Here is a 230,686-nt window from a genome sequence, read left to right on the forward strand (position 1 = left end):
GTTACTCACCCGTCCGCCGCTAACCTTGCCCCGAAGGACAAGATCCGCTCGACTTGCATGTATTAGGCACGCCGCCAGCGTTCGTCCTGAGCCAGGATCAAACTCTCCAAAAAGGGTAGTTCAAACTGCTGCGCTCATTACAAGCTAGCTTTACTTCTTTAAAAAGCATATGCTTTGGAGATTTTTTCTCGGCGAGTGCCTCGCCTGCGAAAAAACTCCGACTCATGTTCAGTTTTCAAGGAGCAAGCTTGTCTTACTCGGTGTTGCTTGTCCGACTCGCTCTCGCGGCCGGAAGACTAATGTACCACATTCGTACGATACATTTCAACTGGTAATTCATTACAGTCTCGATGTCGCCCCCGCGCTTGCGGCGGATTCATAATATAACACCGCGGACAGCTCGTCACAAGCGCTAAAATACTTCCACCAAACTTAGGCCCAGGATGTGAAACGGGCCGCCCCCGAAGCGAACGATCCGCTTCGGAAGCAGCCCACAGCCTTCAATTATTGCCCGATGTCGCCGCGCCGCTCCATCAACCTCAAAATCATCGCGGCGCCCTGCGCCCGCGTCGACGCCGACGCAGGGGAGAACGCGCCGTCGCCCATACCGTTCATCAAGCCGAGCTCGCGGGCAAGTTCAACCGCTCCGATCGCCCAACCGGCGATGTCCGCTCCGTCGCGGAACGCGCCGACGCTGCCCTCGCGCGCGAGCTGATCGGCTGTCGCCTTCGCTTGCGATTCCAACCCGAGCGCCCGGACGATGAGCACGGCCATCTCCTCGCGCGTTACCGCATCGTCCGGCCGGAAGTAGCCGTCGCTGCCCTGCACGAGCCCGAGCGCGGCGGCGCGGGCGATGGCGTCGTAGTGCCACGCCCCGACGGAGACGTCCACGAACGTCGGGACGGCGTCCGGCTCGGCGTCCCCGTCTTCGCGCCGGACCAACACTTCCACGAGCAGCTTGCTGAACTGCGCCCGCGTCAGCGGCTGCTCCGGCCGGAACGAACCGTCCTCGAAGCCGTCGACGACGAAGCGCGAGGCGAGCGCCTCGACATCCCCCCGCGACCAATGGCCGGACAGGTCGGCGAACGTCTTCTCGGTCGAAAGCACCGCGTAGACGCCGAACGTCGTCAGCTCCACCGAGAGCGTCGACTTCTTCGAATCGAGTACGCCGCCGACGTACCGCCATGCGCCGCCCTCCAAGCGGTAGATGCCTAGCTTCCGCGGATCGATGCCCGCGGCCGCTTCAGCGTCGTACTTCAGGGTCAACCGGAACGGCTGCCCCGTCGCGGACATCGAGCCGACCTCAAGCCGGTAAGCGTCGCTGTAGCCCGCAACGCGCTTGGGCAAAGCCAGCGACTCGAGCGCAAGGCGGCCCGCCTTCAGCTTCCGTTCCGCGTCGAACGTCCCTGCGGGGAACCTAAGCACGACGCTTCCGCCGAAGCCGCTCCACGCCGTCGTCGCCGGACCGAACGTCGCTTCCTCTTCGTCGACCAGGTCGACCGGCGGTGGCGGCGGTGGCGGCGAATTACCGGAAGAGCCGTCCCCGTCTCCGCTGGGAGCCGCGGTCCGAAACCGCACGACCGCTTCCTCCGAGACGTTCCAATACGTATCCGCCGACAAGAGCGTCGCCTCGTAGTCCGTCGACGGCTGCAGCGATCGAATCTCCGCCTTGCCGACGCCTTTCTCGACATACGTCGACTGCGAATACGCGGCATCGCCGACCTTGCGCCAGGCGACGATCATACTTCGGAAGTCGGCATCCGCCGGATCCGTCCAGACGAGGTCCGCCCGATCGACGCCCACGTTCGTCGCGCGCGGGGATCCGGCCTGCGCCGGCGGCGTCGCGTCCATCGCGAGCGCCGGCTCGTCGACCGTCGCGCCGCGGACGATCGCGCCTTCCGAGCGTTCGTCGGTCGGATTGACTGCGATCTTCACCTCGTATTCCGCGCCCGGCAGCAAGCCGGAGATCGCGGCGAACCGGGCGCCGACCGGCACTTCTACGCTCTGCTGCTGCGTATACAGGGCGTCCGGGACGGCTCTCCAATATACCCGGATGCGATCCGTCTCCGCGACCCCCGTCTCTTTCCATCGCACGAGCAGCTCCTTGCGGCCGGAGACGATTCCCGGGGACTGTACGGTTAGCGGGCCCGTCGCGGTCGCCGTACCCTCGTATGCCTGCTCCATCGGGACGGAGGCGTAACTCGTCGGTTCCGTGGACACCCGGATCGTATAAGCGGCGCCGACCTCCAACGCCGCTTGGAAGCGGAACGTCCGGGCGACGCCCCGGCCGTCAGCCGTCTCCGCGGCGTCTACCGCGGCCAGAACCCCGGGAACGTTCTCTCCGCCCCTGGCGAGAGCGACGTCCTCCGGCCCGAACGAATCGACCAGCATCGGCTTGCTGAACGTCAGCAGGGCGCCGTCCACATAAGCGAGCAGCTCGTCGATTCGCGGCGGCTCGAGCGACGTCATCGGAATGTTAACGTCGAAGTGCGGCGGCAGCACCGTCAACTCCACGCTCTCCGCCGGGAGGTAGCCGTTCTTTTCGTACGACACCTTCCACTTGCCTTCGGGCACATCCCAGCCGTACTTGCCGTTCGCGTCCGTATAGAGCGGGTTCGATTGACCGTACCAATCCGCGTCCCACGGGCTCCACGAACCGTCCTGCGGATCCTGATAGAAGATCGTAGCTTTCACGCCTTCCAGACGATTCGACGCGACGGCTTCGTACACGTACCCGCTCGGGTCCCAAATCCAGACCGGATCGGCCACTTTATCCTCGTTCTTCGGCTGATCGTCCTTCTCGTCGTCCTCCGGCGGCTCCTTGCAGCGATCGATCGCGCCCGCCGCGGCCATGTCGTCGCGCCATTTTTTATTTTCCTCGAAGTCCTTCTTCAGCAAATCCAGCTCTTGCTGCCACGTCGCCTTCGCGGAGTCGCCCAGAATCGTCAGCGCGGTCGCGAAGACGAGTCCTCCGACGCCGCCCGTAACGACGCCCGCCACCAAGCCGATCCCGGCGGTAATTTGTTTCAGGACCAGCATCTCATGCGCCCGTTCGAAAATGCGCTCGGTCTCCTTAATATAATGGTTGACCGAAGGCGCATGACATTCGCTGTTAATAACTTGGTTCTGGAAGTCGAGCAGCTGGTCCGCGTAATCGGTGAAGTCGAGGGCATCCTCGACGTACCCTTTGGCCGCGTTCAGGTGACCTAGGACGCCTGTCAGCTTGCTCTCCGGCGAAACGAAGCTCATTACGTTCATGACATGGTCCGTGTTGATCTGGTCTCCCGCGAGCTGCGCTTCCGCGGCGAACGCTTGGAAGGCGAGCTGCGCCTCCCTCGTCATTGCGCTCGTCGGGACGATGCTGGAGAAGGTCACCGCTCCCGCGGCCGGGTTTTTCGCCACGGCGAAATTCGTATAAGACGAAGTCGGTCCTTCGATGCCCTTGAGCGAGAGGCGCGCATAGGCGACCTTCCCGTCCGGGAACGTCATCTTGAACGCAGGGGAATGGAAGAAGCCGTCGGCCGCGCCCGTTCCGAATGCCTCCGCCGTCTCCGCCTCGTTCGCCCGGGCGAACGTCGTGTCCGCGAAGCCGCCCGTCATCTCGCTCCTGCTGTATTGGCTCCACTGCTCCGCCGTCGGCGGCATTCTCGCCTCGACCGGCTTCGGCGCGACGTCGTACGTAACGTAAATCCCCGTCTTCAGCGAGTGATTCGGGATGAGGTAACCGCTGAATTCGTTCGTCTGCCCCGTCCGCGTCGCCGGAATCGGCGTGTCGCCGACCCAGAAGGTCACGTTGGAGACGCGGTCGGCTTCATTGATTTCCGCGTCCAAGAACAACGGCATGCCCGGCACGATCACGTACGGGAACTTCGAGACGCCCTTCGACGGATCGAGCGTCACCACCCGCCCGTCGGATTGCTGCATCGTCACGCTCTCGATGACCGCATGCGTTTCGTCGACGGACACCCGGACGGTCTCGGATTGCAGCGTGCCGCCTTCCGCGGCGACCTTCGCCTGAAGCCCGTAGACCGGGCTCTCCCGCCAGATCGCCGACTCCGGCTTCGACGGCAGCGACACCGTCGCCCCCCAGAAGCCGCCCGGGGACGCCTCCGCGACGCCCACCGTCTCCCGGTCGGCGAAGATCGTCACTTGGCTGCCGGCGGGCGCCCGTCCGCTGACGTAGATGTTCTGCGAAGCGGACAGACGCGGCGCTTCCAACGTGACGGATACGGGCGTTAGATAGACGCTGCCGACCGTCTCCTCCCGAGGCTCGGTCTCGTTCGCAAGCCGGAAGCTCATGCCAAGCCGCGCCTCCGCCCGCGCGGCGAACGACGCCGCCAGCTTCAGCCGGTACGTTACGGAACCCGGTCGCAACCGCTCGACCGCTCCGATCGGGACGAGGTACCGCCCGTCGGACTGCTTCGTCGGCGAGACGACGGCGCCGTTCAAGACGACGCTGCCCTCCTCCAGCGTCGCGCCGGCCGGGATATCGAGGACGAGGCTCGCTTCGGCGGCGTTCTGGCTCGCCTCGAGCCGGTAGCTGCCGCGCAGCGTGACGATCTCGCCCGGCGACACCTCGTTCTTCGCGTGAAGCGCGTTGCCTTCCCTCCCGAAGAACGCGAAGGCTTGCGCGGGCATCGTAAACGGCGGAATTTCGACGATCTTGCCTTCTTCGACCGCGACCTCGCGGGCTACTCGCTTATAGCCGCCGGTCCGGCTCCGCTCCGTGAATTCCAAACGGTATTCCCCCGCTTGCGAGAGCCGGAAGGAATACGTTCCGCCGGATTGCAATGTCATGGAACCGACATGCCTCCAAGCGTTCCCTTCCCGTCGGGACACCGCGCCGCCGAGGGTCGCATAGTCGGTCACGCCGTCGACCCGCCCGACGATCCGCCCTCGTTCCGTCAGCTCCAGTCTTGCCGTCGCGTTGCGTTGGTCGTCCAGCGTCACCTTCGCGCATACGCGGTGATTGTCGTCGAGCAGCCCTCTGGAGCATACTTCGACAGCGTCACCCGGCGACGCCTCCATCGGAATGCGATTGTTCCCGCCCTTCCACGCGTCGGCGTAGACGCCGTCCTTCCCGCCCGTCACCGTAATGCCGTAGTCGACGGCTTGCCGCCAGTCGTCCACCGGCAGCCGCTTGGATTCCTCGTCCAGCGGCGAATACTGCAAATGCACGGTAAGATACCCTCTTCCGCGGTCCGTCACCCGCAGAATCCGCTCGAGATCCGATCCGACCTCGATACGGACCGACACGGGCTGCGTCATCATCTGGTACGACGGCGGACCCTTCTTCTCGGCCCGAAGCGTGTAATCCCCGGTCGGTCCCCGAAGCGTATAGGCGCCGGAAGCGTCGGTTACGGTTTTATTTTCGATGCGGCCGCTCCATACCAGAAATACCGTCGCTCCCGGGACGGGCTGCCCTCTCTGGTCGGTGACGACGCCGCGAACGGCGCCGTCCGGCCGCAGCGCCGCCGATACGGCGAGCTCGTTCGCCCCGGGCGCCAACGTCGCGCGCCGGTCCTCCGGCGTCTCGTAAGCGGCCGGAACGTCGAATCGAACGACGATCTCCTCCTCGACGTAACGCGCGGCGCGCATCCGGTAGCCGTAGTCCGCTTCCCATCGAGCCGTCTCGAGAAGCCTGCCCCCGGCATCGTAAAACCGAACCGAAGCGCCCCGAATGTCTTCGCCTCCCGCCGTCGTCAGCTTTACCGCGAGCGACGCGGAAGGCTTCGGCGACAAGGCCGCCTCGGCGCGTCCGCCGCTCTTCACCTCGAGCTCCGCCCGCTCGCGGAGCGTCACGCCCCGAGCGTCGATCAATTCGATCGCGTAGACAGCCGGTCCCGGCAGCGGGACCGTCGCTTCCGGGACATCGCCGAGGCGGACCCCGCCTTCGTATCGAAGGGTTTCGCTTCGACTCTTGAACCGCACCCAGCCTCCCCGCATGTGCCCGGCGTAGTCGCCCGTCAGCTTCACCGTCGCCTCCCCCGCGATCTTCAGCGGGAAGGCGGACGGATCCGCCTCGGCCGATACGTCGGGCGCTCCGACCTGCTCGGCGCGGATGCCCAAGACGTCTGTCGCGCCTTCCGGCGGCACGAACGCCGCGCGGTAGACGCCCGTCTGCGACGCGTCCTCCGTCATCGGCAGCGTCGCCGTCTTTTCGCCTTCCGACCCATACCGAACGACGGCCTGCGCTTCGATGCCGGACGTGCCGAACGCCTGAATCGCGACGCTGGCGCCCAGCGGGAGCTGCCCGCCGATGCGGTTCGGATGCGACCAAGTCACCGTCGACAGCTGCGATTCCGGCTGCTCCGCGTCGGTGCACGGCCCTTCGAAGCAGGCGATATGAATGCTGCTGCCTTCGCCTTCGCCCGTCAAGAACGCCGCGCGGCTGCCGTCGCCGCTCAGGAACGGAGCGGTCACCGATTTCGCTCGATTGCCGATATGCGTCCATTCGCCCGCGACTCGATCGTACCGAATGGAACCGCGGTCCGAATCGAAAGGCTGCGTGCTCGGACTTCCCGGCGTTCGATTGTAATACGAGAAGGCGACATACCGTCCGTCCGCGCTGATCCGCGGCTCTCCGAGTCCCAGATTCAATCCTTGACCCAGATGGGAGGCGATCGATTCCGTCTGTCCCGATCGCCGATCGTGGACATAGACGCGAATATCTCGGTATCCGACGACCCCTTGCAACGCGATCGTTTGCCCGTCCCGGGACAACGAGACGCGCAATGCGCTGACGAGCCCATCGTCCCCGAACGGCACCGGAACGTGCTCCACCGTATTCGTGCGGGTATCGTACACGTACAAGCGCCGAACCGCATCGTCCTGCCACCCCGGCATATTCGTCGCCGACGTCAGGAACGCCGCATAGCGGCCGTCCCCGCTGATTGCGGGCGACGAGCTGAAATCGTTCGCGATTTCCCCTTCGTTCGTCCTGCTGAGCAGCTTCACCGTCTTCGTCGGACGATGATATAAGAAGATGTCGGTATGCTCGTTGTCGTCGCCTTCCACGACTTTATTTGAATCGCTCGCGAAAACGAGCCATTCCCCGTCGTCGCTCATCGCCAGATGCTTCGGATCGACCGCCCACACCGGAAGGACCGGATCGGAGTACCCGGTCGTGTCGTCGTAAATATACAGATCCGGACTCGTGACCAACGTCACTCGGGTCGTATACGCCAGGAACTTCCCGTTGCCGGACATCGCGTACAGTCCGTCTTGGATATACTGACGCGGATCGGATAAATGTTGAGGCAGGCTCCCGATCCGCTTGTAGCGCTTCGCCGGATCTTCCTCCAGCACGTCGTACGTATACACGTTATACAAGCTGTTCGACGTCGTCGAACCCGGTAGCGAGTACAGCCGCGCGATGAACGCCGCCACCGTGCCGTCCTTGCTTAGCGTCGGCGAATAGATGCCCTGGTTGTACCCCGCGTTCTCCGGTACGGCCGCCGCCTCGGCCGAATAGCGATGGAACGACCCGGCCCGAATCCACAAAGCCTGCTCGCTTCGATTGCCGGCCCGGTCGAGCGCATAAATCTCGTACTGGAACAGTCCGCTCTCCGGCAGGCCGGCGTCCAAGTAAAATAAATCCCGGGTCTCCCCGAGCTTCGCGCCGTCCCGGAACACCTCGTACCGATCCACGGTCGAATCCCGCGAATACGAGCCGTCCGGATTCGGTTCCCGTTGGTACGGCGGATCCCACTGCAGCAAAATCTGATCGTAGGCGGGGTTGGTCCACCCCTTGGATTCCGGCTCCATCGGCTTCGTCTCGTCGAACTCCACGAACTGCGACGCGGACGCCGGACTCGTCAGACCGTCCTTCTCCGCCGTCGCATAGAATTCGTACACCCCGGTCCCGCTCCATAACGCCGCTCCCGTTTCGAACGAGCCGATATCGCCGTATACCGCTTCGGTGACATAGACGCTGCCGCTCTCTTGAACGGCGCCGTCCTTGCGGTAGTAGATGCGGACCGTCGACTCCAGCGGCGCCGTCCCCCGAATCTCGACTTCGGAAAACGCGACCGCAGCCGGCATCGGCTCGAGCGCCGGCGCGGACAGCGTCGGGTCCGCGAGCGACGGCGACTCGATCTCGCCGAGCAGCTGCGCGACCGTCTCGAGCGGCGCCGGTTGTTCGTCGGCCGCCCGGATCGGTACGGCGGGCGCCGTCGACGTCGCCAGCACGGACGCGATGACCGCGGTCCATATCGTCTTGCGTATGCTTCGCATCACGTGGCAAGCGCCTCCTCGTTCCTCGTTCTTCGTAAGAAACCGTAAACTACGTTCATTCTAACGAGTGCTCCCCTATGACAATCGTGACGGTTTGTCACGACTGTAGTCATAGAAGACCAAAGAAGGAGTCGCTATAGAGCGATGGTCTTAGCGAAAAAAAGACCGACGGGGCGACTTTCGCCCCATCGGCCTTCCTTTTCCCCGCTTAGACCATGACTTTGCAAATATCGTTCGTGAACGCGACCGGATCCTGCACCGGCAGCCCTTCGATCAGGAGCGCCTGGTTGTAGAGCAGGTTCGTGTATAGGTTCAGCTTCTCCTTGTCGTTCGCGTGCGCGGCTTTCAACGAAGCGTACACGGGATGGTTCAAATTGATTTCGAGCACCTTCTCGGCTTGGACGTTCTGTCCGCCGTTCGGCATCGCGTTCAGCACTTTCTCCATCTCGATCGTGATTTCGCCTTCCGTGGAGAGGCACACCGGGTGGGACTTCAGCCGCTTCGACGCCTTCACCTTCTTGACCTTGTCGGACAAGAGGCTCTGCATGTACTCGAACAGCTCTTTCGCTTCGTCCGTTTCCTTCGCCGCATCCTCGCTCGCGTCCGCCTCGATGCCGAGATCGCCGCTCGACACCGACTTGAACTCCTTGTCCTTGTACTTCTGAAGCATCTTGATCGCGAACTCGTCGATTTCCTCCGTGAAGTACAGCAGCTCGTAGCCTTTGTCCGTCACGAGCTCCGCCTGCGGCAGCTTCTCGATGCGCTCGATGGAATCGCCCGTCGCGTAATAGATGAACTTCTGATCTTCCGGCATGCGGGAGACGTATTCGTCGAGCGTGACTTGTCTTTTCTCCTTGGAGGAGTGGAACATCAGCAGATCCTGCAGGTCGTCCTTATGCGCGCCGTAGTCGCTGTACGCGCCGAACTTCAGCTGACGGCCGAACGCCTTGTAGAACTCCTCGTACTTCTCGCGCTCGTCCTTCAAGAGGGAGAGGAGCGCGCTCTTGATTTTGTTCTTGATGTTTTTCGCGATCAGCTTCAGCTGGCGGTCATGCTGCAGCATCTCGCGGGAGATGTTGAGCGACAAGTCCTCCGAATCGACCATGCCCTTCACGAAGCTGAAGTAGTCCGGGAGCAGGTCGCCGCACTTGTTCATGATGAGCACGCCGTTGGAGTAGAGCTCAAGCCCCTTTTCGTATTCCTTGGTGTAGTAATCGAACGGCGTCTGGCCCGGGATGAACAGAATCGCGTTATACACGACCGCGCCGTCGGCGCTGACGTGCAGATGCTTGATCGGCTTGTCGAAGCCGTAGCGCTTCTCGAAGTAGAAGTTCTCGTAGTCCTCGTCCTTCAGCTCGTTCTTGTTCTTGCGCCAGATCGGCACTTGGCTGTTGACGGTCTGCTCCTCCGTAACGTCTTCCCATTCGTTCTCCGCGCCTTCTTTCTTCTTGCTGCGCGTGACGTCCATCTTGATCGGGTAACGGATGAAGTCGGAGTACTTCTTAACGATGTTTTGCAAACGGTACGTCTCGAGGAACTCGTCGTAGTTGTCGTCCTCCGTGTTCGGCTTGATCTTCAGCACGATGTCCGTGCCGACCGTCGCCTTCGTTCCGGGTTCGACCGTGTAGCCGTCGGCCCCTTTGGAGTTCCAAACATACGCCTCGTCGTTGCCGAGGGCGCGGCTCGTCACCGTCACCTCGTCCGCGACCATGAAAGCCGAGTAGAAGCCTACGCCGAATTGGCCGATAATGTTATGGCCGTCTTTGAGTTCGTTCTCCTGCTTGAAGGCCAACGAGCCGCTCTTCGCGATGACGCCGAGGTTGTTTTCGAGATCTTCCTTCGTCATGCCGATGCCGGTATCCGAAATCGTTAGCGTGCGATTGTCCTTGTCGGGCGTTATCTTAATGTAGTAATCCTCTTGGTTGAACGTCAGCGAGTCGTCCGTAAGAGCTTTGTAGTAAATCTTGTCGATCGCGTCGCTGGCGTTGGAGATCAATTCTCTTAGGAAAATCTCTTTCTGCGTATAGATGGAGTTGATCATCATCTCCAACAGACGCTTGGATTCCGCCTTAAACTGCTTCTTAGCCATGCGTTCGGTTCCCTCCACATCGATTCTGCCGCGTAGTGATTAGCACTCTATTGAACTGAGTGCTAATTCTCCTTTTTATATAACATACTCGATTTTTCCATGTCAACCGCCAGTCCGTCCACCGCTTCCCTCGTACACGGCGTGACGAGCGACAGCGGCTTGCCGACGGCGGCGCGCGCCTGCTCCAGCGCTTCCTCCGGCTTGCCGAGCTTCTGCAGCGTCAACGCGTAATAATAGTAGGATTCGGCATGCTTCGGCTTCTTCTCGACCGTCTTCTCGTACCACGCGGCGGCTTCCTCGTACCGTCCGAGCATGTAGTACGTCTGCGCAAGGTTGTCCAGAATCGAGACGTCGCTGTCGTTGTACTCCTGCGCCTCTCGATTGATCGCGAGCGCTTCCTCCAAATCTCCCCGCAGCAGCTTGAAATAGCCGAGATTCGCGTACACGGTCGTATTCTTGTATTCCTTATGTACTTCTTCCAGCAGCGCGACGGCTTCGTTCCGCTTGCCCTGCAGCCACTGCGCGGTCGCCAGGTTCAGCTGCCCCTGCATGCGCGGGATGCCGGGCTTCGTCTTCGGCAGCGCCTCTTCCAGCACGCGCTCCGCCTTGGCCGGGTCGCCGGCCTTCATGAGCAGGTACGCGTAGCCGATCGCTTGCGGCGGCTTGGCGTTCCGGAAGCTCGTCGATGTTTCGAAAAGGCGGAGCGCCCGGTCGAGGTTTCCTTTCATAAATTCCGCATTGCCCCGCCCGGCGTACCAGGTCGGCCTAAGCGCGTAGAAGGCGATTAGGAACAGGACGACGATAACGAGTAGAATAACGGCTTGGACTGGCGGCATAAGGCAAGATTCCTCGCTTTCGGATCGGAAGTGTCGCCTCTATTATAGCCGATCCCGCCGATATCGCCTAAACCGCCGTTGCGGCGGGAGCCCGCTTCGTCACCTTCAGGGACATCAGCGCCGCGTAGAAGCATAAGAACCCTGCCAAGAGAAAAGGAACCGTATACGAGCCGAGCCACTCGCGCATCGCCCCGCCGCCGTACGCCGCGACGGAGGCGCCGACCTGGTGGGCGACGACGATCCACCCGAACATCATGCCGGCGGCCCCGCGCCCGAACCGCAGCGTCGCGAGCTTCGCCGTCGGCGGCACCGTCGCGATCCAGTCGAGTCCGTAAAATACCGTGAACGCGAGCATCGCCGCATCGCCGGCCTGCAACGCGTACGGCAAAAACAAGAGCGACACGCCCCTCAGACCGTAATACCAAAACAGCAGCTTCCTACTGTCGAATCGGTCCGACAGCCAGCCCGACAGCGTCGTTCCGATCAGATCGAACAGGCCCATGAGCGCCAAGAAGCCGGCCGCCGTCACCTCCGGCATGCCCAGATCGCCGCAAGCGGCGATCAGATGCGTGCCGATCAGACCGTTCGTCGACAGCCCGCAGAAGAAGAACGTGCCGGACAACAGCCAAAACGTGCGGCTTCGAAACCCTTCCCGCAACGCGCGAATCGGCTCGACGAAGACGCTGCCCCGGAACGGCGCGGGCGTCGTCGGCTCGGCCTCGCCGTACATCGCGAGGCCCGCGTCGGAGGGATGGTTCCGCATGAACAGCGCCGCCGCGGCGAACAGGACGACCGCGGCGCCGACCGCGGCGTACGTCGCCGTCCGCCAGCTCGCCTCCGCCGTAATCGACGCCAGAATCGGCAGGAACACGAGCTGCCCCGTCGCCGCGCTGGCCGTCAGCAAGCCGAGCACCAACCCTCTGCGCTTCGAAAACCACCGATTCGCGACCGTCACGCCGAGCACATTCGCCATCATGCCGGTCGCGAGCCCGGCGACCACGCCCCAGAGCAGCAAGTATTGCCAGAGCGACGTCATCAACGGCGTCAATGCGAGCGCGGACGCCAACACGCCGAGGGAGATCAGCACGACGCGGCGGATGCCGTATTTCTCGAGAATCGCGGCCGAGAACGGACCGACGGCGCCGTACAACAAGATCCCGATCGAGAGAACGGACGAGATCGCCCCGCGATCCCACCCGAACTCCCGCTCGAACGGAAGAATGAACAGGCCCGGCAAGGCGCGGATCGCGGCGGATACGAGCAGCGTGACGAAAGTGACTCCGACGACGACCCATCCATAGTGAATTCGATTCCCTATCGCTTTCATCATAACGGTTTCCTTCTCCCTATTTTGCTTGTACATACAAAATAAATAAGAAACGAAAGCTGTCTTCCTCTAGGAGTCCAGCTTCGCGCTCGCTTCGTTCATCGTCGTCGCGAGCCCCTCGGCGAACGTCTTCCCTAGCAGTTCCTCGTATTTGAAGCGGAACCGCTTGGACGCCTCCCGCAGCGTTCCGTGCATCTGTTTTCCCTTCTCCGTCGGGTACACGAGAACGGTCTTGCCTTGCACCCTCCGCTCGACGAGCCGCTTCGCCTCCAGCTTGTCGACGAATCGAGTCAGCGTGGAGGGAGCGATCGCCAGCTCCTCGGCCAACGTCTTCTGCGAAGCGCCGGGCGTCTCGATCGCGAGACGCAGCAAATATCCGTACATAGGCGACAGGCCGGTCTCCGCGAATTCTTCCTCCGCTATTCTCGTAATCGCGCGGCCGAGTCGGTTCGTCGTGAAAAACAAGCATTCGTTCAAAAAAGCAGGCTTCATGCCGCCGTTGCCTCCTTCCAATGCCTTTCTTCGTTTGTATGTACAACTAATATAATGGAAGGCAGCGACCGCTGTCAACCGATGCGACAACCAAACGATCACGTCGGCCCGCGCGGCTTGGCGGGCGACGCTTACGCGTCCCCGCCGATCCGCACGACGGTCCGTCCGCGAACCGCGCCTCGGAGAATGTCCGAGAGTCGCTGCGGCAGCTCGTCGAAGCCGATTTCGTCGGCGATCTCCTCGAGTTGCCCGGCCGGCTTCCATTCGTTCGCCATCGCTTGCCACAGCTCGGCCCGCGTCTTCATCGGGCAGACGACCGAGTCGATGCCGAGCAGATTGACGCCGCGCAGTATGAACGGGAATACGGACGCCTGCCACTCGCCGCCGCCGGCCATGCCGCTGACGGCGGCCGAACCGCCGTACTGCAGCGAACCTAGTACATGGCGCAGCCCTTCGCCGCCGACCGGATCGATCGCCGCGGCGAACCGCTGTTTCAGCAGCGGGGACGGCTTCTCCGGCGCGAGCTCGGCGCGGTCGATGACGTCGGTCGCCCCGAGGCGAGTCAAGTAGGCTCGTTCCGCCGAAGCCCTGCCCGTGCTCGCCGTTACCGCGTATCCCGCCCGCGCGAGCATCGCGACGGCGAGGCTGCCGACGCCGCCCGCCGCCCCGGTCACGAGCACCGAGCCGCGCTCGGGCCGCAGCCCGTTGTCCTCGAGCCGCCGGATCGACAGCGCCGCCGTAAAGCCGGCCGTGCCGAGCGCCATCGCCTCCTTCGGCGACAGGCCCTCCGGCAGCGGCACGAGCCAGTCGGCCGGCAGCCGGGCCAGCTCCGCGAAGCCGCCGTCGTGCGAGACGCCGAGCCCGTAGCCGGTCGCGACGACGCGGTCGCCTTCGCGGAAGCGCGGCGCGCTGGATTGCACGACGACGCCCGCGAGGTCGATGCCGAGCGTCCGCGGATACGCCGCCACGACCTTGCCGTTCGGCGTGGCCGCCAGCCCGTCCTTATAATTCACGCTTGAGTACGCGACGCGAACCGTCACCTCGCCCTCCGGCAGCTCCTCCGCGATCCGTTCCTCGAACCCCGCCTCGAAGCCGTCCGCCGACTTGCGAGCTGCGAACGCCCGATACTTCTCCATATATCCGCTTCCTCCGATCGCTAATGAGCATGGATTATGCGAGGGGAAATCTTTTTCCATCCATTCTACCAAACGCCCCCTCCCCTCGCTATTCCTCCGTACACGTTTCGGCACCAGAAGCGCCGTGGGAGGGGGACCGCCATCACCTGTATACCTTCATTTTGTAGGGAGCCGAGCGAGGGGACCACACGAGGTCCACTTTGTATTGTGGCAATCAATCGGGGCGTATCTCCGCAATTTTCACGGCACTCCGCACCAAAAATTGAGGAACTCATCCCCAATCCGGCACTCAACAAAAGTTCCGTCGCGGTTGGCATCAGCGAATCGGGCGCTTCTCGCAGAAAAGAAAGGCGACGGCATCCGTCACCCTTCTTCTCCGGCATTTTGCAAGTTGCGGAATTGGTTGTAGAACATCCGGTAATACGTGCCTTCCCGCCGCATCAACGCTTCGTGGTCGCCTCGCTCCGCCACCTCGCCGCGGTCGATGACCATGATCGTGTCCGCGTCGCGGATCGTGTTCAGCCGATGCGCGATGACGAAGCTGGTCCGATCGCGCATGACGTTCAGCAGCGCCTCTTGAATATGCAGCTCCGTGCGCGTGTCGATGCTGCTCGTCGCCTCGTCGAGAATCAGGATCGACGGCTGCGCCAGCACGACCCGCGCGATCGCGAGCAGCTGTCGCTGCCCTTGGCTGATGTTGCCTCCGTTCTCGGTCAAGACGGTGTCGTAGCCTTGCGGCAGCCGGCGGATGAACACGTCCGCGTTCGCCGCCCGCGCCGCCGCGACGACTTCGTCGTCCGTCGCGTCCGGCTTGCCGTATTTGATATTGTCCTTGACGGTGCCGGAAAACAAATACGTGTCCTGCAGCACGATGCCGAACGCGCGACGCAAGCTGTCGCGGGTATATTCCCGGATGTCCCGGCCGTCGAGCAGAATGCGCCCGCCGGTCGGGTCGTAGAACCGGGTGACCAGGTTGACGATCGTCGTCTTGCCCGCGCCGGTCGGCCCGACGAGCGCCGTGGCGCTTCGCTCCGGCGCTTCGAAGCTGACGTTCCGCAAAATCGGAACGTCGGCGCGATACCCGAAGCTGACGTTCTCGAAGACGACTTTCCCTTCCGGCCTCCGCAGCTCGACCGCGTCGGGCGCGTCCGGGGCTTCCTCCTTCTCGTCGAGCACCTCGAACGCCCGCTCCGCGCCGGCGACGCCCGCCTGCAGCACGTTGTACGTCTGCGCCAGCTCGTTCAGCGGGCGGACGAACTGCCGCGAGTAGCCGACGAAGCTGGCGATGACGCCGACGGTGATCGAACCCTTCACCGCCAGCAATCCGCCCGTCAGCGCGATCGCGGCGAAGCCGATGTTGTTGATGACGCTCAGCAGCGGCATCATGAAGCCGGACCATACCTGCGCCTTGACGGCGGCGTCGTACAGCTTGACGTTTACGGTCTCGAACTGCTCGATCGACTTCTCCTCGTGATTGAACGCCTTCACGATCTGCTGTCCGGTGATCGTCTCTTCGATATGGCCGTTGAGCGCGCCGAGATGCGCCTGCTGGTCCTTGAACAGCACGCTCGTGCGTTTCGTGATCGTACGCGCCAGCAAGTAGACGAGCGGCACCGTCACGAGGGCGGCCAGCGTCAGGAGCGGGCTGAGCACGAGCATCATGACGAGCGAGCCGACGATCGCGAGCGAGCCCGACATGAGCTGCACCGTCGACTGCGAGATCGTCGTGCTGACGTTGTCGAGGTCGTTCGTCAGCCGGCTCATCACCTCGCCGTGCGAGCGGGAGTCGAAGAAGCCGAGCGGCAGCTTCTGCAGCTTCGCGAACAGCGACGCCCGCAGCCCCGCGACGACGCGCTGCGACAAGCCCGCCATCATCCAGCCTTGCAGGAACGACAGCGCGCCTTCGCCGACGTAAGCCGCGGTCAAGGCGACGATGACGACCGGCAGCAGGCCCATATCGCCGCCCGCGATCGCGTCGACGCCGACGCCGATCAAGAACGGACCGGCGACGCCGATCGCCGCGCTCAACGCGACGAACGTCGCGATGAGCGCAAGCCCGGCGCGTTCCTTGCCGAAGTACGACCACAGCCGCTTCATCGTCGCTTGGAACTGCTTCGGCTTCGCGACCGGCCCCCGGCCCGGAGGGCCGAAGCCGCCCGGACGGCCCGGCATGGGCGGCCCCGGCGGCGGCCCGCCCGCGCCTCCGGCGCTCTCGCGTTCCTTGCGATCCGACTCAGACATGGCTCCGCAGCTCCTTTCCGACTTGGGACCGATAGATTTCTTGATAGACGCGGCAAGTCTGCATAAGCTCGTCGTGCGTGCCGACGCCGACGACCTCGCCGAGGTCCATCACGACGATCTTGTCGGCGTCCATGACCGAGCTGATGCGCTGCGCGATCAGGAGGCACGTCATCCCCTTCGCGTACGCCTTCAGCGATTCCTTGATTCGCGATTCGGTGGCGGTGTCCACCGCGCTCGTGCAATCGTCCAAGATTAAGATGCGCGGCTTCTTCACGAGCGCCCGCGCGATCGAGACGCGCTGCTTCTGGCCGCCGGACAGATTGACGCCGCGCTGCCCGAGCCGCGAACGGTAGCCCTCCGGCAAGCGCGCGATGAACTCGTGCGCTTCCGCCATCTTCGCCGCGCGTTCGACGTCGGCCTCTAGAGCATTTTCGTCGCCCCAACGGATGTTGTCGAGAATCGTGCCGGAAAACAACACGCTCTTCTGCGGCACGATCGCGATCCGCTCCCGCAGCGCCGCCGGATCGACGTCCTTCGCGTCCGCGCCGTCGACGAGCACGCGCCCGCCGGTCGCGTCGTAGAAGCGCGGGATGAGCCCGACCAAAGTGCTCTTCCCCGACCCGGTGGAGCCGATGATGCCGACGGTTTCCCCCGGCTCGCATGCGAAGCTGACGTTCCTCAGCACGGGAGAGCTCGGCGCCTCGCCGTAGGCGAAGTCGACGCCTTGAAATTCGATTCTCCCTTCCTTGCTCTTCGGCGCCGCGTCCGTCTTCCACGTCATGTCGTTCGTCTGCGCGAACACTTCGCCGATCCGGATCGCGGAAGCCCGAGCCCGCACGAACATGGCGAACACCATCGACACCATCATGAGCGAAAAGAGCATCTGCGTCATATAGTTAATGAACGCGACGAGCTCGCCCACTTCGCCGCTCTGCATGGCGCCCGACTCCATCCACCGGCCGCCGATCCAAAGAATCGCGACGACGCCGAGGTTGACCGTCAGCATGATCGCCGGGTTGAAGACGGCCATCGCCCGCATCGCGCTCGTCGAGCGCTGCCGCTGCTCCTCGTTCGTCGCACCGAATTTCTCGACCTCGAAGCCGAAGCGATTGAACGCCTTGACGACCCGCACCCCGGCGAGGTACTCGCGCACCGCCGCGTTCACGCGGTCGAGCGACTGCTGCACCTTCAAGAACCTGGAGAAGCCGACCTTCATGTTGAAAGCGACGAGCGCGGCGACGATCGGCACGACGACCGCGAAGATAGTCGACAGCTCCGGGTTGAGCCGGATCGCGAGGATGAGCGCCCCGATGCCGAGCAGCGGCGCCTTGACGAAGATGCGCATCAAGCCGCCGACGAAGTTCTGGACGAGCGTGATGTCGTTCGTCATGCGGGTAATGAGCGACGCGCGCTCGAACTTGTCGATGTTCGCGAACGACAGCGATTGAATTTTCCGAAACAAATCGCTCCGCAGCTCCATGCCGAACTTCTGCGACACGTGCACGGCGAGCACGTTCCGAAGGCTGGCCGCGATCGCGCCGCCCGCCGTGATGAGCAGCATCAGCCCGCCGATGCGGAGCACGTAGTCCATATCCCCGTTCGCGATGCCGCGGTCGATGATGTCGGCCAGCAGCGTCGGCATCATGAGGTCCGCCGCCGCCTCGAGCGTCAGGAAGAAGATCGCCAGAAGAAAGCCCTTCCAATATTTTTTAATATATTTTCCGCTTGGCATCCGCTACGCCTCCCCAGATCCCCGCAATTGGTCGGACAGCTTCTTCATGATGCGCACGAGCTCCTCGCGATCCGCTTCGTCGAGCCTCTCGAACGGCCCCGCGAGCGACGCTCTCCAAGCGTCCTCCGTCCGGCGGATCGTCTCCAGCCCCGCCTCCGTCAAGGCGATGTTCTTCACGCGGGCGTCCGTCGCGTCCTGCTCGCGCGTGACGATGCCGGACCGCTCCAAGCGGTCGAGCATCTGCGACATCGTGCTGGCCCGCACGTCGAGATGCTCCGCCAGCTGTCCGATCGTCGCGGCGCCCCGCCGCTGCAGCTGTCTCAGCAGCAGCCACTGCACCTTCGTAAGCGGCTGCTGCCGCTGCGCGTCCCACGTCGACGAGCGCAGATGCCGATTCACGGCTTGTAGCGACGCCAAAAATTGTTCCAGGTTCGCATCCATCGTGCCGCCCCCTTTTCCACATAATTGCATTATATAGCTAACCTAAATAAAATGCATCAATAATCGTCCCCTTTTTCCCCGGCCCGTATGGTAGGATAGAAATAAATTTATGGCGTTAAGCTTTGAAACTCAGGAGCGTGCGTGCGGATCATGGAAACGAATATCATAACGATGCTCATTACGTTGGTCGCCACTTCGGGCGTATTCACGCTGTTTCTGTGCCTGTATGCGTACGTCAAACGGAAGGAAATTCCCGGCGCGCGCACGTTCATTTGGTATACGGCCTCCATGACGATCTACATCTTCGCGGTGGCCTTCGAGTGGACGAGCGATACGGTGGACGAGATTATGCGCTGGACCGTCGTCGAATATCTCGGCATCGCTTTCGCGCCGCCGCTCGGTCTGCTGCTCGTGCTGCAATATATCGGCAAGTCGGTCCCGCGCAAGGTCGCGGCGCTCATGTTCGTCGTGCCCGCCGTTACGTTTTTGTCGGTGGCCACGAACGACTGGCATCATTTGTTTTATAAGTCCATCTTCTTACGCGAAAATGCTCCCTCCCCCCTCGCCGACGTCGCGATCGGGGAGATGTACATCGTGCACGGCGCGTACACGTTCGGCTGCATGCTGGCGTCCGTCGTCCTGCTCGTCCGCCAGTGGTTTCGGACGAACCGGGCGTTCCGCCTGCAGCTCGCGACGCTCACGATCGGGCAGTTTCTGCCGATGGTCGGCGCGTTCTTGTATTTGATGGGCGTTACGCCGTACGGGATGGATCCCGTGCCGATGGTGCTGTGCCTGACGTCGGGCATGTACATCTGGGCGATGGTATCCTCCCGCGTCCTGACGATCGTGCCGATCGCGAAGGAGCGGCTGTTCGAGAGCTTGCGGGAAGGCGTCATCGTGCTGGACGCGACGGAGCGCATCGTCGACTTCAACGCGTCGGTCGCCCGCATGATGCCGGGGTTGACCGCTTCGTCGATCGGGACGTTCCTGCGCGACGAGTGGCCGCGGCTGACCGGCTCCCCGCTGCCCGTCGGCGGAACCGGGGGCGGGATCGGGGACGGGATGCAAGAAGTGATGGTCTGGACGGTGAAAGGCGAGGACGTCTCCTACCAAGTGCGTTCGTCGCTCGTGCGCGACCGGACGGGCGAGACGATCGGCCGCCTGCTCATGCTGATCGACGTAACGGAGCAGAAGCGGCTGCAGGACAAGCTGACGCAGATGGCGTACTTCGACGGACTGACGAAGCTGCTCAACCGGGCCCGGTTCGTGCAGCGAAGCCGGGAGCTGTTGTCTTCGGCGCAGCGGTTCGGCTTGCCGGTGTCGTTCGTCTTGTTCGACATCGACTCGTTCAAGCGGATCAACGACACGTACGGACACGACGTCGGCGACCAAGCGATCGTGCACGTCGTCTCGATCGCGAAGCGGCTGCTTCCGCCGGACGCGCTGTTCGCCCGCTACGGCGGCGAGGAGTTCGCGATCGCGCTGCCGTCCGCGACCGGGCGCGAGGCGCTCGAGCTGGCGGAGCGCGTCCGGGCGGCGTTCGAGGCCGAGCCGCTCCGCACGGGCGGGGAGACGATTCCCGTGACGTCGAGCTTCGGCGCGGCCGAGGCGCGGGGGAACGGCGACACGCTGGAGTCGCTGCTGCGCGACGCGGACGCGGCGCTGTACGCCGCCAAGCGGGCGGGCCGCAACCGCGTGCGCGCGTTCGAGCCGACGACGTAAGGCAGGGGCAAGGGGGTTTCCTGGGCAATGCGGCAACGCTCCGTCCGCCCCCTCGACAGCCAACCGCGACCGCGCCTCCAAACGGCTCAAATGTTGACATGTTCGCCGGAAAATAAAGAGGGACGCCGTTAGGCGTCCACGATCCAATCGATTCATTCATCTGTAACTCTAAGCACTAGCGGGCCGCCGCGTCTCTCCCGTAGAGCGCGCTGCCGATAATGCCGGCTTCGTCGCCGAGCGCCGCCGGCACGACCGAGATTCGCTCCCAATAGTCGGCGATCAACAGCCGCTGCATCGACTCGCGAACGGGCGCGAGCAGCCGCTCGCCGGCCGCCGCCGCGCCGCCCCCGACGAGAACGACGTCCGGGCTGTACATCGTCACCGCGTACGCCAGCCCGCGACCGAGCTGCTCGCCCGTCCGCCGCAGCACCTCGATCGCGACCGCGTCGCCCTCGTCGTACGCCCGGGATACGTCCCGCGCCGTCAAGCCGGGCAAGCCTTCGCCGGGAAACCAGTCCCGCAGCACCGAGGCTCGACCGTCCCGCTCGACAAGGTCCCGCGCTTGGCGGGCGATACCGGTCGCCGACGCGACCGTCTCGAGGCAGCCGGTCAAGCCGCACCCGCACCGGTACGGAATGCTCTCGAGCGGAATGTGCCCGAGCTCCCCCGCCATGCTGCCGCCGCCGTAAAACAGACGCCCGTCCGACACGAGCGCCGCGGCGAGCCCCGTCCCGACGGTTACGCCCAGCACGTGCCGAACGCCGCGGCCCGCGCCGAGCAGCGCTTCGCCGTACACGTACAGCCGGACGTCGTTGTCGATCGCGACCGGAACGCCGAGCCGCTCCCGCATCCGAGCGACGACCGGCACGTCGCGCCATTGCAAGTTCGTGCTGTTGAGCGCGACGCCGGCCTCCTGGTCGATAAAGCCGGGCACGCCCATGCCGACCGTAATCGCGTCCTCGGGCACGCCGCATCGACGAAGCAAGCCGCGCACCGTCGCCTCGATCCGATCGAACAGCGAGTCGGGCCCTTCCCCCGCCAGCGTAGGGATGCTCTCTTTCGCCGCGACGCGCTCCCCGTCGAGCAAGCCGATCGCCGTATTCGTTCCTCCGATATCCACTCCGACGCAATAAGACATGCCTGCGTCCTCCTCTGCCTAGTAAAGTCTTCCTTCTATTATAGTTTCTCGCTCGGAAAATATCTCCACTTTTCCGCTCGAACCCCGTATGTTTCGCTTCTCTCTCGTCCATCCTAGTAATAGCGTAAATTACGAGAGTATCGGAGGAATGTACCGTGAGTTTCGAGTTGGCGTTATTGGCGTTCGTCATCGTCGCTTTCGGATTTCTATGGCTGAGAACCAAGAAGCAGCTCCAGTCCACCCGGGAAGGCAGCGCCCTGTTGACGGACATCGCGGCGGAGCAGCGAGAGACGCTTCGGCATGGCTTATATCAACGATTCAAGAGAAGCGACGATTCGGCAAAGGAAGATCCGTTCGACTTCGAATACTTCGTCGCCGATCTGTTGACGGTCGTCAACGAAAGCGACGTGTACGTGACGAAGTCGACCGGCGACTTCGGCGTCGACATCGAGGAGCGGCGGGACGACGGGTTGTTCCTATACCAGGTCAAGTGTTACGAGAAGCCCGTCGGCTTCGAGCCGATCGCCATTCTTCATTCGCGGATCGTCAAGGACGGGGCGGACGGGGGCTGCGTCGTCACGACGAGCTCGTTCACCGAAGCCGCCAAGGACTACGCAAAGGCGGTCGACATCGAGCTGATCGACGGCGAAGAGCTGCTGGACATGTGGGAGGAAGCGTTGGCGTATAAGAAGGAGACGGCGCGCGAACTCATCCCGGACGTGGTGTGAGCGTACGTCAGCCTTTCCTTCGCTCGAATGCCAACCCGACCAGCAGCAGCCCGGGCAGAAGGATGCAAAACGCGACGTCGAAAAAGGGATAATATCGTTTGATAATCTGGTTGTAAACGGCAATATTCGGCGTCCCGACTACGGTCAGGACCAGCATGATCATGCCGAGCGGAACGGTCAGCATGCGGCTCTCTCGAAGCTTGAACAGGTGCGCGATCCCTGCGGTGACGGCATAAAACAACAGCAAAGTCTTGTAGAACACCGTAATCATCCACAGGAAAGCGATGATCGCCTCCATGCGTTCCAGGAAGTTGCCGATCGTTAGTTTTTGCGCCAGTACGAAGGTCGGATAATACTTGGTCTCCATCAAATTCGGTCCCAGCACGAGAACGCATAGCGAAACGGAAGTAAATAAAAAAACTCCCCCGATCAGGAAAGAGGTTATGATCGGTTTCGTCAGCTTTCGGTCGCCGGACACATGAGGCGCAAGGGAGAGCAGTACGACCATCTCCGCGAACGAAACCGTAGTCGCCTGGAAAGCAGCTTCGAACACCGGTATGAATCCATTCGCGGCGATCGGCTGCAGGTTGGGAAACTCGGCTTGCGGAAGCAATAATACGACAAGAAATAAAAACAAAGCCACGAACGCAGGGAACAGAAGTTCGCTCATTCGGGAGAAGGCTTCGATGCCGTAACGATACGCGAGAATAACCACAAGCAAGAAGATGAGAATGATCGCATTGATCGGCGTCTCCGGCATCAGCTGCGTCGTCATGAACTGGCTCATCTCGCTCAACAGCGTTAGCGAGCACATAAAGAAATTAAACAGAAACAACAGTCCGACGAGGCTTCCGAGCCAGCCGCCCAACGTTTTCCGGGAAGCCTCGATCAGGCTGTCGGCCCTTCGCAGCTTATTGGCGGCGGCGGCGAACAAGCCCCCCAGCGCCAGTCCCGCACCGGTTGCGATCAGCATGGACAGCCAGGCGTCTTGTTTGGCGTAGGAGGCCATGATCATCGGCATGATCAAGATGGAATCGCCGATCACGCCGAGAATGATCAAGATTTGAAATTGCCGAACGGTTATTTTCTCGTCCGCGGATTTCATTCGGGCCACTCCTTTTTCTGCCTCGAAACGTCTACCTCAGCCAGCCGAACATCCACGGAATGATCTCGAACGGATTGGGTAAGCGGACTTCAAGCGTCAGCGCGGCATATAAGGCTGTCCCGGCGCCGAGGAATGCGAGTAACCAGATCAATTCCCGAATCCGCTTTCTCCGAATCAGTCCCGGAGCCTCCAGCCAAAAGACGCCCGCCGCCAGCGCCAGCACGCCGATTACGGATGCCACCTAGGATCCTCTCCATTCCTACTGTCATTGATCCAACGTGGAATTGCCCGTCGTACCTGTCCTGCGAATGTACAGCCGAATCTCGTATCGAACATCGACAACAGGAAAGTATTCCTCGTTCCATCCTTTTTTCGCGCGCTTCCAGAAGGCGGGATGCTCCTTTGCAATCTGGTCGCCGAATCCGAGCACGTCCGACTTCAGCTCTTTCGCACGTTTGACGGCCGCTTCGGCATTGGATTGCATGACTCTCGCCGCTCTCGCTTCCAGCTTGCGAATCGTCTCGGGATCCGCGACGTCGACGTCCTGACATTGGTTGTCTACGATCGCGGCCTCCGTCCGCAGCGTTACGGTCATTACCGGAAGACCGTTTTTGATTTCGGACTTCATCTTCGACTTCGAGTTCAAAACTTCGATGCCGATATACCGATTATCGCCGCAAGCCAATTCAATGGACGTGCTGTCCAATCGGTCCGTGATGTCTGTATACCCCTTGCTCTCCTCTTCGTTCAGCCAACCGACCAACCGATCCTCTCTGAAGACCGCTATCCCTCTATAACGGTATCTGCTCGGAGTTCGGAACGATTCCACGTTTTTCGGCGAATCGCCCGACTCCGATTCGCCGATCAGCTGAATGCCGGTTAACGCCAGTTCATGCCCGTCCCCGGACAACCGGTCCAGCACCTCGTCCATCGTAATGGATACGCTGGGCGCCCAAGCTTTCTCGGACGTCCGCAGCGACTGAAGCATACTGTTGGTAGGGAGCTCCTCGACCGGCGTGTACAGCTTCAACACGTTTCCCGCTTTCGTGCCTCTGGCAACGACTAAATTAAAGTCCATCCGCAGTTCGTTGTCCCGGAGTACGTTGTCGATAAAGGAGCTCAATCCTTCCTTCGCGACCGATTCGCCGACCACGTACAACTGAAGATGGCCGAAATACATTTTCCGCGGTGCTTCCGTCGTAACCGACCGGGCCGCTTCGAAGATCGTCTTGCCTCGTCCTTGATAGAGCGTGCCGGGGGACCGCCGTCCGGTTTGTTTTTGCGACGAAATCTCGCTCGGATTGACGACTTGGAAGGAGACCAAATATTCGCCGTCCTCCCGGTCAAGGCCGACGCCGAGCACGATTAGAATATCGTTGAGCTCCCGCCTGCTCCAGCACCCGGAGAGTAGAAGCAAGCATAAAGCGATCATCGCGATTCGATATAGCTTCATGGCCGTTCCCTCCTTAGCGCCGGATGCGCAACCGCACGCTTCCGCCGCCCTGCGACAACCCGGGGCGCTTAAACCTCAACCATCTCGGCATGCGGATGAGCGTATCCTCCATCTCACTCGCGCGGAAAGGCGACAACGGAGACATATACGGCTCTCCGAACGAGCGGAGGGCGCACAGATGCAGCAGAAGCGCGAACATCCCCATGGCGATGCCGAACAGACCGAAGCTTGCGGCCGCGCCCATGAATGCGAAACGCAAAATTCGAATTGGAATCGAGGCGCTATAGGAGGGAATCGTGAACGTTGAAATCGCTGTTACGGACACGACGATTACCATCGCGGCGGAGACGATCCCGGCTTCCACGGCCGCTTGGCCGATGACTAGCGTTCCGACGACGGATACCGCCTGTCCGATCGCCTTCGGCATTCGAAGTCCCGCTTCTCGCAATATTTCGAATGTGACCTCCATCACAAGCGCTTCTACGAATGCCGGGAACGGCACGCCTTCGCGCTGCGCGGCAAGACTGAACAAGAGCGTGGCCGGCAGCATATCCCGATGGAATGTCGTAATGGCAATGTATAGCGACGGGAGCAACAGCGAAATAAACAAGCTTCCGAATCGTAGAATGCGAAGCAGACTCGCGTAGAACGCACGTTGGTAGTAGTCCTCTGTCGATTGAAGGAAGGTCGTAAACTGGGCCGGAACCAACAACACGCTCGGGGTCCCGTCCACCAGGATCGCGACCTTCCCCTCGAGCAGCTGGGACGCCACGCCGTCCGGCTTCTCGGTATTGTAGATCGTCGGAAACAGCGAATAGCGTCCGTCCTCGATCAGCTCCTCGATGTAGCCGCTGTCCAACACGCTATCGATGTCGATGGATCGAAGCCGCTTGCGCGTCTCGGCGACGACGGAAGGCTTGGCGATGCCGTCGAGATAAACAAGGGTGACGTCCGTTCGAGTCCTGCGTCCGATCGCCGTCGTCTCCAGACGCATGCGAGGATCCTTGATTCTCCTGCGGATCAGAGAAGTATTCGTACGAAGCGTCTCCGTAAAGCTCTCCCTCGGTCCCCGGACGGAGGTTTGGTTCGACGATTCCGTGATGTCGCGGCCCTTCCACTGCCGGATATCCGCACGGTAAGCGCAATCCATGCCGTCGATGAAAATAATGGCTTCTCCGGACAGCAAATGCCGGTACACACTTCCCATATCGGTCGCGGAACGGATCGATCCGATGCCGACGAGAAGCTCTCTCGCCAGCCTGGCCATATCGATCTTTCGCTCCTCCGCCTCTTCATGCCGAAACACGTCGTATAGGGAGCGGTTCAGCATATCGAAGATGTAGGAATTCACGACGTCGGCGTCCGACAACCCGTCGATGTAGACGACCGCAGCCGCCGCTTCTTCGGACTGCTCGTACCGAACCGGTCGAATCACGACGTCGTCGCTCGCGCCCAGGTCTCGTACCGCCCGCTCTATGTTGCGTTCAACCTTCGGGTCGACGGGCGTCGCTTGGTACTCCCGCCACAGCCGATCCACGTCAGGGGGATGGGAACTTTCGGACGTCTTTCGCTTCATACGCTACGCTACTTTCTGGATGGAATGTCACTCCACATTATTTCCATCCGTGAATGGCGATAAACGCGATACGCCCGGAAGAAGCCCTCGCCAGGTGCGGCGCCATAAAAAAGACCTGGAAGGCGTCACCGACCCTCCGGCCTCGATATCCGTCCCATTCTCAATCCCGATACAGCCCGCCGCGCTCCCGTTCCTTCATCCACACCCGCATGAAGCCGGGCTCGCGATTATCCCAAGCGTAATACGGCACCAGCGTATACCGCGCCCCGCCGCAACGGAATCCGCACCATCGCGGTGCAATTCGCACGTCCTCGTCCAACGGAAAAGAGGCCTGCCCCCGGGTAGTCAAGCTTCCCAGGACAAACCCCTGTGCCTTACCGCCCCGCCAACGCCTCGCGCAGGTAGCGTCCCGTGTGCGAAGCTTCGACCTCGGCGACGGACTCCGGCGTTCCCGCCGCGACGACTTGTCCGCCCTCGTGCCCGCCTTCGGGGCCGATGTCGACCACCCAGTCGCATTCCCGGATTACGTCGAGGTTATGCTCTACGACGATGACCGTATGCCCCGCGTCGACGAGCTTGTTCAGCAGCAGCGTCAGCTGCTTCGTATCGCGCGGATGCAGCCCGGTCGACGGCTCGTCGAGCAAATACAGCGTATGCCGCTTCGCCTTCCCGCTCAGCTCCTTCGCGAGACGGATGCGCTGCCCCTCCCCGCCGGAGAGCGTGCGCAGCGACTGCCCCCAATGCAGATAGCCGAGGCCGACTTCGTGCAGCAGCGCGATCTGCGCGTCCATCTTGCCTTGTCCTTCGAGAATCGGCATGCTTTCCTCGACGGTCATATCGAGCAAGCTCGAGATGTCGACGCCTCGATACTTGACGCGCAGCACCTCCTCCTTGAACCTCCGTCCGCGGCACGCCGGGCAACGCACTTCGAGGCCGGGCAAGAAGAACATATCCACCGGCACGACGCCGAGCCCTTGGCAATGCTCGCATCGGCCGCCCGGCGTATTGAACGAGAAATGCTTCGACGTCAGCCCCGCGGCTTTCGCCTCCGGCAGCGCGGCGAACAGGTTGCGGATGCCGGTGAAGACGTCGGTATACGTCGCTACGTTGGAGCGGCTCATGCGGCCGAGCGGCGACTGGTCGACCGTGACGATGCCGTCCACGGCGTCGAAACCGGCGATGCCCGCGCAGCCTTCCCGTCGCTGATCGTCGCGTCCGCCGGCGGCCACGAGGTCGAACAGCAGCGTCGACTTGCCGGAGCCGGACACGCCCGTCACCGCGACCAGACAGCCGAGCGGCAGCGAGACGTCGATATGCTTCAAGTTCCGCGCGTAGGCGTCGCGCACCTGCAGGAAGCGACCGTTGCCGGGGCGCCGGACCCGCGGTCCTGCCGCGGCTTCCGCCTCGCGGAGGAACGCGCCCGTCACCGAATCTCCGCTGCGGATCAACTGCTCCAGCGTGCCTTCGCCGACGACGCGGCCGCCGTAGGCGCCCGCGCCCGGCCCCATGTCGATGACATGATCGGCCGCGCGCATCATCTCGACGTCGTGCTCGATGACGAGCACGGTGTTGCCGAGATCCCGCAGCTGCTGCAGCACGCGGATGAGCCCCGCCGTATCGCGCGGGTGCAGCCCCGCCGTCGGCTCGTCGAGGATGTACAGCACGCCGGTGAGGCCCGAGCCGAGAACGGAGGCGAGCCGAAGCCGCTGCGCTTCCCCGCCGGACAACGTCACCGATTGGCGATTGAGCGACAAGTACCCGAGACCGACGTCGACGATACGCTTCGCGCGAAGCGCGAGGTCGTGCAGCATCGACTCCGCCTGCTCCCGCGCGTCCTCGGTCAGCTCGCCGAGCAGCCGCTCCAGCCACGCTTGCGCGTCCTGCAGCGACCATCCTGAGATGTCCGAGATCGACGCGCCGCCGACCGTCACCTGCCGCACCTCCGCCTTCAGCTTGGCGCCGCGGCACGCTTCGCACGGCGTCTCGCGGAACAGCGCCGCTTCGCCGGACTCGCCGCCGTTCGCCTTGTACCGCCGCCAGATGCCGGTCAGGACGCCTTCGAACTTGCCGGCGTTCACCGACTTCGGCGGCTTCGCGCTCGGGAAGTGACGAGCGAACTCCTCGCTTTCCACCCCGTAGTACAGCAAATCCCGTTGCACCTCGCCGTACTCCTTCAGCGGCTGATCCGGATCGAACGCGAACCCGTAATGCTTCGCCGCGGCTTCCAGCGTCGCGGAATGGTACTTCGACAGCATGTCGAACCAGATCCGCACGCCTCCGTCGCGAGCGCTTTTCTCCGGATCGAAGACGGCCTCCGGATCTAAGCTGACCGTGTGCCCGAGCCCGTCGCACCCCTCGCACGCGCCTTCCGGCGTATTAAACGAGAAGTGCCGCCGCGTATACCGCTCCATCGACTCCGAGCAAGCGGGGCAGCGCACCGAACCGGCGGACCGGCCCCCTTCCTCCTCTTCGCCGACGCCGAGCGATGCGGACGCCTCGTCCGGCCCAGGCGCGAACCGCGTCCCGCACCGGGGACACGGACGTTCCCCGAGCTTCTCGTAGATGACGCGCAGGTACGTATGAATGTCCGTCGCCGTGCCGACCGTCGACCGCGGATTCCGATTCGTCACATGCTGGCCGACGCTGATCGACGGCGATAAGCCGACGATGGCGTCGACCTTCGGCTTCGCCACCGTCTCCCCGGTCATCCCCATCGACTCCATGTACTGGCGTTGGCATTCCCGCTGCAGCGTGTCGAGCGCGAGCGTCGACTTCCCGGAGCCGGACGGGCCCGTGAGGACGACCAGCTTGGATTTCGGAATGTTCAGCGTCACGTTCTTCAGATTGTTTTCCCGAGCGCCTTGAATATGAATGAAATCTTGCAAGAGCGATGCCCCTTTCGGAAATGGTCATTACGTCGCCTTCCGCCGATACGAGCGGAAGGTCGGCGGCGCGAACGCGAGCGGCGCGGCGGCCATGACGGCGAGCGCCTTCGCCAGCTCGACGAAGTTCGTCTCCCCGTGCATGAGCCCCCGGGCGGCGGTCGACGTCAGCCTGATCGGGTTGTACGCGACGATCGGCCCGAGCCAATTCGGCATCGTGGACGTATCCACGAAGACGTTGCTGGTGAAAAGAAGCGGACAGGTATCATGATTTCCTCCTTCGTCTCCAGGATAAAACCATCGTACAACATGAATGCAAGCCTAAGGGTTGGGTCGAACGAGTGCCATCCCCTCGCCGTTCGTCGACCTTCGACCTTCCACTGGGGCTTTAAGGTTTCACTTGAATGTTGAGTCGAACGCTTTACAAGCGGAGCGAAGATTGGTTTAATCGGGTACGACGAGAACGGAGCGGCATACGGAAAAACACATGCGGGGAGAAGAGACATGCGGAAGGGGGACGTTCTATGGCATACCGGCCGATCGACATCGCCAGACGGATCGGGGTCAGCGCCAGCGCGCTGCGCCATTACGAGGATTGGGGGATTGTGCCGCCCGTGGAGCGGGGAGCGAACGGGTATCGGATGTATACGGAGGTGCATCTCGCTTATTTCGAATGCGTCCGCGCGATGAGCGCCGGCTTCGGCCTGCCGCTGACTTCCGACGCGCTGAAGCGCGTCCTGCGAGGGGATCTCGACGGCGCCCTGTGGATCGTCAACGAAGCGTTAAGCGAGCTGCAGCAGGAGAAGCGAATGGCGGAGCAGACGATTCGCGCGCTCGAGGCGATCGAACCGCCCGAGCTCGCATCGAAGGGGAAGCGGAAGTGGATGACGATCGGCGAAGTGTCGAAGCTGACCGCCCAGCCGGCGTCCGCCATTCGTCACTGGGAGAAGATGGGCCTCATCGACCCGCCGCGACACGAAGAGAACGGGTACCGGCTCTACGGCCCGGCGGAGGTGCGGCACATCCGGATTATCGGGACGCTGCGGACGTCCGTCTGGTCGCTCGAGACGATCAAGCGCGTCGTCCGCGAGCTCGACCGCAACGACTTGGAGCAGGCGCGCCGCGTGGCCCGGGATGCGCTTCGGGCTTTGCACGATGCGCTTCGGAGGCGCATGCGGGGCATCCGGCATCTGGACTTGCTCGTCGAGCTGGCCGAGGGCGGGCCCGCCGCGCCGCGCTCGCCTACCTGTTAAGCTGCGACAGCTCGTTGTACCGTCTTAGCAGGGTAGCGCGGTTCGGCCGAACGCGATGCGCGCGATCGAGGCTCTCCCGGACGAGCGCCGGTTCGACGCCGAGCTCCTCCGGCGTCGCGGGGCCGCCCGCTTCGGACAGCAGCGCCCGCAGCGCGGCCGGCTCGGGCACCGCCTGCAGCATGGCGCGCAGGTCCGGGACGCCCTCGAACGCGGCCGCGCCCTCCTCCGCGATGCGGCGGTACCGCTCGGACACGAGCGCGCAGGCGACGCCGACCTTGGCGCCGTGCAGCAGCTGCCTCCGCTGCCCGCGAATGTATTCCATCTCCCAGTAGTGGGAGACGTGATGCTCCGCGCCGGACGCCGGATGCGACTGGCCGAAAATGAGCATCGCGAGCCCGGACTCGATGAGCGCCTCCATGAGCGCGACGACCGCCGCCGGCTCGCCGCGTCCGATCGCGGCGGCCTGAGCGACGCATCGGGCAAGGGCGCGCTCGGTGATCGCGGCGGCGAGCGGCGAATACGGCTCGTCTGCGGTCGCCGCGCCGAACCGCCAATCGAACAGCGACGTATACTTGCCGAGCATGTCGCCGAAGCCGGCCGCGATCAACGCGCGGGGCGCCGCCGTCGCTAGATCGACGTCGGCGAAGATGGCGGCGGGGCCGACGGCCGGAATCGTAATTTTATCGCCGCGCACGATCAAGGGGGCTCCGACGGAAGTGAAGCCGTCGACGGAGGGCGCCGTCGGCACGGAGACGAACGGCCGGCCGCACGTGAACGCGGCGTACCTCGCGATGTCGTGCAGCGTTCCCGCGCCGACGACGACGAGCGCCTCGGCGCCCGTGCGCTGCGCGTCGAGCAGCACCTGCACGACGGACGCTTCGTCCGCGGCGACGTCGCCGAGCGCGTTCGGCAATACGATCGTCGGCGCCGCCGACGCCCCGCGCGTGGTCAAGCCGTCGACCAATCGCTTCCCCGCCGCTTCGTACGTGTTCGCATCGGCGACGACTTGAATGCGTGCGTATCCGGACGCCGTCAACCAGTCGGCCGCCGCGTCGACGGCGCCGGGCGCCAGCACGATCGGTTCGGGGAAAGCCACCCCCTCGATCGACTCGCCCATCTCCTCCGCCATCCCCCGAATACGTTCCATGATTTCCTTCACGATCGGACCCCCGCTTCCGCGAAACTGTTTTCTTGCATACTACCATATTTGTCGCCGAATCGGCGGCCCTATTTCGTTTCCTCGAACAAGCCTGCCCACGACGGCTCCCTAAGGAGCGTATGGAGCCGGAAGGCGGTCGGCCAAGCGACCAGCCAGTCGTTCATGCTTCCCGAGCCGCGCGCGGCGTCCGTCGCGAAGTTCCATCGGCATTGGAAATACGCCTCGTTCTGCGACCCGGCCGGCCGCGTCATGCCGTGGACGACCAGACTCCCGTCGGAGACGCCGAGCGTCGCGTTGTTCCAAGCGACGACGGCTCGCGCGCGCCACCGGTCGTCACCGGTATGTCGCGTCAGACGCAGCCAGTCGCCGGCGATCAGCGCTCCCCGAAGGCAGGCTATTATTTGGCGAGCTGGTGCTTCCATTAACGGGTATCGCTCTCGCCGGACAGCGACTTCGCCCGGCGCGTCGTTCAAATAGGCCGCGCCGCCCCCCGCTCGAAGGCGACGATCCAATCGCCCTGCACGGCGGCGTAGCCTTCGTCGCCTTCCACGACGAGCCCGTACAACCCTTTCACGTCCAAATACTCCCGACGTTCGCCGTTCTCGAACTCCAACGTGATGAAGTAATGCGTGCGGGAGGAGCGCGAGGTATGCACGTGGTCCCCCGCGCCATGCGGTTGATGATGCGTATGGGTGCGGACGTCCATCCGCTTGGCGACCACCCGCGCGTAGACGCTCTCCTTCGGAGCGCTTGCATTTTTCATATATCGCGCTCCGTTGAACACGATGCCCCCGATCACGACTACGAAGCCGATCCCGATAATAATGGGGACGAGCGTAAACATAAAGTCGAAGCCCCCGCCGAACGGGGATCCGCCGAAACCACCCGGCATAACCATTCACCTCGGTTCGAATTGTGTCTCCTTATTTACGTCGGCATGCCGGAAATGTTTCGGACGGAGGGCGAACTCGTTCGGCGGCCGCCTCGGTTGCATGACGCTCCCGCCGGCACGATGACCCGCGGGAAGCGAACTAGTAGCGGTACGCTTCCATCTCGTAAACGTCGCGTACGAACAGCAGCCTGGCTTTAGCATCGACATGTTCGACGACGCCGCCGGCCGACCCGGCCGACGTCCACGTCGCTCCGCGGTCGAACGATAAGAACAGCTCCGCCTCGCGCGAAGCTTCTCCAAGCCGCCGGCCGATCGCGGCGAGCGTGTCGGGCGCGTCCGGGTCGATCGCGATCCGATCCGCAAGGAACGGCAGCTTCCGTTCCGTCCAGACGGTCGCGTCCGCGCCGGCCGTCGCCAGATAAGGAGCGCCGTCTTTGACGCGTCCTCCGATCAGCACGGAGCCCGATGCGTCCGCGCCTGCGCCGTAGAATTAACGCCGCCTGCGGACGAGAAATCTTAACGGTTCGCTCCTTCGCGTTCCATTCCACCTTGGCGCCGACCGCCTCCGCGATGACGCGGACGGAGACGAGCGTCCTCCCCTTCGACAGAAGGGGCGCTACGTCCGGCTCCAGCTTTCGCCCGTCGACCCACAACCCGATTGCGCGCCCTTGCGTCGCCGGAACAAGTCCGGCGTCCGTATCGATCAGCACCGCTCGCTTTTCGCGATCCCAATGAACCTTCGCTTCCAGCGCTTCCGCTACCCAACGCAGCGGCACCATGACGCGCCCGTCTTTCATCGCTGGCGGCACATCCGTTCGCACGGCCAGCCCGTTCACTTCTAGAGTTATGGAGCTTGCTGCGGCGTATGTACTTCCCGGAAACAACGTAACGACCATCCCCAAACCGAGGAGCCATGCCATCCACCGACGCGGCGTTTTCACCCCGTAACACCTCCTGTCTTTTAGACTCTAAAAAAGTAAATTTGTTGCAGGAGCGCTACATGGACTCCTTCTTTTTCTTGCGGCGTCAGGTTAGAAAGGGCCGATGGGCGTAACTTGGACCGCCTCCCTAAGCAGGGGCCGGCCCTCGGACGGAAGTTCGACGACAAAGAAGCCTGCTCCGCGTTTCCTCGGAACAGGCTCTTCCTTTTTCTAGATTATAGGTTGAAAATGGCGACGCCGTACGGTTCGAGCTCGAACGCGCCCGCCGCCTCCGTCCTGCGATCCGACAGCAGCTCTCGCACCTCGCGCTTCGTCCGAACCGCGGCCGGCGTCGAGCCGTAGTTCAACAGGAACGCGACGCGTCCGCCGTCGTCCTCGCGGATCCCGGCCTCCACCTTCTCCGGCAGCTCCTCGAACCAATCGAGCAGCGGACTCTGCAGCCCCAGCTCGGCGAGCAACGCTTGCGCGACGCTCTCTTCGAAGGCGGAGCCGTAATAATAAGCGGCGCCCGCTCCGACGGGACGACGAGTCAGCGCAGGCTTGCCCTCGAAATAATCCGAGGCGTACCGCGCGAGCACCTCCGCGTCGTCGGCGACGATCCGCAGCACGTCGACGAACTTCGGCGCATCGGCGTCCGGCGCCCCTTGCAGCCGCTCGGCCGTCCATCGCACCTTCGGCGCGTCGCCTTCGAGCACGTAGGTGAAATCCTCCACCTCGACCCCGCATAACGAGGCGACCGGGCCCGGGAACGGCTGCATTCTCATTTGACCGTTCTCGTCCTTTACTCCCGTTCGGCAGCCGAACACGACGATCCCGCCCCGCTCCGCGAATTCCGTCAGTCTACGCGCCGTATCCTCCGACAGGATCGCGGCATGCGGATAAACGACGACGCGATACTTGGCGAGCGTCTCCGCCGACGCATGCTCCACGTTGATATAGTCGACGGGAATGTGAGCGTATTGCAGCGTCTTGATCCAAGACGATACGCTGTACCCGGTTAACGGTCCGTACCAGCGGTCGAGCTCGCCGTCCCACTCGTTGTCGTAGCTGCCTAGAACGGCGACGTCCGCCCGATACGATTTGCCCGCGATGGCGGCGCCCGCGCGCTGCAGCTCCTCTCCGATCCGACCGGCCTCCTCCGCCCGGCGGTTCGGCCGGTTATGGGTGTCGTTGATGCCGTGCCAATACATCTCCGTGCCGAACGCCGCCGTCCGCCAGCGGAAATACAGCACCATGTCGGCGCCATGCAGGATCGATTGGTACGTCCATAGCCTCATCTGTCCGGGCTTCGGCGCCGGCATCTCCATTCGGTTCACCCAGCCGCCCGCCCCCGACTGCTGCTCCATCACGCAAAATTGCGGCGACACGGACCTCGCCTTGCTCAAGTTCCAGCTCCACTTCCGGTCGCGCAGCGGACGATCGCCCCCGTCGGGGTAGATCGAGCCGAACTGCGGGTAAGAATCGTAGGAGAAATAGTCGAGCAGTTCGTCCGTCAGCCGGTGGCTGTTCAAGTGGCCGAACAAGCCGTTCGTCGTCACCTCATGCCGCGGCGCCAGCTCTCGGATGATGTCCGCCTGCAGCTTGGCGTAGGAGATCGCGCTGTCGGAGATGAACCGCTTCTCGTCGAGCGCCTGATGCGGATTCGGGGAATCGGAGACGCTCGGCCGGGTCAAGTACACTTGCTCCCAGGACGAGTAGGTTTGGTTCCAGAACACCGCGCCCCACGCCTCGTTCAACCGATCCAACGTGCCGTACTTCCCGATCAGCCAAGCGCGGAACGCGCGGTGATCGCTCTCCGAATAAAACGCGTTCGTCTCGCAGTTCAGCTCGTTGTCGATCTGCCACGCGACGACCGCCGGATGGTCCTTATACCGGGCTACCATCCGCCGCACGATCCGCTCGCTGAACGAACGGTATACGTGGCTGTTATAGTTGTAGTGTCTCCGCTGGCCGTGCCGGTACGGCACGCCCGACTGCGTCGCGTTCAACACTTCGGGATAGCGTTCGGTCAACCAGGCGGGCGGCGTCGCCGTCGGCGTTCCTAGAATCGCCTTCAGCCCGTATCGGTGCGCGAGGTCGAGCGCCTCGTCGAACAAGCCGAATCGGAACACCCCCTCTTCCGGCTCCAAGACCGACCAAGCGAATTCGGCCATCCGGACGACGCCGAAGCCGAGCTCGCGCATCCGTCGGAAATCGTCCTCCCACATCTCCCGGGGCCACTGCTCCGGATAATAGCAAACTCCAAGCCATACGCGATCTCTGGATACGGATTTCGGCATCCGCATGCACCTCGTCCTCTGATATAATGATATTGCTGATTCAACCTCGATGTAGTGCCATCATAATACGGAATAACGGAGAAATAAATCGCAGGGTTTTGCTTCGATAACACGATATTGCGATTCGATTGGAGATAGGCGATGCGAATACATCATTACGTCTCAAGGCCCGTGTTTCCGGGATATTTGGTGTACCCGGAGTCTTACGGGTGGTATCGCGAGGAGCCGGAGCATCGCGAGCATCGCCTGCCCGGGCAGCTGCCGTACTATAATTTGCATTTCGTCTTCGGGGGCAGAGGCGAGTTGGTTTGGAAGAACAGACGGTACGAGCTCGCCGCCGGGCAAGGGTTTCTGTACGCTCCCGATCAGGAGCAGCGGTACGGCGCCGTGCCGGACGAGCCTTGGGACGTGCGGTGGGTGCATTTCTTCGGGGAAGGCGCCGCCGCCCTGCTCGGGGATAAAGGGATCGGCGAGCCCTGGGTGTTCGCGTTGGGCGATGTCTCGCGTTGTCTAACGCTCGCCGACGAGCTGCTCCGATTTTCCGAAACTCCGGACTCGTCCGCGGAGCAGCGTCTCTCGGCGAAGCTGTACGAGCTGCTGCTCGCCACGTTGGGCGCGTCGCGGCCGAAGGCCGCGGGAGCGCCGCCCGACAGCCGCGAACGGATCCTGGCCGCCGCCGACGCGATTCGTTCGCGCTGCGACGAGCCTTGGACGCTCCCGCGAATGGCGGATACGGCGAAATACAGCGTCTATCATTTCGACCGCATGTTCCGCGGCTACATCGGGAAGACCCCGATGCGATTCCTATTGGAGAGCCGGATCGTCCGAGCCAAGCGCCTGCTCATCACCGGCCGCCTGAGCGTCGGAGACATCGCGGCGGCGACCGGGTTTTCGCAAAGCAGTTACTTCATTAAGCGGTTCAAGGAACTCGAGGGGCTGACTCCTCAGCAATTCCGGGAGCAGCGGACGTAGGCCGTCCGGCGTATTCCGCCGCCGCGGCCGGTACGTCTCGCTTTCGCTTTACAAAATTTGCTCTTCTTTTATAAGATGGAATCGCGGAGAATGCCGAAAAACGACGGGATACTCGGCGTTTCTCGATGATTTTCGAAAAGGAGCGTCGATCGATGGATCGCGTCGACAAAAGCATTATCACCCTGCTTCAAGAGCAAGGGCGGATGTCGTTCACGGAGCTCGGGAAGGCGGTCGGTCTCTCGCAGCCGGCCGTTACGGAACGCGTGCGCCGCCTAGAGGACAAGGGAATCCTCGGACGGTACCGCGCCGTCGTCCCTCCGGCCAAAATCGACAAGACGACGTCCGCGTTTCTGCTGTTTCATACGAAGGACTGCGACAGTTTCCTTGCGTTCTGCGATGCGTCGCCCGACGTCGTCGAGTGCCACCGCATCAGCGGGCAGTACAATTACCTCGTGAAAGTGGTGACCGAGTCGATGGCGTCGCTGGAATCGTTCAACAACGCCTCGAACAAATACGGCGATTCGCTGACGATGATCGTCATGTCCACGCCGATCGAGCCGAAGCCGCTCATCCCCGCCATCGAAGAAGAATGAGAATGCGGAAAATGAAACTCCCTTCGGTCCGCCCGAGGGGAGTTTCGTTATATTTAGATCCGCGGCGCGTTCCACGCCCCGACGGAGATGCCGTCCAACGGGCATTCGCGGCTCGTCGCGAACGGGATCGCTCGCGCTTCGCCCGGGTACAGGCCGAAGTCGTTGTCGCCGAGGTAGCTGCCCCAGTCGTCGTCGGGGAAGCCCTGGATCGTTACCCGCACCGCCGGGACCGCGCCGACGTTGCGGACGCGGATTTCGCCCGCGGTTCCGGCGGCCCCGCGCCCGAGCGACCACTCCAGCCGCGTTTCGGGCAAGCGCCGCATCGGCGCGTCCGGCAGGCTCGCGTACAAGGCGAACGCTTCGGCGGCTTGTTCGCCGGGGTATTCGTTTTCCGAGTTGCCGGTGTGACGCCGTTCGAACGCGAGCAGTTCCTCCGTCTTCGCCTGCGCGTTGAACCAATACCATTGATCGGCGACGAGCGAGCCGTCCGCGGCGCGCAGCGCCACCGCCAACAGGAACGGCCGGATCCGTTCGTCCCCGGGCAGCGTCACGGCGATGCGATCGATCAAGGCGACCGCATTCGGCGCAAGCGTCAGCCCTTCGTATCGGTTCGACCGCAGCTCGGTCAGATCGCTGCCGTACAGCGTCGCGCTTACGGATGCGCCGTCCAGCGACTCCCGCGTCTCGTTGGCCGCATGGACGCCGGCTTCGAACGTCTCCCCCGCCGACCAGCCGTTCATCTTCTCGTACGTCGCGAAGGCGGAACGCGGTCGGCATGCCTGCATCGCCCGGTAATACGACAGCTTCGGCGTTCCGTAGTAATCGATGATCCCCCAAGAATGCCCCGGGAACAGATCCGTGAATTTATAATACCAAAATCCCGATTTCGTCGCGCCCGCCCCGGCGCGTTGGATTTCCGCGGTAAACCGCAGCGTCTCCCCCTGCGCCGTCTGCGAGTAGGCGATGTAGTCGTCCCAATCGCGGATCGGCCCGTACGCGCCGTAGCGCATTACCTTGATGACGTCTTTCAAGCTGAACTGGTGAGAATGCGCCAGCAGCCCCCGGCTGTCTTCCGTCGGCGGCCAGGACGCCATCGCTTCCTCCGGTACGTACCGAAGGCAGCTGTCTCGGTTCGGCATGCTCGGAATGCCGTACTCGCCGTACATGACCGACGGCATGGCGAGCGTCGCCGCGTCCATCGGCTCGCCGAAATGGTAGACGTGCCAGTTGTGCGCGCTGCCGCCCCACGGATCGGTGCGATGATACGGGCGCGACGGATCGAACTGGCGGCAGCGGCGGCCGACCAGGAACAAGCCTTCGTCGGCGCCGCCGTGCGGGCCGTTCTCGTTGCCGCCGCCCCACATGACGAGCGACGGATGGCTGCGCAGCCGCTTCACCGAGCGCGTCACCTGACGGTCCACGACGCCGAGATCCGTGTGCGGCGAATCGGGTGGGCCCCAGCATAACGGGAACTCTTGATACACCATGATGCCCTTCTCGTCGCACATCCGGTAGAAGAAGTCCCCTTCCACGAGCCCTCCGCCCCAAGCGCGGAGCATCTGCACGTTGCCGCGGCGAGCCAGCTCGAGGAGCCGCTCGTACAACGCTTCGTTCTGCTCCAGCATCGGGTCCGGCCAGCACCAGTTCGCGCCCTTGACGAAGATAGGGACGCCGTTCACGACGAACTGCCAACGGTATTCGGTCTCCGGGGCCGTGTCTTCGAAGGGGCGCAGCTCGATCGTGCGCACGCCGAAGTCGACGGCGATCGCGTCGATCGCCTCCGCCGCGTCATCGGCGGCGCGCCCGGCCAGCGTCAACGTATATAACGCCGGGTCGCCGTAGCCGACCGGCCACCAGAGCGCCGGCTCCGGCAGCTCGACCTCGGCCTCGAACTCGTTCCGGCCGTAGCTCGCCTCGACCCTGCTGCGGAACCGCAGCGCCGGCGCGGCGTCCGCCGGCACTCCCTTGCGGCGGATGTCGCCTTCGACGACGACCGTCGCGCGGTCGGCCGAGCGGCTGACCGCCGCGAACGCGATCCGCAGCTTCGCGGCGCCGCCTTCGATCGACGTCGTAGCGACGTACGGATCGACGATCGCGACGTCCGGCTCCGCCTGCACCCACACGTCTCTCCAGATGCCCATGGAGATCAAGTGCCCGTAGTGCCAGCCGAAGCCGGGGCTGCCCTTCAGCAAGCCGTTCCACGTCTCCGGCGCCTGGTCGATGCGCACGACGAGCTCGTTCGGCGCGTCGTAACGGACCAAGCCGGTAACGTCGAGGTCCGGCCCGCCGAACATCCCCTTGTGGTGGCCGAGCGACGCGCCGTTGAAGAAGACGGTTCCGGAATAGTCGAGCCCGTCGAAGCGCAGCGTCAGCCGCTTGCCCTGCCACGCGGACGGCGCCTCGAACGTCTTCGCGAACCACCAGTCCCGGCGTTCGACGCGCGTGCGGCGGAACCAGAGCGGCCGCTCCTTCGGTTCGCCATGCGACTCGAGCTCGTCGATCGTATTCGCGTTCCACAGCGGGTCGTCGAGCAGCCCGAGATCGACGAGCGCCTTCTGCACCGTCGTCGGCACCCGGACCTCATGCCACGCGCTGCGGTCGAACCCCGGCGCATACCACTTCTCGATCATACCGGGACTCGCCTTCGCTCTTCGACCGAACCACCCCGTGTTCGGCGCGGGATCGCCCGGATCGGCCGGATCGCAGTCGATCATGCGCCAAGCGCCGGACAGACAGAGCCGCTCCGCTCGGTGCGTCGGCATGGCGCCGCTCGCCGGCTCGACGATCGCCGGCCGGCGCGGAATGCGGCTCTCCGCCTCGATGAGCGCGTCCCCGTGCAGCGAGGAGCTTGCGTATGCTTCGTCCTGAACCTCGTCGAGGTACCGCTTTCCGTCGACGGGACGATAATAGGATAAGGTGGACATGAAGTGGCCCCTTTTCTGATGAAGGATGAGAGCATTCTCCATTATTATCGAATGAGACGGGGAGGAAGTCAATCGTTTTTAATTGTTTGTTGTTGTTTGATGTTACTTGATGTTCGCCAAGGGGGCTCGGATCTTTGAACGGGAAAACTTCCCGCCCACCGCTTAGACGCCCCTATGCGCGGCCGCCTTGGAACGGAAAACCTCCGCTCTATTTTTTGCAAGGCGCTCGGCCACCAGCGACCGTGCGGCCAATTGGGGACAAGTTCCTCAATTTTTGGGGTGGATGCCATAGAAATTGTGGAGTGGCGCCTCGATCACTGCTACTTACCGAGGCGAAACTCGTGTCGTGCGGCCAATTGGGGAGGAGTTCCTCAATTTTCGGGGTGGCATGCCATGAATATTGTGGAGTGGCGCCTCGATTTATTGCTGCTTATCGAGACTGTTGGTTAGCGGTAGAAAAAAAAGAGGCGGCCGCAGCCGCCTCCCCGCCTTACTTGCGCGTCCCGCGAATCGGAGCCGCCTCCCGCTTCCCGAACGACACGTTCGGCGTAAGCTCGAGCTCAAGCTCCTCGGCGTCGTCGCCCTTCACGCGGCACGCGAGCGTGTGCGCGAACGGCGTCTCGACGAAGCGGATCGCGATCTCGAGCGTCCGCTCGTCCGCCCATGCGTACGCGCCGACGACGCGCTCCGGCGCGTCCGAGTGAAAGCGCGTCTCGCCCTCGCTCCATGCGCCGCGCCCGATCGAGAGCCGTCCGTCGCCGCGGCGCGTGCCGACGACGACGGCCGCTTGCCCGCCGGCGGGAAACTCGAAGCCGATCGAGGCGAGCTCCGCCCAGTTCGACTCGAGCGCGTACGTTCGCCCGTCGAGCAGCCGCTCGACGCTCGAGGACGACGCCGCCGGCGGCGGGTCCAGCCGCAGCGCCTCGAGGCGCGACGCCAACGCGTCGGCCGCGGCGGCGTCCGCCGGGAGCGCCTCCGCCGACATCGCAGGCAACAGCGTGTCCCAAGCCGCGTTCAGGACGGCTTGCATATCGTTCGTCCCGCTCGTGATCGCGAGCACGGCGTCTTGCTCCGGCAGCACGACGCAAAACTGCCCGAACGCCCCGTCCCCTCGATACGCGCCGTGCCGGCATCGCCAGAACTGGTAGCCGTAGCCTTGCGCCCAGTCGCTGTCCCCGCCGTCTCCGTTCGAGATATGCTTGCGGCTCGCTTCCTCCGCCCAGCCGTACGGCAGCAGCTGCCTCCCGTTCCAGACGCCGCGCTGCAAGTACAGCTGGCCGAACTTGGCGATATCCTCCGTCGTCACGCTGAGCCCCCAGCCGCCGACGGCGACGCCGCGCGGGCACGTCTCCCACGTGGCGCCTACGATGCCGAGCGGCGCCAGCAGCCGGCTGTCCAAGTACTCCAGCAGCGGCTGGCCCGTCACGCGGCGCAAAATCGCGGACAGCATGTACGTCGCGCCGCTGTTGTACACGAATTTCGTCCCGGGCGCGAACTCCACCGGCGCCGCCAGGAACGCCTTCGCCCAATTGCCGTCGGTCGCCGCGCGCAGCGTCGGCTCGGCGGCATGTCCCGTCCCCATCATGAGCAGATCCCGGACGCGCATCTCCGCCAGAAGCGGGGATACGGTAGCCGGCACATCCTCCTCGTCGAAAAACCCGACCACCCGGTCCTCCAGCGACAACAACCCTTCCGACAGCGCGAAGCCGACCGCCGTCGACGTAAAGCTCTTGCTAAGCGAAAACAACATATGCCGATCCGCCGCCCGGTACGGCGACCACCAGCCCTCCGCGACGACGCTTCCGTGCCGCACCAGCATGAAGCTGTGCAGCTCCGACTTCCGCTCCCGCACCTCGTCCAAGAACGCCTCGATCGCGCCGGACCGAATGCCTTGCGCCTCCGGCGCGCTCCGCGGCAACGCCGCTCCGATTCCCATGTCCGTTCACCCTCCCCCAAAACGGTAGTTCTTCATAATTATACCAGTTTCCCGTTCGTCGGTAAGGGGCTGTCCGGCGAACGGCCGAAATAAAAAAAGACAGCCGCGGGCGCTACGCTTCCCCCGGGCTGCCGCTTACGATGCGAACGTCGGCATAGTCGATCAGCACGACCTTGTCTCGCTTCTCGTCGAACCGCACATTCCCCTGCTTCGGCCGATTCAGCCGACGCGCGTATAAATCCATAATGACGAGGCCGGCCGCAAGGAACCCCTCGCATATTCGGTCCAGCTGCTCGACGTACCTGTCCCTGGAAGGCACCCTCGCCGCCATCTTCTTCATGACGATCCAACCGTACCCGAAATCGACGATCGGACACAGATGGCGGCGCAGCTCCGGAGGGGATCGATCGTAGAGCCACACCTCGGTTCCATTGCGTTCGACGCCCTCTTGCACTTTCGCGACCTTCAAGACGAGTCCTTCGCCCGCATCGAAGACGACCCGGTGCTTGCCGACGCCTGCGATCGGGTAAGGCAAGCCGATGCGAGCGGCCGTCTCCTCGTCCGAGCTCGACCCGATCCGATCCGATTCCAAAGCTTCGACCCATCGCCGGATGCGCCCCTCGTCCGCTTCCGTAAGAAATATACTCACGCCGTTCCCCTCCCATCGTATCGTCCATTATATGGAAAATGCGATACGCCCGAGTGGACGAGAGTGTAGGTCCTCGCGAGCTGACATATAGAATTCCGTGAATTCCGTCGGAGACAACCCGTCGCCAGCTCGTACGTCCAGCCCGGCTTCGGCTCCACGCGGGTGACGGTCGCCTCCTCCGGTATTCGGACCTCCACCTTCACCGTCGGGGTCGCTTCCTCCTCGCTCGGCACGCGAACCGCGAACTTCTCGTACGCCCCTTGTTCGACCTCTTTCGGCCATACCGTGACATGCGCGCTCGCGATGCCGCTGAACAAATCGATCGACAAGAGGAAGACGACCGCGAAACTCATTCTTTTTTCATTCGTTGACAGCTCCTTCATGAATAAGTGGTCCACCGCTTCTCGAACACGGTTTCGTCGTCGTTCGCATCCAAAATCCGAATCCACCTTCCGGGGAACGGCGGATACGGTCCTTCGGCGCGATAGAAGCCCCCGCCTCCCGCGTCCTCCGCGAAAAGCCCCCCGCCCACAACGCCGCTCCCAACAAATGAATGCCGTTCGACGCGATCGCAAGTCCCACGAGGGGCATGCAAGGCAAGTAAGCGGCGGGAAGAACATTCCCGCGGCGGGCGAAAAGCCGGACGCGTCCCATGCTGCGCATGGATGCGTCCGGCTTTTTCATTTTCCGGCCTGCTCGTCGTTATTTTCCGCTCCGCGGGTTATTGATCTGTATGGAGAAGCGTTGGCTGATCGTCGCGCCCGCTTCGTCCGTCAACGTCACCGTAAATTTGTTCATGCCCGGCTTCGTCGGCGAGCCCGATACGACCCCGTCGGCGCCCAAGGCAAGCCCCTTCGGTACATCCTTGTCCGTCAGCGCGAACGCGTGAGAACCGACGCCCCCGGTCGCGGGAATCTTCGCTTGGTACGGCTCGCCTACGGTTCCGCCCGGCAGCTCGGTCCCGCCCAGGGTCAGCTCGGCGGCTCCGATACGGAAGACGATCCGGTCGACCAGCATCCGCTCGCCCGATCGCTTCACCGCCTTGACGACGTGCTCGCCGTCCGGCAGCCCGGAGAGGCTGAACAGCGTCTGTCCCGCTTGGCGGCTGTCGTGATGCGCATTCACCGTCGCCTGATGCGCGCCGTCGACGTAAAGATCGAATTCGCCTGCATCCGGCCCCTTCGGTCCGATCCAGTCGAAGCCGGAGCCCGAGAACCGGTATTCGACCGCATCCCCGTTCGTCCGCGTCGCATGAACGTCGTTCCCGTAGTCGCCGCGGAACGCGAACGTCAAATACGACGCGCCTTCCGGAAGCGAAGCCAGATATTCCTTCTTGATCGTCACCGCGTCGTCCGACACTGTATAGTCGGTGCCCGGACTAAGGATCGTCTCGCCGTTCGAGACGGACAGCAGTCCGCTCTCGTCGACCGTCGTCTCGATCGTGACGTCGGCCGGCTCCGCCGCCCGCTTGTCGAAGGCGACCTGATCCGGTTCGACCAGATCGGAGACGCGGACGCGCAGCCGATCGAGCAGCATGTAGTACCCGTTCTTCTTCACGGCTTTCAGCGTGTGCGCGCCTTCCGGAAGTCCGGAGATCGCGAATACGGTTTGCTGCAGCTGGCGGTTTTGGCTCCACGTGCTGACCGTCTGACGGAATTCGCCGTCGATATAAATATCGATATCGCCCTGCGCGCCTTCCTTCTCCGTTACGATCTCGACGCCCGTGCCTTCGAACGTAAATTCGAACGAATCGCCGTCCTTCTCCGTGTAGTGGACGTCGTCTTGGTAATCGCCCAACCCGCGGCTGCGGCTCGACTGCCAGGAGCCCGTGTAGACGATGCCCGACGCGTCGTCGTTCAGCGAGACGTAGCGCCCTAATGCGGTGTCGTGCACGGCGATCGAGAGCGTCTGCGGCCGGCCCGCGTCGAAGACGAGCTCCAAATTGATCATGCCCGTCGGCTGGGCCGCCAAGTAGTCTCGAACGATCGTCACCAGATTGCCGGATACCCGGTACGCTTCGCCTTGCGTTAACATCGCATCGCCGTGACGAATGCCGACGAGCGTATTGCCGTTCGGCTCGATCGTCGTTTCGACGTCCGCCTGACGATCCGCGCGCTTGTCGAAGCTCGCCGACGCCGGACGAATCGCGCTGTTCGGCGGCGTCGTATCGGCGACGGTGACGGTCAGCGTCTGCGGCGCCCCGGCGCTGAACGTCAGCGTCAGGTTCGCCTCCCCGACGGGCAGCGTCGCCAAGTACTCCTTCATGACGCGAATCGCGTCGCCCTCGACGACATAGTCGACTCCCGCCGTCAAGGCGCCGCCGCCGTTCCGGATGCCGGCGAGCGTATTGCCGTTCGCCGTCAACGTCGTCCTAACGTCGGCGCGGACCGCTTCGTTCTTGTCGAAGGTCGCCGCCGTCGGCGCGATGACGCTGTTCGGCGCCTCGCTGTCGGCGATCTCGATCCGAAGGTCCTGCGTCGCCCCGCCTTCGAACGAGAACGTCAGCTTCGACGTCCCGACCGGCTGCGCGGCCAGGTACTCTTTCCTAATCGTAACGACGTCGTAGGCCGCCGTATAATCCGTCCCGTACACCAACGACGTGACGGTATCGGCGACGCCGGCGAAGCCCGGGCGCGTCAGCCGCACCTGAAGATCGGCCTGTTGCGCGGCCGCCTTGTCGAAGCTCGCGGCGTTCGGCGCGATCAGGTCGGGCAGCGTGACGCGCAGCCGGTCGAGCAGCATGAACCAGCCGGAGCGCTTCACCGCGCTCAGCGTATGCGAGCCGTTCGGCAAGCCCGCGATATGGAATACCGATTGCTGCGACAAGCGGCCCGCGTTTACGGCGTTGACCGTCTGCTTATATTCGCCGTCGACGTAGAAGTCGATGACGCCTTGGGAAGGATCCAGCTCGGTGATCATTTCCACGCCGGTGCCCTCGAACGTATACTCGAAATACTCCCCGTCCGCTTCCAAGAAGTGAACGTCGTTATTGTAGTCGCCCAGGTTCCGGTTGTAGCTGTAATTCCACGGCCCGTGATACGCGATCGAAGGATGATCGTCGTTGATCGCGTACGTTCCGCCCTGCGACGAATCCTTGACGATCAGGTCGATCGTCTGCGGCGCGCCGGCGCTGAACGCGAACGCGACGTCATGCGTACCGGTCGGCAGCGTCGCCAGGTACGCCTTTTTGAACGTCACCGTGCCGCCGGAAACCGTGTAATCGACGTCCGGCGTCAACGCCGCCCCGCCGATTTCGATCCGCTCGAGCGCATTGCCGCGCAGCGTAAGCGTCGTCGTCGCGTCGGCCTGAGCCTCCGGATGTTTATCGAAGCGAATCGCGCCCGGATTCGCGGAGCTGTTCTGCGTCGTCGAATCCGTCACCTGAATGGAGAACGTCTGCGGCTTGCCCGCGCTGAACGTCAACGTCAGATTGACCGTCCCGACGGAACGCGCAGCCAAATACTCTTTCTTAATCGTGAGCGTGCCGCCCTCGAGCGTATAATCGGTCCCTTCGATCAGAGTCGCGCCGCCGTACGTAATCCCCGTAAGCGTATTGCCCCGGAAATCGATCGTCGTCGCGACGTCGGTCGCATGGCCCGAATTCTTATCGAAGGTTGCGGTATTCGGTTCGATCGCGCTGTTCGCCGCTTCGCCGTCGCTGACGACGACGCTGACGTTCTGGGAGGCGGCGCTCAGCTCGTTGCCGCCGTTGCGCACCCAATCGCCCGCGTACCGCATGCCCGTATCGTCGTCGTTCGCCGTCGCGGCGCCGCCGTCCGACACGGTCACCTTCAGCAGACGCGAGCCGTGCGCCGGCAAGTCCGCCGCGACGTAGCCGTCTTCGAACGTGCCTAGCTCCGTGCGGCTCCATAAGTCGCGCACGGAAGCGGCGCCTTCGATGCCGAGATCGCCCCAATCCGCGCGAACGGTCGCCGGGGCATCCCCTAGGTTGAACAAGGCGACGGAGTACGTGCCGTCCCCGTTGTTCGCGTACCATACCTGCTGCTCGGTATCGAGCGACACCGGATGCCCGGGGCGCCCGGCCTGATTGACCGCGATCGCCTCTTCGTTCGTGAGCAGCTCAAGTCCGTATTCGTCCAGGTTCGTCATGTCGTTGCCCGTATACAGCTGCGCCGACGAGATGGACCAGAACGTCATGGCCGTCTGCCGTTCGACCGGCGTCAGTCCGTCCATGGCGCCGTTGCCGATGTTGAGCGAGTCGAAGTCGTTCCAGCCGCCCGGCCCGGCTTCTCTCCACCACTTCGCGGCGAGCGGGAACAATCGCTCGATATTTTCCCATTTCGTCAGGGCGACGCCTTCGCAATAACACTCGATGTCCCAGTCGATTCGCCAGCCGTTGGCGTATTCCTTCCAGTAATCGGCGTAATTATGGTCGAGCGCCCACGACAGCTCGAGCCAGATGCCGTGCCGCCTCAACGCCTGCGACCACGCTTTGACGTCGTCCCGCGCATCGATGCTCGTGTTGTTGTGGCCCGAGCCCGGCGTGACGCTGTCGAACTTCAAGAAGTCGATGCCCCATTCGCCGAACACGTCGGCGACCGAATTAATGTACTTCTGGGCGCAAGGATTGCTGAAGTCGATCTTGTAGCCGATATCCCAGTAATCGCCCGTCCGCAGCGGCTGCGCGGCGATGTCCCGCATCGAGCAGCCTTCGGCGCCGTAGATCGGCAGATCCAACGCGTACGCCTCCTTCGACAAACCCGGAATCGCGTAGAGGCCGATCTTCTGTCCGTTCCCGTGCACGTGATCGATGACCTCGTCGAGGCCGTTCGGATACAGCGTCGTACTCGGGATCGGCCTGCCGTACTCGTCCATCCCGCCGTTCCAAGCGGCGTCGATATTAATATACTCGTAGCCGTACGGCTGCAGCTTCTCGTGCATGGCGTCGGATTGCGCCATAATTTGCTCCGCCGTAATCCACTGTCCGTTGCCGGAGTACACCTGCATGCTGTAGCTGCTCCAGCCCATATACGGCCTCTCCGCCAACCCGTTGTCCGCCGCGAGCGCGGTGCCCGCCCCCGGCAGCGCCGGCAGACTCGCGGCGACTTGCGCGACCGACACGACGAACGTCAGCAGCAGCGCGATCCGTAGTCTCCGGACGCGTAACGTAACCCGATTCAACACGAAATCCCTCTCCTCCGAGTAAAATTGACAGCGCTTACCAAGAGTGAGTATATCGGATCGGCGCTGCCCGGGGATACGTACAATCGGGTGATTTTGGGTACATCTTCGTCGGAATTCCAGGGGACAATTCGGGGCGGCGGCGTACGATTTCCCGATTCGGACGCAAAGAAGAGGCGCGAGTTCCCTCGCGCCCCAACGGATTCCGGCGGTTAATTTCCTTCTGCCGACCGCTTCCGTTCCTCGAGCAGCAGCAGCATGCCGTACATGATCGTCGACGCGCACCATCCGGTGTACACCGAATACATGCCGCCTTCGTCGATGTGATTGTTCTGATTCGCGCGCCCGTCCCACTGCCGCGTCACCGCGTTATAGGACCCTCTCCACGCGCCGTCCCACAGCGGCGATTCGCCGCTGCATTGAATGGCGGCCAGAAACTCGGCCAATCTTTCCGCCGCTTCCCAATACGCCCGATCGCCGGACGCCTTCCATGCTTCGTACAACGCCATCAGCGCGAAGCCCTGCGTATACACCAGGTCGCACAGCTGCTCGTTGTTTTGGAGCGCGGCGTCCTTCGTCTGCGCATCGTTGTTCAGGATGCCTCCGTCCGGATGCTGCAGGCGAAGCACGTAACGGCCCGCCTTCTCGAGCGCGGCGGCGAATTTCGGATCGCCGGTCTCCTGGTACGCGACGCTGAACGCGTAGACCGCCTTCGACGTCTCCGACGACACCGGACGCCAGTCCTCCGTCTTCATCAGCTCGTACGACGTGCGCATGCGACCGTCTTCCAGCTGCAAGCTCAGGTAGTAATCGTAAGCCTTCAACGCGGACGCGCGGTACGTCTCGTTACCGGTAACCTTGGCGCACTTCAGCAGCGCGGCGGCCATCCAGCCGACGAAGTCCGGCCCGAGATAGTACGGCTGGGTCTTGCCGTCGTTCCGGTAGAAGTACCCTTCCGGACGTTGGATCGACACCCAGTAATCGGCGAGCTTCGCCGCGCTTCGGAGCAGCCGCTCGTCCGGCGCCCGCTCGTGCATATGCAGCAGACCGAGCAATACTCTTCCGTTGTCGTTCTGATACACGTAGTAGCCCGATCTGGATTGCGTGTCGTAGCCGTCGATCAGGTAAAACGGGAACGCTCCGTACCAAGCGGACAACTCGTCGTTGTCCTGCGCGCGCGTCAGCCAATTTTTGATGTTTTCGTTCAACGCTTCGTACCGGTCTTCGCCGGCAACATCCTTGTAGAGCGTCAACACTCTGGCGATTTCCGTGTTGCAATCCGGGCGCACCCAGTTCACTCGAATGTTCTCGTCGATGCGGATGCGTTCGTAGACGCCGTTGTAGCCGTTGTCGAACGTGAGCATTTGGGTTTCGAGCCACGTCAAGCATTTTTCGACGCTCGTCAGCAGCGTGGACTGTTGCATGTCGTTCACCTTCGCCTTTTCGGAAAATTTTTATGTATCCTGCCACACTTGCGCGGCCGCTCCGATGACGCCGGCTCGATTGCCGGCGATGGCGGGAAGCAATCGCACGTGCTTCCACATGACCGGCGACGTCCGGAGACGCGTCGCCTCCTCGACCGCCGCCAGCAGGGCCGGCGCCTTCTCGACGATGCCGCCGCCGAGCACGATCGCTTCGGGATTGAGCGCATGGACGATCCCGGCGAGCGCGGTGCCGAGCGCGCCGAGCACGACGTCCATCGCTTCGCCCGCAAGAGAATCTCCGCTCTGCCAGGCGGTCAGCAGCCCCGCGGCGTTCAGCTCCCACGCGGGCTTCGCCGCGTCTTCGAATCGCTCCTTGAGCAGCCGCTCGATGCCGGTGCCGGACGCGTACAGCTCGATGCAGCCGTAATTCCCGCAGCTGCAGCGCGGCCCGTTGAAGTCGACCGACAGATGCCCGAGCTCGCCCGCGCCGCCGTAGACGCCATGCACGAGCTTTCCGCTCTGTACGATCGCCCCGCCGATGCCCGTTCCGAGCGCGACGCAGACGAAGTCCTGCAGCTCCCGACCCGCGCCGTAATGCTTCTCGGCGAGCGCCAGCACGTTCACGTCGTTATCCACGAACGTCGGCAGCTCCGGGAACCGCTCCTCCACCCTCGCCTTGATCGGCGTGCCGGTGTAGCCCGGAATCGTATCGACCGCGAACGCGACGCTGCCGTCCCGCTTATCGATTTGACCGGCGCTCCCGATGCCGATGCCGGCGACGCGCAGCTCCGGCGCTTCTTCCCCAAGCTCGGCGAGCAGCTTCTCGATGCCGGTCAGCAATTCCCGCAAAATGCCTTCGGCCGGATTCGTCGCCGGCGTCGGTCTCGTCCAGTGGCGCAGCACGCGCCCCTCGCGGTCGACGGCGGCGAACTTCAGCGACGTCCCCCCGATATCTACGCCGATAGCCGCTTCCGCTACCATGGCGATCCTCCCCCTCTTCCGTTAGTAGAGCTTCTCCGCTACCGCGTTGGCCGTCTTCGTAATCGATTCGATCGACGGCTGCTTCCGGGACACGATGACGAGGCTCGACAGCAGGTCGAGCACATGCATCTGCGCGATCTTCGTCGAGAGGCTGCCGCCCTGGAAGGGCGACTCCTTCGCCGGCACGAGCAGCACGACGTCCGCGTATTGCGTAATCGGCGACCGGCCTTGGCTCGTCAGGCAAATCGTCGTCGCTCCGTTCCGCTTCGCCATCTTCATCGTGTCGACCAGATCCTTCGTGCTGCCCGACGTGGAGATGCCGAAGACGACGTCGTCTTCGTTCGCGAGCGCCGCCGACATCGCGATAATGTGGCCGTCGCGCTGCGCCTCGACCGGCAGCCCGACGCGCATGAAGCTATAATAAGCGTCCATCGCCGTCATGCCCGACGCCCCTACGCCGTAGATGCGGATCCGCTTGCCCGACAGGAGCGCGCGCACGGCTTCCTCCAGCGCGGCGGGGGAGACGAGCGAGCCCGCGTCCTGGATCATCTGCGCGTTCCGCGACGTCAGCTTCTGCACGACCGCGTCGGGTTCATCCCCCTCTTGAATCTCCCCGCCGAAATGCCTCGGCTCGCTCACGACATGCTGCGCGATCGCCAGCTTAAATTCGTGATATCCGCCGAAGCCCAGCTTTCGGCAAAATCGAATGACGGTCGTCTCCCCGACGCCGGCTTTCTCCGATAAGTCGGTAATCGTGTACAGCACGGCCTCCTCCGGGTTCGCCTGTACCGCATCGGCGACCTTCTTCTCCGCTTTCGTCATGGAGGCGTAGATGCTGGAGATCGAGAGCAGCACGTTTTGCGAAGTGGGCGCCTTCGGTTTGATCATGGACGAGACGCGGCGACGAACCGCTTCGTGATTTCCTGCGGGCGGGTAATCGCCGTACCGATGACGACCGCGAACGCGCCCGCCCGGAAGCACGCGCGGCAGTCCTCCACCGTCCAAATACGCCCTTCGGCCAGCACCGGGGTTCTCTTCAGCGCGGACAACCGAGCGACGAGCTCCACGTCCGGCCCTTCCAGCTTCGGACTGTACGGCGTGTATCCCGACATCGTCGAAGATACGAATTCGACGCCGAGCTCCATCGCGCGCACGCCTTCCTCGTAGGTGGACACGTCCGCGAGAATCCCGATCTCGGGCAGCTCGGTCCGAATGCGTTCGACCAGCTCGGCGAGCGTCGCGCCGTCGGGGCGAGGCCGGTCCGTCGCGTCGATCGCTACGATCTCCGCCCCCGCCGCGGCGATCTCCCGCACCTCTTGGATGGTAGGCGTAATGTATACGTCCGACCCGGGGTATTCCTTCTTATACAAGCCGATGACCGGCAGCGCGCACGCCTCCTTGATCGCCCGAACGTCGACCGGGGTGTTCGCCCGAATGCCGACCGCTCCGCCCGCCTCCGCCGCCCGGGCCATCGCCGCCATATGATGCGCGCCGAACAACGGCTCGTCTTCGAGCGCCTGACACGAGACGACGCATCCGTTCTTTAGGCGTTCCATGATTTCGGTTTTCATCGTTCCTCCGCCTCTCCGTGGGTTCATGAACCCATCATAATCGCTCGTCGGAGAAAATAAAAGAATTATTTTTTATTTACACCGGAAATTTTGGAGTTTTCTTTTTTTGTTGATGCGGAAAGGGAACCGAACGGGAAATCCTCCGTCTTATTCGGTCGAAATTGCGAAATCCGCCTCCCGGAGACACATTAAGGTGGAGGTTTTCCCTCCCATCCGCCGAAAACGGAGGATTTCGCCGCAATAAGCGGGAGCTTTTCCCGTTCGCGAACGGCCGAAAACAAAAAACCATGCGCTCCGCCGTTTCCGGCGATCACGCATGGTCTTTGTCACACTCGATACGACGCCAGCTTGCCCTCGTCGTCGATGTAGTCGATCGTCGTCTTCATCGACGCTAGGTCGACGAACAAGGTGCAGCGGGAGGCGCCCTTTTCCCAACTCAGTCGCACTTCGTCCTTCGCGGAATCGAGCACGCGGAACTCGCCGTCGAACGCAGGATATTCGTTGCGGAACCGGATCAGCTCCAGCAGCCGCTGCACGACATCCTTCCCCAGCGACGATCGGATCTCCTCGAGCGTATAATTATGGCGGTTCATCGCGCGATGTTCCCCAGTCGCCTTCACGGCTTCGTAATCGTTCTCCCCCGCGAGCAGGCCGACATAGTACACTTGCGGGATGCCCGGCGCGAAAAACTGAATCGCCCGCCCCGCCATATACGCGTCGTCATCCTTGCCGAGCACCGAGTAGTACGTGCCGCCGATCTGGTGAACGTCGAAGCCGCCTTCGCCTTTATGCTCGTCGGAGACGATCAAGCTGAGCGTCGAGCCGCGGGATACGCACGTATTCACTACCTTGCGGGCGTCCGCGACGTCGATGAAGCCCCGTAGATCGGGCAGCACCGGAATGCCGTCGTGGCAGTCGAGCATCGTGAACTGGCGGTGCGGACGCACCTTCAAATATTCGGTCAGCTGCTCGCTCGAGCGGTTCAACAGCGTATCCAGCACCGTATAAGGCAGGATGAAGTCGTAAATCCAGTAGCCGCGGTCCGAAAGCTTCTTCTGAATATCGTAGTGCGCGTGCACCTCCGGAAGCAGCTCGATGCCGTGCGAATTCGCGAGCCGCTTCATCTCGTCGAGGAAATCGAAAATTTCGGGTTCCACAAAGAAGCAGCTCGTCCCCAGCTTCTTAATGACGAAGCCGACCGCGTCCAAGCGAACGATCTTGATCTTGTTCTTGCTGAAGTTCGCGAAGAAGTCGCTCAGCAGCTGACGGACTTTCTCGGATTTGATGTCGAGGTCGATTTGCTCGGACGGATTTTCTCTGCCGAACGTCGTCCAGACCGATACGGCCTCGCCTGTGCTCTCGATCGTGAACGTCGAGTAAGGCAGCGGCCGCCGAAGGAAGATTTTATCGATATCCTCCTGCACCGGCCGGCCGTCCTTCCACACCTTGTCGAGCGTGATAAACAGATCGGCATGCTCCGATTCGCGGCCGCGCTTCAAAAAGTCTTGGAAATACGTGGATTTCCTCGAAATATGGTTCACCATCAGATCGACGAGAATGTCGAACTTCTCCCCGATCGCCTTCACGTCGTCCCACGTGCCGAACGTCGGCTCGATCTCGAGGTACGTCAGCGGCGCGAAGCCCCGGTCCCCGGAGGACGGGAACGGCGGCAAAATATGAACCCCGCCCTTGAAAATATCCGAAAAATGCGTCGTCAACACGCTGTTCAAAGACTTCAAATCGCCCCCGAGCGAGTCGGGATATGTAATGAGCTGCACTTGATTGTTCGCCGGCATCGGTTCGCTCTTCCTCTCAAGGGTTCTTAGTTGCATGGTTCACCAACAGTATATCCTATGTTCGAGGGGTTTTGAATAATTTATTTCATTAAACCCTCATAATCCAACATCCACAAGCGGACTTCTGCGGCTTTCGCGGTATGGCGATGCGCCACCGGCTTCGCCAACGACGCTGCGCCTGGTCGTCCTGGTGCTCGATCTGCGGCTTCCGGACTTGAGCGGCATTGAGGTCGCCGAACGGTTGACGGCGCGGCTGCCCGACTCGATCCTCGCGGCGATGAAGACGTGGCGCGCGTTGAAATTGCGTCTATTTTATCTTCTCTTTCTTCATGATCCATACTGCCAAGAGGCCGTACAACGCGATCGCGACGAACCCGCTTTCCCCGCCGAGGTATTCCGCCGCTGTGGAATGGGTCTGCGTAAATTCGCCGAAGGTCGCCCAGAAGATGTTGTGCACCGCATGCATGATCGCAGCCGGCCAGACGCTTCCCGCGGCGATGCGCATCGCGCCGAATACAAAGCTAATCAATACTGTCGTCGTTAAGAACATAGGAATAACGATCCAAGGATTACCGGCGCTATGATAATCGCCGGCGAGCATGATCGGGAAGTGGAACGCGCCGTGAAGCAATCCGACAAGCGCCATTGCTTTCTTCCGACCGAACCCCGCCAGCTTCGGCAGCAGATAGCCTCTCCACCCGAGCTCTTCCCCAAGGGAGCTGGTCGCGGTATACAAGACGATCGCGACGAACAACTTCACCGGGATTATGAACCACGTCGCGGCCGTCGTTCCCTCCGGTACGAAGAAGGATGCATACGGCGTCGACCACAGGATTAAATACGCCGCCGCCAGCACGACGACCGGCGCGAGCAGCGCGAAGCCCCAATATTTGAATCCCGCCTTGTTCAAGCCGAGCTCCGCCCAGCTTTTCCGCTTAAATAGGTCCCCGGTGACGAGCAACACGACCAACATGGCGAGGACCGGCGCGAACATATACAACTGCCCCGGAAGCTTTAATAACCCCATCACCGAAGCAATCATCATCACGGCGATCGAGAACATGCCCGCTTTGCTGCCATTGCCTACATTCTTCATCTCTTGGAACTCTCCTCGATTTCATCTCGTTTCGTAATCTCTTCCCTCTTACCTTACTGAAGAAAGGTCATGATTCGGTAGTGACTTTCCCCACCCCTGAAGTTATTTTCTCGGAACCAACTCGATGCGTTCCCGCTGCCGGTGTCCACGCTCACGACCGAAGCTCGGCATTGAACGTGAACCCGTCGAACCCGGAATCGGGAATCGCCGGTTCGACCATGAGCTTCCCGTCCTGCACGTTCGCACTGACGTCTAATCGCTCCGCGGCTTTCGCGTTCGCCCTGCCGGCGAACGAAACGACGACTTGCTCCGTATCGCCGCGCGTCAGCGCTACATTTATGCTCCGGCCCCCGACGTCGCTCGCCCGAAGCTCGGCCGAGTCGAACGTCTTTCGCACGTCGAACGCCTGCGTTCCGAAGGACGTTACGGGTTTGACGAATCGAAGGCGAACCATGCTTCCTGCCGCCATTGCCGCCATGAAACCGATCCATGATTTTTTCATTGTCGCTCCGCCTCTTTCACTAGGTGTTCTTGCCGCCCGAAGGCCAATAACGCCGCGCTGTACGCCGCCCATAAGGTGAGCGGGACGACGATCGCGATCATCGCGATCGCGAAGTCGTAGGGGTATCCATAGAATCCGGCCTCCGTCGGGCGAAACGCCAATAACAGATACCACACCGGAACGCTGAAGATTGCATAGATGGCGGCGCGAAGCGCAACCGCCCAACGTCGTCTCGCTGCGTACCCGCGTCGGCGATGGCGTATCACGCTCCCGACCAACCAGATCGCGAGGATGCCGCTTAGGATTAGAATCCCAAGCGAAACTTGCCCAACGACCTGAAGCGCGTTCGGCATGCCGTCTACCGACGCCGGGGGGCGGCCGAGCATTAGACTCGCGATCCCCTTCGCGATCCGGCCGCAAGCTTCCCCATCCGCTTCGCCGACGAATAGGACCAGGCCTGCCCCCATCCTCGGAATCAGGATGATCTCCGAGCTGGATCCCATTCCGTCCCCGGATTTGGCGAGCACCCGAGTCCCGTGCAGCTCCGAGGCTTCGAATCCGCTCTCCGTGTACACCGCGTTCAACAGATCCGACGCCGGTACGCCCGCATTGTGGTAGGCGTCGAGGGTGCCCGACGCAAAGAACGGATCCGCCCCGTACCCGAGCGCCGCAGCTGCGAACCGCGCAAGGTCCGTCGCGCTGCCGTAAGCCCCGCCTTCGGGCGCCTGGCTGCTCCCGAATTCCTTCCAGTAGGGCGTTACCTCCGTCGCGAAGCCGAACATATACCCATATTCCTTCGCCACGTCGGCATTCGCAGCTTCCGACGGGCGGAAGGAGGCATCGTCCATCCCGAGCGGCTCGAACAAGCTCTCCCGCATATATTCTTCGTAAGGCTTACCGGTCACTTCCTCGACGATCAATCCGAGCACGTTAAAGCATGTGTTGCAATATTGCCCCCTGGCCCCGGGCGCCGCGTTCATCTTCACCGTGCGCAACGCTCTTGCCGCTCCCTCCATCGAATTTCTGTTGTTCTCGACGTCTTGGTAGATCGCGCCGTCGGCCGAATATCTGCTTACGCCCGCGGAATGCGTCAGCAGATGCCGTACGGTCACCCGCGAAGACGCCGATCGATCTTCGTAACGGAACCACGGCAGGTACGAGACGACCGGGGCGTCTAAATCGACGACGCGTTGTTCGGCCAACCGCAAGACGGCAGCCGCCGTGAACGGCTTCGTCACGGAAGCCGTTGCGTACACCGTCTCCGGGGTTGCCTCTCGCCGAGTCTCGAGGTCCGCATACCCGATCCCTGCGGACCGTACGATATTTCCGCGGTCGACGATGGCGTACGACCCTCCCGGAATTCCGGCGATGACGAATTGCTCCTTCACGTAGGTTTCGATCTTATCCAGCGTGCTCGCATCGAGAGGATCGCCCTCGCGATCCGCATACGCGTTCGCGGCCGGGAGCGCGGCCATAACCAGAGCCAGACACACCTGCGTTACTTTACCGAAAATGTTCATGCGCATTGCCTCTCTTCTTCCCATTGACTCAACGAATTGACTATACTGCAGAAAAGTCATGCCTCCGTAGTGACTTTCGGTGAAAAAAAGTCATATCCCGTGCTATACTAATCTATTGTTTGACGAATCCGTCATGGGAAGCGAGACGATGGAAATATGATAGAACGAATCAAGTCGCTCGGGGCGCAATCGTTCGTCATCGGCATTCGAACCGTGTGGTTTATATACGGCGTGTACGACATCCAGCAGCATCCGGAACGGTTCCTCGCGCAGCATGACGTGTTCTTCGCCGTCGGCGTCGTCTGGATCGCGGTGCTCTGGTACACGATCGCTTATGCGGCGCCATTAATCGCCTTCCTGCTTAAGGGCGGTCCTCACCCGCTGCCGCTAAGCTTGGAATTGATTTGCGGCGGTAGCCTCTTCCTCTTTCTTTCGCAGGACTGGGCAGGCGGAATGGCCTTCTACAACTTCCCGGTGTTCATCGTCGGATTTCTAAGCGTCGGCAGGACGCCCTTCTGGACGGCCCCCTTGACCGTCGCGGCCCTCCCTCTGTTGTCGGGGGCCGTCTGGGGACATGCCTACGCCGTCATCGCCGATCGGATGATCGATCTGGCGGTCGTCTTCGCGATCGGGTTCAGCTTCTGCAAGCTGCTCCTTACGCTTCGCCGCATTCGGGACATGATGAGCGTCATTCAACTGCAAAATCAGACGTTGGAGCTGAACGCGAAACAAATCGAGCGGCTGACGATCGCCGAGGAGCGAAACCGGCTGTCCCGCGAGCTGCACGACACCGTGGGGCACACGTTCACCGCCGTCATCGCGGGGATGGACGCCGTTCGATGTTTAATCGACGTCTCTCCGACAGAAGCCAAGAACAACCTGGCGGAACTGCGCCGCTTCGCAAGCAAGGGGCTCGACGACGTCCGATCGCAAATCCACCAGTTGGCTCCGGAGGAGCTGAAACAACCTCTCGGCTTGACGTTAAGGCAAATTTCCGGGCAGTTCGCCGAACATACGTCCGTGAACATCCGATTCGACGCGCAAGGCCGGGAAGTGCCGCTGTCGGAACCAGTCCGAGTGACGCTCATTCGCCTGCTGCAAGAAGCCATGACCAATGCGGTCAGACACGGTCGGGCTTCGGAGGTGGGGGTGGCGCTGCATTTTCTGGAGGGAGAAGTCGTACTGAAGGTGGAAGACAACGGAGTCGGGGCGAAGAAGCTCGTGAAGGGGTTCGGCATCAATTCGATGACGGAGCGGCTCGCTAGCGTAAACGGGACGTTATCCATCGAATCGAGCCCGCGCCGAGGAACCGTGATCGAAGGGAAAATCGCGATATAGAGGAGGTCTCACGATGGAAAAGGTGACCGTCATGATCGTCGAGGATCAGGAAATCATTCGAAAAAGCTTGGGCATCGTTCTTAACCTTCAACCCGATCTCGAGGTCGTCGCGTTGGCGGCGAACGGCGAGGAGGCGGTCTCGTTAGCGGCCCGCTTCGACCCGTCGGTCATTCTGATGGACGTCCGGATGCCGGTGATGGACGGCGTGCGCGCGACGGAGCTGATTAAGAAGGCGCAGCCGAACGCTAAGGTCATCATGCTTACGACCTTCCAAGACACGGAGGTCGTGTCCGACGCGCTGCAGGCGGGAGCGGAAGGGTATATTCTGAAGGCGATCGACCCGATCGACCTTGCGTCGGCGATCCGGCTCGTCAGCCGCGGCGAAACGATGATTTCCCGGGAAGTCGCCAAGGCGCTCTTCGCCCGATCGCTCGCGGCGCCGACCGCCTCCAAACAATCGGAATACGGATTGACGGAGCGAGAGACGCAGGTGTTGACCTGCATCTCTCACGGACTTTCCAACCGCGACATCGCGGAGAAGCTCTTCCTCTCGGAAGGCACCGTTAAGAACTATATTTCCAGCATTTATTCCAAGCTGAACGTACATAATCGGGCATCGGCCCTCAGGAAGGCGTCGGAGGAGAAGTTGTTGTAAAACCGCCTCCTTACGCGGAGATCCCCGCGCTCGGAGACGCCGGCCGCTTCGCCAGCTTGCCGCTCCACATGCAATACCCCATAATGACGTAGGACAACCCCCAGAAGAAGGCGAACCATTCCGTCCACGGCAGCGCCATCGACGCCAGCATGCCGAGCAAGCCGAACACCGCCGCGCGCGGGAACACCTTCGCCCGCCATGTCAGAATCGCCAGCGCGAGCGTCCCGCCTAACACGCCCGCCGAAGAGACCATGCCGCTCGCGTTGTTCAACGCATGGTTCTCGTCCCCGAACCCGCCGTACACGAGATAACCCCATAAGACGCAAGCGGTAAGCAGGTTTCCGAGCATGATCGCCCCGATCGTAATCCCGCCCAAGACGCCGGTCTCCCTCGACTGCGCGAAGTACAGCCCGAAGCTGAAGAAGGCCATCAACATGCACGCCGCTAATCCGCAGGCGAGCTCCGGTACGCTGTTGAAGCCCCAAATCATGCTCGTCGGCGTCATCCCCATCCGCGCGACGCCCGCGATCGCGCAGCCCAGCCCTAATCCTCGAACGATCCTCTCCCAATGCTGCGTATGCATGCCTCTTCCACTCTCCCTTATCGATATCGTTTCGTCGGGAATAGTGTATCGCGGTCCGAATCCCGGCGAACAGAGCCCCGAACCCCTGTTTTCGCCGGGAATCGCGGCTAGGTCATTCCGGGAACGTCCCGGGGCGGTCGGGAAAAGCGGTTCGCTTTCTATTCAGACCTTCGCCGAGTTGCTACAATAAGAGCATCAGTCCGGCTCAGGAAGGGGAAGCGCGGCCGTGTTCATACCTATATCTCGCCATCGATCCCGAGGAAGCGTCGCCGAAGTGCTGCGCGGCGCGTCTCAAGCTCTCGTTCTGCTCTTCTGTCTCGGCGTTGCGATCACGTACCTCTCCTTCGTGCCCGATTATTACGACCGCCTGGTTTCCGAATGCCTCGTCTTCGGCTGCGAGGATGCCGCCCCCGCGCCGCCGACATCGGCGGCGGCCCTCCGATCGAACGGCATGACGATCGAATCGTATGCGCTCCTCTATGTCGCGATCGACGTCGGCTTTACGCTGTCGTTCGTCGCCGCGGCGTTGACGCTGCTCGCCCAAGCCCGCCGCGAGCCGATGGCCTGCCTCGCGGCGGCCATGCTGGTCGCGCTCGGCGCGACGTTCCCGTCGCTGCTCTACGTCGCCGCAAGCGGATCGTTCGCGGTGGCGGCGCTCGACGCGGTCGGGTGGATTTCGCTCTTCGCCTTCTTCACGCTGTTCCCCGACGGCCACATCGTCTCCTATCGGCTCGCCGCGCCCGTCGCGTGGTTCGCCGCCGTCAAGCCCCTGAAGGCGTTCTGGCCGGGAACCGCCTTGGACCATTCGACTTGGCCGCTCGTCTGGCAAGTAACGTTGTTCCTGCTGCCGATCGCCTCGGTGCTCGGAACGCAAATCTACCGTTATCGGCGGCGATCCGCCCCGGAGCAGCGGCAGCAGTCCAAGTGGGTGCTGTACGGCTTGACCGTCGGCTTCGGCGCTTTCCTCGCGATCAGCTTGCTGTTCGCGAGCGGGCTGTTCCGCACCCCGATGTCTTTCGTCATTCTGAACGCGCTCCTGCATCTGTTCCTCCTCGTCATTCCGGTGACGCTTGCGCTCGCCGTGCTGCGCCGACGGCTGTGGGACGTGGACCCCGTCGCGTACCGAACGGTCGTCTACGCGTCGTTGACCGCCTGCGTCTTAGCGATATACGGTTTCTCGATTTTCTACTTCGGGCAATGGTTCGCTTCGGAAGACGGTCTCTTTCCTTCTCTGCTCTCGACCGCGATCGTCGCCGTCGTCTTCGCCCCGCTCCGGGAACGGCTGCAGCGCGTCGTGAAGCGCCTGCTGAAGGGACGGCACGACGACCCGTACGGAACGCTCGCCGAGCTGCGAAGCTTGCTCGTTCGTCCGATGCCGCCGGAGGCGATGCCGGACGCGTTGACGACGTTCTTGCGGAAGGCGCTGCGCATCCCGTATGCCGCAATCGGCATCGACGTCGGCGGGACGGAGCGCGTCGTCGCTTCCAGCGGAACGCCCTCGGCGGACGTGCGGCTGTTCGATATATGGCACGGCGGCAAGAAGTCCGGCGTCCTGCTGGCCATCCCGCGGCCGGGAGAGACGTTCACCGCGGAGGATCGGAAGCTGCTCGACGTCCTGTTGGGGCATGCGGGTCCGATCGTCGACAACTATACGATGACGATCGGCATGAGGCTACTGGCGGAAGATTTGCAGCGGTCTCGGGAGAAGCTCGTCGTGGCGCGGGAGGAGGAGCGGCGTCAGCTTCGCCGCAATCTGCACGACGAGCTGGCGCCTCGGCTCGCGGCTCTCGGCCTGAGCGCGACGGCCGCGGAGATGTACGTGAAGCGCGACCCGGAACGAGCCGAGGCGCTGCTTTCGGACCTTCGGCGCGTCATCCGCTCCACGGTCGAGGATATCCGCTCCCTCGTTCACGACATGCGCCCCGCCGCGCTCGAGGAATGGGGGCTCGTCGGGGCGCTGCGGGAGCGGATTCGCGAGCTTAGCGCGGCGCGGCCCGAGGGCGGCGGCGTCGACCGCGGGGGGGCGGCGGCGCCCGGGCTCCGCATCGCGCTCGACGCGCCCGACGCGCTTCCCGCCATGCCGGCGGCCGCGGAGGTCGCCGCGTTCCGCATCGCGACGGAAGCGCTCGCCAACGTCGTGCGGCACAGCCGCGCGACCGCCTGCACCGTCCGGCTCTCGCTCGACGAAAGCGGGCGGCTGACGCTCGAGGTGGCCGACGACGGCGTCGGCGTCGACCGTCGGCCGCGCGCGACGGGTCGCGGCGGCATCGGCATCGAGTCGATGCGCGAACGCGCCGCCGAGCTCGGCGGGCACTGCGCCGTAGAGCGGCGCCCCGACGGGGGAACGAGAGTATATGCCGTCATCCCCATCCCACTTGAACGCAAGGGAGATCGATCGTAGAGATGAACATCGCGATCGCAGACGATCATCCATTATTTCGCGGCGGCGTCCGCACCCTGCTGGAGGCGACGGACGATCTCGTCGTCGTCGGCGAGGCCGGCACCGGCGCCGAGGCGATCCGCCTCGCGGAGACGGTGCGCCCGGACGTCTTGGTGCTCGACCTGCGTCTTCCGGATGTGAACGGCATCGAAGTCGCCGAACGGCTGACGGCACAACTGCCCGACCTGCGCATTCTGATTCTGTCGATGCACAAGGACGACAAGCGATTCTCGCGGCGATGAAGGCGGGAGCGCGCGGGTATATGCTGAAGGAGGTCGACGGCGCCGAACTGCTCCAATCGATCCGCATGGTCGGAAGCGGCCACGCCGTGTTCGGCGCCGAGGTGGCGACCCGGCTCGCCGGCTTGTTCGAGCGGAAGCCGGAGCCGTTCGCCGGCTTGCTGACCGGCCGGGAGCGAGAGGTGCTTCGCTGCCTCGCGGCCGGCGACGGCAACGCCGCTATCGCCGTGCGGCTTCACCTGAGCGTAAAGACGGTCGCGAACCATGTCGCGAACATCCTGAACAAGCTGCAGGTGTCGGATCGAAGCGAGGCGCGGCGATTGGCGCAGTCGTACGGCGCGGAGTGCAACGCCGATTCCTGACGGCGGGCGCTCGTCAACGCGGCTGACATCCCTTCCGCGTCCGGAATTTTCCAGATCCGGGAAACCCTATCCCCCCGGCGGCGTATACTTACGTAATGCTCCGACTCGCCTCGGGAATGGAGGGATTAGATGTACTTTTTATTTTGGACGCTCGTGCTGGTCGTCGGGATCTATTTTCTATATCAGAACCGGGACCAGAAGGAAGATTGGTTGGTATTAAAACTTGTGGGGTATTACTTCTTAGGAAGCTTCCATTTCAATTTGAACGGCCTGGTGCTTCCGCTCGGCTTCGCGGTCAGCTTGTTCCTCAAACCTAGGGAGAACCGGGCCGTGAAACGAGGGGCCGCTATCTTCGGACTCGTCATGATGATTATCGGATTGATCCTCCGATGAGAAAACAGGGGCGACGCCGCAATTCGGCATCGCCCCTGTTCCGCGTTACGACCGCTTCTCGACGTTCACGACGTAAGACGCCGTAAACACTTCGCCGCGATGCTGGAACTGTCCCCAAATCTTATAGATCCCGGCCTTCGGGAACGTCGTCTCGAACTTCGCCTCCGGCCCGGTCCCCTGGTCCGCCTCGGCGTGGACATGCACGTACCGTTCGCCTTCCTCCGACAGCACGACGACATGCCCGATCGCGCCGAGGTACGGCTCGAGGTCCGAGATCGGCTCGCCGGTCGCCTCGTCCGCCAGGGAGAACGTCAGCGTCGCCTCCTCCCCTGCGACCAGTCCTTCCGCCGCAAGCGCGACCCGCTTCCCCGCGACGATCTTGTTCAGACTTTCGTCGGGAACGACGGCTTCGGAGGCGGCCGGCGCGCCGCCGACCTCCGCCCATGTCAGCTTCGTCATCGCGTCGCCGTCGGTCGGCTTGAAGTCGGCGATGAGCCGGTACGCCCCGCCGGCAGGAAAGACGTTCGAAATTTCGAAGACGCCTTCTCCCCTATACTCCGGATGGATGTGATTGAAATACGATAAGTCCTTGCTGACGACGATCAAGTGCAGCAGCTTCTCGTGATTCAGGTCGAACGCTTCGACCGGCGTCCCTTCCTTCGTCGCAAGCTGGAGTCGAATCGACGCGTCTTCGCCTGCCTCCCCATCCACGGACCACGCCGCTTCTACGGAATCCGCCATCAATCGGTCGCTCGCCACGGCCACTTCCTCGGTTTCCCAAGACGACTGGGCGCCGCCGCAGCCGGTCAGCGCAAACGAGATGGCCGCCGCCGCAATTCCCATTCCTAATTTATTCATATCGCAATGCCTCGCTTAACGGAGTTTTCGCGGCGCGGGACGCCGGGGTGAAGCTGGACAGCAGACTGACGAGCAGCCCGAACGCGCAGACGGCGGACAGAATCATCCAAGAGATGCCGAAGCGGTACGTCAACGTGTTAATGGACAAGAACGTCGACGTCATGTAGATGAGCAGGATCCCGAACGCGCAGCCGATGACGGTCGCGGAGAGACCGATGCCGAAGCCTTCCAGCATGACCATGCGGATCAGCTGGCCGCGCGTCACGCCGACGGCTCGCATCATGCCGAGCTCGCGCACGCGCTCCATAATGTTCATTAGCATCGTATTCGTAATGCCGATGCCCGAGATGACGATCGAGAGCACGATCAGGAAGTTGACGACGCTGAACGATCCCGTGTAGGTCGCGCCGACGACCGACACCCAGTCCTCCGGTCCGAACATCGATTCGATGCGAGAGCCGAAGCGGTCGAACACGTTTTCCCGCAGCTGCAGCGGAGAGATCCGGTCGTCCTTCAACACGAGCGCGTTCCGTTCGTACTTTAACCCGAAATGATCGCGGAACGCCTCGTCCCCCATGAACGCGCCGAACCCGCTGTTCTTCATCGTCTCGACGACGGCGACGACCGTGAACGATCGCGGCCCCTTGAGCGTATCGAGCATGATCGTCTCCCCGATCTTGCCGCCCCATACCTCGAGCGCGACGCGATCCATGAGCAGCTCGTCGGCGCCTAACTTCCCGACTAACGCGCTCTGCGCTTCCCCGCCCGCCGTAAACAGCGGGAACCGGTCGATCCATTCCGCCCCGACGCCGTACACGGGCAGGTTGCGCTTCTGACCGTCCAGCTCCCAGACCGCGAGATGCAGCGGATACGTCTGCGCGTCCGCGACGCCTTCCGTCGCCCGCAGCTCCTCGAGGTCGGTCGGCTCGATATGATGCAGCATCACGTCCAGGTTGCCGCCGTAGGAGGAATAGATGACTCGCTCATACGTCTGGATCAAAGCGGAATTGAGCGAGCTCATCAACAAGATCATCGCGATTCCGAGACACAGGACGACCGACGTCATCGAGGTGCGGCCAAGGTTGCGTTCGAGGTTGCGAGACGCCACGACGCCGCCGAATCCGAACAGCGCCCGGTACGCCGGCTTGAGCAGCGCGGCGAACGCCTTGAACAGGTACGGGAACACGAGGGCGACGCCGAGCAGCAGCGGCACGACCAACAGCAGGTGCTTAATGAACAACGCGGAGACGATCAGCAGCCCGCCGACCGCGCCCCGCCAGCGCGGCAGCGTCGAGCTCGAAGCCGCGGTTTCCTTCAACGCCGCGATCACGCTCACCTTGCCGGCCTGCCGAATCGGCGCCAGCGACGCCGCGATCGGCACGACGATACCCGCCGCGATCGAGACGAGCAATCCCTTCGTAAGCTCCATGCCGCTTTCGTCGTATACGCCGAAGATCATGAAGATGACGGACTTCAGCAGCAGCGCCAGCCCATAGCCGATGATCGCTCCAGCGGTCGTCCCCGCCGCCGACAACAGCAGCACCTCGTACAACACGAATCTGCGGAGCTGCCCGGGCGTATACCCGATCGTCTTCAGCGCGGCGAACTCGTTCTTGCGCTCTTGAATGCTGACGTACAAGCTGTTGAAAATGACGAACGCGCTCAGCGCGATCCCGAGACACCCGGCGATGTACAGCACTAGGAAGAACGTGTCCGCGTCTTTGAACTGCGCTTCCGTATTGAGAAGGATCGGCTGCAGGTAGACGCTGTCGTCCTTCTTGACCCGCTCGTCGAGCCTCGCTTCCGTCTGCGCCGCATCCGCTCCCGGCAGCAGCTTGATCTGCACGCTCTCGATCTCTCCGGTTCTGTCGAACCATTCCTGGACGAGATCGAGCGGTACGGCCACCGTCCAAGGGTGATACTTCGCCATCATCCAGTTCGACGGCCCCATCAGGTCCGCCGTATACCGCACGATCGCGTCGATGCGGATCTCCTGGACGCCTGCATCCGTCTCGATCGCGATCGGGTCGCCCACCTTCGCGTTCCAGACGCCGGCCGTCCGGTCGGTAATGACCGCGCCGTCCTCGGTCAGCGTGCCGTCGAGAACCTTGTATCCCGTCAGCGGCGTATCCAGGCGGCTGTAGCCTTTGAGATCGACGCGTTTTTGGATCGCGGCGATGTCTTCGTTTTCCAAAACGAGGTTGGACGCCTGTTTCATCGTCGCGATGGATACCGCGCCTTCGATCTGTTGAACGTCCTGAAGCACGTCCTCGGAGAAGTACGGTTCGGTTCCGTTGATCGAGAAGTCCGCCTTGCCGAACGCCGCCTTCATATACAGCGGGAACGCCTTCTTCGCGGTGTCGACCGAGGCGATGACCCCGAACGTCGAAGCGACCCCGATGACGATCGAGACGACCGTGAGCAGCGTGCGCAGCTTCCGGCGCATCAAATTGCGCCATGCGATCTGCCAGAGATTCACTTGCGACCCGCCCCTTCCATGGCGTCTTCCACGACCGCCCCGTCTCGAAGCGTAATGATGCGGTCCGCCGTCTCCGCCGCGTGCCGATCGTGGGTCACCATGACGACGGTGATGCCTTCTTCCTGATTCAGCCGCGACAGCAGCTTCAAGATATCTTCCCCGTTCTGTCGATCGAGGTTGCCCGTCGGTTCGTCCGCCAAAATAAGCGCCGGCTTCATCGCGAGCGCTCGGGCGATCGCTACGCGCTGCTGCTGGCCGCCGCTAAGCTGGGACGGGTAGCTCGACGCCTTCCCTTCCAGATTCACTTCGCGAATCAGTCGGGCGACCGTCCGGTCGATCTCCGCCTTCGGCGTGTGATTCGCGGCGAGCGCAAGCGCGATGTTCTCCGCGACCGTCATCATCGGGAGCAGCTGATAATTTTGGAACACGAAGCCGACCTTCGTCCGTCGGAACAGCGTTCGCCCTTTCTCGTCCAGCCGCTCCAGCCGAACTCCGTCGATCTCGACGCTGCCTGACGTCGGCAGGTCGAGCCCGCCGAGAATTTGCAGCAGCGTGCTCTTCCCCGAGCCGCTCGGCCCCATGACGGCGATGAACTCGCCTTTCCCGATCGTTACGTCCGCATCCCGCAGCGCCGCAAAGTTGCCGGCCTCGAGCGCGAACTCCTTGGATACTTTTTCTACGCGAATCATTGCTTTGTCTTCCTCCTCTGAATAAGTTCATCCGATACGCTTTCGGTCTGAACTCATCATAAACCCGGAGGCGACCGCCGAACGCGCAAACGATGCGGCGCCGCCCGCAACAATTTGCGGTCGACGCGCAAAATCTATCCGTCTCCCGCCACATCCGCCGCACCCCCGCCGACCGCCGAGACACATTACTGCGTCAATTGGGGAGGAACTCCCCAATTTTTGCACCACGACGCACCATATATTGAGGAATCCCGCCACATCCGCCGCACATTCGCCGCACTCCCGCCGACCACCAAGACACTTTACTGCGTCAATTGGGGAGGGACTCCCCAATTTTCGCACCACGCCGCACCATATATTGAGGAATCCCGCCACATCCGCCGCACCCCCGCCGCCCGCCTCCCCCTGACTGCCAACGCATAAAAAAAAGCCGCCCCGCGCTTGCGGGGCAGCTCATATCTACCTTTCGTACCAATAGCCGGGAATACCCTTCGTCAACCGAAGCAGCGCTTCGAGATAATAATAGTCTCCCCAGATCATATAATCGTCCGGGCCTAAGCCGCCGCGAACATGGTAGGAGCCGTGCTTGATCAAGCCCTCTTCCTCCGGCTCGCCGATGGAGGCGTAGTTGGCTACCAACGACTTCATCGACCGCTCGACGGCTTCGTTCAGCCAATCTCGGTCGGCGTCGTCCGCATCCAGGTGGCCGACGATTTCCAGCATGCCGCAGGCCGCGATGGCGGACGCCGAGCTGTCGCGCGGGGTGCCCGGCTCGACCGGCGCGTCGAAATCCCAATACGCGACGAAGTCCTCCGGCAGATGGTCGACGAAGTACCGCGCCGCCCGCTTGGCCGTCTCCAAATACGCGGGATCGCCCGTGTACCGGTACGACAGCGCGAAGCCGTAAATCGCCCATGCCTGCCCGCGGGTCCACGTGGAGCCGTCGTGGAAGCCTTGGTGCGTCCCCCCTCGTATCGGCTTCCCGTCCGCCGGATCGAAATAAAACGTATGGTACGACGAATCGTCCCCTCGCATCAGGTAACGTCGGCTCTTCTCCGCGTGAAGGACGGCCCGCTCCCGATACCGATCGTCGTTCGTCTGCGCATGCGCCCAATAGAGCAGCGGGAGGTTCATCATGCAATCGACGATGATGCGGCCGCCGTTCTGCGGATCTCCCTCCGGCCCCCACGCTTGGAGGTAGCGGCCGTCTTCCCGCCAGCGGGTCATCAGATGCTCGGCCGCGTCGAGCGCCAGCCGACGGCCGGCTTCGTTGCGATCTACGATCCAGGACGCCAACGCCGATGGGAGATATAGAAACCCGATGTCGTGATGATCCAGATTTCGCTTCGCCGTAAGCCGTTCCCGGTAATCCTCCACGTGGCGCAAGCCGGTTTCCTTAAACAAAGGATCGCCCGTGTATTCGTAACAAAGCCAGATCATCCCGGTATAGAACCCCTCGATCCAATCCCGATTGATTCCCCAATCGTATCGTCGCTCCGTCGTAATGTGCGGGAACTGCATCGGGAAGGTTTCGATGTTTCGTTTCGTCTTCTGTACGGCGTCTTCGATGGCGCGCTGCCACATGCGTAATTCCTCCTTCATGATGCCTTACGGCTTCGGGGTCCTTACTTCGATCGTCATCGTGCGGGTCAGGCCGTATTCATGGTCCGTCACCGTCAATTCGGCGGTTCCCGGCTTCTTCCCGAGCGCCTTGTCCCCGTCCTTCACGGATAACACGGTCTCGTCGCTGCTCGCGAACGTCGCGTTCTCCGCAACCGTCAGGCTTCCGTCGGCGTACCGAAGCAGCGCGGACAGCGCGTGCTGCTCGCCCGGCTTCCAAACCGCGGGAACGTCCGCTCGAACCGAGATCGGCGTCGGCCGGAAGATGCCGACCTCCGTGATGTTGTTCCACCGGCTCGTCGAATTGCCGTATCCGGTAATCCGCACGTACCGAGCCTCCGTACCGTCGAAATGAAATACCTCGGGCTCCGCCGTTACGCCCGAGCTGACCCCGTCGGCGTACGCGGCGTTCCACTGGATGCCGTCGAGCGAGGTCGATATGGAAAAGTACGCCTTGCGGACGTCGCCGCTGAAGAACGCGATCGAAACGGCTCCGACTTCCCGCGCCTCCCCGAGGTCGTATTGAATCCAATGCTCGCCTTCCGATGTCCAACGCGTGAACAGGTCGCCGTCCAGCGTCTTCTCCGGCGTATACCCCAGGTTCGCTTGCGGCGCGGAGCTGGCCGTCGCGCCGACGACCGGCCAGCGATTGACGTCCGGCGGGTCGCCGACGATCGGGCCGCGCACGAACGCCACCGTATATCGGTTCTTCAACGAAGGATTGGCCGGATCCGTGACGTACACGAACGTCCGTCCCGGAAGCTCGGTCGCTTCGACGACGGTCAGATCGGAAGCGGATGCCGCTTCGACGCGAGGGACGACCGTCTCCTCGAACGGGAACACGACCTCGTAATACGTTCGCCGCGGATCGAAGCCCTCGATCGGAACGCCGTTCGCGGAGATCGAGCTCGCCGTCGGCAGCGCCGGCCGTACCGGCAGCTCGCCGTCCGGAATCGACCACGCGTCCAGCGGCGTAAACCCGGGCGCCGATAACGGCAGCGGGTCCTCTTCGTAGAGCGGCGCCATCCAGACGGATAAATTCGCTTCGCTGGCGTTCGTCATATGAACGGCCAGCTTCCGAACGCCGCGATTGGCCGACTGTCCTTCCGGGTTCGGCGTTCCGGGCAGCGGCTCGGCCTTCATCTCCGAGAAGACCGCTCCCGCGGGAGCTTCTACCATTTTCACATAGAGCTTCTTATCGTTCTTCGTCAGGATCGCGGCCCGGCCGCCTTCGAGTATCGAAATCGTGGCCCCCGTGTGCATGAACCAATAGATGTCCGACGGTCCCTTCAGCCTGATCTCGTCCTGCAAAATCAGCTGCGAGCGGTCCGCGGTCAGCATCATGCCCCGCTTGAAGGACACGGCATCGTTCGGATACCGTTCCGTTAGGTCCAAGACGCCGTATGCGCCGCGCGGTTTGGATTCGCTGCGCACGAGCAAGGCCGGGGCGTCGTAATCCTGCATATGAACCGGGTTGCTCAGCGGATTGATGACGACCGTGTTATGGCCTTGGGTGCCCTTCCGGTAATACGTCCATCGCGTCCCTTCCGCATATTGCCAGAAGCCCGGCAGGTTGTAGTTTTCGTTGCCGAGATCGAGCGCCCACCGTTCGCCGAGCGCGTCGAACACGAACGTCCCGGCGTCCAGGTCGTTGTGGCTGAGCATCGTCTCGTTCAAGCCTCTCATAGCGGCGTACGCGGCGTTCGGGTCGTTCCAGCCGCTGCGCATGGCGATCGCTTCGATGCCGCTGAACGTCCGATCCGGCGAAGAAGGCCAGACGTCGAACATGCCGGGTTTATAAAACAGCAGGTACAGCGGCGAGTACAAGCCTTGATCCCGATACAGCTCGCCCGCCAGCGACGCGTATTCGGGTTTCCCATAGAAGTCGGCCAACCACAAAGACTGCGGGTACGTCTCGAGGATGTCCCCGTCGCCGAAGTTGAACGTGCCTTCCGGCCCCCGCAAATACACGGGGTACGCGCCGAACGCCTCCATGCCTTCCAGCTCGCTCAGTCCGTAGTCCGTACCGAGCGACGAATGCATCGCCGACATGAAGAGGAACAGCGGCATCGTCCCGTACTGGAAATAGCTCGGCCCCTCCGGCCACGAGCCGTCCTCCGTCAAGTGGCGCAGCACGATCTGAAGCTTGCGATAGGCGCCTTGCAGCGCTTCGTTCGCTTCCGCCCGGATTTGTTCTCCGTCCTCGTTCAGCAAGGCCAACGCCAATACGCCGTAGCTGCCGTTATTGACGAGGTTAATATTGTTGGTATCCGTAATGTTGAATTGTCCGCGGTACCAACCTAGCGCATGGCTGAAAATGTGTTCGCTGACGGTCTCTTCCACGACCCGGCGTTGCTCCGGGGTCATCTCGTGATAAAGCCAATCGTACGCCAGACCGGTCGTATAGGCGATGTACGTCAGCGACAGCATGCTGTTCGTCCGCCCCGGCCAAGCGCTCTCCGGGATCGTGGCCATATACTGAAGGTGCTCGATCGCCCTGTCCGCGTAGGTCTTGTCCCCGGTCAACTGGAACAGCAGGGCGGCGTTCAGCAGTTGGTTCGTGTTAAAGCCGTTGTCCTCCGCTTCGAGGAAAGGAGCGGTACCCCGCACGAGTCGTTCGAACCATTCGGTCATATACGGGTCCGTCCCGATCAGACTGCGCGCATAGGCGAAATCCTCGGCGTCGGCGACGACGCGCGGGTGGACGTTGCCCAAGGCGGCGTCGTTCAAGTCGGCGGCGAAGTCGGCCGCCTCCGGAACGACGAACACCTTCGCCTTCGCTTCCGTCGACAGACCGTTCGCAGCCGTCGCCGTCACATGAAGCGTATCGTATCCGGTAAAGCCCGGCGCAGGCGTATAGACGAAGGTGCCGTCCGGTTGAACGACAAGCTCGCCCTGGGTTTCCGACGATCCGGATTTCGTCCAGACCACGGCTTCCGCCGACGGGCGAACGACCTTCCCGAGCTTGCCGGTCAAAGTCGCGCCCTTCGGCGTCGAATACCACTGCAAATCCAATGTCGGCGGCGCAAGGATCGGCTCGACCGCGATCGACGCTTTCCCGAATTTCGGACCGCCGCCCGCAACCCCGCCGACCTTAAATACGAATTCGTCGGGACCGGTATAATTGCGCGTCGGATAATACCGGAAGCTGCCGTCCGGCTCGACCGTCACCGTGCCGTGCCGCGGATCGATCGCCTTCTCGAAGACGATCGGCGCGCCGCCGTCGTCCCTCGCCGTCAATCTCCCGGTTAGCTCCCCGTTCTCGACCACCGTCCCTGAATAAGGCTCCACGGTCAACGACGGGGACGGATCGATCGTCACGACCGCGTTTCGGGTTTCGTTCGTCTCGAGCGCCGTCGCGGAGACGATCGAATACCCTGCCGCGTGCGCGGTGACGAGGCCGTTCGCATCCACGGAGACGGCCGCCGGATCGGAAGAACTCCAGCGCACGTTCCGATTCGTAGCGTTCTCCGGCGTAACGATCGCCGAGAGCTGTGCCGTGCCGCCTGCGCCTAGCTCGACATAGTCGGGGGCCAGCGTAAAGCTCTCGACCGGGATGTGCTCCTGGATGGAGAAGTCGTCGAACCATACGGTCCCCGTGGAATTTTCCAGGAACGCCTCCACCTTCGTGACCGGAGCGGAAGGGTTGTCCGTCGTATCCGGCAGACCGACGACCCGGCTGAAATACGTCCAGTCCGTCGTGCCGCGGAGGTTGTTCGCCAGCTCGACGATCGCGCTTTGCCCGCCGTCCCGTTTATATTGGAAACGCACGTAGGCCGTATTGGAGACGTTCTCCGTCTTCACCCAGCCGCTGATCAAGTACGGCTGGCCGATCTTCATCGTGCGAATCTCCTGCACGACGGCGCCGCGGCTGACGGTCGGCGGCGCGCCGTCGATGCGTACCGACCTCGAACCGCTTCGGTACGTCTCCGAATCGACGGCGAACGCCGGATTGCCGCTCGCCTTCCAAGCGGAAGCATGAGCGGGACCGATCCCGTTCGTCCATCCGCTCGAAGCCTGCACCGCCTCGAAGCCGCCGTTCGGCAGCAGATTGCCAGTCGGCGCTTCATCCGGAACGACCTCGAACAGCTTCAGGTCGTCGTACCAGACGGAGCCGGTAGTGTTCTCCAGGAAGCCCTCGAAGCTGAACTTGACGGCGCCTGCCGGAATCGTAAACTCCTTCCGGATCGACGTCCAATCGTTCGTTCCTCGAAGCGACGTCGTGTAGTTCAGTGCCCCGATCCTGGACCCGGAGCCATTGAGAAATTGGTAGCGGCCGTACGCTTGCCCGTTCTCGATCAGCCCTTCGGTCTTCTGCCAAAACTGGAGAACGAACGACTTCCCTTCCTGCCCGGGCGCAAGATCCACGACTTGCTTCGCCGAGCCGCGGCTGACGGCATCGGCGCTGATCCGGAACGATCTCGTCCCTTCCTTGTAGACCGAGTCGGTCACGCTGAACGCGGGCGTCCCCGAATACCGGATCGCATCCCAGCCCGGCGCGCTCCCGTTCTCGTGCGCGGTCTCGAAGCCGCCGTTGGCGAATAAATTCCCTCCCTCCGCCGCTTGCGCGTACTCTGCCGAACCGACGGCCGCCGACAGGCTCGGGATCGCCAAGCAAATCGACAGCCACAAGGCTACACTCTTCCTCAAGGCTCGTAACGCTGCTGCGCTCATCCGTCCATCCTCCCTCTCGCGTGAATGTGCTTTCAACACCCACACTATAAAGGAAAAGGAAGCGCACGGAACACTATCTATCCTTATCCTCGGCTATCCATTGCCAAGGTTTACGCGTTCTTGCTCTCGGCCCCGCGGATCATCTCCCGATATTTCCCCGGCGTAATGCCTTCCAGCTTCTTAAATACGCGGATGAAGCCGATATCGTTCGCGTACCCGATGTGCTGCGCGATTTGCATCATCGTGAGATTCGTCTCGGCGAGCAGCTTCTTCGCCACCTGCATCCGGCTGTCTACGATGAATTCGTTCAGATTCACCCGGTTTTGCTTCTTGAAGAAGCCGGAGATGTATTGCGGCGCCATGCCGAAGTGATCCGCGATCGAGGTTAAGCTAAGATTGTTGTCCAGGACGCGCTCGCCGATATACCGCTTGATCCGCTCGTTCAGCAGGTCGCCTTGATCGGTTCGCGCGCCGTTGACGTTGCTGCATATCAATCGGCAAAGCTCTTTCGTCTTCTGCAGCATCTCTTGCACCGAAGTATTGTCCATAATATAACGAATCGGATCGATGCCTTGCAGCAGCTCCTTGCCGTCCAGCTTCAAGGCGTTCAACACCTTGATTACCGTGCTGAGCAAGTCGATCGCCAGAAACTTGCCCATCTCCGACGTCAGCTCGCCGGATACGACGTTAAGCTCGTACAGTTCGTCCAACAGGCGTTCCGCTTGCTCGGATTCCCCGCCCTTCAAGAAGTTCGCGAGCCGAATTTCGGCTTCCAACGGATATTGATAGTAGCCGTCCTTGATTTCCTTCGTTTGATCGTAATAGATAATGGAGCCGACGCCGTGAATGATCCGATAGTCGAGCGCGCTTAACGCTTCGCGATATCCCCGTTCGAAGCCTTGAATCCCCGGATGAATCGAGCTGGAAGCGATCGAGATTTGCATCCGGAACCGTTCGGTCGTGATTTCCTTCAGATCGGCGATCATCCCGTCTCGGAGGCGTCTTGCCTCTTCCTCCGAATCCGCTAAATTCAGCAGCAGCGCCAGCTGATTGCGTTCCGTCTCCACGACGTACCCGTTCCCGTCGATCAGGCCGCTGCTGAGATTGACGAGCACGAACCGGACGAGCGCCCATTCTTCTTCGCTGTCCTCTCTTCGAAACTCGCTGGAATCGTCGCAGGTGACGAGGACGACGCAGTTCAGCTTATGGGGAAGGTGGAGCCCCATGAAATCTATGGAGCTTTGTTCGATTTGGCTCGGCTCCGTCTGCCCGTTCAGCAGCCGGGTGAGGAAATGCGCGCGAACGACGGGCGCATGGTCCGCGAGCCGGTGCATCATTTCTTCCCGCTCCGCCAGGTTGCGCGCGATCGAAGATTTAATGAACTCGTATTCGTTGGAAACCGGCGGGGAACGTTCGGCGTTCCCGCTCAACAACGCGCTGACCATATCCCGAATCGGACCGTAGCTGCGGTAAGCCATCCAGTAGGCCGCCGCGGTGCCGATCAGCAGCACGACGATCAACATCGTCACGACCCAGTTCGTGATCTCGTTAATGCGCTGCAGCACGACTTCCTTCGGGATGAGCGAGATATATTTCCAACCGTTCACCCCGTGGGTGTACGACAGCATCATGTCTTGTCCGCTATGCTGGAACGAGAGGTAACCGGACGCAGGCGCGCCGGTCGGAAGTCCGTCCGGCAGCGCGCGCTGCCCCGTCGTCGATAAGATGACCCGCCCGGATTCGTCCACGATATACATGGACGCGCTATTCGCCCATTCGATCTGCTTCAGGAGCGCGAAGATGTGCTGTTCCTCGATCAGCATCACCAGCGTGGCCCGGACATTGTTGATTTCTCCGAGAGGCAGCGTCGTCGCGGTAGCGATTACATTTCTTTGGGACATCGTGCTCGATACCGCGGACTCGGAAGGCCAGAACGTCTTGAAGTGGTAGCCCGTGAGCAGCTTCTCCTTCACTTCTTCCGCCGTGTAGCCGCCATAGGGGGAAATCTTATCGAAATACGTTTGCGTATCCGTCTTGAGCGTAGGGGAGAGGATCATGTCCCGGTTTCGGTAATGGATATAAAATTCGCCGATCAAGCCGGTGCCGAAACGGAGGGTTTTCAGGGCCGCGACCGCTTCGGAATACTCCAAATACCGCTCGCCGTCGTTCAAATTCCATAACGCTTGGAGCTTCGGATGCGACGCGATTTGGATCGTCAACCGGTCGATATCCTGCATCTGGCCGTCGACGACTTGCCTGACCTGCTCCAGCATCGCCAGATTGGATCGGTTCGCGTTCTCCACCATCGTGCTCTTAATGTTCGAATAGAGAAACACGGAGATCGTTACCGGGATCAATAAAATGAGAAGGTAAGATAACCACAATGTCCAGAAGACGTTCTTCCGTCGTCTCATCCCACCGCCCCCTCATCTTGCTTTTCGTTCATGCTACCACAAGTTGCACCCTCGCTCAACGAACTTCCTGCTTGGGAACGGCCGGAAACCGGGGCTTCCGTCGAAAAGATAGTTGATGTGAAAATCGGATTGTTCGAAAATGAAGATCGGACAGTGCCGCCGCGGATCAGGCTATGGGCACGCCTCTCTCCCGCTACTATACTCAAGAGGCGGACGCGGAAAGAACGGTTCGCCGCAAATTAAAAAAAACGATGATTTATGATTAGGAGGGTCTGCGGAACATGGACATGAACAATTGGAAGTCGCTGTCGCGCACATCGGTCGGCATCATGATTACGGCTTTACTTGTGGTCGGCTGCAACACCTCGGGCACCGCGCCGGAGGAGCCGGCCGCGGAGAACGCGGGAACCGGCGGGGCCGGACAGACGGACGCGAATCAAGGCGATGCGGCCGAGGAAGTCGGTTACCCGAGCGAAATTACGTATTGGGTGCAGTTAAACCCGAACGTGGCCGCGACGATGAAAGATTACGGCGAAATCGCCGCTTATAAGAAGGTAGCCGAAATAACGGGCACCAAGGTCACGTTCCAACACCCGCCGGTAGGTCAGGAGAAGGATCAGTTCAACCTGATGATCGCTTCCGGCGAGCTTCCCGACGTCATCGAATATCCTTGGGCGACCGCTCCTAAGGGAGCCGACAGCTTAATTAAGGAAGGCCGCATCCTTCGCTTGAACGAGCTGATCGCCGAGCACGCGCCGAATTTAACGAAAGTGCTGGACGAAAATCCGGAGTACCGGAAGATGGTAACGACGGACGAGGGCAATATTTACGTCATGCCGTTCATCATGGGCGATCCGTCCTTGTCGGTCGTCCACGGGCCGATCGTTCGGGAGGATTGGCTGAAGAAGCTCGGTCTCGAGCAGCCGACGACGATCGCGGAATGGGAAGCGATGCTGACCGCGTTCCGGGACGGCGACCCGAACGGCAACGGCCAGAAGGACGAAATCCCGTTCCTCTTCAGCATCAACGACATCGACTTAGACCATCTGTTCGTAGGCGCTTGGGGCATTACGCAGGATTTCTATCAAGAGAACGGCACGGTGAAATACGGTCCGATTCAACCGGAATTTAAAGAATACTTAGCTACCTTGGCGAAGTGGTTCGGCGAAGGACTGATCGATCCGGACTTCGCGACGACGGACGGCAAGCTGAAGGACGCGAAGGTGACGGGCAATCAATTGGGCGCCTTCACCGGTTATCCGGGCAGCAGCATCGGCCGTTACATCGATCTCATGAAGGAAAACCCGGAATTTTCCTTGGTCGGTCCGACGTACCCGGCGCTGGAAGAGAGCGGTTACGCAATGGGCAACTATTCGTATCCGTTCTCCGGCATCGGCGCGGCGGTATCGGCTACGGCGGACAATCCGGAGCAAATCGTGAAGTGGCTCGATTATAAATACAGCGAAGAAGGCCATTTCCTGTTCAACTTCGGCATCGAAGGCGAAAGCTACACGATGGTCGACGGATACCCGACATATACGGATGCGATCTTGAAAAATCCGGACGGACTCCCGATTACGCAAGCGATGGCGAAATATTTCACGGCGAACTGGAGCGGCCCGTTCATTCAGGATAAGCGGTATATGGAGCAGTACTACCAGCTGGACCAACAGAAGCAAGCGAACAAAAACTGGTCCCAAGCCGATCACTCGAAGCAGCTGCCGCCGCTTACGCTGACGGCCGACGAAAGCTCGAAGACGGCTTCCATCATGAACGACGTCAAGACGTACCGCGACGAAATGATCAATCGATTCATTATGGGCGCGGAGCCGATCGACAACTTCGACAAATTCGTTTCGACGATCGAAAGCATGGGCATTCAGGAAGCGATCGCCGCGCGCCAAGCCGCGCTCGAGAGGTATAACGCTCGGAAGTAATCGCCCGAAGCGGTATCCGCATCCATCACCCCAACACAGGAGGGATCTACCATGTCCTTGATGCCGAGAAGAAAATCAGGTCCCCCTGTGACGGGGGTCGATAAGAACGCGTTCTCGTACCGCGCGTTCCGCGACCTGAAATTAAATAAATACATTTACGTCATGCTGGTTCCGGTCATCGCGTATTACGTCGTCTTCCTATACGGACCGATGTACGGCTTGCAGATCGCTTTCAAGGATTATTCGGCCGGAGCGGGCATGTGGAACAGCCCCTGGGTCGGCTTCAAACATTTCGAAAGCTTCTTCGAAAGCTATTATTTCTGGCGTCTGCTGCGGAATACGGTGCTGCTGAGCCTCTACGAGCTCGTCTTCGCTTTCCCCGCGTCCATTATTCTTGCGCTACTATTGAACGAGCTGCGGAGCAATCGATTTAAGCGAATGGTGCAGACGGTGACGTACATGCCCCATTTCATCTCCATCGTCGTCATCTCCGGCATGCTGGTCGACTTCTTGTCGCGCGACGGATTGATCAATAACGTCATCGCCATGTTCGGCTTCGAACGAACGGCCTTCCTCGGCGAAGCCGGGTGGTTCCGCTCGATCTATATTTCCTCGAACATCTGGCAGAGCGTCGGCTGGGGGTCCATCATTTACTTGTCCGCCATGTCGAGCATCGATCCTTCGCTCTACGAAGCGGCCCGAGTGGACGGAGCGAACCGGTGGAAGCAGACGCTTCACGTGACGATTCCCGGCATCATGCCGACGATCGTCATCCTGCTCATTCTGCAGATCGGAAGCTTCATGACGGTCGGAACGGAGAAAATTCTTCTCCTCTACAATCCGACGACGTACGAAACCGCCGACGTCATCGGGACGTTCCTGTACCGGAAGGGGATCTTGGAGGCGGATTACAGCTACAGCGCGGCGGTCGGCTTGTTCAACTCCGTCATCAACTTCGCGTTACTGGTTCTGGCCAATGCCGCCAGCAAGAAATCCGGAAACAATCTGTGGTAAAGGAGCAGGCGACCATGACGTTAAAAAGAAGCTTTGGCGAACGGCTATTCGACGTCGGCAATGTTCTGGCCCTGTCTCTGCTGACATTAGTTACGGCATATCCGTTCCTGTACGTGTTGTTCGCGTCCGTAAGCGACGCCCAAGCGGTCGTGCAAACGCGCGGACTGTTGTTATATCCGAAGGGCTTCAGCTTCGAAGCCTACAAGCTCGTATTCATGAATCCTTCGATCCTGACGGGCTACGCGAACACCTTGTTCATCGTAGTCATCGGAACCGCCTTGAACCTGGTCATGACCGCCTTCGGGGCGTATGCGCTGTCCCGACAGAACGTCATGTGGAAAAATCCGATCATGTTCGGGATCGTCTTCACGATGTTCTTTAACGGAGGCTTGATACCGACCTTCCTGCTCGTGAACGACATCGGCCTGCTGGATTCGCGATGGGCTTTGATTTTACCGGTGGCGATGAGCGCCTATAACTTGGTCATTATGCGGACGGCGTTCCAAGGCGTCCCCGTCAGCCTCGAGGAATCCGCCAAGCTGGACGGGGCCAACGATTTCACCGTACTGTTCCGCATCTTCATCCCGCTGTCCATGCCGGTCATCGCCGTCATGATCTTGTTTTACGGCGTCGCCCATTGGAATTCCTGGTTTAACGCGATGATTTACATCCGAACGAGAGAGCTGTACCCGCTCCAGCTGATCCTAAGAGAAATTCTCATTACCAACAGCACGGATTCGATGATGACCGCCGTCGGCGGCGGCGACCGCATGCCCGTCGGGGAGACGATCAAGTACGCGACGATCATCGTATCCACGATTCCGGTGCTGTGCTTGTATCCGTTCTTGCAGAAGTATTTCGTGAAGGGCGTTATGATCGGCGCGATCAAAGGGTAAACACATACAATTCGCCGTTCCGGGGGTAGGCGAAGCGCGGACCTAGAAAGCCGCGCTTCGCCAGCTCCTTTTTCATTTCGTACATGAGCGCGCCGTGACTGACGATCAGCACGCTCCGCTCGGGACGGCTCATCGCTTCGTCCAGTACGGCCCGGACGCGGCGCTCGGCGGACGCCATCTCCTCCCGGGCGGCGCGGTCGAGCTTCCACGTCAGCCGCGCCCAGACCGCCCACCACCAGAACGGCAGCCGCAGCTTGCCGGACAGTCCCGGCAGCGGGATTTCCCGCAGCTCCGCGCGCGTCTCGATGCGTCCCGGTTCCGGGAAGAGCAGCTCCGCCGTGCGCACCGCCCGCGGCAGGTCGCTCGATACGCACCGCTCCCATGCGATCCCGCGCAGGTCCGTACGGCCCGGTACGATCGGGGCCTCGTCGTATGCGGCGAACCAGGCCGCCGCCTCGTCGCCGGAGACGAGCCGCTTGCGCGGGTAAGGCAAATCGACGGGGTAATGCCGAACCAGTCCGACGATCACGAGTACAGGTCCTCCGTCGGCAGGATGCCCAATTGCTTCGCCTTCTTGATGACCTCTACGCGGGAGGTCGCGTGAAGCTTCTGGAACAGCTCGGTCAAGCTGTACTCGAGCGACCGCTGGCTGATCATGAGCGTCTTCGAGATTTCCTTGTTGCTCTTCCCTTTCGCCAGCTCGCGGAGCAGCTTATCCTCTTCTTGCGTAATCGTCGTCTCTTCGCGCCCCGGCTCGCCCGAGACGACGATTTCCTGTCGGCGCAGCTGCCTCAGCAGCGCCATCGGCACGATCGCTTCCTTCCGCGCGGCGCACCGTATGGCCTGAATGAGCTGCTCCCGCGTCGACGTCTTCGCGATGAAGCCGGAGACGCCCGACTCCATCAACAGATTGAAATGCGGCGCGATCTCGAAGCCCGAATAGATAAGGATGACGGCGTCCGGCACGTATTCGAGCAGCTTGCGCGTCAGATCGGCTCCGTTAATATTCGGCATGTACAAGTCGAGCAGCATGACGTCGAATTTCTTCAGACGGACCAGGTCGGGCACGCAGTAGACGTCCGTCTCGATCGTAACGTTCATGTCCGGCTCGGATTCGATCAGCATCTTCGTCCCCTCGACCACCGAACGATGATCGTCCACCAACAAGATTTCCATAGCTCTAACTCCTTCGTGCGTTATGATTTCGGAAACCGGATATCAACGTGGAACCCTTCCCGCGGAGCGGACCGGAACGCGACCCGGCCCCCGAGGCTCAGCACCCGCTTCTCGATGCCGGCGAGGCCCATATGTTGGAACGAATCCTCGTACGACGTCCATTCCATGCCTACGCCGTCGTCGGCGTACGAGAAGATCAACCCGTCTTCCGTTTCCGTCAGCGAGATGCCGATCTTCGTCGCTTGGGAGTGCTTGTTCGCGTTGTTCAGCAGCTCCTGCACGATGCGATAGACGCCGAGAATATGCTCTTCCCCGTAGCTTGCCGCGGACGCTTCGGCCGCCGTAAATTCGATTTCGTAATTCGCGAACATGCGCGTATATTCGAAGAGGCTCTTCAGCGATTCGACCAACCCCATTTTCAATAGAAAAGGAGGCCGCAATTCGTTGCACGTAATCCGAATCTGATGAATGGCGTCCAGCAGCCCTTCCTCGATGCGCATCAGCTCCCGCTTCGCCTCCGGCTCGAACGATCGGAGCGACCGAAGCGATTCGAGCTTGCGGTACCAGATGATCAAATCCTGCAGCACCGAATCGTGCAGGTCGCTGGACAGCGTCGCCCGTTCCTTCTCCGACAGCTTGAACAACAGCCTCAGCATCCACCTGGGGGCTTCGCGATCTAACGCCAGCTCCTCCATCCGCTTCATCAAGTCTTCGATCAAGTGCAGGTTGTCGTACAGAATCGTGACGTAATGAACGGCCGTCTCCAGCCACTCCCGTTCGATCGGAAGCAGCTCATGATGCAGACCGATGCGAAGGTACGTCGGATGCCCCTTCTCGCCGATGCGGATCCAGGTGTCTTCGCCCGTCATGCGGGACGCTTCTTCCCCGATCGGCACTTCCTCGATCGCCGCGCGGGCCGCATGCAGCACGTCGCGGACCTCGTCGAGCAGCCGCCGTTCCAAATCGGACACCTTCATGACGTTCGCGAGATCGTTGGAGAAGCGGTTGAGGCTTTGTTGAAGCGCCTTGTATCGTTTCTCGCTTTCGACGAGCTCGCGCTCCTCCCGCTTCCGCTTGGTAATGTCCTTCGCGATGCCGTGAATGCCGTTCAAGCTTCCATGGAGGAAGATCGGCACGAACGTAATGTGAACGATCCGCTGCCCGTCCTTCCCCGGCGCCAACCGGCATTCGATGTCTCTCGGCCGTCCTTCCCGCCTGACGCGCAGAAGCGCGTCGCAGACGTCCGCATGGTCCTCGTCGTGGATGACGCCCAGGAAGCAGCGGTTCGCGAGTCGGGATTTCTCGATTCCGGTAATCGCCTCGAACGCCGGATTCGCGTTCACGAGATAGTACCCGTCGAGCTCGACGGAGAAGACGCCGTCGAGATTATTTTCGAATAACGACATGTACCGCTGTCTGCTCTCTTCCAGCGCAAGCTCGGAACGCTTCTGCTCCGTAATGTCCACGACGATGCTGTCCAGCCGCACCGTCTCGCCGTGCCGATCCAGCACCGGCGTTACGATCATGCGCGCCCACCGCGTCTCGCCCTCCACATGAATGAACCGGATCGGGATGTCGACAGGGATCCCTTGGTCCAGCTTCGGCTTCAGCACGCGCATCATGCGCTCGTTGTCGTCGGGATGAATATGATCGTGCATTCGCATGGGACGGTTCATGACTTCTTCCCGCGGCAGTCCGCACAGCTTCTCCATGCTCTTGGACATGAACGTATGTCTCGTAAAGTCGCGGTCCGTCGACCAGACGCCGGCGCCGACGTTTTCCAAAATATTCTCGAGCAATCGCTCGGCTTCCTTCCGCTCCGACACGTCCCGCACGACCGCGACGACGAACCGGACCTCCCCCTCCGGATCGAGCACCGGCTTTACGCGGGCTTCGGCCTGGAGAATGCGGCCGTCGGCGCGCACGACGCGGTATTCCGTCTCGTCTTCCGCCTTCGTCGCGAGCACCCGGCGGAAGACGTCGTTCACCTGGGCTCGGTCGTCCTTATGAATGACGTCGAACGCTCCGATGCCCTCGTATTGCTCGATGCGGTACCCGCTTAACGTCTCGAACGACGGAGATACGTACCGCACGTACGCCTCGCGATCGACGAGCACGATCGTGTCCGACGTATGCTCCGCGACGATGCGGTACACTTCCGCCCGCGGGTCCGGCTCCGGCTGCGCGTACACCGCGTAAGCGATCGTTCGGCCGTCGTCCCGAACGACGGGCACGCGACGCCCCGCCGCGGCGAGCCGCTTGGACGGCGCCGCGAGCGCTTCGTACGCCGGGTTCCCCCAGAGCTCGCGTCCCTCTAAGTCTTCTATATAAACCGGCTCCGGCACATGCGTCAACCATTGCCGGGCGCCTCGCAAGACATCGTCGTAGATTGCTGTCATTGTTCAACTCCTCGTCCTCTCTCCGCCATAGCTTCATTATATAAGAAAGCGCCTCCGCTTACCGCGCAAAAAAACGGGGCATCTCCGCAATTTCTGAACGCGAGAATCGAAGCCCTCGCCTTCGATGCCGCCAAACTGCGAACTTCGTACTCGCATTCTTCCTTCCCGGCACAGCTCGTTCCACGTTAGCGAACGCCAATGTTCTCTATTTGCGCCTCTTCCCCGAATTTGCCCGAATAGCGAACATGAGATTTCCCTATTTCGGTCGAAGTCGCCGTATCGGACCGTTTCCGTCGCGAATAAGGAACATTCATGTTCCCTATTCCGCACTTTTTGCCATGTTCGTCGAGAATAAGGAACTTTCGTGTTCCCTAATCGGAACGCGCCACTGCTCCCTTGACGAAAAAAAGACCCTATACCGCCAACAGGCAGCCTAGGGTCTTCCGTATTTCCAAGACTCATTCGTCCCAACGCAGCAGCGACGCCAACGCCCGCCGCGCCAGCTCCGCCGACCGGAGATGCTCGTCGTCTCCGGCCGCGCAGCAGCTTCCCGCCGCCGAGACGCGGTACGCGTTCGTCCGCCCCGCCTCGTCGACGACGACGGCATGTCCCCCGTCCCGTTCGATGTCCGATCCCTTCAAGTAGAACGTGCACGGGATACGGCCTTCGGCGTAGACGAAAGCGTCGCACGGCCACAGCCGTTCCTCGCCCGATTCGACGTGCCTCGCGAGCACCCCGTCGACCCGTTCGCGGCCTTGCACGCCGGCAATGTCCCACACGGCGGGATCGAGCCGTTCGACCGCCGCGCCGCGATCCTTCAGCCGCCGCTCCGCGCCGTCGACGACGCGGCCGCGGCCGGCGAGAAGCACGCGCCTGCCCGGGACGTACCCCCGATCCAACAAGCCGACGCTCATCATAGGCGTCATGACCCCGGCCGGTCGGCTTCCCGGTATGCGCCGGGCTTCGCGCGGCTTTTCGAACGCGCCCGAGCACAGCAGCACCCGCTCCGCCTCGACGTCTACGTAGCCTTCAGGGCCCTGCAGGCCGATCAGATGCGTACCCCGGTCTTCGTCGAAGTATAAGCTCGTCGCCGTCGTGCGAAGCCTGAACTCGTAGGGCAGCTCCGCGGCCCGCCGCGCCAGCTCCGCTTCTTCGGCGAAGCCGCGGCCCGCGTACAAGCCTCGCAGCAGTCCGCCGATGCCGTCCTCGTAATCGGTCGCCAGCACGCGCTGCAGCCCGCTCTCCTTCGCCGCGAGCGCCGCGGCCGCTCCGGAGATGCCTGCACCGATAATCGCGAGCTCAACCTTCATGGAGCACCCCTCCCTCGGAATCGCAATCGAACGCCAGATAGGAGCCCTGCAGCCCCTTGAGCGGCTGCGCGACGCGGGCGCCCGTGTGTTCCGCGACGAGGTCCATCACTTTCGGAATGCAGCCGTTGCCTTGGCATTCGCCGAGCAGCGCTCCCGTTCGGCGCTTCACGGCGTCCATGGTAGCCGCTGCGACCGGGCGGCGAAGCGCGTTCACGATCTCCCCCCGCGTGATCGAACGGCAGAGGCAGACGATCTCCCCCGCCTCCGTCGCATGCTCCTCGCCGAACAGCTCCGGGATGTCCGTCCGAAGCTCCGCCTCCGGCTTCGGCGTAAGCGTCAAGCCCGCCCGCTCGAGCTGCGCGGACACCGTCTCCGCGATGCCCGGGGAGGCGGATACGCCCGTGGAGCGAATGCCCGCCGCATGCACCATCCGGGCATCGACCGCCGACGGGCGGATGACGAAGTCCCCTTCGCTGCAGACGGCGCGAACGCCGGCGAATTGGCGTACGCTGGCGTAGCTTCGAGCCGACGGAACGAGCTTCTCGCAGCCGGAGAGGACGGCTTCCATGCCTCCCGCCGTCGTGGAGCGATCCCACTTCTCTTCCTGATCCTCCGCGGTCGGGCCGAGCAGGAAGCCCCCGAACACGACGGGCGACAGCAGGATGCCCTTCGACGTCTTCGTCGGCACCGGCAGAACGATCTGGCTGACCGGCACCGCCTCCTCCGTCAAGAGGAACTGCCCCTTCCGCGGCGTTAAGGTAAAGCTGTCGTCGCCGATCATTCTCGCGACGTCGTCGGCCCATAGGCCCGCCGCATTCACCGCGTAACGGGCCTCGACCTCGCGGCCGTCCTCCAGCGCGATAAGCAGCGTCTCGTCGTTCGCTTCGATTCGAGCGACCCCCGAACCGAGCGACACCTCGGCGCCGTTCATCGCGGCGATCTCGGCGAACGACCGCGTCGCCCAGAACGGATCGATCAGCGCTTCCCCCGGGATCGACAACCCCCCGATCGCGCTTGGCGTGACGGCCGGATTCCGCTCCAGCAGCTCCTCCCGGCCGATCCACTCGCAAGCGACGCCGTTCGCCGCGGCCGACGGCGCATACGTCTCTTCGATGATGCCTCGGTCTTCGTCGGAGACGGCGACCATGACGGCACCGCATTCGACGTAGGGAATCTTAAGCCGTTCGATCAGCGTCGGCCACAAGCCGCGCGACAGCCGCAGGCATTCCGCTTCCACCGTTCCCGGCTTCGCGTCGAAGCCGGTATGCACGATGCCGCTGTTCGCCTTGCTCGCGCCTTCGCAGACGTCCGGCTGTTTCTCGATCAGCAGCAGCTTCAGCCGAAATTCGGACAGCTTGCGCAGGATGGAGGCTCCCACGATGCCGCCGCCGATGACGACTACATCGTAGACGTCGTCTCTCATATGCATCTCTCCCCCTCCTGATGAGTTAACGCCCCCGTCGTGCATGAACGATCTCATGAACGCGGTACCCGTCGAGCTCGGAGAGCGGGTACGTCTCCCGCGGCAGCCGCCGGAACGGCAGCGACCGCAGGTCGACGGCGGCCGCTCCCGGCGTATCGGCGTCATATATAAGATCCGTCATCCGCGAGTACGCCGCTTTGTACGATCCGCACGCTTTGACCACCACCAGCTCCTGCAGCGTCGGCTCGATGCCGAACGCCCGAAACAGCTGAGGGTCCCCGTTCCCCGCCATCTGACGGCACACCAGAATGCTGATGTTCCCGACCTGCAGTACGGCGGAGGGACCGATGCGCTGCACCGTTCCGCGTCCGGCCGGCCCTTCCTGAACGAAGACGCCGTCATGCAGCGATTTCACATACGCCTCGACCTGCAGCGGCGGATTCGTCTCGGGATATCTCGAGCCCCCGACCGTGAAGTCGGCCGTTCGGCCGACCCCGAGCGCGAACGCGCGGTCCGCGGCCGGCGAGTCGTTCACGGCGATCGCCGTTCGAAGCGGCGAGCCGCGCGCAAGCAGCCGGCGAACGACGGCGACGCTGTCCCCGGTCGCGCCCGCGTTCGACGAATCGGCCGCGTCGACGAGCACGACGGGCTTTCCGGACCGATTCCGCTCGGCCCGCTCGATCACGTCGTCGACGGACAGCAGATCGGGTCGGAAGCTCTTGCGCAGGTCGAACAAGCGCTGCCCCAGTTCCAGCGCATAAGATTCCGCTCGCTTCGGATCCCGGTCGATCGCGAGCACGGCCGAAGCGCCGTCCCCCACGTCCAACCAGGGCTGCATCTGATAAATCGAAAAATCCGTCAGGCGTCCGGACCGCTCGAGCGCTTCTCCGTATCGGATCAGTTCGGCGAACGGCCCGCTCATCGTCGAGTACCCGCTCGCCGGAACGATCATCGGCACCTTCGCTTTCACCATTCGGAATTTGACGCCGTCCGTCAGGCAAGCGAATCCAAGCTTCGCGGCGCGGTACCCGGTTTCGTAATGATCCTGATGCGGATACGTACGATACCCGCAAATCACGTCCGCATGCTCCATCATGCGATCCGTAATGTTGGCGTGCAGATCGGTCGAGACGGCGACGACCGCGGATTCCCCCGCCGCGGCTCGAATCGCCTCCAGCATATACCCCGAGCCGTCCTCCTCCAGCGTCGTTCGGGTCGCTCCGTGAAGCGAGACGAACACGCCGTCGACGGGGCTGTTTTCCATAAGAATGCTTCTACACTTCTCCAGAAAATGCTCCGCGACCCCGTGCTCCACCGGCCCGCCGCTCGAAGCGAACATGGAATACCCGGGAATCGCCGTCGCCCCCGACTCGTCGATCGCTCGCAGCATGCCGGCCAAGGCGCACGGCTTATCTCCATAGAACGTCCGTATGGCCTCCCCTTCGTACATCCCGCTTCGTTCGAAAAACTCGATCCCGCTGGGCAGCGGATTGAAGCTGTTGGATTCCTGGTGGAATTCGACGAGTACGATCTTCATCCCGGCGTCCCTCCGGGCGCCCCCGCGAACAGCCGTTGCACGTTCCTCGCGAATTCCCGGGACGATTCCGTAACCGTGCCCTTCATCATGACGTCGCCGAGCGACGCGAGCCGGCCGGACATCTGCAGGTCCATATCGTACGCGACCTCCGTCTCCGCCGCCGCGCGCTCCCGCAGCCGCACCTTCAGCTTCGTCCGGAACATGCCGGCCAGCTTCATGGGCTTCCCGGTCATCTCGACGATCAGCTCTTCAACTCGGCGAATCCCTTCAGCTGTCCATTCGCCTTGAAAGCGATCGTCATGAATTTCGTCTTCACTTCCATCTCCGCTTCGTACTCCGTGTCGCTGAGCGCCGTCATGTCCCTGCAGCCCGGTACGCAGCTCGCCAGCTTCTCGACGTTCATGAACACGTCCCACACCGCAGACTTCGGCGCGGGAATCGTAAAGGATTCGGCGATCTTCATACAAATCTCACCAAATCGTCCGTATCGGAGGAGACGCGAATGGCTTCCAGCATTTTCACGACCTCGTACCCTTGGCTTGCGTCGCAGAGCGGCCGCTCCCGCTCCCGCACGCAGCGAACGAACGCGTCGATCTCCGCTTGGTATAGATCGGCCGCGGGCACCTTCAGCGCGTATTCCGTCGGAATGCGGTTCGTTTCTTTGAAGAGGGTCAGCGGGTCGAGGCTCGCCCCGCCCTTCGTGCCGAACAGTTCCACCTTCAACGCGTCGTCTTGGCTGCCGTTCACCGCCCAGCTCGCCTCGATCGTAAGAGCGGCGCCGTTGTCGAACGTGATGAACGCCGTACCCAAATCCTCTACGTCGTACACAGGATCGACCTTGTTGACGTCGGAATGGGCTTCGTAGAAGGAAGCGTATTTCGTGTCGTACGGCGCCACCTTCCGGAACTGCTTGCCGAGCACCTGCTTCGGCGCCGGCGCTCCCATCATCCACCACGCAAGGTCGAGCGCATGCACGCCGATGTCCATCATCGGACCGCCGCCGGAGTAGAGACGCTGCGTGAACCAGCCGAGCGGCACGCCGCGCCGGCGCAAGATTTTCGCCTTGGCGTAATAAATTTCTCCCAGCTCCCCGTCGGCGGCCAGCCCTTGCAGCGCTTGCGCGTCCGCGCGATAGCGGTGGCTCATGCCGACCATGACGACATTGCGCGATGCCGCCGCCGCTTCCTTCAGCCGCAGCGCCTCTTCGATACTGACGGCCATCGGCTTCTCGACCAATACGTCGATGCCGTATTTCAACGCGGACAGCACGAGCGATACATGGGTGTCGTTGAACGTGCATATGCTTACGGCGTCTACCCCCGCTTCCCGATACATGCGCTCCGCCGATTCGTACACCGCCGGGTTCCCGAACTCCGACGCCACGCGCTTCGCGCGTTCTACGTCCGTATCCGCGATCGCGACGATGTCCGCGTGCGGGTTGTTCCGATATCCCGGAAGATGGCACATATGGGCGATCGATCCGACGCCGACGATTCCGACCTTCACCTTACTCATGAATGGGGGCCTCCTAGTTGTTTACTTCGATGGCGCTTAAGAGTTCGCGAACGTACGCCAGCGCTTGCTCCGAGCCGAAGCGCTGCTCTTCGACGCCCTCGAACTCGACCGTATACCAGCCGTCGTACCCGGAACGCCGGAGACTCGTCAACAGTCCCTGAAGATCGACCTCGCCTTGCCCGGCGATCTTCCCTTGGTATCGCTTGCCTTCCAAGGAGGGGAGCACGCACGCCGAGACGTCCGGTCCGACGAGCGCGAAGTCCTTCACATGCACATGCTTCACTTCGGCGATCAATTCCTCCAGCGCCTCGGTCGGCTGCTGGTCCACGAGCAGGAAGTTGCCCGTATCGAATGCGCTCTTCAGCGCCGGCGATCCGACCTCGCGGAGGATGCGCCGCACCTGTCCGCTCTTGCCCGCGAACAAGCCGTGATTTTCCAAACAGAGGACGATACCCTTCGACTCCGCGTATCGCGCAGCCCGGCGCAGCCCGTCGATGACGTATTCCAGCCCTTGCTCGAAGCCGAGCGAGTCGTCTCGCGGCAGGTCGCCGGAGAAGACGCGCACGACGAAGGCGCCGAGGTACGCCGCCGCGTCGACCGCGTCCGTCACTTCCTTCAGCTGCGCTTCGCGTTCGGCCGCGTCGGCGGAGACGAAGTTGTTGCAGGCGGCGTAGCAAGCCGTTCGCAGGCCGAGGGCCGCGAGCCGCTCCTTCGCCAAGGGAAGCTCCGTCTCCCGATCTTTCCAGAAGATGCTCAGCAGCTCCACCCCTTCCGCCTTCGTCGCCGCGGCGAATTCGAGGAAGTCGAAGACGTCCCATTCCCCGTCGTACCAATATTGATGCACGCTCCACATGCTCAGCGCCAGCTTCATCCCCATAACCTCCTGCGTTCGTTTCGCGTTCCGCCCGCGCCCGGCATGGCGCCCCGCCGATGCGGCGCGGCGGGGCAAACCTCATTGACACATCGGCTCGATTACTCGCCTTTGCGTTCTTCGTTCTTCTTCAGGCCGTTCGCGTTCCCGTCGCCGGGGAAGGCGAACGCTTCGACGACGGCCGCTTCGGACGCGTTGCCCGCCGCGTCCCGCGCGACCAGCTTGTAACGGTACGTGACGAACCGTTCGAGTCCGGAATCGGCGTAGGACGTTCCCGTTACGGTAGCGATCAACGCGTCGTCGCGGTACAAGTCGTAGGCGACCGTGCCGACGTTGTCCGCGGCCGCCTCCCATACGAGCGCGACGTCGGTTTTCGAGACGTCCGCCGCCGCGAAGCCCGAAGGCTTCGCAGGCGCCTCCGCGTCGTAGACGGGCAACCCGGGCGTCGTGCCGAGGACGAACCGTCCCGGCGTCTTCGCCGTCACTTTCAGGAAATAGACGAACTTCGGATCGTACGGATTCGCGTAGGCGAACGACTCCGCCGCGTCGCCGGGCTTCGCGGAGGAGGCCAATACGTTCGTGTACGCGCCGTTCCAGTACATCGCGACGTCGACGTCGGCGCCTCCGAGCGGCAGCGCTTCGACCGCGTATCGGCTTAAGCCTGATGCCTTATACCAAATTTCCTGTCCAGCCGCGGTCGCTTCGCCCAACGCCGCGTACGCGTTCCCGAGCGGCAGCGCCGATAATTTCGTCGCGCCGTCTTCGGCGGGACGCTCGAGCGACAGCTCGTAGGCGCCGCCCGTCGTCATGCCCGTTACGCGGACGACGATGAACGAATCGTTCGGTTCTCGCTGACTGACGAGCAGGCGATGCTCCGGCAGGACGGACCATTCGTTGTTGTACGAAAATCCGCCATGCGGGCGAACCGCGGACGGCGCCTCGTGGAAATACCGCGTCTCTAGACCGCCGACCGTGTTCGCCGCCCCGAGCGGACGCAGACGGACGATCCAGTCTTCCCCGGAGACAATCGGAAATTTGAACCAATGCTGCCCGTTGCCGGCGATCTCTCCGCTATAGACGACGCCTTCCTTCGCCGAAAGCGTCATCGCCGTCTCCCAGCTGTCGCCCGGACGCTCCGGCCGGTCGCCCGGCGGCTGCACCCCGTTGTAGATCGTATAGGTCCCGTTCGTCTTCGCCGTCACCTTGAGGTAATACACGAAGCTGTCCGCATAGACGTTCGTATATTGGATCGTCTCGTACGCGCCCGCCCCGTTCGCCGACGCCTTCTCCGGTACGCCGCTGTTCGCGTCGCGGTACAGCGCCAGATCGAAATCCGCCGCCGTCCCGTCCGGAACGAGCGTCAGCGCATACGAAGGCTTGCCCGTCAGCTTATACCACACGACTTGCCCCGCCGAAGCGGCCCCAGTCGTCGGTTGCTGGTTCGGCAGCCGCATGGCGTTCATCTGCGTCGTCCCGTCCTCCGCGGGTTTAGCGAGCGTGATCTTATATTTCGCGCTCGGCGTCTCCGGGAAGACGCGCAGCACGCCTTGCGTGGCGGCGCCCGTCGGGTTGCTGACGACGAGCGACTGGATGCTGTCGGACTTCCCGTACGAGAAGCCGCTGTGCTTCGTCTGCGTCTCGCCCCACAGCCGCGTCTCGAAGCCGACCTTCCCTTCGAGCGGCGTAACGGTAACGACCCAGTCTTCGCCCGCCGCCATCGGGAACTTCAGCCATTGCGAGGCCGTAATCGACACGCGGGAGGAATAGACGTCGCCTTCCTTCGCTTCGAGCTGCACCATGTTGCTCCACGAATCGCCGGCCGGAAGCGGAATGACCGTCTCCTCGATCGCTCGCGGCGTATAGGTCCCCGCCGTGAACGCAGCGGTCTCGTCGTAAATTTCACGCACCCTCGGGTCCGTCGAATTGTAGAACCCTTGCAGCACCGTCTTCGCGCCGAGGTAGTACCCCGTCACGGTCTGATTCAACGCCGCCTTCGCGTATTCGTTCAAGTAGGCGTAATACTTCCGCCGCGCGTACTCGTCGTTGTACAGCTGGCCGTCGTAATCGGTGCCCCATCCCGGCCAGCTCATGTGGTAGTCGCCTTCCACCTCGACCCCGAGACCGAATCGCTTCGCCGTCGCCACCGTGTTTTGCAATCGGGACAAGTCGACCGCCGCGGAAGTTTGGTTCGGCGCGAAATGCGACTTGAACATGTAGTTCGGCTGCATCATGACCGCGTCGAAGCCGAGCTCCTCCCAATACGTCGAACCGTTCGCCTGATAGAACGGGATCCAGAACAGCTTCTTGCCGAGCGCGTGCACCCGGTCGGCCGTATGGCGCACGATCGCTTCCTCGTACACCGTCGCGAAGCCGATCTCTTCGTGATACCAATAGAAGCCGGCCAGATCCAAATGCTCGAAGCCTTGCTCGGCGAAGCGCCGCTCGACTTCACCGGTGTACCAATCGATGATTTTCTTCCGCGCATCGAACGACTGCTCCGGGGTCGCCTCGTCGAGCAGGACGTTGAGCGGTTCGCCGTTCAGCTCGCCCCAGCTGCCGGAGGCGGCGGATGGGTCGGGCGCCAAGTACGGAATGGAGACGACGACCTTCGTCTTGCGGTCCGGGTCGCCGAGCTCCGCCTTCGCTTCGCCGGTCGCCTGATCGAGCGCGTCGAAGTGCAGATGCGCCGAGAAGAGGCTATCCAGATACGCGTCCCAGGCCGGCTTCTTGTCGAAGTCGAAGTACGAGCCGCCGATCGGAATCGAGAGCACGGAGTCGAACATCCATCCGGTCCGGTCGCCCGCCGCGTCCGTATGCGCGACGACCGACTTGAACTCTTCCTTGCTCCAGTCGCCGAGCTCCGGTCGGCCCGGGTAATAATAAGAGAGATAGAGATGATGAACGCCGCCGCTTTCCTCGAGCGTCGGAGGCGGCCGGTCGACGATCGCCGGCGCCGGCGGCAGCGCGGACGCGGGGCGGTCGCCCGCCGCCGGATCCCTCCCGTTCACGACGATTTCGTCCATGAACGTAAACATGCCGACCTCGACCTCGAGCTTGACGTAGCGCGCTGTCGCATCGACGCCGGCGAAGCCCAGCTCGACGCGTTCGACGGTCTGCGAGGTCGAATGGTCCTTCGTTCGCCCGCCGGCTGCGTACCAGTCCGTTCCGTTATCCGAGAGGAACAGCTTGACGTACCGCGGGAGATCGACGGCGGCGTGTCGCTCGCGGAGGAAGCCGCCGCCGACGCTGTCGACGTATTTCGCCGAGCCGAGGTCAATGACGATATCCCTGGCTACCTGCCGGGAAAATCCGTTCCACTCCGTATTGGCGAAATATGCGTCGCCGACCTTCGAGGCGGCGATCCGGCCGTTCGTCAGCTCCCGCCCGGGCGTATCCGTATCCCCTGCGGTGCGTACGTCGTAGGGAGCGAGATCCGAATCGGGAACGTGCGCGGTAACGGTATAAGGGCGTTGGAGGGCTACGTTCGTGAATTCGTTTTCGTTCGCGCCGGCGCCCGTCGCCGCGGCCGGGAGCAAGGACGCAGCCATCAAAGCCGCCAGCGCGGACCGGTGAGCCGTGTGTAGACGGTTCATCATCATTCCTCCTTTAGGTAATGAAGAAGGGGATGGATACGATCCCACCCCCTTACGTTCTACATGCTTACTCCCAATGTCCGGAGGTGCCCGCCGCTTTGATCTTTTCGTTCACGTCCTTGATCATCTCGGCGCCTCCCTCGTTCATGTACTTCTGCAGCATCGCGTCCCAGCCTTCGTCGATCGGCGTCTGGCCGACGATCATCTTCGTTTGCTCCGCGTACATCTTGAAGTACAGATCGAGCTCGTACTTGTTCTTCGGCTCGGAGTACAGCCCCTTCTCCGGACCGTAGTAGTGCTTGCTCTCCATGTGCATCTTTTCGAACGCCTTCAGCGTGTCGTAGTGGAGCGGTTCGCTCTTGTACTGTTCCGCGAATTGGTTCGCCGCGTCGTTCGGCGCCCATGCGTTCGTGTCCGGGAAGTAGTCGGACGGCTTGAGGCCCTTCTCTTCGAGCTCCAGCACGGCGACGCCGTCCTGCATCTTGTACCCGGAGCCTTCTTTGCCGCGGAACCAATCGAAATCCGCGTTGCTCGGATTCCGCTGCTCGGCGGGGTAAAACCGGCGGCCGAAGTCTACGATTTCGAGAATTCGTTTCACCTTCTCGGGCTGATCCTTCAGCTTCGCGTTCAGCATGACGGCGCGATACATGCCGGAGTTCGAGGTGAAGCCGAGCGTGCCGTCCGGAGCCGCGAACGGCGGAATCGGCGCCAGCTTCGCGTTCGGGTTGATGTCTTTCAGCGCCGTAATGTTTTCCGGACCGACGCCGCCCGGGTAGCCGATGAACATGCCGCCCTTGCCGGAATAAAACTCCTTGTACGCCTGCCCCCAGTTAATGAGACCGAAGTCCGGCGTGATGGCGCCTTCCTTGTACAGGTCCGCGAGGAACTTCAGATGCTCCTTGCGGACGTCGGAGATGATGCCCGGAACGAAATTGCCGTCCTTGTCCTTGTGGTACCAGGCGAGGAAGTCCCAATATGCGCCGAAGTGGTACTGCGGGTTAATGTTTTCCGCCATGACCATGCCGTACGTGTCCTTCTTCCCGTTGCCGTCCGGGTCGTCGTTCGTGAAGGCGAGCGCCACTTCGCGCAGCTCCTCGTAGTTGGTCGGCATCTTGAGGCCGAGATTGTCGAGCCAGTCTTGACGGATCATCGGCGTATTGGAAAATTGCGAGACGTAGTAGCCCGGAAGCTCATAGATGTGCCCGTTCACGGTCGCCGCGTTGATCGCGAAGTCCGGCAGCAGCTTGAACGTCTCGTAATCGTCGATGTACTCGTCAAGCGGCAGGAACGCGCCTTGCGCCGCCCATTTATAGAAGTTCGGCTCCATCGGGTTTTCCATGATAAGAATGTCCGGCATATCGCCGCCGGCGACCGTCACGGACAGCTTCTGATCGTAATCGTCGCGGCTGACGTAGGTCGGCTGCCAATCGACGTTGAACCGTTCGTTGATCATCTGAATGCCGGTGCCTCCCGCCGGCGGCAGCTTGCCGTAGCGGAAGTCGAGCATCGTGATCGTGAACTTCTCCTCGCTCTTCGTCTCGGCCGCGGCCGGCTGCTCCTTCGTCTCGCTCGATGCGGGCGCCGGCGCCGGCGCTGCGGTCTCCTGCTCCGCCGCGCCGCCGTTTCCGCCGCTGCATGCCGCGAGCCCCGCGCATAGCGCCGCGACGAGGGCCAATTGCAAAGTCGTATTCAACCGTTGTTTCATGCGAACCTCTCCCTTTTTCGGTCATTATGGAAAAAATTCAATAGCGGATGCCCCTTGCAACTTACCCCTTCACCGCGCCAAGCATCACTCCCTTCGCGAAGTGCTTTTGCAGGAACGGGTACACGATCAGAATCGGCACCGTCGCGACCAGCAGCGCCGCCATCTGAATCGTCTCGGGCGGCGGCATCTGCTCGACCGTCTCGGTCGCGACGCGAAGCGTGTTCGTCTCGTTCACGACGACGAGCTGGCGCAGTACCACTTGCACGGGCCACTTCTCCGGCGAATTCATGTACAGCAAGCCGCCGAAGTAATTGTTCCAGTGGCCTACCGCGTAGAACAAGCCGAACGCCGCGAGCGCGGGCTTGGACAGCGGCAGCACGATCCGGGCGAAGATGCCGAGGTCGGTCGCGCCGTCCATGACGGCCGATTCGACGACTTCCCCGGGGATGCTCAGGAAAAATTGCCGCATGACGATCAGGTTGAACGGGCTGATGGCGACCGGAAGAATGAGCGCCCAGATGCTGTTGATGAGTCCCGTCTCCTTCACGACGATGTACGTCGGGATCAGCCCCGCCGGGAATAACAGCGCGAACAAAACGAGAACGAGAACCGGCTTCCGCCCGACGACGGGCCGGGACAACGCGTATCCCATCGATGACGTGAACAGCAGGTTCACCATCGTCCCGAGGATCGTCACGTAGATCGTAAAGAAGATCGACCGGATGAACGCGTCCGACTTAAAGATATAGTCGTACGCGTCGAACACCCACTCCTTCGGCCAAATCAAGAAGTCGGCCTGGATAAATTCCTTATACGAAGAGAACGACACGGCGAACACATAGAGGAACGGGAACAGCATGAACGCCCCGATCAACGTAAGGAGCGTCGCGTTGACGACGTGGAACGTCTTCCCGCTTGCGCTTTCTTTCATATCGATCCTCCTCGCGGTTTAATAGACGCCGTCCTGACCGAATCGCTTGGCCAGCCGGTTCGCGCCCCAGACGAGACCGAATCCGACGACGCCCTTGAACAATCCGACGGCCGTGGCGAAGCTGTAATCCGACTGCACGATGCCCTTGAAGTAGACGTACGTATCGAGCACGTTCCCTGTCTCCATCACGAACGGGTTGAGCATGAGGAAGATCTGCTCGAAGCCGGTGTCGAGCACCGTGCCCAGGCGCAGGATGAGCAGGATGATGATCGTGCTGCGCAGCGCCGGCAGCGTAATATGCCATATTTTTCGGAAGCGCCCCGCTCCGTCCATGACGGCGGCTTCGTACAGCTGCGGGTCGACGCCCGCCAAAGCGGCGAGGAAGATGACCGTCCCCCACCCCGCTTCCTTCCAGATGACTTGCAGGACGATCAACGGCTTGAAGAATGCGGGATCCGACAGGAACGGGATCGGGTCGATGCCGAAGTACGTGCCCAAGAAGGAGTTGATGACGCCGCTGCCGCGCAGGAAAATAACGCAGATGCCGACGACGATGACCCACGACATGAAGTGCGGCAGGTACACGATCGATTGGAGCACCCCTTTGAACCAGCCGCCGCCGCGCAGCTCGTTCAACATAATCGCCAGAACGATCGGCGCGGGGAAAGCGAAGACGATTTGCAGGAACGAGATGTTTAAGGTGTTCCATAACACTTGCACGATTTCGTAATCCTTGAAGATGACGGCGAAATGCTTCATGCCGACCCACGGGCTCTCCAGGAAGCCTAAAAAAGGACTGAAATCTTGAAACGCAATGATCGAGCCCAGCAAGGGTAGATACTTGTAAATGAGAAAGTATGCCAGTCCCGGCAACATCAACAGGATCAAAAACCGATCCCGATACAACCGCTTCAGCCAGAATTGCATCCCGGCGCCTCCTTGTCGTCGTTGAATGGTCGACCTCGCTTGACCCTGCCATCACTGTAATACAGCCCCGATTTACCTGCATTTATCCGTTCATTCCGCCTCCGCAACAACGGATAAAAGGGCGTATAAAAAGAAAAAAGCGGCTCCCCGCAAGGGGGGGCCGCCGCCGTTCACGCGCCTCGAAGCGTTCTGCGATACTGCGCAGGCGGCACGCCGACCACCTGCTTGAAGATGCGGGTGAAGTTTTGAACCGTCGTATACCGGAGCCGTTCCGCGATCGTCTTGATCGGCAAATCGGAATGCTCGAGCCAATACTTCGCCTTCTCCATCCGGTAAGCGATCAAGTAATCCGCATAAGGGACGCCCGTAACTTCCTTGAACATGCGGCTGAGCTGCGTGGGACTCAGCTTGGCGATGTCCGCGAGCTGCTGCAGCGACAAGTCGGTCTCGAAGTGCGCGTGGATGTACTGCAGCACTTGATCGATGCGGAACTTCTCGTCCTGCTCCTCGCGAAGCCGCGCCGCAATCGCCGGAAACACCTCTTCCCGCAGCCAAGCGGCCGCTTCGTACACGGTGTGAAAGCGCGAGATGCGTTGATACAAGTTTTCTTCGAAAATGTCGTTCGCGTCCGCCCCGATCTCGTGCAGCTGATGCGCGAGCTCCCCGATGAAATACGACAGCAGCCCCCTCGCGGTCTGCACGTCCGTTATCCGGGCCGGCAGCGCTTCGACGAAGGCGTCCAGCTCGTCTCGGGCGCGCTCCGTCTGCGCGAGCGCGGCGGATGCGGCGATGTTCTTCAGCTCGCGAATCCATTGCCGTTCGAGCAGCGGCGCCGACCGTTCGATGTCGCGATGCGAAATCGTCAGATTCGGTCCGAGCAGCATACGGAACTCGAGCAGCGACCGCGCCTCCTGATACAAGCCTGGGATGGCGCCGATGCCGCCGCGCGTCGCGCTGAACGTGACCGTGATCGTATTCTTTAAATAGGTCTGCACGATCTCCCGCATCTGCTTCGCGAGCGGCTCGAACGAGGCCGCCACCCGTTCCGGTTCGCCGTCCGTCCCGACGATCAGCGCGATCTGCTCGGGGTTCGGGGACACGATCGTGATCGCGATGTCCGGCGTCGAATATTCGACGCACAACTCCTCTACGATTTTCCGGAACGCGAACATGAACAGCGCTCGATCGCGCTCGCCGAACCTGCTGCGGAACGACGACGCGTCGTCCCACTCCACGACGCTGACGCAATACTTGCGGCGCTGCAGCAGACCGCCGGCTCCCGGATGCTTCAGGAACTCCTCCTCGGACGTTACGCCCCATAGAAGGCCTAAGAGCAAGTTTTCCTGAATATGCGGCAGATTGCTGTTCCATTGGTGCTGCAAATCTTTGTTTTGCTTCTCCATGCGCTGGATGTAGGCTTCCACCGCGACCAGCTCCTTCGTCGACGGCGCCTGCGCCTGCGTCTGCGATTGCTGCGGGACGCGTTGGAACAGCCGCTTGATCGGCGAGTACAGCTGCCGCGAGCCGAGGAACGCGATCGCCCCCCACACGAGCGTTAGCGCGAGCACCATCCAGGCCGTCACGATTTGGATTCGCTTCGACTTATCGGTCAGCTGGCTCTCCGGCGTCAAGGCGACGAACGACCAATCCGACAATGCGGAATCGAGCGAGCTCAGCCGATAGGCCGTGCCGTCCGCCGCCGCGTACGCGCTCCGTTCGAACGCGTCCGGCGGGAAGTACGCAGCGCGCTTCGACGCGTCGACGACGTTGTCCGCGACGACCCTTCCGTGACGATCGACGATGTACAGCTCTCGACCCGAGCCCGTTTGGAATTGCTCCAGCTGCCGAATCAAAGCGTCGATCGGCACATGCAGCACGATCGACCCGTACGACGGCGTCGTGAACACCGGCACCGGCCGCACCAAGACGATTTCGTTCCGCTCCGCGGCGCGTTCGGGGTACAACAGCGTCGAGCCGATCGGGTCCGGGTCGATTACGCCGCTCTCGCCGGATAACGGGAAATCCGGCAACGGCACCAAGCCGTACAAATTCGAATACACCATGTCGAAGCTCGTGAATACGAGCGATACGTCGTACGGGAACGGCGCGGACGCTCGCATTCGCGCCACTTCGTCGATCGCCGCCCGCGTCTCCTCGTAATGCGCCATCGACGGACCGAGCCGCATCGCCCGTACGACCGACTCCTGCGTAGCGAGCTGGACGGAGACGCGATCGGCCTCTCTGTAAAATTCGTCGATCTGCCGCTGCAGATGCTGCAATAAAATCCGATGATGGCGGTCGACTTCTTTCTGCATGCTCATAGAGGCGATATACGAGGATACCGCCCCTAATATTAATATGGGCACGATGCTCAAGAGCAAAGAATAATAGAGAAGCTTATGTCGAAACGAAATATTGTTCAAAAAATAGGGGCGCTTCCTATTCAATCGAACCATCCCGCTTTCTCGGCGAATTGAGCTTCGAGAGGCCTCCTTCCGCTTCTCCGTCGGCCACGATGACCTGTACGCCGGACTCGACGAGAGCAAGCAGCGCGGCGGGGTCTGCTTCGCGGTCCGTCACGAGAACGGAGATCGCCTCCGCCGACGCGACGTAATGGAACGCCGTAACGCCCAGTTTCGTGGAATCGGCCATGGCGATCGTCTCCTTCGCCCGCTGCATCATCAGGCGGCGAAGATCGGCCTCTTCCACATGATAATCGGTAAGTCCGTTCGCGGAAAGCCCCCCCACCCCGATGAACGCCTTATCGGCGAAGAACGTCTCCAGCACTTGGCGGGCCGGCGCGCCGGAGACGGACAAATCCCCCGGACGGATGAAGCCGCCGCACAAGAGAACCTTGGCGGAGGGATGATGCGCCAATTCCATCGCGACGGGCACCGAATTCGTAATGATCCGAAGATCGCGGTGCGCGTGCAATTGCCTTGCGAACAGAAGGGCCGTCGTGCCCACATCGATAAACAGCGAATCCCCCGTCTCGACCAAGTCGGCGCTTCGCTTCGCGATCGCCTGCTTCTGCGCGACCAAGGAGTCCGCCCGTTCGGAGTACGCCGGTTCGACGCCCGTCTTGTGCAGCGTCGCGCCGCCGTGCACCTTCCGAACGTGGCCGAGCCGTTCCAGTTCGTAGAGATCTCTGCGAACCGTCTCCCGGGTGACGCCGAACCGTTCGGTCAACTCCTGAATTTTCACCGTCCCCTTCTCGCGAAGCAGACGCAACACTTCGGCGAGTCGTTCCTCCTGAAGCATACCCGGACCCTCCCCTTTCTTACCCAAAGTATACACCATTATTTTGCATTTTGTTGCTTTTTCTGTTGCCATGGTTTTCTTTTTTGCTATGATGAGAGGAGCAAGCCAAATCGTCTTCTACTGGAGGCAGCGCTACGATGAGCGACGGACTTATGTTACGCCCGGACGGCAGCTTTACGATCGTGCAATTTACGGATGTACATTGGAAGAACGGAGATGAGAAGGACCTCCGCAGCGAAGCGCTGATGCGGAACGTACTCGCGGCGGAGGCGCCCGATCTGGTCGTGTATACGGGCGACTTGATTCAAGCCGAGCATTGCCTCGACCCGCTTGCGGCCATTCGGTCCGCGGTCCGCGCCGCCGAGGAGAGCCGCATCCCTTGGGCGGCCGTCTTCGGCAACCACGACCCCGAAGGCTCGGCCACGCGGCTCGAGCTGCTCGGCGCTCTGCAAGAGGGCGACTATTGCCACATGGAACGAGGGCCCGAAGACATTCACGGCATCGGGAACTATGTGCTCGACGTCGTCGACCCGGCCGACGGGGCGGAGGCCGCCAGTCTGTACTTCTTCGACTCGGGCATGAACGCCCCGCATCCGGTCGGCGGTTACGACTGGGTCCGACCGGATCAGGTCGAGTGGTTCCGGGCGCAAGCGATTGCCCGACGCGCGCGGCGGTCGGACGCGTCGCCGTCTCTAGCCTTCCTCCATATCCCGTTCCCGGAATATAACGACGTCTGGAATCACCGCGTCTGCTACGGCTCTAAATACGAAGCGGTCTGCTGCCCGAAGGTCAACAGCGGGCTGTTCTCCGCCTTCGTCGAAGACGGCACCGTTCGCGGCGTCTTCGCCGGGCACGATCACGTGAACGACTATTGGGGAGAGCTGCACGGCGTAGGGCTCTATTACGGTCGCGCGACGGGGTATAACACGTACGGCCGCGAGGGATTCCCGAGAGGCGCTCGCGTTATCCAACTCCGCCGCATCGAGGACGAGCTCCGGTTGGGAAGCTGGCTGCGCCTGGACGACGGCACGCGAGTCGACGTGCAGAAGCCCCATCCGCCCGCCGCGGAGAGTTGGGATCCGCACACCGAAGCGGGCGCGTAAGGAGGGCATCGGCAAGCATGAGCGCGGATCGGCCTTTATTTTCCTTTTCCGTCGTATCGGATCTTCACTTCATGGCTTACGCGGACCCTGGGGAAACGCCTGTCGACTGGGTTCCCTTCCTAACGGAGGAGATCGCTTACTTAGCTTCTCTCGAACCCCGCTTCGTCGTCTGCAACGGCGACCTGACGAACGGGAAGCTCCGGGATTACCGGCTCGCGATGGGCGCTTTCCGTCCCTGCGAGATGCCTGTCTATTTTACGATGGGCAATCACGAATATTACGGACGGTACGAGGAACCCGAGTGTACGTCCGAACGGGCGCAAGCCCGCTTCCTTGCGATGACGCGCATGCCCGGGATTTATTACGAACGGATCCACGAAGGATTCCCTTTCCTGTTCTTGTCCACGGAGCACTATACGCCGGACAGCAACGAAGCCGGGTGGCTGCGCGAAGCGCAGTTGACGTGGCTCGAGGATCGGCTGCGCGCTCATGCGGGCGCTCCGACGTTCGTGTTCATGCATCATCCGCTGAACGACACCGTGGCCGGCTCGGAAGGGACGTGCCTCGCGTCCGAGCGGGTGCGGTCGCTGCTGGACCGCCGCAAGAACGCGCTGCTGTTCAGCGGCCATACCCACTGCCGCATGGACCGCGACGATCAGCTCGTCCGGAGGGGCGGCAACGTCTTCGTCGGCGGCGGCTGCATGTACGAGGAGCATCCGCAGTCTCGGTGGGTAGACGTGTACGAAGACCGAGCGGTGCTGCGCCTGCTGTGCCACCGCGAACGCCGATGGCTCGACGCGTTCGAGGCGACGGCGCGTTATTAATATGCGAAGGCCGACGTCCGGGATCGATCTCGGGATCGGCCTTTCGCTATGCGCGGACGGCCTCGGCGGCGGCGCGAAGCTCGATTCCGGCCGGCGCGGCCGGGAGATCCGCCGCAGGATGCTGCTCCGCATACAACTCTCGGTAATACCCGCCTTTTTCCATTAACTCGTCGTGGCTCCCGCTTTCGACGATGCGGCCGCCCTTGACGACGAAGATCGTATCCGCATGGAGCACGGTCGACAGCCGATGCGCGACCATGATGACGGTCGATTGCCGGCCGATCTCCCGCACCGACCGTTGGACGAGCTTCTCGCTCTCGTTGTCCAGCGCGCTCGTCGCTTCGTCCAGGAGCAAGATGGGCGCGTTCTTCAAAAACACCCGCGCCAGCGCGATCCGCTGCTTCTGTCCGCCGGACAGCTTCACGCCCCGCTCGCCGACCTCGGTGTCGTATCCGTTCGGCAAGGCGGCGATAAACTCATGCGCGTACGCCAGCTTCGCCGCCGCGATCGCTTCCTCGTCGGTCGCCTCGAGCTTCCCGATTCGAATGTTGTCCATGATCGACGTGCTGTAGAGAAAGCTGTCCTGCGTGACGATCCCCATCTGGCGCCTCACGCTCGATAGCGACAGACGTTTGATGTTTACTCCGTCGATGAGCACCTCTCCGCGCTCCGCGTCATACATCCGGGTAAGCAGCTGCAGAATCGTACTCTTGCCGCCCCCGCTCTCCCCGACGAACGCGTACGTCCTCCCTTTCCGCAGCGTGAACGATACGCGATCGAGATTGCGACGCTCCGGGAGATAACCGAAGGATACGTCGCGGAACGTGATGGAGTCCGAGAACTCTCGAATCTCGAGGGGAGCCGCCTGTTCCCGAATCGACGCGTCCGTGTCCAGAAATTCGAAGACGCGCGTCATGGCGACGCGGCCTTCCGTAATGGCGGGGAACGCTCCGACGAGCGCGGACACCGGCCCCCGCATCCGATCGACGTAAGCGAAGAACGCGATCAAGGCGCCGAGCGTCAAGGTGCCGTCAAGGACGAGCAAGCTTCCGGCCAGCACGACGAGGAACGGCGTCGCGTCGCTTAAGACGTTCACCGCGGCGAGCGACACGGCGTTCACGCGCGCTTGGGCGTCCGTCATCGTCTCGTACCGGGTCAGATGCCGATTCAACTCTTCTTTATCCTTCTGTTCGGCTTGGAACAGCTTCGCGAGGAAGGCCCCCTGTATTTTTTCGAAAATGAACCCGCTGAGCACCGACCGATAGCTCATCATCTGCTGCGTCGTACGCTTCAGCCGCTTCGCGAACAGATGCGCCAGCGCGAACTGAACGCCGACGAGCAGCGCGGCCAGCAGCGTAAGCCTTGCGTTCAGCGAGAACATAATGCCGACGACGAAGACGAGGACGGTCAGCTCGATCCACACGTTCGAAAACATCGCGGTCATGTAGCCTCGGATTTTCTCGATGTCGTCGAAAAACCGGGTGCCGATCTCCCCGCTCTTCCGATCCGCGAAGTATTTCGCGTCCAGCGTATGCACCTTGCGGAACGCGTCCGTGCGCAGCTCTTTAATGACATTGTTGTTCGCCTTGTGCAGGAAAAACTGCCTAACGTATTCCATCGGCCCCCGCACGAAGAAGAACGCCGCCAGCACGACCGCCGTGATGAAGAACAGCTGCTGCAGCTTGTCGGCGTACGCAATCCCGTCGTTCTGGAGCAGCTCGTCGAACAAATACTTGATGACGATCGGCACGGACAGCGGAATGAGGAAGCGGAAGAGACTGCCGATAAACCCAAGGACATAGAGGCTGCGCTGCCTCCGCGCGTACGGCTTGAATCGTTGATAGACGTTCATCGGTTACGCTCCTTGCCGCCGACGCAGCCGGGCGGCTCGCTTGTTCTTGGCGATTTGCCGCACGCAGGCGGCGGCCGCGAGCGCCGCCGCCGACAAGGAAGCCGCCGCGCATACGCCCACCCAGCGCCTCCATTCGTCGACGCCCGTCGCCTCGACGCAGAGCGCTCCGCAAAAACTGATCAACAATCCGATTTGGCTCGCGACCCCGAGCCGATCCATCCATTTCCCGCTTCGCATGGTTTCTTCTCCTTACGCTTCTATGTCGTTAGGAAAATGATAGCGCGGAGCGGCGGGCCGCAACGCGCAAACATTGAACCGCCGCCCGCAAAAGCTTGCGTCCCTCGCGCAAAAGAAAGAGCCGGGGAAGCGGCGGCGTTGCGCTGCGCTTCTCCCGGCTCTACCGCCGCGGTCCATCGAATTTTCTTCGGTAGACGTTCGTAAAGCCGATGATGAGCGGCACGAGCGCGACCGTCGGCGAAAACCAGACGAGCAGGCTGCCCGAATCGACCCCGAGCAATCTCGGGGCGCCGAACACCAAGAACGCGGTAACGGTCGCGATGCAACAGGAAAGCATACCGACGATGTGCTCTACCGCCCAATGCGACGGTTTCGCCGGTACGGTCAGCCAGTAGAGCAGCTGCGTGCCGCCCAGGAACACCCCGAGGAACGGAAAGTACTGCAGCAACGGGAAATGAATGACCCACCCGTACGCCGATATGCCGATCCCGGAAGCAAACAACAAGAACGGGAACAACAAATCGAGCGTCACCCGATGCGGCGTCTTCCGCCGTTTGTGACGAAGCACGCGAATGCCGTACCATGCCGTCGCGGCGCTCAAAATCGAGACGAACGTCAGAAACCAGGCGAACGGGATCGCATCCGCGTCGGGGCCTGCATCCCACGTCAGCCGATACATTCCCATAAGGAACGCGGACGCCGAGACGACCCCCATCGCGGTGGCGTAGATCCAGCCCGCTCGATTGTGCGCGCGCCCGCCTTTCTTCGTTACGATCGGGATCCAAAACACGGCGAGCGCAAGAAATCCGAAGAAGATGTGGCTCCAGCGAAGGATGTCGAAGGTCAGTTGCATAGATAGTGCATCCTTTCTTTTTTTAATTTCCCGCTTTACTTTAGCATTTTGGCAACGCTGGCCATGAACCGATCGACGGCGTCCGCGTCGCCGGCTTGGATGTCCCGGGCGACGCAGCGGCGCCAGTGGTCTTCGAACAGTTGTCCGCTTACCTCGTTCAAGGTCGCTTGAATCGCGGCGATGCGAACGAGCGTCTCGTCGCAGGAGCGATCGTTCCCGACGCCGTTCTTCAAGTCGCGGATGCGCTGCTCGATCTCCCTTAATCGGAGGAGGAGCGGCTCCGTTCGCGCGTTCGTCATTCCGCTTCTACGACGAACGGCACAGTGATCACGCGTCCGTCCCGTTGAAATTGCGCCCACAGCTTATAGACGCCGGGTTCAGGGAAGCTTGTGGCAAATCTTGCCTCCGGGCCCGACGCCGACTCGTCGATCGGGTGGACGTGGAGGTATTCCTCCGTATCCTCGCTTAGAATGACGACATGTCCGACGGCTCCGAGGTACGGCTCCAGGTCGGTAACGGGCTGCTTCGTCTTGCTGTCCGCGATCCGGAACGCCAGCTCGAAATGTTGCCCGGAGACGGGATGATCGTCCTCCAGCGTCACTTGGATGCTCCCCGCCGTCTTCGCGTGTCCGCCGCCCGGCGTCAGAGGTACGTCGTCCTTGTCGGGCCCGTCCACGCGGATCCGCTCGGTCGCCGTCGTCGTCGAGCCGCCGCTCGGTACGTAATCCGCGATGAGCTTGTATTCTCCCCCGGCCGGGAACGATGTCGCGATTTCGAAGACGCCTTCGCCGCGGTACTCCGGATGGATGTGATCGAAGTAGGATAAATCCTTGCTCACGACGATCAGGTGCATCAGCTTCTCATGCCTGACGTCGAACGCCTCGACGGGTTCGCCGGCTTCGTCCTTGATTTCGATTCGAAGTCCGGTCCTCTCGCCGGCGACGGCGTTGTCCGCGGTCCACATCGCTGTCGTGACGATTTCGGTCGCGGCCGCGCCTGCGTTACCATGGCCATGACCGGCTTGCGGCGCTTCCGCCGCGGCCGCCGCGGATACCGCGATCGCCGCGGTCGGGGCTGTCGGTGCGTCCTGTCTGCCGAACCCGTATCCCGCGAAGAACGACATGCCGGCGAGCAAGACGACCACCGCGAATTGCATCTTTCCGTTCATTCCTTCCACTCCCTCGTCTTTCGCCTTGTTCGCCTCTTGCAGCCGGAGCGCGTTGAGCACGACGGACACCGAGCTGAGCGCCATGGCGGCGCCGGCGACCCACGGCTCCAAGTAGCCCATAGCGGCGATCGGAATGCCGAGTGCGTTGTATCCGAGCGCCCAGACCAAGTTTTGCTTAATGTTGGCCATCGTCTTGCGGCTCATCTCGATCGCAACGGGGATGCCGTTCAGGTCGCCGCGAAGCAGCGTCACGTCGGCCGCTTCGATCGCGGCGTCCGCGCCCGTGCCGATCGCGATGCCGACGTCGGCCGTGGCGAGCGCCGGCGCGTCGTTGATCCCGTCGCCCGCCATCGCGACGACGGCGCCGGCCGCCTGCAGCTTCCTCACTTCCTGCGCCTTCCCTTCCGGCAGCACCTCCGCCAGCACGCGGTCGATGCCGGCTTGCGCCGCGATCGCTTGCGCGGTGCGCGGGTTGTCGCCGGTCAGCATCAGCACGTCGAGTCCGAGCCGCTTCAGCTCCGCCACCGCCTCCTTCGACGTTTCCTTGAGCGTATCGGCCACGGCGAGGAAGCCGGCATAGGCGCCGTCGACGGCGATCGGCATCGCCGTTCGGCCCATCGCTTCCAGCCGGCTCATCTGTTCTTCGGCTTCGGGCTTGATTCGTACATCGTTCGCGCCCAGCAGCCTCCGCGTTCCGACGACGATGCTTCTGCCTTCTACGATCGCTTCGACGCCGTGTCCAGGCACCGCTTGGAACGACGTCGCCTCGGCTGCGGCGGCAATCCCTCTTCCTTGGATGCCCTCCACGATCGCCTCGGCCAGCGGATGCTCCGATCGCTTCTCGGCCGCTCCGACCCAGGCGAGCAGCTGCGCCTCTAGAAATTCGGGCTCCGCCCGAACGTCCGTCAAGACCGGCTTGCCGTTCGTGATCGTGCCGGTCTTGTCCAGAACGACCGTCGTCGCGCGGTGCGCGTTTTCGAGATGCTCGCCGCCCTTGAACAGGATGCCGAGCTCGGCCGCTCGGCCCGAGCCTGCCATGATGGAGGTCGGCGTCGCGAGACCGAGCGCGCATGGACAGGCGATGACGAGAACGGCGATAGCCTTTTCCAAAGCTCCTGCGGTGTTTCCGGGGTCGGCGACGAACCACCAAATCAGAAATGTCGCGGCGGCGATCGCGAGCACGATCGGCACGAAGATGCCCGAGATCGCGTCGGCGACCCGCTGAATCGGCGCTTTGGAGCTTTGCGCCTCCGCCACGACGCGGATAATGTGCGCGAGCGCCGTGTCCTTGCCGACCTTCGTCGCGCGCACTTGAAGCGCCCCGTTCTTGTTGATCGTCGCCCCGTAGACAGGGTCGCCAACGGTTTTCCCGACCGGCAAGCTTTCTCCCGTCAGCATCGACTCGTCCACCGCCGAAGCGCCCGCTTCGACGACGCCGTCGACCGGCACCTTCTCTCCGGGGCGGACGAGCACGAGGTGTCCGGCTTCCACGCGGTCGGCGGGGACGCGAACTTCCTCCCCGCCGAGCAGGACGATCGCCTCCTTCGCTTGCAGCCCTATCAGCTTCTTAATCGCGTCGGAGGAGCGGCCTTTCGCCGCCGTCTCGAACAGTTTCCCGAGCAGGATGAAGGTAATGAGCACGGAGCCGGTTTCGTAATACAGCTCCGACGGCCGCCCGGCCATAGTCACGTACAGGCTGTAGAAATACGCAGCCGACGTGCCGAGCGCGACGAGCACATCCATGTTCGCGCCTCCGCCCCGAAGCGCCTTGAACGCCCCGACGTAGAAGCGCCCGCCGATCAAGAACTGGACCGGCGTCGCGAGCCACCATTGCACCCACGGGTCCATCAGCTTCGCGGGCACCCAAATCCACGACGTAAACTCGAAGTGGCCGACCATAGCCCAGAGCAGCGGCAGCGTTAACAGCGTCGAGAGCAGCAGCGTCGCTTGCTGGATGCGGATGTCCCGCCTCCGGCGCGCGCCGTCGTCCGACGTTTCGGCGCGCGGCGCCGCTTTATAGCCGATCTTTTCGACGGCCCGATGACTTCGCCGACCGTCGTCTTCGCGGGTACGAATTCGATTCGCGCGGTTTCCAGCGTCAGGTTGACCGTCGCCTGCACCCCGTCGATACGATTGAGCCCCTTCTCGATGCGGGTCGCGCAGGCGGCGCAGGTCATGCCGATAATGTCTAACGTCACTTGCCGTTGTGCCTGTCCGGACAGCTGCTGCATGTGGCTCAATGGGGTCACCTTACGCTTCGACGGAGTAGCCTTGTTCCACGATCGTCGCGACGATCGCCTCCAGCGGCTGTCGCTCCTCGTCATGGGTTACCGTTACCGTGCCCGCCTCCAGATCGACGATCGCCGACGCGCCGAGCTTCCCGAGCCCATTCAGAATCGAGTGGACGCAGTGGTTGCAGCTCATGCCGCGGACGTTCAATATGACTTCTTTCATCTCTAGTTCCTCCGTTTGTTTAGGATGAACCTATCATAAACCGGCGGCCGGCCGGCGAACGCGCAAACGATGCGCGCCCGGGCGCAAACTTTTGCGGGGTGCGCGCAAAGCCGCGCCGCAGCGGCGCGGACCGCATGCTAAGCTCACATTTGCGCTTATAACCGGAAGTTTCCGCTTAAACCCCCGCCCAAGGCTCACATTTGCGCTTATCACATGCAACCGCTGAGTCAAACGGGGCCGGGTGGGAAGCAAGCTACTACATTTCAGGTTGTATGTTCCGCGGAAGTGGGGGGTGACGTTCCACTCCGACATGGTAGGCGCGTAGAGTAGAGTGGCGGTTCGGAGTAATGTAGGCAGCAAGGCAGCAAAAAGGTAGTTTGTTCCGCGAAAGCGGGAAGTTCATTCCCGATTTCTAGTGCGGCGGGCGGGTAAAACGCCCCTCGTAAATAACGAAAAAATCCCGGAACTCTCCACCTCAGTAAAGAGTTCCGGGACGTTCATCCGCGCCTGCGGCGCTCGATCAAGTTAATGCCGACGCCCATGCATGCGACGCCGATCAGCAGCATATACGACACCGGCCGCAGCAGCTCCGACCACGTGTAGCCGTAGTAGGCGACGCCCTTGAGCGCCTCCATCCCGTACGTGACCGGGATGACCTTGGCCAAGGCGAGCAGCGCCGGGTTGGTCACGATCTCGATCGGCCAATACGCGCCGCCGATCATCGCGGAGCTCACCGCGACGATCGGGATGAGCACCGACATCTGCTGCGGCGTCTGCACGAGGCCCGCGAGCAGCAGGCCGAGCGCCACGACCGCGAACGTGTAGACGCCGATCAAGACAAGCAGCGTGGCGAAGCTGTCTCCGACCGGGAAGTCGAAGACGTAGCGGAACAAGACGAACACGACGGCGATCTGCACGTACCCGGCGATGAAGCTGTTGACGAGATGGCCGACGTACATCGATATCTTCGTCACCGGCGACAGGATGACGCGGTCCCAGACGCCGCTCCTTTTCTCTTCGAGCAGCGCGTTAACCGAGTAGGCCACCGTGAAAATCGAGAAGAACAAGGCGAATCCGAACAGCGCCTGCACCCTCGCGTCGTACTTGAAGTCCTCCTCCGTCGCCACCTCCGACGACGCGACGCGCAGCGCCGGCGCGGCCAAGCGCTCCTCGAGCTCGACGCGTATCGACGATCCGCCCGACGACGCCTCCGCCGCGCGGATCGTCAGCTCCTCCTCGTACACCGTCCGAACGTAATGAGCTAACGCCTGGAGATTCGCGCTATTGTCGACGGCCGCCACGATCCGATAATCGTCCGGCAGCAGCCGCAGAGCGAATTCGGCCTTCCCCTCGGTGACGCGCTCTTTCGCTTCGGACTCTGCCTCGAGCACGAACTCGAACGTCTCCGACCGATTCAACCGCTCGAGCCAAGCTTCGGCGTCGTCGGCCGACAGCGCCGGATCAGGGAACGCATACACGGGCACGCTGGTGACCGCGTTCGCCCCCATCGCTACCGTAAACAGAACGGTCATGACGATCATCAACAGCATCGTAGCGGGATTTCGCTTCATCTGCTGAAGCTGCACCTTCAATATGGCAAGCATCGCTCAGCCGTCCCTCCTCTTCGGAAACATCCATACGGCGGCCGCCGCGAAGACGACGGCCATCCCGAGCAGCCGGTACACGTCGTCCATCCAGCGGGCGGAATCGGCCCCTTGCAGCATCTGCAGGTACGAGGACAGCGCGGCGCCGTTCGGCGTCCAGCCGCCGAGCGCGTTCAGCCAATCCGACATTTGCGCGGTCGGGAAGAAGCTGCCGCCGAGGAAGGCCAACAAGGACACCATCATGCCGGAAAATAAATCCGTCGCCGTTCCCGTCTGCATCCGGTAATTCATCGCCGTCAGCAGCGCGGCCAGTCCGCCGACGCAGACGGCCACCGCCGCGCTGATGAAGGCGAGCCCCGCCCAAAAGCGCGGCGGCTGTCCCGCGAACGATTGGAAAATAAGACTCGACAGCAGGAAGAGCACCGCCAGCTGCAGGAAGGCGAGCATCGCGCCCGACGCGATCTTCCCGCCGAGAAACCGCAGCGGATGCGCGCCGGCGATCATCATCCGGTCGAACGTGTACTGCCGCTTCTCTTGGAAGGCGCGTCCGGCCGTCGACGAAGCGATGTACAGCACGAACATGACGGCCATCCCGATCGTGTAATATTGCAGCGAGTTGACCGGCTTGTAGCGCGAGACCGACTCGACGCCGCCCGCGGCCCCGGCGGCCGCCGGCGCGTCCGCCGCGCCGGGAGCGGCGCCGGCCGTCTGTCCCAACGCCGTCTGGAAATTCACCGTACGGACGAACCCGTCTACGATATCGCGGACGACGCCCGCCCGCAGCGGCGACGATTCGGACGCTTCCAGCTCCAGCGTCGCGCCTTCGCCGCGCTCGAGCAGCATCTTATTCAGCGAATCGTACGTGAAATTCGGCGGGATGCGTACGATCGCGTTCGCCTCGTCCCGCTCCAACGCCGTCCGAGCGGCTTCCAGCTCCATCTCCGATACGGTCAGCAGCTCGGACAGTCGTTCGCTCTCCAGCACGTCCCGCAGCAGCCGCTGCGGCCGCACCTCTTCGGACGCGGCGAGCAGCGCGGCCTTGGCGTCTTCCGGAAGCGGAGCGGCCCGAACCTCCTCCCGGAATCGCGCCAAGCCTTCCGCTTCGTCCTCCTCGTCGACGACGACGACGCCCATATCCAAGGTCGGCGCCGTCGCGTTGATCATGTCGCCGAGCGCGAAGCCCAGGATGGCGATCAACACGAACGGCATCAGGAGGAGGATCGCAAGCTCCTTCCGGTCGCGAAGGATCAACAGCACGTCTTTTTTCAGGAACGGTGCCAATCGTCCTCCCCCCTAATCTCTCAATTTCCGGCCGGTCAGATGCAGGAACACATCTTCGAGGCTCGGCTTTTGCACGTTCAAGTTCACGATCTGCGCGCCGTGTTTCTCCGCCGCCTGGAACAGGCGGCCCAGCAGCTTGCTTTGCTTCGGCACGATCAGCTTCAGCCCTTGGTCCGCCTCCGCGACCTGCCGAATGCCCTCGGCGCTTCGAAGCTCCTCCGCCAGCGCGGGGCACGGCTCCTCCAGCTGCAGGAAGATAGTATCCTCCGAAGACAAGATGCTCTTCAGCTCGTCTTTGCGCCCGGAAGCGATCACCTTGCCGTGATCCATGATGTACACGCGGTCGCACAGCTGCTCGACCTCTTCCATGTAATGACTGGTATAGAGCACCGTCATCCGCTTTTCCCGATTCAGCAGCCGTACCGTCTCCAAAATGTAATTCCGCGACTGCGGGTCGATGCCGACCGTCGGTTCGTCCATGATGACGATCTTCGGCTGATGCAAAAGCGCGGCGGCGATGTTAATCCGGCGCTTCATCCCGCCCGAATACGTCTTAATGCGCTCCTTCTTCCGCTCGCTCAGGCCCACCAGCTCTAGCGATTCCTCTACGGCGCGGTCGAGCGCCTTGCCTCGAAGCCCGTAGATACGCCCGAAAAACTGCAAATTTTCGAGCGCGCTCAGTTCCTCGTATAAGGCGATCTCCTGCGGCACGACGCCGAGGACGCCTCGAATGTGCTTCGGGTCCTGAACCACGCTCCGCCCGTCCAGCTTGACGTCCCCCGACGTCGGGCGAAGCAAGGTGGAGATCATCGAGATCGTCGTCGATTTGCCCGCCCCGTTCGGACCGAGCAGACCGACCGACTCGCCCGCGTCGAGATACAGATTGACATTGTCTACCGCAACATTGGTTTTATAGGTTTTGCGCAGATCGACCGTTTCCAGCATCGTTACGTTCCTCCTAAACAGCTATTGAGTTCAATATACATAGAAAAAGACAGTGCTCCCACTGCCTTCGGTCATTCGTTATCGGCGCGACCATGACTTCAGTCACTTTTAAATCAAATCGTGCCGGATGGCGTAAATCGCCAGCTGCGTGCGATCCCGCAGCTCCAGCTTATCCAAAACGAAGCTGATATGGTTTTTCACCGTGCCCACGGACAATGCCAGCTCGTCGGCGATCTCCTTATTGCTGCGCCCTTCGCCGACCCTTCGAATAATGTCGAGCTCCCTCGGCGTCAAAGACGGATCGACCGGCTTCGTCTCTGTCTTCCCCAGCAGACGGGGCATGACCTTGGCCGCCACATGCTCCTCCAGCGACAAGCCGCCCGACAAGCAGCTTCGGATCGATCGGATGAGCGCCGCCGGATCGGCGTTCTTCAGCATGTACCCGCTCGCCCCGATCTTGAGCGCTTCGAGCGCGTATTCATCGTCGTTGAACGTCGTCAGCATCATCACCTTGCGATCCGGCCAACGGGATAAGATATGCCGGGCCGCCTCCAAGCCGTCCATCTCCGGCATCCGAATGTCCAGCACGATGAGATCGAACGCTTGGCGTTCGTTCAACGCAACCGCCTCGCGGCCGTTCGACGCTTCGCCGGCGACGCGCAGCTCGGGGTCGGTTTCGATCATCATTTTCAAGCCGTGGCGCACTAACGTCTGGTCTTCCGCGATCAATATGCGAATCATCGGCCCCGCTCCTCCCCTTGCTCCAGCTTGAACGTGCCGCGCACTAGAAATTGTCCGCCCGCGCGAACGAGCGTAAGCTCGCCTCCGGCCTTCTCGATTCGCGACCGCATCGCGGTCAGCCCGAACCCTTCGCGTATCGGCTGCTCCGGCCCGCCGCCCGCGTCGTTCGACACCTCGAACCGGAAGACGCGTCCGCCCGGCGATTCGAGCAGGATGCCGATCCTACGCGACGCGCCGTGACGCATCGCGTTCGTCATCGCCTCTTGGATCGCGCGGTAGACGGCGATGGACGGCTCGTTCCCGAGCGGAACGGAGAGCGCGCCGTGCCGAACCGTAAATTCGACCTGCAGGTAGCTCTCCGCCTCGAGGTTGCGGATCAGGCGCAGCAGCGCCGGAATACCGCCTTGCTCCTGCTCCTGCAGCGTCTTGACGGCGCGACGCGTTTCCTCGAGGCTGTCTTGCGCGAGCCGCTTCATCTGTTCCGCGGCGGCGAGATGCTCGCCGGCCGCGTTCATGCGGAACATCTCGATCTGCATCAGCAGCGAGGTAAGCTTATGCCCGACCGAATCGTGGATTTGCCGGGCGACGTTCGTCCGCTCCTCCGCGCGCGCCGCGTCTTCGCCGCTCTTCGCTTGCCGCTTGAGCTTGCGGTACTCGCTCAGCAGCGCCTCGAACCGGGCGCCGCCCTCCTCGTTCGCCGACCGCTCCCGGCGGTACAGCGTTAGCGCGGCGGCGGCCGCGGCCGCGAACAACAGCGCGAAGGCGGCGGGAAGCGCCCGCGCCGAATCGCTTGCGTCAAGCGACGCCGACGCGATCGCCGACGCGGCGGCGAGCGCGCCGAACGCCGCCGCCCAGCGGCCGGGAAGCCGGTACGCGGCTTCCCCGGCCAAGTACGCCGCGAGGAGCAGCGCGTAGAGCGCTCCCGCGGCGCCGATGCCGTGCAGCGCGGCGCTAGAGGCCAGCAGCGCGCCTGTCAACAGCGCGAACAACGCCGCCGGCCGGCGAAAAACCAGCGGCGACGCGAAATAACACGCGAAAAACAGCGCGCAGCCCAGCGCGCCTCGCGGCGTCGCGGCCGCCCCGCCCTGCAGCAGCGCCGCCGCCCACATGGCGCCCAGCCATGCCAACCAAGCCCAATACGAGCGCATGAGCTCCGTTCACCTACTTTTCGGTTCAGTCCGTATTACACTATTCTCTGCGCGCCTTCGCTTCTCCTGTTTTCTCCCGCTCTTGACTTAAGTCAATGAAAGGTCCGCGGGTTCCGACTACAATGAATGCATGTTGAAACATAGGGGGAATACCGATGAATTCGGGACTTCGAGCTTCCGCGCTCGTTGCGGGGATTTCGCTGCTGGGGATGACGATCGCGGCCGGCTTCTCGTACGGCTACGTCCATGGAAACCTAGTGGTTCCGGGAGATGCCGGAGCGACATACGAAAACATCGCGTCGTCGGCTCCGCTGTTCGCCGCCGCTCTCTTCGGATGGTTCGTCGTCCTGATGCTCGACATCGCGGTCGCTTGGGCGTTCTACGTGTTTCTGAAACCGATTCGGCCTCGTCTCGCCCTGCTGGGAGCTTGGCTTCGCCTCATGTATGCCGCGATCCTAAGCGTCGCGATCGCCTGTCTGTTCGTAACGTCGCTTCTCGCGAACGGCGCCGTCGAACCGTCGGCCTTCCCGCCGGAACAGCTTCATGCGCTAACGAATTTAAGCTTGGAAGCTTTCGAATCGATCTGGTCGATGGGATTGATCGTGTTCGGCGCGCATCTGTGGGTGACGGGCTGGCTCGCTTACCGATCGGACCGCATCCCGAAGCTGTGGAGCGTCTTGCTGCTGCTGGCCTCCGTCGGGTACGCGTTCGTTCACTTCGGGAACGCGTTCCTTCCTTCGTTGGACCGGATCGTCGCCGTCGTCGAGGCGGCGTTCATGGTCCCGATGATCGCGGGCGAGCTGGGCTTCGGCTTGTGGCTGTTGTTCAAGGGAGGGAAACCGTCCGTCCCGGCGCAGACGCCGCCTATGGATGGATCCGCCGCTTAATCCGGCTTAACGATTCCGGAGTGACGCCCAGGTAGCTCGCCAGTTGATGTTGGGGAACGCGGTCGATCAAGTTCGGCCGCTTCCGCAGCAGCGACTTGTAGCGTTCTTCGGGGCTGGAAGCGACGAAGGCGGCGAAGTCCTCTTGCATCAGGCCGAAGCTTTGTTCGATCATGCGGCGCGTCATCCCTTCGAGCTGGGCGTGTTTGTCGTACATGTCCTGTTCGACGTCGAGCGCGCCGACGACCGCCGTCGTGTCTTCCAAACACGCATACGTATACTCGGACGCGGGGTCCCCCCGATGGCGGTGGAACATCGCGATCGCTTGCTCTTCGGTATAGAAGTCGGAAGTGATCTCTCTTCCCGCTTCGTCCACGGTATATTGCCGGACGCATCCCTTCAATACGAAGTAGCATCGGTCGGGAACGTCCCCTTGGTTCAGAAGGATCGTTCCCTTCTTATATTCCTCGACCCGAAGATCGTCTAAGATCGCTTGCTGCGCCGCTTCGTCGAGGCTCGTGTAACGGGTTAAATACGTCTTCAAGATTTCCTTCATCCGCTCGGTCACCTCATCGCTTTCTCGATCAGCCGAAGCAGCTGCGCTTTTTCTTCCTCCGGAATCCATTCCGTCAATCGGGCGGCCGCTACCGGCAGCGTCCATTCCTCGATGCGGCTCGGCGTCATCCCGGATCGATCGAGGTACCGTTCCAAATAGGCGTCGCTCCATTCGTTCCTCGATCGCCGGAGCGCTTCTACCGCATCGGGCGGGGCGCCCTCCGGCGGCGTTCCGTATCGAAATAAGAGCAGCGTTCGCGCGACGTCTCCCGCCGGATCCCCGATCGCGGCTGTCATCCAATCGATAACCCAGGGCCGCTCGCCGGAGATGACATTGTCCGGGTGATAATCGCCGTGGCAGAGCGCGTTCCCGTCCGGCAGTCGCTCCGTATGCCGAAGAAGCGTCGTCTTTACCTCGTTCGAGAGCTGCGGCGCGTTTCGAATGTTGCGCGCGAGCGCCGTCTTACGGTTAAGGATCGACGGATGCGTTCCGGCATCGACTTGAAATCGGTGAATTCCAACATGGAGGTCCGCGAACTCCTTCGCGAACCGGCTCCCTTCGCCGGGACGACGAAACATCCTATGAAGCAGCGTCGCGCCTTCCGCTCGTTCGAATACGATGCCGGCCCGCCCATCGATTTCTACGCGGCCGAGCGCTCGCGGCGCGGGGACCCCCAAGGCGGCGACGATCCGATTCATCTCGTACTCGTATTCGACGGCGTCTCGAGGAAATCCGACGCGATACAGCTTCACGATGCGGCCCGCGCCATGCTCGAACATTTCCGCGGTACGTCCCGCGCCGAGTGCGCTCATCTCTCATCCTCCTAAACGTTATCCGATCCGACGTCCGGTCTTACAACACTTCCAGCTTCACCGATTGGGTTTGGCCGGGGTACGACGTCGCCATCAATCCTACGAACCATGCCCTGACCTTCAAGCCGACTTCCAAACGCGTAGTGTCTCCATTATAGTTCACGACGGCATCGTCCGTCAGCGAAATCCAAACCGCTTCGGGATCATTCGTTTCCCCGACCGTCCGGTCCGGGTTTTCGATGAGAATCCGATTCGTCCGTTCGTCGATCTTCGTAATGACCCCTTCGATATCGGCCTCCTCGGGGATCGCGAACTGATGCAGGTTCAATGGAAACGCCGCTCCCGCGACCCGAAAGATCGAGCGCTGCATCTCGTTCAGTTGTTCGGGACTTACCCGCGCTTCGTGTTCGCCGTATTTTCGGAACACGATCTCGACCTGGCCGTCGACGCTCCATCCGGAGAGGGGGACGAACCCGCTTTCGTCTTGCAGTTCTTCCATCTGATCGATGATACGTTCCATAATGTACGTCAAGTCTTCATCATCGACGGACGTGAGCGACGTCTTCACGCTTGCGCTCCGGCTCCCCTCGTCCCACGTCACTTCCGCTCCGAAACCGGCGGATAAGGCTCTAAGAGAGGAATACAAAGTCCCGTCGATGATTTTCACCTGGTTTTTTAAGCTGACCTCCGCGTCTCCTCCGGCGATCAAGACCTCGGCGTCGGGCAATATCCTGATGCTTCGATTGAGTTTCGTCCCGACGACCTCTCTGGCTTCCCGGTCCCATTCGACGGTTGCGCCGATGGACTCAAGCAGCTTTCTGACGGGCACCAGCATCACACCGTCTACAACAAGGGGCGGCGGCGATGACAGGATCGTCTCCCCGTCGACCGTCAACGTCGGCGGAACGTCTTGCGCCGCGGCGGTCGAGCTTGGTAAGGCCAGTAAGAAAACTAGCAGCAGTACCGACTTGCGTCTCATGATAAACCTCCTCGACCGGTATGAAGTACTTTATATACGCCTCCAGACATGGAAAGTTTCCCCATGCCCCCCTTCGGAAAGCGCCAATTGGGGAGGACTTCCTCAATGTTCGGGGTGGCATGCCCTAAAAATTGCGGAGAAGCGCCTCATTTTATTCCCCCTATCGAGACGATACTCGTGTAGTGCGTTCAATTGGGGAGGACTTCCTCAATGTTTGGGGTGGCATGCCACAAAAATTGCGGAGCGGCGCCTCAATATCGCCCGCCCGTTGTACAGCGGCAGAAAAAAAAGGCGCGCAGCTGCGCACCTCTTTTCGACGGAGCCTTCAACGACCGCTAACGCTGCCCCTCAGCAAGAACAGCGTCGCTCCGGACTGAAGCACCCCGATGATCAACCCGTACATCATATGTCTCTGCTGACCGGTGACAGGCGTCCAGCCGGGCGGCAGGACGGCGTCCGCGACGTACAGCCCGACGGCGAATCCGATCCAAGCGACCGCCGTCCCTGTCGCCAACCAAACCCGGACGTTGCCCGCTTTGTTTTGCGCCAACCAGAAGAGGAATCTTACCAGTACGCCGCAAAACAGCCCCACCCAAACGAAATGCACCGATAACGGCCTCGCATCCCCTACCGCATGCGTCAGCGCGAAGCCGACGACGGCGGCCAGCATCCACCGCCCTCCGAAACGATGCCCGCTCAGCCGCAGCGCGGTCCATTGCGCGCCGCCGATCAAGATGCCGCCGATCGCCCCTTGGAACGCCCCGCCTACGGCACCTTCAAGCATCCATTCCGTTACTTCGTTCGTCCCCGTAGGGAAATGCGTCAGGAAACCCGCCGCGATATAGCCCGCGAGACTTAATAATAACCATAAATAAATGTTTATCTTCCGCTTCGCCATAGCCGAAATGCCCCCTCCCCAGCATTGTATACGTGCCGGCGCAAGGCGGGAAGTTACGGCGGTCATATGACTTGCCTTACTCGTCTATTCGACCAATCGGTACACGCGCGCCTCGTACGGGCGGAGCGACAGCTTCCGCAGCGATTCCGCGCGGTCGACGTCTCCGTTCGCGAGCAGCAGCTCGCCATGGCTGTAACGAATCGACTCCGGCAGCGCGAACGTCGTCTCGACCGGGAACAGATTCGCGATGACGACCAGCTTCTCGTCCCCGAGCGTGCGCGTGTACGCATAGAGGTGCTCGTGCTCCGGCAGGATCAGATCGTACGCGCCGTAGACGGCTACCGGGTGCGACTTCCGCAGCTCGATCAGCTTCTTATAATAATGATAGATCGAGTGCGGATCCTCGATCGCGTCCTGTACGTTAATCTCCTCGTAATTCGGGTTGACCTTCAGCCAAGACTTGCCGGAAGTAAAGCCCGCGTTCGGCGCATCGCTCCACTGCATCGGCGTGCGGGAATTGTCGCGTCCGTTCTTCCAGATGACCCGCATGATCTCTTCGTGCGTCTTCCCGTGTTCCCGTTCGATCCGGTACAGGTTCTTGATCGCGACGTCGTTGTAATCCTCGATCGAATCGAACCGCACGTTCGTCATGCCGATCTCTTGCCCCTGGTAGATGAACGGCGTGCCCTGCATCAGGAAGTACATCGTCGCGAGCGCCTTGGCGGACGCCGCCCAATACGCCTCGTCGTCGCCCCAGGTGGAGACGGAACGCGGCTGGTCGTGATTTTCGAGGAACAACGCGTTCCAGCCCATGCCTTCCAGCCCCTTCTGCCAATGGGTGAGCGTCTGCTTCAGCGCCGGCAGGTCGAGCCCGCCCTCCGCGCTCTTGCCCCAGAGTCCGAGATGCTCGAATTGGAAAATCATATCGAACGCGCCGCGCTCCTCGCCGACCCACAGCTCCGCGTCGTCGACGGTCACCCCGTTCGCCTCGCCGACGGTGACGATGTCGTATTTCGCGAACGTCTCCCGCCTCAGCTCGCCTAAGTATTCGTGAATCCCTTCCCGATTCATATGCCCTTCGTACGAAGGCACGTACGGCAGCTTCTTCGGGTTCGGCAGGTCCGGGAAGCCCGGCACCTTCTTAATATGCGAGATCGCGTCGACGCGGAAGCCGTCGATGCCCTTGTCGAGCCACCAGTTCACCATCGCGTACAGGTCGCGGCGAACGGCTTCGTTTTCCCAATTCAGGTCCGGTTGTCTCTTCGAGAAAATGTGCATGAAATACTGCCCCGTCCCCGCATCGTACTCCCAAGCCGAGCCGCCGAAGATGCTCTCCCAATTGTTCGGCTCGGCGCCGTCCTTCGGATCGGCCCATATATAGTAATCGCGCTTCGGATGGTCCTTGCTCGACCGCGACTCGATGAACCAAGGATGCTCGTCGGACGTGTGGTTGATGACCAGGTCCAAGATGAGCTTCATCCCTCGCGCGTGCACTTCGGCGAGCAGCGCGTCGAAATGTTCCATCGTGCCGAATTCGGCCATAATGTCCTGATAATCCGAAATATCGTATCCGTTATCGTCGTTGGGCGAAGCGAACACGGGGCAAATCCAGATGATGTCGATGCCGAGTCCCTTCACGTAATCAAGTTTCGAGACGATGCCGCGAAGGTCGCCGATGCCGTCCCCGTCGCTGTCCATAAAGCTTCTCGGGTAAATTTGATAAGCTACCGCTTCTTTCCACCAAATCCGTTTCATCCGTCGAGTCCTCTCTTTATCTTGGCTTACTTGATGGCACCTTGCATGACGCCTTTAATAATGAACCGCTGGCCGAACAGGTACGCGATCAGAATCGGCAGAATCGTCAGCAAGATCGCCGGAATCAATAATTCCCAGTTATTCATATAGGTTCCGTTAAATACCTTCATCTTAATCGGCATCGTGTACACTTCTTCCTTCACGAGCACGAGCGAAGGCAGCAGATAGTCGTTCCAAATCCATAGGACGTTCAAGATGGCGATCGTGACGGACGTCGGCATGAGCATCGGCAGCACGATCTTGAAGAAGCTCTGCCTCGGGGTGCAGCCGTCGATGAACGACGCCTCCTCCAGCTCCAGCGGGATCGACTTCACGAAGCCGTGGTAGATGAACACGGAGAGCGCGCTGCCGAAGCCGATATACAAGGCGATCAAGAGCGGGATCGGCGCGGTGTCGATCAGGTGCAGCTTCGCGCCGTAAATATATACGAGCGGAATCATGATCGATTGGAACGGAATGATCATCGAAGCGACCATCAGCGCGAAGAAACCGTTCGTGAAGCGCGACGGGTTGCGGACGAGGTAATGCGCCGTCATCGCCGAGAACAGCAGGATGAAGAAGACGCTGACCGACGTAATGACGAGCGTGTTCTTGAACGTGACCAAGAAGTTCATCTTCGCGACGACGTCCGCGAAGCGGCCGAGGTCGATCGACTGCGGCAGAGCGAACGGGCTTTCCAAAATTTCGCCGTTCGACTTGAACGAGTTCACGATCAACAGGAAGAACGGGAACGTGAACAAGACGAACGCCGCGAGCAGCGGCAGGAGCGACAGCGAGGCGGAGGACATCTTCCGAACGGGCATCTAGGCTTGCACCTCCCACTTCTTGCTGAAATACACCTGCAAACCGGTGACGACGGCGACGATGACGAACAGAAGCATCGCTTCCGCCTGTCCGAGGCCGTAATTCGTCTCGACGAACGCCTTCTGCACGACGTGCATCGACACCATCTTCGTGCTGCCGTACGGGCCGCCTTCGGTGAGCGAGTAGTTCAGGTCGTACACCATGAACGCGTCCTTCAGCGTCAGGAACACCGTGACGACGAAGGCGGGCACCATGAGCGGCAGCGTGATTCTCGTCAATCGGCGCCACGGCCCCGCCCCGTCGATCGTGGACGCCTCGATGACGTCGCGCGGCACCGCGATGAGACCTGCGATGAAGATGATCATCATATAGCCAGCCGACTTCCAGATCGTCACGATGACGAGCGCCCAGAACGACAGCGCTTCATCGCCCAGCCAGCCGAGCCGGAGCGCTTCGATGCCGAGCTTCTCGCCGACGGACGGGAGCGACTGGACGAAGATGAACTGCCAGATGTACCCGAGCATCAGGCCGCCGATGAGGTTCGGGGTGAAGAAGGCGGTCCGGAAAAAGTTCTGGCCCCGCATGCCGGACGTCACGAGGAACGCCAGCGCGAAACCGATCGCGTTGACGAACGCGATCGTTCCTCCCACGTATTTAAGCGTTAGCCACATCGAATCCCAGAACTGCTGATCCTGGAACGCCTTCGCATAGTTGGCGAACCCGGCGAACTCGACCGGACTGACCGGCGACGTAATGCTCGTTAACGTCAAATAGAAGCCATACGCGAACGGGATCAAAATCGCCATCGCGAAAAACAGCGTTGTCGGTCCCATGAAGAACGCTTGGTCGGCGAGACGATGAATTTTGCTCTTCCCTGTCATTAGGTTCCTCCTGCATATCTAGAAAATAAGGAAAGATCAAACGGGCAAGGTCGCAGCCTCGCCCGTTTGATCGTCTCATGCTTGTCGCGATTATTTCGCGTAGTAATTCTGAATGAATTTCGCCAAGTCTTCGCGCGCGTTCTTGCCCGCGATGTACTTCTGCACTTCCGGACCGATGATCGTGTTCCATTCTTCGGCCAGTACGTAGTTCGTGCTGAACGGCATCGTTCTGCTGTTCGCGATGGCGTCGCCGATCGCGGCGCCGAGCGGGTTCGTCACCTTGTTCGGGTTGTTCTTGAACGCGGAGATCACTTGCGACTTGTTGACGATGAAGTCTTGGCCGGCCGCGTCGTACACGAGCCAGTTCAGGAACTTCTTCGCCGCTTCTTGCTCTTCCGGCTTCGCCGCTTTGTTGATGACCAACACTTGCGTCGCGCCCGCCGCGATCTTGCCGTTCAGCGGGTTCGCCGGATCGTTGTCGACCGGAACCGGGATGAAGCCGAAATCGTCGCCCGCGACCGCCTGCAACGAATCGTACGCCCAGTTGCCGTTGAACAATACCGCGGACTCGCCTTTGCCTACGGAGACGTGCGCGTCGTCGTAGTAGCTTCCGAGCGGACGCTCGCCGTACTTGTTATACTTCTTCGACGCGAGCAGGTCCATCGTGTCGTAGTAGCCGTTCCACGTCGCATTGCTTGCGAGGTCGAGGGTGCCGGCTTCGAGTTGCTTCACGATTTCCGTCGGGTCCGCCGCTTGGTTGATGAACTGCGTGCTGTAATGGTTCGACACCGACCAGCTTTCCGTCTGGTACGCGACCGGATACGTTACGCCCGACGCCTGCAGCTTGTCGAACAGCTCGACGAGCTTGTCGCGCGTATCGATGGAGAACGGATCGAACGCGCCGCCTACCGCCTTTTCTACGACTTGCTTGTTGTAGACGAGACCGAAGCCTTCGATCGCGAACGGGAAGCCGACGACTTGCCCTTGCTCGTTCTTCAGCGCGCTGTCCGTTTCGGACACCCACTGCTCGTTCGACAGATCGCTGTAGACGTCTTTATATTTGTTGAGCGCCGCGCTCGGCTCGAACATGGCGATCGTGACCGTCTTGCCGGACGCCGTCATCATGTCGAATACGTTCAGCGCGTCCCCGACGGCCGCGGAACGCGTCTCGACCGTGATGTCCGGGTTCGCCGCCATGAAGTCCTTCGCCGCTTGCTCCCATTGCGACGTAATTTCGCCCTTGCCGTTCGTGATGATGATGTTGACCGGCTCGGCCGCTTTCTCTTCCGTTTTTGCCTCCGCCGCCGGTGCAGGCTCGCTGGCAGCCGGCTCGCTCGCCGCCGTACCGCCGCCGGACGCGCCGCCTCCGCATGCCGCTAATGCGACCGCCATGAATGCGGATAAGACGATGAGGGCGTATTTCTTCGTTCGTGCCGTGAACATTTTCATTCTTGTACTCCCCTTATCTGGAATATATAGCGTCCGGATCGCCGGAACGACTTCGGGTTCGGCGGTGCGGGTGGGCTCGGCTTTTGGAAAGCGCTAACATTTTTCCTGCGGGAAAATATTTTCCTATTTAGAATTTGACGCGGAGAGAAGTGAGCGAAAAATCACTCATTTTCCTGTTGAAAGCGCTAAATTTGTTATGTATTAGGAAAATTATTGTCCCGCATTGGTGATTATATGACATTTTATTTTCCTGGTCAACGGCGAATATTCTAGATTCCGCTCTAGGCGCATGGTATCATGGAGATAACGAAGTCGGAGCGCGAGAGGAACCACGATGAAGGTAACGATTAAAGATATCGCAAGCATGGCCGGCGTCTCCATCTCTACCGTGTCGCGCGTCATCAACGGCAGCAAGCCGGTGAACGAGGACGTGCGGAACCGGGTGCTCGAGGCGATGCGACAGACGAACTATCGCGCCGTGCACATCCCCGGGGCGGGCGAAGCCGCGGATCGCGAGTCGCTGCGCATCGCCGTCATTATTCCCGAATACAGCAATACGGTATTGAACGAGTTCATCGTCGGCATCCATCGAGTCGCGCAGTTGTACGGCTACGTCATCGACATCGGACTGACCGACGGCACGCCCGCCACCGAGCTCGACTATTTGCGCCGATTCAGCGAAGAGCGGCCGAACGGCCTCATCTTCGTCGGCTCCGAATGGGGCGCCGAGCATACGGAGATCGCGAAGTCGTCCGAACTTCCGTGCGTGCTTGTGGGACAAGAGTCGAACGTTCCGGGGGTGCCTTCCGTGCACGTGGACAACGTGACGGCGTCGTACGAAGCCGTCACGTACCTCGTGCAGCGAGGGCATCGCGACATCGCGATCATTTGCGGAACCGGCAATATGGCGGTCGGCACGCATCGGCTGCAGGGGTACCGGCAGGCCATGGCCGACGCGGAGCTGCCCGTGCGGGAGGATTGGGTGGTGGAGTGCGAGATTTCCGTGGAGGAAGGGTATCGCGCCATGCGCGCGATCGCCGGAACGGGCGAGCTGCCCACCGCGGTGTTTTGCGCGACGGACCTCATGGCGATCGGCGCGATGAACTGCTTGTTGGATCAAGGCGTGCGAATCCCGGAGGACGTGTCCGTGTTCGGCTTCGACGGCAGCTTCGTGTCGTCGATCTTCCGTCCGAAGCTGACGACGGTCGAATATTCCGCTACGGAGGTCGGCATGACCGCCGCTCGCCACTTGATGAAGCTGATAAAGGGCGAAACCGGCGTGCCGCCGCACTCCAACGTAACGCATTATTTGGCGATTCGGGAGAGCACGAACTAAAAAACCAGCGTCCCCCTTCTTCTTGGGGACGCTGGTTTTTTGTGCGCCTCGGGCGCGCACCGGGGCGGCGGGGCGGCCTAAACCGGCGCGCTAAGCTCACATCTGCGCTTATAAGCGGAGTTTTCCGCCTAAATTGATTGGCTCCACCTTAGACGCCGCCGACCGCGTACTTTGTGTCCGCATTCGGGGCAGGGGTTACTCGCTATGTGCGTACTTCCTCCCTACTCGCCGACCGGTCGCCTATGCCGACACACTCTCTACGCGCCGCCGACAAGCGAGGCGGGCCGCTAGTTAGAAGCGGTACGTCCAAAACCGCTCCGTCCCGAACCGCTCTTCGACTTCCTTCGTCGGCTGCTTCTTGTTCCCCTGCAGCTCGGGCACTTGAAATTGGCTCCGATGCGCTTGGATGGACGCGATCTTCTGCTTCAGGAACGGCTTCACGTCGACGACGACGTCCGGCTTGCCGATATACTGCTCGTGGTCCCGCGAGAACGCCATGCAGTGCACGACCGGACGCTCGTCCTCGGGCAGCCGCTCGACCGCGCGGATGACCGCCGCGCCGCATGCGTCATGGTCCGGGTGGACGCTGAACCCCGGATAGAACGTATATACCAAGGAAGGGCGCACCGTCTGAAGAAGCTCGAGAATGTTCCCGTCCAGCAGCTCCTTGTCCTCGAATTCGATCGTCTTGTCGTGAAACCCGAGCAAGCGGAGATCTTGAATGCCGATCGTCCGGCACGACAGCTCCAGCTCTTCCTTGCGAATCCGCGGGAGCGTCACCCGATTCGCGAACGGGGGAACCCCCATGTTGCGCCCCATCTCCCCAAGCGTCAAGCACGCGTAAGTCACGTACCCCCCTTCGCGTATATGCTTCGAAAGCGTGCCCGACAGCCCGAAGCACTCGTCGTCCGGGTGCGGCAGCACGACTAGAATTTTCCGTTCCGTTGATTCCATAGGCTCGTACGCCTCCTCTGTCCGCTTAGAATGGCTGAGCGCTTAATTGAAGAGCGACGACCAGCTTGCCTTGGCTGTCGTGCCCGGCCAGGAGCAACCGTTCCGTCTCCGTCTCTTCGTAATGCGTCAAGCCTTCCGAATAAATCCACCCATGCTCCGTCTTCAAGCCGACGCGGTACGGACCGGCGCCGGAGACCGAGCCGTGCGTATACCGCACGGCGGCGTTCGTGACGAACGTCGCGGCCGGATGCTTGGTGCTGTCCCAATGGGCGGCATACGCGCCGGTCGTCATCTCGAGATGAAGATATAAGTCCTGATTCCGTAAGGAATCGATGCGGCGCTGAATTTCGCCGAGTTCGATCGGTTGCACGGTAACGACTTCCTTTCTTGCTAGCCGCGAGTTTTATGGTTTCGGCGTCTCTGTATTTGGCGATACGTTCGATCCAATCGTTAGACAGCTTATTCTACTATCTCATCTTCCGATCGATTCGACAAGTCCGCGGACGCCGCGGAAAACGAAGAAAGACCGCCTTAGCGGCAGTCTTCCGGAAACCTACTTCGATTTTTTCTTCGCGGCGGATCGGCCTTGCTTCTTCGGATCGTCCGATGGCGGCGCGGCGTGCTGCGAGCCGTTCGGGCGAATTTGATCGCTCATGGGTGCTCCTCCTTTTTCCGTAGGTTGTCGTTATTTATGCGCCGTTTCGGAGGAAACTATCACGCATGAACGTACAACCACTGCAGCCCGATCGATCCCCGCGCCGCCCGGATCGTTACCCGGCGGGTTCCCGGTCCCGCGGGGAAGCCCGAAGTCCGCAGCGTATGCCATTCGCGCCGCGCGACGCCGAGCGACGCGACCGGAACGCCGTCCAACCGGACCTCGGCTTCCCCGTACCCGTCGGAGGAAACCATCGATTCCAGCGTATACGAGTCCGCGCCGCCCACAGGGACGACGAACTCGTAAGCCAGCCACTCGCCCTCTTCCAGATGGACGTACATCCATTCGTCGGCCTGCCACGGCTCGCCGCCCATGTGCTGGAAGTTCGGCCGGTCCAGACGGCTGTCGACGAACCGGATGTCCGTCCGGTCCCCGGCGCGAAAGCCCGCCGTCGCCTTCGGCCGGGGGCGCGGCCGCGCTTCCGGTCCGAAGCCGTAGCTGACGCCTTCGCCCTTGCAGCCGTAGAACGCGCCCGGAATCCGCAGCGGCGGCCGGCGAAGCAGCGCGTTCGCGACCTGCGGACGATATGCGCATCGCTCCAGCGGCAAGGCGTCCACATAGTCCCATAGGATGCGCTCCGCCGTCTCGGCAGCCGGCCGGGCGCCGCCTTCCAAATAAGCGACCAACAGCGGCCACCCGTCCGGCTTCGGAACCGAGTACGGCGAGTTGTCGCAGTCCATCTTTTTCCACGTCCAGAAGTTCCACGAAATGCCATGATCCTCATATAACCCGAAGGCGCCGACGTACCAATCGCAATTGTTCTCTCCGCCCTCGCCCATGAAGATCGGCACGTTCCACGCCTCCCGCCTCTCGAGGAACGGCCGAAGGCTCTCCGTATCCGGGTGATTCCAATACTTATGGAACTGCAGCATCAGATTGTCGTCGAGCTTCTCGTCGAAGATCGACCAATCCGTCGCCCAATGGACGCCTTCCAAGATGATCATATGCTTCTCGTCGACCTCGCGGATCGCGCGGACGATATCCTTGTACAGCGGCATCACCCGGTCGTTGTAAGAAGAAAACCACTCCGGCAGCGGTTCGTTCAGCAAATCGTAGCCGGCCACGATCCATTCGTCCTTATACCGCGCCGCGAGCAAACGCCACAGTTCGATCGTCATCCGCCGGTTCCGCTCGCTCGTAAACAAGTCCGGCCGGTCGAACTCGGAATCGTCGATGTTCGTTCCCGTCTGGCCCCCGGGCGCGCCGTGCAAATCCAAGATCGCGTATACGGCGTGATCCCGGCACCAGCCGATGACGCGATCGAGCAGCTGCAGATACTTCTCGCGGCATCGAAGCGGCTCCTCCTGTTCGATAAGCAATCTTGCGTTGATCGGGATGCGGACCGAGTTGAAGCCCTCGGCCGCGACGGCCCGGACGTCCGCTTCGGATATATAACGATCGTAGTACAGCGCCCAGAAGCGCGCCGCCTTGTCCGCGCCGATCAGCTCCTCGATCATGCGCTCGATCTTCCTCGGGCGGTCCCCCCCGTTCGGGAACCGCCACATATACCCCTCCGGCAGCAGCCAGCTGCCGAAGCCGACGCCTCGAAGCAGCACTTCTTCGCCCGAGCCGTTCACCAGCTTCGTGCCGGAAGCGCGCAGAAATCCCGAAACCTCCGTCGTTCGATTTCGTTCCATAGAACCTCCTCGCCCCTCGCGTCAGCCTTTGATCGCGCCTTCCGCGACGCCGCTGAGGATATATTTCTGCAGCAGCAAATACGCCGCGACGACCGGCAGCATCGTGAGCACGAGAGACGCCAAGATCGCCGACCAATCATTGTTGTATTCGCCGAACAGCATGTTCGTTGCAATCAATAACGTGTAATAGTCGCTGTCCGTCAGCATCAGAAGCGGCAGCAGGAAGTCGTTCCACATCCACAGCGCGTTCAAGATCGCGACGGTGGCGGAAATCGGCAGCAGCAGCGGGAAGATGACCGAAGCAAACAATCTCAGCTCGCCGCAGCCGTCGATGACCGCCGCTTCGTCCAGATCCCGCGGGATCGACTTCACGAAGCCGTGGTACAGAAACACCGCGAGCGCCACGCCGAGTCCGATGTAAATGAGCCCTAACCCGTACGTCGTCCCCTGCAGATGAAGCCCTCTGGCGATCCGGACGAGGCTGATCATGATCGAATGGAACGGGATGAGCGAAGACAGGGCGAACAGCCCGAAGAGCGCTCCGCTCAGCCGCCCCGGCGTACGGGACATCTTATACCCCGCGAGCGAAGCGAGCAGCACGATGCCCGCGACGCCGATGACCGTGACGACGATCGTGTTCTTGAAGCTTTGCGGAAAGTCGATCTTCGCGTAGGCGTCCGCGTAGTTGAGCAGCTCCAACCGGCTCGGCCAGGACAAGACGTTCGTCAGCATCTCGCCCTCGGTCTTGACGGAATTGAGCAGCGCCATATAGATCGGGAACAACGTGAAGACGGCCGTCAGGGACAAGGCGAGCAGAATCGCCGCGCGGGACGCGGCACGGCCGGAGCGCCTCATGCCTCCACCTCCCTTCGCTTCATGATGCGCAGCTGAATCAAGGTGAGCAGAAGAACGATCAGGAACAAAATCATCGCCTTGGCGCTCGCATACCCGTACCGCTGCTGAAACCGGAACGCTTCCTCCATAATGTTGATCGCGATCACCTGCGTCGACCGGCCCGGTCCGCCGCCCGTTAGCGCGTACACGGCGTCGAACACCTTGAAGGACGTACTGAGCGTCAAGAACACGCCGATCGTGATCGCCGGGTAGATCATCGGCAGCGTGACGTGCCGGACGGTCTGCCACGCGTTCGCGCCGTCGATCGCCGCGGCTTCCTTCAGGTGGACCGGAACGCCCTGCAGCCCCGCGATATAGATGACCATAATGTAGCCGACCCCGCCCCACAGCGAGAGCACGAGGATGGAATAGAACGAAAGCGACGGGTCGCCGATCCACGACCGGTCGAGCCAGCCGAAGCCGGTCCGCTCCGCGAAGAACGGCAGCGCCTTCGTAAAGATGAACATCCACATGAAGCCGCCGACGATCATGCTGAGCATGTTGGGCATAAAGAAGATCGTGCGGAACAGCGCCTTGCTTCGGCGTCGAGACTCCACGAGCACCGCCAGCCCCAGCGCGGCGACGTTCTGCAGCACGACCATGAACATCACGTATTTGAGCGTAAAGAGAATGGAATCCAGAAAATACGGGTCGTCCCGAAGCGCTTCGACGTAATTGGATACGCCCACCCACGCGTACTCGCGATTCAATCCGTTCCAATCCGTCAGACTGTACCAGAAGCCCCCGAAGGCGGGGAGAACCGTACAGACGAGGTAGAAGAGCAAGGCGGGAAGGACGAAAGCGAGCAGGACGGCCGTCCGCTTCGCGCCCCTCGTCATTGCGACGCTTTCACCGCCGCGGCCCACGTGCGGTCCATCGTCTCGATAAACTGCTCCTTCGTCACTTCCTTCGCGTAGTAGCTTTGCAGCAGCTTCGCTTGCTCGTCGGTGACGCCGTTCGGCAGCTTCAGATCCTGATACGCCTTGCCCTGAGCGACGTATTCGGACGCTTCGTTAACCCAAGGGAACACCTCGTACCGATGGACGCTCGAGACGGGGTTGAACTTCAGCTCCTGAAACAACGCCGACGAATCCTTCTCGTCAAGAATGTAGTTGAGCAGGTCGAGCGCGACTTCCTTGTTTTTGCTCGTCGGCGATACGGCGAGCGTCGTCGACGTAGACAGATTGATCATCGTCCCCGCCGGATCGTTGCTGACCGGCAGCGGCGCGACGCCGAATTCCATATCCGGGTTGACCTTCAGAATCGTCTCCGCGTTCCAAGGCCCTTGCACCCACATCGCCGCCTTGCCGTTCGCGAAGTCCGTCGAGCCCGCTTCGTTGCCGACCTCGAACGGCTTCTCCGTGCCGTTCGCCATAATAAGATCGATGATATCGAAAATGCTCTGAACGTCCGCGTACGACGCCTCCCCCGCGCTCATCTTCTCGATCCAATCCGGCTGCCGGGACGACACGATGCCGCCGAGCGACAGCGCCGTCATCAGCTGCGGCACCCACGATTCTTGGAACGCGAGCAGGAACGGTGCGACGCCGTTCGCCTTGAGCGTCTCGACGGCCGCCTTCATCTCGTCTAACGTCTGCGGCGGCGTAAGGCCGTTGTCGGCGAAAATTTTCTTATTGTACAGATACCCCCAAGACAAGCTTTCCATCGGAAGCGCGACGACCTTGCCGTCCAACGTGACTTGCTGCTTCACGCCGTCGTACAGCGTCGCGACGAACGGCTCGGCGGACAAATCCTCGAGATAACCGGCAGCATGATACGTCGCCAGATCGTTGGCATGGACGTCGAACAAGTCCGGGGCGTCGTTCGAGGCGAGCCTCGCCTGCAGCACCTGCTTCGCCTGATCGGGATTCGGCATCTCCAGCTCGATCGTCACGTCGATGTTTTTCTCCGCGAGCTCCTTCGCTTTGAATTGCTCGAAGTATTTCTCGAAATACTCCTTGAATCGCGGCTGGCCGAGCATGACCTTCAATTCCGCCTTCGTCGTCGGCGGCGTCTCCGCCGGCTTCGGCTGCTCCTCCTTCGCCGCGCCCGTATCCGCGGCGCCCGGTTCGTCCTGCGGCTCGTTCCCCGGCGTGCCGCCCGAGCTGCACGCCGCCAGAAGCGACAGCAGCAAAATCGAAATCAACATCGTATAAAGCGCTTTCTTCATGAAGGTTACCCCCTTAAAGTAAGTACATCCCCAGTATAAGAGAGCCCTCGATTCCGATCATTCCAGCGAATTAGCGACTTTCGTTGCACGATATTGATATCCGCGTTAGGGGCGGCGCTCCGCTCGGAACTCCCCCGGCGTCAGGCCGGTCTGTTTCTTGAAAATACGGTGGAAGTACGCGAGCTCGGAATACCCGACCGTCCGGGCGACGTCTTTCGTCGCCATCCCCGGGACGACGAGCAGCTCCTTCGCCCGCTCGATCCGTCTCCGGACGATGTATTCCGAGACGTTCTCCCCCGTCGTCGACTTGAAGGAACGGCTGAGATGCTCCTTGCTCACATAAAAGCGAAGGGCGATCGACTCCAGCGTAATCGGATCGGCGTAATGCTCGTCGATATACCGGACGACTTGAGCGATCGCGAGCTTCGCCTTGCTCGGCCGGCTCGCCTCGATGCGGTCGATCGCCTCGGCGTAGGCGTCGGCCAACGCGCGCACGACCGCTCCCGCGCTCTTGGGCGTCCCGCGGGACGACGCGTCCGGCGGCGCCGACGCTTCCCGCCGCTCCGCCATAAATTCCCGAAGCGTCCGCAGCCCGTCGGCGTACATCTGCCGCAGCATCGGCTCGTCGGCCCCCCCGGGATACGCCGCGCGAAGCAGCTCCTCAAGCTTGTCGAGCGCCTGAAGCGCCGCGGGCTTATTCAGCTCGAAGAGCGAAGCGTACAGCCGCTGCCGAAGGAGCAGGTACCGTTCCATCATCGCCGCGTCCGGCAGCGCGAGCGGCGACCGCCAAGAGGTGCTTACCGTCTGCTCCGCCTGCTCCAAGTCTCGGACGCAGCGCTCCAACGCGCCGTTCAGCTCGGCCGGATCGATCGGCTTAAGCATATATTCGACCGCGCGGGACTGGATCGCTTGCTTGAGGTACGCGAAGTCGTCGTAGCCGCTCATCACGATAATTTTCAAGCTCGGAACGCGTTCGTTCATCGCCTGCAGCAGCTTCACGCCGTCCACGCCGGGCATTCGCATGTCAGTGACGACGATGTCCGGCTTCAGCCGCTCGATCGACCGCAGCCCCTGCGTGCCGTCCTCCGCTTCGCCCGCCACCGTCAGCCCGAGGCGGCTCCATTCGCCGAGCGCCTTCACCGCCTCGCGCGCCCACGGCTCGTCGTCAATAATCAGTACGGTTCTCATGAGTGCGTCTCCTCCCCCTCGACGTTCATTGCCAGCGCCAACGCGATCACCGTTCCTGCGCCCGGCGCGCTGAATATGCGAATGCCCGCCCCCGCGCCGAAACGAAGCTTTAACCGCGAGTTCACGTTGCGCAGCCCGATCCCCTTACGCCGCGGCGGCTCTCCGCGTTCTTCGGCGCTCCGGGCCGGCGGCCGCAGCGAGACGCTCGTCCGCAGCTCCTCCCGCAGCGCGCGAAGCAGCAAAGCGTCGATGCCGACGCCGTTGTCCCGGATCAGCACGGCGATGCGTCTCCCGACCGTCCGGATCCGGATGTCGATCTCCCAGGCGCCTTCCTTCGGCTGTAGTCCGTGCTCGAAGGCGTTCTCGATCAACGGCTGCAGCGCGAAGCGCGGAACGAGCAGCCTCGGCGTCGGCGCCTCTACGACGAACGACACTCGGCATCGCCCGAGGAAGCGCTGTTCCTGGATCAGCAAGTAGTTGCGAGCATGCTTGACCTCGTCTTCCAGGGACGCCGTCTCGGAGCCCGAGCCGATCGAATAGCGCAGCAGATCGCCGATCCCTTTCGCGACGCGGTAGATGTCCGGCGCGCCCTTCGACAGCGCCATTCCGCCGATCATGAGCAGCGCGTTATTGAGGAAATGCGGATTGATCTGCGCCTGCAGCGCCATCAGCTGCGCGTTCTTGACCTCGATCTCGCGCTGATATTCGTGTTCGATCAGCTCGCGGATGCGCTGGATCATCGAGTTGTAGCCGCGCTCGAGCAGACCGATCTCGTCCCGGCTGTTCACCGACGTCATCTCGAAGTGGCGGATCGGCGCCGTGCGCATCGTCTTCGCCAGGCTGACGATCGGGCGGCTGATGCGCAGCGACACCAGAATCGACGCCAGCACGGACAGTCCGGCGAAGAGGAGGCCCAGGGCGACGCCGGCGCGCACCGTGTCGCTCGCGCTTTCCGTCACCGCGGATATGGGAACCGCTTTCAACAACGTGAGCGCGCCGCCGTCGACCTGCTCGGCGAACAGGAAGTACCGCTCCGTCTTTCGGTAGCCCGCTTCGTCGTCCGCCTCGTCCGCGCTCGCCTGCCGGTAGATATCGAGAACGGCATCGTATTCGGCCGCGGACGAGGACCCCGTCAGCAGCTCTCCTTCGTCGTTCATCAGGAAGACGGCGCTGTCCGACTCCGAGCGGAGAATGTCGCCGACCTGCTTCCAGACGCCGTCGTTGATGCGGACCGACAAGCCGCCCAGCAGCGCGCGGTCCTCGAACCGATTGACGCTATGGAACGCGGAGACGCTGTCGCCCGTCTGCTTAAAGTATAAGTTCACCGGGCCGGCGGTCATGCGGCCCCAGGCGCCGTTTTCGATATGCAGAGAATGAATGAGCCCGCTCGTCGAGAAGTTGACCGAGTAGAGGCGTTGGTTCTGATGGGTGTAAAGCGAGAGCTCGTCTACCTTCCGCGAATTCGCGTAGAAGGCGGACGTCAGCGTCTCTTGGATATACCGCTGCGTTCGGAATTGCTCCCCAACGCTCGGATTGCCTATCGGATTCAGCCCGTCCATCAATGGCTCATTGATCTGCAGCGAGTAAAACAACACGTCGATTCGCTCGACCAGCTCGTCCAAATATTGCTGCGCCCACAGCATCCGAGAGCGATTCGCTTCGATGATTTCCTTCTCCACGGAGCTGCGCGTATTGTGAGTCGCCGTTAACGTCACGATCAGCACGGGAATCGTCGTCAGGCAGATCATCAGCAGCATAAGGCGATAACGGATGCTCGTTCTCATAAACATGCGGCGTCGCCCTCCAGGTCCGTCGTATCGGTCTGATGGTATTCGTCGCCGGCGGGTCGAAATCCTGTCTGGGGGGCGAACGGGGCGTTGGAGCGCGTTGACGTCTTTCGTTGGACGATATTGATCTGGATGCGGTACATGCCGCATGCTACAATGGAGAGAACAAACATTCTCTTCATGCGCAAGGAGGGGACGGCGGGATGGACAAGTTCTTGTACAAGCCGGGTGCGGCGGGAAGGAATTTGCTGCGGGAGGATAACCTGACCTACGACGATTATGCGAGCTGGGACGACGGGAACCGGTATGAGCTCGTCGACGGCCGGTTGGAGTTGATGAGCCCAGGGCCGAATACCGCGCATCAATTCATAAGCTTTGAAATTCAGAGACGCATCGCTCACACCTGTTCTAACGAAGCCATCATATTATCCGCGCCGCTCGACGTGATCTTATCGCCGCGCGAAGTGCGTCAGCCCGATTTGGTCGTAGTGCTGCGGCAGAACATGCACATCGTCACCAAACGGGGCATCGAAGGAGCGCCGGATATCGTCGCCGAAATCCTGTCCCCCTCCACTGCGAAACGGGATAAGATTAGCAAGATGAACGCATACGCCAAATACGGCATTCCGGAATATTGGATCGTGGACCCGGCCGCTTGCGTGCTGGACCAGTATGTATTGGGTGCGGACGGAAAATATGAATTGGCGAACGTATACGCCGGGGACGAACCGGTCGCCTCCCCGCGCCTGCCCTGCCTCGCGTTCGCGATGCAAGAGATCGCCGACAGCCTGCCCGAGGCGCTGCGGTGAGACGGCCTTACGCTCCTTCACTGGCTAGCCCTTACGTCCGGCTCCGATTTTCGTAACCCGCTCGACCGCCGAGCGCATGCCGCCCGCCCCATTCACACACTTCCGCCGTTTAGACTCTTTGCTTGGTCTCCGACGAAACGCCGTCCCTTGCTCCTCACGCTCATGCCTTTCCGTTTGCCCTGCTGCGGCTTCCGTTTCACGCCGGTTTCCTCTGCGACCGTTCTTCCCCGCCGAAGGCCGCGATGGAGCGGCGGGTGGGAGCGGCATTTTTGATGTTGCAGCATAAAATAGTATCCCCAAGCGGGAGCCTGCACTTAAGCGGATATTTCCGCTTAAAGCGGCGCAAGCGAAAGCCCCGCGACGAGCGGAACATTCCGCCGATCCCCGGGCTTTCCTGCGCCGGCGGCTAGCCGCCGCTCGTTCGGTCCTGCAGCTGCGCGAGCCGCTGGGCGCCCCATGCGAAGCCGCCGGACCGCAGCCGCTCCACCTTCGCCGGGTCCAGCTCGACGCCGATGCCCGGCTTCGCCGCGTCCGGTACGTGCAGGTACCCGCTCTCGTACCGGACCGGCTCGACGGCGATGTCGTCGACGTACAGCTCCGGCCCCGTCGGATCGGAGATCGAGGTCAAGTTCGGGAGCGACGCGCCGAAGATCGCCTGCGCCGCGGTGCCGAGGCTGAGCTCCTGCGTCGTGCCGATCAAGACGCCCTTGCCCGCGACCTCGGCGGCCGCGGCGGCTTTGCGGGCGGCCTCGAAGCCGCCGATAAAGACGAGCGCGATGTTGAGCACGTCGACGCAATCGCCCCGAAGCATCTCGTGCAGCTGCCGGAAGCTCCAGACATGCTCGCTGACCGGCAGATCGACGGCCATGCGGAAGTGGCGAAGCCCCTCGAAGTCGTTCCGGAACGCCGGGCTCTCGACCAGCTGCACGCCGTACGGCAGCAGCCGCTTCGTGACGCGCAGCGCCGACTTCCAATCCAGCAAGTGGCTGTAATCGAGCGACTTGATCGTCACGCGATGCCCGAATTCGGAGCGCACGCCGTCGAGGAACGCCTCGTCCGCGTCCGGGTTTACGCCCGCATACAGCCGGAAGGCGTCGAAGCCCTGCGCGAACCGTTTCCGCACGACATCCAGATTGGCGTCGACCTCCTCGAGCGTGCGGCTCCGGAAGATCGGGTAGCATACCTTCAGCTTGTCGCGGAGCCTCCCTCCGAGCAGCGCGCCGACGTTGACGCCGAGCGCCTTCCCCGCGAGATCGTATAACGCTAAGTCGACGCCGCAGCGGATGAAGGTCCCCTTCTCGTAATAATACATCGTCTCGGGAAACAGCTCCGCCAGCTCGCGATGGAGCGAGACGAGGTCGAACGGGTCGCGTCCGACGAGCTGCGCCCGCAGGGTCGCCCGCAAATCCTCGACGTCGATCGAATACTTCGGCAGATGCGAGAAGTCGGACATCTCCCCGACCCCCTCGATGCCTTCGTCGGTGTCGAGACGGACGATCCCGTGCTGGCATACAAAGCCCGTGTGCCTCGGGACCGAGACGACGTCGAGCCGAACGTCCGTAATTTTCATAGGCTTTAATCCCTCCTCCCGTTACGCCTACACCGAAATCGAAATCGTCTGGGTATGCGTGAAAAATTCCATCGCCGCGCGCCCCTGCTCCCGCGAATGCGAGCTGGACTTCTTCAGGCCGCCGAACGGCGCCTGGTATTCGACGCCCGCGGTCTCGCCGTTGACTTTGATCATGCCGGCTTCTACGCGGTTCGCGAACGTCATCGCCGTCTTCAGCGAGCCCGTGAAGATCGACGCGCTGAGCCCGTACTCCGTCCCGTTCGCCAGCGCGATCGCCTCGTCCAAGTCGTTCGCTTCCATGAGGGCAAGCACCGGGCCGAAAATCTCTTCCCGCGCAAGCGACATCTCGGGGGTCACCCGATCGAACAGCGTCGGCTCGACGTAGCAGCCGGCCTGCAGCTCGGGCCGATCCGGAGCGCCGCCGCCGTACAGCAGCCGGGCGCCCTCTTCCGCGCCGCGGCGGATGGCTTGCAGCACGGCGTCCCGCTGCGCCGGCGTGGCGACCGGCCCGACATACGTGTCCGGGTCCATCCCGTCCCCGACGCGAATCGCGCGGAGGCGCTCCAGCAACAGACTCGTGAACCGCTCCTTCGCGGATAAGGCTACGATGACCTTGCTCGTCGCGGTGCATTTCTGCCCGGCGCTCTTCATCGCGCCGGAAACGACCAGATCCGCGGCGCGTTCCAGCTCCGCGTCTTCCCAGACGACGACGGCGTTCTTGCCGCCCATCTCGAGCTGGTACTTCGCCCCCCGCTCCGACGCGACGCGGGCGATCCGGCTTCCGACCGCGTTGGAGCCGGTAAAGCTGACGCCGTCGACGAGCGGATGCGCCGTCAACGCGCCGCCGATGTCGGAGCCGGAGCCGTGCACCACGTTGACGACGCCCGGCGGACATCCGGCCTCGTCGAAGAGTTCCGCGAGTCTTGCGGCGGTGAGACCCGCATTCGTCGCCGGCTTCAGCACGACGGTGTTCCCGTACGCCAAGGCCGGCGCCAACTTCCAAATCGGAATCGCGACCGGGAAGTTCCACGGCGTAATCAGCGCCACGACCCCGAGCGGCACCCGCTTCGTGAAGAGCAGCGACGTCCCGTCCGACGCCGGAATATGCTCGCCGTTCGCGCGCAGCCCTTCGGAAGCGTAATACTTCAAGATGGCGGCCCCGCGCTGCGCTTCGCCTCTCGCTTCCGCCAGCGTCTTGCCCATCTCCTTCGCGATCGAACGCGCAACGTCCTCGGCCCGCTCCTCGAGGAGTAGCGCCGCTTGCAGCAGCATCGCGCCGCGAACCGCGCCGCTCGCGGCGCGCCAAGCCGGCAGCGCCCGATGCGCGGCGCGGACGGCGGCGTCCGCGTCTTCGGGCGTCGACAACGGCACGCGGCCGACCGTCTCCCGGACGTCCGCCGGATTGACATTCTCCGCATACGTCCCGGAAGACGGCGGCGTCCAAGCGCCGTCGATATAGTTCAGTCGCGTCTCCATGCCGAGCCTCCCTCCTCCTTCCGATCTGTCGAAGCCGCAAAGTCTCATGCCTCCGGCAGCAAGCCCCACGTCCGCAGGATGCGGGACACCTCCCGCTTCTCCTCGGCGGCGAGCGGCGCGATCGGCGGCCGAACGACGCCGTTCCCGCGGCCCAGCTGCGCCATCGCTTCCTTGACGACGCTGACGTTGTCGCCGCTCAGGCGCTGCTCCCGAAGCCGTTCGAACGGGCGCGTCTCTTCCCACAGGCGCATCGCTTCCTCGAACCGCCCGAGCCGGAGCGCCTCCGCCATGGCGAGCGAGCGTCCCGGATCGACGTTGGCGAGCCCCGACGTAAAGCCGACCGCGCCCGCGGCGTAGAAGAACGGCGCCCATGTCTCCGCCGTGCCGCAAATCCACTCCAGCGCGCTCCCGATCTCCCGCGCCGCTTGCGCGAACGCGGGCAGATGGTTGACCGCGTACTTGACGCCGACGACGTTCGGAATCGCCGCCGCCTCCCGAAGCGTCGCCGCCGAAATCCCTTCGCTCCGAACGTACAGCACGATCGGCAGCGACGTCGCGTCGGCGATCCGCCGGTAATAGTCGAGCACGCCGTCCTCGCGCTGGAACGGATGCGCGGGCTGATGAATCATCAGCCCGTCCGCCCCCGCCCGCTCCGCATGCGCCGCGAGCGCGGCGGCCGTCTTCGCGTCGTGCCCGACGCCGGCGACGATCAGCCCGCGGCCCCCCGCGGCTTCGACGGAAAGCGACGCGACGCGCTTCGCCTCCTCGACGTCGAGCGAATAAAATTCTCCCGTGTTTCCGCACGGATATAACGCGTCCAGCCCGCGATCGATCAAGAAGCGGATCCCGTCGACCAGCGCGTCTTCCTCGATCTCTCCGTCGGGCCGGAACGGCGTGACCGGGATCGCGTTCACCCCTCGAATACGTTCTCTGAATCGTTCCTGCGCTTGTTCCTGCATGCGTCGCGTCTCTCCTCCTCTTACTCGGCCTTCTGGAACGCCATCCGCCCTCCGTCCACGACGAGGGACGCCCCCGAGACGAAGCGCGCCTCGTCGGAGGCGAGGAACAGCGCCGCGTTCGCAACGTCCTCCGGCATGCCGAAGCGGCCCAGCGGATGCGACGCCAGCATCGTCCGCTCCTTCGCTTCGCGGTCCTCGAACAGCTGCAGATGCGCTTCCGCGAGCGGCGTCAGGATGAAGCCCGGGCATAGATTGTTCGCCCGGATGCCCTGCCCGCCGAACTCGACGCAGAGGCCGAGCGTCATCGCATGCAGCCCGCCCTTCGCCGCGTGATACGGGAAGTGGCGCTGCTGCGTGCGATACACATGCGTGGAGGAGACGTTGACGATGCTCCCGCCGCCGGCGTTCGCCATATGCGGAATGGCATGCTTGCAGCAATGCCAAGCGCCCTTCAAGTTCGTATTCATCACGCGTTCCCAGTCGTCCTCCGTCGCGGTCAAGACGTTCGTATGGCCCGTCACGCCCGCGTTGTTCACCAAGACGTGAAGCGCCCCGTACGCATCGACCGCCTCCTCGACGACGGCGCGCGCCTCGGCTTCGCTTCGCAAATCCGCCCGGACGAAGCGGGCGTCTCCTCCCCGGGCGACGATCGCCGCGACGGTCTCTTCGCCCGTAGGAGCGACGTCGTTCGCGACGACGCGGGCGCCCTCCTTCGCGAATCGCAGCGCGATGCTTCGGCCGATGCCGGAGCCCGCGCCGGTGACGACCGCCGTCTTGCCGCGCAGTCTCATCGGACGGACACCTCGGCTTCGTCCGCCGCTTCGAACAACCAATCCAAGTCCTCCGCCTTGCCGGCGCCCGCGACGTCCCGCGCGCGCAGCGGCGGATCCGCCTTCACGACGCCCGCGATCAAGTACGCCCCCTGCCCGAAGACGAGCCGATGCCGCCCCGCCTCGTACAGGAAAGCATGAATATTCACGCTCGGTTGGAAAAAGACGCTAACCCCGTTCTTCAGCACCGGCGACAAGCCTCCCCGATCGTCCGCGTGCGTGTTCTCCTCGAGATTCGGCACCTTCAGCCACTGCGGATCCGCGGAATTGAAATACCCGACGAGGATGCGGGCGGGCTCCTTCAATTCGATGTCGAGATGGACCCCGTCCCGAATCGCCGCGTCGCAGCTGAACCGGATCGCGGTCGCGCCGTCCACCTCCTCCGCCACGTTCGACGCGAGCAGATCGGCGTCGGTGAACAGCTTGCTTTGCTTGCGCAGCGCATACGTCTCCGCGTCCGGCGAATGAAGGACGAACGCCGCCGGCGCGTACCGTTCGATCGGCCGGACGGACTCGACGACCGGCGCCGGCAGCCGGCCGGCTCGGAGCGACTCCAGCCGCTGCAGGAAGACGTCGAACTCCGCCTCGTACAGCGGGAGGCAATCTTTCCAGTGCCGGTACGCCTCACCATCGGGGAACGGCACCTTCCGCTGCGGCGTCTGCATGCTGTTGGCGTACAAGTACGTTCGCTCGGTCAGCTCCGTCAGCTTGCGGTACTGCGCGAGGCTCTCGCGGAAATGCGGCACGGCCGCCTCCAATCGCTCCACCTGCGACGCGTAATCGCCGGCGGCGAGCGCCTTGTACGTCAAAATGTCGATCGCCGCCCGGACTTTATGCGTATAAGCGCGCGTCATTAAACCGATCGCCTCGATATCGGCCGCGAGCCGCTCGAACTCGTCGCGACCGCTCGCTACGAACGGGCGAGCCCGCACGATCGCCCGCTCCGCCTTCTCGGCGTGCCGTTCGACGGCCTCGATCACGTCGAGCGGCGTCTCCCCGATATGCGGCTCTCCCGCCAACTCGCGCTTCACGAATACGTCGAGCCGCTCCCCCTCCGGCGCTTGGCATTCCCACAGCTCCGCCCAAGGGCGGTAGCGCTCCGGATTCGTCAGCTGGCTCATCGTCATGCCGAGGCTCATCGTCTGGCGATTGCCCTCCGTGATGCCGAATCGGCGCAGCAGCTGCGGCGCGTTCTCCCCCGACGCCTCGTACGCGTCCAAGATCGCCTCGCCCGCCTCGGCCGAGCCGTATCGTTCCGCGATCTTCCCGATCCAGTAGGCTCGCTCCGTCCGCGGGTCCAGGTCCGGATTCCAGGCGTAGCGGAACCACGCGGCGAACCAGATCCAGTCCCGCTCCAGCTGCAGCAGGCGGGGGCTCGCCTTGTCAGGCGCGTACGGCCAATCCCAATAAAACAGCGGATACAGATGGATGCCGTTCGCCTCCAGACGGTACTTCGCCGCTTGCACGCATTTCTGAATGAAGCTCGGCGATCCGTACCGGAACGGCTCCAAATTCGCAAGGATATGCACGTTGAAAAGGTGGACGGAATGCAGCGAGCTCAGATGCCGATGAATGTCCTGCCAACGGCCGCGCGGCGTGTACGTCGTCAGCGATTCGCCGTTATACTTGGCTTCCGTGAACAAATTCGCGTATTTCGGGATCGCGGCTTCCATCACCTTCTCCGAAGGAATCGCATGCGCCCTTACGATGATCGGCGGCAGCTCCTTCCGATCGAGATCCTTCAGCCCCTCGTTCACGCCCGTCAGAATCGTCTCGTTGAACCACTCGACGCCGTACAGAGCGCCTTGCAGCGCTTCCCCGAGGCAAACCATCAAGCCGACGTTCGGGAACGATCGGATGAAGGCGGCGATCGACCGAATGTAATAGTCGCTCGTAAGCGGAAGCGGCTTCGGCTGGTGCAAATCCAGCCCGTGCTTCTCCGCGAACGGCAGCGGGATATGAATGTTGTAAAATTTCAACACGAGCCAGATGCCGCGGCGGTCGCACTCCTCCGCCAGCCACCGGAACGTCTCCGCGTTCAGGCGAAACTCGTCCTCGGTCACCTCGAGCGCTTCCGGATACTCCGGCAGTCGAACGAGCGAGGAGAACGGATGCCCGGACCACACGTACACGACGTTGCAGCGGTAGTCCAGCAGCCGATCCAGGTGATCGATCCAGAGCGCTTTGTCGTAAAACCACGGGAACCGGCCCGGCGTAATCGGGTATTCGTACGTGCGCCGCGGCGGCTCCACCTTCGTCAGCTGCAAGGGGACGACCGGCCCGCGCAGCTTCATGACCGGCGCGTCGCCGAAGGCGAGCTCGTCGGGCAGGGCGCCGCGCGCCGCGACGACGGCGGCCAGCTCCTGGCAGCCGTACAAAGCGCCCGTGTCTCCGCCGCCGGCCACCACATATAAGTCGCCCGGCAGCCGCGCCAGATAGAACCCCTCGCCCTCCGGCGGCGCCGTGTGGTACAGCAGCACCTCGCGTTCCTCCAGCTCGCGAATGAGCTCGTTCGTCCGGCGATCGCCGACGACGATCTTCGGCCCTTCGATGCGCCGATAGTCCGAGATCGACCACGTCTCCGCCGTCTCCTCGACATCGTATCCGGCCGCGCGCAGCGCCTTCTCGATCAAGCCGGCGCCGAACCGCAGCCGCGGCGCCGCGTCGGCGGGTACCGCTATCGTCGCTTTCATCGCTTTCGTCATCGATGCCTTGCCTCCTCCGACGTTCCTTGTTCTTATTGCGCAGACTTCCGATGCAGCTCGAGCAATTGCGTCAGTCCGGCTTGATTCAGCTCTTGCACGTACTGATTCCATACCGCGTCGTCGTTCACGTCGACCTGCCCCATGATCGCCTTCACGTAAAATTGCTCCGCGATATCCGTCACGCCCGTGATCAGGCTGTTCGCCGTCTCGCGGTCCTCGGCGGACAGGTCGAACGCCGTGAACGGCACGAACGGCTTATCCTTGAACGCTTCCGATACCGCCAAGTCCGTCTGCCGATCTTCGTTCGATGCGACGTACTCCGGGTCCGTGACGAGGAATTCGATGAAGCCGGTCTTCTGGAACATCTCGTGTTTATCCGCCGCGCCGTTGCTGTATTGCGGCTTGCCGTCCACGACTTCGTACGTCTCGCCTTCCACGCCGAGCGTGTGGAACTTCACGCCTTCCGGCGACGCGGCCCAGTTGAAGTATTCGAGCAGTCGATCCAGACGATCGCCTTCGACCTTGTTCGTTATGATAGGACCGTACGAAAAGAACGGCAGCTCGCGGTCGACGAAGCCCGGCTTGTCGCCCGTCGAGAGGTTGACCGGCGCCCAATCCCATTGCGCTTACGGCGTATCCTGCATTAGATTTTGGAAATACGCCGCGCGCGTCGCGTAATCGTACATAAGGAAGGAGCGGCCGCTCACGCCGCGCTGCGTCCATTGTTCCGTCGTCATCGTCGGAAACTCTTTTTCGATCAAATCTTCCTTGTACAGCTTATTGATGAACTTGAGCGACTCGCGGAATTTGTCCGTCGCCTGCGCGTACATGACTTCGCCGTTCGCGTCCGGATCGCGGTAGAAGCCTTCGAAGCCGTACCACATATCCCCCGGCAGACGATAGGCGTTCACGGCGATGCCGATGACGCCGTCCTTGCCGCGGTTCGAGATCGGCACGGAGTCCGGATACGCGGCCTTGATCGCCTTCAGCGCCGCGTACAGCTCGTCGAGCGTCTCCGGGAATTTCAGACCGAGCGCGTCGAACACGTCCTTGCGGTAAATCCACGCCTTCGAGTGGCTGCGATAGTTTTTCGCCGGCAAGTAGTACAGCTTCCCGTCCGGATTTTGCGCGAATTGGGTGACGACGTTCCATTCCTCGTCCGTCCACCATTTCCGATATTCCGACAGCGCGTCCATATAGTCGGAGAGCGGCACCAGGAAGCCAGCCTCGCCCCACCGCTTCACTTCCGCCTCGTGGTTCAAATTCGGGATGTAGTCCGGATAGTTGCCGCTGGCGAACAAGACGCTCAGCTTCTCCAAGCCTTCCCCCAGCGTGATGTAGTTCGTGTCGGTCTTGATGTTGAACTTCTCCATTACCAACTTGTCCTTCATCGTGGGATTTTCGTCCGGCAAATTTTGATATTCGGCCACAACGTCATACTCCAGCAGCTTCGGCGCCGCGTCCGCGGGCGCCGGCGCCGGATCGCCCGACGGGGTTTCGGCCGGTGTCCCCGTTTCGGCGCCGGTCGACCCGGAATCGCCGGAGCTGCAGGCCGATAAGACGAAAGACAGTGCGACGATCAAGCTGACCCATGCGGCGAACGTTCTCTTTTTTTGCATCGCTACCAACCTCCTCATGATCTGTTCCATCTCTTCCCCTCAGCTGTCGAGTTGCATCCTCCCTTGCAGGCTCCCCTCTCGGTGTCCGTCGGACCGTTGGCCGCAGGCGACCGGCGGCACCCCCTTTCCCTGTTTCCATTGCGTCAGCCCTTGAGCGAACCGATCATGACGCCCCGGACGAAGTATTTCTGGATGAACGGGTACAACGCGAGCATCGGCAGAATCGAAATGACGAGCGTGCCGTATTTCAAGCTCTCCGAATTCGCCTGCGTCTGATAGTCGATCGGGCTGCCTTGCATCAGATTCTGAATTTGCGATTGAAGCACGATCTGCCGCAGGATGAGCTGAAGCGGGTACTTCTCGTTCGAGTTGATGTAGAGCAGCGCTTGGAAATAAGAGTTCCAATGCTGCACCGCGTAGAACAGTCCGATCGTCATGACCGATGCCATCGACAGCGGCAGCACGATGCGGACGAGCGCCTGCATGTCGTTACATCCGTCGATCTTCGCCGACTCCTCGATTTCCTTCGGGAAATTTTTGAAGAACGACAGCATGATGATCATGAAGTACGTGTTGATCGCCAGCGGCACGGTCAACGCCCAGAACGAATCGTACATGCCCAACGAGTTGACCAAGAGGAATTTCGGCACCAAGCCGCCGCTGAAGAACATGGTGAGCAGGAACATTTTCAGGAAGAAAGAACGGAAAGGCAGTCGGCTCTTCGACAACGGATACGCCGTCAACACCGTCATCGCCATATTGACGGCGGTGCCGAGCGCCGTAATGACGACGGAGTTCAGGAACGACTTCGGAATAAGGAAATTGCTGAAGATGAGCTTATACGCCGTCAAGTCGAAATTCACGGGCCACAGGAACACGTTGCCGGCGACGATGTCCTTCGGTCCGCTGAACGAGATAGAAACGACATGGATGAAGGGCAGCAGCGTGATCAGCAGGACGACCGCCATCGTGACGTGCGTCGCGACGTCCAACAACCTAGAGGATATGGATCGATCTCTTACCATCGCGTATCACCTACCATAAGCTTTCGCTCGTCAGTTTGCGGGATGCGTAGTTCGCGCCGACCAAGATCAGCAGGTTCACGACCCCGTTGAACAATTCGACCGCCGTGCCGAAGCTGTAGCTCATATCGACGAGGCCGCGCCGGTAAATATAAGTCGACAGCACGTCCGCCGTCTCGTATGTCGCCGGACTGTACATGAGAAGCACCTTTTCGACGCCGACGTCGAGCAGGCCGGACAAGCTCAGCAGCAGCATGACGACGATCGTCGTCTTCAGCGCCGGCAGCGTAATGTGCCAGATTTGCTGCGAGCGTCTCGCGCCGTCGATGACGGCGGATTCGTACATCTCCGGATTCACCTTGGAGAGGGCGGCCAAGTAGATGATCGATCCCCAGCCGAGCTTCTGCCAGATGTCCGACGTGACGAACAGCGTCCGGAACCAGTCCGCGTCCCCGAAGTAATATTTCGGCTCGATGCCGAACAGCGCGCCGAGGATGTTGTTGATCGCGCCGGACTCGGGCGAGAGGAGCATCTTCAGCATCCCGACGACCGCGACGGTGGAGATGAAGTACGGCAAGTAGCTGACGGTCTGAATGACCTTCTTATACAACAAGTGTCGGACCTCGTTGAGCAGGATGGCGAACAGAATCGGCGCGGGAAACCCGAAGATCGTGTTGTATACGCTAAGCAGAATCGTGTTGCGCAGCAGCTTCCAGAAATTCGGGCTCTCCACGAAGACGATGAAGTGTTTGAGGCCTGCCCAGGAGCTGGTGAAGACGTTTACAATATAGCCGACATTCGCGTTCAGCCGGAAATCCTTGAACGCGACCAGAATGCCGTACATCGGCAAGTATTGGAACACTACGAAATAGACGAACCCCGGCACGAGCATCAACAATAGAAAACGATGCACCGCCACCTCTCTCCTCAGCCGCCTCCACTTTCCGATCGAGGCCTGCTCGGGACGAATCGTAACCTGCTGCCGCAAATCCATCGCTTTCTCCCCTTCGCCGATTTCGCGGCCCGCCTCGCCGGCGCCGCCGCTCGATGCCAATGTAGCAGGGCATGGCGCGATGCCGCAAGGTACATTCCCTTCGATCGGCACCCAACTCCTCGGAAGAACGGAGAAACACTCCATTCTTCCGGTCGGCACCCGAATCTTACGATCGATGTCCTTCCGGTATCGTCCATGCCCTGCGCGGGATTCGTGGACTCGATAAGGCTTAAGCTTCGATGCCCCGCTCGTCCAGGATATCCTGCACCCGGACGCGTTCCCCTCCGTTCGCAGCGCTTCGGCGCATCGCCTCGAGAACGGCGATCGTTCGCACGCCCTCCTTGACGTCGGGGTACGGTGTCGCGCCACGGTCCAACGCGTCGGCGAAATAATCGATGTAATTCTGGTATTCGCCCGCGTGGTGACTCTCTCCCTCGAAGCGGAAGTAATAGCCGTGAAGATCGTCGAACGTGCGGACGTTCTTCCCCTCTCCGGCGAAGTGCGTATAATAATGCAGTCGAAAATATTCCGCTCGCGAGCTCCCCCTCGTCCCGCGCAGCGTGCACTGGATCGTCGGCTCCGCATCCCGGCCGAGCGTCGGAAGCGTGTAGCTGCCCGAGACGACGCCGATCCGTCCCGCCCCGTCCCGCAGCAAAAACCTCATGCTGTCCCAAACGTCGAGTCCGTAGCTTCGGCTCGTCTCGCTGCACCGTCCGTACCCGACGACCTCCTCGACTCCCGGTAAGTACCAGCGGACCAAGTCCGCCGCGTGAATCATGAAATTGTACATCCAGCTGAAGCCCGCTTGCCGGCTCCACCCCTTCTCGAGAAACCAGCGCCCGTCGGTGATGTAATGCGCCTCGACCGTCTCGAGCTCGCCGTGCTTGCCGGCTTCGAAGTCCTCCCGCTGCCGCAGCATCGGCTCGAAAAACCGCGAGCTCTGCCCGACGAACACATGCTTGCCGGTCCGCTCCGAGAGCTCGATGAGCTCCTGGGCGCCGTCCAGCGACAACAGCAGCGGCTTCGTGCAGATCGCGTGCTTGCCGGCCTCGAGCGCCTGCTTCACATGCGCGTAATGCAGCTGATCCGGCGTATAAATCGCGATCGCATCGATCGCGTCGTCCTGCAGCAGCTCCTCGTACGACGTCGTCCACCGATCGAAGCCGAACTCGTCGGCCCGCGCCCGGCAGACGTCGGGGTTCAGGTCGCATACGCGGCGAAGCTCCCACCGATCGCTCTGCAACGCGGCGGACATAATACTGCGCCCTTCGCCTAAACCGACGACGCCGAGCGTATATCCTTGCTTCGTTGTCATATCCGTTCATCCTCTCGTCTATGAATCTATCCCCATTATAGGAAGGGTGGAGGAACGGGTCTCTATCCGATGTTGCGGAATAGTTAAGCGATTTTGCTGCCGGAAGCGATCCTAGACGAGGAAAATCGAGGAGGCTATACTGAGGGATAGATAAGGGAGAGGGGCGAAAACGCGATGACGAATCCGTACCAACTGAAGCAGCTCGTTCCTCATCTGGATCCCGCGTTCCCGTTCAACGTGTTCGACATCGTACCGCCGGAGAAGCAAATCATGCATCTGCACTGGCATGACGACTGGGAGATCGTCTATTTCAGACAGGGCAACGCCGTCTTCCATATCGGATCGGAGCGGGTGCGCCCGCAGCCCGGCGATCTGCTCTTCGTCAACCGAGGTCTCATCCATACCGGCTTCGCGGAGGATGACGGGAAGGTGCGCTACGCCGCCGTCGTCTTCCATCCGTCTCTCGTCGCCGGATCGTTGGCGGACGCCTATCATTTGCAAATCATCGGCCCGTTCGCCTCCGGGAAGAGCTTCTTTCCCATTCATATCGGCGCGGAGCATCCTCAGCATCCTTCCGCGGTCGCGCTCGTGGAGGACTTGATCGCCGAATACGGCGCGAAAGCCAAGGGATACGAGCTGGCCATTCGGTCTAAGCTTCATCTGCTGCTCATTCATCTGCTCCGCCACCACGACGTGTCCGGCGGCCGCACCCGGGTGCACGGCTTCGACGAGGAGCTGTACGGACGGTTTAAGGAGCTGATCGCCTACATCGAGAACCGTTACGCGGACAAGCTGACCGTGCAGCTCGCCGCTTCCATCGTCAACTTGAGCGAATACCACTTCTGCCGCACCTTCAAGAAAATTACGGGCAAGACGTTCGTCGAATACGTCAACTTGCACCGCATCAACGCCGCCGAGCGGCTGCTCGTCGACACGACGACGCCGGTGACGGAGATCGCTTACCGCGTCGGCTTCAGCAGCATCAACTACTTCAGCCAAATGTTCAAGCACTACAAGCGATGTTCTCCGTCGCAATGCCGGAAACGGCAGGGCGCGCATGGAGAGTGAGGGCGCTTCGCTCCTTCGCTACTTCGCTACTTCGCTACTTCGCTCGTCCGTCAAGCCTGCTCCGGCCTGTCCGGCCTGCAAAACTACAGGTATTTAACTCCGGAGTACCCCGCCACGGCTTCGCTCCTGCAATAATGCAGCTATTTCACCCCTTTTGGAAGGTGCGGAGCTCAAATAACGATTCATTTGCAGTTATTCGGTCGTTTTCGGCCATCAGCGCACTTTTTACCTGTATTTTCGCAGCTGCGCCTCCTTCGCCGGGGTGCCCCGCTCGTTAACGAGCAAGGACAACCCGACAATTTACAATCCTTATGTTTGCGGAATTTAGGGGAAACCGCTTTCGTTTACGTGATATACTCGTTACAACATCAGGACAAGGCGGTATTACAATGAGCTTTCTAAAGACGCTGACGAACAGCTATTTCGCCAAGCTCGTCTTTTTCGGTTGCTTCCTTACGACGCTGCCTCTGCTCGCGTTGGGTTTTTATTCGTACAAAACCACGCTTGATATGACGGAGGCGCGGACGAATCGAGAAACGATGCAGCTATTAATCCAATTGCGGCTGACGACGGAACAAGTGCTGAAGACGGCGACGCATTCCGTAACGCAGACGGCAAGCTCTCCGGTAACGGAACGGAGCCTCGAGTCGAGTTTCAAAGGAGAAGACTTCCGGTTATACAAGGATCTGACTGCGAGCCTTCGTAACTTGCAAACCTTCGATACCGGGATCCAAGACATCCTGTTCGTCAACGCGAGACAAGGGTGGACGGTCGGCAACGACGGCCTGCGGCGTTGGGACCCGACGCGAGACGACCTCGCGTTCGACCGTTATTCGGACGAACGAACGGAGGATGCGTATTGGGCCTTCCAAGCGCATTCCGCTTTCCCCGGTCAGCCGATCGATTCGGATCCGAGATGCAACCGTCACCTCGAATACGTCGTAAAGCTTCCCGTGGATCGGTATGAAAAATCCGGCCTGCTCCTGACGCGGATTCCGGTGTGCGAGATGCTGCGGTTTTTCCCCCAATCCGAAAAACAGTACTTCATATTGGACGAATCGATGCGAGTCATCGTCGCCGACCGCCCGGAAGTATTGGGGCGTTCTCTGACGGACGTAACGACGTACGAACCGACGGACGTCGCCGACTTGCAGGACTTCTTTAAAAGCGAAATCGACGGCCGACCATACGTCCTAACTTACCACCGCTCTTCGACGAACGGATGGACGTACTTGTCCGCGACCCCGATGAGCGAACTGACCCGCGAATCCGAACGAATCGGTTGGTTTACGTTTTATTTATGCTTAGCCTTTTTGTTGGCCGGCGCCGGCATGGTCTGTTGGTTCTCGCTTCGAATGTATAGACCGGTTCGCGCTTTGCTCCGCTCCGTTCTCCCGAAATCGGCCGCCGACGAACTTCCCGGTCGGCAGAACGAATTCCAGTGGATCGGCCAACAATTCCAGCGCTTACGGCAGTCGAAGGAGAAGCTTGAACAAGAGCGGTCCGCTCATATGAATCATGCGAAGAGTTACTTTTTGCTTCGGCTGCTCCAAGGCGACATTCGTCCCAAGGAAATCGACGAACAGCTGCGAACGTTCGGCTACGCGGCGCACGCGGCGCAATGGCGCCAAATGGCCGTGCTGTCCATCCAATTCGATGCCTTGGAACAATCCCGGTATCGGGAGTCCGACCGATCGTTGCTATTGTTTGCCGTCGGCAATATCGTAGAGGAACTGATTCCGGAACACCGGCGGCTATCGCCGACGATCATCGACAAGACGCAAATCGCGCTCGTCGGCGATTCGAACGCCGACGAGGCGGATTTCGCGCGCGGCCTGGAGCAGTACGCCTTGCAGATTCAATCGACGGTCTCCTCCTTGTTGGGTCTGTCCGTCAGCGTCGCGATCAGCCAGCCGTTCCAAGCGTTCAGGGAAGCGCCGCGCGCCTTCCAGGAGGGAGCGGAGGCTCTGCATCATCGGATGCGGCTCGGGGGCGGCCTCGTCGTCCGGTACAGCAGCTTGCCGCCCAACCAAAAATTCGCCATCGCTTATCCGAAACGGTGGGAAGACGCCCTCACCGATTCCATTCGGCTGACGGAACCGGAGCAAGCGCATGAAGCGCTGGACCGGCTGCTTCGCGAGATTTTCGCCGTCGAACGCCATCCGAAGGAATATCAGATCGCTCTGGCGAGACTCTTGAACCAATTAATTATCGTGATGCAAGAGCTCGGCGTAAGTATCGGCAGCGTATTTCGCGACAACGAATCCCCCTACGATCGCTTGTTTCAGTTGAAGACGCTCGCCGAGATCGAAGCTTGGTTGAAGACTGACATCGTCGCCCCGATGATCGACACGCTGCTGGAGCGCAAACAAGCGCAGTATCGACATCTGTCCGAAGAAATGATCGCTATGATTCATAATGAATTCGACACGGATCTGACGTTGGAGAAATGCGCGAAGCGGATGCACTATAACATTAGTTACTTGAGTGGCGCGTTCCGCAAGGAAGCCGGACTCTCCTTCAGCGAATACTTATCCAACTACCGCCTTCATATGGCGAAAAAGTGGCTCCTCGAAACCGAAATGTCGATTAAAGACATCGCGGAACGTCTGCAGTACAACAATTCGCAAAACTTCATTCGCGCCTTCCGGAAAGCGGAGCAAATGACGCCGGGCCAGTATCGCAAGGAAGCCTGCCGCCCGGAGTAAATCGGCGGAACGAGAGCGCGGACGAACACATCCGTCCGCGCTCGATTGCGTTACTTCCCTGGCTTATAGTGCTCATTGATTTCCTCGATCACCTTGCCGCCGCCGTCCTTGACCCACTTGTCGATCGCCGCTTGGAACCCCGCTTCGTCGATATCGCCCATTATGAACTTGTATGTCGCGTCGATAATGATCTGCTGCAGCTGAACGCCCTTCTCGTCTCGAGTCGGCGAGTCGAAGCCCGCCGCCGGATCGTTGATCAGAAGATTGTTGTTATCGGCCATCGCATCGTTCGTTTGCGACTCCAGCTCCGTCGCCTCGTAAGCGGTCAACCCTGCGATCGTCTCCGGTCCCCCGACGCGCAAGCTTAAGAACGGACGCACCTCGCGATCTTTGATCGCGGTTTTCTCCGGCTCGCTGAACACCTTCGCTTGGCCGTCGACGACTTCGTAATGCTCGCCCTCGATGCCATAGCTGATCAAATTGTAGATCTCGGGATTCATGAGGTGGTCGAAGAAAGCCAGCGCCTTCTTTAGTTGCTCTTCGCTCTTTACCGAAGACTTCGGGAACAACACCATGTTTCCGAACCCCGGAACGGACCATACGCCCCATTGTCCCGCAGGCCCCTTGATTCGGTTGACGACGGCCAGCTCGGTCTCCGGCATCGCGGCCGACATGTCCCGCTGATAGCCCGGAGCGGCACAGATGCAGCCGATGTACACGCCCGCCTTGCCGGACTTAAACAACGCTTCGTGATCGGGCTTGCTGGTCACCGGGAAATCGTGATTGATCAACCCTTCGTCCAATAATTTCTTAAAGAATTTCATCGTTTCGACGTATTCCGGAAACATGAATTCCGGACGAAGCTCGCCGCCTTGATCCCCCCAGTTATTGGGCGTGCCGAAATACGAGCTGACGGTCTTGAACGCGCCGTAGACGAGATCGCTCCGATCCGCTAGGCCGATCGTGTCCGCTTGGCCGTCGCCGTCGGGATCTTGTTCCTTGAACGCCTTCATCATGGCGTACAGATCGTCGATCGTCTCCGGCGCCTTCAACCCCAGTTGATCCGCCCAGTCTTTTCGGTAAATGACCCCTTGTCTGGATAAAGGAGTCGCGGAATACACGCCGTACATTTTGCCGTCGACCGCGCTGTTCTTTAACACGGTAGGGTCCAAGTTGCTCAGATAAGGGAATTCCTTGAGATAGGGACCGATTTCCCAAAATTGCCCCGCGCGCAGCGCGCTTTTGAAATTGTTGTAGATCGCGATATTCCCGACGTATACCGCTTGAGGCAAGGCGTCGGTCGCCAGCGCGGATATCACCTTTTCCTCGTAGGACGCGTTCGGCACCCAATTGATTTCCAGCTTCGTATTCGTCTTCTCCTCGAGGACGCGCAGCAATTTGTCGCTCGGCAGTTCGGGCGTATGCAGTACGGTCATGACGCTCAGCTCGAACGGCGCGTCGGCCGAGGACCCGTTCGCCGCCGACGACGCCGGTTCCTCCCCGCCGGCGGACGAGCATGCCGCAGAGACGACAAGCAGCGCAAGGGATACCGCGAACGCGCTCCAACGCCGCCCCCTTCTCCTTCTAATGGTTCCGATCATTCGTTTTTGACCTCCTGTGAACCGAGATAGTGGTCTTGCCCCCTCATCGTAGCGCAGAACTTCGGAGGACGACGATAATCCGGACATTAGAAAACCCGCATGAGATGCGGGTTTCCCGGGGGTACGCGAAGAAATGATTATCCGATTTATTCATGGCGTCGACGTCTTGCGCCGGTACTGCTCGTTGTATTCCGCGATCATCTTATCGCCTCCCTGCGCCCTCCACTCGACGACCGCCTCCCGGAATCCGTCGTCGTCGATTTGCCCCAGCATGTATTGGTAGGCGGCGTCCGCGATCCGTCGCTGTAACCGTCCCCCGAGCTCGTCGAAGGTTCTCGATTCGAGTCCGAGCGTAGGGTCGTCGATAAGCATGTTGTCGTTGTCTTTAATCCGTTCGCCGACCTTGACGGACAACGCGTCGGTCTCGTAAGGAGGCATGGCGTCGATGGTGCTCGGTCCCCCGATCTGGAGTTGGATCAGCGGCTTTACTTCCCGTTCCACGACTTCCGGATCGGCGATCATGTTCGCTTTCCCGTCCGTCTTCTCATAATGCCGCCCCTCGATCCCGTACTGCAGCAGGTGGTAAACCTCAGGGTCCATTAAGGCGTCGTAGAAGGACAACACCCGCTCCAGCTCCGCCTCCGACGAAATCGAAGATTTCGGAAACAGAAAAGCGGCTCCGTACCCAGGAATCGACCATACGCCGGGGCCGTTCGGGCCCTCGATTCGATTCGCGACGTCGACTTCCGCCTTCGGATTCCGCTTTGCGGCTTCGCGATACAGACCGACGGCATCGCTCAACGAGCCGATGTACGCGCCGGCGGTACCGTTAATGAACAGGTCGCGCTGCGCGCTCTTGCTCGTGACGGGAAAGTCCGCGTTCACCGCCCCCCTCTCCCGAAGCGAACGAAAAAAATTCATCGTCTCTATGTAGGCCGGGAACATAAATTCAGGCTCCAGGCCTCCGTCCTTGACGCCCCATTGGTTCGGAACGCCGAAATACGAGGAGACGGTCTTGAACGCCCCGTATACCATGTCGTTGCGTTCGGCTAACCCGATGGTGTTTCTTAGGCCGTCGCCGTCGGGGTCTCGCTCGGCGAAGGCGACGAGCATCTCGAACAGCTCGTCCACGGTCGTCGGCGGTTCCAAGCCGAGGCGATCCAGCCAATCTTTTCGATAGATCACGCCTTGCCGGGAGCGTGGGCGCTCTTGGTACAAGCCGTAAATTTTTCCGTCGACCGCCGCGCTTCGGAGCACGTCTTCGTCAAGGCGCCGCAGGTTTCCGTATTTCTCCAGGTACGGACCGATTTCCCAAAATTCTCCGTGTCGGATCGCGTCCTTAAGCTCCTTGTAGAAGGATTGGCTGCCCGTAGAGACGGCCATCGGCAGGGAGTCGGTCGCCATGGCCGCCTTGAGTTTCTCGTAATAAATCTCTCCCGAAATCCACTTCACGTCCAGCTCCGCGCCGGTCTTCCGTTCGACGAGCTTCATCACCTCGTCGTCGGGCAGCTTCGAAGTATGCAGCACGGCCATGATGCTAATCTCGAACGGCGTTTCCTCGGAAGCGGGGCGTGGCGTCCCGTTTCGTTCGCCGCACGCCGTTGCGAAAAGCATGGCCGCGCTCGCAAGCAAGAGCAACCATCTTTGATGTAAACGCATATGCCTTACGTCCCACCCCTCGACTGAAAAACGAAGACCACGCGAACGCTTGAGGTCGGCATGGTCTTGTCTTTTCCTTATACTAAACGCCGTCGTTCTCCGCAAGGACCGGCTGCGTCAGGACCCACATAAAGTATAACGTTTTGGCCGCCTTCGCGCGCGTCACGATCGTTTTCGGTTCCAGCTCCGTCCCGTTCCCGTTCCACCCCCGAGCGATCCCTTTTTCCGATCGGAGCAAGCCCAGTTCGTACGCGTCCCTTAATTTGCGCGCTACTGCCGGAGACACGAGATGAACGTCGGTCAGCTGGTCGAACGACACCACGGGATAAAACATAACCCCCTTCGCGCCGGAATCCAAATTCGGATCGTACCCCGCATCGTCCGGCGTTAAGGCAGTGCCGTTATAGTCGGTCATGTACTTCGGCTTCGTTACGAATTTCGCATGATACGCGTCGTAGAGGATGGCTCCCATCGTTTCGCGGGACAAATCGCCGTCCGAATACTCCGCGATCTTCGTCGGATTCAACCGCATCGCTTTGCACAGGGCAATAACGAATTCCGAGACGGTCGCGGGACGTTCCGGATGGAAGTTTCCGTCTTCCTCCTTGCTCATGATCCCAAGCTGCAGTAGCTTCTCGATCTGATTTCGGTAATGCGCATGAACCCCCGTCATCGTATCCTTCGCGATTTCCGGATACACCTGCGACCAATCGTTCGAGGCGATCGCTTTCCGAACTTCCGCTTTGAGGTAGGAAGCAACCTCGGCCGCCGAAGAGTCCCCCTCCGCTCCCAGCCTCTCGATCCGCGTGACGACCATCCGGGCGAATTGTTTGGACAATGCCTCTTTATAATGCGTCCCGTCGATTTTATTCGACGGATGCCCGTTCGCGAAACTGCCGTCATTCGACTTGCCGGGCGTTTCCCCCGCTTCGATCGACATGAAGACGGCGGTCGTCGCCTCTATCCCGATCTCGTTGTAGTATTCGACGCTTGCCGAATTCAGATCGATGACCGGAATGGACATTTCATGGCCTGCGCGCTTCATCATCTCGGGGAACTTCCAACGATCTCGTCCGTATGCACGTCTCTGGACGGCATGGTCCCGGTTCGACGCACGAATCCGTACCCTAAAGAGGGGTCGAATAACGGCGCACCGCGCTTCGCGTCGTAAGGGACTAAAACATAACCGTCCTTGGGGGTATTCGTAAAATTGAATGACAACGGCATCGTCACAGCTCCTCCTCCGCTTCGATCGAGGCCAGCAAGAAGGGGGCCATTCCCATCGGCGCATCCGATACGACCTGCTCCGACACATAATACGCGAACGATCCGTTCCGATCGGCGCTAAGCCCCGCTCCGTGACAGATGCCGTGCAAGTGCACGTCTCCGTTCGCGTCGATGTCCGCAAGGCGATTCACGATCCCCTCGTATCCCTTCCGTATCGGCTCGCGAAACGACGGTTCCAAATACCCGAGCCGCAGCCCCTTCGCCATGGCGTAGACGAACATGCAGCTTCCCGACGCTTCGAGATAGTTCCCCTTGCGGTCCCCTTGGTCCAGCACCTGGTACCACAACCCGGATTCCTTATCTTGCACGCGCAGCAACGCCAAACACATCCGGTGGAAAATGCCGACGATCGTGCCCCGCTTCGGATGGTTTACGGGGAAATGCTCCAGACTGTCGGCAAGCGCCATCGCGTACCACCCCATCGCCCGGCTCCAAAAGTGCGAGGACCGTCCGGTCGTCGAATCGGCCCATTCCTGCTCCCGCGACTCGTCCCAGCCGTGATACAACAATCCCGTTCGCGGGTCTCTCGTTTTTCGCTCGATCAGCAGCAGCTGGTGCGCGGCTTCATCCAGCAAATCCGGCCGGTCGAACAAGGCGGCGTATTCCGCCAAGAACGGCGTCGCCATGTACAGGCCGTCGAGCCACATCTGGAACGGATACACCTTCTTATGCCAAAACCCGCCTTCGGACGTTCGAGGATGCCCTTCGAGCTGTGCGGCCAGCCGATTCGCCGCCTCGGCGTACCGCGATTCGCCCGTCTCTCGATATAACGTCAATACATTCTTCCCCTGGTTGATTTGGTCTAAATTGTATTCTTCCAAGCGGTACGTACGGATGCTTCCGTCCGCTTGCACGAAAGCGTCCATATGGCGTTTCATAAAGTCATGATACGCTCGATGATCGAGTCGTTCGCCGGCTTTCGCCATCGCCCGCAGGAGCATGCCGGGGACGTACGCCCACCGTTTCAAAATATATTCGTGATTGCCTTTGTCGTCGCATTGACGCAGAATCGTATCCGCGATCGCACGCGACCATGCCTTCGTCTCAATCGGACCGCTCATCGATCTTCTCCTCCCTGTTCCAAAGCGCTTACTATCCCTCCGCGGCTTGAAGCGAGGAAATCGCCGGCTCCTTGCGCCGACACGGTAATGGCCATCGGAAAAACTCCTTTCGAAACGAATGAGAACTCTATATAATTGGGAAAACGAAACGACAGACGCCCGGGAGAGTGGTTTCCCCGTGAACGACAACGACTTCGCTCTGCCGAAACATTACTTGGCCGAGCGGCGCTTCAGCATCCAACACATGCGGAAAACCGGCGCGACCGCGATGCCGAGGCCGCACAGCCACGACGAGGTGGAGCTGTATTATTTGCTTCACGGCGAGCGACTTTATTTCGTCGACGATCGAATCGTGACCGTGCGCAAGGGAGAGATGATCCTGCTTCCGCCTCGCTTGCCGCACGCGACCGCCAGCTCGCAGCGCGCACAGTTCGAGCGCGTCTTGATCCATTACGATCCGTCGCTCTTGCCTGCGGCGCTGGCGGAACCGGAAAGCGCGCGCCCGTCGTTCCGCTTATATCGCTTCTCCTTGCGCGAACAGCTCGAGATCGAGCGCGTGCTGCGGCGCTTAATGGAAGAGTGCGAACGCGCCGACAAGCATTACGAGACGTTGGCGCTCGCTCTGCTGACCGAGTTAAACGTGCTGTTAAGGCGCGCGCAGCCCGAGACGCAAGCGAATCGGAACGGAAACCCGGTACACGAGAAAATTACGGAAATCGCAACGTTCGTCCGGCAGCGCTACCGCGAAGGCCTTACCTTAGAGGAAACGGCCAAGCGATTCTATATCAGCAGCTCCTACCTTAGCCGGATCTTCCATCGATTCACGGGCTTTCACTTTCGGGAATACCTCATTCACATTCGGATTCGGGAAGCGCAGAAGCTGCTGACGGAGACGCGATGCAGCGTTCAGGAGATCGCCTACGCCGTCGGCTTCGAATATTTGTCTCATTTCAACAAGACGTTCAAGAAGGCGACCGGGTTGACGCCGATGCAATATCGGAAAGCGGCCGTTCAACCCGCGCATTCGTCCGCGCCGGCGTACGATACGTTGCGGCAGTGATCCAGAAGGATCGGTTCGCCCCGCCTGACCGCAAGCCTGACGTTCTTCAACGTCACATCTTGCGCATGCCGCCCGACGATCCCGCGGTCCGTATCCGCCGCGAATCCGTCGACGGTCAGCCCGGTCAACGGCTGCTCCGGCAGGCCGTTGATGAGCAGCGCCGTCGCCGCCCCGCGGCATTCGATATCCTTAAGCGCGATGTTCCGGAAGATCGGCGTCTCTTCCGTTACCGGACGAGGCGCTTCGTCATACCCTTCGGAGCCTTCCTTGCCGGCGTAAAACATATGGAACGATACGGCTTCATGAACGATGTCGGCCATTCGAATGCGTTCCATGACGATATCCTCGACGACGCCGCCCCGCCCTCTTGCGCTCTTGAAGCGAAGACCGATGTCGGTGCCGACGAACGTACAGTCCGACACCCTCACTCGGCGGACGCCGCCGGACATCTCGCTGCCGATCACGACGCCGCCGTGACCGTGATACACGGTGCAGGAGCGAATCGTGACGTATTCGCAAGGAAGCCCCCGCCTTCTGCCTTCCTCATCCTTTCCCGATTTCAGGCAGATCGCGTCGTCGCCGACGTCGAACGTGCAACGTTCCACGCGTGCATGCCTACACGACTCCAGGTCCAACCCGTCGCCGTTCTGGGAATACCACGGATTCCTTACGTTCGTATCCTCCAACGTCACGTGCTCGCAATCGAATAGATGCAGGCACCACGCGGGAGAATTCTGGAACGTCGGTCCCGACACCGATACTCGCTTGCAGGAACGCAAGCTGAGCATCGTCGGCCGAAGATACGCCCTGGCCGGTTCGTACGCTTCGAGATCCCGGACCCCATCCGACCGAAGACGTCGGACGATACGCTCTCCCTCGAGCGCCGCCGGCGACGGCCACCACAGTTCGCCGCATTCGTCCAGGGCGCCGCCGGAAGCCAAGAGCGCGAGCCAAGCTTTCTCCGTCATTTTCCATTTCTTGACGGGCCGCCACGCTTGACCGCCCCCGTCCAGAACGCCGGCGCCTGTAATCGCGACGTCTTGCAGATCTTCTCCGTCGAGAGGCGCCTTGCAGCGAGCGCCCGCCGATCCCTCGTACATGGATGGAATTATCGGGTACAATGCGGGGTCGGGTTCGAATAACACCAAAGCCCCTCCCGTAACGTGAAGGTTGATCCGGCTTCGCAAAGACAGCGGTCCGGTTCGCCATAAGCCGGCCGGCACGACGACCGTCCCCCCTCCCGCCGCCGCGCAAGCGTCGAGGGCTGCCTGAATCGCCGCGGTTTGCGGCGTCATTGCGCCGGCGACCGCACCGTAATCGAGGATGGAATACGTATGCCGAGGAATACGGGGACGTTCCGGCGCGGCGTAGGCGGGCGTAATTTGTTCGCTCATTGTTGCGCTCCCTCGTACTCGAACCAATCGAAATCGGCGACGTTCGCGGAGACGGCGCCGTGCGAAGAGGCATACATCCCCAGATACGCCCCGGTGAATCCGCCCGCGACATCCGTGCTGAGCAGCCTGCCGTCCACGTCTTCCGCCAGCGCTTCCCAAGGCGCTTCCTCATCGATTCGGTAGAAGAAGCTGTACGCTTGCCCCGCCGCTTCGACCTTCAGCTCGATCGACACGCCGTCGTACCGTCGAGACGCGACGTTACGTTCGATACCGCCCCTGCGCTCTATCAATCGCAGCGCATCGACGCTTTCGACTCGTCCGTATTCAAGCCTATAATGGTAGTCCGCGTTCTGAAGAAGCACGATTCCGGCCGCTTCGCCTTCCGCCGCCGGGGAGAACTCGAGCTTGGTCGTCGCCGCGAACGACATATGCTGTTGCCTCCGTCCGACGAAGGACGGATTGGCAAGCGCCGAGACGACATCCGGCTTTAGCTTCAACCGAAGCCAACCGGGCCGTTCTTCCAAGTTCCAGAAGTCGCCGCGCGGCGTACGGAGAAAATTCCATTCGCCTGCGAGTCGCGGCGCGTCGAAATCGTCCCGGCTCGCTCGGGACGGCCACGGCGTCGGCGGCAAATCGGGCGCCTCGCCCTCCGCTTCCACGATCCCCTTGCCCGGGTTGACGACGGGCCAACCGTCCTCCCATTTCATCGGCGTCAGGAACGTCTCGCGGCCCAAATTGCGGAAGTATCCGCCGTAAGGACGGGACCCGAGGCAAACCATCCACCAATCGCCGGTTTGCGTCTCCACCCATTCGCCGTGGCCGACATTCACGATGCCGTAATCTCGACCCAAATGGCGATGCGTAAGGAGCGGGTTCCCTTTATACCCTTCGTACGGTCCTTTGACCGACTCGCTTCTTGCGACCGTAATCGCATGCGTGTGGCCCGTGCCGCCTTCCGCGATCAAGAGGTAATACCATCCTCCGACCTTATAGAGATGCGGACCTTCTTGCGCATGCGCGACCTTAAGCGCGCCTCGCCATAAGCTGATCTTCTCCCCGATGAGACGACCGCTCTCCAGATCGATTTCTTGGAGCCAGATATCCATCTCCTTCGCATATCGCTGCCCCTCGGGCGGAACGCGATTTCCGGTGTAATACGCCTTCCCGTCGTCGTCGAAGAACAAAGACGGATCGATGCCCGGCGCGTCTTCGAGCCATACCGGGTCCGACCAATCGCCCGCGGGATCTTCCGCGGTAACATAGAAATTATGCATATTCTTCTCGTTGTCCACGAACGTGGTGATCATGTAGAACCGTCCGTCATGATAGCGAATCGTAGGCGCCCAGATGCCTCTGGACGGCGCGATGCCGTCCAGATTCAGCTGAGACGGGCGGTCGAGCGCGTGCCCGATCTGGCGCCAATGCACGAGATCGCGGCTGTGGAACAGCGGAACGCCGGGGAAAAATTCGAAGCTCGACGTCGCGAGGTAATAATCCTCTCCGACGCGAATCGCGGAAGGATCCGGGTAGAAGCCCGGTAAGATCGGATTGCGGAACGTTGTCATAGCGAAACCCCCTTGATCAAGTACGATAAGCACTGCCAGTATAGTTCAAGGAAGCGCTAATATCTTGATCGTTTCGTGCTTAATTCCACAATTTTTATACTTTTTTGCACTAATCGGGTTCGTATTTCGGCTTATTATTGATACACTTCCCAGCTTAAGAATTCATACTCCCCTCCCCTAACCGCTCTTTCTCCTAGAATTCCCTTCGTTCAGCCGACCGCCCCCTATCCCTTTGCAGCCCCTACTCTCTTTCGTCGACGCTTCCCCACAAACTCACTTCGTTCAGCCGAAGGATACCTGAGCCAATGGAAATCGGTGACCAAGGAGCCGCGGTACTCTGCTCTTCGCCGGACCGACCAAACGGGCGACAGCCGGTCCCAATGGATGGAACCGGCTGTCCTGGCGATCCTAGTTACCTAGCGGCGGAAGACGCCGACGCCGCGACCTGCAGCGTCCCTTCGAACGTATACTCGCCGGAGCCGATGCGAATGACGGTCGCCCCGGCTTCCTCTCCGCGGTAATTCCACCCGTGGACCGACTCAGAGCTCTGCGCGAGGCAGATCATCCTTCCTTCGTCGCTTCGTGGAACAACGCCAGCTTGGCGTACATGTCTTCCAGCGTAAATCGGGAATCTACGTACCGGTAGACGCGGATCAAGCGCCCGCTTCCTTCGGAAGCATGCTCGTACTTGCCGTCGGCGCGAATGCGCGGCGCGGGCCGCATGTCGTATTCGAAGGCATGATCGTCCAGCAGCAGCGAGACGGCCGGCGAATCGCCGAGCATCCACATCTCGCCCTTCGGCCATGCCGGCTTATCGCCCCACCGCTCGTTGAAGTCGACCAATTGCTCGAACAAGTAACGTCCGAGCTCGCCGTGCGGCCGCACCTTCACGGCCAGCTCCGCCAGACTGACGCGAATCATCGAATATACGTTCTTCGGTACCTGCCAGAGCGGAATGCCGGAGCCGAGGACGACGTTCGCCGCGGCGATATCGTTACCGGCGTTGAATTCCGCCCCGCCGTCCGGGTACGTCCCTCCGCCGATCCATACCGCCGTCAGCCGATCCGCGATGCGCGGCTCCGACAAATACGCCGCGGCGAGATCCGTGAGCGGCCCGAGGAAGACGACGAACAGCGGCCGCGCGTCGTCGTCCCGCATCGCCTCCCGGACGATGAGGTCGGACCCCGGCGAGACGACCGCCCCGCGCTCGTGCTCCATCGCCGCCGGAGCGCCCGGCGTCGCGGCGTATCGCGCGTCCATGCGCATCAGCCGCAGCAGCTTCTCGATCTCGCGGCAGGAGCGCTCCATCGAATCGGCGTCCCTCGCGCCGTAATGGGCGCCGATCAAGCCGCGGATGTCGAACCGCGGCGTCAGCAGCGCATGCGCGATCGCGAATGGATCGTCCGCCTCGTTGGCGGCGTCCGTGTTCACGATCAAACGGAGGCGCTTCGCCTCCGGGACGCGGTAAGGCAGTACCTCGTTCCAATCCAACACGTTCGACTCCTCCTTCGTCTCCCTTACCGCGTCCGAAGACGCGCGATTTCGAAGTCCAGCGTAAAGCCCGCCGCGTCGCCCTTCGCGAACCGAACCTCCGTCCCGCCGAACCGCTGCGTCCAGCGATCGGGCGAGCCGAGGAACGGCTCGATCGCCTCGCGCACCCGCTCGTCGCCGAGGAAATCGTCGGTAACGAGCCATTGCCCGTTCCCGACCCGACCGCTGCTCCGCCACGCCTCCGGCGCCAACCAGCTTGCGATAACGACTAAGGCGCCGTCGTTCGCCTTCCGGCGCATCGCGTTCAGCGTCCCTGTCGACAGCCGCGTCCCGGCCGCAACGATGAGCCGCGGCGAGCCGAGCCGCTTCTCCGAGACGGTCTCGTCGTAGACGAGCACGTTATTAGACGGCAGGAAGAGCGGATGCACGCCTTGGCCGCGTCCCCACTCCCGTCCGCGCTCCAGCGGGAAGTCGCCGATCGGCGTCTCCTTCTTCAGCCGGTGCCGCGGGAAGTCGTAGCCGGGGATATGCATGCAGCTGCCGTGCGCAGGGATCGCGCCGCGGCTGAGCAGGCGCCAGACGTGAAACACGCTCTGCGTCTCGGCCGGCGCCTCGAGGCTCCGGTTCCCGAACAGCCTCGCGTTCTGGCCGTAATTGCTGTCGTCGGCGTGAACGAACGCGATGTCGGCCTCCGCGTCGCGGTGCGACCAGTCGAGCGGGTGGCTCGGCACGAAGCCTCGCGCGAACTCCTCCCATGCGTCGCCGAACGCCGTGCGCCGGAATCGACCGCCGCCTTCGTGCCGCAGCAGGCAGTCGATATTTTCGGCGAACAGATGGGTCGGCCCCATCAGGTACCCCATCCGCAGCGCGGACGCGAACTCTTCCGGAGAGTGGCCCGGGAACCCTGAGGTTCGCGTGAACCAAGGGCCAACGTCCGGCCCCCACAGATCGGCGCAAATCCAGAGGTCCCTGCCGTACTGCTTCGCGGCGCCGAGCGCCGTCGCGAGCTGCAGCGGCTGGAACGACTCCTTCATCACCTTCGGGCAGACGGCCATGCCCCCGCGCGCCTGCACGTGGAACAGCACCGGGAATACCTGCTCGGAGACGAGCGGCGCCGCATCGGCGCGAAGCCCTTCGGCCTCCAGGATGCGCCGCACCGCAAGCGCCCGACTCGCGACCGCCGACGCCACGCGGTCGGACGCTTCCGGTAACGATAGTCCGTCCGTCGCGCCCCAATGCGGCAGGAACGCGTCCTTCCGATATTGCCCCGCGTTGATCTGCAGATGCTCCGGCTCGTCGTAGAGCACGCCCATCAGAATGCCGGCGCTCGCCGCCTCCGCCAGCATCTCGTCCGGCACGTCGTACCGGTTCGTGCCCTCGACGTACGGTCCGTTAATATTGCCGTACTCGTTCCCGAGGCACAGCCGCATCCCGGCACGCGCCAGGTCGCGGATCATCTCCGATTGCCCGGCGAGGCTCGGGATCAGATGATGCACGTAGAACGCCGCGCCCAGCTCCTGCATCGCCCGGACGAACTCGCCGGGCGTCGGCGCCGGGTCCTGCGACGGGTAGACGATGCCCGTACCGGTGCGCATGATCTCATCCGACCGCTCTTTCGCCCATGGATCGTGCCAGGCGACGACGGGCCCTTGCAGTCCGAGCGTCGGCGGAGTCGGCCGCGCGATCGTATCCGTCATTCCCGTCACCTCCCCTTCAAAAACAGTTCGATGACCGGCACCGCGACGTCCGGCTTCTTCACCGGCAGGGCGAGCGTCAGCGTATCCTCCGACCGTCCCTCGTTGAAGGCGCCCGCCTCCATCGTCATCTCCTGCTTCCCTTCGGTCATCCGAATTTCGGAGCCGTCGTTCAGCAGCTGCGCGTATTCCACGCGGCCGGAGAAGCCCGGCAGATGCAGGTGCTTGAACGGCCAGCTAAAGACGTGCACGTACAACCGGTTGGCGTCCGGGTTGTACGTGAGCCGGCAGTCGGCCGGGCACGCGAATTCGTCGGGAGCGGCGGTGCAGCCGTAGATGGAGCGGCGATGCCGCCTCATCCATGCGCCGATGCCCTTCAGCCGATCGACGGCCCGCTCGTCGAACTCGCCGCGGCCCGTCGGGCCGACGTTCAGCAACAGATTGCCCCCTTTGGCCACCGTGTCGATCAGCATCTTCACGAGCTGATCGACGCTCTTCCACGTCTCTTCGTCCCGGTAGTAGCCCCATGACCCGCTGAACGTGTGGCACGCCTCCCAGACGACCCGCCGGCCGCCGACCTCGATCCACTTCCGCGGCTGGTACTGCTCCGGCGTCGTAATGTCGCCGCCGACCTGCAGCCGATCGTTCAGCAGAATGTTCGGCTGCAGCTCCCGAATGAGCCTGACGAGCGCTTCGCTCCGCCACTCGTCCTTGCCCTTGCCGAGGAAGCCTTCCAACGGCGGGATCGAAAAGTCGAAAAACAGGAGATCGATCTTGCCGAACTCGGTCAGCAGCTCCCGCGTTTGGTTGAACATATATTCGACGTAGCGGTCGAAGCGACGTTCGGCGTCCTTTTCCAGAAAAGCCTTGTCGTATCGCAGCGGATGCTTCGCGTCCGCCGTATAGTCCGGGTGATGCCAGTCGAGCAAGGAGTAGTACAATCCCGGATGGATGCCGCGCGAGCGGAACGCCTCGACCATCGGCTTCAGCACGTCGCGCCCCGCGGGCGTATTCGGCGCCTTATAGTCCGTATATTTCGAGTCCCATAAGCAGAAGCCCTCATGATGCTTGGTCGTGACGACGAAATACTTCATGCCCGCTTGCAGCGCCAAGTCCGCCCACAGCTCCGGATCGTACAGGTCGGGATCGAAACGCCGGAAGTACTTGTCGCGATATTGCGCGGCGCTCAGAAACTCGCGAGACTGCAGCCATTCGTGCCTCGCCCCGAGCGAATACAGCCCCCAATGAATGAACATGCCGAAGCGGCTTTGCGTGAACCAGGAGCTGTCGCCGATCGTCGGCTTTACGTCCAGTCCCATCCTCTCTCCTCCGTCCGAACGTCGTTTTGGAAACGCTTCACATTAGGAAAAGTATACGCCCGCCCGCAAGACGAGGTCTCTATTCGATATTGCTGAAAAGTTAAGGTTTCTTGCTCATTCGCCGGACGCTTTCGCGGAATCGCGAAACGCTTGAGCCTGTTCCCGATACGCCGTCGGCTGCAACCCCTTGACCCGCTTGAACGCCCTTCGGAACGACTTGTCGTTGTTGTACCCGACGCGGCCCGCGATATGTTGGACGGGTTCCTCCGTCGTCGCCAGCCATTCGCAGGCTTTCTCCATACGCAGGTTTTCTAAATACGTCGAGAAATTATGATGTATCCGATCCTTGAACAGGAAGGAGATATAGTTTTCCGTCAATTCGAAATGCGTGGACAACGTCGACAACGATAAATTCGCGTCGTCGAAATGACGCTCCACGTACGCCAGCATCTCGTGAATGAGCTCATGGCCCTGGTCCTTCTTCATCCGCGCCGCGTACCGGTGCAGCTCGCGCAGCAAGCCGGACAACGAACCGAACGCCTGCGGCGCGTCTTCCGGGCCGAGCCGCTCCATCGATTGCTCGACGGCGCTTCGCAGCGCCGCGTCGTTCTTCTGCAGCTGCCCCGCGACTTTATACACGGTTCCCTTCATCTCCAGAACGAGCTGCTGCTTGCTCTCCGCGGACAGCTTCCGCTGCCGGAAGTTCCCGTCGTAGACGTGCTCCAGCAGCGCGTCCAACGCGTTCTCTTCCCCGGCCTTCACGGTTTGCACGAGCTTGCTCTCGATTTCCAGCGGGTAGTAATATTCGTCGGACAGCTCCATCAGCTCGGCCCACGCGACGCGATTCGGCTCCGCGAAGTCCAACGTGCCGATCGCCTCGGTATACGACTTCCAGCTGTCCGCGAGACGCGGCTGCGGAGCGCCGACGGCGAACCGGACGTTCATGCGGAACTTCTCCGTGACGAAATAGACGAGCCGCTCCAGCTTGCCCGCCAGCGCCGAACCGGGGGCCGCGTCCGCCTCGGAGGAGCAAATCAGGAACGCGATCGAATCCTCGCTCAAGTCGTGCGCGAAGACGGAGCCGATCGCGTCGTTCGCCAAGTTTTTGATCACGAACGTATTGAAGTGAAGCTCCTGCAAGATTTCGTCCGTAATCGCGCCCCCGTACTTCTCGATTCGCGCCACGGCCCATAGGAAGCGGTCGCCCGAAAGCGCCAGCTTCGCTCGTTCGGCGAACGTCCTCGCCTCTTCTTCGCTCTTGAATTCCCCCCGCATCGCCTTCTCGATACATACTGTCCGCAGCATGGGCAGCTGCCGTTCCATCACGCGCTTCAAGTCGTTATGGCGGTTCGCAATGTTCTTGTACGTATTCAAGATGTATTCGAACTCGTCTTCCTCGCGCTTGCGCTGCACCTTGCCGGACTCCGTCAGCTCGCGCAGCAGCCGGGTAAGCGGCTTGCGGTACCGATAGGACATGTACAAGGCGGTCAGCGCCCCGGCCAGCAACGAGATCGCCGTGATCGACAGAATCGTCTGCCGAATATAGTTCAGCTTCTCGAGGAACACCTCTTCCGGAATGATCGAATAGTACGCCCAATTGGAATATCTCGATACCGTGGAGGTGACGTAGTAACGCTCGCCCTCGTACGTCAAGTAGCCGTTCCGCCGCTCCGAAGCGAGCACCGCTTCGATCGGCGGCATGGCGCCGGCGTCCGTCGAAACCATGAGCGCGCGTTCCGCGTTGACCGCGAACGCCCAGCCGCCCGTGTTGTTCGTCAGCGGCAGAAGCAGCTCCCGGATTTTCGCTTCGTCGATATAGACGACGACGGCGCCGTTCGATTGCCAGGACATGCCGAGGTGAATCGGCGCCGTGAAGGCGACCGTCTCGTATACCCCGGAGGCGCCTTGAACGATCGCCGGCTCGTGGAAGCTGTAGCCCGGTCCCGTCATTTTCGCCGACCATTCCTCGTAGGACAACTTGCCGTATTTCAGAAAATACTCGTATTCTTCGCCCCCGTGGAAAATGCCCCGCGTCGTCAGCACCGTATCCGACTTCTTGAAATGCAGCAGAATGTCCTTAACGTAGACGTTCAAGTACTGGTGGCTCGCCAACTCCTTGGAAAGCTCCATTAGCTCGTAATGATTCTGGTCGGTCAGCGGCAGGTTCACGTTCGCGAATCGGAGCACGTCGCTGTTGACAGTGAGCCGATTCGTAATGCCGAGAATGAAATTGAGCTGTTCGTCGACGATCTTGCCGGATTGATCCAGCATCGCAAGGCCGGTTCGCTTCGCCTCTGCCTCGATCGCGTTCAAGGTTTGGAAATGCACATATGCGCCGATGACGATCGGAATGAGGAGGATGAGCAAATAGGAAAACAACAACTTGTAGAACCCGTCAAACCGCTTCTTCGTTCCCTGTCTCATAAGACGCCCCCGATTCAAGCGTACTCGCGATACCCCCACCTTAACAGGACTTCGTAGGCCGAACAAGCGCCCAGCGCTTCAATTTATCCCCAAAATAGACGAGAAGCTTCCGCGGGCGCAAGGTACATTTCTTATGTCGACGCCCAAATCCTTCGTTCCGGGGGATAACGCGGGCGGCGTCTCTCCGAAGGGGCTGCGTTCGAACAGCTTCCTAGATTTGGCGAATCAGAAATAGAAGGAGTGACGCTAACGTTCCGGCGCATCTTCGCACGTAACCGACTTCCATGTTGACCACGTGGTCGGTGACAGGTATAATGAGTTTATATCGAATTGACCACCCGGTCAAGTCATGCGCGGGAAGAGGAGGAGGACATTGGTCGAGGACAAGAAGAAGCTTCTCCTGGACATTGCTCTGGAGCATTTCGCGGCATTCGGCTACGAGAAAACATCGACGAATCAAATCATTCAACAAGCCGGCATCTCCAAGGGCATCTTGTTTCACTATTTTTCAAGCAAGAAGCAATTGTATGCCACCGTGCTCGATCATGGACTGGAGCGCGTCGCTTTTTTCATGAAGAACGCCTTGTCGGAGCTGCCGTCCGATCTGTTCGAATGCATCGTCGGCATGAGCCGCGCGAAGATGAACTTTTACTTGCACGAGCCCGCGACGTATAAGCTGCTTGTCGGGGCATTCTCCGCTCCGATCCCGGAGGAAGTGGCGGATTTGATCGCGGAGCGCAGACGCCTGATGGCCGCTCACATGTCCGTCTCGTTCGAGAACGTCGACATGTCGAGAATAAGAGCGGGCGTCGACCCTTCCCTTGCTTTCGACTTGGTGACGAGCGTCGTGAACCTGCTCGGCATCCGTTTCATCGAGCGGCATCGGGAACGCCCCGACAGAGGCTTGGACCTGCTGGAGCCGTTCCTCGAACAAATCGGGATGTATCTCGAGATGATCGAATCGGGGATTTACCGGCCAACGGACAAGGAGGGAAGCAAGCGATGACCTTCGAACGAAAATTAAGCAAGCTCTACAAGCTTGACGAGCATGCATGGATGCGCCACGCCAACCCCTGGAGCGTATGGACCCGAAACACGGTGCTGCCGGTCTTGATCGCAGCCTTCTGGAGCAGGGAATGGTTCGGGTACGGAGCGGCGGTTCCCGTCGCGATCGCCATCCTCTGGGCCGCGGTCAATCCGCACATCTTCAAGCGCCCGGCCTCTCTCGACAATTGGGCGTCCAAATGCGTGCTCGGCGAACGCGTCTGGTTGAATCGCGACCGCATTCCCGTACCCTCCCGTCATGCGCGGCTGCCCCATGTGCTGAGCGCCGCGGCCGGCGTCGGCGCGGCGCTTGTGATCGTCGGCGTCTTCCGGCTCGACCTGTGGATGACGATGCTCGGCGCGGCGTTCGTGTACGCCGGCAAGCTTTGGTTTCTAGACCGGATGGTATGGCTCTACGAGGATATGAAGCACCATGAGGCGTACCGTAATTTGGGCAAGGCGTCCCCGGACTCTCGGTAATGCCGGGACGCTCTTAAAACCCGTAAATCGTCATACCGCCGTCCACGTACAGGGTTTGCCCCGTAATGTAGCTCGCGGCGTCGGAGGCGAGGAAGACGACCGGTCCGACCAGCTCCTCCAGGCGGCCGATGCGTCGAAGCGGCGTCCGCGATTCCACCTCCTGCACGAACGCCTCGTCGGCGAGCAGCTTCTCCGTGAGCGGCGTCTTGAAGTACCAGGGCCCGACCGAGTTGACCCGGATGCCGTACTTCCCCCACTCCAAGGCGAGAATCTTCGTCATCTGGATCAGAGCCGCCTTCGTAGACCCGTACACGACTCCCGTTCTCAGCGCGGTATGGCCGGCGACGGAGGAGATGTTGACGATGCGCCCGCTCCCTCGTTCCTTCATCCGTTCGCCGACCAGCTGCGAGAGCTGGAACGCCGACTTCAGATTCGTCTGCACGATGCGCTCCCACTGCTCGTCCGTCACCTCGAGGGCCGGCGTCCGAATGTTCATCCCCGCGTTGTTGACGAGGACGTCGATCTTGCCGAAGCGCCGCATCGTCTCGGCCACGGCCGCTTCCAAGTCCGCTCGCCGCGTGACGTCGGACGGAAGGCAGAGCGCCTCCTTCCCCGTCGCTTCCCGAATCTCCTTCGCGACGAGAGCCAATTGTTCCGCCGTGCGCGACAAGATCGCTACGTCCGCTCCCGCTTCGGCGAGCCCGACCGCTAGCGCCCGGCCGATGCCCCGCCCCGCGCCCGTGACGACCGCCGTCATCCCGTCCAACCGAAACGATGGTAAAAACATACTCGATTCCTCCAGTGTTCAATGGTTCCGTTATGCCGAGTATTATACAGAAAAAAAGCAGCGTCAGCCTACTCGCGGCCAACGCTGCTCCCCCGAGCGAAGGCCGGACTTCAGTTGCCCCGCGCCGCTTGCTCGGCGTTATAAATTTCGGTCGCCTGTTCGATCAATTCCGCGCCGCCCTCGGCCAAATATTTCGCCTTGAACTCCTCATACAGGGCGTCGAGATCGCCGCTCGACGTAATGGCGATCGTGCGGAACTATCCTTTTCCATATCGTCGAGAATCGTCCCTCGTTCCTTCTGCACCTCGGGCAAGCCGAAAATATAGGCGTCCTCGAGCGTACGGTCCAACACCATCTGCCGCGCTTCCCGCGTGATGTCGTTGTAGAGTTGTTCGCGGAGGCCCTGGCTGCCGCGGTTGATGATGACGGAGTACATGTATCCGCCTGCGTCGCGCAGCTTCACCGCGTCGTCGAACGGTGGGATCCACTCGAATTGCCCGCTCGCATTCCACTTGTAGTGCACGTTCTCCACGCCGGCCCAGGTGAGTCGGTCGCCTTCGACCGAGACGAGATAATCGAGCGCCTGCATCGCGGCTTCCGGGTTTTTCGCGGTGCTGGAGATGACCGTATACGCGCCGCTGTCCTCCATCACGGGACGTACATGGCCCCCTTGACCGTTCGGCCCCTTCAGGTACGTGTACGCGAATACCGGCTTCGGCTCCTCCACGTAGCGGGTGAGCCAGTTCTGCGTCGTTCCGTCCGCGTTGAAGTTATACGCCCCGACCTTGCCGTTCCACAGCTTCTCGAACGATTGCAGCGTCGGCACCGTGGCGAATTCCGGATCGATCAAGCCTTGCCGATATAGCTGATTGAGAAACTTCACCGCGTCCAGATACCCCGGAGCGAGCAGCCAAGGCGTCAGCTTGCCGTCGATCATGACATAGCGGCCTTGCGGTACGCCGTGCGCCGCCCGATCCAAGCGAGTTCCCGGTCCATCGCGCCGTTGACGAACTTCGCCATAACGAGGCTCTCCCGCTTGATCGCTTCTCGGGACAAGTACATCGAGCCTAACAGCAGCGCGATGACCAACACGGTGAACGCGGAAAAGAAGATGGGCAAGTAAGAAACGAGCAGCTTCCGGTAATAGCCATGATGCTTCAACCCGATCGCCCCCTCGATGAACCGGCCGCCATGCGGCGCGCCGATGTCCCCAGTATAACCGACCCTCCGGGCATGCGGGACGCGTTTCGGCCCGCTTTCCGTTTTTTGTCCTTATCGCCGCGGGGGCGCACAGGACGTAAACAGGTTTTACCTCTAGACTACAAGAAAGAACCGGGTGAACGAAATGCACTTTTCGCGCCGAAATTTACACTTTCTTGCGTAGGGGAGGCGTCGGTTTTTCGTTGACAATGGTTGCGAGGGGACGTAGCATGAGGGAGAATCCAGTCATCGGAGGGAGGGCGCCTCGTGATCGCCGACCGCGTTCGCGTGCATCACTGCATCTTCGCCGGTCCGCAGCCCGGCTTCATGATGTCGGAGCAGATCAGCAAATACAACGCGTTGTTAACGATGGAGACGGGCAGCTTCGAATACGAAATCGGCGACCGGACGGGCGTCGCCGCGTTCGGCGACCTCGTGTTCTGCCCGACGGGCGTCAATTTTAAGCGCCGCGCCCTGTCCGCCGTCAGCTTTTACCATATTCAATTCGAGCTTACGCCCGATCCGGACGAAGCTCGTTCCCCGGCGCTCCCGGACGTGCATGTGAAGATCCGGGATACGAACCGACTGCAGTCCACCTTCTCGTACCTCAAGAAGCTGCAGCGCAGCCGCTTCGCGGACTCGCCCGAGGTCAGCGAAGCCCGCGACCGGCTCGTCGCCGACCTGCTGCTGCTGTGCGAGCTGGAGTCGATGCAGACCGACGCGGCGCGGCGACCGACCGATCCGCTCATGCGGCGGGCGATGGACCTCATCCAGCGGGAGGCGCTAAGCGGAGATGTGAAGCTGCAAGACGTGGCCGAGCGCATCGGGCTCCATCCGTCTCGGCTCACCCGAAGATTCCAATCCGTCTACGGCACGACGCCCGCCGCCTACTTGACGAAGGTAAGGCTCGACGAGGCGAAGCGGCTGCTCGTGGAGACGAACGACACGCTGGAGTCGATCGCCTACCGCTGCGGATACGAGAGCGGCTCGTACTTTTGCCGGGCGTTCACGGACAAGATCGGCGTCAACCCGTCCGCGTTCCGTCACAACCATTGGATTTAACGCTAAGCGAGTCATAGAGCACTGGAGGCATACCTTGAATCTTCTGGAACAGTTATTGCTGAACGTTCTGTTTTTAATCGTGTTCCTGCTGTTCATTCCGATCCTGCTGGAATTAAACCTATATCGGATCAATAGGCAGAAGCATTGGATATACAGCCTGTCCACCGCGCTCGCCGTCATCCTCTGCATCGCCTTCCCGGTGGAAATTATGGAGGGGTACATCTTCGATTTGCGGCTGGTGGCGTTGACGCTCGGAGGGCTGTACGGGAGCGCCCCTACGATTTTCTTCCTGGCCGGCGCCACCGTTCTCTCCCGCTTCCTGCTCGTCGGGGGATCCGGCGCGCTCGCGACGGCGATGGTCGTATCGGTCGTGCTGATCGTGCTGCTGGCGGTTCGGAAGACGTATGCGCAAGCGGGGAAGCGGAAGAAAATCGTCGTCGGCAGCGCCGTATCGCTGTTCGCCGGAGCGCTCGCGCTGCTGAATTCGACGCTGCTGTTCGGGGCGACCTTTTCCATAGGATTCGTAATGGGATACATCGCCGTCACGTTATCCGTTACGGCGCTGCTCCTCTATTTTTACGAGCTGTTCCATGAATTCGTGCTCATTCACAAACAAGTGATGAAGGCGGAAAAGATGGAGATCGTCAGCCATCTGGCGGCTTCCGTCTCGCACGAGGTTCGGAATCCGCTGACGGCGGTGCGAGGCTTCTTGCAGTTAATGCTGCGGAAGAACCTGTCGGAGGAGCAGCGGGAAGAGTATGTGCGCATTTCGCTCGACGAGATCGACCGGGCGAACGACATTATCCAAAGCTACCTGCTGTTCGCGAAGCCGACCGCCGGCAAGATCGAAATTCTCAATATCAAGGAAGAAATCGATCGCTCGCTTCAGCTGCTGATGCCGCTCGCGAACATGAATTCGGTGGAGATCGACAAGCGGGTGGACGATTATTTCGTGAGGGGCGAGGAGAAGACGCTTCAGCATTGCTTAATCAATCTCATGAAAAATTGCATCGAGGCGATGCCGTCGCAAGGCAAGCTTCGGATCGAAACCGTTCGGCAATCCGACGAATTGCGATTATCCATCGTCGATAACGGCAAGGGCATGACGGAAGAGCAACTGGCCCGCCTGGGGGAGCCGTATTTCACGACGAAGGGCGATCAGGGCACCGGCCTCGGCATGATGGTCGCGATGAAAATCATCGATTCGATGAACGGAGAGCTGCGCGTCGTCAGCAAGCCGGACGAAGGCACCGAATTCCACATCCGGCTGCCGCTCGTCGGAGACGATTAGCCTCGGGCCGCGGCATCCGCGTAGAAGATGACCGTATAAAACTGCGCCGTCTCCGCGCCCGGATTGACGTACCGGTGCGGCCGGTTCGCGGAGAACCGCACGGAGCTGCCCGCCGGCGCCAGGTAGACGTCGTCCCCGATTCGTAATTCCAATACGCCCTTATGCACGAAAATGTACTCCTCGACCCCCTCGTTATGAGGCTCGGCGCCATGTTCGCTTCCGGGATCCAGCATGACCAAGTACGACTCGAACTTCGTTCGCAGGTTATAGGGGAAGAGCGGATACGCCCGGTACGCGCCGTCCTCCTCGACGAACGGCTCGACCTCGGCCGGCGACACCACCGTCACGTTCGCATCGGCTTCTTCGATCAACGTCGTGAAGGAGATGCCGAGTCCGCCGACGATGCGCCATAACACCGAGATCGTCGGGTTCGAGTCTCCCCGCTCGATCTGACCGAGCATCGCCTTGCTGACGCCCGTCAGCTCGGCGACGTTATCCAGGCTCAGTCCCCGCGATTTCCGAATCGCCTGCAGGTTTCTGCCTACCTTCTTATGAATCGGTTCCATTCCGCTCGCTGCACCCTTCATCGCCATAGTTTCGATATCTTCCGTATCATACCATAAATCCGCTACCCGCTGAGCTTCGCGCGATTCGGATCCAGCTTCTCGTACAGACGCTCGAGCATCTCGTCGGTCATCCGGTCCAGGTCGTACGCCGGACGGAATCCCCACTCCGCGGCGGCGGCCTCCGCATCCAGCGCGCTCGGCCAGCCGTCGGCGATCGATTGGCGAAGCGGATCGATCCGATACGTCAGCTCGAAGCCCGGGATGCGCCTTCGAATGCTCGCCGCGATGCGCTCCGGGTCGACGCTCATCGCCGTGACGTTGAAGGCGTTGCGATGCTTCAGCTTCGCCGCGTCGGCTTCCATCAGCGCGACGATCGCTTGGATCGCATCCGGCATATACATCATGTCCAGGAAAGTGCCCGCGCGCAGATAGCACTCGTATTTGCCGGCGCGCACGGCTTCCGCGTACATCTCGACGGCGTAGTCGGTCGTCCCTCCCCCGGGCGGCGCCGTATGGGAGACGAGCCCCGAAAACCGCAGCCCTCTCGCGTCTACGCCGTACTTAAGCGCGTAATAATCGCAGAGCAGCTCCCCCGCCACCTTGCTCACGCCGTACATCGTCGTCGGTCGCTGCAGCGTATCCTGCGGCGTGCCGAACTTCGGGGTTCCCGGTCCGAACGCCGCGATCGAACTCGGACAGAACAAGCGGCAGCCGAGCGCCCTCGCCGCCTCCAGCGCTTGAAGGAGGCTCCCCATGTTGAGCTGCCAGGCGAACAGCGGCCGCGCCTCCGCCGTCGCGGACAAGAGCGCCGCCAGGTGAACGATCGTATCCGCTCGATGCGCCGCGGCCGCTTCGTAGATCGCGCCTTCCGCCGTCGCGTCCAGCGTGCGGAACGGACCGCCGAGCGCGGCCCGGCTCCCGTCCGTCCGGATGTCCGTCGCAAGGACGGCCTCGTCTCCGTACAGCTCGCGCAGCCGCGGCGTTAGCTCCTGCCCGAGCTGGCCCAAGGCGCCGGTAATGATGATTCGTCTCATCTCGAGCCCCCCTTACGGAATCAACCGCAGCTCCCGACCGACCTTCGCATACGCCGCCAAGGCCGCGTCGAGTTGCTCCGTCGTATGCGCGGCGGACGGCATGTTCCGCACGCGGCCGGTCCCCCTCGGCACGGTAGGGAAGACGATCGCTTTCGCATAGACGCCTTCTTCATACAGTCGTCTGCTGAAGAGCTGCGTCGTCTCCTCGCTTCCGATCATGCACGGCGTGATCGGCGTCTCCGTGGCGCCGACGGAAAATCCGAGCGCCCGGAGCCCCTGCTGCAAATACGCCGCATTGCGCCACAGCCGTTCTTGGAGCTCCCGGCTTTCCTGCAGCAGCTCGATCGCCGCGATCGAAGCGCCGACGGCGGCCGGCGGCAGCGCGGTCGAGAACAGGAACGGCCGGCTTCGCGCCTTCAGCCAGTCGACGAGCTCGCGCGAGCCCGCGACGTATCCGCCGACGACGCCGACCGCCTTCGACAGCGTCCCGATCTGCAGGTCGATCTTGTCGGACAAGCCGAAGTGCTTCGCCGTGCCCGCGCCTCCGCCGAGCACGCCCGAACCGTGCGCGTCGTCCACGTACACGATCAGATCGCACGCCTCCGCGATTTCGACGATGTCGGGGAGCTTCGCGAGATCGCCGTCCATCGAGAACACCCCGTCCGTCACGACCATGATCTTCTCGTACTTGCCGGAGTCCCGCGCCTCGCGCGCCTTGGCCCGAAGATCGTCCATGTCGGAATGCCGATATCGAATCGTCGTCGACTTCGTCAGCCGGATGCCGTCGATGATGGACGCATGATTCAGCTCATCCGACAGGATCGCGTCGCCGGGGCTCATGACGGCCGAGATCGCCGCCATATTGCAGGCGAAACCGGACGGAAAGCTGACGGCCGCCTCCGTCCCCTTGAACGCGGCGAGCTTCGCCTCCAGCTCCTCGTGCAGCCGAAGCGTGCCGTTGATCGTGCGTACCGCCCCGCTGCCGGCGCCCCACGCCCGCGCGGCTCGAACCGCCGCCTCCACGAGCCGCTCGTCGGTCGCGAGGCCCAAATAATTGTTCGACGACAAATTGACGAGCTCGCGGCCGCGGATCGCGATCGTCGGGCCGTTCGGCCCCTCGAGCGGCTCGATAGAGTTATACAACCCTTGCTCCTTCAGCTCTTCCAGACTGCGTTGCAGGAAAGCGGCGAACGTTCGACTCGTCATGGATATTCCCCCAGTGAAATAGTTCTTTGTGTTTGTGCGCGATCACGGAAAAAAATACGTTATCATTTATGTACACTATAATACACAAAAGTATGTTATATTGAAACAATGTTTTTAGAAAATTGTACAAAGAAACAGTCTGGCGGCTTCTACGGGATCGCGGAAAGGATAACCTCCCTCTCATCGGCTTGATCGGGGCGGCATCCGCTGAACGGGCGGAATAGAAGAGACCATTTCCAGTTCGATGACCGTTTAAGACGTACGATTTAAATTTGAACGGGAGGATTCCCCGTCTGCATCACTTCGCGAGCGACCTTGCCACCGTCGGCAGCATCTCGGACGAATGGGCGAACGCCTCCTCGTAGAAAAGCGCCGCCGCCCCCCGACGAATCGTGCTCGGCAAGGGGCGGCGGCGCTCATTGAATTAATGCGTCGCTTAAATACATTTGATTTCCATTAACCCAATCCTCTACAATAAGATCAAAATCTCTCGAAGGAGAGGATCCCATGATCAAAGCTTCCGCGGACCCGCAATGGCTCCCGCTGTACGATGCGTTGGCCAGCGACGTCCGGCTGCACATCATCCGCATGCTGTCCGAGCAATCGATGAATAACAAAGATATCGCGGAACGCTTGGGCCTGAGCGGCGCGATCGTATCGATGCACGTCAAGAAGCTGCAGGCCGCCGGCATCGTCACCTCCGTGATGGTGCGCAAGGACGGCGGCACGCACAAGATGAACGCTCTCGCCGTGCCCGGCGTCGAAGTCTTGTTCCCGCACGTTCGGCAGGAAGCGAGGACGTTCCATGAAGTCGTCGTTCCCGTCGGCCACTACAACGATCACGAAGTGTACCCGACCTGCGGCCTCGCGACGACCGGCAAGATGATCGGCCAGTTCGACGACCCGCGCTTCTTCCTCGATCCCGAGCGCGTCCAGGCAAGCATTCTATGGTTCGGCCGCGGGTTCGTGGAGTATCGGCTGCCGAACTTCCTGCTCTCCTCCCAGAGGCTCGAAGAAATCGAGATTTCGCTGGAGATCGGTTCGGAGGCGCCCGGCGTCAACCGGGATTGGCCGTCGGACATCACCTTCTCCCTGAACCAGAAGGAGCTGGGCGTCTGGACGAGCCCGGGCGATTCCGGCGAAGGCCGAGGCGCGTTGACGCCGGCCTGGTGGACGGATCAAGTCAATCAATACGGCTTCCTCAAGCTCATCCAGATTCGCGAAGACGGCACCTACCTGGACGGGCAGCGCATGTCGTCGGTCGGGCTGCGCGACTTGGCCGTGCAGCGCAATCAGTGGACGCTCCGTCTGGAGGTCAAGGAAGACGCCGCGCACGTCGGCGGACTGACGCTGTACGGCGCCGGATTCGGCAATTACAATCAAGACATCGTCTTCCGCACGTATTATCGGTCGATCTAAGCCTCTAAGCGTACGGCTCCCACTTTGCCCCGCCCGGCATCGGGCAGCGCTTCTCCTTCAGCTTCGCCGTAATTCGGACCAAGCATCCGCACACGACGCACGTGTGACCGTCGATCAGCTTCGGACAAGCGCGGCAGCGCGCCAGCCGCTCCTCGTAGACCGCATCCGGCACGCAATAGGCGCTCCCGGGTCGAAACATCGGCGAGGAGAGGATCTTATCGACCCTCTCCTCGGTCACTCGGAAGTCGCTCCGGCACCCCTTGCAGTCCCGATCCGCCTCGTTCCCCGCCCTCATCGATCGGCGATCAGCTCCAGCACCGTAACGGACATCGGGGCTACGGTCGCTGCAAGCGCGTTCCCCTCGATCGCGAAATCGACGAACGGCTTCGGCGCCACTCGCTCCGGCGAATCGAACGTATTATGCCCGTCGATCCGGTCCGCGGTCAGCGTCCTGCCGCTCGCGCTTACCTTCCCTTCCGCCAAGCCCCGAAGTTCGATGCGGACGCCTGCGCTCGCCCGATGATCCAGATTGCACAGGCTCACATGGATGCGCCCCTCCGCGTCGCGCGAAGCGGAGACGGACACGTGGGGCAGCTCGTTCGCGCCGCCGCCGATCGTCCCGATCGTCTCGTGCGTATCGAGCAGCTCCGCGTCCTGATGCACCTTGAACATCTCGAAGACATGATACGTCGGCGTCAACAGCATCTTCTCGCCTTCCGTCAAGATAACCGCCTGCAGAACGTTCACCAGCTGCGCGATGTTCGCCATCCGAACGCGGTCGCAATGCCGATGGAAGATGTGCAGCGTCATGCCCGCCACGAGCGCGTCGCGGATCGTATTTTGCTGATACAGGAATCCCGGATTGGTGCCCGGTTCCACGTCGTACCACGTCCCCCATTCGTCCACGATCAGGCCGATTCGCTTGTCCGGATCGTATTGATCCATGATCGCCGAATGTCTCGAGATCAATTCCTCCATGTGCATCGCCTTCTTCAAGGTGACGCTCCATTCCTCTTCGACGAAGCCGGTCGCCGGCCCCTTCTCCGCCCAGGTGCCCGGAAGGGTGTAGTAATGCAGCGTGATCGAGTCCATGAACCGGCCCGCCTGCTTCATCAGCGTCTCCATCCAATGATAGTCGCCCTCGCTCGGACCGCACGCGATCTTATGAATGCGGTTATCGCCGTAATTCCGGACGTACGTCTGGAATTGACGGTACAAGTCCGCGTAATATTCCGGCCGCATATTGCCGCCGCAGCCCCAGTTTTCGTTGCCGACGCCGAAGTATTTTACCTTCCAGGGCGCCTCCCTGCCGTTCGACTTCCGCAGCTCCGCCATCGGCGACACGCCGTCGAACGTCAAGTATTCCACCCATTCGGACATCTCCTGCACCGTTCCGCTGCCGACGTTGCCGTTAATGTACGGCTCGCAGCCGAGCAGCTCGCACAGCATCATGAACTCATGCGTGCCGAAGTGGTTGTTTTCGACGACGCCGCCCCAGTGGGTATTGATCATACGCTTGCGCCGCTCCCGCGGCCCGATGCCGTCCTTCCAATGGTATTCGTCGGCGAAGCAGCCGCCGGGCCAACGCAGGACGGGAATCTTCATCCGCCGCAGCGCGTCCAGGACGTCGTTGCGAATCCCATTCGTATTCGGGATGGGCGAGTCCTCCCCGACCCACAGCCCTTCATAGATACAGCGCCCGAGATGCTCCGAGAAGTGGCCGTAAATATTGCGGTCGATCGTTCCTCTCGGCCGATCCGCGTGGATCACGACTTGGTTGGTCATTGCAATCATTCTCCTCTTCATTGAATTAATAATGTTATTAATCGTATGACTTATTCATTAATTCACCTTCTATATTAATAGACATTTGCAGACTTCGCAATCCGAAACCCGGTCATGCAGAAAAAGAAAACAGCCTCCTTCGGCGAATGCCGAACGAAGGCTGCTTCTGACGGAACCCGAGTCGATTCGACACGATGTCGAACCTTAGGGGTTTTTCTTCCTTGTCACTTCTACCGAATCCTCAGTATGATGAAGGTATTCTATGGGAAAGGATGGTTGTCGTGCAAAAACTTTCGAACCAAGCGTTGTTGGACGCCTACCATTACATCGCGAAGGGGGAACGAGCGTTTCACGAAGAGTTTATTTCGGCCGTGTGCAAGGAACTCGCCTCCCGAGGCATCCTCTTCCAGGGTAACGCGGAAGCCGCGAAGGAGGGAATTCGTAACGTCATGTGTCCGACGCAGGGAATCCAATTCAACGCCGGCTAATCGTTCCAAGTTCAAAACGGGAGACGGATCGTGACGATCGTTCCGTTTCCTATCTTGCTTTCGAACTTCATCTCTCCCCCATGCTCCTGTATGATTTTATGGCAGATCATGAGCCCGAGACCCGTCCCTTGCTCCTTAGTCGTATAGAACGGATCGCCCAGCTTCCCCAGCGCTTGCTCGTCGATGCCGGGGCCTTCGTCCGCGAACCGAATCGCGACATGCCTTGCTTCCTTCCCGACGGCGACCCGCAGATTTCCGCCGTTCGGCATCGCCTCGATCGCATTCTTCATCACGTTCAAGAACACCTGCTTCAACTGATTGTCGTCGCACCGAATTTCGGGGATGTCGTCGTCCCATTCGAGATGAAGCGTCACGTCGTTCAACGCGGCATGAGACTGTACGAGCGGGAATAAGGCGTCGAACAACGTCTCCAGCCGATGCCGTCTGTACTCCGAGGGCACGGGCTTCGCCAGCTGCATAAATTCGTTGACGATGTAGTTGATCCGCTTCAGCTCCGTCTCCATGATCGCGCAGTAGGCTTGGTTGCCGACGAACTTTTCCCTTAACAGCTGATTGAACCCGATGAGAGCGGTCAAGGGATTCCGGATTTCGTGGGCGACGCCGGCCGCCATCTGTCCGATGACCGACAGCTTCTCGGACTTCCGCAAAGACTGCTCCCTTCGAATTCGTTCCGTAATGTCTCGAATCGTCGTTTGGTACACCTTGCGATCCAGTAAAGAAAAGGTTTCCCCGCTCGAAGCTTCCCCTTCGAACACGTCCCCGTCGCACCGAATGAACGACAGAGTGACCAGCTCCAACCCGCGAATCGATTGCCCCGAAGCGATAAACCGATCGCTCGTCTTGTGATGGAAATCCGGGTGGATAAAGTCGAGGATCGACCTGCCGACCACTTGCTCCGGTCCTCGGGCCCGTAACAACCGGATCCCCGCATCGTTCGCGTAGACGATGATGCCTTCGCTGTGAACGAAGATCGCCTCCGGAACCGACTTCAGCAGCTGGCGATAACGCAGCTCGCTCTCCCGGAGCGATACCTCCGCCTTCTTCCGCTCCGTGATGTCCCTGCACAGCAATTGAACGGCCTGCTCGCCTTTATACTGGATCGGCACGGCTCGGACTTCCGCGGTGACGACGCTTCCGTCGCGGCGAACCCACTTCTTTTCCATAATGTCCGTAGGCTTTCCGAATTCGAACGGAGGACCGACCGGTTCCATGATCGATTGCCCGACGTCCGGCGACCGGAGAAAATCCGCGAGCCGTCTCCCGATCGCCGCTTCCGCGTTCGGGGCTCCGATCATCTCGGCTCCCGCCGCATTCGTATACACCACGATTTCGTTGCTGTACACCAGAATCGGTTCCGGGGAAAATTCGACGAGTTGCTTATATTGCCTGTTCGTAAACCCGATCTCCCCGCCGGACGTCCGCTTCTTGCCCGGCCCCTTCCTTCTGCTATCCATGGAGTTCCCCCGCAGTCGTCCTGGTTCCAAGCTTATCCTATCCATGTATATATTACCTGCGCGGTCGGTTGTCAATCTAAAATTCTAGAAAAAGAGGCTCCCGGCCGCAGCCGAGAACCTCTTTAGAGTCACATTTCTTTAAACCACCGTATCCCTTATCACCGTCAGGAAACCGAACCTCATTGCGTCGCTAATGAACCGTTCGATGGACTGCCTTGCATGATCGCTGAACAAATACCACTCATCCGCAGTTGCATCGTGAATCAAGATCTCCGGGTACCCTGTTAAAAGTTCGGATGGGAAAGAACGAATTAAGGAATACACATCATACCGAACGATGCTGTTCCCTTCATGGTCTAGAAAATCAAATTGTGCATTTTTGTAATAAGACCCAAGCGTGTCTATCGTATGCATCCACGAATAATGTTCAGGGGCTTCGACCTTCTTCGGAATTGGACCATTCGACGGTAGCTCCCAAACTTTCGCTAATCACGCGTAAAGGTACCATTGTCCGTTTGTTCTTGATTTCTGGCTTGACATCGGATGAAACCGCAACGCCGTCAACTTTGATTTGCATATCTGCCGCATAGGTAAAGGACGATGACGATGAGACAAATAGAAAGATCGCAAGAAACAAACCAAAAAGTGCCTTTTTCATAAATGCGCTCCTTTTACGGATAATTTCGGCACACAGTAACCGCGCCCCATATTTAGACGCAACTGGAAATCATATGTTGCACAGCTCCCTAGACTCGAATCATTTCCATAAACGCTCGCAGCGGCTTCGAGATCCACTTCTTGGGCCGTAGGCCGAGAAGCAAGTCCAGGCGAATTTCTGGATGGCGAATCGGCAACACGGCAAGCTTGCCGCTTCGGATCTCCTCTTCCGCCGCCATTCGCGGCAGCAGCGAGACCCCGGAACCGGCTGCCAAGCACCGCTTGATCGCTTCCGGATTGCCGAGCTCCAAAGCGATCCGATATGGGATACCCTCCGTGCGAAGCACACGCTCCAGCATCGAGCGATAATTACAGCTTTCCTCCGCCATGATCCATTCGGTATCTTGCAATTTATCTAACGTAAGCGTGTCTTGCGCCTTCCGAGCGTCGGCGGGGTTCGCAAGAAAGACGAGCGGCTCCTCCCTGATTGCAATCCATTGCAAGTCGGGTTCAGGAGGACCCTTCTCCAGTAGAAGACAGACATCCAATTCCCCTTCCTTCACTCGGTCGATCATTGCCTGTTCGCGGCCGGTCACGATTCTGATGGAAAGTTCGGGATCATGCGCCTTCAACGGCTGGATGACGTCCGGCAGGACGTATGAGGCGATCGAATCGATCGTCCCGATCGTCAGCGTCCCCCCGCTCTGCCGCGCCAGAGACTCTCTCGACTGTTGGTGGAGTTCAAGCATTTGCAACGCGACCTTTAACAATTCCTCGCCGGCGCTCGTCAATCGCACCCCCCTGCCCGATCGTTCGAACAGCTTCACCTCGTAGTACTGTTCCAGCTTCTGCATCTGCATCGTCACGCTCGATTGCGCGTAACCGAGCTCCGCCGCGGCACGGGTAAAGCTCCTCTGGAGTGCCACGACGCGGAACGTATTGAGATAGGTCAGGTCCATGCTCCACACCAACCATCGTAATTATTGATATTACTCATCATCTATTATAGATAACTGTGATGCGAAATACGATGTTAGACTGAACGTAATTCGAAAATATTCCAGTTGTCGAAAGGCGGAGAACGCATGCTGCAATCGAACGATCTCAAAGGTATTTTCGTCCCGGTGGTTACCCCGTTTACCCAGGACGGCGAGCTGGACCTGCCTTCCTTCGAGCGTTATCTTGGACAATTGTTGCTTCATCCGTTACATGGGATTGTGATCAACGGAACGACCGGCGAAGCGCCGACGGTAGAATGGGCAGAGGTCGAAGCGTTGTTCGAGGTTACGCGGACGGTCGTTCAGAGGCTTGGCGTACGTATGCCGATCATCGTCGGGACCGGCACCAACGATACAAGAACAACCGTAAGGAGGACGAAGGCGGCCGGCGAGTGGGGCGCCGATGCGGTTCTGGTCGTTACTCCATATTACAGCCGCCCGTCCGAAGAGGGTGCATTCCGACACTTTCAGACTGTAGTCGAGACCGGAATGCCCCTCATTGCTTATGAGGTGCCGGAGAGGACGGGGATTCGGTTGTCGGCTGAGACGATGGAGCGAATCCTTACGCTGGACGGGGTCATTGGCCTCAAAGACGCTACGGGCGGCTGCGACTTGTTGAACGCGTTGGTAGGCCGTACGGCGAAGCCGATAATGGCCGGCTCCGACGACATCTTCGCACGGATGCTCCGCCGCGGTGCAAGCGGAGGCTTATTAGCGTCGGCACAGTTCCGAACGGAGTCCTTTCTGGAAGTCTATCGGTTGGCAGCGAATGGGTTGTACGACGAGGCGGAGGCAGCCTTCGTCAAGCTGCTCCCGCTTACCCGTCTGCTCTTCCGGGAGACGAATCCTTCCCCGATCAAGTGGATGCTCGCGCAATCCGGCATTCTCGCCTCCGACGGGGTACGCCTACCGCTTACCCCGATTAGCCGGCCATTGCAAGAGGAGCTGTCGGCGTTCCTGTAATTTGATACATTACATCAAGTATTTTCCCGTGATGGACTGCTCCGCATGGATGATCTGCGAAGGCGTGCCCTCGAACACCACCTGGCCGCCTTTGCTGCCTCCGTCCGGTCCCATATCGATGATCCAATCCGCTTGGCTGATCACCTCGAGGTTGTGCTCGATGACGATGACCGTATTGCCGGCATCCACGAGGCGGTTCATGATCCCTAGCAGGTGACCGATATCCGACATATGCAGGCCGGTCGTCGGCTCGTCCATCACGTAGATGCTTCCCTTCTTATGCAGCTCGCTTGCCAGCTTGATGCGCTGGCATTCCCCGCCCGAGAGCGTGCTGAGCGGTTGGCCGAGCGTAACATAATTCAATCCCACATCGCTCAACGACTGGAGCTTGCGCACGACCTCTTTCAGCTCGAAGAAATCCAATGCCTGCTCCACCGTCATCTCCAGCACTTCTGCAATGGACTTGCCGTTCAGCTTGTACGCGAGCACCTCTTCCTTAAATCGTCTGCCTCCGCACGCTTCGCAAGGCAGCTTCACGCTGTCGAGGTAGGCAAGGTCTGCGTACACGACGCCCAGTCCTTGGCAGTTCTCGCAAGCCCCCTTGGAGTTGAAGCTGAACAATCCTTGGTTGACCTTGTTCGCGGAGGCGAACGCCTTGCGCACATCGTCCATAATGCCCGTGTAAGTTGCAGGATTCGAGCGCGTCGACACGCCGACCGCCGATTGGTCGATGACGATCGCATCCGGATGCTGGCCGAGGAATACTTCATTGATCAGCGTACTCTTGCCCGAGCCGGCGACTCCCGAAACGACGGTCAGCACGCCGGTCGGAATATCTACGCTTACGTTCTGCAAGTTGTGTAGCGTAGCATCCTTAATGGACAGCTTGCCGGACGGCTGTCTGCCGTCGCGCTTCAGCTGGAGCGGCCGCTTCATATGAGTGCCTGTCAGCGTATCCGCCTCCAGCAAGCCTTGGAAACTTCCTTCGTACACGATAGTACCGCCGCGGCTGCCGGCTTGAGGCCCTACATCGACGATATGATCCGCAACCTTGATCACGTCGGGATCATGCTCGACGACGATCACGGTATTGCCCTTGTCGCGCAGCTTCCGAAGCAACTCGTTTAACCGGTGTACGTCACGGGGGTGCAAGCCAACGCTGGGCTCATCGAAAATGTAAGTGACATCCACCAGACTGCCGCTCAAGTGCTTTACCATCTTGACGCGCTGCGACTCGCCGCCGGACAATGTATCCGTCTCGCGGTCCAACGTTAAATAGTCTAGTCCGATATCCACCAGATGCTGCAATCGCTCCGTCAGCGACGTAACGATCGGCGCGGCGGCAGGATCGTCCATCTCCCGAATGACGCGAATGAGCCGTCCGACCTCCATGGAGGACATATCGGCGATGTTGAGTCCATTGATCCTGCAACCGAGCGCGGCCTGACTGAGTCTCGCGCCGCGGCAGCCGGTGCAGGGACCTTCGGAGATGTACGGCGCAACCGCTCGCTGCGTGCGCTCGGACATCGTCTTCACATCCCGCTTGATGTACTTGTTGGTGAATTTCTCGATGACGCCTTCCACTGTAATATTCATCGCCTTCCCGGCGAAATCCATTTCCACTTTCCTCGCCTTGGCGTTCAGCAGCCGCTCCAGTTCCTCATCCGAATAATCGCTCAGCTTCTTGTCGAGATCGAAGGAGCCTGCCTGCACGACCATGTTCCATTCCCACCCGTTCACCGCATAGTCCGGCAGCAGGATCGCCCCTTCGTTCAGCGACTTGGACTTGTCCAGCGCCTTGCTCATGTCGACGCGCAGACTGCGACCGATCCCGTTGCATTCGGGACACATCCCTTGCGGATCGTTAAACGAGAACATATTCGCTTGTCCGACATAGGGCCGACCGAATCTGGAATAGAGCAGACGGAGGATGGGAGAGATATCGGTAATCGTGCCCATCGTAGAATGGGAACCGCCGCCCAGCCGCTTCTGATCCACAACGACCGCCATGCTAAGGTTTTCGATTCTATCCGCATCCGGCTGCGGAAACCGCGGCAGGAAGTTACGGACGAACGTGCTGAAGTTTTCGTTCAGCAGACGCTGGGACTCGGTGGCGATCGTATCGAAGACGATCGACGACTTGCCGGATCCGGAAACCCCGGTGAAGATCGTGATCTTCCGCTTGGGAATGCGCAAGGATACGTTCTTCAGGTTGTTTTCCCGCGCACCCGAGATTACGATATACTCCTGATTCGATTCGCTCATACTTTACCTTCCCTCCGATTCTATTTTCTCCAAAAAGTAGAACAGTCTGCCTTGTCCAAAATATTATACTCGATCATTTTCTCAAGCAGCGAAAAATCGACCGGACGATCCCACCGGATCCGTACCAACTCCGAGCTATGGTCATAGCCAGCCTGCTTAATGTCGTCGGAGAAACGAATCATCCCCGCCCTCTCGGGAGCGACAGCCAAATGCGCTTTGGCTGCGCTAAATCCAATAATAAATGTGCCGTGATCGGTAAACATCGGCTGATTCCATGCGACTTTCGGCTGTAAATTCGGAAATCTCTTCGTTACCCATTCCAAAACCTCTTCCGTCCGCGCCCGATGCTGCGGATGATCGATTTTCGCTAAAAATTCCGCAAAAACTTCCATGTCGTTCCCTCCTACGTCATTATCTCATTACCGAATTTCCCCATACGAGGATTTATTTCAACCTAACTTCCATCGATAGTTTATCCTTGACCTAGCATCGACAAATGCACTGTGGCGGTGTATATTGGCATTGTTACACACATCCATTAAGCGGAAAAGAGGCTTACGTATGTGCCCAGGCATCCATTTCTTGAAGTTGAGGAAGTAAAACGAAAAACAAATAGGCCCAGCAGGGTTTATTTGTAATGGCGTTTTCGAACCCAACCATGAGATGGAGGCTTTTTTTGTGCCCAAATATAAAACCACGTGGATCCCCCGATTCGGGCGATTTGCGTTCCTTTCCATGCCTCCATCTCATTGGCAACAACCTATTATTGGAGGTATGGAACATGAAATTTTCGGACCGCGTATTGAAGCAGTATCTTGAGCATGTGTACTGGATTTGCGGAGGTCCTTGCGGCGGGAAGAGCACGATGACTACCGCGATCGCAGCGAAGTGGAACATGATCCCCTATTCTTCGGACGATCACACATTCGAGTACCAAAAGAAGGCTAACCCTCAGGATCATCCGGCGATATTGAGACATTTCGTCGATTGGGAATGGTATTTTCTTGGTCGCGGGAATGATCGTGGGCAATGGCTCAACAACGCGTTCGATGAATCCGTCGAATTTATCCTATTGGATTTACTCCAAATGGGGAAAGAAAAGCCCATTGTCGTCGATACGTTTATGGACCCCGAATTTCTCAAGACGATCGCGGATCATCGCCGGATCGTATATTTATTTGCCGAAGACGATGTAATCCGCTCGCAATATCTGACTCGGGAGCACGTCAGCGGCATGGAACAGTTATTCCCGACGCTCTCCGACCCGCAACGCGCTCGAAACGAAACCTTGGATACCGTTGCGAAGGGGTCGAATCACTCTTTCCTAAAGGTAAAGCAACAGGGTGTGCAATACTTCGTAAGAGAGGCTTCGACAACGAAAGAAGAGGTGCTGTCATGCATTGAAAAGCACTTCCAATTCACGTAACCCAATAAAAACGGTCGCCTGCGATTGGCGACCGTTTTTTACGTACTATACGGCGAAAGCGCTCCATTGGCGGAACTAATCATCTAATCCCTTACCATCGAGGATATGCGCCATATATTTTTCAACCCTTGACTCTCGAGTTTTGGATTGCTTGGCCGAAGAGAAATGCAGAATGTATGCTCTTTGCCGTCCCGGCGTCAATGCTTCGAAGGCCGTTTTTAAGTCGGGGATTTCAACGAATTTATTGGCTAATTCCTCAGGTATCGTGTATTCCGCGTTCTTCTTATAGTCTACTTGCAAGCCGGCTTTCTCGACTTCGACGGCTTCATCAATATAAGTTTTCAAGATCAGCTGCATTTCATCTATTTCTTGAACATGGGTGAACCGAATCTGGCGCGCTGCCTGTACATTCTCCGTTTGTTGGATTAAGATCGCATGAGGATCTTTCAACAACGCGCCTTTGTGAAACAGAATCGCGCAGTAATCCTTAAAGCCATGAATCAACACGATGTTTTTACCGTCGTACGTGTAACAAGGATGCATCCACTTAAAATCCTCGGTTAGCCCGCAGTCGAGAACGATCTCTCTCAATAACTCGAATTCTTCTTTCCACTTCTTAAGTTTGTTGAAATAGGGATCAAGCTTAGCGTTTCTTTCACCTTTACTCATGAAGCCCCCCTTTCTGCTTTGTCCGATAAATCGAGACTAGGCCAATACCTTTTCCAGCTCGCCGCACCATGTACTCCAGCCATACTTAGCCCCGTTGAGCGCTTGAACGTTAGAGATTCCGGTTTGTTCCAGATGAAGGTTTACTTTCCCGTCCCCTAGGTCCTGCAGCGTCCAGGTGATCGTGTGCGTCTCGCCGCTCGCCCAAGTGTAGGACAACCGGTGGGGTTTCTCCACGATCAGTACTTCGCCTTCAATAATTCCATTCCAATATTCGGACGGTTGCGTACGGAATTGGAAACGGTGTCCCACGACGGGCTTAAAGTCGTTATCCATCGGTTCGCCCGTCTGGATGTTGGCCACCCACTTGGCAAGCTTGCTTGAATCGGTTAAGGCGGACCAAAGTTTCTCGATCGATGTCTTATATTGAAAATCCAAGGATAGCGTTAAACTCACTCTTCTTCCTCCTCCAATAATTGGCCCAGGCGCAACATATTCGTACTCCAGAACTTGGTGTAGAAAGCCACCCAATCTTGAACTTCCACGAGCGGAGAGGCGTTCAGCCGAAACCGCGTTTCTCTGCCGACTTTCCGGTCAAGCACCAGGCCGGCCTCTTTAAGAATTGTCAAATGCTTGGATACCGCTGTACGGCCCATTGAAAACTGTGCCGTTAATTCATGTAGCGGGGTTTCCGCTTTCTCCGCTAACAGTCGAATCAGTCGGCGCCTCGTTGGATCTGCGATCGCGTCAAACACATCCCGAACCTGGTTGTTTTCGCTCACAACTCCCCCTCCAGAATTACAATCTCTGTTGAAATCTATTGGTGATTTGCAGGGACAGCCTTTAAGTTATTATCGATACGCTGACGCATGCGATACAGCCGCACCGGTCCTATCCCAAAAATTGGTCAAGACGTATAAAGGGTAACCCAGATTCGTCGCTAACTCAAGGGTTTCCCCACACCGAACAGGACACCATTTGGTGTCACTTTAAATTATAGATCCCTCATGGCGTTATGTCAACATCGTTTCTACACGTACCATGACCCGATCCTTTCACCGTGAAATGATTTTACAAGAAAGTGTTTCACCGAAGTATCGAATCATTTCACGCAGTTATTTAACATGTAAGGATACGGTAAACCTTATCCCTACGTCGAGAAGGGGGGGCTTGTCGGCCGTTGAGTAAACTATATCCCAATTCAGAAAAGGAGCCATTTCCTATGAAGTTACAACTCGTTCGCAATGCGACGCTCATGGTTCAGTATGCAGGGAAGAAATTTCTAATCGACCCATGTTTAGCGCCGAAGGGAACCTACCCGCCTTTCCCCAATTCGTTAAGACAGGACCAAAGAAATCCGTTAGTTATTCGTACAAAATGAAGAAGACGCGACAGAAGTAAGAAACGCCGGTTTCCGGAACGTTGACGTTCTAAAACGGCGGAGGGCATCGTTCCGGTCGCGCGGACTTGCGGAATCTGTTCTCTGGAAAAGCTAAAACCCGTTAGAAACAGCCTTGGCCGATGAACGGCCAAGGCTCGTCCTCTTATGAAATTCCATAGACTACCGACACCTCACCATCCAAAATTCGCAAGCGTATAAATAATAAATGAGAAAGAGACGAGGACGGATACGACAGTAATAGCGATGACCCAATATTCCCTACATCTGTGTTTCAAAAGACGGTAGATGGAGAAAAGCGCTGTTACGAAAGTCATCAAGATCATCGTTCGTCTAACCCATATTACCCCTGACATTGCCGCCATCATGTTTGTGCTTCCGCCCAACAACAAGAGTATGCCCATATGGAGCCAATGGTGGGAAGAAGCTAGAATGGAAAACAGGACTGAAAGGATAGAAGCCGTCGTTTGGCTCAAATTACGATTCATTCGTGTTCCTCCTTCCTTTTTCTAATGCACTTGTAAATAACTTAAATCCATTCAAGATTTGAACCCGCTCCTCTTCCAACAATTCATCCAAAATCGATCGAAAATAGCGGATCGATTGCTCGCGTACTTTTTCTAGCGAACGTTCTCCTTTATCCGTCAACGACACTAGCACCTCCCGTCGATTCTCCTCATTTACATTTCTATTTACAAATCCTTCTTTAACCAAGGTATCGATTAACCTACTCACTGTACTGCGTTCCAAAAATAACCGTTCCGCCAATTCGCCGATCGTCAAAGCCCCATTCTCCAGTTCTTGTAAGGTAAAGACTTGAGATGGCGATAAATGAAAACCGCAAGGAGTAACATTTTGTTCAAGTAACCCGAATAATCGAATAAATTTCTGAACGTTATGACGCAGGTCTAACAATTCTTCACGATTCAACTTTAGTTCCTCCATAAAATATGTATTGTACATCATATGTACCATACACATATTGGATAAGTCAATAACGAAGGAACTTATTCATTCCTCTACAAAACAAAAACCCCGCGCTTCGCCCGGAGTTTAGAAAAATGCAGGTTACAGTTTGCGGCTCGTCGGACGCAGCGCCCACGAGGCGATATTCAGCGCGGCGTATGAAAGCGGAAGGATAACGCTGAACCCGTTCCCGCCAAAGCCGTCTGCAAAAGCATGAGACAGTGCCGCGCCGGTCATTAAAAAGAAGATGCCGGCGTGAGCCCATTCTTTAAGCCGAGGAAATCCCGGAACGACGAGAGCAGCGGCTCCAAGTACTTTGCATATCCCGAGAATCGTTAAAACGTATAAAGGGTAACCAAGGTGTTCCACTAGCTCGACGTTTCCTTCAAGTCGCATCAGTTGCCCGATACCGCTTAACATAATGGGTCCTGCGAGCAGCAATGTAACTGTCCAATAAGCAATCACTTTTCCCCGGGGCTGGGTTAGCACTTTCGCGGTTGATTCCGCACCGATCATCTGACTCATTTTCTTCCTCCTCATCCCTTCAAAACGTCTTATCCTTAATGGGACACCATTTGGTGACGTTTTTATTATAGGACACCATTTAGTGTCCAGTCAAGAGCATTTTTACGTTCTTCATGGGAAAAAGCCTCGGTACGACAATACCGAAGCTTCGTGATATCGTGACTCCGTTTTGTTATTTCCAGACGATCATGACTACTCCCGCGAATATAATGACCGAACCAATTATCTTATATAAATTGTATTTTTCTTTTAAAAAATAAACTCCAAGCAATGAACCTATTACAATGCTGGATTCCCTAACGGGTGCCACGAAGCTGACCGGCACTTCCGTAAGAACGATTAATACCAATATGTAAGACAATCCGGCTAGACCGCCCGCAACGGCCATCTTCACCCATTCGGTCTTCCATTGCGTGGCTGCAACGGCTATGTTTCTGACTTGTAATGAACCTAGTACCAAAACCTGTCCAAGATTTTCAATAACGTTTAAAGTAATGGGGGGGATTACAGCTACCGCTAGTTTGTCAAAAATCGTATAACATGCGATGAATAGACCAACCAGGAATGGGTAAGGCGACTTTAGGATGGACTTCAGCGACCTTACCCCCATTGAGAAACTTACACCGGAATACATCATGTAAATCCCAACAAAAATAAATAAGCTGCCAAGGACACTTAGAGATGTAACCGGCTCGCTTAACCATATGGAACCGGCTGCAACGACAAGTAGCGGTCCGAGGCCTCTCGAAATCGGATAGGCTAACGAAAAATCGCTTTTTTCATAAGCTTTAGCAAGGATGATTGCATAAGCGCTATGCAATGCGATACTCCCTAAGCCCCAAAATATCCATTCATAAGTGATAGTAACCCCTTGCGGCCAAAAGAGAATACTTACCGGTAAAAAAATAATGACGGACCAAATTCTCAGCGACCATAAAAAGACTGCTTTATTTTCGCTTTGTTTTAACATGATGTTCCAAAGAGCATGCGATATGGATGCAACGATCACAAGGTAAATCCAATAATTTTCCATAAAGTCAAGCTATAGCTCCTCATCCTATATCGTGGCAACGCGGAATTGCGTGAAAAGCTGCGCAAGCCTGCCTGAGCGGCCCTTCGGAAAATAGAAAAAAGATCGAACGAAGGATTTCCTTCGTTCGACCTTGGAATTCGCTACGGCTGCGGACGCTGCCCCGGATCCATCCCGGTTTCCGATACCGTCATCAGGGGCTTCACGGCGACGTCGGCAACGACGCGAACTTGGCACGACAGCCGAATATTCTCGTCCGTAATGCCCTTCGCGTTCCGGATGCCCGCTTCCGCCTCGCCGATGGGGCCTAGGTCGCCTTCCAGCACCTCCACGCGGCACGTCGTACATCTCGCGTTGCCCCCGCACCGGTGCAGAATGTCCACCCCATGATCCTCGAGGGCGAGCACCAGCTTCGTGCCTTCCTCCACCGCGAACGATTGGTCTCCAACTTTCAAAATCGGCATCGTCATGACCTCCTTATGTTACTAGTATAACCTTAGAGATCGAAATGCCAACCTTTCCCCCCTGTGCATAGTTCGAAATTGCGAAAGAGTTTATCCACCGACGAAAATAGGGAATCCGCATTGACCACAGTTGCCCACAGGGATACCAACAGGCTGTGTTTAACTTTTCGTGGATCCAGGCTGCCTTTTTTATAAATACCCACATATCCACAACCCCTGCCGTCCACAGGTTTATTTGTACCCATCCATGGGTAGCAAAAGGTCCCGGCGAAGCCTCCGGGACCTTCTCGATGTTCATGCTTCGGCTTCCGCCGCGGGCGGAACCGCCGCTTCCGCATTTCGAACGCCGCCTAGCTGGAATAAGAAGAGGCCTCCTGCAATCGCTAGCGCGCCGATCAGTCTTGTCGGCGTAATCGGCACTCGATCCAATCCGAACCAGCCGAAGGCGTCCCATATCATGGCGAACCCGAGCTGCGACGTCATGGCGGTCAGGACCGCGGATGTCGGGCCGAGCCGTCGGAGCCCCTGCACCATGCAGACGACGACGCCGACGCCGATCAAGCCGCTGAACCAAAACCACGTCTGCATCGGCTTCGGACGCAGCAATTCGCCTCCTTCGAAGACAAGCCCCATCGCGAGCGACGCCGCGAACCCGAGTCCGAGCACGAGCGTCGTCGTCGTCCATACGCTCGTGTGCTCGTTCACTCGGTTGTTGAACAAGTTTTGCACGCCGACCAACGCTCCGGACAACGCCGCCCATAGAATACCTAGAATCATCGTTATCCTTCCTTCCCGAGTGAACCGGCGAGTCGCTTCAGCCGCTCTGGCTCCAACACTTGAATATACGACTTGTTCCTCTCGATCAACCCTTCGTCGCAGAGCTTCCTTATGACCCGGTTAAGATGGCGGTAGCTCGTGCCGAGCAAGTTGGCCGTGTCCTGCACGTTCGCGACGGGCAACCGGCCGCGAAACCGCGCGTCCGTCTCATCGCAGCATACCGACAGCAAGTAATTGGAAAATCGCGCTTCGACGGGGTACATCAAATTCAAGCTGCTGTGATTCGTCCTGTAATTGAGCTTCTTCACCATCATCTCCAGCAGGAAACGAAGCAGCGGCGCATGGTCCTCGCCCGACTCGCGCAGCGCGCGGTACGAGATGCCGATCATCGACGCCTCGGTAACGGCCTCGACGTAATTGTGAATCGCATCCCCGCCGATATATTCGAGATCGCCGATCACCTCGAGCGGCGTACGGAAGGAAAGCACGAGCGTCTTTCCCTCCGGGGAATTGTGGAACACTTTAATTTTCCCTTTCACCAACACGTATAGCGTCGAAGCCGGCTCTCCTTGCACGCAGATGTTTTCCCCTTGCGCGAAGACGTATACCGCCGCATGCGAACGCAGCCGGTCCGGAAGGACTCGCTCCAAGCGGTGGAACTGTATATAGGCGTCCACCGCCTCCCGATGTTCGATCCTGTACATGACTCGGTATCTCCTTTACCCTTTCACGATCGCGGCGCCGACCGCCATCAGCGCGATGCCGACCGCCTGCGGCCAACGCATCCGGCGCTTCTTCGCACCGAACCATCCGTTCGATTCCGCGAGGAACGTCAATGCGAGCTGCGCGATCAGTACGAGCGATACGGCGAGCGTCATGCCGATCCGATGGATCGCCGTTACGTTGCCGAAAATAATGATCGCGGCGAACGCGCCTCCCGCCAAATAATAAGGCTTTACGCGCGCCAGCGCGTTTATTCGCCGGTCCCGCGCCACCGTCAGCAGCAGCGCGGCCGCGACAAAGCCGGTGAACTGCGTCAGCGTCGCCGCCTGCCACGTGCCGATCGCCGCGCCGATTCGCGCGTTCGCCACCCCTTGCAGCGCGATGAAGCCTCCGGCCAACACGCCGAATAACCAACCCATGTCCAGTCCCTCTTCCCTTCTTCCGATTCGCTTGCTCTTATCATAGAGACGAAAGCGGCCGGCGGGAAAGGACATATGTCCCGAAAATTAACCGACCCCGACTTGCCCTTCCCTTCGCGCTTCGCTTCGACCCGCCTGCTGCAAGTCATATCCGGTAGGGTTCTGGAAGACGCGAAGCCCGAACTCCGGAGCGACGGCGAAGACGTGATCGAAAATATCGGCTTGAATCGTCTCGTACGACGCCCATGCGGTCGTATTCGTGAACGCGTAAATTTCAAGCGGCAGCCCGTATTCCCCCGGCGCCAGCTGCCGGACGAGCAAGGTCATCTCCTGATGAATGTTCGGGTGCTGCTGCAGGTAATGCAACACATACGCCCGGAATACGCCGATATTCGTCATCTGCCGGCCGTTCGCCCTCACCGTCGTATCGACGCGGCGCTCGGCGTTGTACGCCTCGATGTCCCGCTGACGCTCCGTCACGTACTCCGTCAGAAAATGAATGCTTCGAAACCGCTCGATCATCTCCGGCGAACAGAACGCGATGCTGCTCGCGTCGATGGTTATCGAACGCTTGATTCTGCGGCCGCCGGACGCCTGCATCCCTCTCCAGTTCCGGAACGAATCGGAGATGAGGGCATAACTCGGGATCGTGGTGATCGTCATATCGAAATTCCGAACCTTGACCGTGTTCAGCGAGATGTCGATGACGTCCCCGTCCGCATCATACTTCGGCATCTCGATCCAGTCGCCGACGCGCACCATATCGTTCGAGGCGAGCTGCACGCCCGCGACCAACCCTAGAATCGAATCCTTGAAAATTAACATCAGCACGGCCGACAGCGCGCCCAGCCCGCTCAACAAAATAATGGGACTCTGCCCGATCAGCGTCGCGATGACGGCGACGGCGCCGACGAGGAAGATGAACATTTTCACGACCTGAATATATCCCTTGATCGGCTTCAGCTTGGACACTTCGTACGTTCGATAAATATCGTCCGCGGCGTTCAAACAAGCGTTCAGCACGACGATGCCGACGATCGTAAAGTAGCAAAACGCCGCTTTCTCTAGAAGCGCCTGATGACTCGGAAAGAGCGGCGAAAAATAATAGATGATAAGGACGGGCACGATATGAGAGAGCTTCTGAAACACTTTCCGTTCCAACAGCATGTCGTCCCACTTGAACCGGTTCCGCTTCACGAAGCGGGCCACGACGCCGTGCACGACCTTCTTCGCGACGCCGTTCGCGACAATGCCGAGCCCCGCGATGAGAACGACCAGAATCCAACTCGATAACAGTCCCGCCAGCTCCGTCGACGCGCCATACCTTATCAGTTGTTCTCTGATGAAATCCATTACAGCCTCCTCTGATAAAGAAGCTCAAGGACCGGGGGAAAGCCCGGCTCTTGAGCTTCGGAATGATTACAATGTCTCCGTGGCGAGCGTAAACCCTTCGATCACGGCATCCTCGTCCACCTCGATCAAGATGCATCGCTTGCCGTGATAGTCGACTTGTTTCACATACTTTAAATCTTGCGGGCTGACCGTAATCGTCGCTACCTTCGTATCGATCTTAATCGATTTCGACGTGAACTTCGGGATGACGCTGCTGGCTTTAAGCTCATAGTTTTTGTCGTCGACGACCGTCTGGAACGCGCGCTCCACCTTCTCCGTCGTCAAATCGTCCACGCCGCTCGCCGTCAGCAGCCGCTCCACGTCTCGGTAATCCAACTTCGGCGGCTCTTCCTCCTGATTCGTTTCGATGACCTGGTGGATGCCCTCGTACACATGCGCCAACGTCGCCGCGTCGAGCTGGTCTCCCGCCACTTCCTTCACGATTTCCTCGAAGATGACCCGCTCTTCCTGCGCCGTCACCGTCTTCTCGGCGTTCAACACCTGATCGATGAAATGGTGATTCGGTTCGTTCGCTTTGCCCGAGCAATACAGCACGCGATTCACGTCGGACGCGTTGTCCGTTACGCTAGGATAGAAGAAACCTTGTTCCGGCGCGCTTAACTTAATGATCGGATCGACGATGACGTTATACTTGAACTCTCGTTCGACATAATCGAACAGCAAGGTTTTCTTCTGCTGTTCCGTACTGTTGACGCTGCACAGAATGAACGGATGCGCGAACATCTCGTCCCGCTCGTTCTGCTCGGCTTCGTCGTTCCGCTCCCGGGTCGGACGGAAGTATTCCCCTCGGACGAACGTGACCACCGTATCCCGTTCATACTTCGTATCCGCCAGCATCTTCTCCACCAACACGAGCATCAGGTTTTGCCAGTCTTCCGTGTGACCGGTCACCAGCCCTTGATGGAGCAGCACCCGGGTCGGCTCCTCCGCGTCTTCTTGAAATTTGACTTCGAACAGCTTCTGACCTAATTCCCCGGTCAACAGCTTTTTGAAATTGCCCATATACAGCTCTTGCTTTTCCCGGTCCACCAGAGCGAACGGCTGACACTCGTAATGATAAATCTCGCTGCTTTCCTTCATGATGTACACGTTCAGAATGTCGAAAACCTTAAGCAAATCATGATCCAGCTTAAACTGCTTGCGAATGTGCGCGACTTCTTTCTTATTCATGGTTCGTGAGACAGCTCCTAAGAAGTGATATGCCTTCTGCGAATTAACACCTTACATATTTGCGTTTGAAGCCGAGATCCCCTTTTTCCACGGCCTTGCGAATGCTTTCGGCAGCGTGCAGCGTCCTGCTTCGTTTCTTGTCCCGCTTCATTTCTAACGGGCCGACCGCCTCGGCCGCGGCGACCGCCTTGTCGTGAAGCGGAACATAAGAGATCGCTGCGGTATAGAGGAAATTGTTCATCGCGGATTTCGCCCGCTCGGGCGCATCGCGAATCGTCCGCTCCACCGTGTCCAGCAACCCGGCGAGCTTGCTTTCGGAAAATTCGCGGTCCGGCCGGCTTCCGAGCAGCCAACAATAACAGCTCCAGCCCGCCGATCTTCGCAGCTCTTCGCCGCTGGCGATCCACTTGTCGGCTTCGGCTTGCGCGACGTCGGCTTCTGCCAACGTGACCGCGACGACGTAATCGGAAAGCAAACCGCTTCTACATTCATAGCGTTACCCTTCCTCTTCTAATGGAGGTTCGTTTCGCTCGTCCGTTTCTCCATTTTACATCATTCGCATAGGGAAATGGGCATCTTAATGATATACTGTCTTTTCATCATGTTAAAACACGGGAGAGACACGAGATGAACGACAACATTCGCTTTAAAGATACGGTCACGATCGGTTTTATGCTGTTCGCTTTATTTTTCGGCGCGGGCAATCTCGTCTTTCCGGCGATGTTAGGGCAGCAAGCCGGCGATCAATACGGCTTCGCCAATCTGGGCTTCCTGATTACGGGGGTCGGTCTACCGATCCTCGGCACCTTGGCGTTCGGCTTCTCCGGCTCCAAGGACTTGCTTGCCTTAACGAGCCGCGTCCATCCTTGGTTCGGCATCGGCTTCACCACGATGCTGTACCTCACGATCGGACCGTTGTTCGCCATGCCGAGAACCGGCAGCGTGTCGTATGAAATCGGAATGAAACCCTTCCTCGGAGCGCAGCATGAACCGCTTCTCGCGGCGGCGTTTACGATTGTATTTTTCGGGGTTACCCTTCTGTTCTCTTTACGCCCGGCGAAAATCATCGACATCGTGGGCAAAGGATTGACGCCGGCGCTCATGATTTTGATCGCCCTATTGGCGTTCGCCGCCGTCGCGGCTCCCCTCGGACGTCCGCAACAACCGGTAGGCGATTACAGCGCGCACGCCTTCTTCAACGGCTTTCAAGAGGGATACTTAACGATGGATACGCTCGCGGCCCTCGTCTTCGGCATTCTCGTCATCGACGCGATTCGCGCGAAGGGAGCCGATCGACGACGCCGTACGCTGCTCGTCTGCTTCCAAGCTTCGGCGATATCGGCCGCGATTCTCGCCCTCATCTATACGGCGCTCGCGTATATCGGCGCAAGCAGCGTCTCCGCCTTCGGCCGCTTGGGCAACGGCGGCGAAGTGCTGCAGCGAACGGCCGATTATTATTTCGGCACGTTCGGCGGAGCGGTGCTCGGCGTTATCGTGCTGCTCGCTTGCCTCACGACGAGCATCGGCCTCGCCACCTCGTGCAGCAGCTACTTTCATACCCTGTTCCCGAAAATGTCTTACCGACGGATCTGCGTCATCCTGACCGCGGCGAGCGCCCTGATCGCGAACGCGGGCTTGGAGAAGTTAATTTCGTTCTCCGTGCCGGTCTTGACGATCCTATACCCGCTGGCCATCGCGCTCATCCTCTTGACGTTCGCGCATGATTGGTTTCAGGGCAAACGAAGCGTGTACGGATGGTGTTTGCTGCTGACGTTCATCGTCAGCTTGGTCGGCGGACTGGCCGGCACGCCGCTCCGGATCGAACGGCTTCACGTCTGGTTTACCCAAGCGCTTCCCTTGTACGACATCGGCTTAGGTTGGGTGCTTCCGGCTTGCGCGGGGGCGGTCCTGGGCTTGCTATGGCCAAGGACCAAACCGTTGGAATCGTAACGGGCCATCATGGAAAACCTGAAGGTATGAGACGGACCCGTGGAGGAATCACGCAATGACGCAGCCGCAAGTAAAGCCGACTAACATCGAGTTCAGCAGCACGGAAATCGGCGGACTCTGGAGCATTTACATGCAAGAGAGCATGACCGTTTGTTTCCTCACTTATTTCGTACACCATCTGCAGGACGGCGATATCCTGCCCATGGCGCAGAAGGCGCTGCATATTTCGCAAGGACGGTTGGAACGGATCCGGACGCTGCTCTCGAAAGAAAACTTCCCGATCCCCGACGGCTTCACGGACAAAGACGTGAATTTGTCTGCTCCTCCGCTGTTCCATGACGAGTTCGCGCTTAGTTTCATCTACATGACGAACCGAATGGGCATGATTAATTACGCGTTCACCTCCTCGAATAACGTAAGGCTCGACGTGCTGGACTTCTTTAATGAATGCCTGCATACCTCGACCGAGTTGTTCGGGCAAGCCGTGAAGCTGCAGCTGGAGAAAGGCCTATACGATCGCCCGCCGAAAATGAACTATCCGAATCAAGTGGAGTACGTACAGAAAACGACGTTTCTCGACGGGTTCATGGGACATGTTCGACCTTTAAGCGCCATCGAGCTGTCGGAAATCTTCTTCAACATCGAAAGAAATTACTTCGCGGTCATCGTGATGCTCGGTTTCGCGCAGGTGATGCAGGACAAGGAGCTTCAGAGCCATATCCTTCGGGGGAAAAAAATCAGCGAAAAGCAAGTGGAGCTGTTCAACAAATTGTTATTGGACGAAGAGCTGCTCGGTACGGTCACCGTTGGCATGGAGGTCACCGCATCCACGACTTCCCCCTTCTCGGATAAGCTCATTATGGCGATGATCAATGTGCTCAACGCGGTCGACATCGTATTGATTTCGCATGCGATGGCTTTATCCATGAGAGCCGATCTCATCGCCCATTACAGTAAAATCGTCGGCGAGGTCATGTTGTACGCGAAAGACACCTTCGATATCGTCGTCGATCGGGGATGGCTCGAGCAGCCCCCTCTCTCGACGGATCGCCACCAATTGCTGAATCGAAGGTAACGACGACGCTAAGCGGACGATCCGGATATTTCCGCCGCTGCCTCCATTTTCATAAGGAAATGCCGCTTCGGATTCGATACAATGGGTTGATGAAATGTAAATCCTACTCTTAGAGAAGGTCTTTTCAAAACGAATAGGACGGTGAGAAAGTGAACCAAGCAGCAGTGTTGACCCTGCTCGCCTTGATCCTTTCCAACGCCCTTGTAGTGGCGAATAATGAACAATCTACAGGGTATGAGAATCCGGTTCAGCATCCAGTTACGAGTGTTGAAACGATTCGAACGGAAAGCGGTCAGGATGTCGGGGCATCGGAGTCGCCGGAGGAGCCGGTTACGGCGAGCGTCTCTGCCGAACAACCGAACGCGTCGTCCGAACCATCGTACGTAACGTCGGAAGAAGTCGAATTGCTTGCGCGAATCGTAAGCGCGGAGGCGAAGAACGAACCATATAAAGGGCAAGTGGCCGTTGCGGCGGTCGTCTTGAACCGAGTGGAAGAAGAAGGCTTCGGCGATACGATCGAAGAGGTCATTTATTCCAAGGGGCAATTCCAGCCGGTCAGCAACGGTACGATTCATCGAGAGCCTGTCGATTCGGCCTATCGGGCGGCCGAAGAAGCGCTGAACGGGAAAGACCCGACGAAGGGCGCGATTTACTTCGCGAATATGGAGATCGCCGACCATCACCCGAATCCGAAGGCGAAGAAGACGGTGCAAATCGGAGATCATACGTTTTATAAATAAAGCCGCTTCCCTCTTTAGCGAGAGGGGAAGCGGCTTTTGCGTTGGAATCGTCTGGCTGCGCGTCGCTTACCTTCGGCCGCTCAGGGCGCGCCGGCTCGCCATGCCTCGTGCCGCAAACTGCCGACGCCCGCGCCGGTCGGATAGCTCCCCGCGATCGCCGCCGCGACGAACGCCTTCGCCCTGCGGCACGCCGCTTCCGTCGTCGCCCCCCCGGCCAGCGCCGCGCAGACGGCGGACGACAGCGCGCAGCCGGTACCGTGCGTATGCCGTCGGGCCAGCCGGGGTCCGCTTAGCAGCACCGGACGGCGGCCGCCGTCGCCCGCGGCGACGAGAATGTCGAGACAATCGTCGCCCTCGGCGTGCCCGCCTTTCAGCAGGACGTGGCGGGAGCCGAACGACAGCAGCGCCTTCGCCGCGTCGATTCGCTCCTCTGGCGTGCGGATGTCCCGTTCGGTCACCCCTAGCAGCGCCGCCGCCTCGGGAACGTTCGGCGTCGCCAGCTCCGCGAGCGGAAGCAGCAGCTCGGCCAGCGCCTCGAACGCTTCCCCCGAGAGAAGACGGCGACCGTCCTTGGCCGTCCGCACCGGATCGACGACGAGCCGCCTCAAGCCGTACCGCCGAATCGCCGCCGCCGCCGCGGCGACCGCCTCCGGCGTCGGCAGCATGCCCGTCTTGACGGCGTCCGCGCCGATATCCCCGAGCACGCTGTCGAGCTGCGCTTCGATCAGCTCCGGCGCCACCGGCTCGATGCGTTGGACGCCGAGGCTGTTCTGGGCGGTGATCGCCGTTACGACGCTCATGCCGTACACCCCCAGCTCTTGGAATGTCTTCAGATCGCCTTGCATGCCTGCGCCGCCGCCCGAATCCGAACCCGCGATCGTCAGCGCCCGCGGCGGGGCGGCGCGTCCGCCGCTCCCTTCGGTCATAACGCGGCTCCTTCCCCTCGCGCGTGCGCCCCGGCGCCGAATCGATCCGGGCGGAAGGCGGCCATGTCGGCATGCGGTCCCCCGCCGCTTACGCTTCCCTCGCCGCCGGACCCCTCTTCGTCGTCGAGCCAACGCCCGAACGCCGCCGCCGTCGCCGGGCTCAGCAGAATGCCGTTGCGGTAATGCCCGCAGGCCAAATACAAGCCGTCCCGGCCGGGGACGGCTCCGATCAAGGGGCGGCCGTCCAGCGTCGCGGGCCGCAGCCCGGCCCAGCTGCGGGACGGGGCCGCTCCCTGCAGGCCGGGGAGCATTCGTCCCCCGGCGCGCGCGAGCCGCCCGATGCCGGCCGGCGTCACCGAACGGTCGAACCCCGCCTCGTCCTCGGACGCGCCGCAGACGAGGGAACCGTCCGGCTTCGGCACCCAATACGCGAGCGGGCTGAAGACGATGTGCCGGAGCTCGACGGGACGCGGGGCGTAAGCGCAAATCTGCCCCCGAATCGGATGCACGGGAAGACGCAGTCCGATCCGCGACTCGAGCTCCTCGCTCCAGGAGCCGAGGCAGCAGCATAGCCGGTCGCCGACGAACGTTCCGGCGTTCGCGTATTCGACCCGAACGCCGCCTCCCGATTCGCCGGACCGCTCCAGCGTCAGCAGGCGGCCGGCCGACGGGACGAGACGCCCGCCCCGGCGCCGCACCGCTTCGGCCAGCGCCTGCACGAGGAGCCGCGCCTGCACGTGCGCCTCTTCGGGGCAATAGAGCGCCCCCGCTTGCCCGGGCGCCAGCGCCGGCTCCAGCCGGGGCAGCGCTTCCGCCTCCACCCATTCCAGCCGAGCGCCTTGGTCCGTCTGCCATCGCAAGCGACCTTGCAGCGGCAGCCGATCCGCTTCCCGGCGAGCGACCTGCAGGCTGCCCGAACGGACGAATCCGACGCGCCGGCGGGACGTCTCCTCGATGTCGCGCACCCACGCCGGATACAACGCGAAGCTGCGGCGGCAAAACCGGAAGAAGGCGTCCGGCGCCTCGCCGTTCTCCGAATACGGCGCCAGCATGCCGGCGGCGGCGCTCGACGCTTGGCCGCCGATCGGACCGGCGTCGATCACGATCGCGCGCCAGCCCCGCTCGAGCGCCTCGTAGGCGCACGCCAGCCCGACGATGCCGCCGCCGAGCACGACGACCGTGCGGCCGCTCATCCGGCGCCCCCTCCGGCCGCGCCGGGGAACAGCCCGCCGTCGGTCGCGCTGCTGGCCGATGCGTACGGCTTCCGCGGGATGCGCCCCGCGCGCCTCGACAGCAGCCCCGCCTCGACGCCGAGCCGCATCGCCTCGGCCATCGCCACCGGATCGCGGGCCTGCGCGACGGGCGTATTCACGAGAATGCCGTCCGCTCCGAGCTCCATCGCTTGCGCGGCGTCCGCCGCAGAGCCTAAGCCGGCGTCGACGATGACCGGGACGGGGCATTCTTCCGCGATCCAGCTCACATGGTACGGATTAAGAATGCCCAGCCCCGTCCCGATCGGGGAGCCGCCGGGCATGACGGCGGCCGCCCCCGCTTCCGCGAGCCGCGCGCACAACATCGGATCGTCCGACGTATACGGCAGCACCGTAAAGCCTTCCCGTACGAGCCGCTCCGTCGCCTTCAGCGTCTCGACCGGATCGGGCAGCAGCAGCCGCGGATGAACGCTGATCTCGACCTTGACCCAGCTGCCGAGACCGGCTTCGCGGGCGAGCCGCGCGATGCGAATCGCTTCGTCCGCCGTCGAGGACCCGGACGTATTCGGCAAGTACACGAGCTCCTTGCCCTCGGTCAGCCGCAAGGTCGGGTCCTCCTCCCGCGGCGCCTCCAGATCGATTCGCCGGACGGCGAAGGTGACGACGTGCGCCCCCGACGCTTCGAGCGCCCGCCGCAGCACGGCCGGACTCGGGTACCTCCCCGTCCCGAGAAACAGCCGCGACCGCAGCGCTACGCCGCCGATCGTGAATGGCGCGTTCCAGTTCGCTTCCTTCATCCCGCTCAACCTCCCCCGACGAAATGCACGAATTCGATCCGATCGCCGCCCCGGATCGCGACCTGCGCCCAGTCCGCGCGCGGCACCGCCTCGCCGTTCCGCTCCGCCATGACGCGCAGGGAGGCGAGCCCGAGCGACTCGGCCAGCTCTCGCAGCGTGCCGGACCGCGTCGCGACGTCTCTGCCGTTCACGGTCACCCGCACGTCCTCCGCCCCCGGCTCCCCGCCGGCGTCCCGCGCCTCCCACTCGGCGATGCGCCGTTTCAGCGCCCGGCATACGTCCGCCGGATCGGCGCTGCCGGTTACGGCGGAGACGGCGCACAGCCGCCGCGCGCCTGCGGCCAACACGTCGTCCGCCGTCTCGGGCGAGATGCCGCCGATCGCGAAGAACGGAATCCGAATCCGCGCGGCCGCTTCGGCCACGTACGACGTCGTCACGGGCGCGCGGCCCGGCTTCGTCGGCGTCGGGTAGACCGGGCCTACGCCGATATAGTCCGCGCCCGCCCGCTCCGCCTCCAGCGCCTGAGCGAGGTTATGCGTCGAGATGCCGATCAAGAGGCGGCTTCCCGCCAAGCGCCGGGCTTCGCCGATCGCCAGATCGTCCTGCCCGAGATGGACCCCGTCCGCTTCGGCCTCGAGCGCTACCTCCAGATCGTCGTTGACGATGAATAACGCGCCCCAGCGGCGAGTCAGCGCCCGCAGCGCCTTCGCCTTGGCGAGCAGCGCCGCGCCGGTCGACGTCTTATCCCGGAGCTGCACGATGTCGGCGCCGCCTCGGATCGCCGCCTCCATCACCTCGAGCAGCTCCCGGCCCGGGTGATACGCTTCTCCCGTAATGACATACAGCTTGCAATCGTCGAGCCGCTTCAACGGACTCTCTCCCCCTTCTCCTCCATCGTTTCTTCCGACACGTATCGCAGACAGATCGTCCGGGCGTCCGCGGGCCCGGGCGCGCCGCGCACGAGGACGCGGCCGTCCGCGAAGATCGCGAGCGACGCGCCCTCGGGCGTCCGCGCTCGCACGAGGTACCGGTTGGCGGCCTCGATCTCGCAGCCTCGGCGAATCAACCGCTCCTTCAGCCGATCCGCCTCGACGGTCCGGCCGGTAGCGACCTGGATCGTATCCCGCCCGCACAGGACGACCGCGTCCGGCGCCGCGCTCGCGTGCCGTTCCGGCGCCTCTTCGGCGGCTCCTCGGTCCGGCGCGCAATAACGGCAGCCGGACCGGCCGCCCGGGAGACGCATCTCCTTCAACGCGAACCGCCACACATCCGCCGATATCCACGTTCGCCGCAGCGCCTCTCGGTTGCCCGTCAGCCACTTCAGCGCCTCCACGGCCTGCAGCGCCGCCGCGACATCCGCCGCCGGACCGATAATGCCCGCCGTGTCGCAGTTCGCCGTCGGCGCGGCGTCCGCCTCGCCGCCGATGAGGCAGCGAAGGCAGGACGTCTCGCCGGGAACGAGCAGCGCGGCGCTCGCGGACGAGCCCGTCGCCCCGCCGTACGCGAACGGGATGCCGCGGCGGAAGCAGGCGTCGCTCAGCAGCAGGCGGGTCTCCACATTGTCCGTCCCGTCCAGCACGAGGTCGACGCCTTCCGTCAGCTCGGAAGCGTTCGCCGCCGAGAGGTCCGTCACGCGAGGTTCCACGCGAGCCGCGCCGTTGATCGCCCGCAGCCGAGCGGCGGCGGCGACCGCCTTCGGCGCGGAAGCCGCGGCGGCGGCTTCGTCGTACAGCGATTGGCGATGCAAGTTGTCCGGCTCCACGAAGTCGCGGTCGACGAGCCGCAGTCGGCCGACGCCTGCGCGGACCAGCTGCTGCGCGAGCGAGGAGCCGAGCGCCCCGACGCCCGCGACGAGGACGGTCGACGCCCCGAGCCTCCGCTGCCCGCTCTCGCCGATCGGGGCGAAGCGCATCTGCCGGTCGTACCGCGACAGCTCGACCTCGACCGCCGCGTCCGCGCTCCCCCCGGCGCTACACATAGAGACGGCCTCCTCCCGACTTGAACAACGCCGAGCGCTCCCGCATGCCCGCTTCGACCGCTTCCGCCGGATCGACCCCCTGCTCCGCCGCATAGGCCCGAATATCGTGCGTGATGCGCATGCTGCAAAACTTCGGCCCGCACATCGAACAGAAATGGGCCGACTTGGCCGCGTCCGCCGGCAGCGTCTCGTCGTGATACGCCATCGCTCGCTCCGGATCGAGCGACAGATGGAATTGGTCGCGCCAGCGGAACTCGAACCGCGCCTTGGACAAGGCGTCGTCCCGCTGTCGGGCGCGCGGATGCCCCTTCGCCAGATCGGCCGCGTGGGCCGCGATCTTGTACGCGATGACGCCGTCCTTCACGTCCTCCTTGTTCGGCAGGCCGAGATGCTCCTTCGGCGTCACGTAGCACAGCATCGCCGTGCCGAACCAGCCGATCATCGCCGCCCCGATCGCGGACGTGATGTGATCGTAGCCGGGCGCGATATCGGTCGTCAGCGGCCCGAGCGTGTAGAAGGGCGCCTCCTTGCACACTTCCATTTGACGGTCGACGTTCTCCTTGATCAGGTGCATCGGCACATGGCCCGGACCTTCGATCATGACCTGGACGTCGTGCTTCCAGGCGATGTCGGTCAGCTCGCCGAGCGTCTCCAGCTCCGCGAACTGCGCCTCGTCGTTGGCGTCCGCGATCGACCCGGGGCGCAGCCCGTCCCCGAGCGAGAACGTGACGTCGTACGCCTTCATGATTTCGCAGATGTCCTCGAAGTGCGTGTACAAGAAATTTTCCCGATGATGCGCGAGGCACCACGCCGCCATGATCGAGCCGCCGCGCGATACGATGCCCGTCACCCGCTTCGCCGTCATCGGTATGTAGCGGAGCCGCACGCCCGCGTGAATCGTGAAATAGTCGACGCCTTGCTCGGCCTGCTCGATGAGCGTGTCTCGGAAGATGTCCCACGTCAGCGCCTCCGCGCGGCCGCCGACCTTCTCGAGCGCCTGATAGATCGGCACCGTGCCGACCGGCACCGGACTGTTGCGAATAATCCACTCCCGCGTCGTGTGGATGTTCTTGCCCGTCGACAGGTCCATGATCGTATCCGCGCCCCAGCGGGTCGCCCACGTCATCTTCTCGACCTCCTCCTCGATCGAAGAGGCGACGGCGGAGTTGCCGATGTTGGCGTTGATCTTCACGTGGAACCGGCGGCCGATAATCATCGGCTCGCTCTCCGGATGGTTGACGTTCGCCGGGATGACCGCGCGCCCCGCCGCCACCTCGTCCCGCACGAATTCGGGCGTCATCCCTTCGCGAACGGCGATGAACGCCATCTCCGGCGTCACGATGCCCCGCCTCGCGTAGTGGAGCTGCGTCACGTTGCGGCCCGGCAGCGCCTTGCGCGGTTCGCGCCGCAGTCCCGGGAAGACGGCTTCGCCCCGCTCCCGCGCCGAATTTTCGCTTGCATAGCCGTCGTCCAGCGGCTTCGCCTCGCGGCCCGGATACGGCGCGGTGTCCGCGCGGGCGTCGATCCACTCCGCCCGCAGCGGCGGCAAGCCGCGCCGGATGTCCGCCTCGTAGCGTTCATCCGTATACGGTCCGCTCGCGTCGTAGACGAGCAGCGGCGCGTTCGGCAGCGCGGAACCGTCCGCCGCTCGGCTGTCCGCTAGCGCGATCTCCCGCATCGGCACCCGAAGGCCGCCCTCGCCCTCGACGTACACCTTACGACTTCCCGGCAGCGGCGTCGTCAATATCCCCATAACAAAAAACCTCCTCGAGTCATTCTTCCGAATTCCCCTAGGAGGCCCAAGCCGTATCGAAAATAGGATGCCAATCGCGCGATGCCGTCCCCGGCGCCGGAGGTCCCGTACGATCCCCCGGGGACCTGTTCGGCCGGCGCTCTCGGACCGCCCCGTCGCGCGGCTCGATTCCCGACGAACGGAAAAAAAAGCCGCCCCGTACGGAGCGGCCAACGGTTGTGTTTGCGCTGCGGGAGGCTTCGCGGGCCTCCCGGGACGTTCCCCCGGAGCCCGCCGCACTCCTCCGGTCGCATCGACGGCAGGCATAAGCCCGCACGCCTGCCCCGGCGGCAGCTCGTTCACGCGCATTGGTCCACTTTCCTACGCTGGCATGACCCAGATCAGGTTCTAAGGGACCAAGGCTTCGCCTTATCTCAGCCCTCGCGGGCGCCCCTAGTGGAATTCTATGATCTACTGTACACGCACCGGAAGAAAGTGTCAATCGCTTTCCTTCGGTTCCGAAAGAGCGCATCGGCCCCTGCGCGAGGTTAATCGTCGTTCTCTTCTTCGTAGACGAGCGGTCCGCCGCCGCTCGCGACGACATCGCCGGCGCGCTTCCCGTCGCCCAGCCATGCGCCTTGCTCGGCGAGCAGCCGCTGCAGCCGCTTCACCTCGACGCCGCGGAAATCCCGCCCCTCCGCCGCGGCCATCGCCGCCGCCGTGCCGGCCGCCTGCCCCATGGCGAAGCAGTTCGGCATGACGCGCAGCGAGCCTTGCACCGGCCGATCGGAGGAGACGGACCGTCCCGCGACGATCAGGTTCGACTTGCCCTGCGGCAGCATGCAGCGGTACGGCACCCCATGCGACTCCCCCTTCGGCAGATGCTTGATCGCCATGGCGCTCTGCGCGTTCGCCAGATGGATGTCGATGAAGTACGAATTGCGGGCGATATCGTCCTCGAAGGTGCGCATCGAGAGGAAGTCGTCGACGACCAGCGTATAATCCCCGACGATGCGCCGCGTCTCGCGAATGCCGATCTGATCGCCGGAGTGCACGAGATGCGCGTTCTCGAAGCCGGGGACGTACTTGCGGAGGAATCGCATCTGCACCTCGATGAGGCGGCGCCCTTCGACGGCCGCGCGCGTCAGATCCTCGGCCTTCGTGCCGTCGATGCCGAACACATGCCCGAAGTTGAAGCCGGCGACCGAATTCGACAGCCACGCGAGGCCCGAGATGCGCTTGCGCCCCTCCGGCAGGTCTCCGTTGCGCTGCGCCTCCTGCACCGTGTCCGGCATCTGATTGCCCTGCCCCGTCTCCGCTAAGAAGCGGTCGTATCTCGCTTTATCGACGTTGCAGACGAGATAACACATCGTGCCGGGCTGCAGCTCGCCCGACTCGCCGCCGATGTGGAACGGCACGCCGGAGAGCGCCGCGAGGTCCGCGTCGCCGGTCGCGTCGATGTACAGCTTCGCCTGTACGACGGAGCGGCCCGACTTGTTGCCGACGACGAGACCGGCGATCGACCGTCCGTCGTCCGCGAGCAGCGCTTGATCGACGAAGCTGTGGAACAGCAGCTCCGCTCCGCTCTCCAGCACGGCGTCGTCATATACGCGCTTCAAGATTTCGACGTCGATCGGGACCCAATCGAGCCGATCCCGATGCATGCGGAGGTACTCGTCGCCCGCGGCCGCCTTCATGCGTTCCATCAGGTCGAGGCCGATGCCGCGCACGACCGGCTTCTCGCCGTCCGTGAACGGGCAGAACGCCGGCACCAAGGCGGAGGTGCCCATGCCGCCCAAGTATCCGCGCTGCTCGAGGAGGAGCGTCTTCGCCCCGTTGCGCGCGGCCGCGATCGCCGCCGCCACCCCCGAGGCGCCTCCTCCGACGACGACGACGTCGGGCGCGTACGACACCGGCAGCCGATGCTCCGGAACCGTTACAGTCAAGCCGTTAGCTTCCAACATGCGCATTCTTTCCTCCCTTAGGACATGCCGCCGGCGACAGCGGTACAACGCGCCCGCCGGCTCGGCTCCTTATTTCGACGCGTACCAGTCGTTGATTTCCTTGGCCGTCGCTTCTCCGCCGGAAGCGTTAAATTTCTGTTGGAACGCTTCCAGACCGTCCAGCGTCTCGCTGCCGACGATAATTTTCACGGCGAACTCCGACACCAGAGCGCCCAGCGTCTGATTGTTTCTTGCGAATTCCGGCAAGTACGGAGCCGTAGACAGGACGTCCGGCGCTTTCAGCGCATCGTCCAAGAGCGGATTGATCGATTCCCACGCCGCGAACAGCCGAGGGTCCTTGCGCACCCTTGCTTGCCAATACGTCGCGTAGTTGTTCTCGTCGACGCCCGTCAAGTAGTTGTTCGCCTGGTTCCGTTCGTCGTTGAAGATCGGCAGAATCGGGCTGTACGCGCCGTTCTCGAACGTATGATGCGTCCCCTCGTCCCCGATGGCGATCCGCTTGAACGTCTCCGTCTCCAGCTTCGCGTTGAAAAATTTGATCGTCTCGACCGCATTCTTCGCCGATTTCGGAATGAACGTAATGCGGTCCAACCCTCCGCCGTTGCTCGAGAGCGCCGCCTGGCCGTCCGGCCCCTTCAGCGGCGGCACGAAGACGATCTTCGCGTTCGGATCGTTCTTCTGCAGCGCGTCGGATACGGCGGGAACGTCCGCCCAGTGCAGCGGAATGACGCCCGCCCGGCCGCTCGAGAATTTCTCCTTCATCGTGGCGTCTTTATTGACGGCGAACTCCTGTTCCAACAACCCTTGCTCGAACAGTCCGTTCATGTAGGTCAAGTAGGCGGGGAAGCCCGGGTCCATCGGCTGCGGGACGAGCGAGCCGTCCTTCGGGTTCCAGCCGTTCGCGATGCCGAAGGCGCCGAGCACATTCGTCACCATCGGCGCGTCCCCGTTGATCGTCATCGGAATGTTCTGATCGCCGTTGCCGCCGGGATCTTTCTCCTTGAAGGCCGCCAACACGTTCTTGAATTCATCGACCGTCGTCGGCATCGGAAGGCCCAACGCATCCAGCCAATCCTGACGAATCGCGAGGCTCGCGCCCACGAAGTCGACCGACGGGAACGGAATCGCGTAGATGTTCCCGTCGACCGTCACCATGTCCCAAGACTTCTGGGATAACGACGCTTTGATGTTCGGCCCGTGCTCATCGATGAGCGGGCCGAGATCGACGAGCGCGCCGCGCTTCGCATAGTCGGAATAAAGCGCTTTCCAACTGGAGCCGCCGACGGTGAAGATGTAGTCGTACGCTTCCCCCGAAGCCATGATCAGGTTCAGCTTATCCTCCGCCTTATCCTGCGGAAGCATATCGTATTGCACCTTGTAGCCCGTCTCTTCTTCGATGACCTTCGCGACCGGATACGTGTTGTAATCGTCCTTCATCCAATGGTGAAGCGCCTTCAACCCCGGCTTGGCGGCTTCCTTCGTCTCTTCCTTCGCCGTCCCCGCCGGTGTCGCGGCCGCGCCGCCCTGACTTCCCGCATCCCCGCCCGACGTTTGGCTGCACGCCGCCGCGAACGTCAGGACCGCCGTCATCGCCAGAACCCCCGTCTGTTTCCGCCGCAATCGATTCATATTTCGTTACCTCCTTGAATTGACGATCCATGGTCTTGCCTTGCGTCTATATCATTAATCCGCCGGGTACCTCGGCGGAATTAATGCGCTGCGTTCCGGCTCCTACCCCTTCACCGAACCGATCAGAACGCCTTTGATAAAGTACTTTTGCAAGTACGGATAGACGAGCAGGATCGGAACCGTCGACGCGATGACGGTCGCCGCGCGGATGCCTTCCGGCGTCAGGTTCATCAGTTCGTCCAACGTCTTCTCCGCCCCGCCTTGCGTCGTGTCGGCCTCCATGACGATATCGCGCAAGTAGAGCTGAAGCGGCCTCAAGCCGGGGTTATTGATGTACAGCATCGGATGGAAGAAGTCGTTCCAAAAATACACCGCGTAAAACAGCGAGATCGTAGCGAGCACCGGTCCGCTGAGCGGCAGCACGATGAAGAACAACACCCGCAGATTGCCCGCCCCCTCGAGCTTCGCCGCTTCCTCCAGACTTTCCGGCAAGCTCTCGTAGTAGCTCTTAATGACGAGCATATTGAAGACGCTGATCATCGCCGGCAGGATGAGCGACCACAAATTGTTCATCAGGCCCAGCTCCCGGATCAGCAAGTAATTCGGAATGATGCCGCCGCTGAACAGCATCGTGAAGACGAACAACACGAGAATCGCGCCGGTGCCCGGCAAATGACGCTTCGACAGCGGATAGGCGGTCACGGCGGTCAACAGAATGGATAGCAGCGTGCCGACGCCGGCCAGAAAGACGGAGATGCCGAGCGCCTTAAGGAACGATTCGGACGTGACGACGTACTTCATCGTGTCCACTTGGAAATCGATCGGCCAGAGGCCGACCTTGCCGGACATAACCGCCCATTCGGCGCTGAACGCCTTCGAGAACACGTTGGCGAAGGGAAGCAGCGTGGCCAGCGCGGCGATCGTAAGCGAGACGTAGATGAACGTATCCAACGCGGCGTCTCCTGCGGATTTTCTTCTCATATGCGCCTTCCCCCTTTACCAGATGCTGCGCTGCAGGAATTTTCTGGACAGCCAGTTGCCTGTGACGACGAGCAGAAAGCCGATGACGGAATTGAACAAGCCGACGGCCGTGCTGAAGCTGTAATCCATCTTGCCGAGGCCGATGCGGTAGACGTACGTTCCGATCACGTCGCCCGTCTCGTAAACGACCGCGTTGTAGAGCGTCAGGATTTGCTCCGTGCCCGCATCCAGCAAGTAGCCGATCCGGAGAATGAACACGAGCACGATCGTCGCCATAATGCCCGGGAGCGTGATGTACCACATCTGCTGCAGCCGGCTCGCGCCGTCGATCGCCGCCGCTTCGTACTGCTCCTGATCGATGCCCGCGATCGCCGCGATGAAGATAATGGCGTTCCACCCCGACTCCTTCCAGCCTGCGGTAAATACGACCACGCTGCGGAACCAATCGTTGTCGAGCAGGAACGAGATCGGCTGGCCCCCGAACGCCTCGATCGCTCGATTCACGAGTCCGCTCGAAGGGGACAAGATGTTGATGAACAACCCCGCGATAATGACCCACGACAGAAAATGGGGCAAGTAAATGATCGTCTGCACGGAACGCTTAAACCACATTTTCGAAACCTCGTTCAAGAACAACGCGATGCCGATCGGGATCGGGAATAAAATCGCGATCTTATAGAAGCTGATCAGCAGCGTGTTCCGGAACACCTGCGCGAACTCCTCCGACTGCGTCAGCTTGACGAACTGCTCCCCGCCGACCCATTCGCTGCCCGAGATCCCGTCGAAAATATTAAAGTTTTGGAACGCGATCAGAATGCCGTACATCGGGACGTATTTAAAGATCAGCAAGAACAACAGGCCGGGCAGCAGCAGCGCATACATGTCCAAGTTGTTGCGGACGAGCCTCCATGCCTCGGCTCTCCTTCGCGCGGCGGCGCCGGTTCGCTTCGCGGCCTTCGTCGTCGTACCCAGTTCCATCTTCCCCGCTCCTCTCGATCTCTCTAGCTGGCCTCCTCATTATAAGAGAGGGGACGAATCGTTCGGTAGAAGACAATCCATCAATTTCTGGTGGAATCCCACAAATTCTCGGGGATCGCCTTCAATCGGATCGCGACCGTCGTCCCCTCGTTCGGACGCGACCGAATCGACAACCCGTAATCCGGTCCGGCGAACAGCTTGATCCGCTCGTTCACGTTGTACAATCCGTAAGAGCCGCCCCCCTCGTCCGGCTTCGACGCGCGGGTCGGCTCGACGAGCAGCCGCCGCGCGCGCTCTTCGTCCATGCCGATACCGTCGTCCCGGACCTCGAGCGTCAGCGCGTCCCCTTCCTTGCGCGCGCCGATGCGAATGACGCCGGACTTCGCCTTCGACTTCCGAATCCCGTGCAGCAGCGCGTTCTCCACGATCGGCTGCAGCGTCAGCTTAGGAATGTAGTACTTCGCGGCCTCCTCCTCCAGCTCGATCTCGTATTCGAAGCTGGAGGGAAACCTCGTCTTTTGCAAATCCAAATACACCTCTGCAAGTTGGATCTCGTCGGCCACGCTCGTCAGATCGCGTCCCTTGTTTAAGCTCAGGCGGAAGTATTTGGCGAGGCCGTCGATCATCTGGCTGATGTCGGTCGCGTTCCGCCCGATGGCGATCCAGTTGATCGTATCGAGCGTGTTATATAAGAAATGCGGATTGATCTGCGCCTGGAGCGCCTTCAATTCCGCCTCTCTCCGCTGCACCTCCGCGCGGTATGTCTGCTCCATCAACGACTTCACCCGGTAAATCAGTCGATCCACGCTTCGTTCGAGCAGGACGAAGTCGCCGTCCGAGGCGGTCGCCTCGTCGATCCGCTCCACGCCCTCCTTCCGAATCGTCGAGATGACCTGCTGCAGCCGCCGGTTCATGCTCCGGATCATCAGGGCGAGCAGGAGAAACATTAACGCAAGGAAGAGCGCGGATATGCCTAGGATCGTGACGAAGCTCGACGTTCTTCCCTGCTCCAGCGCCCGCTTGGCGATCGCCGAAGCCGGGATTTCGGCGACGAGACGCCAGTCGGTGCCTTCGACGCGCGTCGAGATCGCGTACGTCTCCCCGCTCTTCGTCAGGCCGTCCGCCGCGGGCGACGCGGCCGTTCCGACGAGCGAGCGGTCCCGATGCCAGACGATGGCGCCGTCTCCGTTCGCGAGGTATAGCTCGGAATCGCCCGGCAGCTCCAGAGGAGTTAAGATTTCGGAAAAGGTCCGCTCCGCCACGTCCAACATCAGAATGCCGTAGATCGTATCGTAGCGCTTCGGGTCTCGAATGATTCTGGCGTTCGTGAACAGCAGGGCCGGCCCGTTGTCGATGAACGTCTCTTCGTACAGCTCGCTCCATACGATCTTCCCGTTCCCTTCCACGATCTTCGGGTACCAGGGATCCGACTGCAATTGTTCGATGGGGAAGAAGTTAACCCTCTCGCTCGCGATGACCTTCTTCCCGTCCACGAAAAAACGGACGCGATACACGTCCGTGTTGGCCTGCGTCTGCTCGACCAGGCTTCGCAAATCTTTCACGTTGTCGAGCAGACGCCCTTCGGACGGATCCTCTCCCGCTTGCTCCAAATATTCGGACAGATTCGGGTTCATCAACAAGGCGTTGGAAGCGTCCTCGATATGGCGAATCCGGTAGGAGAGGTTGATCCCGGCCTGCACCAGCGTCTGCAAGGCGGAGCGGGACAACTCCTCCTCCAAGACGGAAGCCGACCGTTGATAGTAGCTGTACAACAACACCGACGCCGGCGCCACGATCGCGAGCACATACAACAGAAGCCACTTGCGCAACGAATTCAGCACGCGGGGCACCACCTTCAGTAAAGTTGATCTCGATACGCCTTCGGCGTCAGCCCGGTCATCTTCTTGAACAGCTTCGTGAAATAACTCGGGTCCGCGTACCCGACCGCGAAGCAAACGTCGTAAAATTTATACCTCGGATCGCGGAGCAGCTCCTTCGCTTTCTCGATCCGAACCGCCGTCAACGCTTCGTTGATCGTTCGCCCGGTTTCCTGCTTGTACAGCAAGCTGACGTACGTCGGCGACAAGTACACCTCTTTACCGACGTCCGCGACGGACAAGTTTTCCGCATATCGCGCCGCGAGCACCGCCTGCACCCGCTCGACCAGGTTGCTCGAACGGTTGTCTCGGCGCTCCCGGATGGCGGCGCATACGCTCGACACGTACGCTTCCAATGCCGCCCGGAGATCCTCGATCGTCTCCTTCTTCATTAACGACTCCCAGACGAGCGGAGCTCCCGCCGCCTGTCCGATTCCGAATTCGAGCAGCAGCTGATCGGCGAGCAGCGCGATCTGCAAGCTTACGTTCCGGCCGTAGGCGAAGCCGCTCGCGCGGTGTTCCGTCAACCGATCGAACAGCGCGTTCATCTCGTCGCGCAGCGCTTCCGCGTCCCCCGCCCGCAGCAGCGTCGTCAGCCTCTCGATCTGCGCGTGGCCGATGCGCTCCTCGCGGCCCTCCTCCGTTTCCACGCCCAGGCTGTCCATCGTGATGATCCGATTTTTGCCCAAATACCACTTCCGGCTCGCCGCTTCCCGCGCCTGCGCATACGATTCGCCCACCTTCGACAGCCCCCTCGTTCGGCTGCCGACCCCGATCGTCGCCCCGATCTTCAACCACCGCTCCAGATTGTCGCGAATGTCCCCCGCCAGCGTCAGCAGCCGCTCCTCCGGATCGTCCTCGCCGCTCCAGCGCAGCAGCCCGGCGATCTCGCCGACGCCCGATTCGAATGCATACCCGCCCGCATACCGGTCGATCAGCTCCTGCGCGATGTTCGTCGCCGCGTAGACGAGCAGCTGCAGATCGCGTTCCGATCTGGCGTCTCTCAGCTCCGCGTAATTGTCGAGGCTGAGGACGATCACCTCGTACTCGGCATCCGGCGGCAGCCGCAATTCAAGGAACCGAATGCGCTCCTCCGCGCCGGAACGCAGCCCCGCCTGCCCCTGCAGCGTCGAGAGCAGGAACTTCTCCCGAAGCAGCGGCATGCTCTCCCGCAGCTTCTCCTGCATGTCCCGGGCGAGCAGCCGCTCCCGGTCCCGATTCGCCAGCTCCGCCGCCACCCGCTCGATGACTGTGCGCAGCTCCTGCAAATTCACCGGCTTGAAAATATAATCGACCGCGTTCACCTGCAAGGCGGACTTCAAATAATCCGCGTCGTCGTGTCCGCTGATGAACACGATCTTCGTATCCGGGTATATCTCCCGCAGCTCGCGCGACAGCTCGATGCCGCTCATATTCGGCATGCGCACGTCGGTCAACACGAGATCCGGACGGACGCGCTCGGCCGCTTCCAGCGCCGCGTCGCCGTCGTCGGCCTCCGCCGCCGCTTCGATGCCGAATTCCGCCCAATCGAAATAATGCCGAAGGCCGTGCCGGACCGTCGGTTCGTCGTCTACGATCAACAGTTTATACATGAGGCTTCCCGCTCCCCGTTTGGTTGCTTGCCTTCATTATATCGGGAAACGCGGAGGCGCGAGCAGGGGGGATTCTATGATTTCTGGTGTTTTCGGAAAAAGAAAAAACCGTTACGGCCCCGTAACGGTTGAACCATATGCGGCTATTTCGCCTTCTTGGCGGGTTGCTTGGCGGGAAGTATTCCGCCTCCGAACAAGAAGCGCCGATGCAACTGCCTCCAGCTCCATTCGTCGATGCGGACGCCTCCGCTCAACTTCGACGCGCTGTGAATGATCTTCCCGTTCCCGAGATAGATGGCCGTATGCGTGACCGGCTTCTCCGACGGTCGGAGCCCCTCGTAGTCCGATGCCTTCTCTCCCCGATAGTTCGTGAAGAACAACAGGTCGCCGCGCTTCGCTTGGCGCAGCGAAGTGTACGTTTTCGCGGCGAACGCCTTGACGTATGCGGCTTGGGCCCGCGAATCCCACGGCAAGTCCATGCCGACGGCGTCCAAGAACACCCATCGGGTAAAGTCGGAGCAGTCGAACGTCGACGGCTCCGTCCGGTCGGAGCCGTATACGTACGGGGTGCCAAGGTACGATTTGGCGGTCTTCACGATGTTCTCGACATACGTTCCTCGAATCGGGCGAACGGACGGGTTGGGAAATTGCATGTTCAACGGGAATCCGTTCGGGTCGATTCGAGGCGTTTTTTCGTCTTTGCCCCAGGAGGCGATGCGGTTCTCCCGACGATCGTACAGGAAGTCCTCTACGCCCAAGTCCCCGAAATACAAATCCGGATCGTTCACCACCGCTTCTTCGATGCCCGCGCCCTCTTCGACGGATCGGGGGCGTACGTCGTTCCGGTTCGCGCAAGACGACAGCTGCGCCGCGCAGCACGAGAGAATGACGATGATTGCGATGGCTTTGGCGTTCCTCGGCATGGTTCGGCTCATCCCCTCTCCGGTGAAGTTGTTTCCATGATTAGGATTCAATGCTCCCCGGATCTTTATGCGGGAAAATTCAAGCTTTCTGTGCGCATCGTCCTCGAATAACGAAGCAAGCCCGTTCGACGGGAGGCGGGGCGTTAGCCCAGCTGTCGAATGAACGGGCTTGCGGGTACTTGTTTACGGTTCCGGAATGTATGTCTCCTTGCCGTCCTGTTGTTTTTCGTAATGATGATCTATAGATGATTCCTGGATATAGCCGTATGCCCAGTGCGTTTGCGTCACGTCCGGCCATTTCCTCGGCGCTCCGCTAAGCGGTCCTCGGCCCAGCAGCCTGTCGATCATCGCGACCGCCTCGGCCCGGGTCAGCGTCACATGCGGGCGGAACGTGCCGTCCTCATACCCGTCAACGATGCCCGCCGTTTTCGCTTTCTCGATGACGGCTTGCGCCCAACTTCCGTCGGTGTCGGTAAATCCCGCGTCAGCGATGAATCCATCCGGCAGCAACGGGGCGATCGCGCTCGCCATCTCCGCCCGCGTGATCGTCGCGTCGGGCTTGAAGCTGCCGTCCGGATACCCGATCATTACGCTCATGCCGGAGACGCGGTCGATGTAGGCCGTCGCCCAGTGCCCGTCCGCAACATCCGGGAATTCCTTGGGCGCTGCGCTCTCGTCCCGGTCGATGACCCTATCCAGCATCGCGGCGATTTCCGCGCGGGTCACGGTTCGATCGGGACCGAACGTCCCGTCGTCATAGCCGAACAGAAATGCTTTATGCTCCGGATTCGTCCAACGGATCACGGTAAACGTGCCCGTCTTGCCGGCGGAGACGGGGAAGCGGATCCCAGGCGGCCGATCTTCGCCGTCAGAGGGGACGATGGTTCCTTTCCCCAGCTCCTTCGTGCCGTCTTCATACTGCGCGAAGACCGCGACTCTCTTCAGCTGTTCGTCGTCGAGCGGCGCCCCGGTCAGCGGCAGTATCGCTTCGTATCCGCCGCCGGTCGCGTTCGATCCGATCGTCGTCGGACGGCCGACGGTTTCGACCTTGCCGCCTCTCGCGGCTTCGCGTACAAGCGGATCCGTCGTTGCCTGCGCTTCGATCGATTCGAGGTCCTCTTCCTTGGCCGGTTCGATGCGGAAACGAAGCCCGTCCGTTCCCCCTTCGAACGTTGCGCCCGGAATGACGACACGCGCATGCGTCGCTGTAATCTCCATCTTGACGTTGCCGTCGGACAGCAGATCGGCCGAAGCCTTCGGGAACTTCACGATCAACGCCGCGTCCCCGTCCTTGTCGTTCGGAATGAGCATCTTCGCGAAGTCGGAATCGAGCGCCTTGAGCTTGTCGACCGCTCGGAACGCCTGATCCCTTGTCAATTCGACTTCCGCCTGCCGGCGCCCGTCGGTACCGGATACACGCAGGATGTATTCGTTCGATACAAGGGAACCGCCGTTGCCGTCTACTACATTCACGGTAGGCCGTTCGGATTGGGAAACGGAGTCCGACGTCGACGGCGCTTGCGGCGCTTGCGGAGCGCGCGGCGTCGCGCTCGCCTCGTTCGAGAAGCCGCTGGCTCCCGTGACGTTGTGCGCCTTCACCGCGAAGTAATACGGCGTACCGTTGACAAGACCCGTCGCCGTATAGGTAGCTTCCGTTACCGTGGTCAACGGCAAGGGATCGTATGCGCCGGAGGCGGTGCCGATATGCACGCTGTAATAGACGGCTGACGTGACGCTGTCCCAAGCCAACGACACTTGTCCGTTGCCGGGAGACGCCCTGAGATTGGCAGGCGCGCCGGGAGCATTCACGTTCCATTGGGCGTATACGGTAACATTGCCGCTTACGACGGTCGTCGCGTCGAAGCCGGTTCCGCCGCCGTTCGGCATCGTATTCCATCCCGCGAACGTATAGCCTGACCGGGTCGGCGCCGCAGGAAGGGCAGCCGCCGTTTCGCCGTCCTTCACGATCAAGGTCGAGAACTCGCCTCCGTATCCCCGCCGTTCTTATCGAACGTGACCGTATGGGACATCGCTTCGAACTTTTTGATCTTGTAATTGCCGTAGTCCGATACATACAAGTTCCCGTCATAGAAATCGACCCCTATAGGGGTTCGCAATAACGCTGCCTTCGCCAGGCCCGCCTTCGCCGGCATCCCCCAAAGAGCCGGTCCCGGCAATCGTCGTGATGATGCCGGTCGTACTTATTTTCCGAATGACATGATTGCCAAGTTCCGCGACGTACAGCGTGTCGCTGTCGTCGACGGTAATGCCCGACGGGGCTGACATCGCGGCTGCCGTCGCCGGCCCGCCGTCTCCTGAATAGTGTGCCGCTCCCGTGCCGGCCACCGTACTGATGATCCTGAGCGTATCCACTTTCCGTATCCGATTGTTATTCCGATCCGCGATGTACAGATTCCCGCTGCTGTCAAAATCAATGGAATACGGAGTGCCCAGCATTGCCAGCGTCGCCGGCCCGCCGTCGCCCGAATATCCGTGACCTAAAGTGCGATTCCCGGCTACCGTGCTGATGATCCCGGTTTTATCCACTTTCCGAACGACATTATTATAGATTTCCGAGAAATACAAATTGCCCGCGCTGTCCACGGCAACATCCATTGGACCGTCCAACTTGGCTACCGTCGCGGGCCCGCCGTCTCCGTCATAGCCCTTAAAGCCGCTGCCGGCCACCGTGCTGATAATCCCGTCAGCGTCCACTTTTCGCACGATGTCGTTGCCGAGCTCCGCAATGTACATGTTCCCGTCGCCGTCGAAGGCTACGGATGTCGGGAACCGCAATCGCGCCGCCGTTGCCGGTCCGCCATCCCCCGTACGGCCGTCCAACCCGGGCCTTCCGGCTATCGTCGTGATGATGCCGGATGTATCCACTTTCCGAATCACATGACTGTAGTAATCCGGAATAAACAAATTTCCGCTGTCGTCTACTGCAATATGGTAAGCTAAGTCAAATTGGGCGGAAACTGCCGGCCCTCCGTCCCCGGAAAAACCCCTCGCACCGGTTCCGGCGATGGTGTCGATCGTATAGTTTTCCGCCGCATAAGCGCGGCTCCCCCATTCCGCCGGCAGCAGGGGAACCATTCCGTTCGCCAACATCACCGCCAATGCGATAAGCAGCGTTCCGACGGCTCGTCCCTTCCATGATCGCTCATTGGCCCTTTTCATCATAAACCTCCCTTTCGTAGATACCGCTTAAAATAGATGTACGAATGTTCGATAGCTGTTCCATTATAAGGGATTCGGCCGATCGTGAATATGCTCCTTTCGGGCAGCCCACCTCGAAAATTGAGGACCCCCTCCTCAATTGACCGCACAACACGAGTTTCATCTTGGTAGGGAGCAATAATACGAGGCGCCCCATGTACGTGTATTGGTCTGTCGTAAAAAAAGGGCGTGCCCGATCCTCGAATGGATCGCGACACGCCCTGCGTCGGCGATTACAGCTGGTACGCCGCCGCCGCCGTTTTCGAAATTTTCACCGTTCCCAACCGCATCTCGTTCATTTCTTCGACTTGAAACCGGAATCCGGCGAAGTCGATCGAAGGCTGTTCGTGTTCCTCCGGAATGCGGCCTAACCGACTGATAATGAACCCGCTCAACGTATCGAATTCGTCGTCTTCGATCTCGATGTTCAGCAGCGCCTTGATTTCGCGGATGTGGACGCCGCCGTTCACGATGTACGTGCCGTCGTCCGCCTGTTCGATAGGCTTCTCGTCCTCGTCGTACTCGTCGTAGATGTTGCCGACGATTTCTTCGATCAGATCCTCGATCGTGACGACCCCGGCCGTGCCCCCGTATTCGTCGATCGCCACGGCCATATGCACCTTGTTCAACTGAAGCTCCTTCAGCAGCTCGTCGATTTTCTTCGATTCCGGGACGAAGTAAGGCTTGCGGATCATCGCTTGAAGATCGAAGGTCGACGCTTCCCGGCCCTCCGCGATAAAGGGAAGCAGGTCCTTCACATGCAGGATGCCGACGATATTGTCGATATGCTCGTCATACACCGGGAACCGGGTGAACTTCTCCTCGTGAATCCGCGATGCCGCCTCCCGCAGCGTAATGCTTAAAGGGAAACTGACTACGTTTCTGCGATGCGTCATAATATCCGAAACCGATTTATTGTCGAACTCGAAGATGTTGTTGATCATCCTCTTTTCGGTTTCGTCGATTGCCCCGTTTTCCTTGCCGACGTCGACCATCATGCGAATTTCTTCCTCCGTGACCTGCTCTTTGTCCGCGTTGGGATCGACGCCGAAGAGGCGGACCAATACGTTCGTCGATAAGGTGAGCAGCTTCACGAACGGCGCCGTCAGCTTGGATAACGCCGTCAGCGGCATGACCGCGAACATCGCGATCGCTTCGGACTTCTCCATGGCGATGCGCTTGGGCACCAGTTCGCCGAGAACGAGGGTAAAGTAAGATAGCGACACGGTAATCAATACCACGGAGACGGTCTCAAGAATTTCTATAGAGATCGGGATTCCCGTCGCGTAAAGCGCGTCGGCCAGACGGCCGGCGAAGCTTTCCGCGGCGAACGCGCTCGCCATAAATCCTGCAAGCGTAATGCCGATTTGAATGGTGGCCAAGAAACGGCTCGGTTCGCTCAGGAGTTTGTGCAATAGCCCTGCCTTCTTATGACCTTCCTCCGCCATCGCCTTGATCTTGTTGTCGTTCAGAGAAATCAATGCGATTTCCGAGGCGGCAAAGAAAGCGTTCAGTACAATTAAAACCGCGAGCACCAGCAAAGCGGTTACCATAAATCCATCCCCTATTCGTTGATTATCGCTCGATAACGACTGTAGGGGAGGCTTTATTCACGCTTGTAGTACTCGGAACCGCAAACCTTCGTCGCGCTGCGCGGATTCCCTTGTACATCGTTCCTATCGCCTTCTTCTCCAGGCTCATCGTCCATGTCCGTCCCACCTCCGCGTCTCTTATTGACGAGATTCGAATTATAAGTTCATATGAACTAATTATAAGAACGATCGTTAGAATCTTCAAAGCCGTTTACAGCCGGAAAACGATTGGATTCGTCCATATGGACGATTCGCTTGGACGTAGCGCGAACGTTCGACCGATTCCGCCGGTTTTTCTCGGCCTTGCCGACCGTCCTTCCTCGTTCTACTCCCTTACTTCCGCGCGGATGACTTGCGAGGCTTCCTCTCCGATCAAGCCAAGACGCCACATGGCGATTCCCTTCAACCCATATCGCTTGGCCAATCCGATCTTCGCGCCTAACGAGTCGGCATTCTCGCTACCCATGGAAATCCCAAGGAGAAGCTTCTCCGCCGGAACGTCGTTCAACGTCTGACGAATGGCTTCGTCCACGCGCTTCATCGGTTCCGGTCCCTTCTCGCCCTCGTATGCGTATGCCATGACGATCATCTCGTCGGATAACGTCGCAAGCGTCTTATAATCGTAACCGCGATATGCGCCGTTGGGCGGATGAACCGCGACCGCTAAGCGCAGTCCTCTCGCTTCGGTGGCCGACGCGAGCTTCCGGACGAAAGAATTATATAATGCCTGCACCGCCTCCGCGTCGCCGGTCAGCCCCAGCCCTTCGAAGTCGATCAGTACGCCGGCGAATCGGCGCTCCGCCGCAGTGTCCACGATCCGCTCGACCGTCCCTTCCGCGAGCGTTTCGTCTTCCAAGATCGCCGTCAGTTCGCCGGCGACGTCCGAAGCGAACACCATGAAATAAGGATCGCTCCCCTCTTCGGAGACGCCGTCCACAAGCGATTGAGGCGTAACTTCCCCCGCGGGCTCCGGCCAATAGAAGTCCTTTCCTTCCAACGTAAAATTCGATGACTCGTCGATCCGGCCCCAACCGAAAGCGACGGCGTCGAACGAGGAAGCGAGCGACGCTTCCCGGAAGGAGGAGATGGCATAGAATGCCATCGTACGGAGATCGCGGGGCGGCGAATCGATCGACACGGTACGCGTCGCGGCATCCCAAGACACGTTCGCCCCGAACTGCTGGCTAAAGAAACTGAGCGGGATGAGCGCAGCTCCGTCGACGGACATCGGGGCGACTCGCAGTTCCGTATCGATCCCGTCGACGCGAGCGACGTTCGACCCTAATGTCAGCTCGACGAATTTGCCGTCCGCCGGGTCGGCCGCTGCGATCGACCGCGTCTCCTCTTGCCACTCCACCGTAATCCCAAGCGCTTCGGAGATCGCGCGGAAGGGGACCATCGTCGTACCGTCCACGATGCTTGGCGCTAGAGGAAGCGGAAGAGGATAATCGTCCAGTAAGATCGTAACCGGTTGCTCCGGGGGTCCCCCGGTTTGCGCCAGGGCCGTCGCCGAGCCGCATAGTCCGGCGCATACGGCAAGGGTAACGGCTGCCAGGCGCGTTGCGGCCTTTTCTCTGAAACTACTTTTCATGTCCTGCACACTCCTGATATATAAAATTCGTGGTTGAGCATCGCAAATAAGACCCAAGAGGCTTGGGTCAGTTTGGTTTCGGTTTGTCGCTCAGAATGGAACGGAGCTCTCGAATTTCCTCGTCCGACAAGGTTCGCTCTTCAATAAATTGAACCAGCATCGACTTCAGCGTTCCGCTGTAAATTCGTTTCACGAAGGACTGCGCTTCGGCATGCTGACATTCGCTTCGCGAATAAAGCGGGAAGAAGGTATATACCTTCGGCGCTTGATCGACGCCGACGACTTGCTTCTTCACTAACCGATCAAGCAACGTTCGGATCGTCTTCGGTTTCCAATCCGTCTTTTCCTGCAGCGCATGGACGACCTCGTTCGCCGTGAGCGGCGCCTTGTCCCACAGCACGTTCATGACTTCCCATTCCGCTTCCGAAATATTCGGCACGCTTCTTGTCAACTCGATCTTCCCTCCTGTCGAACGGTGCGGCGTTAGTAGATGCCTTTATCCCTTAAGATGGATAACGTGATTTCCGCCGCGGCGCTTCCGTTCGCCCGATTCTCGCTCCCGACGTGCGTCGCGAAGAAATACGTATTTCCTTCCTTCTCTACATAACCGACGAACCAACCGCTCTCTTCCTTGCCGTTCACCGCGCCGGTGCCGGTCTTCCCGGACAAGAGCGCGCCGCCCTTCTCGTCCAAGCGAATCGCATCCTTTACCGTTTCGATATGCTCGTCCCGAAACTCGAATCGATTGCTGTAGAACGATTCCAACAACAGCACCTGCTCCACGGGGGAAATCTTCAAGGACGATTCCAACCAGAACGGCGAGGCGCCGTCAGATAAGTCGGCGTTCCCGTAGCCGATCCGCTCCAAATACGCTTGCATGCGATCCCGCCCGATTCGCGCATCGATCTCTTGAAAATACCAGTTCACCGAACGATTCATCGCCGTGAACAAGTCCTGATCTCGATTCCAAGCGTCGTAAGGATGCAGCTTGCCATCCCAGCGGAGCGTGGAACGGTCCGCTTCGACCGCTCCGGAATCCAGCCCGAATAACGCGCCATATATTTTAAAGGTCGAATCGGGCGAAACTCTCCGCTCGCTTCCGGATTTGTTGTAAATTGTATAACGATCGGTCTGCGCGTCGTACATTACGAAGCTGCCCTCGTAATCGGCGAAGTAAGTGCGCAAATCTTCGTAGGTCGCCTTCTCGTCCGCGAACGAGAACCGGTTCTCGTCGACGGCCAATACGGAAGCGAGAGGAACTTGACAGGCAACGAAAGCCGATGCGATCAGAAACACCGCGATACTCTTCCTTCTTAGGCGGCCGGACTCGGAGGTATAGGCGGCTATTCTCTCGATCCGCCGCTTCAGCTGCTTCTTGGAGCTCGCGAACCGATTTCCCCACGCGAGATCCAGGGGGCGCGACATCTTTTCCGCGAAATTGATCATCGTATGTCCGTACTTCGCGTGCGAACGGTCGTCTAGCGTTCGGAGCACGGCATGATCGCACGCGATTTCCCGATCTAACCGCATGTTTCGGAACGCGAGCCATACAAGCGGGTTATACCAGTATAACAGTTGAAACGCGACGAGCAGAACGCCGGTTAGATTATCCTTATGTTTATAGTGAATGAGCTCGTGCAGCATAATATATTTGATTTCCTCCGCCGAAAGCCATTCGTAGTAACGTTGCGGGAACACCAAATACGTCCTGCCCACCCCGACCAGCATCGGGGAAACCACGAGTGCCGACTCCAAGACGATGAAATGCTTCGACAAGCCGAGATGCTTCTTGCACTGCTCCAGCAGACGTAAAGTTTCTTCGTCGTTCACCCGGCGGGAGGTTCTCTTCAGCTTCTCGATTTTTAACCAGGAACCAAGGAGCGGTACCGCCAACGCAAGCACGCCCGCGAGCCAAACTCCGGCGACGGCGCTATCCAGGAACGCCGACGAGGTACGGCCGACGGACACCGTAAAATCTTGCAGCCAGTTCCCGTCTCCCGCCGGAGGGCCTACAGGCCCCGCGATCGAGGCGCCGGTACCGGCAGACCGCGCGGCTTTCGGGAGGGACCATTCGATTCCGAGGCGAAGCATGTCGAGCGGCAGCATAGGGAGAGTCAGGGCGATCGGGAGCAAAAACCAAAGTTTATAATGCCATAATGCGGTGAGCTGTCTGCGAAATATACGTTTTAAGAGCAATATTCCGGCGACGGTGATCGATGAAACGACGAAACCGACGAATAGCTGCGGATAAAACAAAGCATGCTTCCCCTCTCGTGCGTCACGCTCAAATACGATTACAGAGGTAATCTTACCACAAGATCCTCTTCCTGTGACGTCCTAAAATCCGTAGACGGCTTGATACGCATCGAAGATTTTACGCGCGATAGGCGCCGCTCCCCGACCGCCGTAGCCGCCTTCGGGGACGACGACGGCCACGGCTACTTTCGGATTGTCCGCAGGCGCGTATCCGATGAACACCGCATTTTCCACTCGACCGCCGCTAACGTCTTGCTCCGACGTACCGGTCTTGCGACGGAACGTATAGGTCACGCCGTCGAAACCTTGCACGTTACTCTTCATTCCCGCTTCGATCTCCTCCCAGAACGATTCGGGGAACCGAACTTCATTCAGCACGACGGGTTCGAAGGTTTGGAGCGTCTCCCCCTCGGCATTCACGGCTTTCTCCGCGAATTGGGGCTTTATGCGCTTGCCGCGGTTGGCCAGAACGGCCGCATATTGGGCAAGTTGAAGCGCGGTATACTTCCCTTGTTGCCCGAACGATGCGTAGATCAACGCGGACTGCGCGCTGGCGTTGTCGGCTTCGGCCAAGTATCCCGCCACCCCCGCCTGCTCCCCGAGCAGCCCGCTGCCCGTCGTCACCCCTAGCCCGAAGCTCTTCATATATCGGTCCCAAATTTCGACGCCTTCCTTCCCGTCGCGGAGATAGAGCGCGTTGCCGATCATCTCCGCCATGAACGCATTGGACGACTTCTGCAGCGCCGTCGCCGGTTCCAGGAGGCCTAGGCTCCGGCCTCCGTCGTTTCTTACGCTGACGCGATGCGTTCCCTTCTTCCCGAAGGCGAACGATCCGGCGTCCCGGTATTGCGTATTCGTCGTAATCAATCCTTCCGCCAATCCGATCAATACGGTTAACGGCTTCTGCGTCGATCCGAGGAATACCAACGACGAAGCGTGTTTATTCGCTTCCTCTTGGGACTCCCACTGCTGATACGTCTCCCGAATCGCGCCGTTGCCGACGATCGAGTGGATCGCGCTCCATTCGTCCTGAGCGATGCGCCCTCCCCGCCATACGTTAGGATCGTAGTCCGGAATACTCGCCATGGCGACGACCTTCCCGGTATCCACCTCCATGGCGACCGCATAACCGGCTCGCGCGAACGGGGCCCGGTCTCCGCTTTCGAAGGGCGCGGTTCGAAGATAAGACAGATGCTCGGCGATCGCTTTCTCCGTTTCCAGTTGCACCTGCTTATGGATCGTCAAATAGAGGTCCGCCCCTTTCTCCGGGTAGACCGTGACGGCAGGACCGGCGATATGCCCGGCTGCGTCGACGGCGACCGACTTCATGCCGTTCTTCCCTCGCAGCAGATCCTGAAACAACAGCTCGAGACCGTCGTTGCCGACTAACTCATGCCCCAAATACCGGGTGTAGGGATCGTTCGTCTTTTGTTTGTCCTTGTAGAAATCCAAACTTTGCACCGCCGCTTCGTACGTCTTTAAGTATCCGACGAGCTGTACGGCGATCGACGATGCATCGTAGGCCCGAATACTTTCTTCGGCGACCTCGAGCTGCGGGTATTCCGCCGCGTGCGACATGAAGTAAGCGACTTCGCGTTTCGTCAAGTCGTGTTTGATTTTCCGGGGCATGTACCCGTAACTGCGGTCGGATCCGAGGTCCATCTGTTCCATTATCGCTTCCGATCGAAGCATTCCGTCTTCCTCCCCGTAGGTCGCGAAGACGTCCTCCAATCGTTCGGCAAGCGCCTCCGCGTCCTCCGCTTTCATTCCCGGGAGCAAGGTGAAGTAGAGCGCTTGCGTCGGGACCGAGTATGCGATAGGACTCCCGGCGGCATCGAAGATCCCTCCCCGAATCGGGGGAATGGGAACCGTTCTTGTCGTCGTCCGCTGCTCCGCCTCCCGCATATGTTCTCCTTGCACCAATTGAACGTGAGCCAGCTTGACGACTAGGATGCAAAACATTCCGAACACAACGAAGAAAAAGAGATTGATGCGGCGTACGAGGTCCCGTCTCTGGTATTGCTGCCCGCGCCGCTCCTTACTCCCGTCCATGGAAATACTCCTTGAGCACCTTCGCCGTCTTCCGCACGACATGAGTGCTCCCGCCGCGGCTCCCCACGTCTTCGATCATCGCAGCCAGCAGCAGCTCCCCCCGTTCCGCCTCGTAAGCTACGAACCATCCGTTCTCCTGCCCGGCTTCCCCCTTGCTCTTCTTTAACTCGGCCGTTCCCGTCTTCCCCGCGATCCGGCGCCCGTCGATCGAAGCTCGATGCCCCGTCCCCGCCGGGTTTTCCACGACTTCGAGCAGCATGCGGTTCATCGCGGCGGCCGTCTCCGAATCGAATATCGGTTCCCCCCAAGCTTCGCCCAACGACGGCCCGCCGTCCGAATATTCCAGAACCGGCTTCACCATCATTCCGTTATTGACGAACGGAGTATACGCCAGGGCCACATGAAGCGAGCTCATCAACACTTCCCCTTGCCCGTACGCGGAGTCGGCCAACAAAATCTCGTTGTCGATGCCGTCGTTGGATAAACTCGCTACGGGGAAGGGGTACGGAATCGGAAGGGGACGGTCGAAGCCGAATCTCCCCGCCTCTCGGCTGAATCGTTCCGCGCCGATCTCCAACGCCTCCTGCGCCAGGTATATGTTATCCGAATTCACGATAGCGTCCGTCAAACTTTCCACCGGTACGTCCCTTACCCGTTTCACGTAATAGCTGCCCCAACTTTCGTCCTTCGTCCATCGCAATCCGTCGATCGCTTTCATCTCGTCGACGGCGCTGACGCCGAGCTTCAATCCGATGGAGGCGGTGATCGGTTTAAAGACGGATCCGGGCACGTATAAACTTGTAAACCGATTCAGCAGCGGTTTCTTCGGGTCCTCGTTCCAAGACGTCCACTGTTCGGCCGAAAGTCCCGTGATGAAGAGGTTCGGGTCGTAAGCCGGACTGCTGACCAAAGCAAACACTTCGCCGCTCTTCGGATGAACGGCCGCCGCCGTCCCCGCATCGCCCTCGAACGAGTAATAAATCGACTGCTGAAGCTCGGCGTCGATCGTGAGCCGGATGTCCTCCCCCGGCATCGCCGCGACTTCGGCAAGCGTCTTTCTTAGCTGCCCGTCCGCCTGAACGATTGCAATTTGGACGCCGTCTCTTCCCCTGAGCCGTTGCTCGTATAGGAGTTCCAAACCGGCTTTCCCGATCATATCGTTTGGTTCGTACCGTCCCGCATGTTTCTCCAGATCCTCCGCCGTAACCGGTCGGATATACCCGGTGAGGTGAGCGGCAGCCTCGCCGTACGGGTAGACCCTTGTGGACTCCTCGCGGATCGTTACCCCCCCAAGATCGCTGTAATCGTGTTTCAGCCGTTCCAAGGTCATATTGACGATCGGGACGAAGAGATCGTCTTCGACCCATGGGGCCGACAGCTTGTCCACGATGACGGATTCGGGTATCGCTAACTTCTCCGCAAGCGCGGCGATGGTTCGCTCCCTGTCCTCGCCCAGTTGGCCCGGAACGATTCCGAGCACTTCGACGGTGCCGTTCGCGGCCAATTCCCGATCGAAGCCGTCGTAGATCGTTCCCCGTTCCGCCTTTCGCTTGCGGACGAACACTCGATCCCCTTCTTCCATCGACGGGAAGAGCAGCGAGGGGCTCCAATCCACCTTCCACTTATGGTTCGTTTCCTTGCTTTTCGAGATCGGGACAACGCCTTCGAAAGCGATCGGACCCGCGACCGTATCCATCTCCACCCGGTAAGGGTACGTCCGTTTGTCCAGGGGACCGCCATCCGTCTTCGTTTCGTCGATAGGCGCAGGCGTAATCTCCAACCGGGTCATTCCGATTCCTTCATAGATGGAACGATATCTGGTCACGAATTGTTCTTTCGAAAGCGCGGCTTGCACGGGTTCCGCCAGCAATTCGTACATACGCTCGTATCGCCCCTGTCGCCAATCCTCGACGTACTCGGCGAACACTTCTTCCGGTTTCGCTTTCTGCTCGCAACTCGCTAGAACCCAAAGGGAGAAGAGCCACAATAACAGAGTGTACCGTCTCAGCTCTACCACTCGCTTCCTTAATAGATTACACGTGTAGTCTTAAAATACACAAATCGCCCCTTCGTGTCAAAGTCCAGAGCCGGAAACGCTCGCTGCGACAATGCGAAAGCCGAACGAGAGGTAGGATGGAGGTCCTACCTCAACGTTCGGCCGAATAGCGGGAGCTGCGATTCCGCGGCGGCGCCGATTACGTCATGCGTTCCTTTCCTTACACGACCTTGCCGGACCGGATATTAGTGACGGATTCAACGAAGAAAATAGAGAACATCAACCTTCCCTATTTCCGCTCCCTCCCCGCGTTTTGCCCGAATAGCGA

184 protein-coding genes, 1 rRNA gene, 6 pseudogenes and 1 riboswitch are annotated in these 230,686 nt (G+C 60.8%); of the genes and pseudogenes, 34 read left to right on the forward strand and 157 right to left on the reverse strand.

Annotated elements, in window-relative coordinates; all coding sequences use genetic code 11:
• From RIN49_RS07440 to RIN49_RS07485, 10 genes are all read right to left on the reverse strand, one after another.
• A 16S ribosomal RNA gene (locus RIN49_RS07440) occupies window positions 1-113 on the reverse strand; the annotation flags it as partial.
• Window positions 114-504: 391 nt separating this feature from the next.
• Window positions 505-8,235 carry an S-layer homology domain-containing protein gene (locus RIN49_RS07445; protein WP_309119812.1) on the reverse strand — a complete coding sequence of 2,577 codons (7,731 nt, stop codon included), beginning with the start codon at window positions 8,233-8,235 and terminating at the stop codon, window positions 505-507.
• A gap of 208 nt (window positions 8,236-8,443) precedes the next feature.
• On the reverse strand, window positions 8,444-10,324 hold the full coding sequence (htpG, locus tag RIN49_RS07450) for a molecular chaperone HtpG (RefSeq protein WP_309119539.1): 1,881 nt from the start codon (window positions 10,322-10,324) through the stop codon (window positions 8,444-8,446).
• Between the two features lie 62 nt (window positions 10,325-10,386).
• Entirely contained in the window at window positions 10,387-11,160 is a 774-nt protein-coding gene (locus RIN49_RS07455) for a tetratricopeptide repeat protein (protein ID WP_309119540.1), read from the reverse strand.
• A 67-nt stretch (window positions 11,161-11,227) separates the two neighbouring features.
• Entirely contained in the window at window positions 11,228-12,490 is a 1,263-nt protein-coding gene (locus RIN49_RS07460; protein ID WP_309119541.1) for an MFS transporter, read from the reverse strand.
• Window positions 12,491-12,556: 66 nt separating this feature from the next.
• Window positions 12,557-12,979: a MarR family winged helix-turn-helix transcriptional regulator gene (locus RIN49_RS07465; protein WP_309119542.1), complete on the reverse strand. Its 423-nt coding sequence runs from the start codon at window positions 12,977-12,979 to the stop codon at window positions 12,557-12,559.
• 131 nt (window positions 12,980-13,110) lie between these two features.
• Complete coding sequence (locus RIN49_RS07470; RefSeq protein ID WP_309119543.1) at window positions 13,111-14,115, reverse strand: acrylyl-CoA reductase family protein; 1,005 nt, start codon at window positions 14,113-14,115, stop codon at window positions 13,111-13,113.
• A 363-nt stretch (window positions 14,116-14,478) separates the two neighbouring features.
• The gene (locus tag RIN49_RS07475) at window positions 14,479-16,356 is read right to left on the reverse strand and encodes an ABC transporter ATP-binding protein (RefSeq protein WP_375295221.1); all 1,878 of its coding nucleotides are present in this window, start codon (window positions 16,354-16,356) and stop codon (window positions 14,479-14,481) included.
• The gene (locus RIN49_RS07480; RefSeq protein WP_309119544.1) at window positions 16,349-18,088 is read right to left on the reverse strand and encodes an ABC transporter ATP-binding protein; all 1,740 of its coding nucleotides are present in this window, start codon (window positions 18,086-18,088) and stop codon (window positions 16,349-16,351) included. Before RIN49_RS07480 ends, RIN49_RS07475 begins: the two co-directional genes overlap by 8 nt.
• Window positions 18,089-18,091: 3 nt before the next feature.
• A complete protein-coding gene (locus RIN49_RS07485) occupies window positions 18,092-18,529 on the reverse strand; it encodes a MarR family winged helix-turn-helix transcriptional regulator (RefSeq protein WP_309119545.1) in 438 nt (145 codons plus the stop codon).
• 150 nt (window positions 18,530-18,679) lie between these two features.
• Here RIN49_RS07485 and RIN49_RS07490 point away from each other — a divergent pair, with 150 nt between their 5' ends.
• Window positions 18,680-20,251, forward strand: coding sequence for a histidine kinase N-terminal 7TM domain-containing diguanylate cyclase (locus tag RIN49_RS07490; RefSeq protein WP_309119546.1), 1,572 nt, complete (start codon window positions 18,680-18,682; stop codon window positions 20,249-20,251).
• A gap of 175 nt (window positions 20,252-20,426) precedes the next feature.
• Here RIN49_RS07490 and RIN49_RS07495 read toward each other — a convergent pair whose 3' ends face one another.
• Entirely contained in the window at window positions 20,427-21,389 is a 963-nt protein-coding gene (locus RIN49_RS07495) for an ROK family protein (RefSeq protein WP_309119547.1), read from the reverse strand.
• Window positions 21,390-21,544: 155 nt separating this feature from the next.
• Here RIN49_RS07495 and RIN49_RS07500 point away from each other — a divergent pair, with 155 nt between their 5' ends.
• Window positions 21,545-22,117, forward strand: a complete 573-nt coding sequence (locus RIN49_RS07500; RefSeq protein ID WP_309119548.1) for a restriction endonuclease — start codon at window positions 21,545-21,547, stop codon at window positions 22,115-22,117.
• A gap of 7 nt (window positions 22,118-22,124) precedes the next feature.
• On the opposite strand, the gene RIN49_RS07505 is transcribed toward RIN49_RS07500, so the two are convergent.
• The 7 genes from RIN49_RS07505 to RIN49_RS07535 form a co-directional block, all read right to left on the reverse strand.
• On the reverse strand, window positions 22,125-23,222 hold the full coding sequence (locus tag RIN49_RS07505) for a GerAB/ArcD/ProY family transporter (RefSeq protein WP_309119549.1): 1,098 nt from the start codon (window positions 23,220-23,222) through the stop codon (window positions 22,125-22,127).
• 31 nt (window positions 23,223-23,253) lie between these two features.
• Window positions 23,254-23,463: a hypothetical protein gene (locus RIN49_RS07510; RefSeq protein ID WP_309119550.1), complete on the reverse strand. Its 210-nt coding sequence runs from the start codon at window positions 23,461-23,463 to the stop codon at window positions 23,254-23,256.
• A gap of 24 nt (window positions 23,464-23,487) precedes the next feature.
• Window positions 23,488-24,675: a Ger(x)C family spore germination protein gene (locus RIN49_RS07515; protein WP_309119551.1), complete on the reverse strand. Its 1,188-nt coding sequence runs from the start codon at window positions 24,673-24,675 to the stop codon at window positions 23,488-23,490.
• A gap of 13 nt (window positions 24,676-24,688) precedes the next feature.
• Window positions 24,689-26,251, reverse strand: coding sequence for a spore germination protein (locus RIN49_RS07520; protein ID WP_309119552.1), 1,563 nt, complete (start codon window positions 26,249-26,251; stop codon window positions 24,689-24,691).
• Between the two features lie 160 nt (window positions 26,252-26,411).
• Window positions 26,412-26,570, reverse strand: coding sequence for a hypothetical protein (locus tag RIN49_RS07525; protein ID WP_309119553.1), 159 nt, complete (start codon window positions 26,568-26,570; stop codon window positions 26,412-26,414).
• Between the two features lie 55 nt (window positions 26,571-26,625).
• Window positions 26,626-29,136 (reverse strand): excinuclease ABC subunit UvrA, encoded by a 2,511-nt coding sequence (gene uvrA, locus RIN49_RS07530; RefSeq protein ID WP_309119554.1) that lies wholly within the window; start codon window positions 29,134-29,136, stop codon window positions 26,626-26,628.
• 27 nt (window positions 29,137-29,163) lie between these two features.
• Complete coding sequence (locus RIN49_RS07535; protein ID WP_309119555.1) at window positions 29,164-29,349, reverse strand: hypothetical protein; 186 nt, start codon at window positions 29,347-29,349, stop codon at window positions 29,164-29,166.
• Window positions 29,350-29,657: 308 nt separating this feature from the next.
• On the opposite strand from RIN49_RS07535, the gene RIN49_RS07540 reads away from it, so the two are divergent.
• The gene (locus tag RIN49_RS07540; protein ID WP_309119556.1) at window positions 29,658-30,386 is read left to right on the forward strand and encodes a MerR family transcriptional regulator; all 729 of its coding nucleotides are present in this window, start codon (window positions 29,658-29,660) and stop codon (window positions 30,384-30,386) included.
• On the opposite strand, the gene RIN49_RS07545 is transcribed toward RIN49_RS07540, so the two are convergent.
• From RIN49_RS07545 to RIN49_RS07565, 6 genes and pseudogenes are all read right to left on the reverse strand, one after another.
• Window positions 30,376-31,545, reverse strand: a complete 1,170-nt coding sequence (locus RIN49_RS07545) for a sn-glycerol-1-phosphate dehydrogenase (protein WP_309119557.1) — start codon at window positions 31,543-31,545, stop codon at window positions 30,376-30,378. The genes RIN49_RS07540 and RIN49_RS07545 overlap by 11 nt on opposite strands.
• Before the next feature lie 68 nt (window positions 31,546-31,613).
• Window positions 31,614-31,967 carry a hypothetical protein gene (locus RIN49_RS07550; RefSeq protein ID WP_309119558.1) on the reverse strand — a complete coding sequence of 118 codons (354 nt, stop codon included), beginning with the start codon at window positions 31,965-31,967 and terminating at the stop codon, window positions 31,614-31,616.
• Between the two features lie 47 nt (window positions 31,968-32,014).
• Window positions 32,015-32,437 carry a DUF2500 domain-containing protein gene (locus RIN49_RS07555; RefSeq protein ID WP_309119559.1) on the reverse strand — a complete coding sequence of 141 codons (423 nt, stop codon included), beginning with the start codon at window positions 32,435-32,437 and terminating at the stop codon, window positions 32,015-32,017.
• A gap of 139 nt (window positions 32,438-32,576) precedes the next feature.
• Window positions 32,577-32,894: a hypothetical protein gene (locus RIN49_RS07560; RefSeq protein ID WP_309119560.1), complete on the reverse strand. Its 318-nt coding sequence runs from the start codon at window positions 32,892-32,894 to the stop codon at window positions 32,577-32,579.
• Window positions 32,895-32,934: 40 nt separating this feature from the next.
• Window positions 32,935-33,357 (reverse strand): annotated as a pseudogene (locus RIN49_RS28770) (copper amine oxidase N-terminal domain-containing protein); the annotation flags it as partial.
• A gap of 236 nt (window positions 33,358-33,593) precedes the next feature.
• The gene (locus tag RIN49_RS07565; protein WP_309119561.1) at window positions 33,594-35,657 is read right to left on the reverse strand and encodes a beta-galactosidase; all 2,064 of its coding nucleotides are present in this window, start codon (window positions 35,655-35,657) and stop codon (window positions 33,594-33,596) included.
• A gap of 141 nt (window positions 35,658-35,798) precedes the next feature.
• Here RIN49_RS07565 and RIN49_RS07570 point away from each other — a divergent pair, with 141 nt between their 5' ends.
• Window positions 35,799-36,629 (forward strand): helix-turn-helix transcriptional regulator, encoded by an 831-nt coding sequence (locus RIN49_RS07570; RefSeq protein WP_309119562.1) that lies wholly within the window; start codon window positions 35,799-35,801, stop codon window positions 36,627-36,629.
• A 152-nt stretch (window positions 36,630-36,781) separates the two neighbouring features.
• Window positions 36,782-37,222: an Lrp/AsnC family transcriptional regulator gene (locus tag RIN49_RS07575; protein ID WP_309119563.1), complete on the forward strand. Its 441-nt coding sequence runs from the start codon at window positions 36,782-36,784 to the stop codon at window positions 37,220-37,222.
• A gap of 53 nt (window positions 37,223-37,275) precedes the next feature.
• Here the strand turns inward: RIN49_RS07575 and RIN49_RS07580 are convergent, their stop codons facing one another.
• The 14 genes from RIN49_RS07580 to RIN49_RS07645 form a co-directional block, all read right to left on the reverse strand.
• The gene (locus tag RIN49_RS07580) at window positions 37,276-40,146 is read right to left on the reverse strand and encodes a glycoside hydrolase family 2 protein (protein ID WP_309119564.1); all 2,871 of its coding nucleotides are present in this window, start codon (window positions 40,144-40,146) and stop codon (window positions 37,276-37,278) included.
• Between the two features lie 490 nt (window positions 40,147-40,636).
• The gene (locus RIN49_RS07585) at window positions 40,637-42,082 is read right to left on the reverse strand and encodes a serine hydrolase domain-containing protein (protein ID WP_309119565.1); all 1,446 of its coding nucleotides are present in this window, start codon (window positions 42,080-42,082) and stop codon (window positions 40,637-40,639) included.
• 112 nt (window positions 42,083-42,194) lie between these two features.
• The gene (locus RIN49_RS07590; protein WP_309119566.1) at window positions 42,195-42,731 is read right to left on the reverse strand and encodes a hypothetical protein; all 537 of its coding nucleotides are present in this window, start codon (window positions 42,729-42,731) and stop codon (window positions 42,195-42,197) included.
• Window positions 42,728-43,084 carry a DUF1775 domain-containing protein gene (locus RIN49_RS07595; protein ID WP_309119567.1) on the reverse strand — a complete coding sequence of 119 codons (357 nt, stop codon included), beginning with the start codon at window positions 43,082-43,084 and terminating at the stop codon, window positions 42,728-42,730. Before RIN49_RS07595 ends, RIN49_RS07590 begins: the two co-directional genes overlap by 4 nt.
• Before the next feature lie 26 nt (window positions 43,085-43,110).
• Window positions 43,111-43,263, reverse strand: a complete 153-nt coding sequence (locus tag RIN49_RS07600) for a hypothetical protein (protein WP_309119568.1) — start codon at window positions 43,261-43,263, stop codon at window positions 43,111-43,113.
• A gap of 170 nt (window positions 43,264-43,433) precedes the next feature.
• Window positions 43,434-47,876: a X2-like carbohydrate binding domain-containing protein gene (locus tag RIN49_RS07605; RefSeq protein ID WP_309119569.1), complete on the reverse strand. Its 4,443-nt coding sequence runs from the start codon at window positions 47,874-47,876 to the stop codon at window positions 43,434-43,436.
• A 209-nt stretch (window positions 47,877-48,085) separates the two neighbouring features.
• Entirely contained in the window at window positions 48,086-49,297 is a 1,212-nt protein-coding gene (locus tag RIN49_RS07610) for a glycoside hydrolase family protein (RefSeq protein ID WP_309119570.1), read from the reverse strand.
• Between the two features lie 30 nt (window positions 49,298-49,327).
• A complete protein-coding gene (locus RIN49_RS07615; protein WP_309119571.1) occupies window positions 49,328-50,278 on the reverse strand; it encodes an ROK family protein in 951 nt (316 codons plus the stop codon).
• 21 nt (window positions 50,279-50,299) lie between these two features.
• On the reverse strand, window positions 50,300-51,259 hold the full coding sequence (locus tag RIN49_RS07620) for a MurR/RpiR family transcriptional regulator (RefSeq protein WP_309119572.1): 960 nt from the start codon (window positions 51,257-51,259) through the stop codon (window positions 50,300-50,302).
• Window positions 51,163-51,849 carry an N-acetylmannosamine-6-phosphate 2-epimerase gene (locus RIN49_RS07625; protein ID WP_309119573.1) on the reverse strand — a complete coding sequence of 229 codons (687 nt, stop codon included), beginning with the start codon at window positions 51,847-51,849 and terminating at the stop codon, window positions 51,163-51,165. The genes RIN49_RS07620 and RIN49_RS07625 overlap by 97 nt, the downstream gene beginning before the upstream one ends.
• Window positions 51,850-52,175: 326 nt before the next feature.
• The gene (gene gtfA / locus RIN49_RS07630) at window positions 52,176-53,645 is read right to left on the reverse strand and encodes a sucrose phosphorylase (RefSeq protein WP_309119574.1); all 1,470 of its coding nucleotides are present in this window, start codon (window positions 53,643-53,645) and stop codon (window positions 52,176-52,178) included.
• 307 nt (window positions 53,646-53,952) lie between these two features.
• A complete protein-coding gene (locus RIN49_RS07635; protein WP_309119575.1) occupies window positions 53,953-54,741 on the reverse strand; it encodes a CPBP family glutamic-type intramembrane protease in 789 nt (262 codons plus the stop codon).
• A gap of 151 nt (window positions 54,742-54,892) precedes the next feature.
• Window positions 54,893-55,243, reverse strand: coding sequence for a hypothetical protein (locus RIN49_RS07640; RefSeq protein WP_309119576.1), 351 nt, complete (start codon window positions 55,241-55,243; stop codon window positions 54,893-54,895).
• Window positions 55,240-56,763: a serine hydrolase domain-containing protein gene (locus RIN49_RS07645; protein ID WP_309119577.1), complete on the reverse strand. Its 1,524-nt coding sequence runs from the start codon at window positions 56,761-56,763 to the stop codon at window positions 55,240-55,242. The genes RIN49_RS07640 and RIN49_RS07645 overlap by 4 nt, the downstream gene beginning before the upstream one ends.
• Window positions 56,764-56,919: 156 nt before the next feature.
• On the opposite strand from RIN49_RS07645, the gene RIN49_RS07650 reads away from it, so the two are divergent.
• A complete protein-coding gene (locus RIN49_RS07650; RefSeq protein WP_309119578.1) occupies window positions 56,920-58,101 on the forward strand; it encodes a sensor histidine kinase in 1,182 nt (393 codons plus the stop codon).
• Window positions 58,102-58,114: 13 nt separating this feature from the next.
• Window positions 58,115-58,756 carry a response regulator transcription factor gene (locus tag RIN49_RS07655; RefSeq protein WP_309119579.1) on the forward strand — a complete coding sequence of 214 codons (642 nt, stop codon included), beginning with the start codon at window positions 58,115-58,117 and terminating at the stop codon, window positions 58,754-58,756.
• A gap of 10 nt (window positions 58,757-58,766) precedes the next feature.
• Here RIN49_RS07655 and RIN49_RS07660 read toward each other — a convergent pair whose 3' ends face one another.
• Window positions 58,767-59,339: a hypothetical protein gene (locus RIN49_RS07660; RefSeq protein ID WP_309119580.1), complete on the reverse strand. Its 573-nt coding sequence runs from the start codon at window positions 59,337-59,339 to the stop codon at window positions 58,767-58,769.
• Between the two features lie 226 nt (window positions 59,340-59,565).
• Between RIN49_RS07660 and RIN49_RS07665 the strand changes: the two genes are divergently transcribed.
• The 4 genes from RIN49_RS07665 (at window position 59,566) to RIN49_RS07680 (ending at window position 62,773) form a co-directional block, all read left to right on the forward strand.
• Window positions 59,566-61,740 carry a sensor histidine kinase gene (locus tag RIN49_RS07665; RefSeq protein WP_309119581.1) on the forward strand — a complete coding sequence of 725 codons (2,175 nt, stop codon included), beginning with the start codon at window positions 59,566-59,568 and terminating at the stop codon, window positions 61,738-61,740.
• 2 nt (window positions 61,741-61,742) lie between these two features.
• A complete protein-coding gene (locus RIN49_RS07670; protein ID WP_309119582.1) occupies window positions 61,743-62,021 on the forward strand; it encodes a response regulator in 279 nt (92 codons plus the stop codon).
• A gap of 20 nt (window positions 62,022-62,041) precedes the next feature.
• A complete protein-coding gene (locus RIN49_RS07675) occupies window positions 62,042-62,380 on the forward strand; it encodes a response regulator transcription factor (RefSeq protein WP_309119583.1) in 339 nt (112 codons plus the stop codon).
• 129 nt (window positions 62,381-62,509) lie between these two features.
• Window positions 62,510-62,773, forward strand: coding sequence for a hypothetical protein (locus tag RIN49_RS07680; RefSeq protein WP_309119584.1), 264 nt, complete (start codon window positions 62,510-62,512; stop codon window positions 62,771-62,773).
• A gap of 45 nt (window positions 62,774-62,818) precedes the next feature.
• On the opposite strand, the gene RIN49_RS07685 is transcribed toward RIN49_RS07680, so the two are convergent.
• The 6 genes from RIN49_RS07685 to RIN49_RS07710 all read right to left on the reverse strand — a co-directional run bounded on the left by RIN49_RS07685 (window position 62,819) and on the right by RIN49_RS07710 (window position 75,507).
• On the reverse strand, window positions 62,819-63,631 hold the full coding sequence (locus tag RIN49_RS07685; protein ID WP_309119585.1) for a hypothetical protein: 813 nt from the start codon (window positions 63,629-63,631) through the stop codon (window positions 62,819-62,821).
• Window positions 63,624-66,110 carry an FtsX-like permease family protein gene (locus RIN49_RS07690; RefSeq protein WP_309119586.1) on the reverse strand — a complete coding sequence of 829 codons (2,487 nt, stop codon included), beginning with the start codon at window positions 66,108-66,110 and terminating at the stop codon, window positions 63,624-63,626. Before RIN49_RS07690 ends, RIN49_RS07685 begins: the two co-directional genes overlap by 8 nt.
• The gene (locus RIN49_RS07695) at window positions 66,107-66,799 is read right to left on the reverse strand and encodes an ABC transporter ATP-binding protein (protein WP_309119587.1); all 693 of its coding nucleotides are present in this window, start codon (window positions 66,797-66,799) and stop codon (window positions 66,107-66,109) included. The genes RIN49_RS07690 and RIN49_RS07695 overlap by 4 nt, the downstream gene beginning before the upstream one ends.
• Before the next feature lie 459 nt (window positions 66,800-67,258).
• Window positions 67,259-68,383: a glycoside hydrolase family 88 protein gene (locus tag RIN49_RS07700; RefSeq protein ID WP_309119588.1), complete on the reverse strand. Its 1,125-nt coding sequence runs from the start codon at window positions 68,381-68,383 to the stop codon at window positions 67,259-67,261.
• A 24-nt stretch (window positions 68,384-68,407) separates the two neighbouring features.
• Entirely contained in the window at window positions 68,408-73,093 is a 4,686-nt protein-coding gene (locus tag RIN49_RS07705; RefSeq protein ID WP_309119589.1) for an Ig-like domain-containing protein, read from the reverse strand.
• A 110-nt stretch (window positions 73,094-73,203) separates the two neighbouring features.
• Window positions 73,204-75,507: an AraC family transcriptional regulator gene (locus tag RIN49_RS07710; protein WP_309119590.1), complete on the reverse strand. Its 2,304-nt coding sequence runs from the start codon at window positions 75,505-75,507 to the stop codon at window positions 73,204-73,206.
• Window positions 75,508-75,788: 281 nt separating this feature from the next.
• Here RIN49_RS07710 and RIN49_RS07715 point away from each other — a divergent pair, with 281 nt between their 5' ends.
• The 3 genes from RIN49_RS07715 to RIN49_RS07725 are packed head-to-tail and all read left to right on the forward strand — an operon-like array spanning window position 75,789 to window position 79,354.
• Window positions 75,789-77,444 carry a type 2 periplasmic-binding domain-containing protein gene (locus tag RIN49_RS07715; protein WP_309119591.1) on the forward strand — a complete coding sequence of 552 codons (1,656 nt, stop codon included), beginning with the start codon at window positions 75,789-75,791 and terminating at the stop codon, window positions 77,442-77,444.
• 51 nt (window positions 77,445-77,495) lie between these two features.
• Complete coding sequence (locus RIN49_RS07720; RefSeq protein ID WP_309119592.1) at window positions 77,496-78,458, forward strand: ABC transporter permease; 963 nt, start codon at window positions 77,496-77,498, stop codon at window positions 78,456-78,458.
• 14 nt (window positions 78,459-78,472) lie between these two features.
• Window positions 78,473-79,354 carry a carbohydrate ABC transporter permease gene (locus tag RIN49_RS07725; protein WP_309119593.1) on the forward strand — a complete coding sequence of 294 codons (882 nt, stop codon included), beginning with the start codon at window positions 78,473-78,475 and terminating at the stop codon, window positions 79,352-79,354.
• Here the strand turns inward: RIN49_RS07725 and RIN49_RS07730 are convergent.
• The 16 genes from RIN49_RS07730 to RIN49_RS07805 form a co-directional block, all read right to left on the reverse strand.
• Window positions 79,344-79,883 (reverse strand): histidine phosphatase family protein, encoded by a 540-nt coding sequence (locus RIN49_RS07730; protein WP_309119594.1) that lies wholly within the window; start codon window positions 79,881-79,883, stop codon window positions 79,344-79,346. The two genes, RIN49_RS07725 and RIN49_RS07730, sit on opposite strands and share 11 nt — an antisense overlap.
• Complete coding sequence (locus tag RIN49_RS07735) at window positions 79,880-80,530, reverse strand: response regulator transcription factor (RefSeq protein ID WP_309119595.1); 651 nt, start codon at window positions 80,528-80,530, stop codon at window positions 79,880-79,882. The genes RIN49_RS07730 and RIN49_RS07735 overlap by 4 nt, the downstream gene beginning before the upstream one ends.
• Window positions 80,531-80,550: 20 nt before the next feature.
• Window positions 80,551-82,929 carry a sensor histidine kinase gene (locus RIN49_RS07740; protein ID WP_309119596.1) on the reverse strand — a complete coding sequence of 793 codons (2,379 nt, stop codon included), beginning with the start codon at window positions 82,927-82,929 and terminating at the stop codon, window positions 80,551-80,553.
• A 458-nt stretch (window positions 82,930-83,387) separates the two neighbouring features.
• A complete protein-coding gene (locus RIN49_RS07745; protein ID WP_309119597.1) occupies window positions 83,388-84,239 on the reverse strand; it encodes an FAD-dependent oxidoreductase in 852 nt (283 codons plus the stop codon).
• Complete coding sequence (locus RIN49_RS07750; protein WP_309119598.1) at window positions 84,229-85,668, reverse strand: NAD(P)/FAD-dependent oxidoreductase; 1,440 nt, start codon at window positions 85,666-85,668, stop codon at window positions 84,229-84,231. The genes RIN49_RS07745 and RIN49_RS07750 overlap by 11 nt, the downstream gene beginning before the upstream one ends.
• A 19-nt stretch (window positions 85,669-85,687) precedes the next feature.
• Window positions 85,688-87,199, reverse strand: coding sequence for a M81 family metallopeptidase (locus RIN49_RS07755; protein WP_309119599.1), 1,512 nt, complete (start codon window positions 87,197-87,199; stop codon window positions 85,688-85,690).
• Window positions 87,196-87,432 carry a hypothetical protein gene (locus RIN49_RS07760; RefSeq protein ID WP_309119600.1) on the reverse strand — a complete coding sequence of 79 codons (237 nt, stop codon included), beginning with the start codon at window positions 87,430-87,432 and terminating at the stop codon, window positions 87,196-87,198. Before RIN49_RS07760 ends, RIN49_RS07755 begins: the two co-directional genes overlap by 4 nt.
• 8 nt (window positions 87,433-87,440) lie before the next feature.
• Window positions 87,441-87,662, reverse strand: a complete 222-nt coding sequence (locus tag RIN49_RS07765) for an SRPBCC family protein (protein ID WP_309119601.1) — start codon at window positions 87,660-87,662, stop codon at window positions 87,441-87,443.
• Window positions 87,659-88,714: a Gfo/Idh/MocA family protein gene (locus RIN49_RS07770; protein WP_309119602.1), complete on the reverse strand. Its 1,056-nt coding sequence runs from the start codon at window positions 88,712-88,714 to the stop codon at window positions 87,659-87,661. Before RIN49_RS07770 ends, RIN49_RS07765 begins: the two co-directional genes overlap by 4 nt.
• 13 nt (window positions 88,715-88,727) lie before the next feature.
• Window positions 88,728-89,585 (reverse strand): sugar phosphate isomerase/epimerase family protein, encoded by an 858-nt coding sequence (locus RIN49_RS07775; protein ID WP_309119603.1) that lies wholly within the window; start codon window positions 89,583-89,585, stop codon window positions 88,728-88,730.
• Between the two features lie 101 nt (window positions 89,586-89,686).
• Window positions 89,687-93,178 (reverse strand): DUF4855 domain-containing protein, encoded by a 3,492-nt coding sequence (locus RIN49_RS07780; RefSeq protein ID WP_309119604.1) that lies wholly within the window; start codon window positions 93,176-93,178, stop codon window positions 89,687-89,689.
• Between the two features lie 67 nt (window positions 93,179-93,245).
• Window positions 93,246-94,883 (reverse strand): extracellular solute-binding protein, encoded by a 1,638-nt coding sequence (locus tag RIN49_RS07785; protein WP_309119605.1) that lies wholly within the window; start codon window positions 94,881-94,883, stop codon window positions 93,246-93,248.
• 61 nt (window positions 94,884-94,944) lie between these two features.
• A complete protein-coding gene (locus RIN49_RS07790) occupies window positions 94,945-95,814 on the reverse strand; it encodes a carbohydrate ABC transporter permease (RefSeq protein ID WP_309119606.1) in 870 nt (289 codons plus the stop codon).
• An 18-nt stretch (window positions 95,815-95,832) separates the two neighbouring features.
• Complete coding sequence (locus RIN49_RS07795) at window positions 95,833-96,741, reverse strand: ABC transporter permease (RefSeq protein ID WP_309119607.1); 909 nt, start codon at window positions 96,739-96,741, stop codon at window positions 95,833-95,835.
• 170 nt (window positions 96,742-96,911) lie between these two features.
• Window positions 96,912-99,164, reverse strand: coding sequence for a helix-turn-helix domain-containing protein (locus RIN49_RS07800; protein WP_309119608.1), 2,253 nt, complete (start codon window positions 99,162-99,164; stop codon window positions 96,912-96,914).
• Window positions 99,165-99,180: 16 nt separating this feature from the next.
• The gene (locus RIN49_RS07805; RefSeq protein WP_309119609.1) at window positions 99,181-100,002 is read right to left on the reverse strand and encodes a DeoR/GlpR family DNA-binding transcription regulator; all 822 of its coding nucleotides are present in this window, start codon (window positions 100,000-100,002) and stop codon (window positions 99,181-99,183) included.
• 137 nt (window positions 100,003-100,139) lie between these two features.
• Here RIN49_RS07805 and RIN49_RS07810 point away from each other — a divergent pair, with 137 nt between their 5' ends.
• The gene (locus RIN49_RS07810) at window positions 100,140-101,105 is read left to right on the forward strand and encodes a metallophosphoesterase family protein (protein WP_309119610.1); all 966 of its coding nucleotides are present in this window, start codon (window positions 100,140-100,142) and stop codon (window positions 101,103-101,105) included.
• A 17-nt stretch (window positions 101,106-101,122) separates the two neighbouring features.
• On the forward strand, window positions 101,123-101,929 hold the full coding sequence (locus tag RIN49_RS07815; protein WP_309119611.1) for a metallophosphoesterase family protein: 807 nt from the start codon (window positions 101,123-101,125) through the stop codon (window positions 101,927-101,929).
• A 46-nt stretch (window positions 101,930-101,975) separates the two neighbouring features.
• Here RIN49_RS07815 and RIN49_RS07820 read toward each other — a convergent pair whose 3' ends face one another.
• The 10 genes and pseudogenes from RIN49_RS07820 to RIN49_RS07865 form a co-directional block, all read right to left on the reverse strand.
• Entirely contained in the window at window positions 101,976-103,781 is a 1,806-nt protein-coding gene (locus RIN49_RS07820) for an ABC transporter ATP-binding protein (RefSeq protein WP_309119612.1), read from the reverse strand.
• A 3-nt stretch (window positions 103,782-103,784) separates the two neighbouring features.
• Window positions 103,785-104,018: a hypothetical protein gene (locus RIN49_RS07825; protein ID WP_309119613.1), complete on the reverse strand. Its 234-nt coding sequence runs from the start codon at window positions 104,016-104,018 to the stop codon at window positions 103,785-103,787.
• A gap of 160 nt (window positions 104,019-104,178) precedes the next feature.
• On the reverse strand, window positions 104,179-104,871 hold the full coding sequence (locus RIN49_RS07830) for a DUF2306 domain-containing protein (RefSeq protein ID WP_309119614.1): 693 nt from the start codon (window positions 104,869-104,871) through the stop codon (window positions 104,179-104,181).
• A gap of 35 nt (window positions 104,872-104,906) precedes the next feature.
• Window positions 104,907-105,170, reverse strand: a complete 264-nt coding sequence (locus RIN49_RS07835) for a metal-sensing transcriptional repressor (RefSeq protein ID WP_309119615.1) — start codon at window positions 105,168-105,170, stop codon at window positions 104,907-104,909.
• Between the two features lie 899 nt (window positions 105,171-106,069).
• Window positions 106,070-108,493: pseudogene (locus tag RIN49_RS07840) on the reverse strand (heavy metal translocating P-type ATPase); the annotation flags it as partial.
• A gap of 497 nt (window positions 108,494-108,990) precedes the next feature.
• On the reverse strand, window positions 108,991-110,097 hold the full coding sequence (locus RIN49_RS07845; protein WP_309119616.1) for an ABC transporter permease: 1,107 nt from the start codon (window positions 110,095-110,097) through the stop codon (window positions 108,991-108,993).
• A 3-nt stretch (window positions 110,098-110,100) separates the two neighbouring features.
• The gene (locus tag RIN49_RS07850; RefSeq protein ID WP_309119617.1) at window positions 110,101-111,378 is read right to left on the reverse strand and encodes an ABC transporter permease; all 1,278 of its coding nucleotides are present in this window, start codon (window positions 111,376-111,378) and stop codon (window positions 110,101-110,103) included.
• 12 nt (window positions 111,379-111,390) lie between these two features.
• Window positions 111,391-112,323 (reverse strand): ABC transporter ATP-binding protein, encoded by a 933-nt coding sequence (locus RIN49_RS07855; protein WP_309119618.1) that lies wholly within the window; start codon window positions 112,321-112,323, stop codon window positions 111,391-111,393.
• Window positions 112,324-112,431: 108 nt separating this feature from the next.
• The gene (locus tag RIN49_RS07860; RefSeq protein WP_309119619.1) at window positions 112,432-113,064 is read right to left on the reverse strand and encodes a response regulator; all 633 of its coding nucleotides are present in this window, start codon (window positions 113,062-113,064) and stop codon (window positions 112,432-112,434) included.
• The gene (locus tag RIN49_RS07865) at window positions 113,061-114,212 is read right to left on the reverse strand and encodes a sensor histidine kinase (RefSeq protein ID WP_309119620.1); all 1,152 of its coding nucleotides are present in this window, start codon (window positions 114,210-114,212) and stop codon (window positions 113,061-113,063) included. The genes RIN49_RS07860 and RIN49_RS07865 overlap by 4 nt, the downstream gene beginning before the upstream one ends.
• Before the next feature lie 155 nt (window positions 114,213-114,367).
• Here RIN49_RS07865 and RIN49_RS07870 point away from each other — a divergent pair, with 155 nt between their 5' ends.
• Window positions 114,368-115,099: a DUF4386 domain-containing protein gene (locus RIN49_RS07870; RefSeq protein WP_309119621.1), complete on the forward strand. Its 732-nt coding sequence runs from the start codon at window positions 114,368-114,370 to the stop codon at window positions 115,097-115,099.
• Here the strand turns inward: RIN49_RS07870 and RIN49_RS07875 are convergent.
• From RIN49_RS07875 to RIN49_RS07910, 8 genes are all read right to left on the reverse strand, one after another.
• The gene (locus RIN49_RS07875; RefSeq protein ID WP_309119622.1) at window positions 115,077-115,652 is read right to left on the reverse strand and encodes a Crp/Fnr family transcriptional regulator; all 576 of its coding nucleotides are present in this window, start codon (window positions 115,650-115,652) and stop codon (window positions 115,077-115,079) included. The genes RIN49_RS07870 and RIN49_RS07875 overlap by 23 nt on opposite strands.
• A gap of 8 nt (window positions 115,653-115,660) precedes the next feature.
• A complete protein-coding gene (locus RIN49_RS07880; protein WP_309119623.1) occupies window positions 115,661-116,464 on the reverse strand; it encodes a phosphotransferase family protein in 804 nt (267 codons plus the stop codon).
• Window positions 116,465-116,504: 40 nt separating this feature from the next.
• Window positions 116,505-117,443, reverse strand: coding sequence for a stalk domain-containing protein (locus RIN49_RS07885; RefSeq protein ID WP_309119624.1), 939 nt, complete (start codon window positions 117,441-117,443; stop codon window positions 116,505-116,507).
• Window positions 117,444-117,768: 325 nt separating this feature from the next.
• On the reverse strand, window positions 117,769-118,341 hold the full coding sequence (locus RIN49_RS07890) for a hypothetical protein (RefSeq protein ID WP_309119625.1): 573 nt from the start codon (window positions 118,339-118,341) through the stop codon (window positions 117,769-117,771).
• Between the two features lie 84 nt (window positions 118,342-118,425).
• Window positions 118,426-120,096: a glycoside hydrolase family 13 protein gene (locus tag RIN49_RS07895; RefSeq protein WP_309119626.1), complete on the reverse strand. Its 1,671-nt coding sequence runs from the start codon at window positions 120,094-120,096 to the stop codon at window positions 118,426-118,428.
• Between the two features lie 26 nt (window positions 120,097-120,122).
• Window positions 120,123-120,959 (reverse strand): carbohydrate ABC transporter permease, encoded by an 837-nt coding sequence (locus RIN49_RS07900; RefSeq protein WP_309119627.1) that lies wholly within the window; start codon window positions 120,957-120,959, stop codon window positions 120,123-120,125.
• A complete protein-coding gene (locus RIN49_RS07905) occupies window positions 120,960-121,841 on the reverse strand; it encodes a carbohydrate ABC transporter permease (RefSeq protein ID WP_309119628.1) in 882 nt (293 codons plus the stop codon).
• Between the two features lie 90 nt (window positions 121,842-121,931).
• Entirely contained in the window at window positions 121,932-123,290 is a 1,359-nt protein-coding gene (locus RIN49_RS07910; RefSeq protein WP_309119629.1) for an ABC transporter substrate-binding protein, read from the reverse strand.
• Window positions 123,291-123,624: 334 nt separating this feature from the next.
• On the opposite strand from RIN49_RS07910, the gene RIN49_RS07915 reads away from it, so the two are divergent.
• Window positions 123,625-124,626, forward strand: coding sequence for a LacI family DNA-binding transcriptional regulator (locus RIN49_RS07915; RefSeq protein ID WP_309119630.1), 1,002 nt, complete (start codon window positions 123,625-123,627; stop codon window positions 124,624-124,626).
• Window positions 124,627-124,917: 291 nt separating this feature from the next.
• Here RIN49_RS07915 and bshB2 read toward each other — a convergent pair whose 3' ends face one another.
• The 8 genes from bshB2 to RIN49_RS07955 form a co-directional block, all read right to left on the reverse strand.
• The gene (gene bshB2, locus RIN49_RS07920) at window positions 124,918-125,580 is read right to left on the reverse strand and encodes a bacillithiol biosynthesis deacetylase BshB2 (protein WP_309119631.1); all 663 of its coding nucleotides are present in this window, start codon (window positions 125,578-125,580) and stop codon (window positions 124,918-124,920) included.
• A gap of 25 nt (window positions 125,581-125,605) precedes the next feature.
• Window positions 125,606-125,950, reverse strand: a complete 345-nt coding sequence (locus tag RIN49_RS07925) for a YojF family protein (RefSeq protein ID WP_309119632.1) — start codon at window positions 125,948-125,950, stop codon at window positions 125,606-125,608.
• Window positions 125,951-126,294: 344 nt separating this feature from the next.
• Window positions 126,295-127,932 carry a cellulase family glycosylhydrolase gene (locus RIN49_RS07930; RefSeq protein WP_309119633.1) on the reverse strand — a complete coding sequence of 546 codons (1,638 nt, stop codon included), beginning with the start codon at window positions 127,930-127,932 and terminating at the stop codon, window positions 126,295-126,297.
• Window positions 127,933-127,953: 21 nt separating this feature from the next.
• Complete coding sequence (locus RIN49_RS07935) at window positions 127,954-128,787, reverse strand: carbohydrate ABC transporter permease (protein ID WP_309119634.1); 834 nt, start codon at window positions 128,785-128,787, stop codon at window positions 127,954-127,956.
• Window positions 128,784-129,665, reverse strand: coding sequence for a carbohydrate ABC transporter permease (locus tag RIN49_RS07940; protein ID WP_309119635.1), 882 nt, complete (start codon window positions 129,663-129,665; stop codon window positions 128,784-128,786). Before RIN49_RS07940 ends, RIN49_RS07935 begins: the two co-directional genes overlap by 4 nt.
• Window positions 129,662-130,996 (reverse strand): ABC transporter substrate-binding protein, encoded by a 1,335-nt coding sequence (locus tag RIN49_RS07945; RefSeq protein ID WP_309119636.1) that lies wholly within the window; start codon window positions 130,994-130,996, stop codon window positions 129,662-129,664. Before RIN49_RS07945 ends, RIN49_RS07940 begins: the two co-directional genes overlap by 4 nt.
• A gap of 105 nt (window positions 130,997-131,101) precedes the next feature.
• On the reverse strand, window positions 131,102-132,184 hold the full coding sequence (locus RIN49_RS07950; protein WP_309119637.1) for a response regulator: 1,083 nt from the start codon (window positions 132,182-132,184) through the stop codon (window positions 131,102-131,104).
• Entirely contained in the window at window positions 132,181-133,974 is a 1,794-nt protein-coding gene (locus tag RIN49_RS07955; protein ID WP_309119638.1) for a sensor histidine kinase, read from the reverse strand. Before RIN49_RS07955 ends, RIN49_RS07950 begins: the two co-directional genes overlap by 4 nt.
• Window positions 133,975-134,174: 200 nt before the next feature.
• Here RIN49_RS07955 and RIN49_RS07960 point away from each other — a divergent pair, with 200 nt between their 5' ends.
• On the forward strand, window positions 134,175-134,780 hold the full coding sequence (locus RIN49_RS07960) for a Uma2 family endonuclease (protein ID WP_309119639.1): 606 nt from the start codon (window positions 134,175-134,177) through the stop codon (window positions 134,778-134,780).
• 406 nt (window positions 134,781-135,186) lie between these two features.
• Here RIN49_RS07960 and RIN49_RS07965 read toward each other — a convergent pair whose 3' ends face one another.
• From RIN49_RS07965 to RIN49_RS08010, 10 genes are all read right to left on the reverse strand, one after another.
• Complete coding sequence (locus tag RIN49_RS07965) at window positions 135,187-136,350, reverse strand: mandelate racemase/muconate lactonizing enzyme family protein (RefSeq protein WP_309119640.1); 1,164 nt, start codon at window positions 136,348-136,350, stop codon at window positions 135,187-135,189.
• A 27-nt stretch (window positions 136,351-136,377) separates the two neighbouring features.
• Complete coding sequence (locus RIN49_RS07970; RefSeq protein WP_309119641.1) at window positions 136,378-137,826, reverse strand: aldehyde dehydrogenase family protein; 1,449 nt, start codon at window positions 137,824-137,826, stop codon at window positions 136,378-136,380.
• A 44-nt stretch (window positions 137,827-137,870) separates the two neighbouring features.
• Window positions 137,871-138,785 (reverse strand): dihydrodipicolinate synthase family protein, encoded by a 915-nt coding sequence (locus tag RIN49_RS07975; RefSeq protein ID WP_309119642.1) that lies wholly within the window; start codon window positions 138,783-138,785, stop codon window positions 137,871-137,873.
• Between the two features lie 20 nt (window positions 138,786-138,805).
• Entirely contained in the window at window positions 138,806-139,576 is a 771-nt protein-coding gene (locus RIN49_RS07980; protein WP_309119643.1) for an SDR family NAD(P)-dependent oxidoreductase, read from the reverse strand.
• A complete protein-coding gene (locus RIN49_RS07985) occupies window positions 139,573-142,320 on the reverse strand; it encodes a hypothetical protein (protein WP_309119644.1) in 2,748 nt (915 codons plus the stop codon). Before RIN49_RS07985 ends, RIN49_RS07980 begins: the two co-directional genes overlap by 4 nt.
• Window positions 142,321-142,352: 32 nt before the next feature.
• Complete coding sequence (locus RIN49_RS07990; protein ID WP_309119645.1) at window positions 142,353-142,778, reverse strand: type 2 periplasmic-binding domain-containing protein; 426 nt, start codon at window positions 142,776-142,778, stop codon at window positions 142,353-142,355.
• A 168-nt stretch (window positions 142,779-142,946) separates the two neighbouring features.
• Complete coding sequence (locus tag RIN49_RS07995) at window positions 142,947-143,939, reverse strand: extracellular solute-binding protein (protein ID WP_309119646.1); 993 nt, start codon at window positions 143,937-143,939, stop codon at window positions 142,947-142,949.
• A 143-nt stretch (window positions 143,940-144,082) separates the two neighbouring features.
• Window positions 144,083-144,964: a carbohydrate ABC transporter permease gene (locus RIN49_RS08000; protein ID WP_309119647.1), complete on the reverse strand. Its 882-nt coding sequence runs from the start codon at window positions 144,962-144,964 to the stop codon at window positions 144,083-144,085.
• Window positions 144,965-144,974: 10 nt separating this feature from the next.
• Window positions 144,975-146,066, reverse strand: coding sequence for an ABC transporter permease (locus RIN49_RS08005; RefSeq protein ID WP_309119648.1), 1,092 nt, complete (start codon window positions 146,064-146,066; stop codon window positions 144,975-144,977).
• Between the two features lie 118 nt (window positions 146,067-146,184).
• The gene (locus RIN49_RS08010; RefSeq protein WP_309119649.1) at window positions 146,185-147,270 is read right to left on the reverse strand and encodes a Gfo/Idh/MocA family protein; all 1,086 of its coding nucleotides are present in this window, start codon (window positions 147,268-147,270) and stop codon (window positions 146,185-146,187) included.
• A gap of 174 nt (window positions 147,271-147,444) precedes the next feature.
• On the opposite strand from RIN49_RS08010, the gene RIN49_RS08015 reads away from it, so the two are divergent.
• A complete protein-coding gene (locus RIN49_RS08015; RefSeq protein ID WP_309119650.1) occupies window positions 147,445-148,338 on the forward strand; it encodes a helix-turn-helix domain-containing protein in 894 nt (297 codons plus the stop codon).
• Between the two features lie 389 nt (window positions 148,339-148,727).
• Window positions 148,728-151,046: a helix-turn-helix domain-containing protein gene (locus tag RIN49_RS08020; protein ID WP_309119651.1), complete on the forward strand. Its 2,319-nt coding sequence runs from the start codon at window positions 148,728-148,730 to the stop codon at window positions 151,044-151,046.
• Between the two features lie 50 nt (window positions 151,047-151,096).
• Here RIN49_RS08020 and RIN49_RS08025 read toward each other — a convergent pair whose 3' ends face one another.
• The 4 genes from RIN49_RS08025 to RIN49_RS08040 all read right to left on the reverse strand — a co-directional run bounded on the left by RIN49_RS08025 (window position 151,097) and on the right by RIN49_RS08040 (window position 156,654).
• Entirely contained in the window at window positions 151,097-152,647 is a 1,551-nt protein-coding gene (locus RIN49_RS08025; protein ID WP_309119652.1) for an extracellular solute-binding protein, read from the reverse strand.
• A 150-nt stretch (window positions 152,648-152,797) separates the two neighbouring features.
• Entirely contained in the window at window positions 152,798-154,306 is a 1,509-nt protein-coding gene (locus RIN49_RS08030; protein ID WP_309119653.1) for an extracellular solute-binding protein, read from the reverse strand.
• Between the two features lie 82 nt (window positions 154,307-154,388).
• On the reverse strand, window positions 154,389-155,354 hold the full coding sequence (locus RIN49_RS08035) for an S-layer homology domain-containing protein (protein WP_309119654.1): 966 nt from the start codon (window positions 155,352-155,354) through the stop codon (window positions 154,389-154,391).
• A gap of 181 nt (window positions 155,355-155,535) precedes the next feature.
• Window positions 155,536-156,654 (reverse strand): glycoside hydrolase family 88/105 protein, encoded by a 1,119-nt coding sequence (locus RIN49_RS08040; RefSeq protein WP_309119655.1) that lies wholly within the window; start codon window positions 156,652-156,654, stop codon window positions 155,536-155,538.
• A 178-nt stretch (window positions 156,655-156,832) separates the two neighbouring features.
• Between RIN49_RS08040 and RIN49_RS08045 the strand changes: the two genes are divergently transcribed.
• On the forward strand, window positions 156,833-157,714 hold the full coding sequence (locus RIN49_RS08045) for a helix-turn-helix transcriptional regulator (protein ID WP_309119656.1): 882 nt from the start codon (window positions 156,833-156,835) through the stop codon (window positions 157,712-157,714).
• On the opposite strand, the gene RIN49_RS08050 is transcribed toward RIN49_RS08045, so the two are convergent.
• The 7 genes from RIN49_RS08050 to RIN49_RS08080 form a co-directional block, all read right to left on the reverse strand.
• Window positions 157,666-159,108, reverse strand: coding sequence for a glycoside hydrolase family 28 protein (locus tag RIN49_RS08050; protein ID WP_309119657.1), 1,443 nt, complete (start codon window positions 159,106-159,108; stop codon window positions 157,666-157,668). The two genes, RIN49_RS08045 and RIN49_RS08050, sit on opposite strands and share 49 nt — an antisense overlap.
• The gene (locus RIN49_RS08055; protein WP_309119658.1) at window positions 159,105-160,673 is read right to left on the reverse strand and encodes a glycoside hydrolase family 43 protein; all 1,569 of its coding nucleotides are present in this window, start codon (window positions 160,671-160,673) and stop codon (window positions 159,105-159,107) included. The genes RIN49_RS08050 and RIN49_RS08055 overlap by 4 nt, the downstream gene beginning before the upstream one ends.
• A gap of 412 nt (window positions 160,674-161,085) precedes the next feature.
• A complete protein-coding gene (locus RIN49_RS08060) occupies window positions 161,086-161,238 on the reverse strand; it encodes a hypothetical protein (protein ID WP_309119659.1) in 153 nt (50 codons plus the stop codon).
• Window positions 161,235-162,167: a nucleoside hydrolase gene (locus RIN49_RS08065; RefSeq protein WP_309119660.1), complete on the reverse strand. Its 933-nt coding sequence runs from the start codon at window positions 162,165-162,167 to the stop codon at window positions 161,235-161,237. The genes RIN49_RS08060 and RIN49_RS08065 overlap by 4 nt, the downstream gene beginning before the upstream one ends.
• Window positions 162,168-162,190: 23 nt before the next feature.
• The gene (locus RIN49_RS08070) at window positions 162,191-163,861 is read right to left on the reverse strand and encodes a hypothetical protein (RefSeq protein ID WP_309119661.1); all 1,671 of its coding nucleotides are present in this window, start codon (window positions 163,859-163,861) and stop codon (window positions 162,191-162,193) included.
• Window positions 163,862-163,866: 5 nt separating this feature from the next.
• Window positions 163,867-165,177 carry an alpha-L-fucosidase gene (locus RIN49_RS08075; RefSeq protein WP_309119662.1) on the reverse strand — a complete coding sequence of 437 codons (1,311 nt, stop codon included), beginning with the start codon at window positions 165,175-165,177 and terminating at the stop codon, window positions 163,867-163,869.
• A 114-nt stretch (window positions 165,178-165,291) separates the two neighbouring features.
• Window positions 165,292-167,601 (reverse strand): helix-turn-helix domain-containing protein, encoded by a 2,310-nt coding sequence (locus RIN49_RS08080; RefSeq protein ID WP_309119663.1) that lies wholly within the window; start codon window positions 167,599-167,601, stop codon window positions 165,292-165,294.
• A gap of 373 nt (window positions 167,602-167,974) precedes the next feature.
• Here RIN49_RS08080 and RIN49_RS08085 point away from each other — a divergent pair, with 373 nt between their 5' ends.
• Entirely contained in the window at window positions 167,975-168,607 is a 633-nt protein-coding gene (locus RIN49_RS08085; protein WP_309119664.1) for a TetR/AcrR family transcriptional regulator, read from the forward strand.
• Complete coding sequence (locus RIN49_RS08090) at window positions 168,604-169,125, forward strand: DUF6653 family protein (RefSeq protein ID WP_309119665.1); 522 nt, start codon at window positions 168,604-168,606, stop codon at window positions 169,123-169,125. The genes RIN49_RS08085 and RIN49_RS08090 overlap by 4 nt, the downstream gene beginning before the upstream one ends.
• 13 nt (window positions 169,126-169,138) lie before the next feature.
• Here the strand turns inward: RIN49_RS08090 and RIN49_RS08095 are convergent, their stop codons facing one another.
• The 3 genes from RIN49_RS08095 to RIN49_RS08105 form a co-directional block, all read right to left on the reverse strand.
• Window positions 169,139-169,912: an SDR family NAD(P)-dependent oxidoreductase gene (locus tag RIN49_RS08095; protein WP_309119666.1), complete on the reverse strand. Its 774-nt coding sequence runs from the start codon at window positions 169,910-169,912 to the stop codon at window positions 169,139-169,141.
• A 163-nt stretch (window positions 169,913-170,075) separates the two neighbouring features.
• Window positions 170,076-170,891, reverse strand: a complete 816-nt coding sequence (locus RIN49_RS08100) for a type 2 periplasmic-binding domain-containing protein (RefSeq protein WP_309119667.1) — start codon at window positions 170,889-170,891, stop codon at window positions 170,076-170,078.
• The gene (locus tag RIN49_RS08105) at window positions 170,846-171,073 is read right to left on the reverse strand and encodes a hypothetical protein (RefSeq protein ID WP_309119668.1); all 228 of its coding nucleotides are present in this window, start codon (window positions 171,071-171,073) and stop codon (window positions 170,846-170,848) included. The genes RIN49_RS08100 and RIN49_RS08105 overlap by 46 nt, the downstream gene beginning before the upstream one ends.
• 306 nt (window positions 171,074-171,379) lie before the next feature.
• Between RIN49_RS08105 and RIN49_RS08110 the strand changes: the two genes are divergently transcribed.
• Entirely contained in the window at window positions 171,380-172,174 is a 795-nt protein-coding gene (locus RIN49_RS08110) for a helix-turn-helix transcriptional regulator (protein ID WP_309119669.1), read from the forward strand.
• A gap of 34 nt (window positions 172,175-172,208) precedes the next feature.
• A complete protein-coding gene (locus RIN49_RS08115) occupies window positions 172,209-173,465 on the forward strand; it encodes an ATP-binding protein (protein ID WP_309119670.1) in 1,257 nt (418 codons plus the stop codon).
• On the opposite strand, the gene RIN49_RS08120 is transcribed toward RIN49_RS08115, so the two are convergent.
• From RIN49_RS08120 to RIN49_RS08130, 3 genes are all read right to left on the reverse strand, one after another.
• Window positions 173,462-174,031: a helix-turn-helix domain-containing protein gene (locus RIN49_RS08120; protein ID WP_309119671.1), complete on the reverse strand. Its 570-nt coding sequence runs from the start codon at window positions 174,029-174,031 to the stop codon at window positions 173,462-173,464. The two genes, RIN49_RS08115 and RIN49_RS08120, sit on opposite strands and share 4 nt — an antisense overlap.
• 62 nt (window positions 174,032-174,093) lie before the next feature.
• The gene (locus RIN49_RS08125) at window positions 174,094-175,065 is read right to left on the reverse strand and encodes an NAD-dependent epimerase/dehydratase family protein (protein ID WP_309119672.1); all 972 of its coding nucleotides are present in this window, start codon (window positions 175,063-175,065) and stop codon (window positions 174,094-174,096) included.
• A 12-nt stretch (window positions 175,066-175,077) separates the two neighbouring features.
• Window positions 175,078-176,271, reverse strand: a complete 1,194-nt coding sequence (locus RIN49_RS08130; RefSeq protein WP_309119673.1) for a glycine C-acetyltransferase — start codon at window positions 176,269-176,271, stop codon at window positions 175,078-175,080.
• 507 nt (window positions 176,272-176,778) lie between these two features.
• Here RIN49_RS08130 and RIN49_RS08135 point away from each other — a divergent pair.
• Complete coding sequence (locus RIN49_RS08135) at window positions 176,779-177,690, forward strand: ArsR/SmtB family transcription factor (protein WP_309119674.1); 912 nt, start codon at window positions 176,779-176,781, stop codon at window positions 177,688-177,690.
• A 4-nt stretch (window positions 177,691-177,694) separates the two neighbouring features.
• On the opposite strand, the gene RIN49_RS08140 is transcribed toward RIN49_RS08135, so the two are convergent.
• Both RIN49_RS08140 and RIN49_RS08145 read right to left on the reverse strand, forming a co-directional pair.
• The gene (locus RIN49_RS08140) at window positions 177,695-177,985 is read right to left on the reverse strand and encodes a DUF6171 family protein (RefSeq protein ID WP_309119675.1); all 291 of its coding nucleotides are present in this window, start codon (window positions 177,983-177,985) and stop codon (window positions 177,695-177,697) included.
• A complete protein-coding gene (locus RIN49_RS08145) occupies window positions 177,982-179,475 on the reverse strand; it encodes an alpha-N-arabinofuranosidase (protein WP_309119676.1) in 1,494 nt (497 codons plus the stop codon). The genes RIN49_RS08140 and RIN49_RS08145 overlap by 4 nt, the downstream gene beginning before the upstream one ends.
• A 281-nt stretch (window positions 179,476-179,756) precedes the next feature.
• Between RIN49_RS08145 and RIN49_RS08150 the strand changes: the two genes are divergently transcribed.
• The gene (locus RIN49_RS08150; protein WP_309119677.1) at window positions 179,757-179,963 is read left to right on the forward strand and encodes a hypothetical protein; all 207 of its coding nucleotides are present in this window, start codon (window positions 179,757-179,759) and stop codon (window positions 179,961-179,963) included.
• An 11-nt stretch (window positions 179,964-179,974) separates the two neighbouring features.
• Here the strand turns inward: RIN49_RS08150 and RIN49_RS08155 are convergent, their stop codons facing one another.
• The 3 genes and pseudogenes from RIN49_RS08155 to RIN49_RS08165 all read right to left on the reverse strand — a co-directional run bounded on the left by RIN49_RS08155 (window position 179,975) and on the right by RIN49_RS08165 (window position 183,054).
• Complete coding sequence (locus RIN49_RS08155) at window positions 179,975-181,438, reverse strand: PAS domain S-box protein (RefSeq protein WP_309119678.1); 1,464 nt, start codon at window positions 181,436-181,438, stop codon at window positions 179,975-179,977.
• Between the two features lie 138 nt (window positions 181,439-181,576).
• A pseudogene (locus RIN49_RS08160) lies at window positions 181,577-182,096 on the reverse strand (copper amine oxidase N-terminal domain-containing protein).
• An 88-nt stretch (window positions 182,097-182,184) separates the two neighbouring features.
• The gene (locus RIN49_RS08165; RefSeq protein WP_309119679.1) at window positions 182,185-183,054 is read right to left on the reverse strand and encodes a LysR family transcriptional regulator; all 870 of its coding nucleotides are present in this window, start codon (window positions 183,052-183,054) and stop codon (window positions 182,185-182,187) included.
• Between the two features lie 126 nt (window positions 183,055-183,180).
• Here RIN49_RS08165 and dapA point away from each other — a divergent pair, with 126 nt between their 5' ends.
• Window positions 183,181-184,056 carry a 4-hydroxy-tetrahydrodipicolinate synthase gene (dapA, locus tag RIN49_RS08170; protein WP_309119680.1) on the forward strand — a complete coding sequence of 292 codons (876 nt, stop codon included), beginning with the start codon at window positions 183,181-183,183 and terminating at the stop codon, window positions 184,054-184,056.
• Window positions 184,057-184,065: 9 nt separating this feature from the next.
• On the opposite strand, the gene RIN49_RS08175 is transcribed toward dapA, so the two are convergent.
• Window positions 184,066-186,321: an ATP-binding cassette domain-containing protein gene (locus RIN49_RS08175; protein WP_309119681.1), complete on the reverse strand. Its 2,256-nt coding sequence runs from the start codon at window positions 186,319-186,321 to the stop codon at window positions 184,066-184,068.
• Between the two features lie 20 nt (window positions 186,322-186,341).
• A complete protein-coding gene (locus tag RIN49_RS08180; RefSeq protein ID WP_309119682.1) occupies window positions 186,342-186,713 on the reverse strand; it encodes an iron chaperone in 372 nt (123 codons plus the stop codon).
• 389 nt (window positions 186,714-187,102) lie between these two features.
• On the opposite strand from RIN49_RS08180, the gene RIN49_RS08185 reads away from it, so the two are divergent.
• Window positions 187,103-187,747 carry a hypothetical protein gene (locus tag RIN49_RS08185; protein WP_309119683.1) on the forward strand — a complete coding sequence of 215 codons (645 nt, stop codon included), beginning with the start codon at window positions 187,103-187,105 and terminating at the stop codon, window positions 187,745-187,747.
• A gap of 75 nt (window positions 187,748-187,822) precedes the next feature.
• Here the strand turns inward: RIN49_RS08185 and RIN49_RS08190 are convergent, their stop codons facing one another.
• The 3 genes from RIN49_RS08190 to RIN49_RS08200 are packed head-to-tail and all read right to left on the reverse strand — an operon-like array spanning window position 187,823 to window position 189,195.
• The gene (locus RIN49_RS08190) at window positions 187,823-188,416 is read right to left on the reverse strand and encodes a YdeI/OmpD-associated family protein (protein WP_309119684.1); all 594 of its coding nucleotides are present in this window, start codon (window positions 188,414-188,416) and stop codon (window positions 187,823-187,825) included.
• A gap of 36 nt (window positions 188,417-188,452) precedes the next feature.
• On the reverse strand, window positions 188,453-188,869 hold the full coding sequence (locus RIN49_RS08195) for an SRPBCC family protein (protein ID WP_309119685.1): 417 nt from the start codon (window positions 188,867-188,869) through the stop codon (window positions 188,453-188,455).
• A complete protein-coding gene (locus RIN49_RS08200) occupies window positions 188,866-189,195 on the reverse strand; it encodes an ArsR/SmtB family transcription factor (protein ID WP_309119686.1) in 330 nt (109 codons plus the stop codon). Before RIN49_RS08200 ends, RIN49_RS08195 begins: the two co-directional genes overlap by 4 nt.
• Before the next feature lie 440 nt (window positions 189,196-189,635).
• Here RIN49_RS08200 and RIN49_RS08205 point away from each other — a divergent pair.
• Window positions 189,636-189,849 (forward strand): annotated as a pseudogene (locus tag RIN49_RS08205) (MBL fold metallo-hydrolase); the annotation flags it as partial.
• A gap of 136 nt (window positions 189,850-189,985) precedes the next feature.
• On the opposite strand, the gene RIN49_RS08210 reads toward RIN49_RS08205, so the two are convergent.
• From RIN49_RS08210 to RIN49_RS08260, 11 genes and pseudogenes are all read right to left on the reverse strand, one after another.
• The gene (locus tag RIN49_RS08210) at window positions 189,986-190,300 is read right to left on the reverse strand and encodes a hypothetical protein (protein WP_309119687.1); all 315 of its coding nucleotides are present in this window, start codon (window positions 190,298-190,300) and stop codon (window positions 189,986-189,988) included.
• On the reverse strand, window positions 190,290-190,742 hold the full coding sequence (locus RIN49_RS08215) for a MarR family winged helix-turn-helix transcriptional regulator (RefSeq protein WP_309119688.1): 453 nt from the start codon (window positions 190,740-190,742) through the stop codon (window positions 190,290-190,292). The genes RIN49_RS08210 and RIN49_RS08215 overlap by 11 nt, the downstream gene beginning before the upstream one ends.
• Before the next feature lie 138 nt (window positions 190,743-190,880).
• Window positions 190,881-191,303, reverse strand: a complete 423-nt coding sequence (locus RIN49_RS08220; RefSeq protein ID WP_309119689.1) for a DoxX family protein — start codon at window positions 191,301-191,303, stop codon at window positions 190,881-190,883.
• A 172-nt stretch (window positions 191,304-191,475) separates the two neighbouring features.
• Entirely contained in the window at window positions 191,476-192,336 is an 861-nt protein-coding gene (locus tag RIN49_RS08225) for a DMT family transporter (protein ID WP_309119690.1), read from the reverse strand.
• Between the two features lie 140 nt (window positions 192,337-192,476).
• The gene (locus RIN49_RS08230) at window positions 192,477-192,797 is read right to left on the reverse strand and encodes a 2Fe-2S iron-sulfur cluster-binding protein (RefSeq protein WP_309119691.1); all 321 of its coding nucleotides are present in this window, start codon (window positions 192,795-192,797) and stop codon (window positions 192,477-192,479) included.
• Window positions 192,798-193,091: 294 nt separating this feature from the next.
• On the reverse strand, window positions 193,092-193,574 hold the full coding sequence (locus tag RIN49_RS08235) for a DMT family transporter (protein WP_309119692.1): 483 nt from the start codon (window positions 193,572-193,574) through the stop codon (window positions 193,092-193,094).
• Window positions 193,575-193,576: 2 nt separating this feature from the next.
• Entirely contained in the window at window positions 193,577-194,278 is a 702-nt protein-coding gene (locus RIN49_RS08240) for a Crp/Fnr family transcriptional regulator (RefSeq protein ID WP_309119693.1), read from the reverse strand.
• A 15-nt stretch (window positions 194,279-194,293) separates the two neighbouring features.
• A complete protein-coding gene (locus tag RIN49_RS08245) occupies window positions 194,294-194,716 on the reverse strand; it encodes a DMT family transporter (protein ID WP_309119694.1) in 423 nt (140 codons plus the stop codon).
• 87 nt (window positions 194,717-194,803) lie between these two features.
• The gene (locus tag RIN49_RS08250; RefSeq protein WP_309119695.1) at window positions 194,804-196,069 is read right to left on the reverse strand and encodes a mechanosensitive ion channel family protein; all 1,266 of its coding nucleotides are present in this window, start codon (window positions 196,067-196,069) and stop codon (window positions 194,804-194,806) included.
• Between the two features lie 66 nt (window positions 196,070-196,135).
• Window positions 196,136-197,299, reverse strand: coding sequence for a DUF4317 domain-containing protein (locus RIN49_RS08255; RefSeq protein WP_309119696.1), 1,164 nt, complete (start codon window positions 197,297-197,299; stop codon window positions 196,136-196,138).
• Between the two features lie 43 nt (window positions 197,300-197,342).
• Window positions 197,343-197,774, reverse strand: a pseudogene (locus tag RIN49_RS08260) (DNA alkylation repair protein); the annotation flags it as partial.
• 152 nt (window positions 197,775-197,926) lie between these two features.
• On the opposite strand from RIN49_RS08260, the gene brnQ reads away from it, so the two are divergent.
• The 3 genes from brnQ (at window position 197,927) to RIN49_RS08275 (ending at window position 201,064) form a co-directional block, all read left to right on the forward strand.
• On the forward strand, window positions 197,927-199,249 hold the full coding sequence (gene brnQ, locus RIN49_RS08265; protein ID WP_309119697.1) for a branched-chain amino acid transport system II carrier protein: 1,323 nt from the start codon (window positions 197,927-197,929) through the stop codon (window positions 199,247-199,249).
• A 55-nt stretch (window positions 199,250-199,304) separates the two neighbouring features.
• Window positions 199,305-200,324, forward strand: coding sequence for a DUF3231 family protein (locus tag RIN49_RS08270; RefSeq protein WP_309119698.1), 1,020 nt, complete (start codon window positions 199,305-199,307; stop codon window positions 200,322-200,324).
• Window positions 200,325-200,473: 149 nt separating this feature from the next.
• Complete coding sequence (locus tag RIN49_RS08275; protein ID WP_309119699.1) at window positions 200,474-201,064, forward strand: cell wall hydrolase; 591 nt, start codon at window positions 200,474-200,476, stop codon at window positions 201,062-201,064.
• A gap of 80 nt (window positions 201,065-201,144) precedes the next feature.
• On the opposite strand, the gene thiD is transcribed toward RIN49_RS08275, so the two are convergent.
• The 22 genes and pseudogenes from thiD to RIN49_RS08385 all read right to left on the reverse strand — a co-directional run bounded on the left by thiD (window position 201,145) and on the right by RIN49_RS08385 (window position 230,379).
• On the reverse strand, window positions 201,145-201,990 hold the full coding sequence (gene thiD / locus RIN49_RS08280) for a bifunctional hydroxymethylpyrimidine kinase/phosphomethylpyrimidine kinase (RefSeq protein WP_309119700.1): 846 nt from the start codon (window positions 201,988-201,990) through the stop codon (window positions 201,145-201,147).
• Window positions 201,987-203,183, reverse strand: a complete 1,197-nt coding sequence (gene thiO, locus RIN49_RS08285) for a glycine oxidase ThiO (RefSeq protein WP_309119701.1) — start codon at window positions 203,181-203,183, stop codon at window positions 201,987-201,989. The genes thiD and thiO overlap by 4 nt, the downstream gene beginning before the upstream one ends.
• On the reverse strand, window positions 203,180-203,998 hold the full coding sequence (locus RIN49_RS08290; protein ID WP_309119702.1) for a thiazole synthase: 819 nt from the start codon (window positions 203,996-203,998) through the stop codon (window positions 203,180-203,182). The genes thiO and RIN49_RS08290 overlap by 4 nt, the downstream gene beginning before the upstream one ends.
• Window positions 203,999-204,003: 5 nt before the next feature.
• A complete protein-coding gene (gene thiE, locus RIN49_RS08295) occupies window positions 204,004-204,867 on the reverse strand; it encodes a thiamine phosphate synthase (RefSeq protein WP_309119703.1) in 864 nt (287 codons plus the stop codon).
• The gene (locus tag RIN49_RS08300) at window positions 204,864-205,976 is read right to left on the reverse strand and encodes a ThiF family adenylyltransferase (protein WP_309119704.1); all 1,113 of its coding nucleotides are present in this window, start codon (window positions 205,974-205,976) and stop codon (window positions 204,864-204,866) included. Before RIN49_RS08300 ends, thiE begins: the two co-directional genes overlap by 4 nt.
• Entirely contained in the window at window positions 205,969-207,729 is a 1,761-nt protein-coding gene (gene thiC / locus RIN49_RS08305) for a phosphomethylpyrimidine synthase ThiC (RefSeq protein ID WP_309119705.1), read from the reverse strand. The genes RIN49_RS08300 and thiC overlap by 8 nt, the downstream gene beginning before the upstream one ends.
• A gap of 340 nt (window positions 207,730-208,069) precedes the next feature.
• A riboswitch (TPP riboswitch) is annotated at window positions 208,070-208,173 on the reverse strand.
• A gap of 83 nt (window positions 208,174-208,256) precedes the next feature.
• Window positions 208,257-209,672, reverse strand: coding sequence for an FAD-dependent oxidoreductase (locus RIN49_RS08310; RefSeq protein ID WP_309119706.1), 1,416 nt, complete (start codon window positions 209,670-209,672; stop codon window positions 208,257-208,259).
• 69 nt (window positions 209,673-209,741) lie between these two features.
• On the reverse strand, window positions 209,742-211,301 hold the full coding sequence (locus RIN49_RS08315; RefSeq protein WP_309119707.1) for an extracellular solute-binding protein: 1,560 nt from the start codon (window positions 211,299-211,301) through the stop codon (window positions 209,742-209,744).
• Between the two features lie 102 nt (window positions 211,302-211,403).
• The gene (locus tag RIN49_RS08320) at window positions 211,404-212,282 is read right to left on the reverse strand and encodes a carbohydrate ABC transporter permease (protein ID WP_309119708.1); all 879 of its coding nucleotides are present in this window, start codon (window positions 212,280-212,282) and stop codon (window positions 211,404-211,406) included.
• A 15-nt stretch (window positions 212,283-212,297) separates the two neighbouring features.
• Entirely contained in the window at window positions 212,298-213,260 is a 963-nt protein-coding gene (locus RIN49_RS08325; protein ID WP_375295222.1) for an ABC transporter permease, read from the reverse strand.
• Window positions 213,261-213,340: 80 nt separating this feature from the next.
• A complete protein-coding gene (locus RIN49_RS08330) occupies window positions 213,341-215,101 on the reverse strand; it encodes a cache domain-containing sensor histidine kinase (RefSeq protein ID WP_309119709.1) in 1,761 nt (586 codons plus the stop codon).
• Window positions 215,102-215,115: 14 nt separating this feature from the next.
• Window positions 215,116-216,729 (reverse strand): response regulator transcription factor, encoded by a 1,614-nt coding sequence (locus tag RIN49_RS08335; RefSeq protein ID WP_309119710.1) that lies wholly within the window; start codon window positions 216,727-216,729, stop codon window positions 215,116-215,118.
• Window positions 216,730-216,872: 143 nt separating this feature from the next.
• Window positions 216,873-217,652 carry a C40 family peptidase gene (locus RIN49_RS08340; protein ID WP_309119711.1) on the reverse strand — a complete coding sequence of 260 codons (780 nt, stop codon included), beginning with the start codon at window positions 217,650-217,652 and terminating at the stop codon, window positions 216,873-216,875.
• A gap of 183 nt (window positions 217,653-217,835) precedes the next feature.
• Window positions 217,836-218,963, reverse strand: coding sequence for an S-layer homology domain-containing protein (locus RIN49_RS08345; RefSeq protein WP_309119815.1), 1,128 nt, complete (start codon window positions 218,961-218,963; stop codon window positions 217,836-217,838).
• 249 nt (window positions 218,964-219,212) lie between these two features.
• Window positions 219,213-219,629 (reverse strand): annotated as a pseudogene (locus RIN49_RS08350) (InlB B-repeat-containing protein); the annotation flags it as partial.
• A 108-nt stretch (window positions 219,630-219,737) separates the two neighbouring features.
• Complete coding sequence (locus RIN49_RS08355) at window positions 219,738-220,835, reverse strand: NHL domain-containing protein (RefSeq protein ID WP_309119712.1); 1,098 nt, start codon at window positions 220,833-220,835, stop codon at window positions 219,738-219,740.
• Window positions 220,836-221,104: 269 nt separating this feature from the next.
• Window positions 221,105-222,424, reverse strand: a complete 1,320-nt coding sequence (locus tag RIN49_RS08360) for a hemolysin family protein (RefSeq protein ID WP_309119713.1) — start codon at window positions 222,422-222,424, stop codon at window positions 221,105-221,107.
• Window positions 222,425-222,788: 364 nt separating this feature from the next.
• The gene (locus tag RIN49_RS08365) at window positions 222,789-224,054 is read right to left on the reverse strand and encodes a stalk domain-containing protein (protein WP_309119714.1); all 1,266 of its coding nucleotides are present in this window, start codon (window positions 224,052-224,054) and stop codon (window positions 222,789-222,791) included.
• Between the two features lie 67 nt (window positions 224,055-224,121).
• Window positions 224,122-224,505 (reverse strand): penicillinase repressor BlaI, encoded by a 384-nt coding sequence (gene blaI, locus RIN49_RS08370; protein ID WP_309119715.1) that lies wholly within the window; start codon window positions 224,503-224,505, stop codon window positions 224,122-224,124.
• A gap of 32 nt (window positions 224,506-224,537) precedes the next feature.
• Window positions 224,538-226,310, reverse strand: a complete 1,773-nt coding sequence (locus tag RIN49_RS08375; RefSeq protein WP_309119716.1) for a BlaR1 family beta-lactam sensor/signal transducer — start codon at window positions 226,308-226,310, stop codon at window positions 224,538-224,540.
• Window positions 226,311-226,391: 81 nt separating this feature from the next.
• Window positions 226,392-228,362, reverse strand: a complete 1,971-nt coding sequence (locus RIN49_RS08380) for a peptidoglycan D,D-transpeptidase FtsI family protein (protein WP_309119717.1) — start codon at window positions 228,360-228,362, stop codon at window positions 226,392-226,394.
• Window positions 228,349-230,379, reverse strand: coding sequence for a penicillin-binding transpeptidase domain-containing protein (locus RIN49_RS08385; protein ID WP_309119718.1), 2,031 nt, complete (start codon window positions 230,377-230,379; stop codon window positions 228,349-228,351). Before RIN49_RS08385 ends, RIN49_RS08380 begins: the two co-directional genes overlap by 14 nt.
• Window positions 230,380-230,686: the final 307 nt, after the last annotated feature.

Source organism: Paenibacillus sp., assembly GCF_031177825.1.
GTDB lineage: Bacteria > Bacillota > Bacilli > Paenibacillales > YIM-B00363 > Paenibacillus_AE.

Coding starts and splice junctions, on each gene's coding strand:
- RIN49_RS07445 (WP_309119812.1), bottom strand. CDS start 8,235: ATGCGAAGCATACGCAAGACGATATGGACCGCGGTCATCGCGTCCGTG.
- htpG (WP_309119539.1), bottom strand. CDS start 10,324: ATGGCTAAGAAGCAGTTTAAGGCGGAATCCAAGCGTCTGTTGGAGATG.
- RIN49_RS07455 (WP_309119540.1), bottom strand. CDS start 11,160: ATGCCGCCAGTCCAAGCCGTTATTCTACTCGTTATCGTCGTCCTGTTC.
- RIN49_RS07460 (WP_309119541.1), bottom strand. CDS start 12,490: ATGATGAAAGCGATAGGGAATCGAATTCACTATGGATGGGTCGTCGTC.
- RIN49_RS07465 (WP_309119542.1), bottom strand. CDS start 12,979: ATGAAGCCTGCTTTTTTGAACGAATGCTTGTTTTTCACGACGAACCGA.
- RIN49_RS07470 (WP_309119543.1), bottom strand. CDS start 14,115: ATGGAGAAGTATCGGGCGTTCGCAGCTCGCAAGTCGGCGGACGGCTTC.
- RIN49_RS07475 (WP_375295221.1), bottom strand. CDS start 16,356: ATGTCTGAGTCGGATCGCAAGGAACGCGAGAGCGCCGGAGGCGCGGGC.
- RIN49_RS07480 (WP_309119544.1), bottom strand. CDS start 18,088: ATGCCAAGCGGAAAATATATTAAAAAATATTGGAAGGGCTTTCTTCTG.
- RIN49_RS07485 (WP_309119545.1), bottom strand. CDS start 18,529: ATGGATGCGAACCTGGAACAATTTTTGGCGTCGCTACAAGCCGTGAAT.
- RIN49_RS07490 (WP_309119546.1), top strand. CDS start 18,680: ATGGAAACGAATATCATAACGATGCTCATTACGTTGGTCGCCACTTCG.
- RIN49_RS07495 (WP_309119547.1), bottom strand. CDS start 21,389: ATGTCTTATTGCGTCGGAGTGGATATCGGAGGAACGAATACGGCGATC.
- RIN49_RS07505 (WP_309119549.1), bottom strand. CDS start 23,222: ATGAAATCCGCGGACGAGAAAATAACCGTTCGGCAATTTCAAATCTTG.
- RIN49_RS07515 (WP_309119551.1), bottom strand. CDS start 24,675: ATGAAGCTATATCGAATCGCGATGATCGCTTTATGCTTGCTTCTACTC.
- RIN49_RS07520 (WP_309119552.1), bottom strand. CDS start 26,251: ATGAAGCGAAAGACGTCCGAAAGTTCCCATCCCCCTGACGTGGATCGG.
- RIN49_RS07535 (WP_309119555.1), bottom strand. CDS start 29,349: ATGCCGAATTGGCTCGGGCCGATCGTCGCGTACAACCCGATCAGGCTG.
- RIN49_RS07540 (WP_309119556.1), top strand. CDS start 29,658: ATGGCATACCGGCCGATCGACATCGCCAGACGGATCGGGGTCAGCGCC.
- RIN49_RS07550 (WP_309119558.1), bottom strand. CDS start 31,967: ATGGAAGCACCAGCTCGCCAAATAATAGCCTGCCTTCGGGGAGCGCTG.
- RIN49_RS07555 (WP_309119559.1), bottom strand. CDS start 32,437: ATGCCGGGTGGTTTCGGCGGATCCCCGTTCGGCGGGGGCTTCGACTTT.
- RIN49_RS07565 (WP_309119561.1), bottom strand. CDS start 35,657: ATGCCGAAATCCGTATCCAGAGATCGCGTATGGCTTGGAGTTTGCTAT.
- RIN49_RS07570 (WP_309119562.1), top strand. CDS start 35,799: ATGCGAATACATCATTACGTCTCAAGGCCCGTGTTTCCGGGATATTTG.
- RIN49_RS07575 (WP_309119563.1), top strand. CDS start 36,782: ATGGATCGCGTCGACAAAAGCATTATCACCCTGCTTCAAGAGCAAGGG.
- RIN49_RS07580 (WP_309119564.1), bottom strand. CDS start 40,146: ATGTCCACCTTATCCTATTATCGTCCCGTCGACGGAAAGCGGTACCTC.
- RIN49_RS07585 (WP_309119565.1), bottom strand. CDS start 42,082: ATGGGAATCGGAGCGGCGTTGCCGCGGAGCGCGCCGGAGGCGCAAGGC.
- RIN49_RS07595 (WP_309119567.1), bottom strand. CDS start 43,084: ATGAGTTTCGCGGTCGTCTTCCTCTTGTCGATCGATTTGTTCAGCGGC.
- RIN49_RS07610 (WP_309119570.1), bottom strand. CDS start 49,297: ATGCAACAGTCCACGCTGCTGACGAGCGTCGAAAAATGCTTGACGTGG.
- RIN49_RS07615 (WP_309119571.1), bottom strand. CDS start 50,278: ATGGTAGCGGAAGCGGCTATCGGCGTAGATATCGGGGGGACGTCGCTG.
- RIN49_RS07625 (WP_309119573.1), bottom strand. CDS start 51,849: ATGAAAACCGAAATCATGGAACGCCTAAAGAACGGATGCGTCGTCTCG.
- gtfA (WP_309119574.1), bottom strand. CDS start 53,645: ATGCCGGCGAACAATCAAGTGCAGCTCATTACATATCCCGACTCGCTC.
- RIN49_RS07635 (WP_309119575.1), bottom strand. CDS start 54,741: ATGAAGAATGTAGGCAATGGCAGCAAAGCGGGCATGTTCTCGATCGCC.
- RIN49_RS07640 (WP_309119576.1), bottom strand. CDS start 55,243: ATGAAAAAATCATGGATCGGTTTCATGGCGGCAATGGCGGCAGGAAGC.
- RIN49_RS07645 (WP_309119577.1), bottom strand. CDS start 56,763: ATGAACATTTTCGGTAAAGTAACGCAGGTGTGTCTGGCTCTGGTTATG.
- RIN49_RS07650 (WP_309119578.1), top strand. CDS start 56,920: ATGATAGAACGAATCAAGTCGCTCGGGGCGCAATCGTTCGTCATCGGC.
- RIN49_RS07655 (WP_309119579.1), top strand. CDS start 58,115: ATGGAAAAGGTGACCGTCATGATCGTCGAGGATCAGGAAATCATTCGA.
- RIN49_RS07660 (WP_309119580.1), bottom strand. CDS start 59,339: ATGCATACGCAGCATTGGGAGAGGATCGTTCGAGGATTAGGGCTGGGC.
- RIN49_RS07670 (WP_309119582.1), top strand. CDS start 61,743: ATGAACATCGCGATCGCAGACGATCATCCATTATTTCGCGGCGGCGTC.
- RIN49_RS07675 (WP_309119583.1), top strand. CDS start 62,042: ATGCTGAAGGAGGTCGACGGCGCCGAACTGCTCCAATCGATCCGCATG.
- RIN49_RS07680 (WP_309119584.1), top strand. CDS start 62,510: ATGTACTTTTTATTTTGGACGCTCGTGCTGGTCGTCGGGATCTATTTT.
- RIN49_RS07685 (WP_309119585.1), bottom strand. CDS start 63,631: ATGAATAAATTAGGAATGGGAATTGCGGCGGCGGCCATCTCGTTTGCG.
- RIN49_RS07695 (WP_309119587.1), bottom strand. CDS start 66,799: ATGATTCGCGTAGAAAAAGTATCCAAGGAGTTCGCGCTCGAGGCCGGC.
- RIN49_RS07700 (WP_309119588.1), bottom strand. CDS start 68,383: ATGTGGCAGCGCGCCATCGAAGACGCCGTACAGAAGACGAAACGAAAC.
- RIN49_RS07705 (WP_309119589.1), bottom strand. CDS start 73,093: ATGAGCGCAGCAGCGTTACGAGCCTTGAGGAAGAGTGTAGCCTTGTGG.
- RIN49_RS07710 (WP_309119590.1), bottom strand. CDS start 75,507: ATGAGACGACGGAAGAACGTCTTCTGGACATTGTGGTTATCTTACCTT.
- RIN49_RS07715 (WP_309119591.1), top strand. CDS start 75,789: ATGGACATGAACAATTGGAAGTCGCTGTCGCGCACATCGGTCGGCATC.
- RIN49_RS07720 (WP_309119592.1), top strand. CDS start 77,496: ATGTCCTTGATGCCGAGAAGAAAATCAGGTCCCCCTGTGACGGGGGTC.
- RIN49_RS07725 (WP_309119593.1), top strand. CDS start 78,473: ATGACGTTAAAAAGAAGCTTTGGCGAACGGCTATTCGACGTCGGCAAT.
- RIN49_RS07735 (WP_309119595.1), bottom strand. CDS start 80,530: ATGGAAATCTTGTTGGTGGACGATCATCGTTCGGTGGTCGAGGGGACG.
- RIN49_RS07740 (WP_309119596.1), bottom strand. CDS start 82,929: ATGACAGCAATCTACGACGATGTCTTGCGAGGCGCCCGGCAATGGTTG.
- RIN49_RS07745 (WP_309119597.1), bottom strand. CDS start 84,239: ATGAAGGTTGAGCTCGCGATTATCGGTGCAGGCATCTCCGGAGCGGCC.
- RIN49_RS07750 (WP_309119598.1), bottom strand. CDS start 85,668: ATGCATATGAGAGACGACGTCTACGATGTAGTCGTCATCGGCGGCGGC.
- RIN49_RS07755 (WP_309119599.1), bottom strand. CDS start 87,199: ATGAAGATCGTACTCGTCGAATTCCACCAGGAATCCAACAGCTTCAAT.
- RIN49_RS07760 (WP_309119600.1), bottom strand. CDS start 87,432: ATGACCGGGAAGCCCATGAAGCTGGCCGGCATGTTCCGGACGAAGCTG.
- RIN49_RS07765 (WP_309119601.1), bottom strand. CDS start 87,662: ATGAAGATCGCCGAATCCTTTACGATTCCCGCGCCGAAGTCTGCGGTG.
- RIN49_RS07770 (WP_309119602.1), bottom strand. CDS start 88,714: ATGAGTAAGGTGAAGGTCGGAATCGTCGGCGTCGGATCGATCGCCCAT.
- RIN49_RS07775 (WP_309119603.1), bottom strand. CDS start 89,585: ATGAAGCTGGCGCTGAGCATGTGGAGCGTGCATCAATATTGGTACGAC.
- RIN49_RS07780 (WP_309119604.1), bottom strand. CDS start 93,178: ATGAACCGTCTACACACGGCTCACCGGTCCGCGCTGGCGGCTTTGATG.
- RIN49_RS07785 (WP_309119605.1), bottom strand. CDS start 94,883: ATGAAACAACGGTTGAATACGACTTTGCAATTGGCCCTCGTCGCGGCG.
- RIN49_RS07790 (WP_309119606.1), bottom strand. CDS start 95,814: ATGAAAGAAAGCGCAAGCGGGAAGACGTTCCACGTCGTCAACGCGACG.
- RIN49_RS07795 (WP_309119607.1), bottom strand. CDS start 96,741: ATGCAATTCTGGCTGAAGCGGTTGTATCGGGATCGGTTTTTGATCCTG.
- RIN49_RS07805 (WP_309119609.1), bottom strand. CDS start 100,002: ATGCTTCAGGAGGAACGACTCGCCGAAGTGTTGCGTCTGCTTCGCGAG.
- RIN49_RS07810 (WP_309119610.1), top strand. CDS start 100,140: ATGAGCGACGGACTTATGTTACGCCCGGACGGCAGCTTTACGATCGTG.
- RIN49_RS07815 (WP_309119611.1), top strand. CDS start 101,123: ATGAGCGCGGATCGGCCTTTATTTTCCTTTTCCGTCGTATCGGATCTT.
- RIN49_RS07820 (WP_309119612.1), bottom strand. CDS start 103,781: ATGAACGTCTATCAACGATTCAAGCCGTACGCGCGGAGGCAGCGCAGC.
- RIN49_RS07825 (WP_309119613.1), bottom strand. CDS start 104,018: ATGCGAAGCGGGAAATGGATGGATCGGCTCGGGGTCGCGAGCCAAATC.
- RIN49_RS07830 (WP_309119614.1), bottom strand. CDS start 104,871: ATGCAACTGACCTTCGACATCCTTCGCTGGAGCCACATCTTCTTCGGA.
- RIN49_RS07835 (WP_309119615.1), bottom strand. CDS start 105,170: ATGACGAACGCGCGAACGGAGCCGCTCCTCCTCCGATTAAGGGAGATC.
- RIN49_RS07845 (WP_309119616.1), bottom strand. CDS start 110,097: ATGCTTGCCATATTGAAGGTGCAGCTTCAGCAGATGAAGCGAAATCCC.
- RIN49_RS07855 (WP_309119618.1), bottom strand. CDS start 112,323: ATGCTGGAAACGGTCGATCTGCGCAAAACCTATAAAACCAATGTTGCG.
- RIN49_RS07860 (WP_309119619.1), bottom strand. CDS start 113,064: ATGATTCGCATATTGATCGCGGAAGACCAGACGTTAGTGCGCCACGGC.
- RIN49_RS07865 (WP_309119620.1), bottom strand. CDS start 114,212: ATGCGCTCGTATTGGGCTTGGTTGGCATGGCTGGGCGCCATGTGGGCG.
- RIN49_RS07870 (WP_309119621.1), top strand. CDS start 114,368: ATGAATTCGGGACTTCGAGCTTCCGCGCTCGTTGCGGGGATTTCGCTG.
- RIN49_RS07875 (WP_309119622.1), bottom strand. CDS start 115,652: ATGAAGGAAATCTTGAAGACGTATTTAACCCGTTACACGAGCCTCGAC.
- RIN49_RS07880 (WP_309119623.1), bottom strand. CDS start 116,464: ATGAGCGCACTCGGCGCGGGACGTACCGCGGAAATGTTCGAGCATGGC.
- RIN49_RS07885 (WP_309119624.1), bottom strand. CDS start 117,443: ATGAGACGCAAGTCGGTACTGCTGCTAGTTTTCTTACTGGCCTTACCA.
- RIN49_RS07890 (WP_309119625.1), bottom strand. CDS start 118,341: ATGGCGAAGCGGAAGATAAACATTTATTTATGGTTATTATTAAGTCTC.
- RIN49_RS07895 (WP_309119626.1), bottom strand. CDS start 120,096: ATGAAACGGATTTGGTGGAAAGAAGCGGTAGCTTATCAAATTTACCCG.
- RIN49_RS07900 (WP_309119627.1), bottom strand. CDS start 120,959: ATGCCCGTTCGGAAGATGTCCTCCGCCTCGCTGTCGCTCCTGCCGCTG.
- RIN49_RS07905 (WP_309119628.1), bottom strand. CDS start 121,841: ATGACAGGGAAGAGCAAAATTCATCGTCTCGCCGACCAAGCGTTCTTC.
- RIN49_RS07910 (WP_309119629.1), bottom strand. CDS start 123,290: ATGAAAATGTTCACGGCACGAACGAAGAAATACGCCCTCATCGTCTTA.
- RIN49_RS07915 (WP_309119630.1), top strand. CDS start 123,625: ATGAAGGTAACGATTAAAGATATCGCAAGCATGGCCGGCGTCTCCATC.
- bshB2 (WP_309119631.1), bottom strand. CDS start 125,580: ATGGAATCAACGGAACGGAAAATTCTAGTCGTGCTGCCGCACCCGGAC.
- RIN49_RS07930 (WP_309119633.1), bottom strand. CDS start 127,932: ATGGAACGAAATCGAACGACGGAGGTTTCGGGATTTCTGCGCGCTTCC.
- RIN49_RS07935 (WP_309119634.1), bottom strand. CDS start 128,787: ATGAGGCGCTCCGGCCGTGCCGCGTCCCGCGCGGCGATTCTGCTCGCC.
- RIN49_RS07940 (WP_309119635.1), bottom strand. CDS start 129,665: ATGACGAGGGGCGCGAAGCGGACGGCCGTCCTGCTCGCTTTCGTCCTT.
- RIN49_RS07945 (WP_309119636.1), bottom strand. CDS start 130,996: ATGAAGAAAGCGCTTTATACGATGTTGATTTCGATTTTGCTGCTGTCG.
- RIN49_RS07950 (WP_309119637.1), bottom strand. CDS start 132,184: ATGAGAACCGTACTGATTATTGACGACGAGCCGTGGGCGCGCGAGGCG.
- RIN49_RS07955 (WP_309119638.1), bottom strand. CDS start 133,974: ATGTTTATGAGAACGAGCATCCGTTATCGCCTTATGCTGCTGATGATC.
- RIN49_RS07960 (WP_309119639.1), top strand. CDS start 134,175: ATGGACAAGTTCTTGTACAAGCCGGGTGCGGCGGGAAGGAATTTGCTG.
- RIN49_RS07965 (WP_309119640.1), bottom strand. CDS start 136,350: ATGAAAATTACGGACGTTCGGCTCGACGTCGTCTCGGTCCCGAGGCAC.
- RIN49_RS07970 (WP_309119641.1), bottom strand. CDS start 137,826: ATGGAGACGCGACTGAACTATATCGACGGCGCTTGGACGCCGCCGTCT.
- RIN49_RS07975 (WP_309119642.1), bottom strand. CDS start 138,785: ATGCAGGAACAAGCGCAGGAACGATTCAGAGAACGTATTCGAGGGGTG.
- RIN49_RS07980 (WP_309119643.1), bottom strand. CDS start 139,576: ATGAGACTGCGCGGCAAGACGGCGGTCGTCACCGGCGCGGGCTCCGGC.
- RIN49_RS07985 (WP_309119644.1), bottom strand. CDS start 142,320: ATGACGAAAGCGATGAAAGCGACGATAGCGGTACCCGCCGACGCGGCG.
- RIN49_RS07995 (WP_309119646.1), bottom strand. CDS start 143,939: ATGCAAAAAAAGAGAACGTTCGCCGCATGGGTCAGCTTGATCGTCGCA.
- RIN49_RS08000 (WP_309119647.1), bottom strand. CDS start 144,964: ATGGTAAGAGATCGATCCATATCCTCTAGGTTGTTGGACGTCGCGACG.
- RIN49_RS08010 (WP_309119649.1), bottom strand. CDS start 147,270: ATGACAACGAAGCAAGGATATACGCTCGGCGTCGTCGGTTTAGGCGAA.
- RIN49_RS08015 (WP_309119650.1), top strand. CDS start 147,445: ATGACGAATCCGTACCAACTGAAGCAGCTCGTTCCTCATCTGGATCCC.
- RIN49_RS08020 (WP_309119651.1), top strand. CDS start 148,728: ATGAGCTTTCTAAAGACGCTGACGAACAGCTATTTCGCCAAGCTCGTC.
- RIN49_RS08025 (WP_309119652.1), bottom strand. CDS start 152,647: ATGATCGGAACCATTAGAAGGAGAAGGGGGCGGCGTTGGAGCGCGTTC.
- RIN49_RS08030 (WP_309119653.1), bottom strand. CDS start 154,306: ATGCGTTTACATCAAAGATGGTTGCTCTTGCTTGCGAGCGCGGCCATG.
- RIN49_RS08035 (WP_309119654.1), bottom strand. CDS start 155,354: ATGATGAAGCGCGCAGGCCATGAAATGTCCATTCCGGTCATCGATCTG.
- RIN49_RS08040 (WP_309119655.1), bottom strand. CDS start 156,654: ATGAGCGGTCCGATTGAGACGAAGGCATGGTCGCGTGCGATCGCGGAT.
- RIN49_RS08050 (WP_309119657.1), bottom strand. CDS start 159,108: ATGAGCGAACAAATTACGCCCGCCTACGCCGCGCCGGAACGTCCCCGT.
- RIN49_RS08055 (WP_309119658.1), bottom strand. CDS start 160,673: ATGACAACGTTCCGCAATCCGATCTTACCGGGCTTCTACCCGGATCCT.
- RIN49_RS08060 (WP_309119659.1), bottom strand. CDS start 161,238: ATGATCTGCCTCGCGCAGAGCTCTGAGTCGGTCCACGGGTGGAATTAC.
- RIN49_RS08070 (WP_309119661.1), bottom strand. CDS start 163,861: ATGACGGATACGATCGCGCGGCCGACTCCGCCGACGCTCGGACTGCAA.
- RIN49_RS08075 (WP_309119662.1), bottom strand. CDS start 165,177: ATGGGACTGGACGTAAAGCCGACGATCGGCGACAGCTCCTGGTTCACG.
- RIN49_RS08080 (WP_309119663.1), bottom strand. CDS start 167,601: ATGAGACAGGGAACGAAGAAGCGGTTTGACGGGTTCTACAAGTTGTTG.
- RIN49_RS08090 (WP_309119665.1), top strand. CDS start 168,604: ATGACCTTCGAACGAAAATTAAGCAAGCTCTACAAGCTTGACGAGCAT.
- RIN49_RS08095 (WP_309119666.1), bottom strand. CDS start 169,912: ATGTTTTTACCATCGTTTCGGTTGGACGGGATGACGGCGGTCGTCACG.
- RIN49_RS08120 (WP_309119671.1), bottom strand. CDS start 174,031: ATGGAACCGATTCATAAGAAGGTAGGCAGAAACCTGCAGGCGATTCGG.
- RIN49_RS08125 (WP_309119672.1), bottom strand. CDS start 175,065: ATGAGACGAATCATCATTACCGGCGCCTTGGGCCAGCTCGGGCAGGAG.
- RIN49_RS08130 (WP_309119673.1), bottom strand. CDS start 176,271: ATGACGAGTCGAACGTTCGCCGCTTTCCTGCAACGCAGTCTGGAAGAG.
- RIN49_RS08135 (WP_309119674.1), top strand. CDS start 176,779: ATGATCAAAGCTTCCGCGGACCCGCAATGGCTCCCGCTGTACGATGCG.
- RIN49_RS08140 (WP_309119675.1), bottom strand. CDS start 177,985: ATGAGGGCGGGGAACGAGGCGGATCGGGACTGCAAGGGGTGCCGGAGC.
- RIN49_RS08145 (WP_309119676.1), bottom strand. CDS start 179,475: ATGACCAACCAAGTCGTGATCCACGCGGATCGGCCGAGAGGAACGATC.
- RIN49_RS08155 (WP_309119678.1), bottom strand. CDS start 181,438: ATGGATAGCAGAAGGAAGGGGCCGGGCAAGAAGCGGACGTCCGGCGGG.
- RIN49_RS08165 (WP_309119679.1), bottom strand. CDS start 183,054: ATGGACCTGACCTATCTCAATACGTTCCGCGTCGTGGCACTCCAGAGG.
- dapA (WP_309119680.1), top strand. CDS start 183,181: ATGCTGCAATCGAACGATCTCAAAGGTATTTTCGTCCCGGTGGTTACC.
- RIN49_RS08175 (WP_309119681.1), bottom strand. CDS start 186,321: ATGAGCGAATCGAATCAGGAGTATATCGTAATCTCGGGTGCGCGGGAA.
- RIN49_RS08180 (WP_309119682.1), bottom strand. CDS start 186,713: ATGGAAGTTTTTGCGGAATTTTTAGCGAAAATCGATCATCCGCAGCAT.
- RIN49_RS08185 (WP_309119683.1), top strand. CDS start 187,103: ATGAAATTTTCGGACCGCGTATTGAAGCAGTATCTTGAGCATGTGTAC.
- RIN49_RS08190 (WP_309119684.1), bottom strand. CDS start 188,416: ATGAGTAAAGGTGAAAGAAACGCTAAGCTTGATCCCTATTTCAACAAA.
- RIN49_RS08210 (WP_309119687.1), bottom strand. CDS start 190,300: ATGAATCGTAATTTGAGCCAAACGACGGCTTCTATCCTTTCAGTCCTG.
- RIN49_RS08220 (WP_309119689.1), bottom strand. CDS start 191,303: ATGAGTCAGATGATCGGTGCGGAATCAACCGCGAAAGTGCTAACCCAG.
- RIN49_RS08225 (WP_309119690.1), bottom strand. CDS start 192,336: ATGGAAAATTATTGGATTTACCTTGTGATCGTTGCATCCATATCGCAT.
- RIN49_RS08230 (WP_309119691.1), bottom strand. CDS start 192,797: ATGCCGATTTTGAAAGTTGGAGACCAATCGTTCGCGGTGGAGGAAGGC.
- RIN49_RS08235 (WP_309119692.1), bottom strand. CDS start 193,574: ATGATTCTAGGTATTCTATGGGCGGCGTTGTCCGGAGCGTTGGTCGGC.
- RIN49_RS08240 (WP_309119693.1), bottom strand. CDS start 194,278: ATGTACAGGATCGAACATCGGGAGGCGGTGGACGCCTATATACAGTTC.
- RIN49_RS08245 (WP_309119694.1), bottom strand. CDS start 194,716: ATGGGTTGGTTATTCGGCGTGTTGGCCGGAGGCTTCATCGCGCTGCAA.
- RIN49_RS08250 (WP_309119695.1), bottom strand. CDS start 196,069: ATGGATTTCATCAGAGAACAACTGATAAGGTATGGCGCGTCGACGGAG.
- RIN49_RS08255 (WP_309119696.1), bottom strand. CDS start 197,299: ATGAATAAGAAAGAAGTCGCGCACATTCGCAAGCAGTTTAAGCTGGAT.
- brnQ (WP_309119697.1), top strand. CDS start 197,927: ATGAACGACAACATTCGCTTTAAAGATACGGTCACGATCGGTTTTATG.
- RIN49_RS08270 (WP_309119698.1), top strand. CDS start 199,305: ATGACGCAGCCGCAAGTAAAGCCGACTAACATCGAGTTCAGCAGCACG.
- thiD (WP_309119700.1), bottom strand. CDS start 201,990: ATGACCGAAGGGAGCGGCGGACGCGCCGCCCCGCCGCGGGCGCTGACG.
- thiO (WP_309119701.1), bottom strand. CDS start 203,183: ATGAGCGGCCGCACGGTCGTCGTGCTCGGCGGCGGCATCGTCGGGCTG.
- RIN49_RS08290 (WP_309119702.1), bottom strand. CDS start 203,998: ATGAAGGAAGCGAACTGGAACGCGCCATTCACGATCGGCGGCGTAGCG.
- RIN49_RS08300 (WP_309119704.1), bottom strand. CDS start 205,976: ATGTGTAGCGCCGGGGGGAGCGCGGACGCGGCGGTCGAGGTCGAGCTG.
- thiC (WP_309119705.1), bottom strand. CDS start 207,729: ATGGGGATATTGACGACGCCGCTGCCGGGAAGTCGTAAGGTGTACGTC.
- RIN49_RS08310 (WP_309119706.1), bottom strand. CDS start 209,672: ATGTTGGAAGCTAACGGCTTGACTGTAACGGTTCCGGAGCATCGGCTG.
- RIN49_RS08315 (WP_309119707.1), bottom strand. CDS start 211,301: ATGAATCGATTGCGGCGGAAACAGACGGGGGTTCTGGCGATGACGGCG.
- RIN49_RS08320 (WP_309119708.1), bottom strand. CDS start 212,282: ATGAGAAGAAAATCCGCAGGAGACGCCGCGTTGGATACGTTCATCTAC.
- RIN49_RS08325 (WP_375295222.1), bottom strand. CDS start 213,260: ATGGAACTGGGTACGACGACGAAGGCCGCGAAGCGAACCGGCGCCGCC.
- RIN49_RS08335 (WP_309119710.1), bottom strand. CDS start 216,729: ATGTATAAACTGTTGATCGTAGACGACGAACCGACGGTCCGGCACGGC.
- RIN49_RS08340 (WP_309119711.1), bottom strand. CDS start 217,652: ATGCCGAGGAACGCCAAAGCCATCGCAATCATCGTCATTCTCTCGTGC.
- RIN49_RS08345 (WP_309119815.1), bottom strand. CDS start 218,963: ATGCTCATTCCGAACGACAAGGACGGGGACGCGGCGTTGATCGTGAAG.
- RIN49_RS08355 (WP_309119712.1), bottom strand. CDS start 220,835: ATGATGAAAAGGGCCAATGAGCGATCATGGAAGGGACGAGCCGTCGGA.
- RIN49_RS08360 (WP_309119713.1), bottom strand. CDS start 222,424: ATGGTAACCGCTTTGCTGGTGCTCGCGGTTTTAATTGTACTGAACGCT.
- RIN49_RS08365 (WP_309119714.1), bottom strand. CDS start 224,054: ATGAAAAGTAGTTTCAGAGAAAAGGCCGCAACGCGCCTGGCAGCCGTT.
- RIN49_RS08380 (WP_309119717.1), bottom strand. CDS start 228,362: ATGGACGGGAGTAAGGAGCGGCGCGGGCAGCAATACCAGAGACGGGAC.